At 70.6% G+C, this 222,024-nt stretch carries 225 protein-coding genes, 3 tRNA genes, 1 other RNA gene and 2 pseudogenes; 139 read left to right on the top strand and 92 right to left on the bottom strand.

Features of this window, described 5'->3' with window-relative positions:
- Window positions 1-555 precede the first annotated feature (555 nt).
- Window positions 556-1,230: a hemolysin family protein gene (locus tag AB0P25_RS13710; RefSeq protein ID WP_363809301.1), complete on the bottom strand. Its 675-nt coding sequence runs from the start codon at window positions 1,228-1,230 to the stop codon at window positions 556-558.
- 66 nt (window positions 1,231-1,296) lie between these two features.
- A pseudogene (locus tag AB0P25_RS13715) lies at window positions 1,297-1,737 on the bottom strand (CNNM domain-containing protein); the annotation flags it as partial.
- Between the two features lie 19 nt (window positions 1,738-1,756).
- On the opposite strand from AB0P25_RS13715, the pseudogene thrB reads away from it, so the two are divergent.
- From thrB to prfA, 3 genes and pseudogenes are all read left to right on the top strand, one after another.
- Window positions 1,757-2,533 (top strand): annotated as a pseudogene (gene thrB / locus AB0P25_RS13720) (homoserine kinase); the annotation flags it as partial.
- 254 nt (window positions 2,534-2,787) lie between these two features.
- Window positions 2,788-4,989 carry a transcription termination factor Rho gene (gene rho / locus AB0P25_RS13725; protein WP_363808070.1) on the top strand — a complete coding sequence of 734 codons (2,202 nt, stop codon included), beginning with the start codon at window positions 2,788-2,790 and terminating at the stop codon, window positions 4,987-4,989.
- Between the two features lie 90 nt (window positions 4,990-5,079).
- On the top strand, window positions 5,080-6,156 hold the full coding sequence (gene prfA / locus AB0P25_RS13730; RefSeq protein ID WP_363808071.1) for a peptide chain release factor 1: 1,077 nt from the start codon (window positions 5,080-5,082) through the stop codon (window positions 6,154-6,156).
- 82 nt (window positions 6,157-6,238) lie between these two features.
- Here prfA and prmC read toward each other — a convergent pair whose 3' ends face one another.
- Complete coding sequence (gene prmC / locus AB0P25_RS13735; RefSeq protein ID WP_363808072.1) at window positions 6,239-7,120, bottom strand: peptide chain release factor N(5)-glutamine methyltransferase; 882 nt, start codon at window positions 7,118-7,120, stop codon at window positions 6,239-6,241.
- Between the two features lie 99 nt (window positions 7,121-7,219).
- Between prmC and cysK the strand changes: the two genes are divergently transcribed.
- Together cysK and epsC are read left to right on the top strand one after the other, a co-directional pair.
- On the top strand, window positions 7,220-8,158 hold the full coding sequence (cysK, locus tag AB0P25_RS13740; RefSeq protein WP_363808074.1) for a cysteine synthase A: 939 nt from the start codon (window positions 7,220-7,222) through the stop codon (window positions 8,156-8,158).
- Between the two features lie 5 nt (window positions 8,159-8,163).
- The gene (gene epsC / locus AB0P25_RS13745; RefSeq protein ID WP_363808075.1) at window positions 8,164-8,733 is read left to right on the top strand and encodes a serine O-acetyltransferase EpsC; all 570 of its coding nucleotides are present in this window, start codon (window positions 8,164-8,166) and stop codon (window positions 8,731-8,733) included.
- Between the two features lie 83 nt (window positions 8,734-8,816).
- Here the strand turns inward: epsC and AB0P25_RS13750 are convergent, their stop codons facing one another.
- The gene (locus AB0P25_RS13750) at window positions 8,817-9,743 is read right to left on the bottom strand and encodes a TetR/AcrR family transcriptional regulator (protein ID WP_363808077.1); all 927 of its coding nucleotides are present in this window, start codon (window positions 9,741-9,743) and stop codon (window positions 8,817-8,819) included.
- Window positions 9,744-9,842: 99 nt separating this feature from the next.
- Here AB0P25_RS13750 and AB0P25_RS13755 point away from each other — a divergent pair, with 99 nt between their 5' ends.
- Together AB0P25_RS13755 and AB0P25_RS13760 are read left to right on the top strand one after the other, a co-directional pair.
- Window positions 9,843-10,757 (top strand): ATP-binding cassette domain-containing protein, encoded by a 915-nt coding sequence (locus AB0P25_RS13755; RefSeq protein ID WP_363808078.1) that lies wholly within the window; start codon window positions 9,843-9,845, stop codon window positions 10,755-10,757.
- Window positions 10,754-11,551: an ABC transporter permease gene (locus tag AB0P25_RS13760; RefSeq protein WP_363808079.1), complete on the top strand. Its 798-nt coding sequence runs from the start codon at window positions 10,754-10,756 to the stop codon at window positions 11,549-11,551. The genes AB0P25_RS13755 and AB0P25_RS13760 overlap by 4 nt, the downstream gene beginning before the upstream one ends.
- Before the next feature lie 79 nt (window positions 11,552-11,630).
- On the opposite strand, the gene AB0P25_RS13765 is transcribed toward AB0P25_RS13760, so the two are convergent.
- The gene (locus AB0P25_RS13765; RefSeq protein ID WP_363808080.1) at window positions 11,631-12,263 is read right to left on the bottom strand and encodes an HAD family phosphatase; all 633 of its coding nucleotides are present in this window, start codon (window positions 12,261-12,263) and stop codon (window positions 11,631-11,633) included.
- A gap of 60 nt (window positions 12,264-12,323) precedes the next feature.
- On the opposite strand from AB0P25_RS13765, the gene AB0P25_RS13770 reads away from it, so the two are divergent.
- The 13 genes from AB0P25_RS13770 to AB0P25_RS13830 all read left to right on the top strand — a co-directional run bounded on the left by AB0P25_RS13770 (window position 12,324) and on the right by AB0P25_RS13830 (window position 23,113).
- Entirely contained in the window at window positions 12,324-13,019 is a 696-nt protein-coding gene (locus AB0P25_RS13770; RefSeq protein WP_363808081.1) for an L-threonylcarbamoyladenylate synthase, read from the top strand.
- Window positions 13,020-13,022: 3 nt separating this feature from the next.
- Window positions 13,023-14,285, top strand: coding sequence for an MraY family glycosyltransferase (locus AB0P25_RS13775; RefSeq protein WP_363808082.1), 1,263 nt, complete (start codon window positions 13,023-13,025; stop codon window positions 14,283-14,285).
- Window positions 14,282-14,776, top strand: a complete 495-nt coding sequence (locus tag AB0P25_RS13780) for a hypothetical protein (RefSeq protein ID WP_363808084.1) — start codon at window positions 14,282-14,284, stop codon at window positions 14,774-14,776. Before AB0P25_RS13775 ends, AB0P25_RS13780 begins: the two co-directional genes overlap by 4 nt.
- A gap of 173 nt (window positions 14,777-14,949) precedes the next feature.
- The gene (gene atpB / locus AB0P25_RS13785; RefSeq protein WP_363808085.1) at window positions 14,950-15,747 is read left to right on the top strand and encodes a F0F1 ATP synthase subunit A; all 798 of its coding nucleotides are present in this window, start codon (window positions 14,950-14,952) and stop codon (window positions 15,745-15,747) included.
- 51 nt (window positions 15,748-15,798) lie between these two features.
- On the top strand, window positions 15,799-16,020 hold the full coding sequence (gene atpE, locus AB0P25_RS13790; protein WP_064111451.1) for an ATP synthase F0 subunit C: 222 nt from the start codon (window positions 15,799-15,801) through the stop codon (window positions 16,018-16,020).
- A 31-nt stretch (window positions 16,021-16,051) separates the two neighbouring features.
- On the top strand, window positions 16,052-16,609 hold the full coding sequence (locus AB0P25_RS13795) for a F0F1 ATP synthase subunit B (RefSeq protein ID WP_363808087.1): 558 nt from the start codon (window positions 16,052-16,054) through the stop codon (window positions 16,607-16,609).
- Complete coding sequence (locus AB0P25_RS13800; RefSeq protein ID WP_363808088.1) at window positions 16,609-17,400, top strand: F0F1 ATP synthase subunit delta; 792 nt, start codon at window positions 16,609-16,611, stop codon at window positions 17,398-17,400. Before AB0P25_RS13795 ends, AB0P25_RS13800 begins: the two co-directional genes overlap by 1 nt.
- A gap of 22 nt (window positions 17,401-17,422) precedes the next feature.
- Window positions 17,423-19,060, top strand: coding sequence for a F0F1 ATP synthase subunit alpha (gene atpA, locus AB0P25_RS13805; RefSeq protein WP_363808089.1), 1,638 nt, complete (start codon window positions 17,423-17,425; stop codon window positions 19,058-19,060).
- A 35-nt stretch (window positions 19,061-19,095) separates the two neighbouring features.
- Window positions 19,096-19,995, top strand: coding sequence for a F0F1 ATP synthase subunit gamma (locus tag AB0P25_RS13810; RefSeq protein WP_064111457.1), 900 nt, complete (start codon window positions 19,096-19,098; stop codon window positions 19,993-19,995).
- 25 nt (window positions 19,996-20,020) lie between these two features.
- Window positions 20,021-21,481, top strand: coding sequence for a F0F1 ATP synthase subunit beta (gene atpD / locus AB0P25_RS13815; RefSeq protein ID WP_363808092.1), 1,461 nt, complete (start codon window positions 20,021-20,023; stop codon window positions 21,479-21,481).
- A gap of 2 nt (window positions 21,482-21,483) precedes the next feature.
- Window positions 21,484-21,744: a F0F1 ATP synthase subunit epsilon gene (locus AB0P25_RS13820; protein WP_121259883.1), complete on the top strand. Its 261-nt coding sequence runs from the start codon at window positions 21,484-21,486 to the stop codon at window positions 21,742-21,744.
- Between the two features lies 1 nt (window position 21,745).
- Entirely contained in the window at window positions 21,746-22,303 is a 558-nt protein-coding gene (locus AB0P25_RS13825; RefSeq protein ID WP_363808093.1) for an ATP-binding protein, read from the top strand.
- A complete protein-coding gene (locus AB0P25_RS13830) occupies window positions 22,304-23,113 on the top strand; it encodes a peroxide stress protein YaaA (protein WP_363808095.1) in 810 nt (269 codons plus the stop codon).
- 390 nt (window positions 23,114-23,503) lie between these two features.
- On the opposite strand, the gene AB0P25_RS13835 is transcribed toward AB0P25_RS13830, so the two are convergent.
- A complete protein-coding gene (locus tag AB0P25_RS13835; RefSeq protein WP_363808096.1) occupies window positions 23,504-24,136 on the bottom strand; it encodes a DNA-3-methyladenine glycosylase I in 633 nt (210 codons plus the stop codon).
- Window positions 24,133-24,630: a methylated-DNA--[protein]-cysteine S-methyltransferase gene (locus AB0P25_RS13840; RefSeq protein WP_363808099.1), complete on the bottom strand. Its 498-nt coding sequence runs from the start codon at window positions 24,628-24,630 to the stop codon at window positions 24,133-24,135. Before AB0P25_RS13840 ends, AB0P25_RS13835 begins: the two co-directional genes overlap by 4 nt.
- Before the next feature lie 132 nt (window positions 24,631-24,762).
- Between AB0P25_RS13840 and AB0P25_RS13845 the strand changes: the two genes are divergently transcribed.
- On the top strand, window positions 24,763-25,731 hold the full coding sequence (locus AB0P25_RS13845) for an aldo/keto reductase (protein ID WP_363808101.1): 969 nt from the start codon (window positions 24,763-24,765) through the stop codon (window positions 25,729-25,731).
- A 21-nt stretch (window positions 25,732-25,752) separates the two neighbouring features.
- On the opposite strand, the gene AB0P25_RS13850 is transcribed toward AB0P25_RS13845, so the two are convergent.
- Window positions 25,753-26,544, bottom strand: a complete 792-nt coding sequence (locus AB0P25_RS13850; protein ID WP_363808102.1) for a DUF1206 domain-containing protein — start codon at window positions 26,542-26,544, stop codon at window positions 25,753-25,755.
- Between the two features lie 108 nt (window positions 26,545-26,652).
- Between AB0P25_RS13850 and nusA the strand changes: the two genes are divergently transcribed.
- Window positions 26,653-27,660 carry a transcription termination factor NusA gene (gene nusA / locus AB0P25_RS13855; protein ID WP_064111469.1) on the top strand — a complete coding sequence of 336 codons (1,008 nt, stop codon included), beginning with the start codon at window positions 26,653-26,655 and terminating at the stop codon, window positions 27,658-27,660.
- Window positions 27,661-27,675: 15 nt separating this feature from the next.
- On the opposite strand, the gene AB0P25_RS13860 is transcribed toward nusA, so the two are convergent.
- Window positions 27,676-30,120, bottom strand: coding sequence for a cell wall-binding repeat-containing protein (locus AB0P25_RS13860; RefSeq protein ID WP_363808106.1), 2,445 nt, complete (start codon window positions 30,118-30,120; stop codon window positions 27,676-27,678).
- Window positions 30,121-30,258: 138 nt separating this feature from the next.
- On the opposite strand from AB0P25_RS13860, the gene AB0P25_RS13865 reads away from it, so the two are divergent.
- From AB0P25_RS13865 to AB0P25_RS13880, 4 genes are all read left to right on the top strand, one after another.
- The gene (locus tag AB0P25_RS13865; protein ID WP_082889096.1) at window positions 30,259-30,510 is read left to right on the top strand and encodes a YlxR family protein; all 252 of its coding nucleotides are present in this window, start codon (window positions 30,259-30,261) and stop codon (window positions 30,508-30,510) included.
- Window positions 30,511-30,614: 104 nt separating this feature from the next.
- The gene (gene infB, locus AB0P25_RS13870; protein WP_363808108.1) at window positions 30,615-33,395 is read left to right on the top strand and encodes a translation initiation factor IF-2; all 2,781 of its coding nucleotides are present in this window, start codon (window positions 30,615-30,617) and stop codon (window positions 33,393-33,395) included.
- A 58-nt stretch (window positions 33,396-33,453) separates the two neighbouring features.
- Window positions 33,454-33,897, top strand: coding sequence for a 30S ribosome-binding factor RbfA (rbfA, locus tag AB0P25_RS13875; protein WP_363808109.1), 444 nt, complete (start codon window positions 33,454-33,456; stop codon window positions 33,895-33,897).
- A gap of 38 nt (window positions 33,898-33,935) precedes the next feature.
- Entirely contained in the window at window positions 33,936-34,235 is a 300-nt protein-coding gene (locus tag AB0P25_RS13880) for a YciI family protein (protein ID WP_363808111.1), read from the top strand.
- On the opposite strand, the gene AB0P25_RS13885 is transcribed toward AB0P25_RS13880, so the two are convergent.
- Complete coding sequence (locus AB0P25_RS13885; RefSeq protein WP_363808112.1) at window positions 34,220-35,083, bottom strand: A/G-specific adenine glycosylase; 864 nt, start codon at window positions 35,081-35,083, stop codon at window positions 34,220-34,222. The genes AB0P25_RS13880 and AB0P25_RS13885 overlap by 16 nt on opposite strands.
- 38 nt (window positions 35,084-35,121) lie before the next feature.
- Between AB0P25_RS13885 and AB0P25_RS13890 the strand changes: the two genes are divergently transcribed.
- Window positions 35,122-35,703 carry a hypothetical protein gene (locus AB0P25_RS13890; protein ID WP_363808113.1) on the top strand — a complete coding sequence of 194 codons (582 nt, stop codon included), beginning with the start codon at window positions 35,122-35,124 and terminating at the stop codon, window positions 35,701-35,703.
- A 1-nt stretch (window position 35,704) separates the two neighbouring features.
- Here the strand turns inward: AB0P25_RS13890 and AB0P25_RS13895 are convergent, their stop codons facing one another.
- Window positions 35,705-36,706, bottom strand: a complete 1,002-nt coding sequence (locus AB0P25_RS13895) for a 2-dehydropantoate 2-reductase (protein WP_363808114.1) — start codon at window positions 36,704-36,706, stop codon at window positions 35,705-35,707.
- Between the two features lie 93 nt (window positions 36,707-36,799).
- Complete coding sequence (locus AB0P25_RS13900) at window positions 36,800-38,290, bottom strand: DHA2 family efflux MFS transporter permease subunit (protein ID WP_363808115.1); 1,491 nt, start codon at window positions 38,288-38,290, stop codon at window positions 36,800-36,802.
- A 73-nt stretch (window positions 38,291-38,363) separates the two neighbouring features.
- Between AB0P25_RS13900 and AB0P25_RS13905 the strand changes: the two genes are divergently transcribed.
- The 6 genes from AB0P25_RS13905 to AB0P25_RS13930 are packed head-to-tail and all read left to right on the top strand — an operon-like array spanning window position 38,364 to window position 43,003.
- The gene (locus AB0P25_RS13905; RefSeq protein WP_363808117.1) at window positions 38,364-39,026 is read left to right on the top strand and encodes a helix-turn-helix domain-containing protein; all 663 of its coding nucleotides are present in this window, start codon (window positions 38,364-38,366) and stop codon (window positions 39,024-39,026) included.
- Window positions 39,023-39,934, top strand: a complete 912-nt coding sequence (gene truB, locus AB0P25_RS13910; RefSeq protein WP_363808118.1) for a tRNA pseudouridine(55) synthase TruB — start codon at window positions 39,023-39,025, stop codon at window positions 39,932-39,934. The genes AB0P25_RS13905 and truB overlap by 4 nt, the downstream gene beginning before the upstream one ends.
- Window positions 39,931-40,299, top strand: coding sequence for a hypothetical protein (locus tag AB0P25_RS13915; protein WP_363808119.1), 369 nt, complete (start codon window positions 39,931-39,933; stop codon window positions 40,297-40,299). The genes truB and AB0P25_RS13915 overlap by 4 nt, the downstream gene beginning before the upstream one ends.
- Window positions 40,300-40,338: 39 nt before the next feature.
- Window positions 40,339-40,842 (top strand): hypothetical protein, encoded by a 504-nt coding sequence (locus tag AB0P25_RS13920; protein ID WP_363808120.1) that lies wholly within the window; start codon window positions 40,339-40,341, stop codon window positions 40,840-40,842.
- Window positions 40,839-41,783: a bifunctional riboflavin kinase/FAD synthetase gene (locus tag AB0P25_RS13925; protein ID WP_363808123.1), complete on the top strand. Its 945-nt coding sequence runs from the start codon at window positions 40,839-40,841 to the stop codon at window positions 41,781-41,783. Before AB0P25_RS13920 ends, AB0P25_RS13925 begins: the two co-directional genes overlap by 4 nt.
- On the top strand, window positions 41,783-43,003 hold the full coding sequence (locus AB0P25_RS13930; protein ID WP_363808124.1) for an MFS transporter: 1,221 nt from the start codon (window positions 41,783-41,785) through the stop codon (window positions 43,001-43,003). The genes AB0P25_RS13925 and AB0P25_RS13930 overlap by 1 nt, the downstream gene beginning before the upstream one ends.
- Window positions 43,004-43,088: 85 nt before the next feature.
- Here the strand turns inward: AB0P25_RS13930 and AB0P25_RS13935 are convergent, their stop codons facing one another.
- Window positions 43,089-44,051 (bottom strand): ROK family protein, encoded by a 963-nt coding sequence (locus AB0P25_RS13935; protein ID WP_363808125.1) that lies wholly within the window; start codon window positions 44,049-44,051, stop codon window positions 43,089-43,091.
- A gap of 91 nt (window positions 44,052-44,142) precedes the next feature.
- On the opposite strand from AB0P25_RS13935, the gene AB0P25_RS13940 reads away from it, so the two are divergent.
- From AB0P25_RS13940 to AB0P25_RS13960, 5 genes are all read left to right on the top strand, one after another.
- The gene (locus AB0P25_RS13940; protein ID WP_363808127.1) at window positions 44,143-45,126 is read left to right on the top strand and encodes a sugar-binding domain-containing protein; all 984 of its coding nucleotides are present in this window, start codon (window positions 44,143-44,145) and stop codon (window positions 45,124-45,126) included.
- An 11-nt stretch (window positions 45,127-45,137) separates the two neighbouring features.
- A complete protein-coding gene (deoC, locus tag AB0P25_RS13945; RefSeq protein ID WP_363808129.1) occupies window positions 45,138-46,175 on the top strand; it encodes a deoxyribose-phosphate aldolase in 1,038 nt (345 codons plus the stop codon).
- Window positions 46,176-46,193: 18 nt separating this feature from the next.
- Window positions 46,194-47,690, top strand: coding sequence for an aldehyde dehydrogenase family protein (locus AB0P25_RS13950; RefSeq protein WP_363808130.1), 1,497 nt, complete (start codon window positions 46,194-46,196; stop codon window positions 47,688-47,690).
- Window positions 47,687-48,547 (top strand): aldehyde dehydrogenase family protein, encoded by an 861-nt coding sequence (locus AB0P25_RS13955; protein WP_363808132.1) that lies wholly within the window; start codon window positions 47,687-47,689, stop codon window positions 48,545-48,547. Before AB0P25_RS13950 ends, AB0P25_RS13955 begins: the two co-directional genes overlap by 4 nt.
- Window positions 48,548-48,683: 136 nt before the next feature.
- Window positions 48,684-49,277, top strand: coding sequence for an SGNH/GDSL hydrolase family protein (locus tag AB0P25_RS13960; protein ID WP_363808133.1), 594 nt, complete (start codon window positions 48,684-48,686; stop codon window positions 49,275-49,277).
- Window positions 49,278-49,354: 77 nt separating this feature from the next.
- Here the strand turns inward: AB0P25_RS13960 and AB0P25_RS13965 are convergent, their stop codons facing one another.
- From AB0P25_RS13965 to AB0P25_RS13975, 3 genes are read right to left on the bottom strand one after another with little or no spacing between them, the layout of a single operon-like run.
- Window positions 49,355-50,692, bottom strand: a complete 1,338-nt coding sequence (locus tag AB0P25_RS13965; protein WP_363808135.1) for a M20/M25/M40 family metallo-hydrolase — start codon at window positions 50,690-50,692, stop codon at window positions 49,355-49,357.
- Window positions 50,689-51,219: an O-acetyl-ADP-ribose deacetylase gene (locus tag AB0P25_RS13970; protein ID WP_363808136.1), complete on the bottom strand. Its 531-nt coding sequence runs from the start codon at window positions 51,217-51,219 to the stop codon at window positions 50,689-50,691. The genes AB0P25_RS13965 and AB0P25_RS13970 overlap by 4 nt, the downstream gene beginning before the upstream one ends.
- A 4-nt stretch (window positions 51,220-51,223) precedes the next feature.
- Window positions 51,224-51,502: a metal-sensitive transcriptional regulator gene (locus AB0P25_RS13975; RefSeq protein WP_363808137.1), complete on the bottom strand. Its 279-nt coding sequence runs from the start codon at window positions 51,500-51,502 to the stop codon at window positions 51,224-51,226.
- A gap of 170 nt (window positions 51,503-51,672) precedes the next feature.
- On the opposite strand from AB0P25_RS13975, the gene AB0P25_RS13980 reads away from it, so the two are divergent.
- The 3 genes from AB0P25_RS13980 to AB0P25_RS13990 all read left to right on the top strand — a co-directional run bounded on the left by AB0P25_RS13980 (window position 51,673) and on the right by AB0P25_RS13990 (window position 54,889).
- Window positions 51,673-52,101 (top strand): RbsD/FucU domain-containing protein, encoded by a 429-nt coding sequence (locus AB0P25_RS13980; RefSeq protein ID WP_363808139.1) that lies wholly within the window; start codon window positions 51,673-51,675, stop codon window positions 52,099-52,101.
- A 113-nt stretch (window positions 52,102-52,214) separates the two neighbouring features.
- Complete coding sequence (locus AB0P25_RS13985) at window positions 52,215-52,559, top strand: DUF6804 family protein (RefSeq protein ID WP_363808140.1); 345 nt, start codon at window positions 52,215-52,217, stop codon at window positions 52,557-52,559.
- Between the two features lie 170 nt (window positions 52,560-52,729).
- Window positions 52,730-54,889 carry a DEAD/DEAH box helicase gene (locus AB0P25_RS13990; protein ID WP_363808141.1) on the top strand — a complete coding sequence of 720 codons (2,160 nt, stop codon included), beginning with the start codon at window positions 52,730-52,732 and terminating at the stop codon, window positions 54,887-54,889.
- Between the two features lie 6 nt (window positions 54,890-54,895).
- On the opposite strand, the gene AB0P25_RS13995 is transcribed toward AB0P25_RS13990, so the two are convergent.
- The gene (locus tag AB0P25_RS13995) at window positions 54,896-55,096 is read right to left on the bottom strand and encodes a hypothetical protein (protein ID WP_363808142.1); all 201 of its coding nucleotides are present in this window, start codon (window positions 55,094-55,096) and stop codon (window positions 54,896-54,898) included.
- 44 nt (window positions 55,097-55,140) lie between these two features.
- Entirely contained in the window at window positions 55,141-55,533 is a 393-nt protein-coding gene (locus AB0P25_RS14000) for a DUF3224 domain-containing protein (protein ID WP_363808144.1), read from the bottom strand.
- Window positions 55,534-55,609: 76 nt separating this feature from the next.
- Between AB0P25_RS14000 and AB0P25_RS14005 the strand changes: the two genes are divergently transcribed.
- From AB0P25_RS14005 to AB0P25_RS14020, 4 genes are all read left to right on the top strand, one after another.
- On the top strand, window positions 55,610-56,233 hold the full coding sequence (locus tag AB0P25_RS14005; protein ID WP_363808145.1) for a CYTH domain-containing protein: 624 nt from the start codon (window positions 55,610-55,612) through the stop codon (window positions 56,231-56,233).
- Window positions 56,234-56,329: 96 nt separating this feature from the next.
- The gene (locus AB0P25_RS14010) at window positions 56,330-57,358 is read left to right on the top strand and encodes a 6-phosphofructokinase (RefSeq protein WP_363808147.1); all 1,029 of its coding nucleotides are present in this window, start codon (window positions 56,330-56,332) and stop codon (window positions 57,356-57,358) included.
- Between the two features lie 76 nt (window positions 57,359-57,434).
- Window positions 57,435-58,358: an NADP-dependent oxidoreductase gene (locus AB0P25_RS14015; protein WP_363808148.1), complete on the top strand. Its 924-nt coding sequence runs from the start codon at window positions 57,435-57,437 to the stop codon at window positions 58,356-58,358.
- A 28-nt stretch (window positions 58,359-58,386) separates the two neighbouring features.
- A complete protein-coding gene (locus AB0P25_RS14020; RefSeq protein ID WP_363808149.1) occupies window positions 58,387-58,794 on the top strand; it encodes a hypothetical protein in 408 nt (135 codons plus the stop codon).
- 7 nt (window positions 58,795-58,801) lie between these two features.
- Here the strand turns inward: AB0P25_RS14020 and AB0P25_RS14025 are convergent, their stop codons facing one another.
- Entirely contained in the window at window positions 58,802-60,100 is a 1,299-nt protein-coding gene (locus AB0P25_RS14025; RefSeq protein WP_363808151.1) for an alpha-hydroxy-acid oxidizing protein, read from the bottom strand.
- Window positions 60,101-60,390: 290 nt separating this feature from the next.
- Complete coding sequence (locus AB0P25_RS14030) at window positions 60,391-61,029, bottom strand: LysR family transcriptional regulator substrate-binding protein (protein WP_363808152.1); 639 nt, start codon at window positions 61,027-61,029, stop codon at window positions 60,391-60,393.
- Window positions 61,030-61,062: 33 nt separating this feature from the next.
- Here AB0P25_RS14030 and AB0P25_RS14035 point away from each other — a divergent pair, with 33 nt between their 5' ends.
- Complete coding sequence (locus AB0P25_RS14035) at window positions 61,063-61,452, top strand: DUF5997 family protein (RefSeq protein WP_363808153.1); 390 nt, start codon at window positions 61,063-61,065, stop codon at window positions 61,450-61,452.
- Window positions 61,453-61,455: 3 nt separating this feature from the next.
- Here the strand turns inward: AB0P25_RS14035 and AB0P25_RS14040 are convergent, their stop codons facing one another.
- The gene (locus AB0P25_RS14040; RefSeq protein WP_363808155.1) at window positions 61,456-61,884 is read right to left on the bottom strand and encodes a DUF1622 domain-containing protein; all 429 of its coding nucleotides are present in this window, start codon (window positions 61,882-61,884) and stop codon (window positions 61,456-61,458) included.
- Window positions 61,885-61,913: 29 nt separating this feature from the next.
- On the opposite strand from AB0P25_RS14040, the gene AB0P25_RS14045 reads away from it, so the two are divergent.
- Entirely contained in the window at window positions 61,914-63,416 is a 1,503-nt protein-coding gene (locus AB0P25_RS14045; protein ID WP_363808156.1) for an SDR family NAD(P)-dependent oxidoreductase, read from the top strand.
- 61 nt (window positions 63,417-63,477) lie between these two features.
- Window positions 63,478-65,442 carry an amino acid transporter gene (locus AB0P25_RS14050; RefSeq protein WP_363809303.1) on the top strand — a complete coding sequence of 655 codons (1,965 nt, stop codon included), beginning with the start codon at window positions 63,478-63,480 and terminating at the stop codon, window positions 65,440-65,442.
- A gap of 80 nt (window positions 65,443-65,522) precedes the next feature.
- Here the strand turns inward: AB0P25_RS14050 and AB0P25_RS14055 are convergent, their stop codons facing one another.
- Genes AB0P25_RS14055 through AB0P25_RS14065 form a run of 3 tightly spaced genes read right to left on the bottom strand, consistent with a single transcriptional unit; the run spans window position 65,523 to window position 67,143 of the window.
- Entirely contained in the window at window positions 65,523-65,789 is a 267-nt protein-coding gene (locus tag AB0P25_RS14055; RefSeq protein WP_363808157.1) for a DUF6510 family protein, read from the bottom strand.
- Window positions 65,786-66,553, bottom strand: a complete 768-nt coding sequence (locus tag AB0P25_RS14060) for a ferredoxin reductase (protein WP_363808158.1) — start codon at window positions 66,551-66,553, stop codon at window positions 65,786-65,788. Before AB0P25_RS14060 ends, AB0P25_RS14055 begins: the two co-directional genes overlap by 4 nt.
- Window positions 66,550-67,143 carry a sulfite oxidase-like oxidoreductase gene (locus AB0P25_RS14065; protein WP_301220119.1) on the bottom strand — a complete coding sequence of 198 codons (594 nt, stop codon included), beginning with the start codon at window positions 67,141-67,143 and terminating at the stop codon, window positions 66,550-66,552. The genes AB0P25_RS14060 and AB0P25_RS14065 overlap by 4 nt, the downstream gene beginning before the upstream one ends.
- A 47-nt stretch (window positions 67,144-67,190) precedes the next feature.
- On the opposite strand from AB0P25_RS14065, the gene moaA reads away from it, so the two are divergent.
- The gene (gene moaA / locus AB0P25_RS14070; RefSeq protein ID WP_363808159.1) at window positions 67,191-68,276 is read left to right on the top strand and encodes a GTP 3',8-cyclase MoaA; all 1,086 of its coding nucleotides are present in this window, start codon (window positions 67,191-67,193) and stop codon (window positions 68,274-68,276) included.
- Entirely contained in the window at window positions 68,269-68,514 is a 246-nt protein-coding gene (locus AB0P25_RS14075; RefSeq protein WP_363808160.1) for a MoaD/ThiS family protein, read from the top strand. The genes moaA and AB0P25_RS14075 overlap by 8 nt, the downstream gene beginning before the upstream one ends.
- Window positions 68,515-68,591: 77 nt before the next feature.
- On the opposite strand, the gene AB0P25_RS14080 is transcribed toward AB0P25_RS14075, so the two are convergent.
- From AB0P25_RS14080 to AB0P25_RS14120, 9 genes are read right to left on the bottom strand one after another with little or no spacing between them, the layout of a single operon-like run.
- Complete coding sequence (locus tag AB0P25_RS14080; protein ID WP_363808161.1) at window positions 68,592-69,638, bottom strand: ABC transporter ATP-binding protein; 1,047 nt, start codon at window positions 69,636-69,638, stop codon at window positions 68,592-68,594.
- Complete coding sequence (locus AB0P25_RS14085) at window positions 69,635-70,459, bottom strand: ABC transporter permease (protein WP_363809305.1); 825 nt, start codon at window positions 70,457-70,459, stop codon at window positions 69,635-69,637. The genes AB0P25_RS14080 and AB0P25_RS14085 overlap by 4 nt, the downstream gene beginning before the upstream one ends.
- Window positions 70,459-71,253 carry a molybdate ABC transporter substrate-binding protein gene (gene modA / locus AB0P25_RS14090; protein ID WP_363808162.1) on the bottom strand — a complete coding sequence of 265 codons (795 nt, stop codon included), beginning with the start codon at window positions 71,251-71,253 and terminating at the stop codon, window positions 70,459-70,461. The genes AB0P25_RS14085 and modA overlap by 1 nt, the downstream gene beginning before the upstream one ends.
- Window positions 71,250-71,654: a TOBE domain-containing protein gene (locus AB0P25_RS14095; protein ID WP_363808163.1), complete on the bottom strand. Its 405-nt coding sequence runs from the start codon at window positions 71,652-71,654 to the stop codon at window positions 71,250-71,252. Before AB0P25_RS14095 ends, modA begins: the two co-directional genes overlap by 4 nt.
- Window positions 71,655-71,706: 52 nt before the next feature.
- Window positions 71,707-72,120, bottom strand: coding sequence for a molybdenum cofactor biosynthesis protein MoaE (locus AB0P25_RS14100; protein WP_064111535.1), 414 nt, complete (start codon window positions 72,118-72,120; stop codon window positions 71,707-71,709).
- A complete protein-coding gene (gene moaCB / locus AB0P25_RS14105; RefSeq protein ID WP_363808164.1) occupies window positions 72,117-73,097 on the bottom strand; it encodes a bifunctional molybdenum cofactor biosynthesis protein MoaC/MoaB in 981 nt (326 codons plus the stop codon). The genes AB0P25_RS14100 and moaCB overlap by 4 nt, the downstream gene beginning before the upstream one ends.
- Window positions 73,094-74,323 (bottom strand): gephyrin-like molybdotransferase Glp, encoded by a 1,230-nt coding sequence (gene glp, locus AB0P25_RS14110; RefSeq protein ID WP_363808165.1) that lies wholly within the window; start codon window positions 74,321-74,323, stop codon window positions 73,094-73,096. The genes moaCB and glp overlap by 4 nt, the downstream gene beginning before the upstream one ends.
- Before the next feature lie 32 nt (window positions 74,324-74,355).
- The gene (locus tag AB0P25_RS14115) at window positions 74,356-75,489 is read right to left on the bottom strand and encodes a ThiF family adenylyltransferase (RefSeq protein WP_363808166.1); all 1,134 of its coding nucleotides are present in this window, start codon (window positions 75,487-75,489) and stop codon (window positions 74,356-74,358) included.
- A 40-nt stretch (window positions 75,490-75,529) separates the two neighbouring features.
- On the bottom strand, window positions 75,530-77,056 hold the full coding sequence (locus tag AB0P25_RS14120) for a molybdopterin-dependent oxidoreductase (RefSeq protein ID WP_363808167.1): 1,527 nt from the start codon (window positions 77,054-77,056) through the stop codon (window positions 75,530-75,532).
- Between the two features lie 103 nt (window positions 77,057-77,159).
- Between AB0P25_RS14120 and AB0P25_RS14125 the strand changes: the two genes are divergently transcribed.
- The 3 genes from AB0P25_RS14125 (at window position 77,160) to AB0P25_RS14135 (ending at window position 81,432) form a co-directional block, all read left to right on the top strand.
- Complete coding sequence (locus tag AB0P25_RS14125; protein WP_363808168.1) at window positions 77,160-79,748, top strand: DUF3516 domain-containing protein; 2,589 nt, start codon at window positions 77,160-77,162, stop codon at window positions 79,746-79,748.
- A 143-nt stretch (window positions 79,749-79,891) separates the two neighbouring features.
- Window positions 79,892-81,103, top strand: coding sequence for an inorganic phosphate transporter (locus tag AB0P25_RS14130; RefSeq protein ID WP_363808169.1), 1,212 nt, complete (start codon window positions 79,892-79,894; stop codon window positions 81,101-81,103).
- On the top strand, window positions 81,100-81,432 hold the full coding sequence (locus AB0P25_RS14135) for a peptidase (RefSeq protein ID WP_363808171.1): 333 nt from the start codon (window positions 81,100-81,102) through the stop codon (window positions 81,430-81,432). Before AB0P25_RS14130 ends, AB0P25_RS14135 begins: the two co-directional genes overlap by 4 nt.
- A 71-nt stretch (window positions 81,433-81,503) precedes the next feature.
- Here the strand turns inward: AB0P25_RS14135 and AB0P25_RS14140 are convergent, their stop codons facing one another.
- A complete protein-coding gene (locus tag AB0P25_RS14140; RefSeq protein WP_363808172.1) occupies window positions 81,504-82,781 on the bottom strand; it encodes a solute carrier family 23 protein in 1,278 nt (425 codons plus the stop codon).
- Between the two features lie 118 nt (window positions 82,782-82,899).
- Here AB0P25_RS14140 and AB0P25_RS14145 point away from each other — a divergent pair, with 118 nt between their 5' ends.
- The 5 genes from AB0P25_RS14145 to AB0P25_RS14165 all read left to right on the top strand — a co-directional run bounded on the left by AB0P25_RS14145 (window position 82,900) and on the right by AB0P25_RS14165 (window position 88,707).
- Window positions 82,900-84,348, top strand: a complete 1,449-nt coding sequence (locus AB0P25_RS14145; RefSeq protein WP_363809306.1) for an NCS2 family permease — start codon at window positions 82,900-82,902, stop codon at window positions 84,346-84,348.
- A gap of 147 nt (window positions 84,349-84,495) precedes the next feature.
- Window positions 84,496-84,789: a hypothetical protein gene (locus AB0P25_RS14150; protein ID WP_363808173.1), complete on the top strand. Its 294-nt coding sequence runs from the start codon at window positions 84,496-84,498 to the stop codon at window positions 84,787-84,789.
- A 23-nt stretch (window positions 84,790-84,812) separates the two neighbouring features.
- Entirely contained in the window at window positions 84,813-85,496 is a 684-nt protein-coding gene (trmB, locus tag AB0P25_RS14155; RefSeq protein ID WP_363808174.1) for a tRNA (guanosine(46)-N7)-methyltransferase TrmB, read from the top strand.
- A gap of 144 nt (window positions 85,497-85,640) precedes the next feature.
- Window positions 85,641-87,020, top strand: coding sequence for an aldehyde dehydrogenase family protein (locus AB0P25_RS14160; RefSeq protein WP_363808175.1), 1,380 nt, complete (start codon window positions 85,641-85,643; stop codon window positions 87,018-87,020).
- Between the two features lie 196 nt (window positions 87,021-87,216).
- Window positions 87,217-88,707, top strand: coding sequence for an aspartate ammonia-lyase (locus AB0P25_RS14165; RefSeq protein WP_363809308.1), 1,491 nt, complete (start codon window positions 87,217-87,219; stop codon window positions 88,705-88,707).
- Between the two features lie 4 nt (window positions 88,708-88,711).
- On the opposite strand, the gene AB0P25_RS14170 is transcribed toward AB0P25_RS14165, so the two are convergent.
- Genes AB0P25_RS14170 through AB0P25_RS14190 form a run of 5 tightly spaced genes read right to left on the bottom strand, consistent with a single transcriptional unit; the run spans window position 88,712 to window position 93,249 of the window.
- On the bottom strand, window positions 88,712-88,996 hold the full coding sequence (locus tag AB0P25_RS14170; protein WP_363808176.1) for a hypothetical protein: 285 nt from the start codon (window positions 88,994-88,996) through the stop codon (window positions 88,712-88,714).
- Between the two features lie 60 nt (window positions 88,997-89,056).
- Window positions 89,057-89,971 carry an alpha/beta hydrolase gene (locus tag AB0P25_RS14175; protein ID WP_363808177.1) on the bottom strand — a complete coding sequence of 305 codons (915 nt, stop codon included), beginning with the start codon at window positions 89,969-89,971 and terminating at the stop codon, window positions 89,057-89,059.
- Between the two features lie 36 nt (window positions 89,972-90,007).
- Window positions 90,008-90,883: a fumarylacetoacetate hydrolase family protein gene (locus AB0P25_RS14180; protein ID WP_363808179.1), complete on the bottom strand. Its 876-nt coding sequence runs from the start codon at window positions 90,881-90,883 to the stop codon at window positions 90,008-90,010.
- A 37-nt stretch (window positions 90,884-90,920) separates the two neighbouring features.
- The gene (locus tag AB0P25_RS14185; protein WP_363808181.1) at window positions 90,921-91,685 is read right to left on the bottom strand and encodes a glycosyltransferase family 2 protein; all 765 of its coding nucleotides are present in this window, start codon (window positions 91,683-91,685) and stop codon (window positions 90,921-90,923) included.
- A 40-nt stretch (window positions 91,686-91,725) separates the two neighbouring features.
- Entirely contained in the window at window positions 91,726-93,249 is a 1,524-nt protein-coding gene (locus AB0P25_RS14190) for an AlkA N-terminal domain-containing protein (protein ID WP_363808183.1), read from the bottom strand.
- 76 nt (window positions 93,250-93,325) lie between these two features.
- On the opposite strand from AB0P25_RS14190, the gene AB0P25_RS14195 reads away from it, so the two are divergent.
- Entirely contained in the window at window positions 93,326-94,720 is a 1,395-nt protein-coding gene (locus tag AB0P25_RS14195; protein ID WP_363808184.1) for an FAD-linked oxidase C-terminal domain-containing protein, read from the top strand.
- Window positions 94,721-94,921: 201 nt separating this feature from the next.
- Window positions 94,922-95,296 (top strand): FKBP-type peptidyl-prolyl cis-trans isomerase, encoded by a 375-nt coding sequence (locus AB0P25_RS14200; RefSeq protein ID WP_064111564.1) that lies wholly within the window; start codon window positions 94,922-94,924, stop codon window positions 95,294-95,296.
- A 67-nt stretch (window positions 95,297-95,363) separates the two neighbouring features.
- Here AB0P25_RS14200 and AB0P25_RS14205 read toward each other — a convergent pair whose 3' ends face one another.
- A complete protein-coding gene (locus AB0P25_RS14205) occupies window positions 95,364-95,804 on the bottom strand; it encodes a carboxymuconolactone decarboxylase family protein (RefSeq protein WP_363808185.1) in 441 nt (146 codons plus the stop codon).
- Between the two features lie 126 nt (window positions 95,805-95,930).
- On the opposite strand from AB0P25_RS14205, the gene AB0P25_RS14210 reads away from it, so the two are divergent.
- The 5 genes from AB0P25_RS14210 to AB0P25_RS14230 all read left to right on the top strand — a co-directional run bounded on the left by AB0P25_RS14210 (window position 95,931) and on the right by AB0P25_RS14230 (window position 101,169).
- Window positions 95,931-97,337, top strand: coding sequence for a PLP-dependent aminotransferase family protein (locus tag AB0P25_RS14210; RefSeq protein WP_363809309.1), 1,407 nt, complete (start codon window positions 95,931-95,933; stop codon window positions 97,335-97,337).
- Between the two features lie 7 nt (window positions 97,338-97,344).
- Window positions 97,345-97,959, top strand: coding sequence for a TetR family transcriptional regulator (locus AB0P25_RS14215; RefSeq protein ID WP_363808186.1), 615 nt, complete (start codon window positions 97,345-97,347; stop codon window positions 97,957-97,959).
- Window positions 97,960-97,998: 39 nt separating this feature from the next.
- Complete coding sequence (locus AB0P25_RS14220; RefSeq protein ID WP_363808187.1) at window positions 97,999-98,766, top strand: VOC family protein; 768 nt, start codon at window positions 97,999-98,001, stop codon at window positions 98,764-98,766.
- Between the two features lie 122 nt (window positions 98,767-98,888).
- Window positions 98,889-99,158, top strand: a complete 270-nt coding sequence (rpsO, locus tag AB0P25_RS14225; protein ID WP_090036365.1) for a 30S ribosomal protein S15 — start codon at window positions 98,889-98,891, stop codon at window positions 99,156-99,158.
- A gap of 148 nt (window positions 99,159-99,306) precedes the next feature.
- Window positions 99,307-101,169, top strand: coding sequence for a family 43 glycosylhydrolase (locus tag AB0P25_RS14230; RefSeq protein WP_363808188.1), 1,863 nt, complete (start codon window positions 99,307-99,309; stop codon window positions 101,167-101,169).
- Window positions 101,170-101,193: 24 nt separating this feature from the next.
- On the opposite strand, the gene AB0P25_RS14235 is transcribed toward AB0P25_RS14230, so the two are convergent.
- Window positions 101,194-101,361 (bottom strand): hypothetical protein, encoded by a 168-nt coding sequence (locus tag AB0P25_RS14235; protein WP_363808190.1) that lies wholly within the window; start codon window positions 101,359-101,361, stop codon window positions 101,194-101,196.
- 26 nt (window positions 101,362-101,387) lie between these two features.
- A complete protein-coding gene (locus AB0P25_RS14240) occupies window positions 101,388-102,599 on the bottom strand; it encodes a low temperature requirement protein A (RefSeq protein ID WP_363808191.1) in 1,212 nt (403 codons plus the stop codon).
- 18 nt (window positions 102,600-102,617) lie between these two features.
- Here AB0P25_RS14240 and AB0P25_RS14245 point away from each other — a divergent pair, with 18 nt between their 5' ends.
- Together AB0P25_RS14245 and AB0P25_RS14250 are read left to right on the top strand one after the other, a co-directional pair.
- Window positions 102,618-103,055 carry a VanZ family protein gene (locus tag AB0P25_RS14245; protein WP_363808192.1) on the top strand — a complete coding sequence of 146 codons (438 nt, stop codon included), beginning with the start codon at window positions 102,618-102,620 and terminating at the stop codon, window positions 103,053-103,055.
- A 169-nt stretch (window positions 103,056-103,224) separates the two neighbouring features.
- Complete coding sequence (locus AB0P25_RS14250; protein WP_363809310.1) at window positions 103,225-103,983, top strand: fructosamine kinase family protein; 759 nt, start codon at window positions 103,225-103,227, stop codon at window positions 103,981-103,983.
- Between the two features lie 63 nt (window positions 103,984-104,046).
- Here AB0P25_RS14250 and AB0P25_RS14255 read toward each other — a convergent pair whose 3' ends face one another.
- The 3 genes from AB0P25_RS14255 to AB0P25_RS14265 all read right to left on the bottom strand — a co-directional run bounded on the left by AB0P25_RS14255 (window position 104,047) and on the right by AB0P25_RS14265 (window position 107,371).
- Entirely contained in the window at window positions 104,047-104,382 is a 336-nt protein-coding gene (locus tag AB0P25_RS14255) for a DUF779 domain-containing protein (RefSeq protein WP_363809311.1), read from the bottom strand.
- A 59-nt stretch (window positions 104,383-104,441) separates the two neighbouring features.
- Entirely contained in the window at window positions 104,442-105,926 is a 1,485-nt protein-coding gene (locus AB0P25_RS14260; RefSeq protein ID WP_363809312.1) for an aldehyde dehydrogenase family protein, read from the bottom strand.
- Window positions 105,927-106,129: 203 nt separating this feature from the next.
- Window positions 106,130-107,371, bottom strand: coding sequence for a GAF domain-containing protein (locus tag AB0P25_RS14265; protein ID WP_363808194.1), 1,242 nt, complete (start codon window positions 107,369-107,371; stop codon window positions 106,130-106,132).
- Window positions 107,372-107,711: 340 nt separating this feature from the next.
- Between AB0P25_RS14265 and AB0P25_RS14270 the strand changes: the two genes are divergently transcribed.
- Window positions 107,712-110,000 (top strand): polyribonucleotide nucleotidyltransferase, encoded by a 2,289-nt coding sequence (locus tag AB0P25_RS14270; RefSeq protein ID WP_363808196.1) that lies wholly within the window; start codon window positions 107,712-107,714, stop codon window positions 109,998-110,000.
- A gap of 53 nt (window positions 110,001-110,053) precedes the next feature.
- Here AB0P25_RS14270 and AB0P25_RS14275 read toward each other — a convergent pair whose 3' ends face one another.
- On the bottom strand, window positions 110,054-110,518 hold the full coding sequence (locus tag AB0P25_RS14275) for an Lrp/AsnC family transcriptional regulator (RefSeq protein ID WP_363808197.1): 465 nt from the start codon (window positions 110,516-110,518) through the stop codon (window positions 110,054-110,056).
- A 182-nt stretch (window positions 110,519-110,700) separates the two neighbouring features.
- Here AB0P25_RS14275 and pdhA point away from each other — a divergent pair, with 182 nt between their 5' ends.
- From pdhA to AB0P25_RS14290, 3 genes are read left to right on the top strand one after another with little or no spacing between them, the layout of a single operon-like run.
- Window positions 110,701-111,852: a pyruvate dehydrogenase (acetyl-transferring) E1 component subunit alpha gene (gene pdhA, locus AB0P25_RS14280; RefSeq protein WP_363808200.1), complete on the top strand. Its 1,152-nt coding sequence runs from the start codon at window positions 110,701-110,703 to the stop codon at window positions 111,850-111,852.
- Window positions 111,849-112,859 (top strand): alpha-ketoacid dehydrogenase subunit beta, encoded by a 1,011-nt coding sequence (locus AB0P25_RS14285; protein WP_363808201.1) that lies wholly within the window; start codon window positions 111,849-111,851, stop codon window positions 112,857-112,859. Before pdhA ends, AB0P25_RS14285 begins: the two co-directional genes overlap by 4 nt.
- Entirely contained in the window at window positions 112,859-114,397 is a 1,539-nt protein-coding gene (locus AB0P25_RS14290; RefSeq protein ID WP_363808202.1) for a dihydrolipoamide acetyltransferase family protein, read from the top strand. The genes AB0P25_RS14285 and AB0P25_RS14290 overlap by 1 nt, the downstream gene beginning before the upstream one ends.
- A gap of 655 nt (window positions 114,398-115,052) precedes the next feature.
- Here the strand turns inward: AB0P25_RS14290 and dapD are convergent.
- A complete protein-coding gene (gene dapD, locus AB0P25_RS14295) occupies window positions 115,053-116,033 on the bottom strand; it encodes a 2,3,4,5-tetrahydropyridine-2,6-dicarboxylate N-succinyltransferase (RefSeq protein WP_363808204.1) in 981 nt (326 codons plus the stop codon).
- A 17-nt stretch (window positions 116,034-116,050) separates the two neighbouring features.
- On the opposite strand from dapD, the gene dapE reads away from it, so the two are divergent.
- From dapE to AB0P25_RS14310, 3 genes are all read left to right on the top strand, one after another.
- Complete coding sequence (dapE, locus tag AB0P25_RS14300) at window positions 116,051-117,148, top strand: succinyl-diaminopimelate desuccinylase (RefSeq protein ID WP_363808205.1); 1,098 nt, start codon at window positions 116,051-116,053, stop codon at window positions 117,146-117,148.
- Window positions 117,117-118,391 carry a hypothetical protein gene (locus AB0P25_RS14305; RefSeq protein WP_363808206.1) on the top strand — a complete coding sequence of 425 codons (1,275 nt, stop codon included), beginning with the start codon at window positions 117,117-117,119 and terminating at the stop codon, window positions 118,389-118,391. Before dapE ends, AB0P25_RS14305 begins: the two co-directional genes overlap by 32 nt.
- Before the next feature lie 68 nt (window positions 118,392-118,459).
- The gene (locus tag AB0P25_RS14310; RefSeq protein WP_018190460.1) at window positions 118,460-118,633 is read left to right on the top strand and encodes a DUF3117 domain-containing protein; all 174 of its coding nucleotides are present in this window, start codon (window positions 118,460-118,462) and stop codon (window positions 118,631-118,633) included.
- Window positions 118,634-118,701: 68 nt separating this feature from the next.
- On the opposite strand, the gene AB0P25_RS14315 is transcribed toward AB0P25_RS14310, so the two are convergent.
- On the bottom strand, window positions 118,702-119,334 hold the full coding sequence (locus tag AB0P25_RS14315) for a class I SAM-dependent methyltransferase (protein WP_064112186.1): 633 nt from the start codon (window positions 119,332-119,334) through the stop codon (window positions 118,702-118,704).
- A gap of 94 nt (window positions 119,335-119,428) precedes the next feature.
- Between AB0P25_RS14315 and AB0P25_RS14320 the strand changes: the two genes are divergently transcribed.
- From AB0P25_RS14320 to AB0P25_RS14330, 3 genes are read left to right on the top strand one after another with little or no spacing between them, the layout of a single operon-like run.
- On the top strand, window positions 119,429-119,809 hold the full coding sequence (locus tag AB0P25_RS14320) for a Sec-independent protein translocase TatB (protein ID WP_363808208.1): 381 nt from the start codon (window positions 119,429-119,431) through the stop codon (window positions 119,807-119,809).
- 43 nt (window positions 119,810-119,852) lie between these two features.
- A complete protein-coding gene (locus AB0P25_RS14325; RefSeq protein ID WP_363808209.1) occupies window positions 119,853-121,220 on the top strand; it encodes an MFS transporter in 1,368 nt (455 codons plus the stop codon).
- Complete coding sequence (locus tag AB0P25_RS14330; protein ID WP_363808210.1) at window positions 121,207-122,688, top strand: aminotransferase class V-fold PLP-dependent enzyme; 1,482 nt, start codon at window positions 121,207-121,209, stop codon at window positions 122,686-122,688. Before AB0P25_RS14325 ends, AB0P25_RS14330 begins: the two co-directional genes overlap by 14 nt.
- Window positions 122,689-123,206: 518 nt before the next feature.
- On the opposite strand, the gene AB0P25_RS14335 is transcribed toward AB0P25_RS14330, so the two are convergent.
- The 3 genes from AB0P25_RS14335 to AB0P25_RS14345 are packed head-to-tail and all read right to left on the bottom strand — an operon-like array spanning window position 123,207 to window position 126,184.
- Entirely contained in the window at window positions 123,207-124,358 is a 1,152-nt protein-coding gene (locus AB0P25_RS14335; RefSeq protein ID WP_363808211.1) for an Mrp/NBP35 family ATP-binding protein, read from the bottom strand.
- Window positions 124,351-124,875 carry a DUF1003 domain-containing protein gene (locus AB0P25_RS14340; RefSeq protein WP_363808212.1) on the bottom strand — a complete coding sequence of 175 codons (525 nt, stop codon included), beginning with the start codon at window positions 124,873-124,875 and terminating at the stop codon, window positions 124,351-124,353. Before AB0P25_RS14340 ends, AB0P25_RS14335 begins: the two co-directional genes overlap by 8 nt.
- Window positions 124,862-126,184 (bottom strand): CBS domain-containing protein, encoded by a 1,323-nt coding sequence (locus AB0P25_RS14345; RefSeq protein ID WP_363808214.1) that lies wholly within the window; start codon window positions 126,182-126,184, stop codon window positions 124,862-124,864. Before AB0P25_RS14345 ends, AB0P25_RS14340 begins: the two co-directional genes overlap by 14 nt.
- A gap of 78 nt (window positions 126,185-126,262) precedes the next feature.
- Here AB0P25_RS14345 and AB0P25_RS14350 point away from each other — a divergent pair, with 78 nt between their 5' ends.
- Window positions 126,263-126,877, top strand: coding sequence for a general stress protein (locus tag AB0P25_RS14350; protein WP_363808215.1), 615 nt, complete (start codon window positions 126,263-126,265; stop codon window positions 126,875-126,877).
- A 73-nt stretch (window positions 126,878-126,950) separates the two neighbouring features.
- On the opposite strand, the gene AB0P25_RS14355 is transcribed toward AB0P25_RS14350, so the two are convergent.
- Window positions 126,951-128,462 (bottom strand): aminopeptidase P family protein, encoded by a 1,512-nt coding sequence (locus tag AB0P25_RS14355; RefSeq protein ID WP_363808216.1) that lies wholly within the window; start codon window positions 128,460-128,462, stop codon window positions 126,951-126,953.
- 33 nt (window positions 128,463-128,495) lie between these two features.
- Here AB0P25_RS14355 and AB0P25_RS14360 point away from each other — a divergent pair, with 33 nt between their 5' ends.
- Both AB0P25_RS14360 and AB0P25_RS14365 read left to right on the top strand, forming a co-directional pair.
- A complete protein-coding gene (locus tag AB0P25_RS14360; RefSeq protein WP_363808217.1) occupies window positions 128,496-129,368 on the top strand; it encodes a PHP domain-containing protein in 873 nt (290 codons plus the stop codon).
- A gap of 53 nt (window positions 129,369-129,421) precedes the next feature.
- Entirely contained in the window at window positions 129,422-130,549 is a 1,128-nt protein-coding gene (locus tag AB0P25_RS14365; RefSeq protein ID WP_363808218.1) for a hypothetical protein, read from the top strand.
- Between the two features lie 235 nt (window positions 130,550-130,784).
- Here the strand turns inward: AB0P25_RS14365 and AB0P25_RS14370 are convergent, their stop codons facing one another.
- Entirely contained in the window at window positions 130,785-132,287 is a 1,503-nt protein-coding gene (locus tag AB0P25_RS14370) for a DEAD/DEAH box helicase (protein WP_363808220.1), read from the bottom strand.
- Between the two features lie 125 nt (window positions 132,288-132,412).
- Between AB0P25_RS14370 and AB0P25_RS14375 the strand changes: the two genes are divergently transcribed.
- The 3 genes from AB0P25_RS14375 (at window position 132,413) to AB0P25_RS14385 (ending at window position 134,964) form a co-directional block, all read left to right on the top strand.
- Window positions 132,413-133,126, top strand: a complete 714-nt coding sequence (locus AB0P25_RS14375; RefSeq protein WP_363808221.1) for a ferritin-like fold-containing protein — start codon at window positions 132,413-132,415, stop codon at window positions 133,124-133,126.
- Window positions 133,127-133,316: 190 nt separating this feature from the next.
- A complete protein-coding gene (locus tag AB0P25_RS14380; protein ID WP_363808223.1) occupies window positions 133,317-134,135 on the top strand; it encodes an alpha/beta hydrolase in 819 nt (272 codons plus the stop codon).
- Between the two features lie 94 nt (window positions 134,136-134,229).
- Window positions 134,230-134,964: an alpha/beta hydrolase gene (locus tag AB0P25_RS14385; RefSeq protein ID WP_363808224.1), complete on the top strand. Its 735-nt coding sequence runs from the start codon at window positions 134,230-134,232 to the stop codon at window positions 134,962-134,964.
- Window positions 134,965-135,031: 67 nt separating this feature from the next.
- On the opposite strand, the gene AB0P25_RS14390 is transcribed toward AB0P25_RS14385, so the two are convergent.
- A complete protein-coding gene (locus tag AB0P25_RS14390) occupies window positions 135,032-135,910 on the bottom strand; it encodes a LysR family transcriptional regulator (protein ID WP_363808226.1) in 879 nt (292 codons plus the stop codon).
- A 25-nt stretch (window positions 135,911-135,935) separates the two neighbouring features.
- Window positions 135,936-136,886 (bottom strand): helix-turn-helix transcriptional regulator, encoded by a 951-nt coding sequence (locus AB0P25_RS14395; RefSeq protein ID WP_363808227.1) that lies wholly within the window; start codon window positions 136,884-136,886, stop codon window positions 135,936-135,938.
- A 230-nt stretch (window positions 136,887-137,116) separates the two neighbouring features.
- Here AB0P25_RS14395 and AB0P25_RS14400 point away from each other — a divergent pair, with 230 nt between their 5' ends.
- Window positions 137,117-138,016 (top strand): zinc-binding dehydrogenase, encoded by a 900-nt coding sequence (locus AB0P25_RS14400; RefSeq protein ID WP_363808228.1) that lies wholly within the window; start codon window positions 137,117-137,119, stop codon window positions 138,014-138,016.
- Between the two features lie 9 nt (window positions 138,017-138,025).
- On the opposite strand, the gene AB0P25_RS14405 is transcribed toward AB0P25_RS14400, so the two are convergent.
- Window positions 138,026-138,328 carry a hypothetical protein gene (locus AB0P25_RS14405; protein WP_363808229.1) on the bottom strand — a complete coding sequence of 101 codons (303 nt, stop codon included), beginning with the start codon at window positions 138,326-138,328 and terminating at the stop codon, window positions 138,026-138,028.
- Window positions 138,329-138,337: 9 nt separating this feature from the next.
- On the bottom strand, window positions 138,338-138,562 hold the full coding sequence (locus tag AB0P25_RS14410; protein ID WP_064111598.1) for a DUF3107 domain-containing protein: 225 nt from the start codon (window positions 138,560-138,562) through the stop codon (window positions 138,338-138,340).
- Window positions 138,563-138,687: 125 nt separating this feature from the next.
- On the opposite strand from AB0P25_RS14410, the gene AB0P25_RS14415 reads away from it, so the two are divergent.
- Both AB0P25_RS14415 and AB0P25_RS14420 read left to right on the top strand, forming a co-directional pair.
- Window positions 138,688-141,885 carry an ATP-dependent DNA helicase gene (locus AB0P25_RS14415; protein WP_363808232.1) on the top strand — a complete coding sequence of 1,066 codons (3,198 nt, stop codon included), beginning with the start codon at window positions 138,688-138,690 and terminating at the stop codon, window positions 141,883-141,885.
- Window positions 141,882-145,250 carry an ATP-dependent DNA helicase gene (locus tag AB0P25_RS14420; RefSeq protein WP_363808233.1) on the top strand — a complete coding sequence of 1,123 codons (3,369 nt, stop codon included), beginning with the start codon at window positions 141,882-141,884 and terminating at the stop codon, window positions 145,248-145,250. Before AB0P25_RS14415 ends, AB0P25_RS14420 begins: the two co-directional genes overlap by 4 nt.
- On the opposite strand, the gene AB0P25_RS14425 is transcribed toward AB0P25_RS14420, so the two are convergent.
- Window positions 145,181-146,254: a phosphotransferase gene (locus AB0P25_RS14425; protein WP_363808234.1), complete on the bottom strand. Its 1,074-nt coding sequence runs from the start codon at window positions 146,252-146,254 to the stop codon at window positions 145,181-145,183. The two genes, AB0P25_RS14420 and AB0P25_RS14425, sit on opposite strands and share 70 nt — an antisense overlap.
- A gap of 61 nt (window positions 146,255-146,315) precedes the next feature.
- Between AB0P25_RS14425 and nudC the strand changes: the two genes are divergently transcribed.
- Both nudC and AB0P25_RS14435 read left to right on the top strand, forming a co-directional pair.
- Window positions 146,316-147,335 (top strand): NAD(+) diphosphatase, encoded by a 1,020-nt coding sequence (gene nudC / locus AB0P25_RS14430; protein WP_363808235.1) that lies wholly within the window; start codon window positions 146,316-146,318, stop codon window positions 147,333-147,335.
- Window positions 147,332-149,209, top strand: a complete 1,878-nt coding sequence (locus AB0P25_RS14435) for an ATP-dependent helicase (protein ID WP_363808236.1) — start codon at window positions 147,332-147,334, stop codon at window positions 149,207-149,209. The genes nudC and AB0P25_RS14435 overlap by 4 nt, the downstream gene beginning before the upstream one ends.
- On the opposite strand, the gene AB0P25_RS14440 is transcribed toward AB0P25_RS14435, so the two are convergent.
- Together AB0P25_RS14440 and AB0P25_RS14445 are read right to left on the bottom strand one after the other, a co-directional pair.
- Window positions 149,154-150,095, bottom strand: a complete 942-nt coding sequence (locus tag AB0P25_RS14440) for a TOMM precursor leader peptide-binding protein (RefSeq protein WP_363808237.1) — start codon at window positions 150,093-150,095, stop codon at window positions 149,154-149,156. The genes AB0P25_RS14435 and AB0P25_RS14440 overlap by 56 nt on opposite strands.
- Before the next feature lie 90 nt (window positions 150,096-150,185).
- Entirely contained in the window at window positions 150,186-151,547 is a 1,362-nt protein-coding gene (locus AB0P25_RS14445; protein ID WP_363808239.1) for a zinc-dependent metalloprotease, read from the bottom strand.
- A gap of 170 nt (window positions 151,548-151,717) precedes the next feature.
- On the opposite strand from AB0P25_RS14445, the gene AB0P25_RS14450 reads away from it, so the two are divergent.
- The 4 genes from AB0P25_RS14450 (at window position 151,718) to AB0P25_RS14465 (ending at window position 157,668) form a co-directional block, all read left to right on the top strand.
- The gene (locus tag AB0P25_RS14450; protein ID WP_363808240.1) at window positions 151,718-152,857 is read left to right on the top strand and encodes a PDZ domain-containing protein; all 1,140 of its coding nucleotides are present in this window, start codon (window positions 151,718-151,720) and stop codon (window positions 152,855-152,857) included.
- A gap of 84 nt (window positions 152,858-152,941) precedes the next feature.
- A complete protein-coding gene (locus tag AB0P25_RS14455; RefSeq protein WP_363808242.1) occupies window positions 152,942-155,875 on the top strand; it encodes a UPF0182 family protein in 2,934 nt (977 codons plus the stop codon).
- 150 nt (window positions 155,876-156,025) lie between these two features.
- On the top strand, window positions 156,026-157,195 hold the full coding sequence (locus AB0P25_RS14460) for an ROK family transcriptional regulator (RefSeq protein WP_363808243.1): 1,170 nt from the start codon (window positions 156,026-156,028) through the stop codon (window positions 157,193-157,195).
- A complete protein-coding gene (locus AB0P25_RS14465) occupies window positions 157,195-157,668 on the top strand; it encodes a hypothetical protein (RefSeq protein WP_363808244.1) in 474 nt (157 codons plus the stop codon). The genes AB0P25_RS14460 and AB0P25_RS14465 overlap by 1 nt, the downstream gene beginning before the upstream one ends.
- A 9-nt stretch (window positions 157,669-157,677) precedes the next feature.
- On the opposite strand, the gene AB0P25_RS14470 is transcribed toward AB0P25_RS14465, so the two are convergent.
- A complete protein-coding gene (locus tag AB0P25_RS14470) occupies window positions 157,678-158,829 on the bottom strand; it encodes an ROK family transcriptional regulator (RefSeq protein WP_363809313.1) in 1,152 nt (383 codons plus the stop codon).
- A gap of 157 nt (window positions 158,830-158,986) precedes the next feature.
- On the opposite strand from AB0P25_RS14470, the gene AB0P25_RS14475 reads away from it, so the two are divergent.
- Window positions 158,987-160,090, top strand: a complete 1,104-nt coding sequence (locus AB0P25_RS14475; protein ID WP_363808246.1) for a hypothetical protein — start codon at window positions 158,987-158,989, stop codon at window positions 160,088-160,090.
- A gap of 184 nt (window positions 160,091-160,274) precedes the next feature.
- On the opposite strand, the gene AB0P25_RS14480 is transcribed toward AB0P25_RS14475, so the two are convergent.
- Window positions 160,275-160,351, bottom strand: a tRNA-Met gene (locus AB0P25_RS14480).
- A gap of 119 nt (window positions 160,352-160,470) precedes the next feature.
- On the opposite strand from AB0P25_RS14480, the gene AB0P25_RS14485 reads away from it, so the two are divergent.
- The 7 genes from AB0P25_RS14485 to AB0P25_RS14515 are packed head-to-tail and all read left to right on the top strand — an operon-like array spanning window position 160,471 to window position 166,508.
- Entirely contained in the window at window positions 160,471-161,553 is a 1,083-nt protein-coding gene (locus AB0P25_RS14485; RefSeq protein ID WP_363808247.1) for a response regulator, read from the top strand.
- Window positions 161,550-162,563, top strand: coding sequence for an ATP-grasp domain-containing protein (locus tag AB0P25_RS14490; RefSeq protein WP_363808248.1), 1,014 nt, complete (start codon window positions 161,550-161,552; stop codon window positions 162,561-162,563). Before AB0P25_RS14485 ends, AB0P25_RS14490 begins: the two co-directional genes overlap by 4 nt.
- Entirely contained in the window at window positions 162,560-163,348 is a 789-nt protein-coding gene (locus tag AB0P25_RS14495) for a PHP domain-containing protein (protein ID WP_363808249.1), read from the top strand. The genes AB0P25_RS14490 and AB0P25_RS14495 overlap by 4 nt, the downstream gene beginning before the upstream one ends.
- On the top strand, window positions 163,345-163,503 hold the full coding sequence (locus AB0P25_RS14500) for a hypothetical protein (RefSeq protein ID WP_363808250.1): 159 nt from the start codon (window positions 163,345-163,347) through the stop codon (window positions 163,501-163,503). Before AB0P25_RS14495 ends, AB0P25_RS14500 begins: the two co-directional genes overlap by 4 nt.
- A complete protein-coding gene (locus AB0P25_RS14505) occupies window positions 163,496-163,897 on the top strand; it encodes a response regulator (protein WP_363808252.1) in 402 nt (133 codons plus the stop codon). The genes AB0P25_RS14500 and AB0P25_RS14505 overlap by 8 nt, the downstream gene beginning before the upstream one ends.
- On the top strand, window positions 163,894-165,672 hold the full coding sequence (locus tag AB0P25_RS14510; RefSeq protein ID WP_363808254.1) for an ATP-binding protein: 1,779 nt from the start codon (window positions 163,894-163,896) through the stop codon (window positions 165,670-165,672). Before AB0P25_RS14505 ends, AB0P25_RS14510 begins: the two co-directional genes overlap by 4 nt.
- A complete protein-coding gene (locus AB0P25_RS14515; RefSeq protein WP_363808255.1) occupies window positions 165,669-166,508 on the top strand; it encodes a carbon-nitrogen hydrolase family protein in 840 nt (279 codons plus the stop codon). Before AB0P25_RS14510 ends, AB0P25_RS14515 begins: the two co-directional genes overlap by 4 nt.
- Here the strand turns inward: AB0P25_RS14515 and AB0P25_RS14520 are convergent.
- Window positions 166,495-167,694: a pyridoxal phosphate-dependent aminotransferase gene (locus AB0P25_RS14520; protein ID WP_363808256.1), complete on the bottom strand. Its 1,200-nt coding sequence runs from the start codon at window positions 167,692-167,694 to the stop codon at window positions 166,495-166,497. The genes AB0P25_RS14515 and AB0P25_RS14520 overlap by 14 nt on opposite strands.
- Window positions 167,695-167,839: 145 nt before the next feature.
- On the opposite strand from AB0P25_RS14520, the gene AB0P25_RS14525 reads away from it, so the two are divergent.
- The 4 genes from AB0P25_RS14525 (at window position 167,840) to AB0P25_RS14540 (ending at window position 172,373) form a co-directional block, all read left to right on the top strand.
- Window positions 167,840-169,507 carry a trypsin-like peptidase domain-containing protein gene (locus AB0P25_RS14525; RefSeq protein ID WP_363808257.1) on the top strand — a complete coding sequence of 556 codons (1,668 nt, stop codon included), beginning with the start codon at window positions 167,840-167,842 and terminating at the stop codon, window positions 169,505-169,507.
- Between the two features lie 124 nt (window positions 169,508-169,631).
- Window positions 169,632-170,675 carry a glycosyltransferase family 2 protein gene (locus AB0P25_RS14530; protein WP_363808258.1) on the top strand — a complete coding sequence of 348 codons (1,044 nt, stop codon included), beginning with the start codon at window positions 169,632-169,634 and terminating at the stop codon, window positions 170,673-170,675.
- 2 nt (window positions 170,676-170,677) lie between these two features.
- On the top strand, window positions 170,678-171,496 hold the full coding sequence (locus AB0P25_RS14535; protein ID WP_363808259.1) for a CDP-alcohol phosphatidyltransferase family protein: 819 nt from the start codon (window positions 170,678-170,680) through the stop codon (window positions 171,494-171,496).
- Window positions 171,489-172,373 (top strand): glycosyltransferase, encoded by an 885-nt coding sequence (locus AB0P25_RS14540; protein ID WP_363808260.1) that lies wholly within the window; start codon window positions 171,489-171,491, stop codon window positions 172,371-172,373. Before AB0P25_RS14535 ends, AB0P25_RS14540 begins: the two co-directional genes overlap by 8 nt.
- A 29-nt stretch (window positions 172,374-172,402) precedes the next feature.
- Here the strand turns inward: AB0P25_RS14540 and AB0P25_RS14545 are convergent, their stop codons facing one another.
- The 6 genes from AB0P25_RS14545 to AB0P25_RS14570 form a co-directional block, all read right to left on the bottom strand.
- The gene (locus AB0P25_RS14545; protein WP_363808261.1) at window positions 172,403-173,455 is read right to left on the bottom strand and encodes a hypothetical protein; all 1,053 of its coding nucleotides are present in this window, start codon (window positions 173,453-173,455) and stop codon (window positions 172,403-172,405) included.
- Between the two features lie 60 nt (window positions 173,456-173,515).
- Window positions 173,516-173,827 carry a helix-turn-helix transcriptional regulator gene (locus AB0P25_RS14550; RefSeq protein WP_363808262.1) on the bottom strand — a complete coding sequence of 104 codons (312 nt, stop codon included), beginning with the start codon at window positions 173,825-173,827 and terminating at the stop codon, window positions 173,516-173,518.
- 183 nt (window positions 173,828-174,010) lie between these two features.
- Complete coding sequence (locus AB0P25_RS14555) at window positions 174,011-174,328, bottom strand: hypothetical protein (protein WP_363808263.1); 318 nt, start codon at window positions 174,326-174,328, stop codon at window positions 174,011-174,013.
- A gap of 139 nt (window positions 174,329-174,467) precedes the next feature.
- Window positions 174,468-175,202, bottom strand: a complete 735-nt coding sequence (locus tag AB0P25_RS14560) for an ABC transporter ATP-binding protein (RefSeq protein WP_363808265.1) — start codon at window positions 175,200-175,202, stop codon at window positions 174,468-174,470.
- Window positions 175,203-176,066 (bottom strand): ABC transporter permease, encoded by an 864-nt coding sequence (locus AB0P25_RS14565; protein ID WP_363809315.1) that lies wholly within the window; start codon window positions 176,064-176,066, stop codon window positions 175,203-175,205. It abuts the gene before it with no gap.
- 74 nt (window positions 176,067-176,140) lie between these two features.
- The gene (locus AB0P25_RS14570; RefSeq protein ID WP_363808266.1) at window positions 176,141-176,833 is read right to left on the bottom strand and encodes a phosphocholine cytidylyltransferase family protein; all 693 of its coding nucleotides are present in this window, start codon (window positions 176,831-176,833) and stop codon (window positions 176,141-176,143) included.
- 332 nt (window positions 176,834-177,165) lie between these two features.
- Between AB0P25_RS14570 and AB0P25_RS14575 the strand changes: the two genes are divergently transcribed.
- Genes AB0P25_RS14575 through AB0P25_RS14585 form a run of 3 tightly spaced genes read left to right on the top strand, consistent with a single transcriptional unit; the run spans window position 177,166 to window position 180,003 of the window.
- A complete protein-coding gene (locus AB0P25_RS14575) occupies window positions 177,166-178,131 on the top strand; it encodes an ABC transporter ATP-binding protein (RefSeq protein ID WP_363808267.1) in 966 nt (321 codons plus the stop codon).
- Between the two features lie 11 nt (window positions 178,132-178,142).
- Window positions 178,143-179,684: a hypothetical protein gene (locus tag AB0P25_RS14580; protein ID WP_363808268.1), complete on the top strand. Its 1,542-nt coding sequence runs from the start codon at window positions 178,143-178,145 to the stop codon at window positions 179,682-179,684.
- A gap of 40 nt (window positions 179,685-179,724) precedes the next feature.
- On the top strand, window positions 179,725-180,003 hold the full coding sequence (locus AB0P25_RS14585) for a DUF3039 domain-containing protein (protein WP_064108596.1): 279 nt from the start codon (window positions 179,725-179,727) through the stop codon (window positions 180,001-180,003).
- Window positions 180,004-180,012: 9 nt separating this feature from the next.
- Here the strand turns inward: AB0P25_RS14585 and AB0P25_RS14590 are convergent, their stop codons facing one another.
- Window positions 180,013-181,332: a nicotinate phosphoribosyltransferase gene (locus AB0P25_RS14590; RefSeq protein ID WP_363808270.1), complete on the bottom strand. Its 1,320-nt coding sequence runs from the start codon at window positions 181,330-181,332 to the stop codon at window positions 180,013-180,015.
- A 37-nt stretch (window positions 181,333-181,369) separates the two neighbouring features.
- On the opposite strand from AB0P25_RS14590, the gene murI reads away from it, so the two are divergent.
- The 4 genes from murI to AB0P25_RS14610 all read left to right on the top strand — a co-directional run bounded on the left by murI (window position 181,370) and on the right by AB0P25_RS14610 (window position 184,531).
- Window positions 181,370-182,188 (top strand): glutamate racemase, encoded by an 819-nt coding sequence (murI, locus tag AB0P25_RS14595; protein WP_363808271.1) that lies wholly within the window; start codon window positions 181,370-181,372, stop codon window positions 182,186-182,188.
- Window positions 182,189-182,208: 20 nt separating this feature from the next.
- The gene (gene rph, locus AB0P25_RS14600) at window positions 182,209-182,955 is read left to right on the top strand and encodes a ribonuclease PH (protein WP_363808272.1); all 747 of its coding nucleotides are present in this window, start codon (window positions 182,209-182,211) and stop codon (window positions 182,953-182,955) included.
- Window positions 182,952-183,542, top strand: a complete 591-nt coding sequence (gene rdgB, locus AB0P25_RS14605) for an RdgB/HAM1 family non-canonical purine NTP pyrophosphatase (protein ID WP_363808273.1) — start codon at window positions 182,952-182,954, stop codon at window positions 183,540-183,542. Before rph ends, rdgB begins: the two co-directional genes overlap by 4 nt.
- An 86-nt stretch (window positions 183,543-183,628) precedes the next feature.
- Window positions 183,629-184,531 carry a cation diffusion facilitator family transporter gene (locus AB0P25_RS14610; protein ID WP_064108601.1) on the top strand — a complete coding sequence of 301 codons (903 nt, stop codon included), beginning with the start codon at window positions 183,629-183,631 and terminating at the stop codon, window positions 184,529-184,531.
- A gap of 126 nt (window positions 184,532-184,657) precedes the next feature.
- Here the strand turns inward: AB0P25_RS14610 and AB0P25_RS14615 are convergent, their stop codons facing one another.
- From AB0P25_RS14615 to AB0P25_RS14630, 4 genes are all read right to left on the bottom strand, one after another.
- Entirely contained in the window at window positions 184,658-185,386 is a 729-nt protein-coding gene (locus AB0P25_RS14615) for a VTT domain-containing protein (protein ID WP_363808274.1), read from the bottom strand.
- A gap of 86 nt (window positions 185,387-185,472) precedes the next feature.
- Window positions 185,473-185,552 (bottom strand) — tRNA-Leu (locus tag AB0P25_RS14620).
- Window positions 185,553-185,566: 14 nt separating this feature from the next.
- Window positions 185,567-186,601: an LLM class flavin-dependent oxidoreductase gene (locus AB0P25_RS14625; RefSeq protein ID WP_363808275.1), complete on the bottom strand. Its 1,035-nt coding sequence runs from the start codon at window positions 186,599-186,601 to the stop codon at window positions 185,567-185,569.
- Between the two features lie 61 nt (window positions 186,602-186,662).
- Entirely contained in the window at window positions 186,663-187,928 is a 1,266-nt protein-coding gene (locus tag AB0P25_RS14630) for an MFS transporter (protein ID WP_363808277.1), read from the bottom strand.
- A gap of 67 nt (window positions 187,929-187,995) precedes the next feature.
- Here AB0P25_RS14630 and prfB point away from each other — a divergent pair, with 67 nt between their 5' ends.
- The 6 genes from prfB to AB0P25_RS14660 all read left to right on the top strand — a co-directional run bounded on the left by prfB (window position 187,996) and on the right by AB0P25_RS14660 (window position 193,153).
- On the top strand, window positions 187,996-189,108 hold the full coding sequence (gene prfB / locus AB0P25_RS14635; protein ID WP_363808278.1) for a peptide chain release factor 2: 1,113 nt from the start codon (window positions 187,996-187,998) through the stop codon (window positions 189,106-189,108).
- A gap of 50 nt (window positions 189,109-189,158) precedes the next feature.
- Window positions 189,159-190,238 carry a cell division ATP-binding protein FtsE gene (gene ftsE / locus AB0P25_RS14640; RefSeq protein WP_363808279.1) on the top strand — a complete coding sequence of 360 codons (1,080 nt, stop codon included), beginning with the start codon at window positions 189,159-189,161 and terminating at the stop codon, window positions 190,236-190,238.
- On the top strand, window positions 190,235-191,140 hold the full coding sequence (gene ftsX / locus AB0P25_RS14645; RefSeq protein ID WP_363808280.1) for a permease-like cell division protein FtsX: 906 nt from the start codon (window positions 190,235-190,237) through the stop codon (window positions 191,138-191,140). The genes ftsE and ftsX overlap by 4 nt, the downstream gene beginning before the upstream one ends.
- 68 nt (window positions 191,141-191,208) lie before the next feature.
- Window positions 191,209-191,685, top strand: a complete 477-nt coding sequence (gene smpB / locus AB0P25_RS14650) for an SsrA-binding protein SmpB (RefSeq protein WP_064108608.1) — start codon at window positions 191,209-191,211, stop codon at window positions 191,683-191,685.
- A gap of 13 nt (window positions 191,686-191,698) precedes the next feature.
- On the top strand, window positions 191,699-192,466 hold the full coding sequence (locus AB0P25_RS14655) for a tyrosine-protein phosphatase (protein WP_363808283.1): 768 nt from the start codon (window positions 191,699-191,701) through the stop codon (window positions 192,464-192,466).
- A gap of 45 nt (window positions 192,467-192,511) precedes the next feature.
- Window positions 192,512-193,153, top strand: coding sequence for a DUF5666 domain-containing protein (locus tag AB0P25_RS14660; protein WP_363808284.1), 642 nt, complete (start codon window positions 192,512-192,514; stop codon window positions 193,151-193,153).
- 12 nt (window positions 193,154-193,165) lie between these two features.
- Here the strand turns inward: AB0P25_RS14660 and AB0P25_RS14665 are convergent, their stop codons facing one another.
- Window positions 193,166-193,834, bottom strand: coding sequence for an SIMPL domain-containing protein (locus tag AB0P25_RS14665; protein ID WP_363808285.1), 669 nt, complete (start codon window positions 193,832-193,834; stop codon window positions 193,166-193,168).
- Window positions 193,835-193,962: 128 nt separating this feature from the next.
- Between AB0P25_RS14665 and ssrA the strand changes: the two genes are divergently transcribed.
- Both ssrA and AB0P25_RS14675 read left to right on the top strand, forming a co-directional pair.
- Window positions 193,963-194,357: a transfer-messenger RNA gene (gene ssrA, locus AB0P25_RS14670) on the top strand.
- Window positions 194,358-194,407: 50 nt separating this feature from the next.
- Window positions 194,408-194,677: a hypothetical protein gene (locus tag AB0P25_RS14675; RefSeq protein ID WP_363809317.1), complete on the top strand. Its 270-nt coding sequence runs from the start codon at window positions 194,408-194,410 to the stop codon at window positions 194,675-194,677.
- On the opposite strand, the gene AB0P25_RS14680 is transcribed toward AB0P25_RS14675, so the two are convergent.
- Entirely contained in the window at window positions 194,671-195,033 is a 363-nt protein-coding gene (locus AB0P25_RS14680; protein ID WP_363808287.1) for an ATP-dependent DNA ligase, read from the bottom strand. The genes AB0P25_RS14675 and AB0P25_RS14680 overlap by 7 nt on opposite strands.
- A 160-nt stretch (window positions 195,034-195,193) precedes the next feature.
- Between AB0P25_RS14680 and AB0P25_RS14685 the strand changes: the two genes are divergently transcribed.
- The gene (locus AB0P25_RS14685; RefSeq protein ID WP_363808288.1) at window positions 195,194-197,539 is read left to right on the top strand and encodes a fibronectin type III domain-containing protein; all 2,346 of its coding nucleotides are present in this window, start codon (window positions 195,194-195,196) and stop codon (window positions 197,537-197,539) included.
- Window positions 197,540-197,545: 6 nt separating this feature from the next.
- Here AB0P25_RS14685 and AB0P25_RS14690 read toward each other — a convergent pair whose 3' ends face one another.
- The gene (locus tag AB0P25_RS14690) at window positions 197,546-198,400 is read right to left on the bottom strand and encodes a serine/threonine-protein kinase (protein WP_363808289.1); all 855 of its coding nucleotides are present in this window, start codon (window positions 198,398-198,400) and stop codon (window positions 197,546-197,548) included.
- A 112-nt stretch (window positions 198,401-198,512) separates the two neighbouring features.
- Between AB0P25_RS14690 and AB0P25_RS14695 the strand changes: the two genes are divergently transcribed.
- Window positions 198,513-198,893 carry a metalloregulator ArsR/SmtB family transcription factor gene (locus tag AB0P25_RS14695; protein WP_363808291.1) on the top strand — a complete coding sequence of 127 codons (381 nt, stop codon included), beginning with the start codon at window positions 198,513-198,515 and terminating at the stop codon, window positions 198,891-198,893.
- Window positions 198,890-199,948, top strand: coding sequence for a cation diffusion facilitator family transporter (locus tag AB0P25_RS14700; RefSeq protein ID WP_363808292.1), 1,059 nt, complete (start codon window positions 198,890-198,892; stop codon window positions 199,946-199,948). Before AB0P25_RS14695 ends, AB0P25_RS14700 begins: the two co-directional genes overlap by 4 nt.
- Here AB0P25_RS14700 and AB0P25_RS14705 read toward each other — a convergent pair.
- From AB0P25_RS14705 to AB0P25_RS14720, 4 genes are all read right to left on the bottom strand, one after another.
- Entirely contained in the window at window positions 199,930-200,154 is a 225-nt protein-coding gene (locus AB0P25_RS14705) for a hypothetical protein (protein WP_363808293.1), read from the bottom strand. The genes AB0P25_RS14700 and AB0P25_RS14705 overlap by 19 nt on opposite strands.
- 86 nt (window positions 200,155-200,240) lie before the next feature.
- Window positions 200,241-202,499 (bottom strand): LuxR C-terminal-related transcriptional regulator, encoded by a 2,259-nt coding sequence (locus tag AB0P25_RS14710; protein WP_363808294.1) that lies wholly within the window; start codon window positions 202,497-202,499, stop codon window positions 200,241-200,243.
- A gap of 87 nt (window positions 202,500-202,586) precedes the next feature.
- Complete coding sequence (locus tag AB0P25_RS14715; protein ID WP_363808296.1) at window positions 202,587-202,952, bottom strand: META domain-containing protein; 366 nt, start codon at window positions 202,950-202,952, stop codon at window positions 202,587-202,589.
- Window positions 202,949-203,179: a hypothetical protein gene (locus AB0P25_RS14720; RefSeq protein ID WP_363808298.1), complete on the bottom strand. Its 231-nt coding sequence runs from the start codon at window positions 203,177-203,179 to the stop codon at window positions 202,949-202,951. The genes AB0P25_RS14715 and AB0P25_RS14720 overlap by 4 nt, the downstream gene beginning before the upstream one ends.
- A 197-nt stretch (window positions 203,180-203,376) precedes the next feature.
- Here AB0P25_RS14720 and AB0P25_RS14725 point away from each other — a divergent pair, with 197 nt between their 5' ends.
- The 3 genes from AB0P25_RS14725 to AB0P25_RS14735 all read left to right on the top strand — a co-directional run bounded on the left by AB0P25_RS14725 (window position 203,377) and on the right by AB0P25_RS14735 (window position 206,188).
- A complete protein-coding gene (locus tag AB0P25_RS14725) occupies window positions 203,377-203,769 on the top strand; it encodes an SHOCT domain-containing protein (protein WP_363808299.1) in 393 nt (130 codons plus the stop codon).
- Between the two features lie 7 nt (window positions 203,770-203,776).
- Window positions 203,777-205,186, top strand: a complete 1,410-nt coding sequence (locus AB0P25_RS14730) for an MFS transporter (protein WP_363808301.1) — start codon at window positions 203,777-203,779, stop codon at window positions 205,184-205,186.
- Between the two features lie 96 nt (window positions 205,187-205,282).
- Window positions 205,283-206,188 carry a formylglycine-generating enzyme family protein gene (locus AB0P25_RS14735; protein ID WP_363808302.1) on the top strand — a complete coding sequence of 302 codons (906 nt, stop codon included), beginning with the start codon at window positions 205,283-205,285 and terminating at the stop codon, window positions 206,186-206,188.
- A 6-nt stretch (window positions 206,189-206,194) separates the two neighbouring features.
- Here AB0P25_RS14735 and AB0P25_RS14740 read toward each other — a convergent pair whose 3' ends face one another.
- Window positions 206,195-206,464 (bottom strand): hypothetical protein, encoded by a 270-nt coding sequence (locus AB0P25_RS14740; RefSeq protein ID WP_363808303.1) that lies wholly within the window; start codon window positions 206,462-206,464, stop codon window positions 206,195-206,197.
- Window positions 206,465-206,705: 241 nt separating this feature from the next.
- Between AB0P25_RS14740 and AB0P25_RS14745 the strand changes: the two genes are divergently transcribed.
- Together AB0P25_RS14745 and AB0P25_RS14750 are read left to right on the top strand one after the other, a co-directional pair.
- Complete coding sequence (locus AB0P25_RS14745) at window positions 206,706-207,104, top strand: hypothetical protein (protein ID WP_363808304.1); 399 nt, start codon at window positions 206,706-206,708, stop codon at window positions 207,102-207,104.
- A 25-nt stretch (window positions 207,105-207,129) separates the two neighbouring features.
- Complete coding sequence (locus AB0P25_RS14750; protein ID WP_363808305.1) at window positions 207,130-207,396, top strand: hypothetical protein; 267 nt, start codon at window positions 207,130-207,132, stop codon at window positions 207,394-207,396.
- A gap of 50 nt (window positions 207,397-207,446) precedes the next feature.
- Here AB0P25_RS14750 and AB0P25_RS14755 read toward each other — a convergent pair whose 3' ends face one another.
- From AB0P25_RS14755 to AB0P25_RS14765, 3 genes are read right to left on the bottom strand one after another with little or no spacing between them, the layout of a single operon-like run.
- Window positions 207,447-208,112 carry a GNAT family N-acetyltransferase gene (locus AB0P25_RS14755; protein ID WP_363808306.1) on the bottom strand — a complete coding sequence of 222 codons (666 nt, stop codon included), beginning with the start codon at window positions 208,110-208,112 and terminating at the stop codon, window positions 207,447-207,449.
- 29 nt (window positions 208,113-208,141) lie between these two features.
- The gene (locus AB0P25_RS14760) at window positions 208,142-208,969 is read right to left on the bottom strand and encodes an alpha/beta hydrolase (protein ID WP_363808308.1); all 828 of its coding nucleotides are present in this window, start codon (window positions 208,967-208,969) and stop codon (window positions 208,142-208,144) included.
- On the bottom strand, window positions 208,966-209,979 hold the full coding sequence (locus AB0P25_RS14765; RefSeq protein WP_363808309.1) for an adenosine deaminase: 1,014 nt from the start codon (window positions 209,977-209,979) through the stop codon (window positions 208,966-208,968). The genes AB0P25_RS14760 and AB0P25_RS14765 overlap by 4 nt, the downstream gene beginning before the upstream one ends.
- Window positions 209,980-210,059: 80 nt before the next feature.
- Between AB0P25_RS14765 and AB0P25_RS14770 the strand changes: the two genes are divergently transcribed.
- The gene (locus AB0P25_RS14770) at window positions 210,060-210,509 is read left to right on the top strand and encodes a DUF2809 domain-containing protein (protein ID WP_363808311.1); all 450 of its coding nucleotides are present in this window, start codon (window positions 210,060-210,062) and stop codon (window positions 210,507-210,509) included.
- Here AB0P25_RS14770 and AB0P25_RS14775 read toward each other — a convergent pair.
- The 4 genes from AB0P25_RS14775 to AB0P25_RS14790 are packed head-to-tail and all read right to left on the bottom strand — an operon-like array spanning window position 210,412 to window position 214,362.
- Window positions 210,412-211,392, bottom strand: a complete 981-nt coding sequence (locus AB0P25_RS14775) for an NAD(P)H-quinone oxidoreductase (RefSeq protein WP_363808312.1) — start codon at window positions 211,390-211,392, stop codon at window positions 210,412-210,414. The two genes, AB0P25_RS14770 and AB0P25_RS14775, sit on opposite strands and share 98 nt — an antisense overlap.
- Window positions 211,392-212,648, bottom strand: a complete 1,257-nt coding sequence (locus AB0P25_RS14780; RefSeq protein WP_363808313.1) for an ABC transporter permease — start codon at window positions 212,646-212,648, stop codon at window positions 211,392-211,394. Before AB0P25_RS14780 ends, AB0P25_RS14775 begins: the two co-directional genes overlap by 1 nt.
- A gap of 2 nt (window positions 212,649-212,650) precedes the next feature.
- The gene (locus AB0P25_RS14785; protein ID WP_363808315.1) at window positions 212,651-213,568 is read right to left on the bottom strand and encodes an ABC transporter ATP-binding protein; all 918 of its coding nucleotides are present in this window, start codon (window positions 213,566-213,568) and stop codon (window positions 212,651-212,653) included.
- Window positions 213,565-214,362, bottom strand: coding sequence for an inositol monophosphatase family protein (locus tag AB0P25_RS14790; protein ID WP_363808316.1), 798 nt, complete (start codon window positions 214,360-214,362; stop codon window positions 213,565-213,567). Before AB0P25_RS14790 ends, AB0P25_RS14785 begins: the two co-directional genes overlap by 4 nt.
- Window positions 214,363-214,420: 58 nt before the next feature.
- Here AB0P25_RS14790 and AB0P25_RS14795 point away from each other — a divergent pair, with 58 nt between their 5' ends.
- The gene (locus AB0P25_RS14795; protein ID WP_363808317.1) at window positions 214,421-214,774 is read left to right on the top strand and encodes a hypothetical protein; all 354 of its coding nucleotides are present in this window, start codon (window positions 214,421-214,423) and stop codon (window positions 214,772-214,774) included.
- 13 nt (window positions 214,775-214,787) lie between these two features.
- On the opposite strand, the gene AB0P25_RS14800 is transcribed toward AB0P25_RS14795, so the two are convergent.
- Window positions 214,788-215,156 carry an ATP-dependent DNA ligase gene (locus AB0P25_RS14800; RefSeq protein ID WP_363808318.1) on the bottom strand — a complete coding sequence of 123 codons (369 nt, stop codon included), beginning with the start codon at window positions 215,154-215,156 and terminating at the stop codon, window positions 214,788-214,790.
- 184 nt (window positions 215,157-215,340) lie between these two features.
- On the opposite strand from AB0P25_RS14800, the gene AB0P25_RS14805 reads away from it, so the two are divergent.
- On the top strand, window positions 215,341-216,423 hold the full coding sequence (locus AB0P25_RS14805; protein ID WP_363808319.1) for an AI-2E family transporter: 1,083 nt from the start codon (window positions 215,341-215,343) through the stop codon (window positions 216,421-216,423).
- A gap of 77 nt (window positions 216,424-216,500) precedes the next feature.
- Window positions 216,501-216,576 (top strand) — tRNA-Lys (locus tag AB0P25_RS14810).
- Between the two features lie 73 nt (window positions 216,577-216,649).
- Here AB0P25_RS14810 and AB0P25_RS14815 read toward each other — a convergent pair.
- Entirely contained in the window at window positions 216,650-217,006 is a 357-nt protein-coding gene (locus AB0P25_RS14815) for a tyrosine-type recombinase/integrase (RefSeq protein ID WP_363808320.1), read from the bottom strand.
- A gap of 256 nt (window positions 217,007-217,262) precedes the next feature.
- On the opposite strand from AB0P25_RS14815, the gene AB0P25_RS14820 reads away from it, so the two are divergent.
- The 8 genes from AB0P25_RS14820 to AB0P25_RS14855 all read left to right on the top strand — a co-directional run bounded on the left by AB0P25_RS14820 (window position 217,263) and on the right by AB0P25_RS14855 (window position 221,220).
- Window positions 217,263-217,523 (top strand): hypothetical protein, encoded by a 261-nt coding sequence (locus tag AB0P25_RS14820; protein WP_363808321.1) that lies wholly within the window; start codon window positions 217,263-217,265, stop codon window positions 217,521-217,523.
- A gap of 90 nt (window positions 217,524-217,613) precedes the next feature.
- The gene (locus AB0P25_RS14825) at window positions 217,614-217,892 is read left to right on the top strand and encodes a hypothetical protein (RefSeq protein ID WP_363808322.1); all 279 of its coding nucleotides are present in this window, start codon (window positions 217,614-217,616) and stop codon (window positions 217,890-217,892) included.
- A gap of 18 nt (window positions 217,893-217,910) precedes the next feature.
- Window positions 217,911-218,264, top strand: coding sequence for an HNH endonuclease signature motif containing protein (locus AB0P25_RS14830; protein ID WP_363808323.1), 354 nt, complete (start codon window positions 217,911-217,913; stop codon window positions 218,262-218,264).
- Window positions 218,265-218,289: 25 nt separating this feature from the next.
- Window positions 218,290-219,138 (top strand): hypothetical protein, encoded by an 849-nt coding sequence (locus AB0P25_RS14835; RefSeq protein WP_363808324.1) that lies wholly within the window; start codon window positions 218,290-218,292, stop codon window positions 219,136-219,138.
- 29 nt (window positions 219,139-219,167) lie between these two features.
- A complete protein-coding gene (locus AB0P25_RS14840; RefSeq protein ID WP_363808326.1) occupies window positions 219,168-219,347 on the top strand; it encodes a hypothetical protein in 180 nt (59 codons plus the stop codon).
- A gap of 123 nt (window positions 219,348-219,470) precedes the next feature.
- A complete protein-coding gene (locus AB0P25_RS14845) occupies window positions 219,471-220,082 on the top strand; it encodes a hypothetical protein (protein WP_363808327.1) in 612 nt (203 codons plus the stop codon).
- Window positions 220,083-220,114: 32 nt separating this feature from the next.
- On the top strand, window positions 220,115-220,915 hold the full coding sequence (locus AB0P25_RS14850) for a hypothetical protein (protein WP_363808328.1): 801 nt from the start codon (window positions 220,115-220,117) through the stop codon (window positions 220,913-220,915).
- 62 nt (window positions 220,916-220,977) lie between these two features.
- Entirely contained in the window at window positions 220,978-221,220 is a 243-nt protein-coding gene (locus tag AB0P25_RS14855) for a hypothetical protein (protein ID WP_363808329.1), read from the top strand.
- 130 nt (window positions 221,221-221,350) lie between these two features.
- Here AB0P25_RS14855 and AB0P25_RS14860 read toward each other — a convergent pair whose 3' ends face one another.
- Window positions 221,351-221,896, bottom strand: a complete 546-nt coding sequence (locus AB0P25_RS14860; RefSeq protein WP_363808330.1) for a hypothetical protein — start codon at window positions 221,894-221,896, stop codon at window positions 221,351-221,353.
- Window positions 221,897-222,024 lie beyond the last annotated feature (128 nt).

Here is a 222,024-nt window from a genome sequence, read left to right on the forward strand (position 1 = left end):
GCCTATAGTTTTACTGAACAAGTTTATTCAAAACTCTGACCTTGGTTATTCTTATTAATTATTATTAAAAAGACAAATAATATATTTAGTTTATTTGGTTAATATATATTCGTTTGGATAGGTATATTTAGATGAAATACTGAACATATATATTAAGGTTATAATGGTTTTATAATAAATGAATGCTATTATAAAATAATATAAAGGTATTATAAAAATAAAAATTATATGGCATTTTTTTTAATTATATATATTTTGATGAGTGAAATGAGAAGAAGAAGCATTTAGGGGCTTACTTTGAGCTAAGCTACATAAGTTTGTTTGCAATTTAAATGGGGCTTAATCACTTTATAGGCAGTTAAGAGATATAGATTATTTTATTAATTTTCAGTATTTAAGCTTTAATAGAGTTGTTAAATAAAATAATAATACTTTTAGATTAAAAGAGCAAATTGAATAAATGAATCTAAAATAATTATTACATATATTTAAAAAAGTTATTTAGTTTTAAAAAAATACCCCAGCTAAATTGTGGGGCATTTAAATTAATAACGATTAGTTTTCATCAATTGATGAGTGTGTTTCGGTTTGTTCTAAAATTCGAGTTACAAGAAGTTGGTCAATTTTAAAATGGTCGACATCGACAACTTCAAATTTATATCCACCAAATTCCACAAAATCTGCTGGACGTGGAATTTTGCGTAAACGGTACATCATGAAACCTGCAAGCGTCTCATAGTTTTCTTCATCAGGCATTTCATCAATTTCAAGAGCATGTCTTAGGTCATCAATTGGTGTGCTGCCATCAATTAACCATGAGTTATTATCACGTTTAATGATTTGCTGTTCTTCTTCAATAGGAGTAACCCAATCACCCATAACTGTAATCATGATATCGCTTAATGTAATCACTCCGACAACGAGTGCATATTCATTGATAACGACAGCAAATTTTTCTTTTGTAGAACGAAAACGGTCAAGTAGTTCAGAGAGTGTGAGAGTGTCGGGAATCATGAGTACAGTACGAATGGTAGACTCATTTAATTGAGTTGGTGATTGATTATTTAAAATACGTACTAAGAAATCTTTAGCATCAACATAACCAATAACCTGATCAATATTTTCATTACACACTAAAAATTTTGAGTAAGGATATTCTGCTAATTTTTGACGAATACTATCTTCATGTTCGTTTAAGGTGAAATAAACAACGTTCTCGCGTGTCGTCATGCTTGAAGGTACAGTACGTTCTTCTAGTTCAAAAACATTCTCAATAAAGTGGTGTTCTTGTTTTTGAAGTACGCCGGCTTGAGCACCTGCATCCATGACCGCTGAGATATCATCAAAAGTAATGTTGTCTTCGCGTGTTGTATTGACTTTAAACAAGCGAAATAACAGATTCGCAATAGCATTAATTCCCCAAGCTAAGGGTTTACATACCTTAATAAAAACTTGAATCGGGTTAATAACGCTAATTGCAATTTTTTCAGGTGCAATCATTGCCAAGCGTTTTGGCATAAGATCGGCAAATAAAATAAATAGAGAAGTTACTAAAGTGAAGGAGAGGGCAAAACCGATAGTCTGTGTCCAAGGGCCTTCATAAAAGCGATCAACTAAAGTGACGAAAAAAGGACGAAAAGCAGCTTCACCCAAAATACCGCCTAAAATTGCAACTGCATTTAGGCCAATTTGAGAAGCTGCAAAAAAATCGGCAGATTGTTCTTGTAGATCAAGTACTTGTTGGGCACGTTCTTAGGTCGCGACCGACGAGAGCAACCTCGTGGTCCGCGCCATCGCGCACACCTTCGATGCGGTCGGCGTCCCGCTGCCCGGCCTGAACCTGCGCGCGCGCAACAGCATCCCGCACGGCCGGGGAATGGGCTCCTCCGGCGCGGCGATCGTGTCCGGCATCATGGCGGCCAAGGGACTGCTGGAGGGCGTCGTCGACCTCGACGCGCAGCAGCTGCTGGCGCTGGCGAACGACATGGAGGGTCACCCCGACAACGTCGCGCCCGCCCTGTTCGGCGGCCTGACGATCGCGTGGGTGACGCCCGACGGCCCGCGCTTCAAGAAGCTGATCGTGCACCGCGGCGTCTCGCCGCTCGTGCTGGTCCCCGAGCATGTCATGTCCACCGCCCTCGCGCGCAGCCTGCAGCCGCAGTCCGTGCCGCACGAGGACGCCGTGTTCAACGTCTCCCGCTCCGCACTGCTGGTCGCGGCCCTCATCCAGAGCCCCGAGCTGCTGCACGCGGCCACCGAGGACAAGCTCCACCAGAGCTACCGCGCCTCGGCCATGCCGGAGACCGACCGGCTGATCACGCTGCTGCGCGAGAACGGCTTCGCCGCCGTCGTCTCGGGTGCGGGGCCGTCCATCCTCGTGCTGGGCAGCGACCCGAGCCAGCGGCTCGCGGCCGCGAAGCTCGTCGAGGAGGCCGCGCAGACCCGCTGGCAGCCGCTCATGCTCGCCGTCGACTTCAAGGGCGCGACGGTCGTGCGCACCGAGTCGGCGCGTGCTGACACACCGGCGGCCTAGCGTCCGGAGCGTGTCGTCCAAGGTGGTAAACTGCACTCGCACCCGTGAAGAACCCGCGTCACGAGCGAATCCAGCTTTCCGGGTGATCTCCTAGCAATCATGCCGTCACTCCTGCCTGCCCTTCAGGTTCTCCTCTCGCGGGAACCGAAGAGGGCGACGTAGCGCGGATCAGAACGCAGCACGTACCGGCAGTTCATGTGACGAAGCTTCACAGACGGCGCGCAAGGGCGCGCCGGGGGAAAGGATCCTCTTCCGTGACTGATGTCGAACTCCACGCCGGGGGCGTGGACACCAGCGACCTGACCTCGCTCAAGGTGGCGGAGCTGCAGGCTCTCGCCGCCGAGCTCGGGCTCCAGGGCGCAGGCCGGCTCCGCAAGGGCGAGCTGGTCGAGGCGATCGCCGCTGCACGTGCAGCGGGCGCTCCGGCCGACGCCGCCGAGCCGGCCCTTCTCGAGACCGCCGAGGTGGAGGCGCCCGCCGCCGCCTCGCAGGTGCTCACCGAGCCGCTGATCGCCGAACCGCTCATCGCAGAGCCGGCCGGCGCCGAGCGCGTCGAGCCCACCGTGGGCGACCCGGTGCTGCCGCCGGCCGACTCCGCGCAGAGCGCCGAGGCCCCGACCGGTGACCAGGCCGGCTCCGAGCCGCGCCGCCGCGGCTCCCGCCGCGTGAGCAGCCCCGACGGCACCGGCATCGCCGCGCCCGTCGCGACCGGCTCGCACGTCAACTCCGGCGCCACCGGCGTCGACTCGCTCATCCCCGACGTGGATGCGCTGCTCGACTCCGCGCTCGCCTCCCGCGAGCAGGCCCGCGGCCAGCAGAACGGCCAGAACGGCGAGCAGGGCCAGGGCGGCGGACGCCGTCGCCGTGGCCGTGGCGGCCAGAACGCCCAGAATGGCGAGCAGGGTCAGGCCGGCCAGGAGCAGCAGAACGGCCAGCAGGGCCAGGATGCCGCGCAGATCCAGGGCGACCAGGCCGACCAGCAGGGCGAGCAGGGCGACGGCCAGAACGAGCAGCAGGGCTCCGGCCGCAACCGCCGCAACCGCAACCGCAACAAGAACAACCAGCAGCAGAACGAGCAGGGCCAGCAGAACCAGCAGGGCCAGCCGAAGGACCTGCAGCAGGGCGGCCAGGGCCAGCAGACCCGCGGCCAGAACGCCCAGAACCAGCAGAACGACCCCGAGGGCGAGCGCGGCGGCCGCTACCGCGACCGCAACCGCAAGCGCCGCGGCGGTGCCGCCGGCGACGAGTTCGAGCCGGAGCTGACCGAGGACGACGTCCTCATCCCGGTCGCGGGCATCCTCGACGTGCTCGACAACTACGCGTTCGTCCGCACCACCGGCTACCTGCCCGGTGCGAGCGACGTGTACGTCTCGCTGGGCCAGGTCAAGAAGTACAACCTGCGCAAGGGCGACGCCGTGGTCGGCGCCATCCGCCAGCCGCGCGACAACGAGAACAACAGCCGCCAGAAGTACAACGCGCTGGTCAAGGTCGACTCCATCAACGGGCAGACCCCGGAGGAGGCCGCGGCGCGCGTCGAGTTCGGCAAGCTGACGCCGCTCTACCCGCAGGAGCGCCTGCGCCTCGAGACCGAGCCCAGCAAGGTGACCCAGCGGATCATCGACCTGGTCGCCCCGATCGGCAAGGGCCAGCGCGGCCTCATCGTCGCGCCGCCGAAGGCCGGCAAGACCATCGTGATGCAGCAGATCGCCAACGCGATCACCGCCAACAACCCCGAGGTGCACCTCATGGTCGTGCTGGTGGACGAGCGTCCCGAAGAGGTCACCGACATGCAGCGCACGGTGAAGGGCGAGGTCATCGCCTCGACCTTCGACCGTCCCGCCGAGGACCACACCACCGTCGCCGAGCTCGCCATCGAGCGCGCGAAGCGCCTCGTCGAGCTGGGCCACGACGTGGTCGTGCTGCTCGACTCCATCACCCGCCTGGGCCGTGCGTACAACTTGACCGCTCCGGCGTCGGGTCGCATCCTCTCCGGTGGTGTGGACGCGTCGGCGCTGTACCCGCCGAAGCGCTTCTTCGGCGCCGCCCGCAACATCGAGCACGGCGGCTCGCTGACCATCCTCGCCTCGGCGCTGGTGGAGACCGGCTCCAAGATGGACGAGGTCATCTTCGAGGAGTTCAAGGGCACCGGCAACATGGAGCTCCGCCTGTCGCGCCAGCTGGCCGACAAGCGCATCTTCCCGGCCGTCGACGTCAACGCCTCCGGCACCCGCCGCGAGGAGATGCTCATGGGCCAGGACGAGGTCAAGATCACCTGGAAGCTGCGCCGCGCCCTCGCCGGGCTCGACCAGCAGCAGGCGCTCGAGATCGTCCTCGGCCGCCTCAAGGAGACCTCGAGCAACGTCGAGTTCCTGATGCAGGTGCAGAAGTCGATGCCGGCGCCGACCAACGGCCATGGCAACGCGCACTCGCACGGTCACGAGAACGACCACCGCTAGCTGCGATCAGCGCCCGTCCGCCCTGCCACGCGCAGGGCGGGCGGGCGCTTCGTCGTTCCCCGGCCTCCCCTCGGCAGAAAGAAGACCCCCATGTTCGAATCGGTGAACACGCTCATCGCCGAGCACGACGACCTGCAGCGCCAGCTCTCCGACCCCGACCTGCACAGCGACCCGGTGCGCTCGAAGAAGGTGAACCGGCGCTACGCCGAGCTGTCGCGCATCGTCGCGGCTTACAACGAGTGGAAGCAGCTGACGGACGACCTGGAGGCCGCCCGCGAACTGGCGGCCGAGGACGCCGCGTTCGCGGAGGAGATCCCCGGGCTGGAGGCGAGCCTCGCCGAGTCGTCCGAGAAGCTGCGCCGCCTGCTCATCCCTCGCGACCCCAACGACAGCCGCGACGTGATCATGGAGATCAAGATGGGCGAGGGCGGGGCCGAGTCGGCGCTGTTCGCCGGCGACCTCCTGCGCATGTACCTCCATTACGCCGACTCGCGGCGTTGGAAGGCCGAGATCATCGAGCAGACGTCCAGCGATCTGGGCGGCATCAAGGACGTGCAGGTCGCGTTCAAGGGCAGCTCCAGCGACCCGGCCGAGGGCGTCTGGGCGCACCTCAAGTACGAGGGCGGCGTGCACCGCGTGCAGCGCGTGCCGGCCACCGAGTCGCAGGGCCGCATCCACACGTCCGCCGCCGGCGTGCTCGTCTTCCCGGAGGTGGACGAGCCGGAGGAGGTCGAGATCAACCCGAACGACCTCAAGATCGACGTGTTCCGGTCGTCCGGCCCCGGCGGCCAGTCGGTCAACACGACAGACTCCGCGGTGCGCATCACGCACGTCCCGACCGGCATCGTCGTGTCGATGCAGAACGAGAAGAGCCAGCTGCAGAACCGCGAGGCGGCGATGCGCGTGCTGCGGGCCCGCCTGCTCGCGCGCCAGCAGGAGGAGGCGGACGCCGAGGCGGCCGAGTTCCGCAAGGGCCAGATCCGCACGATGGACCGCTCGGAGCGCATCCGCACCTACAACTTCCCCGAGAACCGCATCGCCGATCACCGCACCGGCTACAAGGCCTACAACCTCGACGCCGTCATGAACGGCGCCCTCGACCCTGTCATCGACAGCAACATCGCGCTCGACGAGGAGACCCGCCTGGCCGACCTCGCCAACGACTGACCCACCCCATCGAGTCCGCACAGAGTGCACGCGACACGCCGTAGGAGCGTGCACTCTTCGTGTACTCGACGGTGGGCGGCTGTCAGCGGAGGGCGGTGGTGGCCCGGTCGCGGGTGGTGAGGTCGCGGTGGGTGGCGGCGGCGCGCCAGCCGTCGGCCGTCAGGAGGTCGCGGATCGCGGCGCCCTGCAGTTCGCCGTGCTCGAGCACGAGGGTGCCGCCGGGGTGGAGCAGGCGCCGGGCCACGCGGGAGATCGTGCGCACCACATCCAGGCCGTCCGGTCCGCCGTAGAGGGCGGCGTGCGGGTCGTGGAGGCGCACCTCGGGGTCGCGGGGGATGGCGTCGTCGGGCACGTACGGCGGGTTCGAGATCACGACGTCGACCGTCCCGTCGAGCTGCGGGAGGGCGTCGGCGAGGTCGATGAAGACCGGCGTCAGGTTGGTGGCGCCGACCTCGTCGATGTTGCGACGCGCCCACATGAACGCCTCGGGGGAGTTCTCCACCGCGTAGACGCGGGCGTGCGGCACCTCGGTCGCCAGCGCCAGCGCGATCGCGCCGCTGCCCGTGCCGAGGTCGACCGCGACCGGCTCGGGCGACGGGACGGCGCGCAGCGCGTCGATCGCGAACTGCGCCACCTGCTCCGTCTCGGGGCGCGGGACGAAGACGCCCGGCCCCACGTTGAGCTCCAGCGACCGGAACGGCGCCCGGCCGGTGATGTGCTGCAGCGGCTCCCGGGCGGCGCGGCGCTCGACCAGCTCGCGCAGCCTCTCGGCGTCCGTGGCGGACACCGCGGCATCCATCACCACCAGCGCCTGGACGCGGCCGCGGCTCTCGCCGAGCACGTGGCCGAACAGCAGTTCGGCATCCACCTCCGGGTCCGGGACACCGGCGCGGGCGAGCAGGGCGACGGTCTCGTCGCGGAGGGCGCGGGCGGAGCGGGAGGAGGGGGCGGGTTCGGGATTCATCGCCTAACGAGCCTACCCGTCACAGACCTTCCGTGTTCGCCCACGACGTCTAGAGTGGTGACGCGCTCCCATCCGTCACGTCGCCCAAGGAAGAGGACCATGTCCGGACACATCTACGCCAACGTCACCGAGGCCGTCGGCCGTACTCCGCTCGTCCGGCTGAACCGGCTCGCCGAGGGGATCGACGCGACCGTGCTCGCGAAGCTCGAGTTCTACAACCCGGCCGCGAGCGTGAAGGACCGCATCGGCGTCGCGATCATCGACGCCGCCGAGAAGGCGGGCGCCCTGCGGCCCGGCGGGACGATCGTGGAGGCGACCAGCGGCAACACGGGCATCGCGCTCGCCATGGTGGGCGCTGCCCGCGGCTACACCGTGATCCTGGCGATGCCGGAGACCGCGAGCAAGGAGCGCCGCGTCGTGATGCGCGCGTTCGGCGCCCAGGTCGTGCTGACCCCGGGCCCCGATGGGATGCGCGGAGCGGTCGCGCGGGCGCAGGAGATCGTCGACACCACCGAGAACGCCATCTGGGCCCGCCAGTTCGAGAACGAGGCGAATCCGGCCATCCACCGCGCCACCACGGCCGAGGAGATCTGGGAGGACACCGACGGCGGCGTCGACATCTTCGTCGCGGGCGTCGGCACCGGCGGCACCATCACCGGCGTCGGTCAGGTGCTGAAGGAGCGCAAGCCCGACGTGAAGGTGATCGCGGTCGAGCCGCTGGACTCGCCCATCCTGAACGGCGGCCAGCCGGGCCCGCACAAGATCCAGGGCATCGGTGCGAACTTCGTGCCCGAGATCCTCGACACCACGATCTACGACGAGGTCGTCGACGTCTCGCTCGACGACGCGCTCGACGTCGCCAAGAAGCTGGCGAGCGAGGAGGGCATCCTCGCGGGTATCTCGTCCGGCGCGATCATCTGGGCCGCGCTGCAGGTGGCCCAGCGCCCGGAGAACGCCGGCAAGACCGTGGTCGCCATCGTGTGCGACACGGGCGAGCGCTACATCTCCACCCCGCTGTGGGCCGACCTGCTGGACTGAGCGGAGTGCCGATCTTCCGGGCGCGCGAGGACATCCGCAACGCCCGCCGGCACGACCCGGCGGCGCGCGGCGATGCCGAGGTCGCCGTCGTCTACTCCGGCCTGCACGCCGTCTGGTCGTACCGGGTCGCGCACCGGCTGTGGCAGGCCGGCCTGCGCATGCCCGCGCGTATCCTGTCGCAGCTGACGCGGTTCCTCACGGGCATCGAGATCCACCCGGGCGCACGCATCGGGCGGCGCTTCTTCATCGACCACGGGATGGGCGTGGTGATCGGCGAGACGACCTGGATCGGCGACGACGTGATGCTGTACCACGGCGTGACCCTGGGCGGCCGGGGGAGCGGGCACGGCAAGCGGCATCCCACGATCGAGGACGGCGTCATCGTCGGCGCGGGCGCGAAGGTTCTCGGCGCCATCACGATCGGCGCACACTCGGTGATCGGCGCGAACGCCGTCGTCACCCGCGACGCCCCTGCCGACTCGCTCCTCGTCGGCGTCCCCGCGCATCCGCGCCCGCGCTCCGGCCACGAGCAGATCGCCGGCGACGACTGGATCGACCCCGCCATCTACATCTGACCCGCCCCCTCCGTCGAGTACACGAAGAGTGCACGCGACACGCCGTGTGGGTGTGCACTCTTCGCGTACTCGACGGGGGCGGATCAGCGGGCGGCGCGGTCGGCGGCGCGGGCGATGGCCTCCCGCTCGCGCTTGCGGGCCTCGCGGAGCTTGGACTCAGCCTCTCGGCGCGCCTTGGCGGCCTCGCGCACGGCCTTGTCGCGCGGGGCGGACTCCGGGCGGGGGACCGGCGCCAGGGGGGCGCCCTCGGCACGCGCGGCGACGTACCGCTCGATGCCGTCGAGGATGCGCTCCAGCCCGAAGGCGAAGTCGTCCAGGTCGTCGCCCTCCGCGTCCGCGTAGGTACCTGACGCCACCAGCGGCGCGAGGTCCGGGAACCGCTCCGGCGTGACCAGTTCCGCGAGCGCCGCCGTGAACGCCTCGCCGTTCGCCGGCGGACCGTCCGCCTGGCGCGACCGGCTCACGTCCCGCTCGACGACGCCGACCGCCCGCGCGTACGACGACAGCAGCAGCGCCGTCGACATCTTCTCGGCGTCGGTCAGCGGCAGCGTCCGCATCTCGCGTAGCCCCCAGTCGAGCACCGCGAGGTTGTTCGGCATGAGGGGGATGCCGCTGATCGGGATGTCGGGGAACCACGGGTGCTCGCGCATCACGTCGATCGTCGCCATCGACCACCGGCGAAGGCCCTCGCGCCAGTCGTGGTCGGCGGCACCACCGGCGAGCGCGTCATCCGGCGGGATCGGGACGGCGCACACCGCATCCTGCATCAGCGCAAGCACGTCGTCCTTGCTGGTGACGTACCGGTACAGCGACATGGTGGTGAAGCCCAGCTCGCTCGCGATGCGGCTCATGGACACGGCGCCGAGCCCTTCGGCGTCGGCGAGCTCGATGGCGGTGTCGACGATGCGCTCGACGCTCAGCTCGCGTTTCGGCCCGCGTTGCGGGCGTTCCGCGACGCCCCAGCTCAGCGCGACGGCGCGGGGGAGCACGTCCTCGACGTCGTCGGCCATCGCACCACCTTCCTGTTGACACCCATCCTAGAACTGTGTATCACTTAAACAACCGTATGCGGCATAAACAGTTTACGTGACACACAGAGAGGGATCACCATGAACCGACCGGCGATCGAGGTCACGGGGGTGCGCAAGTCCTATGGCGCGCAGACCGTGCTCGACGGCATCGACCTGCGCGTTCCGGCGGGCAGCGTGTTCGCCCTGCTCGGGCCGAACGGAGCGGGCAAGACGACGCTCATCACCATCCTGTCCACGCTGGTGCTTCCGGACGCCGGGCGCGTGGTCGTCGACGGCCACGATCTGGAGACCGATGCGGAGGGCATCCGTGGCGTCATCAGCGTCACCGGCCAGGCCGCGGCCGTGGACGGCGTGCTCACCGGCGAGGAGAACCTGCGCATGATGGCGCGGCTCGCGGGCAGTACGCCCGTCGAGGCCAAGCGGCGGGCGGCGGAGCTGATCGAGCGCTTCGACCTCCGCGACGCCGCCCGCAAGCGCGTCTCGACCTACTCCGGCGGGATGCACCGACGGCTGGACCTGGCGCTCAGCCTGGTCGCGACCCCGCCGGTCATCTTCCTGGACGAACCGACCACCGGCCTCGACGCCCGCAGCCGCCAGACGCTGTGGGACATCATCCTCGACCTGGCTCGCCGCGGGACCACGATCCTGCTGACGACGCAGTATCTCGAGGAGGCCGACCAGCTGGCCGACCGCATCGCGGTGCTCGACCACGGCGTGATCGTCGCCGAGGGCACGGCCGCCGAGCTGAAGGCGCGGGTCGGCGGCGAGGTCGTCGAGCTCCGGGATGCGCGCGGCGAGCTCGTCCGCGAGCTCCCGACCGACGGCAGCGTGGAGGCCCTTCGTACGGCGATCGACGAGCTCGACGCCCTCGGGGCGGCCGGCGGGGCCATCGGCATCCGCAAGCCGTCGCTCGACGATGCGTTCCTCGCCCTCACCGGCCAGCCCACCGCCTCCACCACGTCCACCGCATCCGAGAAGGAGGCCGTCCGATGACCACCGCAACGCTCACCACGCGCCCCGAGCGCGCCGTCACACCGCTCACCAGCGCCCGCGTCTTCGTGGGCCGCAGCATCCGCCACTCCCTCCGGGACGTCGAGGCGCTGACGATGGCGATCGTTCTGCCGGTGATGCTCATGCTCCTGTTCACGTTCGTGTTCGGGGGAGCGCTGGACCGCGACGGCGGCTACGTGCAGTACGTCGTCCCGGGCATCATCCTGCTCTGCGCGGGCTTCGGCGCCTCGAGCACCGCGGTCGACGTCGCGCAGGACATGAGCGACGGCATCGTGGACCGCTTCCGCACCATGCCGCTGCGTTCGCGCGGCGTCGTGACCGGCCACGTGGTCGCCAGCCTGCTGCGCAACCTCTTCGCGACGGGCGTCGTGATCGGGGTCGCGCTGCTGGTCGGGTTCCGTCCAACCGCGAACCCGCTGCAGTGGATCGGCGCCCTCGGCGTCGTCGCCCTGTTCATCCTCGCGATCACCTGGCTCTACGCCGGGATCGGCCTCGCCGCGAAGAGCCCGACGGCAGCGAGCGGCTACGGCTTCGCCCTGCTGTTCCTGCCCTACCTGTCGAGCGCGTTCGTCCCGACGGACACCATGCCGACCTGGCTGCAGTGGATCGCCGAGAACCAGCCCATCACGCCGATCATCGAGACGATCCGCGCCTTCCTGTTCGGCCGCGACCCGGGCGGCGACCTGTGGTGGGCGCTCGGCTGGTGCGCGCTCATCATCGTCGGCGCCTACGTCTGGGCCGCCTGGCTGTTCCGCCGCTCAGCCGCGCGCCGCTGATCCCCGCCATCGAGTCCGCGATAAGTGCACGCCCGCACGGCGTTTCGCGTGCACTTATCGCGGACTCGATGGAGGTGGGTCAGCGCGGGCGGGAGGCGAAGGCGTGGATGGCCGCGACCATGGCGTCGGTGTCGAAGGAGCCGTCCTCGCGCTTGACGAAGTGGTACGCCTGCATCCCGCAGGCACGGGCGCCCTCGACGTTGGCGATCGAGTCGTCGAACAGGATCGCGTTCTCGGGCTCGACCCCGAACCGCCCGAGCGCCCGCGTGTAGATGCGGCGCTCGGGCTTGCGCGCGCCCAGCACCGCCGACACCAGGTCGTTACCGCCGAGGACATCGACGATCTCGGGCGTCAGCACCGGCAGCGAGTCCTTGAACGGGATGGGGTTGTTCGAGAGCAGCGACACCGTCCCGAGCCCGGCGGCCTCCTGCAGTGCCTCGATCGCACCCGGGATGGGCGTCATCGCGGCTTTCCGGGCCTCCTGCCACTGCTCGAGCGTGAGCCGCGCGCCGGTGACCTCGTGGAACGCGTCCAGGTACTCCTCGCTGGTGGCGTACTCGCCGATCTCTGCCGCCCGCTCGAATCCGCCCGCCCACCAGGAGGAGGCGAGCCGGTACTGGCTCACACCTCCCAGCTGCGCGAGCTTCGGCAGGCGCTTGTGGAAGTCGTAGTCGTAGAGCGTCTTGTCGCAGTCGAAGAAGTAGACGTCCATCGACTCCAGTATCGTCCTCCCAGTCTGGGCGTCTTCCCCCCGGCTATCATTGACCCCGTCATGGCAACCATCTACGACTGCTCGGTCGACTCCGAGCTGCTCACCGGCATGCGTCTCGCCCGGGCGGCGATCGGACGCGGCGAACTCGTCGTCATCCCCACCGACACGGTCTACGGCGTCGCAGCCGACGCGTTCAACCCGGCGGCCGTCCAGCGTCTCCTCGACGCGAAGGGACGCGGCCGTCAGTCGCCGCCGCCCGTGCTGGTCCCGGGCATCCCGACGCTCGCCGCGCTCGCCGAACGCGTGCCGGACGAGGTGGATGCGCTGGTCAAGGCGTTCTGGCCGGGCGGCCTCACCATCGTGCTGCCCGCCTCCCCGTCGCTGGTCTGGGACCTCGGCGAGACCAAGGGCACGGTCGCGCTGCGCATGCCCGACAACACCATCGCGCTCGAGCTGCTGTCCGAGACCGGGCCGCTCGCCGTCTCGTCGGCCAACAAGACCGGCCTCCCCGCCGCCCGCACCGCCGCGGAGGCCGAGGCGATGCTGGGCGACTCCATCTCGCTCTACCTCGACGGGGGAGAGGCCGGCGACGCCTACGAGCGCGTCGAGGGCAAGGACAGCTCCTCGACCATCGTGGACGCCACCGCGCTGGCGTCGGGCTCGGGGGGTCTGCGCATCCTCCGCCACGGCGTCATCTCGGTCGAGCAGCTGCGGGAGGTCGTCGGCGACGCCCTCGCCGTCCCCTCGGACGCCTGACCCGTGACCCTCCTCCTCGCGCTCGCCCTGATCTCGGCCGTCATCACGTTCGGGATGTCGTTCGTCGTCTACAAGCTGGCGATGCGCTTCAAGCTCTACCCGAAGATCCGCGCCCGGGATGTGCACACGCGCCCGACGCCCCGGCTCGGCGGCGTCGCGATGTTCCTGGGCATCCTCGTGGCGTTCGGCGTCTCGTGGCTGCTGTCGAGCCAGTTCGGCGTGCTGTCGCTGATCTTCTCGGATCAAGGGCCGATCCTCGCGATCCTGGGCGCGTCCCTGCTCATCGTGGTGCTCGGCGTCGCCGACGACCTCTGGGACCTCGACTGGATGACGAAGCTCGCCGGCCAGTTCGTGGCCGCCGGCCTCGTGGCCTGGCTGGGCGTGCAGATCTATTCGCTGCCGATCGGCGGCCTCACCGTCGGATCGCCCGTGATGTCGATCATCATCACGCTGTTCGCCATCGTCCTGGTGATGAACGCGATCAACTTCATCGACGGGCTGGACGGCCTGGTGGCGGGCGTCGCGCTCATCGCCAACGGCACGTTCCTCGTCTACACCTACCTGCTGCAGCGCGAGATCAGCCCGCAGAACTACTTCAGCCTCGCCGGCGTGATCGCGGCGATCCTGGTGGGTGCGTGCGCGGGGTTCCTGCCGCTCAACTGGCACCCCGCGAAGATGTTCATGGGGGATGCGGGAGCGCTTCTCATCGGGCTCCTCATGGCGACGTCGGCCATCTCGGTCACCGGAACGATCAATCCGGAGGCGCTGCAGACGCTCGGCAAGTCGTCGCTGGTGCCCGCGTTCATCCCGGTCATCCTGCCCTTCGCGGTGCTGGTCGTCCCGCTGCTCGACTTCGGGCTGGCGGTCATCCGACGCCTGCGGGCGGGCAAGTCGCCGTTCAGCGCCGACCGCAAGCACCTGCACCACCGCCTGCTCGACATGGGCCACACGCACCTCCACGCCGTGCTCATCTTCTACGCGTGGACGGCCGTGCTCTCGATCGGCTGCCTGCTGTTCTTCTTCGACCCGTACTGGATGGCGATCGTGTTCGTCGCCATCGGCCTCGTCGTGTGCACCGCCTTCACGCTCGCGCCGCTCAGCCGCCGCAAGGCCAACGAGGCCGTGGCCGAGCTCGCCCCCGCGGGCAGCCTCGAGGCCGCCGAGACGGCGCGCTTCGACCAGCTCGACGCCGCGAGCGAGCGTCCGGCGCCCGCATCCGCCACCCCGGCCCTCCCGGACCACACCCTGACAGAGGAGACCCGATGACCGACCACTCGGACGGCACCCCCGCCCCGCGGCCGGCCCAGCCCGCCGCTCAGCCCACCTCGACGCCCGTGCTGCGCGACGTCCTCAAGTACGGCCTCATCCTCGCCGGCGCCATCGCCATCGTCGGGATGCTGCTCGGCGGCCTGTTCGCCGGCTGGATCGGTGTCACCAGCGCTCTGATCGGCACGGCCATGGCCGCGGTGTTCCTCTCGATCACGGCGCTGAGCATCCTCATCGCCAACCGGTTCATCGGCTCCGACCTCTTCGTCGGCCTGTTCTTCGGCATCGTCCTGGGCGGCTGGATCCTCAAGTTCGTGCTGTTCCTGGTGCTCGCGATCCTGCTGCGGGACCAGCCCTGGATCAACCCCGTCGTGCTGTTCCTGAGCCTCATCGCGGGCGTCATCGGATCGCTCGTGGTGGACATGATCGTGGTGTTCAGGTCGCGCGTCCCCTACGCCAGCGACGTCACCCTTCCGGGTGAGAAGCGCTGACCCGTTTCTGATTCGTTATGGACTGAAAACTCTTGTAGAGTTATCAGTGATCCCCCACCCGTTCGCGCGAAGCAACCCGTAGTGCGAGTAGTGCCGGGTTCCCCACCGTTCGTCGTCGCGAGAGCCATGAGCTCGACGCCCCGAAACAGGAGATAGCGCTGTTAGCTAACGCTGTGAACCTGCTGGTCCAGGCCGCAAGCTCCGATGATGGAAGCTTCCAGGGTCCCTCGATCAACGAGTTCTTCCCCCCGACCCTGTTCACCATCGGTGGCCTCGAGTTCAACCGCATCATCGTCGTGCGCCTGCTCGCGACGATCGCGCTCCTCCTGATCTTCTGGCTCGGCACCCGCCGCATGAAGCTCATCCCGGGCCGCTTCCAGTCGGTCGTCGAGATGGGCCTCGACTTCGTCCGCGTCAACATCGCGGAAGACCTGCTCGGCAAGAAGGACGGCCGCCGGTTCCTGCCGCTGCTGACCACCATCTTCTTCATGGTGCTGTTCTTCAACATCACCGGCATCATCCCGTTCCTCAACATCGCGGGCACCTCGGTGATCGCGGTGCCGCTGCTGCTCGCGATCGTCGCTTACGTGACCTTCATCTACGCCGGCATCAAGAAGAGCCCGAAGAACTTCTTCAAGAACGCGCTCTTCCCGCCGGGCGTGCCGTGGTTCCTCTACATCATCGTGACGCCGATCGAGTTCGTCTCGACCTTCATCCTGCGCCCGATCACGCTGACCCTCCGACTGCTGATGAACATGGTCGTCGGGCACCTCCTGCTGGTGCTCTTCTTCACCGCGACCACGTTCTTCTTCTTCCAGGCCGGCGGCCTGTGGGCGCTGTTCGGCATCGGCACCTTCGCCTTCGGGTTCGTCTTCACGCTCTTCGAGATCCTGGTCGCAGTCCTGCAGGCCTACGTCTTCGCACTGCTCACCGCTGTCTACATCCAGCTGGCAGTCGCCGAGGAACACTAAGAACGATCCGCGCACCCGCACGGATCGCCATCACGGAAGGAAACACACAACGTGGACATCGCTGCAATCAACGGCAACATCGCCACCGTCGGTTACGGCCTCGCCGCCATCGGCCCGGCCATCGGCGTGGGCATCGTCGTCGGCAAGACCATCGAGGGCGTGGCCCGTCAGCCCGAGCTGGCCGGCCGTCTCCAGGTCCTGATGTACATCGGTATCGCGTTCACCGAGGCGCTCGCCTTCATCGGTATCGCGACCTACTTCATCTTCGTCTGAGCCCTCTTTTCTACCTCGGTAAGGAGGAACCATGCTCAACGGTGTGGTGATCGCCGCCGCGGAGGAGCAGCACAACCCGCTCATCCCGGCGTGGCCAGACATCATCGGTGCGCTGATCTGCTTCATCATCATCCTGTTCTTCTTCTGGAAGCTCGTGCTTCCGCGCATGAAGAAGCTGCTGGATGAGCGTGCTGAGGCGATCGAAGGCAACATCGAGAAGGCCGACGAAGCACAGCGCAAGGCCGAGGCCCTGCTGGAGCAGTACACCGCCCAGCTCGCCGAGGCACGCGCCGAGGCCGCGAAGATCCGCGAGACGGCTCGCACCGACGGTCAGAAGATCGTCGCGGAGGCCCGCGAGACCGCGACGGCCGAGGCCGCTCGCGTGACCGCTCAGGCTCAGGCGCAGCTCGAGGCGGAGCGCCAGACGGCGCTCGTGCAGCTGCGGGGCGAGGTCGGCTCGCTCGCGATCGACCTCGCGTCGACCGTCGTGCGCGAGTCGCTCGACGAGGACAAGCGCGCTCAGGCGATCGTGGACCGCTTCCTGGCGGACCTCGAGGCCGACGAGCAGAAGGCAGGATCGGGCAACTGATGGGAAGCGCCACCAGAGAAGCATTGGCCCGGTCCGTGTCGGCTCTCGCCGACCTGGGATCCAAGGCCGATCTGGCGACGGCCGAGGACCTGTTCGCCGCAGGACGAGTCGTCGCCGACTCCGCCCAGCTCCGAGCGGTCCTCAGCGACCCCACGGCCGACCCGGAGGGCAAGGCCGCGCTCGTGAAGCGCGTCTTCGCCTCCCTGTCGGAGCCGGCGGTCACGCTGCTCGGCGTGGTCGTCGCGCAGCGCTGGTCGTCGCACGACGACCTGCTCGCCGCGATCGAGGAGCTGGGGATCCGCGCGATCGCCGCCTCGGCGCCGCGGAACGTCGACATCGTGGCGGAGCTGTTCACCTTCGGAGGCGCCGTGACCTCCGACGCGCAGCTCGAGCTCGCGCTCCGCAGCAAGCTCGCCGGCACCGACTCCAAGGTCGCCCTGGTCGAGCGCCTGCTCGCCGGACGGGCGTCGAAGGAGACTCTCGCCATCGTGCGGCAGCTCGTCGAGCAGCCCCGCGGCCGCAGCATCCGGGAGTCGCTCCGCACGGCCGCGCGCATCGTCGCGGCCCAGGAGGGGCAGACCATCGCGACGGTCCACGCCGCGTCCCCGCTGCCCGAGGCCCAGGCCGAGCGCCTGCGCTCGGTGCTCAGCGCCACCTACGGCGACCTGAAGATCAACCAGGTCGTCGACCCCTCGATCATCGGCGGATTGCGCGTACAGATCGGTGACGACGTCATCGACGGAAGCATCGCATCGCGTCTGGCCGAACTCCGGCTTCAGCTGGCGGGCTGACCGCCTCAAGATAGGAATCACAATGGCAGACATCCAGATCAGCCCCGACGAGATCCGCGACGCGCTCAAGGACTTCGTCACCAAGTACGAGCCGGCGGCCGCTGAGGCGACCGAGGTCGGCCACGTCATCGACGCCTCCGACGGCATCGCGCACGTCGAGGGCCTTCCGAGCGTCATGGCGAACGAGCTCATCCGCTTCGCGGACGGCACCCTCGGCCTCGCGCAGAACCTCGACGAGAACGAGGTCGGCGTCGTCGTCCTCGGCGAGTTCGACGACATCGTCGAGGGCATGGAGGTGACCCGCACCGGCGAGGTCCTGTCCGTTCCCGTCGGCGACGGCTACCTCGGCCGCGTCGTGGACCCGCTGGGCAACCCGATCGACGGCCTCGGCGAGATCGCCAGCGAGGGCCGCCGCGAGCTCGAGCTCCAGGCCCCCGGCGTCATGCAGCGCAAGTCGGTGCACGAGCCGCTGCAGACCGGCATCAAGGCCATCGACGCCATGATCCCCGTCGGCCGCGGTCAGCGCCAGCTCATCATCGGCGACCGCCAGACCGGCAAGACGGCCATCGCCATCGACACGATCATCAACCAGAAGGCCAACTGGGAGTCGGGCGACGAGAACAAGCAGGTCCGCTGCATCTACGTCGCGATCGGCCAGAAGGGCTCGACCATCGCCTCGGTGAAGGGCGCGCTCGAGGACGCCGGCGCGATGGAGTACACCACCATCGTCGCCGCCCCGGCCTCCGACCCCGCGGGCTTCAAGTACCTCGCGCCCTACACCGGCTCGGCCATCGGCCAGCACTGGATGTACGGCGGCAAGCACGTCCTCATCGTCTTCGACGACCTGTCCAAGCAGGCCGAGGCGTACCGCGCCGTGTCGCTCCTTCTCCGCCGTCCGCCGGGACGCGAGGCCTACCCGGGCGACGTCTTCTACCTGCACTCCCGCCTGCTGGAGCGCTGCGCCAAGCTCTCCGACGAGCTGGGCGCCGGCTCGATGACCGGTCTGCCGATCATCGAGACCAAGGCGAACGACGTCTCCGCCTACATCCCGACCAACGTGATCTCGATCACCGACGGCCAGATCTTCCTCCAGTCCGACCTCTTCAACGCCAACCAGCGTCCCGCGGTCGACGTCGGCATCTCGGTCTCGCGCGTCGGCGGCGACGCGCAGGTGAAGTCGATCAAGAAGGTCTCCGGCACGCTCAAGCTCGAGCTCGCGCAGTACCGCTCGCTCGAGGCGTTCGCGATGTTCGCGTCCGACCTCGACGCGGCCAGCCGTCGTCAGCTCGCCCGTGGCGCGCGCCTCACCGAGCTGCTGAAGCAGCCGCAGTACTCGCCGTACCCGGTGGAGGAGCAGGTCGTCTCGATCTGGGCCGGCACCAACGGCAAGCTGGACGAGGTCGCCGTGGAGGACGTCCTGCGCTTCGAGTCGGAGCTGCTGGACCACCTGCGCCGCAACACCGACATCCTGACGACCCTCCGCGAGACCAACGTCCTCGACGACGACACGGTCGCGAAGCTCGACTCCGAGGTGGACGCGTTCAAGCTCGAGTTCCAGACCGGTGAGGGCAAGCCGCTCGCCTCGGTCGGACGCGAGGAGTTCGAGGCCATCGACGAGGGCGACGTCGACCAGGAGCGCATCGTCAAGGCCAAGCGCTGAGCGCGGCCTGACGAGACTAGGTATTTAGGAGACACATGGGAGCACAGCTTCGGGTCTACCGGCAGAAGATCAGATCTGCCCAGACGACCAAGAAGATCACCCGTGCGATGGAGCTGATCTCCGCCTCCCGCATCCAGAAGGCTCAGGCCCGGGTGGCCGCCAGCTCGCCGTACGCCCGCGCGATCACGCGCGCGGTGTCGGCGGTGGCGACCTACTCGAACGTCGACCACGTGCTGACCACCGAGCCGGAGAAGATCGAGCGCGCCGCGATCGTCATCTTCTCGTCGGACCGCGGCCTCGCCGGCGCGTTCAACTCGAACGTCCTCAAGGAGTCCGAGAAGCTCGCCGAGCTGCTGCGCAGCCAGGGCAAGGAGGTCGTGTACTTCCTCATCGGCCGCAAGGCGCAGGGCTACTTCAGCTTCCGCCGCCGCGCGTTCGAGCGGGTCTGGACCGGCAACACGGACGCCCCGGAGTTCGAGCAGGCGAAGGAGGTCGCCGACGCGATCCTCGAGTCGTTCCTGCGCGACGCCTCCGACGGCGGCGTGGACGAGATCCACATCATCTACAACCGCTTCGTCAGCATGCTGACGCAGGAGCCGCAGGTCGTCCGCCTGCTTCCCCTGGAGGTCGTGGAGGGTGTCGAGGAGCCCGACCGCACGCAGGTCCTGCCGCTGTACGAGTTCGAGCCCGACGTGGGCACCGTTCTCGACTCGCTGCTGCCCGTCTACATCGAGAGCCGCATCTTCAACGCGATGCTGCAGTCGGCCGCCTCCAAGCACGCGGCCACGCAGAAGGCGATGAAGGCCGCGAGCGACAACGCCGACAAGCTCATCACCGACTACACGCGTCTCGCGAACAACGCCCGTCAGGCGGAGATCACCCAGCAGATCTCCGAGATCGTCGGCGGCGCGGACGCGCTGAGCTCGGCCAAGTAAAACGTCTACGAGAGAGATAGAAATCATGACTACCGCTACCGCCGAAGCCCAGGCTTCGACCGCGCAGCCGGGCGTCGGGCGCATCGCGCGCGTCACCGGCCCCGTGGTCGACATCGAGTTCCCGCACGATGCGATCCCGGGCATCTACAACGCTCTGAAGACCACGATCACGATCGGCGACCAGTCGAACGAGATCACCCTCGAGGTCGCGCAGCACCTCGGCGACGACCTGGTCCGCGCCATCGCGCTGAAGCCGACCGACGGCCTGGTCCGCGGCGGCGAGGTGCGCGACACCGGCGCCCCGATCACCGTCCCCGTGGGCGACGTGACCAAGGGCAAGGTGTTCGACGTCACCGGTGACATCCTGAACCTCGAGCCGGGCGAGAAGGTGGAGATCACCGAGCGCTGGCCGATTCACCGCAACCCGCCGGCGTTCGACCAGCTCGAGTCGAAGACCCAGCTGTTCGAGACCGGCATCAAGGTCATCGACCTGCTCACCCCGTACGTGCAGGGTGGCAAGATCGGCCTCTTCGGTGGTGCGGGCGTCGGCAAGACGGTCCTCATCCAGGAGATGATCCAGCGTGTTGCGCAGGACCACGGTGGTGTGTCGGTGTTCGCCGGTGTCGGCGAGCGCACCCGTGAGGGCAACGACCTCATCCACGAGATGGAGGAGGCGGGCGTCTTCGACAAGACCGCGCTCGTCTTCGGCCAGATGGACGAGCCGCCGGGGACGCGTCTCCGCGTCGCGCTGTCGGCGCTGACGATGGCGGAGTACTTCCGCGACGTGCAGAACCAGGACGTGCTGCTCTTCATCGACAACATCTTCCGGTTCACCCAGGCGGGTTCCGAGGTGTCGACGCTGCTCGGCCGCATGCCGTCCGCGGTGGGCTACCAGCCGAACCTCGCCGACGAGATGGGTCAGCTCCAGGAGCGCATCACCTCGACCCGTGGTCACTCGATCACCTCGCTGCAGGCGATCTACGTGCCGGCCGACGACTACACCGACCCGGCGCCGGCGACCACGTTCGCGCACCTCGACGCCACGACCGAGCTCTCCCGTGAGATCGCGTCGAAGGGTCTGTACCCGGCCGTCGACCCGCTGACCTCGACCTCGCGCATCCTCGACCCCCGTTACCTGGGCGAGGACCACTACCGCGTGGCCACCACGGTCAAGCAGATCCTCCAGAAGAACAAGGAGCTGCAGGAGATCATCGCCATCCTCGGTGTCGACGAGCTCTCCGAAGAGGACAAGATCACGGTGTCGCGTGCGCGCCGCATCCAGCAGTTCCTCTCGCAGAACACCTACATGGCGAAGAAGTTCACCGGCGTGGAGGGCTCGACCGTCCCGCTGAAGGACACCATCGAGTCGTTCGACGCGATCGCCAAGGGCGAGTTCGACCACGTCGCCGAGCAGGCCTTCTTCAACGTCGGTGCGATCTCCGACGTCGAGGAGAAGTGGGCGCAGATCCAGAAGGAAAACGGCTGATCATGGCTGTCCTCAACGTGAGCGTCGTCGCCGCCGACCACGAGGTGTGGTCGGGCGAGGCGAGCATGGTCGTCGCGCGGACCGTGGAGGGGCAGATCGGTATCCTGCCCGGCCACGAGCCGCTGCTGGCCATCCTCGCCGAGGGCGAGGTGCGCGTCACCCTGAACGGCGGAGAGTCGATCGCGGCGAACGCCGACGACGGCTTCCTGTCCGTCGAGAACAACACGGTCACGATCGTGGCCCGTCAGGCCGAGCTGGTCTGACATGGCTGAACCGGGAGCCCCGCTGGAGCGCCAGTTCGGAGACGTCCGCGTCCCGATGCTGGTCGCGATGGCGGGGCTTCCTGGTTCCGGCAAGTCCACGATCGCCGAGATCCTGGCCGGCCGCATCGGCGCCACGGTGATCTCGGTGGACCCGATCGAGGCGTCGATCCTCCGTGCGGGGATCGACTCCGACCAGCCGACCGGGCTCGCGGCCTACCTCGTCGCCGAGACGATGGCCGAGCAGGTGCTGCTCTCGGGTCACTCGGTCGTCGTCGACGCCGTCAACGCCGTGGAGCCGGCGCGCCTGCAGTGGCGCGACCTGGCGGAGCGGTGCGACGTGAAGCTCCGGGTCGTCGAGACGGTGTGCTCCGACCCTGAGCTGCATGAGGATCGGCTGTCCAAGCGCTCGCCCCTCGTCGCGGCCTACGCGGTCGAGCAGAGCACCGAGGAGTACGACGAGTGGCGGGGCGCCTGCGGCTCCCTCCCGCGCGTCACCCTCGACACGTCGGCCCCGCTGGGCGAGAACGTCGACGCCGCCCTGGACTTCGTGGCGGGCTGAGTGCTCATCTTGCTCCCGCCCTCGGAGACCAAGAGGGACGGGGGAGCGGGGTCGCCGCTCGCCCTCGACCGTCTGCGCTTCCCTGCGCTGCATCCCGTGCGCCGGGACGTGATGGATGCACTGCTGGAGCTGTCCGCCGACCGCGAGGCGTCGGTGAAGGCGCTCAAACTCGGCCCCAAGCAGGCCGCCGAGGTGGAGCGGAACCGGTCCGTCCCGACCGCGCCGACCATGCGCGCGCTCGAGCGGTACACCGGCGTGCTCTACGACGCGCTGGATGCGGGGTCGCTGACCGACGCGCAGTGGCGGACCGCCGCCGAGTCGGTGGCGGTGCAGTCGGCGCTGTTCGGGATCGTCGGGGCTGCAGACCCCATCCCCGCATACCGGCTGTCGTTCGACTCGCGGCTGTCGACGCAGCGGGCGACGGCTTCGCTCAAGAAGCGCTGGGCGGCCGCGGGTGCCGCCGCGCTCGCCGATCGGGACGACCTCCTGCTCGATCTCCGGTCGGAGGGGTATGCCGCGCTCGCGCCGCTCCCGGACCGCGACGGCGCTCACTACGTCCGCGTGCTGGCTCGCGGCGACGACGGCCAGGTGCGCGCGCTGAACCACTTCAACAAGCAGGCCAAGGGGCTGCTGACTCGCGCACTCGTCGAGGCCGGAGCGGACTTCGGGTCCACAGGCGAACTGCTGGAGTGGGCGGAGGCGGAGGGCTACGAACTGCGCCCGGCAGGGGACGCGAGTCGCGACCTGCTGCTCGTCGTTCCCGAGGTGCGCGGCGTTCCGGGCCGTCTCATGGCGGCGCTGCGCGCCTGAGCGTTCGGAGCGCCGAGAGCTCCCCCGATCCCTGCTGGCCCACTGGCCGCGACGCTTCTGCGATTACTCCGACTCACCGCGAACTCACAGTGGTGCAGTGATGAAAAGTGAGATAAGCTCACGACCAAGAGAGAGGATCACTGATCCGAGGCGTAGGCGCGCACGTGTGCAGACCTTACGACCTCAACAAGTCGGGCCGATGTGCGGAGGCCGGCGCGTCATCCCCATGCGTCGTTTCCCTGTCGGAGTGTGAGGCACCAAGAATCCGCCTGCGGTCGGGCACGAGCGGTATCGCCCTCACCAGCGAGAATCCGGCGGTGGAGTCCTCCGCCGTCGGCCCGACTCTCTCGGTTACCCTCCTGCGCTGTGTGGGCGCGCCGTGCGCCCGCGCTACGCGCCGGCGCGGAAGCAGCCCTCGAAGTGGTCGTCGACCATCCCGGTGGACTGCATGAGCGCGTACATAGTGGTCGGCCCGACGAAACGGAAGCCGCGCCGCCGCAGTTCCTTGCTCATCGCCGTCGACTCCGGCGTGACCGCCGGAACCTCGCCCCACGAGGTCGGGCGCCGGCTCTCGCGCGGCTCGGGCGCGAACCCCCACATCAGCTCCTCGAGCGGCACGTCGAGCGCGAGCACCGCCCGGGCGTTGGCGACGGTCGCCTCGATCTTGCCCCGGTGCCGGATGATCCGCGCATCCTGCAGCAGCCGCTCCACATCGGACTCCGTCATCGCAGCCACCTTCTCGGGCTTGAAGTGCAGGAAGTCTTCGCGGAAAGCCGGACGACGGCGCAGGATGGTGATCCACGACAGGCCGGCCTGGAACCCCTCCAGGCACAGCTTCTCGTAGAGCGCCCGCGGATCGTGCTGGGGACGTCCCCACTCCTCGTCGTGGTACCGCTGGTACTCGGGGTCGCTCGCCGCCCAGGAGCAGCGGGCCAGGCCGTCGGCGCCGACCACGAGGGCGGTGCGCTGCGGCGCCTCGGCGGTGTTCGCGGGCGAGGCGGCTTCGTCGGTCGATGCGCTCATGCGGCCAGCATGATCCCCTCGTGCTCGAGCAGCCAGATCTTCGTCGGGATGCCGTCGCCTCCGCTGTAGCCGGTCACCCGTCCGCTCGAGGACAGCACACGGTGGCAGCCGACGATGATCGGCACCGGGTTGGCGCCGACCGCGCCGCCGATGGCCCGGCCGTACCCGGCGTGGCCGAGCGAGGCGCCCAGCTCGCCGTAGGAGACGAACGTGCCGAACTCGAGGCCGGCCAGCTGCTCCCAGACCGCCTGCCGGAAGGGCGTACCCTGCAGGCGCACGGGCACGTCGAACGCGCGGCGCGAACCGTCGAAGTACTCGGCGAGCTGCGCCGCCGCATCGTCGAGCACCGCCGTGCTGCGCTCGGGGTGCTCCTCGAGCGGCAGCCGCCCGGCGCGTTCGATGGAGAGCGACGTCACGGCCGTGCCGTCGCTGGTGAGTTCGAGCCGTCCGATGGGGCTCGGCGTGCGGAGGAGATAGGCGAAGGAACTGCTCATGGGTCGACTCTAGGGCGCACCGCCGACGTGCACTCGCGAGAATCGGACATGGGGGATAACTCGCGAACATCGCTCCCTGTGGACAGGTTCCGCGCGCCGGGCGGGCCCTCGTGGCGTGCCTAGACTCGGAGCATGGCGAACATCGAATACCGCACCCTCGGCCGCTCCGGACTCGTCGTCTCGACCGTCGGGCTCGGCTGCAACAACTTCGGCCGCACGGACACCCTGACCGAGACGCAGGAGGGCACGGATGCGGTCATCGGCGCCGCGATCGACGCGGGCGTGACGCTGTTCGACACCGCCGACATCTACGGCAAGGAGCGCGGCCTCTCCGAAACGCTGATGGGCAACTCCCTCAAGGGCAAGCGCGATCGCATCGTCCTGGCGACCAAGTTCGGGATGGACATGGCCGGCGTCAACGGCCCCGACTGGGACGCCCGCGCGTCACGCCGCTACATCCGACTCGCGGTCGAGAGCTCGCTCCGCCGCCTGCAGACGGACTGGATCGATCTCTATCAGCTGCACCGGCCGGACGGCATCACGCCGATCGAGGAGACGCTGGCGACGCTGGACGACCTCATCCGCGAGGGCAAGATCCGGTACATCGGGCACTCGAACCTGGCGGGCTGGGAGATCGCGGAGGCCGAGTTCACCGCCGAGCTGAACCGCCACCCGAAGTTCGTCTCGGCCCAGAACGAGTACAGCCTGCTCGCCCGCGACGCCGAGCGGGAGGTGCTGCCCGCGGTGAACCGGTACGGCCTCGGTTTCCTGCCGTACTTCCCGCTCTACAACGGGCTCTTCACCGGCAAGTTCACGCGCGAGGGCGGCCCGGCCGACAGCCGCATCATGAACCTGCGCAAGCACCTGCTCGACAACGCGCCCTGGGACCGCATGGATCGTTTCCAGGTGTTCTGCGACGAGCGCGGCGTGACGATGCTCGAGGCGACCTTCGCCTGGCTGCTGGCGCAGCCGGGACTCACCAGCGTGATCGCCGGGGCGACCAAGCCGGAGCAGATCGTGGCGAACGCCGAAGCGGCGACCGCCTGGACCCCGACCGAGGAGGACGTCGCCGCGATCTCGGAGATCTTCGCCCCCGCCTGAGCGTCGACGAGAACGCGCCGCTCACGGCTCCTTCAGCCGCGACGCGAACGCGCGGACGCACCAGAACAGCCCGTAGGCGATCAGCCCGAGGGCGATGAGGATCAGCAGGAAGACCCCGAACGGCACCGTGGTCAGCGCCTTGAGGCTGCCGTCGAGGCCGCCGGCCTTGCTCGGGTCCGAGGTGATCGCACCGAACACGACGAGGCCGCCGACGATGATGAGCGCGACGCCCTTCGCCACGTAGCCGACCCGGCCGAGCGTCGTGGTGATGTACGCCCACCGGTTCGGAGGGAGGCGCAGGTCGCGCTCGAAGCGGTGGGTCACGCCGTTGAAGATGAACACCGCGCCGACGATGGCGATGGTGACGCCGATGGCCGCGAGGAGGAAGACGCCGCCCGGCATGCCCAGGAGTTTGGCGGAGCTCGACTTCTCGGAGGAGGACGAGTTGCTGCGGCCGCCGAGCGCGATCGAGATCGCGATCACCGCGAGGGCGGCGTAGACGACGCACTTCAGCACCTCCGTGACCTTCTCGCCCGCTCCGTGCGCCGTGACCGCCTGGAGGATCTGCCACAGCGACAGGAAGATCAGGCCGACGATCACCACCCAGAGGACGAACAGGCCGCCGGGCACGGCCACGACCGCCTGGAGCGCACCCGACTGGTCGGCGTTGCCGCCTGCGCCGGCGGCGACCGCCAGCGCGATGATCCCGATCAGAATGTGGAGGAGGCCGATGGAGAACAGCCCCACGCGGGCCAGCACGCGCACGGCGGGCTGACGCTCGACTCGGGCGGCCGCTCGGGTAGGGGACGTCATGCCGTGCACGGTACCCGGCTCACACGGCTTCCGGAATCTCGGGTACCCTGGAGGACTGAGTCCGCCGCGCCATCGCGCGGCGGCGAGATCTGAATAGAGGAGGCCGGCATGGACATCGACCTCAGCGTCTTGCGTCTCATGGAGCGCGAGAAGGAGATCCCGTTCGACGAGCTGGTGCAGATCATCGAACAGGCCATCCTTACCGCATATCTGAAGCACACCAACCAGGCCGACCACCGGCACGGTCACAGCGACCAGCCGCCGGCTGCGCGCGTGCACCTCGACCGCAAGACCGGGCATGTCACCGTCTACGTGCCAGAGCGCGACGAGGAGGGCAACGTCATCGGCGAGGCCGAGGACAGCCCGAGCGACTTCGGCCGCATCGCCGCCTTCGCGGCCAAGCAGGTCATCAACCAGCGCCTGCGCGACATCGCGGACGACGCGGTGCTCGGCGAGTTCCGGGGCCGTGAGGGCGACATCGTCGCCGGTGTCATCCAGCAGGGCCCGAACCCGCGGATGATCCACATCGACCTCGGAACGGTGGAGGCCATCCTGCCGCCCGAGGAGCAGGTGCCCGGTGAGGAGTACACGCACGGTTCGCGCATCCGCGTCTACGTCACGAGCGTGACGAAGGGCCCGAAGGGTCCGTCGATCACTGTGTCGCGCACGCACCCGGCGCTCGTCCGCAAGCTGTTCGCGCTCGAGGTCCCGGAGATCGCGAGCGGCGTGGTCGAGATCGTCTCGCTCGCCCGCGAGGCCGGGCACCGCACGAAGATCGCGGTGCGCGCGACCGAGCCGGGTGTGAACGCCAAGGGCGCCTGCATCGGCGAGCTCGGGCAGCGCGTCCGCGCGGTCACCGCGGAGCTGAACAACGAGAAGATCGACATCGTCGACTACTCGCCCGACCTCGCGACCTTCGTGTCGAGCGCGCTGAGCCCCGCGAAGGTCACCAGCGCCTTCGTCATCGACGAGTCGCTGAAGGCCGTGCGGGCGCTCGTCCCCGACTACCAGCTCTCCCTCGCGATCGGCAAGGAGGGCCAGAACGCCCGCCTCGCCGCGAAGCTGACGGGCGCGAAGATCGACATCCAGCCCGATTCCATTCTCGATCGGGACTGATTCCGCGCTGGCGGCCTACTTCACGTAGGCCGCCAGCGCCGTCTTGACCGCGTCCGACACCACGTTCGTTCCGCCGACCAGCGCGATGTGGGTCGGACCGAGCCGCGTCAACTGCGAGCCCGTCGGTGCAGGGACCGCGCCGGGAAGCGTGAGCAGCAGCGGCGCACCCTTCTGCCCCGCGGCGGCGGAGGCGGACAGCGCATCGGGGAAGTCGAGGCCCGATGCCACGAAGGCGTTCGCGGTTCCGGCCGGGAACGCCTTGGCGACCGCAGCCGCCGACTCGAACCGGTCGCTGCCGCTCAGCCGCGTCACCGATCCCGCCGTGTACGCCCTCAGGGCCGTGAGCACCGCATCCGACACCGCGTTGGGACCGCCGACCACGACGATCGACTTCGGCGCGACGCGCTTCAGCTCCGTGGCGGTCGGCGCCGGGAGGGATCCCTGGGCCGTCAGCAGCAGCGGCGCTCCGCTCGTTCGGGCTGCGAGGGCGCCGGCGGCCAGCGCGTCCGGGAACGTCTGGCCCGAGACCACGTACGCGACCTGTGCTCCGACCGTCGCAGTGGCCCGCGACACCGCGGCACTCGTCTCGTAGCGGTCCGACCCGCTGACCCGCGTCACCGCTCCGCTGGTGAAGCCCTTCAGCTGCGTCACCACCGCGTCGGACACGCTGTTCGCGCCGCCCAGCACGACGATCTTCGACGGATGCAGCCGCTTCAACTCCGTCTGCACGCTCGCGGGGACGGCGCCCGGTTGCACGAGCAGCACCGGCCCGTGTGCCCGCGCAGCGGCGGGGGAGCCGGACAGCGCATCCGGGAACTGCAGTCCGGACGCGACGTACGCCACCGGTGCGTTCGCCGCGAAGGTCGCCGCCGACACGGCCGCGCTCGTGCCGAAGCGGTCGTCGCCCGCCAGCCGCCCGACCTTCTGCGCGCCCGGCGGGATCGTGTACGCCCGCAGCTTGCCGCCGCCGTCGGTGAAGTACAGCGCGCCGTTGACGACGATCGGGCTCTGCCAGTGGAGCCCGCTCGCCCCGGCGGAGGCGTCCGTCCAGAGCTGGGCGCCGGTGGCCGGGTTCAGTGCCCGGACGCCGTTGTGGGAGAGGTAGAACAGCACGCCGCCCGCGATGATCGGCGTCGTCCCGCCGACGTTCTGCGACCAGGCCGGCGATAGCTCGGGCTTCCCTCCGACCGAGGTCAGCTTCAGCGCGGAGATACCGCTGTTGTTGGCGATGAAGACCCACGAGGTGCCCGACCCGTCGACCCAGTTCGCCGGCTGGGTGAGCACCTGGCCGCCTTGGGGCACGGCGATGTTCTGCACCTCGCCGCCCGTCGCGCCGTGACCCGCACCCCCGAGCCTCGCGGTGTTCAGGAGCCGGATCCGGCCGTCCTTCCCGCTCTGCACGGCCAGGTGCGAGAGGTCGGACTCGGCCGGTGGGGCGACGACCTGCGGCGCCGTGCTGCCGAGATCGGCGTCCTGCTGGTTGAGCTGCGCGTAGTTCGCCGGGGTGTAGCTGTCGACGGGTCCGCCGTTGCTTCCGCTCCCGTCCGGGTTGATGGCGAGCACCGTGTCACCCCAGTTGCGGGAGCCGTCGAACACCGAGTTGCCGGTGGCGAACAGGATGCGCTGCGTGCCCGGGTCCCACACGACGCTCGGGCGCGCCCAGACCGCTGACTGCACGTTCGCGCATCCGCCCGCCCCGAGGTGGCCCGTCTTGTCGCTGCAGAGGGAGTTGAAGACCTTCTGGGATCCGCTGGCCAGGTCGATGGTCGTGACGTGCCCCTGATAGTCGCCCCGGTCACCGGGATAGCCGCCGTTGGCGACGTACAGATAGGTGTGGCCGCCGGTGCTGACGATGGTGAGCGCCGGGGAGCTCTTCTCGTCGTACGGCTTGACGGTCGCCACCTGCGGCCAGCCGCCGCCCGTCGTCTCCGCGCCCGAGCCGGTCGCGTACTTGTGCACCTTGCCGTCGAGCCCGTAGCTGTACACGAACGCGCCGCCCGGGTCGATCGCGGGGGAGGAGGTGGTGTAGCAGACGTTCGTGCCCTTGTTGATCCGGCAGGAGCCCGGACCGTTCTGGTGGGCCCACACCTCTGCGCCCGTCCGGGCGTCGGTGGCGGTGATCCAGCCGTCCTTGGTGGTCGTGAACAGCAGGTCGCGCGTTCCGCCCGCCGTCGCGACGCCCGGCTGCTCGACGGGCGGCCCGTCCGAGACGCCGCGGAGCGTCGCCGTGAACAGTGGCGCGAGGCCGCTGACGGTCGACGGAATGATCTGGGTCTCCGCCGCGTTGACACCGTAGTGCGATGGGCCGCTGCCGAACTGGCTCCACGCGATGGGCGCCGCCTCTGCGGGTGCGACCGCCGGCTGCACGACCGCGAGGGCTGTCGCCGCCAGCGCCGCTGCCAGGGTGAGGTGGAGCAGGCGCCGTCCTGCGGGATGCGCGTCGTCGCGATCAGTGGTCATGGTCCCTCCCAGCGCGAAGTCTCCACCAATCGCCGGGCGACTGCCAGTCCCCCACACGGCGGACCGGCCGGGGGACGACTAGCCTGGGACGGGCGCCCGGCGCCGTCAGGTTCGGCGCAGCGCGCCGGGAGGAGTAAGATGGAACCCGTCAGAACGTGCGTCGGATGCCGTTCTCGCGCTCCCCGGTCCTCTCTTCTGAGGGTCGTCGTCCAGGAATCGGAACTCGTGGCGGACCCGTCCGCCACCCGGCCGGGACGGGGCGCGTGGCTTCATCCGACAGCCGAGTGCTTCGACCTCGCGGTCAAGCGCCGGGCCTTCGGCCGGGCGCTCCGCGTCGAAGGAGCCCTCGACACCGCGGCCATCCGGTCGCAATTCATTAGAACAGGCTGAAGAAGTTGACTTCACATGAGTGACAACCGATGAGCGGCTCGAAATGAGTACCGTCCGCTACTAACGCCTGCCCTGTCCGGGGTAGGCCCCCAGACAGGAGAATTGTGGCTGCAAAACCACGCGTACACGAGGTCGCGAGCGAACTCGGCGTCGACAGCAAGGTCGCGCTCGCGAAGCTCAAGGAGATGGGCGAGTTCGTCAAGGGACCGTCCTCGAGCATCGAGCCTCCGGTAGCACGCAAGCTGCGTGCCGCCCTCGAGGCCGAGGGTGCCAAGCCGTCCGCCGACAAGGCGACCGCTGGTGCGCCCAAGGCGCCGTCGCAGGCGCCGCGTCCGGCTGCGCCGCGCCCGCCGCAGGCGTCCGGCACGTCCGCTTCGTCCGACACCGCCGCAGGCCCCAAGCCGCAGGCGCCGATGTCGGTCGCCGAGCGTCAGGCCGCGGCTGAGAAGGCCGCCGCCGAGAAGGCGGCCGAGAAGGCCGCGGAGACGTCCGCCCCGAGCTCGTCGAGCCAGGGCAAGCCCTCCACGCCCGACACCGCGAAGCCCGCGGGCCCGCGGCCCGGCGCCGGCAGCATCCCGCGTCCGAGCGCTCCGCGCCCGGGCAACAACCCCTACTCGAGCAACCAGGGCATGGGCCAGCGTCCGCCGCGTCCGGGCAACAACCCGTTCTCGTCGTCGCAGGGCATGGGCCAGCGTCCCTCGCCCGGCAACATCCCGCGTCCGACCCCGCCGCGCCCCGGCTCGCCGCGTGTCGGCGCGCCCGGTCAGGGCGGCGGCAACCGTCCCGGTCGTCCGGGCGGTGGCGGCGGCGGTCGTCCCGGCTTCCAGCAGCGTCCCGGCAGCGGTGGCGGTGCAGGTGCGGGAGCCGGCGGCGGCTTCCAGCGTCCCGGCGGCGGCTTCGGCGGCCCGCGTCCCGGTGGTGGCGGCGGTCGTGGCCGTGGCCCCGGCGGCGGTACCGCCGGTGCGTTCGGCCGCGGTGGCGGCAAGAGCAAGGCACGCAAGTCGAAGCGCGCGAAGCGTCAAGAGTTCGAGATGCGGGAGGCCCCGTCGCTGGGCGGCGTGACCGTACCCCGCGGCAACGGCGACACCGTCATCCGGCTGCGTCGCGGCTCCTCGATCTCCGACTTCGCCGACAAGATCGACGCGAACCCCGCGTCGCTGGTCACCGTCCTCTTCCACCTGGGCGAGATGGCGACCGCGACCGAGTCGCTCGACGAGGCCACCTTCGAGGTGCTCGGCGAGGAGCTGGGCTACAAGATCCAGGTCGTGTCGCCCGAGGACGAAGACAAGGAGCTCCTGGAGGGCTTCGACATCGACCTCGACGCCGAGCTCGAGGGCGAGTCCGACGAGGACCTCGAGATCCGTCCGCCGGTCGTGACCGTCATGGGTCACGTCGACCACGGTAAGACGCGACTCCTCGACGCCATCCGCAACGCCAACGTCGTCGCCGGTGAGGCCGGCGGCATCACCCAGCACATCGGTGCGTACCAGGTGTGGACGGAGCACGACGGCATCGAGCGTGCCATCACCTTCATCGACACCCCGGGTCACGAGGCGTTCACCGCCATGCGTGCCCGTGGTGCGCAGGTCACCGACATCGCGATCCTCGTGGTCGCGGCGGACGACGGCATCATGCCGCAGACCATCGAGGCGCTGAACCACGCCCAGGCGGCCGGCGTGCCGATCGTGGTCGCGGTGAACAAGATCGACAAGCCCGACGCCAACCCGGCGAAGGTGCGCCAGCAGCTCACCGAGTTCGGCCTCGTGGCAGAGGAGTACGGCGGCGACGTCCTGTTCGTCGACGTCTCGGCCCGCAACAACATCGGCATCGACGACCTGCTCGACGCCGTGCTGCTCACGGCCGACGCCGGTCTCGACCTGCGTGCGAACCCGAACAAGGACGCGCGTGGTGTCGCGATCGAGGCGAAGCTCGACAAGGGCCGCGGCGCCGTGGCGACCGTGCTCATCCAGTCCGGAACGCTCCGGGTCGGCGACGCGATCGTGGCGGGCACCGCCTACGGCCGTGTGCGTGCGATGGCCGACGAGAACGGCGAAGCCGTCTTCGAGGCGGCCCCGTCGCGTCCGGTCCAGGTGCAGGGTCTCTCCAGCGTCCCGCGCGCCGGCGACGTGTTCATCGTCACCGAGGAGGACCGCACCGCCCGTCAGATCGCCGAGAAGCGCGAGGCCGCCGAGCGCAACGCGCAGCTGGCGAAGGCCCGCAAGCGCATCTCGCTCGAGGACTTCACCCGCGCTCTGGAAGAGGGCAAGGTCGAGGCGCTCAACCTCATCATCAAGGGCGACGTGTCCGGTGCCGTGGAGGCGCTGGAGGAGTCGCTCATGAAGATCGAGGTCGACGAGTCGGTCAGCCTCCGCATCCTGCACCGCGGCGTCGGCGCGATCACCGAGTCGGACATCGACCTGGCGACCATCGACAACGCGATCGTGATCGGCTTCAACGTCCGCCCGGACGTGAAGGCGCGCGAGCGTGCGGCCCGCGAGGGTGTGGACGTCCGCTTCTACTCGGTCATCTACAACGCCATCGAGGACATCGAGAACTCGCTCAAGGGCATGCTCAAGCCCGAGTTCGAAGAGGTCCAGTCGGGTGTGGCCGAGATCCGCGAGGTGTTCCGCTCCTCCAAGTTCGGCAACATCGCCGGTGTCATCGTCCGGTCCGGAACGATCACGCGCAACGCCAAGGCGCGCGTCATCCGCGACGGCGTCGTGGTGGGGGACAACCTCGCCATCGAGTCGCTGCGCCGGTTCAAGGACGACGTCACGGAGGTCCGTACGGACTTCGAGGCCGGTATCGGCCTCGGCAAGTACAACGACATCCAGGTCGGCGACGAGATCGAGACGACGGAGCTTCGCGAGAAGCCTCGCGTGTGAGTCGGGACGATGGCCGGTGGCTGATGCGACCGGCCATCGTGCTTGAAGGGAGAGAATCATGGCCGATCCGGCACGCGCGAGGAAGCTCGCGGACAGGATCAAGGAGATCGTCGCCAAGCGGCTCGATCGCGGCCTGCGCGACCCGCGCCTGGGCTTCGTGACCATCACGGACGTCCAGGTGACCGGCGACCTGCAGCACGCGACCGTCTTCTACACGGTGTACGGCACCGAGCAGGAGCGCGAGGACTCGGCGGCCGCGCTCAAGGCGGCGACCGGGATGCTGCGCAGCGAGGTGGGCAAGAACATCACTGCGCGCCTGACGCCGACGCTGGAGTTCCAGCTCGACGCCATCCCGGAGAACGCCGCGCACATCGAGGACCTGCTGCGGGAGGCGCGCGAGCGCGACACCACGGTGGCGGGTCTCGCGGCGGGCGCGAGCTACGCCGGTGACGAGGACCCGTACGTCAAGCCGCGGGTCGACGAGGCCGACGAGGAGGAGTGACCTCCCGCCCGGGTCGGGGTCGGTCCTAGGCTGACGGCATGTTCGCCGTCTCCTTCTACGACCCCGATCCGGATGCCTCCCCCGAGCGCTTCCAGCGCATCGCCGAGGCGTACCCGCGACATCGCGCCTACCTCGACGAGTTCGCCAAGGGCGGCGAGGTGATGATGATCGGGACCTTCGGCGAGCCCATGACCCAGGGGTCCATGGCGGTCTTCCGATCGCGGGAGGCCGCTGAGCGGTTCCGCGACGGCGACCCGTTCGTCACCGAAGGGCTCGTGTACCGCTCCCGCATCCTCGACTGGGACCCGCTCGTGTTCCCCGATCAGGGGAGCGTGTAGCCGCCCTCGGCCGCGACGGCCAGACCGTCCGCGACGAGTCCGGCGAGTGCACGGTCGCGCTGTGCGGCATCCGGCCACACGGCCTCCAGCTCGGTCGCGGTGACCGGCATGTGCGACGCCCGCAGCTCCGCGAGGATGCGCCCGCGCACCTGCCGGTCGCTGCCCTCGTACTTCTTCTGCACCGCCTTGCGCGGCCCGTAATAGGCCGGGTAACCCGCCTGCCGCCACGCGCAGGTGTCCGCGAGCGGGCACGCGTCGCAGCGCGGCGTCCGGGCGACGCAGACGATCGCGCCGAGCTCCATCATCCCGGCGTTGAAGGCGGCCGCGGCGGGCCGGTCCTCCGGGAGCAGCGCCTCCATCGCGGCCAGGTCGCGCTTCGACGGCGGCCCGGGCTCGGCCTGGCCGTCGACGGCGCGGGCGATCACGCGGCGGATGTTGGTGTCCACGACGGGATGCCGGTGACCGTAGGCGAAGGCCGCGACCGCGCGGGCGGTGTAGTCGCCGATCCCGGGCAGCGCGAGGAGCGCGTCCACATCCTCCGGCACGACCCCGCCGTGCCGCTCGGTGATGGCGACCGCTGCGGCGTGCAGCCAGAGGGCGCGGCGCGGGTAGCCGAGCGACTGCCACGCGCGCACCGCCTCGCCCGGCGGCACAGCCGCGAGGTCGGCCGGCGTCGGCCAGCGGGTCAGCCACTCCTCGAGCCGCGGGATGACCCGGTTCACCGGCGTCTGCTGCAGCATGAACTCGCTGACCAGTGTTCCCCACGGCGTGAAGCCGTCGCGCCGCCACGGCAGATCGCGCCGATTGGCGTGGTACCAGGCCACCACCGTCCCGGCGAAGTCGTGCATGCTTCGAGGCTAACCGGTGCGCGGCCTATGCTCGTCGCATGATGCTCCCGCCGACCCCGCGCGTGCTGTTCCTGCGGGAGCTCGTGGCCGCCATCCGCCGGAAGGCGCCGGCGGGGCGGGCGGTCATCGCGGTCGATGGCGGGCGCCTGGACGGCGGGTTCGCCGACGACCTCGCGGACGTGTTCCGCGAAGCCGGTTCGGATACCTTCCGCGCGTCGATCTCGAATTTCCACTCGTCGCGCGCCTACCGCACGAGACTCGGCCGGGAGACGCCGGAGAGCTACTACCGCGACGCCTACGACTACGTCACCCTGCGTCGTGTGCTGCTCGACCCGTTCCGCCTCGGCGGCAGCACGGGCTTCCAGCTCGCCGCGTTCGACGCGGTCCGCGACCAGCCCGTGGAGGCGCGGTGGCTGACGGCGGGGATGGATGCGGTGCTCGTGCTGGACGGCGAGTTCCTGCTGCGCCCTTCCCTGCGCGCCGAGTGGACCGCGTCCATCCGGCTCGTGAACGCGCCGCCGAACGACCTCTACATCGAGGACGCGCATCCGGCCTCCCACGCCGACCACCTCGTCGACGACTCCGAGCCGTCGCGCCCGGTGTGGGCGGAGCGCGGCTGACTCAGCCGAGCAGGGGACGCATGCGCTCGGCGACCTGATCCGGGGTGAGGAAGCCGTTCTGCTCGACCTCGTGCACGAGCCCGGTGATCGCGGCGTTGATCGGCGCCTCGACGCCCGCCGCGCGCGCCTCGTCGACGACCGCGCCGTTGAGGTAGTCGATCTCGGTGAGCTGGCCGCGGCGGATGCTCTGCAGCGTGGATCCCGGGTTGGGCGTCGCGCCCATCCTGCGCTTCATGAGCAGCGGCACCGCCTGGGCGGCCCACCGCGGCGCCCGGGCGACGATGCGGAGCAGCCGGTCGTCGAGGCCCTGGATGCTGCCGTAGCGGACGCCGCGGGCGTAGCCGACCCGCGTCGCCTCCTGCAGGCTCGCGGTGAGGATCGGCCGCAGCCGGCGGTCGCCGATGACCTCCTGGGCGCTCAGCCCGGTGATCGCGGGGAGGGCGTTGATCTGGTTGACGATGAGCTTCGTCCATTGCGCGCCGGTGAAGTTGTCGATCGCCTGGGCCGGCATCGCGGCGTCGAGGATGCGCGCGGCCTCAACGGCGGCGGGCGGCGGCGGGCCGTCCCCGGCGCCGAGGTAGGTGTTCGCCGGGGTGGTCACCGAGACGCGGCCGGGGGAGAGGAAGCTGGCGGCGTAGAGGGCGAGCGCGCCGACGCAGTCGGAGTCCGGCAGCAGGGCCTGCGCCTCGCGGAGACCGGCGAGACCGTTCTGCACGATCACCACCGGGATACCGTCGAGCAGTGCGCGGTTCGCCTCGATCGCTGCGGCCGCATCCTGTGCCTTGGTGCACACGAACGCGAGCTCGGGGCGGGTCTGCAGGGTCTCAGCGACGTCGGGATGGGCGGTGTGCGTTCCCCAGGCTCCGTCGAGCCGCAGGCCGTCGGCCCGGATGGCCGCCAGCTGCTCGCCGCGCGCGGTCACCTCGACGAGGTGGCCGACCCGGTCCAGGAGCGCCGCGATGGTCCCGCCGATGGCCCCAGTCCCGATCACGCCGATACGCACGCGCTCCAGCCTAACGCCGCCCGAACCGCCCGACGATGGGACGCGACACGCCGTTATGGCGGGGCCATAACGGCGTGTTGCGTCCCATCGAGGTCAGTCGGCGAGGACCGGGGCGGGCTCGGCGGTGGCCAGCGCGTCGACGGCGGCCTCGGCCGGGGTCTCCTCGCGCTCCGCGAGCGCGGCGGCGGCTGCACGGGCTGCGCGGCGCGACGGCAGCGCCAGCGCGATCACGGCGGCGAGCCCCAGGACACCGGCGCCGACCCACACGGCCGGGATGGCCGCATCCACGTACCCGGTCGGGGTGAGCGTCCCGCCCGCTCCGGTGAACACGGCGGTCAGCACGGCGACGCCGAGCGCGACCCCGACCTCCCGGAGGGTCGAGTTGGTGCCGGACGCCTTCGCGTGGTCGGCGGGGCGCATATTCGCGAGCACGGCGGTCGAGCTCGGTGCGAACACCAGGCCCATGCCGACGCCTGCCAGCAGGAACGGCGGCCACATCTGGGAGTAGGGCAGCGTCGCCGACAGGGTCAGGGCGATCCAGCCCATGGCGACCGCGAGCAGCACCAGGCCGGCGACGACCGGGAGGCGGGTGCCGGTCCGGCCCGACACCAGGCCGGTGAGCGGCGCGACCACCATCGGCGCCAGGGTCCATGGCATGGTCATCACGCCGGCCTCGAGCGGGGTGTGGCCCTGCACGACCTGGAGGAATTGGATGAGGATGAAGATCGCCCCGAAGATGCCGAAGCTGAAGGTGACGCCGACGAGGTTGGCGACGGTGAAGCTGCGGTCGCGGAACAGTCGCAGCGGCAGCAGGGGAGCGGTGGCGCGCGACTCCCACAGCACGAACGCGACCAGCAGCGCAGCCCCGGCGATGAGCGGGATGAGCACTTCCGCGCTGCTCCAGCCCGCGTCGTTGCCGCGCACGATGGCGAAGACGACGCCGAGTACGCCCGGGGCGGCCAGCAGCAGGCCGACGACGTCGGCGCGGACGCGCGCGCCGAAGCTGTTGGGTAGGGCGGCGAGCACCAGCGGGACGGCGATCACGCCGAGCGGGACGTTGAGCCAGAAGATCGCCTGCCAGTTCCATCCCTGCACCACGGCGCCGCCGATCAGCGGGCCGAGGGCGACGCCGAGGCCGGAGATGCCGCCCCAGATCCCGATCGCGGCCGGGCGGAGGCGTTCCCTGACGCTGCCGGCGAGCAGGGTGAGCGAGAGCGGCATGAGCGCGGCCGCGCCCGCGCCCTGCACCGCGCGGGCGGCGATGAGCATCCACGGCTCGGTGGCGAGGGCACTCGCGGCGCTGGCGAGCGTGAAGACGGCGATGCCGGCCAGGAACACCGACCGCCGGCCGAGCCGGTCGCCGAGGCCGACGGCCATGAGCATGAGGGTCGCGAAGCTGAGCGTGTAGGCGTTGACCACCCACTGCAGCTCCTCGATGGAGGCGGACAGGTCTTTCGCGATGACGGGAAGGGCGCTGGTGACGACGAGATTGTCGAGCGTCGCCATGAACATCGGCAGGGACGCCGCGACGATCGCCAGCCAGACGGGGATGGAGCGGGTGCGCGGTGCGGCGGGTGCAGACATGCGGCGCCTCCAGTTGTTGTTATCGGATGATTACAAGAGCTGACATTAGTAATCGACTGATAACCTGTCAAGTGTGACGGATAAGAACACCGAGCGGATCCCGTCCGCCGAGCGCCGCGTCCAGATCCTCGAGGCCGCCAGCCGGGTCTTCGGGGAGCGCGGCTACTTCGGCGCGACCACCGACCAGATCGCCCGCGAGGCGGGCATCAGCCAGCCCTACGTGGTGCGGATGTTCGGCAGCAAGGAGAACCTGTTCGTCGGCGTCCTCTCGCGCTCGCTGGAGCGGCTGCTCGTCGCTTTCACCGAGACCATCGCGCAGTGGAAGGCCGACGGATCGCCCGCCGCCCCCGGCACGGACATCGCCGCGATGATGCCCGGAGTCCACGGCGAGATCGGCCGCCGGCTCGGCCTCGCCTACGTCAACCTGATCGAGGACCGCGGCCTCCTGCTCTCGCTGATGCAGGCGTTCAGCATGGGACAGGACCCGACCATCGGCGGGAAGGCCCGCGGCGGGTTCCTCACCATCTACCGGCTGCTGCGCGAGGAAGCCGGCTTCGAGCCGGAGGAGGCGCGCTCGTTCCTTGCCGAGGGGATGCTGCTCAACACGCTCCTGGGACTGCGCCTGACGGACGACTACCAGAAGGATCCCGCGGCGACCGAGCTGATCGAGTGCACGTTCCGCACCAAGCTGCAGCTGGTCCTCGACGTGTCCGCCGACGAGAGCATGCGCGCGTGACCGGCAGCGGACTCATCCTGATCGACAAGCCGGACGGGATGACGAGCCACGACGTCGTCGCGCGCGTGCGCAAGGCGGCAGGAACCCGGAAGGTCGGGCACGCGGGCACGCTCGACCCGATGGCGACCGGTCTGCTCATCGTGGGCGTCAACTCGTCCACGCGGTTGCTGACGTACATCGTCGGGGCCGACAAGGAGTACCTGGCGACCATCCGGCTCGGCGCCGGGTCCACCACCGACGACGCCGAGGGAGACCTGCTCGCTCCGGTCTCGCAGCACGCGCTCGATGCGGTGGCCGACGACGCGATCGCCGCGGGCATCGCCACGCTGACCGGGGAGATCCAGCAGATCCCGAGCGCCGTCTCGGCGATCAAGGTCGACGGCAAGCGCGCCTACGCACGCGTCCGCGCCGGTGAGCAGGTCGAGCTCGCTCCGCGCGCCGTCACGGTGTCCGAGTTCGAGCTGCTGGCGACCCGCCGGATCGACGGCGCGATCGACCTCGACGTCCGCGTGGTCTGCTCGTCGGGTACGTACATCCGGTCGCTCGCCCGCGACCTCGGCACGTCGCTCGCCGTCGGCGGCCACCTCACCGCCCTGCGGCGCACCCGCGTCGGGGTCTTCTCCGTGCGCGACGCCCACGACCTCGCTACGCTCGATGCGGAGGCCGCCCTCATCCCGGCCGTGGATGCGGCGACCGACCTGTTCGAACGGCTCGACCTCACCGAGCAGCAGGCCATCGACCTGACGCACGGACGGCGCATCCACGTGGCCGACCGCGAAGGGCCGGGCGGCGAGCCCGTCGCCGCCGTCGCGCCGAACGGAGCGCTTGTGGGACTGATCGAGTTCCGCGGAAAGGAAGCCAGGACGCTCGTGAACTTCCCCACGGACGAGGCCGTCGGCCGCGCATGATCGAGTGGTTCACGACCGTGCAGGTCCTGGTGGCCTGCGCTGCAGGCATCCTGTGCCTGGTGCTCGGACTCGTCGGGCGGCTGCCCGGCGACGTGTCCATGGGCGCCGTCGCCCTCGTCGAGCTGCTGCTGCTCGCGCAGCTGGTGATCGCGATCATCGCGCCGGCGGTCGGCAACAACCCGTCCGGCAGCCTCGCGGAGTTCTACATCTACCTGATCTCGGCGATCATCCTCCCGCTGGCGGGCGGCTTCTGGGCGCTGATCGAACGCAACCGCTGGAGCACCGTCATCCTGGGCGGCGTCTGCCTCGCGATCGCCGTGATGGTCTACCGGATGGGGCAGATCTGGTTCGTGCAGGGCGCCTGACGGCCCAGGGCGCCCCCGGCGGCAAATAGAATCGAAGCGATGTCCCACCACACCACCTCCTCGCGCACGAATGCCGCTCCGTCGTCCCCTCGGCGGCGGATGTCGGGGGTCGGCCGGGTGCTGGTCCTCGTCTACGGCGTGCTCGCGCTCGCCGCGACCGGGCGCAGCGTCTTCCAGATCATCGACCGCTATTCGGAGGCGCCGGTCGCCTTCACGCTGTCGGCACTCGCGGCGGTCGTCTACATCGTCGCGACGATCGCGCTCATCGCGCCGGGGCGCGTCTGGTACCGCGTGGCGTGGATCACGATCAGCTTCGAGCTCGCCGGCGTGCTCATCATCGGCTCGCTGAGCCTGTTCGCCCCGGCGGTGCTCGGGTTGCACGACATCGACCCGTTCGGGCGCGACGCGACGGTCTGGTCCGTCTACGGGATGGGCTACCTGTTCATCCCGCTCGTGCTGCCGGTGCTCGGGATGCTGTGGCTGCGCCGCCATCCGCCCGTCGACGCACCCGACCACGCGCCCGCCGGCGAGGTGGCGTCGTGAGGGTCTTCCACGCGGTCGAGGAGGTCCCGGACGGCTGGGGACCGTCGGCGGTCACGATCGGCAAGTTCGACGGCGTCCACACCGGGCACCGCGCGGTGATCGACCGCCTGCGCGCGGTCGCGGCCGAGCGCGGCCTGGTGTCGACGATCATCACCTTCGACCGCAACCCGCTGGAGGTGCTGGCGCCGGAGAAGTGCCCGGCGTCGCTCGTGAGCAACGCCCAGAAGCTCGCCCTGCTCGCTTCGACCGGCGTGGATGCGACGCTCATGGTCCACTTCGACCAGGCGCTCGCCGGGCTGCCGCCGGAGGAGTTCGTCCACCGCATCCTCGTGGACCGGCTGCACGCTGCGGCGGTCCTGGTCGGGAGCGACTTCCGCTTCGGCGCGCGCGGCGCGGGAGATGTGGCGATGCTCCGCGAGCTGGGTGAGACCTACGGCTTCACGGTCGAGCTGATCGACGACGTTCGGCCCGAGCACGGCCGGCGCGTCTCGTCCACGTGGATCCGCGAACTGCTGGCCGACGGCGACGTCGACCACGCGACCGAGCTGCTGGGCTCGGCGCCGACCGTCCGCGGGCTGGTGGTGCACGGCGCCGCGCGCGGCCGCGAACTGGGATTCCCGACGGCCAACCTGTCGCCCGAGTCGGAAGGCCTCATCCCGGCCGACGGCGTGTACGCGGGCTGGCTGACCGACGGAGGCGAGCGCTACCCGGCGGCGATCTCGGTCGGCAACAACCCGACCTTCGAGGGCGTGCCGCACAAGCAGGTCGAGGCGTACGTGCTCGACCGCGAGCTCGACCTGTACGACCACACGGTCGAGGTGTCGTTCGTGCACCGCATCCGCGGCATGGTCGCCTACACCGGCGTCGAGCCGCTGATCGCGCAGATCGCGGACGACGTCGAGCAGGCGCGGCGCATCCTGGGCGCGGGCGAGCCGTCCTGATGGCGGACTCCTCGCCGGCCGCGGGCGCGCGGCCGCTCTGGCACGGCCGTGCGATCGCGCTGGTCGGCATCCTGCTGGTCGCCGCGAACCTCCGGACCGCCGTCGCCGCCCTGTCGCCGATCTTCGCCGAGATCCGCACCGAGTTCGACGTGTCGAGCATCGACGTCGGGCTGCTCGGGATGCTTCCGCCGGTCTGCTTCGCCCTGTTCGGGCTGATCGCGCCGTCGTTCACGAGGAAGCTGAAGCTCGAGACCGTCGTACTGCTCGCGCTCGGCGTCATCCTGTTCGGCCACCTGGTGCGGGCGTCGGCGACATCGTTCGCGGTGCTCGCGATCGGCTCGGCCATCACCTTCGCCGGAATGGGCGTCGGCAACGTCCTGCTGCCGCCGCTCGTGAAGCGCTACTTCCCGGACCGCATCGGCCTGGTCACCTCGCTCTACGCAACGGTGATGTCGGTGTCGACCCTGCTGCCGCCGCTGGTCGCGGTGCCCGTCGCCGACGCCGCGGGCTGGCATGTCTCGGTGGGCATGTGGGGGCTGGTGAGTATGCTCGCCATCCTGCCGTGGCTGCGCATCCTGATCACGCACCGGCCGGCGCATCCCGATCACGATGTCGACGTCGAGAAGGCGCAGCCGGCCATGGCGGGTCGGGTCTGGCACTCGTCGCTCGCCTGGGCGCTGGCTGTGGTGTTCGCCGTGTCGAGCCTCAACGCGTACGCGATGTTCGCGTGGCTCCCGCAGATCCTGCACGATGTCGCAGGCACCTCTCCGGTCGAGGCGGGCGCCCTGCTCTCGGTGTATGCCGGGATGGGCATACCGGCCGGACTGCTCGTGCCGCTGCTGGCCGCCCGGATGCGGAACGTCGCCATCCTGATCTACGCGGGCGTCGCGTTCTTCGTCGCCGGCTACCTCGGGTTGATCCTCGCGCCGGGTGCGGCGACATGGCTGTGGGTCGCGTTCGCCGGCCTCGGGCCGCTGCTGTTCCCCCTGTGCCTCGTGCTGATCAACGTGCGGACGCGGACGCACGCGGGCTCGGTCGCGCTCAGCGGCTTCACGCAGGGCCTCGGCTACACGCTCGGCGCGCTCGGGCCGCTCGCCGTCGGCGTGCTGCACCAGCTGACCGGCTCGTGGACGCTGGCCCTGCTGGTCCTGACCGCGACCGTCGTCGCCGCCGCCATCGCGGGCGCGGTCGTCGCCCGTCCCCGCTTTCTCGAGGATTGACCGCCTCTCCATCGAGTCCGCAAAGAGTGCACGCCCGCACGGCGTGTCGCGTGCACTCTTCGTGTACTCGACGGTGGGTGGGGGCTCAGGGGAGCAGGTGGGCGCGGTGGATGAGGGCCGCGGCGCCGATGAGCGGGCCCTCGGAGGAGAGGCCGGACGGCACGATGCGGACCTTGCGCACGAACGGGAAGTAGTGCTCGGCGATGACGGCGCGCATGTGGTCGAAGAGGTCGGGCGTCGAGTGCGAGAACCCGCCGCCGATGGCGACCAGCTCCAGGTCGAGCAGTGCTGTCGCCGAGGCGATCGCGTGGCCGACCGCGCGGCCGGTGCGGGCGATGGCCTCGCGCGCGACCGGGTCGCCGGCCGCGTACGCCGCCGCCAGCTCCTCGCCCGTCGAACCCTCGAAGCCCTCGCGGCGCGCCCACGCGACGGTGTGGGGACCGGAGGCCATCGCCTCCAGCGCGAACGGGCTGCCGAACGTGTCCTCGCCCCGGATGTCGCCCACCTCGACGTGGCCGATGTGCCCAGCGTTCCCCGTCGGGCCCGTGATGACACGGCCGCCGACGATGAGGCCGCCGCCGATCCCCGTGGAGATGACCATCCCCATCACGTTCTCGACGCCCTGCGCCGCGCCGACCCAGTGCTCGGCCATGGTGATCGCGACGCCGTCCATCTCGAGCGTGACGGGGACGCTGAGGCCGAGCTCGGTCGCGACGCGCGACACGAAGTCGCGCATGGGGTAGTCACGCCAGTGCGGCACGTTCAAGGGGGAGACGAGTCCCCGCTGCCGGTCGATCGGACCGGCGCTGCCGATGCCGACGCCGACGATCCGGCCGCCCTCGGGCAGGGCCGCGAACGCGGCGCGCACGACGCCGCCGACGGACTCCTCGAGCTCCGGCACGGTCGCGTTGCGCCCGGTCGGACGGCGGTGCCGCGACCCTTCGACCAGGCGCCCGTCGGTGTCGACGAGCGCCGCCTCCACCTTCGTGCCGCCGAAGTCGACGGCGAGGGCGAACAGGGCAGAGCTGGGCTGGAGGTCCGTGGGCACGACTAAACGATAGACGAGACCGGGCGTGCTCATTTGAGCACTCACCACGCACATGTTGCTCGCGTGCGCGGGGGCTTCCTAAGCTGGAGGGGTGGCCCTGAACGATTCCGACGAGATCCTCGCCGTCAAAGCCGCAGAGCTCTACTACGAGGCCGGCAAGACGCAGGACGAGATCGGCGTCGCCCTCAACGTCTCCCGCTGGAAGGTCGGCCGCCTCCTCGTCGCCGCCCGCGAGCACGGGTTCGTGCGCATCGAGATCGTGCACCCGAGCGCACGCCGCTTCTCGCTCGAGCGCGAGCTGTGCGGCTTCTACGGCCTGGAGGACGCGGTGGTCGTGCCCGCCGCGGAGTCCGACGCCGAGGTGCAGGGCCGTGTCGCCCAGGCGGCCGCCGACTACCTGACCACCCTGCGTCCCGTTCCGCGCACCCTCGGGGTGAGCTGGGGTCGCACTCTGCACGCCGTCGCGGCGCGCCTGCGCCCGGGCTGGGCCGTCGGCGTCAACCCGGTGCAGATCAACGGAAGCGTCTCGTCCACCCGTCAGGCCACCGCAGCAGCCGACACCGCCGTCGTCATCGCGCGCAAGGCGCAGGGCACGGCCACGCTGCTGCCCAGCCCCGCCATCTTCGAGCACGCCGCCACCCGCCGCGCCATCGAGGCCGACCGCTCGGTGCAGAGCGTGCTCGACCTGGCCCGCAATGCGAGCGCCTACCTGTTCAGCGCGGGCGTCGTCGACACCAGCTCGGTGCACGTCGACTCGGGCTACCTGTCGGTCGAGGATGTGGCCCGGCTCGCCGAGAAGGGCGCCGTCGGCGACGTCGTCGGCCGCTTCATCACCGACGACGGCCAGGTCGCCGACCCCGAGCTCGACGCGCGCACGCTGGGACTCAGCCTCGACGAGCTCCGCTCGGCCCGCACATCCATCGCCGTCATCGCGGGGGAGGCGAAGCACCGGGTCGCTCACGCCGTCGTGGCGAGCGGCCTGTGCACCACCCTCATCACCGACGAGGCCACCGCCAACGATCTGCTCGGCCGCACCGCGCCGAGCGCCACGGCCGACCAGGTCGCGGCACAGTAATGGAGGACCACATGACCATCGAGACCACGCCGCCCGTGCGCACGCTCGCGCCGGCGGCCCGCGCCGTCGAGGTGCTGGGCGGCGACCTCACCGAGGGATCGCTGCGGCGCTACCTGGGCGGCATCCCGGGCGTGGACGCGGTCGGCCTGGAGCAGCGCGCCGCCGGCCTCGGCACGCGCTCGATCAAGACGACCAGCAAGAAGTGGGCCCTCGACACGGTCATCGAACTGATCGACCTCACCACGCTGGAGGGCGCGGACACGCCCGGCAAGGTGCGCTCGCTGGTCGCCAAGGCGCTCACGCCCGACCCGTCGGACCTCACCGCTCCGCGTCCCGCGGCCGTCTGCGTCTACGGCGACATGGTCCCGTACGCGGTGGAGGCGCTGGGCGCGTCCCACGCCGGAGCCGTGCGCCGCGCCGGCGGACACGGAGGCATCAACGTCGCCGCCGTCGCCACCGCCTTCCCGAGCGGCCGCGCATCCCTCAAGGTCAAGCTCGCCGACACGGCCGACGCCGTGGCCGCGGGCGCCGACGAGATCGACATGGTCATCGACCGCGGCGCCTTCCTCTCCGGGCGCTACGGCCAGGTGTTCGACGAGATCGTCGCCGTGAAGGAGGCCTGCCGCCGTGAGGACGGCACGTACGCCCACCTCAAGGTGATCCTCGAGACCGGCGAGCTGAACACCTACGACAACGTGCGGCGCGCGTCCTGGCTCAGCATCCTGGCCGGCGGCGACTTCATCAAGACCTCCACCGGCAAGGTGTCGCCCGCCGCGACCCTTCCCGTCACGCTGCTGATGCTGGAGGTCGTGCGCGACTGGCACCGGCTCACCGGCGAGGAGATCGGCGTGAAGCCGGCCGGCGGCATCCGCTCGTCGAAGGACGCCATCAAGTACCTCGTCACCGTCGCCGAGACCGTCGGCGAGCACTGGCTGCAGCCGCACCTGTTCCGGTTCGGCGCGTCCAGCCTCCTCAACGACGTGCTGCTGCAGCGCCAGAAGCTGACGACCGGGCACTACTCCGGCGCCGACTACGTGACGATCGACTGACCCGAAACGAGAACTGACATGAGCTTCCTCGAATACGCCCCGGCTCCCGAGTCGCGGTCGATCCTCAACCTGCGCGACGAGTACGGCCTGTTCATCGACGGCGAGTTCGTCGCCGGCCACGGCACGCCGTTCCAGACCATCTCCCCGGCCACGGAGGAGCGCCTGGCGACCATCGCGACCGCCGACGCCTCCGACGTGGACACCGCCGTCGCCGCCGCCCGCCGCGCCTACGACCGCGTCTGGTCGCGGATGAGCGGCAGCGACCGCGGCAAGTACCTGTTCCGCATCGCGCGCCTCATCCAGGAGCGCTCCCGCGAGCTCGCCGTCGCCGAGAGCCTGGACAACGGCAAGCCGATCAAGGAGAGCCGGGATGTGGACGTCCCGCTCGTCGCGGCCTGGTTCTTCTACTACGCCGGATGGGCGGACAAGCTCGACCACGCCGGCCTCGGTCCCGCGCCACGCGCGCTGGGTGTCGCGGCGCAGGTCATCCCGTGGAACTTCCCGCTGCTGATGCTCGCGTGGAAGATCGCCCCGGCGCTCGCCGCCGGCAACACGGTCGTGCTGAAGCCGGCCGAGACCACCCCGCTCACCGCGCTGCTGTTCGCGGAGATCGTGCAGCAGGCCGACCTGCCCGCCGGCGTCGTCAACATCGTGACGGGCGCGGGCGAGACCGGCCGCGAGCTGGTCGCGCACCCCGACGTGAACAAGGTCGCCTTCACCGGCTCGACCGCGGTCGGACGCGAGATCGCCCGCACGGTCGCCGGAACCTCCAAGAAGCTCACGCTGGAGCTCGGCGGCAAGGCCGCGAACATCGTCTTCGACGACGCGCCCATCGACCAGGCGGTCGAGGGAATCGTCAACGGCATCTTCTTCAACCAGGGCCACGTCTGCTGCGCGGGCAGCCGCCTGCTGGTGCAGGAGAGCATCCACGACGAGGTCGTCGACCGGCTCAAGCGCCGCCTCTCGACCCTGCGTCTCGGTGACCCGCTCGACAAGAACACCGACATCGGCGCCATCAACTCGGCCGAGCAGCTGCAGCGCATCCGCGAGCTCTCCGATATCGGCGAGGCCGAGGGCGCGGACCGCTGGACCGCCGACTGCGCCATCCCGGAGAACGGCTTCTGGTTCGCGCCGACGATCTTCGACAACGTCTCGACCAGCCACCGCATCGCCCGCGAGGAGATCTTCGGCCCGGTGCTGTCCGTGCTGACCTTCCGTACGCCGGCGGAGGCCATCGCCAAGGCGAACAACACGCCGTACGGTCTGTCGGCCGGCATCTGGTCCGACAAGGGCAGCCGCATCCTCGCCGTCGCCGACAAGCTCCGCGCCGGCGTCGTGTGGGCGAACACCTTCAACCGCTTCGACCCGGCCAGCCCGTTCGGCGGCTACAAGGAGTCCGGTTACGGCCGCGAGGGCGGCCGCCACGGTCTCGGCGCCTACCTGGTGCCCGGCCGTTCGCTGCCCGCCGCGGCATCCATCCCCGCCCGCCTCGCTCGCAAGGGAGCATCCAAGTGACCCGGCTCGCCGTCCCCAAGACCTACAAGCTGTACATCGGCGGGAAGTTCCCGCGCAGCGAGTCCGGCCGTACCTACGAGGTCGTCTCGGCCAAGGGCGCGTTCCTGGCGAACGCCGCCAAGGCCTCCCGCAAGGACGCCCGCGACGCGGTGGTCGCCGCCCGCGCCGCCGTCTCCGGATGGTCGGGTGCGACCGCGTACAACCGCGGCCAGGTGCTCTACCGCATCGCCGAGCTGCTGGAAGGCCGTCGTGCGCAGTTCGTCGACGAGATCCAGCAGGCCGAGGGCGTCTCATCGTCCGCCGCGACCACGCAGGTCGACGAGGCGATCGATCGCTGGGTCTGGTACGCGGGATGGGCGGACAAGTTCGCGCAGGTCGCGGGCAACGCCAACCCGGTCGCCGGTCCGTACTTCAACATCTCGGTGCCCGAGCCCACCGGCGTCGTCGCGATCGTCGCGCCGCAGGACTCGAGCCTCGTCGGCTTCGTCAGCGCGGTGGCGCCGGCGCTGGTCGCGGGGAACACCGTCGTCGTGATCGCGAGCGAGCGGTTCCCGCTCTCGGCGATCAGCCTGAGCGAGGTCCTGGCGACGAGCGACGTCCCGGGCGGCGTGGTCAACATCCTGACCGGCTCCCCGGCCGAGATCGCGCCGTGGCTGGCGTCGCACGCCGACGTCAACGCGCTCGACCTCGTGGGTGCGGGCGACCTCGAGTGGATCGACCTGCAGATCGCCGCCGCCGACACCCTGAAGCGCGTGCTCACCCCGGAGAACGGTCCGGACGCGGCGGCCCCGTCGCTTGACCGCATCGCGTTCTTCACCGAGACGAAGACCGTCTGGCACACCAAGTCCCTGCTCTGACCCCACCGCGATTCGTGCCGAATGTGCGCTATTCGTCACGAATGGCGCACATTCGGCACGAATCGTCGCCGGGGTTCGCGTTCCTTCCGGTTCCCAGGGTTGTGAGGGAGGATGGAAGGGATGAGACGGAGGCGCCATGGGGGATGAGTGGAGACCGGAACACGGTGAGCTGGCCCTCGTCGGCGACAGCCTGACGCAGGGCGGCGACTGGGACGCGCTGCTTCCCGGTGAGACGGTCCGCAACTTCGGGATTGCCGGCGACACGACCGACGACGTGATCGCGCGCCTCGGCGACGTGATCGACGCGCGTCCGGCGACGGTGGCCCTGCTCGTCGGGACCAACGACCTGGCCTGGCGACGGTCGGTCGAGCACGTCGTGCGCAACATCGAGACCATCCTGGTGACACTGCGGCGGGAGCTGCCCGACTCGCGCATCCTCGCCCAGTCGGTGATGCCGCGCGGGCACGAGTTCGCCGACCAGATCCGCGACATCAACCGCCACCTCTGGCAGTTCGCGCCGAGCGCGCACGCCGGGTGGCTCGACCTGTGGCCGGCCCTGGCCCTCGAAGACGGCGAGCTGAACCCCGCCTACACCGAGGACCGGCTGCACCTGAACGCCGAAGGCTACCGCGTCTGGGCCGGCGAGCTCGCTCCCGCGCTGGAGCGCATCCGCGAGCTCCCGCCGAACTCCCGCGCGATCACCCTCCCGTACCTCGGCGGCGACTCCTAGCCCCCACCATCGAGTCCGCACAGAGTGCACGCGACACGCCGTGCGGGCGTGCACTCTTCGTGTAGTCGATGGACGGGTCAGGAGGCCCGGAGCAGTCGCTCGTAGACGGCGATGCCGCGCAGCCACGTGGCCACACGGATGCGCTCGTCGCGTGCGTGGAGGGCGGCGCGTTCGTCCGCGCTCAGCTCGAACGGCGTGAACCGGTACACGGCCTCGCAGATGCCGGTGAAGTGCCGGCTGTCGCTCGCGCCGAGCATGATGTACGGCGTCACCACCGCGTCCGGATGCACGGCCGCGATCGCGGCGGCCAGCCGGTTCCATTGCGGCCCGTCCGAAGGAGAGACCGGCGACGGCTCGCTCGCGTCCACGGCCTCCACCCGCACGGCGTCGTCGCGGATCGCGCGGCGCAGGTGGTCCAGCGTCTCGGCGACCGATGAGCCGACCGCGATCCGGACGTTCACGATCGCCTCCGCGGTCTCCGGCAGCGCGTTCGCGGCGAGACTCCCGCGCAGTTGCGTGACGGCGGTCGTCGTGCGGACGATCGCCCGCGTCTCGTCGCTGAGCCTCCCGAACACCGTCCGCAGCACCGGCTGCAGGTGCCGGGCCCGCGTGAACACCGACCGCAGCGGGCCGGTCGCGTGCGCTCCCAGCGTCTCCACCATCCGCAGGTTCGTCTCGGACAGCCGGGCCGGGAAGGGCCGCGCATTCAGCCGGGTGATCGCCCGCGCCAGCCGCACGGTCGCGGTCATCGCCGGGGGAGTGGACGCGTGCCCGCCCTGCTGCTCGACCGTGAGCCGCACGCTGGTGATGCCCTTCTCGCTGACGCCGACCACGGCGATCGGCTTCGCGACGCCCGGGAAGATGCCCTCCACGACGGCACCGCCCTCGTCGAGCACGAGTGCCGGGCGGATCCCGCGCTCGGCCAGCACGGCGGCGATCCGGCGCGCGCCCGACCCGACGGTCTCCTCGTCGTGCCCGAAGCTCAGGAAGACGTCGTCGGCCGGCTGGAACCCCGCCCGCACCAGCGACTCCACCGCCTCCAGCAGGGCGACCACCGCGCCCTTGTCGTCGATCGCACCGCGGCCCCACAGCAGCCGCTGCTCGCCCTCACCGGTGAGCGTCGCGGAGAAGGGGGGATGCGTCCACCCCTCGTCCGTGGCGGGCACGACGTCGTAGTGCGCCATCAGCACCGTCGGGGCGCCCGATCCCGAACCGCGCCAGCGGTACAGCAGCGAGTGCCCGCGACGCTCGCGTTCCAGGACGTCGTGCAGGGCGGGATACAAGCCGGGCAGCGCGTCCACGAACCGGTCGAACGCCTCCCAGTCGGTCTCCTCGACGGCGTTGCGGGACATCGTCGGGATGCGCAGCAGCGTCCGGAAGCGCTCCAGCGCCTCCGCGGCGTCGGCGCCCGTCACTCGCCGGCCGCTTCCCGGAAGGCGTCGAAGGCCTCGTCGTTGAACAGCACGAACCGCACGTGCTCGACCGACCCGACGCCCGACGAGAGCACGGCCCGGACCGTGCTGATCGCGATGCGCGCGGCGTCGTCCATCGGCCAGCCGTAGATCCCGGCCGAGACCGCCGGGAAGGCGACCGTGCGGGCGCCGAGCTCGCGTGCGACCCGCAGCGACGAGCGGTACGCGTTCTGCAGCAGCGGGGTGCGGTCCTCGCGGGACGACCACACCGGCCCGACCGTGTGGATGACCCACTTCGCCTCGAGCTCGCCCGCGGTGGTGGCGACGGCCTGCCCGGTCGGCAGCCCGTCGGGCAGCGTCGTCGCGCGCAGCTCCTTGGTCGCCTCCAGGATGCTCGGCCCGCCGCGGCGGTGGATGGCCCCGTCGACGCCGCCGCCGCCGAGCAGCGAGCTGTTGGCGGCGTTGACGATGGCGTCCACGGTCTCGTCGGTGATGTCGCCGCGGACGATGCGGATCAGCTCCTCGGCCATCCTGTCAGCCCCGGTTGTTCGAGAGCTCGTAGATCTTCAGCAGCTCGACGATCGCCTCGTCCGCCGTGTCGCCACCCTCCTCGAACGCCTCGGTGACGTGGGTGCGGAGGTGGTTCTCCACCAGCAGGCGGTTGAGCGACCCGAGCGACTTCTGGATGGCGAGCGACTGAGTGATGATGTCGATGCAGTAGTCCTCGTTCTCGATCATCTTCTCGAGCCCCCGGAGCTGGCCCTCGAGGATGCGCGTCCGGTGCAGTGCGCGCTTCTTGATGTCCGCGATCATCCCCTCAGGATATGCCCGCGGGACGCATACCCCAGAGGGGTAGGTCGGCGTCGTTATGCGGACGCGCGACCGTCGGCATCCCCCGAACGGGGGATAGGGGCGGACATACAGCTGGGTCTATCCTCCAGGGAGGGGTTGAGAAATATTCGTTTAACAGGAAAGGCCCGACTTTGCTGAAGAACCTCAGCCCACTGCTGTCCGGCGCGCTCTTGAGCGCTCTCGACGCCATGCGAGATGGGGAGACGCTGACCCTCGTGGGCAGCGGCTATCCCGAAGACCGCATCACGTCGCCCGTCGTCCACCTCGGGGACGACGTCACCACGGAGGCCGCCGCCGAGGCGATCCTCTCCGTGTTCCCGCTCGATCAGGAGGCCGCCGCCCCGATCGTGTTCCTCGACCTCGCCGACGAGCCCTACGACGTACCCGACGTCGCGTTCGCGGTGAACGGGATCGCGTCGGACGCCGAACTCCGTCGGGTATCCATGACCCGCCTCGAGCTCGAGCCGTTCCTGGAGCTCGCGCGCGACTCCGCCGTCACGGTCCGGGTCGGCTCCGACGCGCCGCCGTGCGCCTTCCTCCTCCGCCGGGGAGTGCTCTGACCGGCCGCCTGCAACACAGCACCCGCACCACCACGTCGCCCGTCCGGGCCGGAGAGGACGTCTCCGATACCCGGGCGGGCGCACCATGTCCGGGCCGCGTAGAGTGGGATGCCGTGTCCCGTCCCCATACGCCGCAGCAGCCCGCCTACAACCGGGCGGCGCTCGCACCCGGGATGCTCGGAGCGCTGGTCCTCCTGTTCGGGCTGGCGCTGCCCGGCGACTGGTACCTCTACGTCCGCTACGCGGTCAGCATCCTGGCGCTCATCCTCTGCGTCTTCGCCGGGCAGGCCGGGCGCTGGTGGTGGCTGGCCGGCCTCATCCCGATCGCGGTGCTGTGGAACCCGGTCTGGCCGATCACCGCGATCGCGGGCGCGCTGCCGCTGCTGAGCCTCGCCGCGGCGGCCGTATTCATCGTCGCCGCGCTCACCATCAAGATCCCCGCCGACACTCGTCGCTGAACGGCTCCGCAGCCGGTAGAATGGATGCTGCGCGACCGTCCTGTGTCGCGCTCCCGGCGTCACCGCGTCGAGCCCGGGCCACTCGGTTCCCGAAGCTCGCCGCCCCGCCGGCCTCATGACCAATGGCGTCGTGCCCGCAGTCCGCGCGCGGCGCCCTCCACTGGAGGACCATGTCTCGTTCCGGTCAGCGCACCAGTTCGACCAGACCGCAGCAGCGGAAGAACCGCCACGCCAACAACGACGGCCTCATCCCCGTCCTCGCCCGCAAGGTGCGCGAGGTCGAGGCGAAGGCCGCCGACGGCAAGAAGCTCGGGCCGACCAACCGCACCAAGTTCCAGGTGATCGCCTTCCTCATGCGCGAGGAGCGTGCCCGCGCGAAGGCCGACACGGAGCTGAGCGACGCCGCCCGCGCCGAGCAGCTGAAGCGCCTCGACGGCATCGCCACCATCCTCGCCAAGACGGCGGCGCGCGACACGTCGCTCATCTCGCTGCTCGAGAGCGAGACCGCGTCGAGCGCCACCGCGCAGAAGATGCGACGGGACTGGCTGCTCGAGTCGGGCACGGAGCTGTCGCCCGACGACCTCATCATCACGATCGAGCGCCCGACCCCGAAGCAGGACAGCGTCATCCCGCCGGAGCTGGCGGAGAAGCAGGTCGTGCCGCCGTCGGTGAAGGCGCGCCAGCTGTCCAACCCGTTCCTCGCGCCCGACCTCTCGCGGCTCACGCCCGCGGCGCCCACCCCGCGCCGCCGCCTCGACTCGTGGGAACTGCTCGGACCGCTGTTCAAGTCGTTCGAGTACGGCGCGGGCGGTCAGGCGGCCAGCATGGAGCTGCCGCCGGCCCCGCTGATCGACCGCTACTCGCCGAACGGCCTGGAGCTGATGCACCACCAGTCGCGGTTCATCGAGAGCGTGCGCCAGGGTCACCGCTCCTTCCTGCTCGCCGACGAGCCGGGCCTCGGCAAGACCGCGCAGTCGGTGCTCGCCGCGTCCGTCGCGGGAGCGTACCCGCTGCTCGCCGTGGTGCCGAACGTCGTCAAGATGAACTGGGCGCGCGAGGTGGAGCGCTGGACCCCGCACCGCCGCGCCACCGTCATCCACGGCGACGGCGAGGGACTGGACGCGTTCGCCGACGTCGTCATCGTCAACTACGAGGTCCTGGATCGGCACCTCTCCTGGCTGAGCACCCTCGGCTTCAAGGGGATGGTCGTCGACGAGGCGCACTTCATCAAGAACCTGCACTCGCAGCGGTCGCGCCTGGTCCTCGGACTCGCGGACGCCATCCGCCAGGCCACGCCCGATCCGCTGATGATCGCGCTGACCGGTACGCCGCTCATCAACGACATCGACGACTTCAAGGCGATCTGGCAGTTCCTCGGCTGGATCGACGGCAACAAGCCGACTGCGCAGCTCATGGAGCACCTGGAGGAGACCGGGCTGACCCCGGCCGACTTCGGCTTCTACGCCGCCGCTCGCGAGTCCGTCATCGACATGGGTATCGTCCGCCGCCGCAAGATCGACGTCGCCGCCGACCTGCCGAGCCGCCGGGTCGTCGACCTGCCGGTGGAGCTGGACGACGAGCTCGGCCGCTCCATCCGCCAGGCCGAGAAGGAGCTCGCCGCGCGACTCGTCGCGAAGTTCCACCGTGCCGCGGCCGCCGGCCGCCCGGACTCGTTCGAAGGCGACGACGAGGCGCACCGCCGCCACCTCATCCGCCTGGTCGCCCAGTCGGAGCTCGAGGAGTCGAAGTCGGCGAAGACCGGCGACAACGTCTTCACGATGGTCCGCAAGATCGGCCAGGCGAAGGCCGGGCTGGCTTCCGACTACACCGCGCAGCTGGCGCGTTCGGTCGGCAAGGTCGTGTTCTTCGCCAAGCACATCGACGTGATGGATGCGGCGGAGGAGGCCTTCGCGGCCCGCGACTTGAAGACGATCTCGATCCGCGGCGATCAGTCCGCTCTGGCCCGCCAGAAGGAGATCGACGCGTTCAACAACGACCCCGAGGTGGCGGTGGCGGTCTGCTCCCTGACCGCCGCGGGCGTCGGCCTCAACCTGCAGGCCGCGTCCAACGTGGTGCTCGCCGAGCTCTCGTGGACCGCCGCGGAGCAGACGCAGGCGATCGACCGCGTCCACCGCATCGGCCAGGAGGAGCCGGTCACCGCGTGGCGGATCATCGCCGCGCAGACCATCGACTCCAAGATCGCGGAGCTGATCGACGCGAAGCAGGGACTCGCGGCGCGCGCCCTCGACGGCAGCGACGTCGAGGTCGGCTCGGCCGACTCCGTGCAGCTCGACGCGCTCATCCACCTCCTGGAGGACGCGCTGGCGTAAAAGCCGTCAGGCGATCTCGGCGTCGTCGGGGTCCAGCGGGACGGGGCGGTCGTCGTCGGGGAGCAGTTCGTCGTCCTCGTCGTCGGCCACCGGGATGTCTTCGGGGTCGTGCACGACGGGCTCGGGCTCGTAGTCGGTCTCCTGCGCCTCGCGGAAGTCGTCGAGGTCGTCGTCCTCGCTGTAGTCACGTCCTGTGGGGTCGCTCATGCCCCGAGGGTACCGCCGGGCGACGGACGGGTGAAGCGCCCGATTCAGTCGAGCTCGAACACGAAGAACGGCCCGCGGTCGTCGTGCACGATCCGCGCCGTCCCGCTGAACCCGGCGAAGTCGCCGGTGCCCGTTCCCGGCACGATGTAGGCGAACGCCGAGGGATCGTCGGGGTGCTGCAGCGCACCGTGGTGCACGGTGATCGAGCCCTCGCGTCCGTCGTCGAGCCGCCCGCTGATCCGCTCGGCGGCCAGGTAGCCGCGCCCGCCCTCCTCGGTGCCCGACGAGACGAAGTGGGCGACGGACTCGCCGATCAGGCCCTCCGTGTAGGTCTTGCGCATCACGACCGCACCCACCCAGTCGCCGTCGATGCCGGGCAGTTCGGCCGGGTCCCAGCCGGTGACGTCGAAGCGGGCGGTGATCGTCTCAGCAGTCATGCGTTCACCGTAGAGGAGGCCGCCGACAGCGCGCAGCGGATTTCGCGTCCACGGCAATGTGGACTAGACAGGGTGGATGCCGGACCAGAACCACCATTCCCAGGTCGAGATCGAGCGGAAGTACGACGTGGAGGCCGACGCCCGGCATCCCCAGCTCGTCGGCGTGGGCGCGGTCGCGGTCCAGAGTGAGCCCGTCCGGCACGAACTCGTCGCCACCTATTTCGACACCGCCGACCTGACCCTCGCGCAGCATCGGACGGCGCTGCGCGTGCGCCGCGGCGGCCACGACGCCGGCTGGCACATCAAGGAGCCGGCCGACGAGGGGCGCACCGAGCGGCACTGGCCGCTGACCGACGACGACGAGCCGCCTGCGGAGGTCCGCGAGCACCTGCGCCCGCTGATCGGCGACCAGGCGCTCGTCCCGATCGCCCGGGTCACGAACCAGCGCGACAGCGTCGTGCTGCAGGATGCGGCCGGCTTCGACCTCGCCGAGCTGACCGACGACCACGTGCGCAGCGAGAACCTGCGCGCTGGCGGCACGCAGGAATGGCGCGAGTGGGAGGTCGAACTGCTCGCCGGCGCCCCGGACAAGCGCGAGCGCCGCGAGGCGCTGTTCGACGCGATCGAGGAGCGGCTGCGTGCGGCGGGCGCCCGACCGTCGGAGAGCTCGTCCAAGCTCCAGCGCGCCCTCGGTCTCTGATCCGCCTACCACCGACGGCCGCCATCCGTCCAGTGCGATTTTGTGCAGCCCGGCGCGGGCGGGCATGATTCAAGCACGGACTCGAAACGGAGCAGCATGAAGATCGGCATCCTCACCAGCGGCGGCGACTGCCCGGGCCTGAACGCGGTCATCCGCGGCGCGGTCCTGAAGGGCGACCGCGTGCACCACTCCGAGTTCGCCGGCTTCCGTTACGGCTGGCGAGGCGTGGTCGAGGGTGACATCATGCCGCTCGACCGGCACAGCGTCCGCGGCCTGTCCCGGCAGGGCGGCACCATCCTCGGCTCCAGCCGCACCAACCCGTTCGAGGGCGACAAGGGCGGCCCGGAGAACATCCAGCGGATGATGGACGAGAACGGCATCGACGCCATCATCGCCATCGGCGGAGAGGGCACGCTGACCGCCGCCCGACGCCTCACCGACGCCGGCCTCAAGATCGTCGGCGTTCCCAAGACGATCGACAACGACCTGGCCGCCACCGACTACTCGTTCGGCTTCGACACCGCGGTCGAGATCGCCACCGAGGCGATCGACCGCCTGCGCACCACCGCCGAGTCGCACCAGCGCTGCATGGTCGTCGAGGTCATGGGCCGCCACGTCGGCTGGATCGCCCTGCACTCGGGCATGGCGGGAGGCGCGCACGCCATCCTCATCCCGGAGCAGCCGCAGTCCATCGAGCAGATCTGCGAGTGGGTGGAATCGGTGCGCGACCGCGGCCGCGCGCCCGTCATCGTGGTGTCGGAGGGCTTCCACCTCGACACCATGGAGGAGGCGCACTCGCACAAGGGCCTGGACGCGTTCAACCGTCCGCGCCTCGGCGGGATCGGCGAAATGCTCGCCCCGATGATCGAGGAGCGCACCGGCATCGAGTCGCGCGCGACCGTCCTCGGCCACATGCAGCGCGGCGGCGTGCCGAGTGCGTACGACCGGGTGCTCGCGACACGTCTCGGCATGGCGGCGGTGGATGCGGTGTACGAAGGGCGCTGGGGCTCGATGGTCTCCCTGCGCGGCACCGACGTCGTCAACGTCTCGATCGCCGACGCGACCGGCGGGCTTAAGACGGTCCCGGAGGCCCGCTACGAAGAGGCCGCGCTGCTCTTCGGCTGAGCATCCGCTGCACCCGGTGCCGGTGCACGCGCGGCGGGGCTAGGCTCCCTCCTACGAGAGGGAAGGAGCCCCATCGGTGCCGCGTTTCGTCCAGTTCGAGGAGTTCGGTTCCCGCGACTACCTGCAGGTGGTCGAGCGGGAGAGACCGTGGCCGGGGCCCGGCCAGATCCTGGTGCGCGTCATGGCGGCCGGGCTCAACCCGATGGACATCAAGGCGTACCGCTCCGAGCAGGCCGCCGCGCACATGGGGGTCACCCTGCCCTCGGGCATCGGGCAGGACTTCGCGGGCTTCGTCGAGGAGCTGGGCGAGGGCGTCACCCGGTTCGAGATGGGGCAGGCTGTGCTCGGCACGGCGCCGTTCGCCGCGATCGCGGATTTCGTCGTGGTGCCGGAGGACGGCCAGGTGATCGTCAAGCCGGACCCGCTGACCTTCGAGGTGGCCGGATCGCTGGGCGTCGTCGGCCGCACCGCGATGGCGACGGTGCACTCCCTCGACCTGCACGAGCGGGACACGGTTCTCGTGAGCGCCGCCGCCGGGGGTGTCGGCGTGCTCGCGGCGCAGCTCGCGGTCCGCTGCGGGGCGACCGTCATCGGGACGGCGGGGGAGGAGAACCACGAGTTCCTGGAGGCGCTGGGCGTCATCCCCGTCACGTACGGGGACGGTCTCGCCCAGCGGGTGCGCGATGTGCTCGACGACGACCATGTGACCGCGGTGCTCGACAACCACGGGGCGGACACCATCGAAGCGGCGCTGGAACTGAGCGTGCCGATCGAGCGGGTGAACACCATCGCGGTCTTCGGTCCGGACGCCCACGGCGCCCGGAGCGTGGGCGGCCGCGCCGCGGGCAACACGGAGCTGGCCGAACTGGCCGACCTGCTCGCCGAGAACGAGCTGCTGCTGCCCATCGACTCCATCTTCCCGATCGAGCGGACGGTCGAGGCGTACGGGCGGCTCGAAGGCGGCCACGTGCGCGGCAAGGTCGTCGTCGTCACCGACTGAGCGGCCCCGGCCGCCGAGAGGAGCATCCATGATCGCAGAGGACATCGCCCGGCAGCTGCGCGCCGCGGGCCTGCGGTGGCAGCCGGCGTCGGGCGACACGTTCGCCATCGACCGGCCCGGGATGGAGGGCGAGCGGTTCACGGTCAGCGAGATGACGATCGAGCCGCACCACTTCGACACCGGGACGATCCTCGGCTTCAACGGGACCACCGAGTGGGCGCTCGACTCGCTGGCCGTCGAGGACGCGCTGTGGATCCCGCGCGAGGACCAGCTGCGCGAACTGCTCGCCGGCAGCTTCCGCCACCTGGCGCGGACACCGGACGGCTACCGGGTGACCGTCTTCTTCGGCGGCGAGGAGCGCTTCTACGAGCACGACGACGCCGCGACCGCGTACGCGCAGGCGCTGCTGTCGCTGATCGGGGCGTCGGTGTCCTGAGCGCCCGTCACCCGGACAGGGCGGCGGCGGAGGTGGTGGTGAGGATGGACGCGTCCAGTTCCCCCACGCTGCGGACCCCCGCGAGGCCGAGGGTGATGTCCAGCTCGGCGATGGTGTTGCGCAGGAGTTCACGGACGCCGTCCTCGCCCGCCAGCGCGAGGGCGTAGGCGTAGGGCCGGCCGATCGCGACCGCGCGGGCGCCGAGCGCGAGCGCGATCACCGCGTCCGAGCCGCTGCGGACGCCGCTGTCGAACAGCACGGGGATGCGGCCCGCGGCAGCCTCGACGACGCCGGGGAGCGCATCCAGCGCCGCCACCTCGCCGTCGATCTGGCGTCCGCCGTGATTGGAGACCTGCACCGCATCCATCCCGGCGTCGATCGCGCGCCTCGCGTCGTCGGGATGCAGCACGCCCTTGAGCACGATCGGCAGGCGGGTGCGGTCGCGCAGGAAGGCGAGGTCGTCCCAGGTGAGGGACGGGTCGGCGAACACGTCCAGGAAGGTCTCGACGGCGGCCAGCGACTCGCCCGAGCGCAGGTTCTCGCGCAGCGTGCCGGGGTGGTGGCGCAGGATGCTCGCGAACGACGCGAGCGCGGCCGGCGTCGGGGTGGCGGCCGGACGCCCGCCGCGCGCGGCGCGTTCGCGCACCAGCTCCCGGAACACCGGGTCGCTGGTGTACTGCGCGATGCCGAGACCGCGGCTGAACGGCAGGTACCCGAGGTCGAGGTCGCGCGGACGCCAGCCGAGCACGTGCGTGTCGAGGGTGACGACGATCGCCTCGCAGCCGGACCGCTCGGCGCGGGCGACGAGGCTGGCCACGAGGTCGCGGGACGAGCTCCAGTACAGCTGGAACCACCGGGAGGCGCCGGGCGCGACGGCGTCCATCGATGCGGCCACCTCCTCCATCGGCTGCGACGCCTGGGTGGACAGCGTGACGGGGACGCCGAGGGAGGCCGCTGCCCGAGCTGCGGCAGCGTCTCCGCCGCGGCGAGCCAGCTCCAGGACGCCGATCGGGGCGAGCAGCAGGGGAGTGGGGCGGCGGACGCCGAACAGGTCGATCGACAGGTCGCGCGCCGAGACGTCGCGCAGCACGCGCGGCACGATCCGGTGCCCGGCGAACGCGTCGAGGTTGGCCCGCGCGGTGCGCTCGAGCCCCGCGGAGCCGGCGATGTACGCGAAGGCCGCGCGGCTCATCCGCCGCTGCGCCGCGCGCTCCAGCTGGCGGAACCCGACCGGGATGCGCGGTCGCCGCCCGGACACCCCCGCGCGGTAGATCTCCGACTGGGCGTCTCTGCCGGCGCTGCTCATGCCCCCATTCTGCGCCCGCTCATCCGCTGGTCCCGACACGCCGTTATGTGCGCCGCCGTAACGGCGTGTCGGGACGAGTAGGCGATCCGTGGGACGCAACGCGCCGTTATCGGCGCGCGGTAGCGGCGTGTTGCGACCCGTGGATGGCGTCAGCGGCGGCCGCCTGCTGGTCCCAACACGCCGTTAAGGGCCGCGCCGTAACGGCGTGTTGGGACGAGAAGGTGATCCGTGGGGCGCAACACGCCGTTACCGGCAGCGCGTAACGGCGCGTTGCGACCCATGGATGCGCGTCAGCGGCGGCGGGGGCGCTTGCCGCGGGCGGTGGGGGCGGGCTTGCGCGCGGGGGCGGGCTTGCGCGCAGGCGCCTCGCGGGGTGCGGCCTCGCGCGCGGCGACCTCGGGGTTGCGGGAGGAGTGCGCGGTGCGGCCCCGCACGATCCCGATGAAGTCGTCGACCAGGGGATGCTGTCCCTCGCGTGGCCAGGTCAGGCCGATGCTGCTCTGCGGGGCGTCCTCGACGCGCAGCGCCACGACGTCCTTGCGCCGCAGCGCCTTGGCCACCGACGCGGGGAGCAGGGCGATGCCGTCGCCAGCAGCGACGCTGCGCATGAACGCCTCCGACGGCTCGCCGGTGACCCGCGGCTCGTCGGCCAGCTCCTCCAGGAACAGATGCTCCTCCAGTGTCAGCAGGTGCTCGTGGTGCATGACCACGACCACGTCCTCCGCATAGAGCGGGATGAGGTGGCGCTCGTCGTCCGCCGTCGCGTCCCGGGCGAAGACCATGTCCGCCTCGCCGGCGGCGAGCATCCCCAGCGGGTCGTCGCTCGGCCGCACCACGAGCTCCACGTCGGGGAAGCGCTGCTCGAAGGTGCGGGTCCACTTTCCGACGGTGACGCCGAGCGGGAACGCGAGCGAGAAGCGGGTGGACATCCCATGAGGGTAGCGAACGGTAGCCTGGAGGACATGAAGGCGCAGACCATGAAAGCGGCCACGGCGGCCAAGAAGCTCGGCATCTACCTGCCGGCGGCGCCCGACGACTTCCGCGACCGCGAGATCAGCCGCACCGAGCTGGACGAGCTGAACGCCAACCCGCCGGAGTGGCTGCAGACCCTGCGCGCCGACGGGCCGCACCCGCGCGACGTGGTGGCGCGCAAGCTCGGCGTCTCCAACTCCGGCCTCGCCCGCGGCGGCGTCACGGAGGCGCTGACCACCGCCGAGATCAAGGCGCTGCTCGCCGATCCGCCGCAGTGGCTGGTGGACGAGCGGGCGACCCAGGCTGCGGTGCGTGCCGAGAACGCGCGCGTCAAGCAGCGCGACGCCGAGCGCGCGGCGCGCCGGGCCGACGCCGAGTAGGCGCTACACCCCGCTGGGCTGCTGGCCGCCGTCCGGCGTGCGCGTCGCCGACCGCGCCGCGCGCGCCAGCGTCTGCGGTCCGTTGGTGAGCAGCGCGCGCTTCCACGGCGCGACCCCGTCGATCTCCACCTGCAGCGAGAAGCTGAGGATGGTGCGGATCAGCACGATGATCGCCAGCACGATCGCGTCGGTGAGCGACGGTGTCGAGGTCACGGTCCGGACCAGGTCCGCCGCGACCAAGATCTCGAGCCCGAGCAGGATGACGCCGCCGAAGCTCTCGCGCAGGGTCCGGAACGCCGCGGCGCCGCTGCGCTGACGCGTCCATGCGACCAGGGCCAGAGCGATCGCCACGAGCAGGCCGACGGCCATCACGACCACCCCGGCGAATTCGAACGCGGTGCCGGTCGCCTCGAAGAACGCGTGCGCATCCATGCGTTCATCGTGCCACGTAGAATCTTCCGGTGCCTCCCGAAACCCCGGCCGCTCCCGGCCTCGATCCCGACGAGCTCGCTACGACCCTCCGCGTGCTGGAGCGGCTGCACGAGCTCGACAAGGACCACCCCGACTACGTGACCGTGCGCCGGGCGACCTCGCACATGTTCAAGGCGTCCAAGCAGGCGCGCCGCCGCGAGCTCCGTGAGCAGGAGCTCGCCGCCGACCGCGCCGTGATCGCCGCGACCGCGACCGGCGCGCCCGACCGCATCGACGACGAGACCCGTGGCCGCGAGCTGACCTCCAGCACCACCGGCTCGACCACCGCCGGCACCCTCCTCAACTCCCAGGCCTGCTACATCTGCAAGCAGCACTACACCGAGGTCGACTGGTTCTACCACCAGCTCTGCCCGTCCTGCGCCGCATTCAGCCACGCGAAGCGCAACGCCCGCACCGACCTCACCGGAAAGCGCGCGCTGCTGACCGGCGGCCGCGCGAAGATCGGCATGCACATCGCGCTGCGGCTGCTGCGGGACGGCGCCCACCTGACCGTCACGACGCGGTTCCCGCGGGACGCGGTCCGCCGCTTCTCCCAGCTCCCGGATGCGGGGGACTGGCTGCACCGGCTGCGCGTCGTCGGGATCGACCTGCGCGACCCCGCCCAGGTGATCGCCCTCGCGGACTCGGTCGCCGAGCGCGGCTCCCTCGACATCCTCATCAACAACGCAGCTCAGACGGTCCGCCGCTCGCCGGGCGCGTACTCGCTGCTCGCCGAGGCTGAGACGCAGCCGCTTCCCGACGGCCCGCTGCCCGAGTTGGAGACGTTCGGCCACACCGCCGATCCGCATCCGCTCGCCCTGGAGCGCTCGGTCGCCGCGCATCCGCTGCTGTCCGCGGCCGATGTACGCGGCACCATCGCCGAGCTGGCCGGAGCCGCGGCGCTCACCGCCGACGACCTCGCGACCGCCGCGATGAGCGCCGGGTCGTCGTCGCTGGCGAAGCACGCCGACGGCACGGCCATCGACGCGGGCGGTCTCGTGCCCGACGTCGCCCACGTCAACAGCTGGACGCAAGCGATCGGCAGCATCGACGCCCTCGAACTCCTCGAGGTGCAGCTGTGCAACCAGACCGCGCCGTTCATCCTGATCGACCGGCTGCGCCCGTCGCTCGCGGCGGCGGGACGTTCGTACGTCGTCAACGTGTCCGCCATGGAGGGCGTCTTCGGCCGCCGCTACAAGGGCGCCGGGCACCCGCACACCAACATGTCGAAGGCAGCGCTGAACATGCTCACGCGCACCAGCGCGGGCGAGCTGTTCGAGAGCGACGGCATCCTGATGACCAGCGTCGACACGGGATGGATCACCGACGAGCGCCCGCACCACACCAAGGTGCGGCTCGCCGAGGAGGGCTTCCACGCCCCGCTCGACCTGGTCGACGGCGCTGCGCGGGTCTACGACCCGATCGTGCGCGGCGAGGCCGGCGAGGACCTTCATGGGGTGTTCCTGAAGGACTACCGTGTCTCGGCCTGGTGAGAGCTACCCTGAGCACGTGAGTGAAGGCACGCCGCTGCCGCGGGTCACCCCGCGCAGCGAGATCACGGTCCCCGGGCAGGCGCGTCCCATCCCCTCGACGGCGAAGGGCGGCGCCCTCCGGCACTGGCTGCTCACCGGCCTGGTGGATGAGCGCGGCACCCAGCAGGGACCGCACGGCCGCAACCCCGAGCGCACGCATCCGTGGTGGCAGGTCATGTGCCTCACCGGTGTCGACTACTTCTCCACTCTCGGCTACCAGCCCGCCATCGCGGCGCTCGCCGCCGGCCTGATCTCGCCGTTCGCGACGCTGGTGCTGGTGGCGCTGACGCTGCTCGGCGCCCTCCCGGTCTACCGCCGGGTCGCGCGCGAGAGCTTCAAGGGCTCCGGGTCGATCGCCATGCTGGAGCGGCTGCTGCCGTGGTGGGCGGGCAAGCTGCTCGTCCTCGTGCTGCTGGGCTTCGCGGCGACGGACTTCATGATCACGATCACGCTGTCGGCCGCCGACGCGTCGGCGCACGCCATCGAGAACCCCTTCGCGCCGGACTGGTTCCACGGCAACAACGTGCTCATCACGCTCTTCCTGCTCGCGCTGCTCGGGGCCGTGTTCCTCCGCGGATTCAAGGAAGCCATCGGCATCGCGGTGGTGCTGGTCGCCGTCTACCTCGCGCTCAACGTGGTCGTGGTCGGCGTCTCCATCGTGCAGGTGTTCGCGCATCCCACCGCGGTCACCGACTGGTCGGAGGCGCTGTTCCGGCAGAACGGCAATCCGCTGATCATCGTCGGCGTCGCGCTGCTGGTGTTCCCGAAACTCGCGCTGGGCCTGTCCGGCTTCGAGACCGGGGTCGCGGTGATGCCGCAGATCAAGGGACGCCCGGACGACGACCCGGCGTACCCGAAGGGGCGCATCCGCGGCGCAGGCCGGCTGCTTACCACGGCCGCGATCATCATGAGCGTCTTCCTCATCACGTCGAGCTTCACCACGACGCTGCTCATTCCGCAGCGCGAGTTCCAGCCCGGCGGCCAGGCGAACGGGCGCGCGCTCGCGTACCTCGCGCACGAGTACCTGGGCAACGGCTTCGGCACGGTCTACGACCTGTCCACCATCCTCATCCTCTGGTTCGCGGGCGCCTCGGCCATGGCGGGCCTGCTCAACCTGGTGCCGCGCTACCTGCCGCGGTACGGGATGGCGCCGCAGTGGGCGCGCGCGGTGCGTCCGCTGGTGCTCGTCTTCACCGCCATCGCCTTCCTGATCACGCTGATCTTCGAGGCGAGCGTGGATGCGCAGGGCGGCGCCTACGCGACCGGCGTGCTGGTGCTCATCACGTCCGCATCCCTCGCCGTGACGCTCTCGGCCAAGCGCAAGCGGCAGCCGAAGCGCACCGTGGTCTTCGGCCTGATCACGGCGATCTTCGTCTACACGACCATCGACAACATCATCGAGCGGCCCGACGGCCTGCGCATCGCGGCGCTGTTCATCCTGGGCATCCTCGTGGTGTCGATCGTCTCCCGCATCGGCCGGTCGTTCCAGCTCCGCGCCACCTCGGTGACCTTCGACGTGACGGCGCTCGACTTCATCCTGGAGGACGCGGAGGAGGGCGAGATCCGTATCATCTCGCACGAGCCCGACGTCGACACGACCAAGGAGTACGAGCAGAAGAACAAGGACGAGCGGAAGTTCAGCCACATCCCGCAGCGGTCGCGGACCATCTTCCTCGAGGTGATGAAGTCCGACTCCTCCGACTTCGAGGAGGACCTGGTGGTGCACGGCGTCGTCAAACACGGCTACCGGGTGCTGCAGGTGAAGAGCGGCAACGTGCCCAACACGATCGCGGCCGTGCTGATCGAGATGCGGGATGTGACAGGCGTCGTGCCGACGATCTACTTCGAGTGGACCGAGGGCAACCCGATCTCCAACATGTTCCGCTATCTGATCACCGGCGTCGGCGAGGTCGCCCCTGTCACCCGCGAAGTCCTCCGAGAGGCCGAGAAGGACGTCAAGCGCCGCCCCGCCGTCCACGTCTCCTGACGTCCCCTCCGTCGAGTACACGAAGAGTGCACGCTCGCACGGCGTGTCGCGTGCACTCTTGGTGTACTCGACGGGGCGGGCTATTCGACGGGGAACTCGAGCCAGGCGAGGCCGCGGAGGTCGAGGCACAGGCGGCCGGCGCGTTCGGCGGCGACGGCGATGACGTCGCCGCAGACCGAGCAGCGGACCACCAGCCCGTGCTCGTCGACGTACACGCGGGCTCGCGCGACCACGGCCTCGTCGCCGCAGTTGGCGCAGCGGCCGATCGCGGTGGTGATGTCGGCGGCGAACACCTCGGACAGGAGCCCGGCGGCCGCATTGCCGTCGAGGTAGGAGAGATCGGTCATGGCGTGCCTCCGACTCCGCCGTAGCGCTCGGTGCGGACGCGCGCCGGGTCGTGGCCGGCGTCGACCAGCCACCCGGAGACCGCCTCGACGAACGGCGTCGAACCGCAGATGAAGAAGGTGGGGGAGTCGGAGGCCGGCAGCACGCGCTGCATCAGACCCTCGGCGGTGAGGCGACCGGGCTTCGCATCCGATCCCGGGGGAGCCTGCCGCGTGTAGATGTAGTCGACCTCGAGCGGCGCGGAGTCCATGGCGAGGGTCGCCAGCTCGTCCGTGTAGTAGCGGGAGAACGGCGCGCGGACCGAGTACAGCATCCGGAACGGCGCCGTGCTGTCCGCGGCGGCGTGCGCCCGGGCCATGGACATGAGCGGCACGACGCCCGAGCCGCCCGCGATGAGCTGCACCGGAGTCGTGTCGCCCGGTCGCCAGACGAACCAGCCGCCGACCGGTCCGCGCACCTCCAGCTGGTCGCCGTTCATGAGGCCGCGGACGAGGTAGGGCGACACCTCACCGTCGGCGAGCTCTTCGACCGTCAGCTCCAGCTCGTCGTCGGGTAGCGCGTGGGGCTCCAGCGCGCCGCGGCCGCCCCCGGACGCGATCGAGTACGAGCGGACCGCCTGGTAGCCGTCCGGGGCCGTCAGCCGGATGTCGACGTGCTGGCCGGCGAGGTGGCCGTGCAGGCCGGGGATGCGCAACCGGATGGTGCGGGCCGTCGGGGTCTCCATGCGCGTATCGACCACATCGGCCACCCGCCATACGCTGCTCACCAGTAGCGCTGTTCCTTCCACGGGTCCCCGTACATGTTGTAGCCGTTCTGCTCCCAGAAGCCCGGCTGGTCCTGCGGGAGCATCTGCAGCCCGTTGACCCACTTGGCGCTCTTCCAGAAGTACAGGTGCGGCACGAGCAGGCGGGCCGGGCCGCCGTGCTCCGGCTCGAGGTCTTTGCCGTCGAAGCTGTGCGCGACCCAGGCCTTGCCGTTCAGCAGGTCGGCGAGCGGCACGTTGGTGGTGTAGCCGCCGTAGCTGTGCGCCATCGTGTACTCGAAGCTGGTGTCGACATCCTTGAACAGGGTGTCGAGTGCGACGCCGCGCCACGACGTCCCGAGCTTCGACCAGCTGGTGACGCAGTGGATGTCGGTGCTCACGTCCTCCTGGGGGAGGGCCAGGAACTCATCCCAGCTCCACCGGTGGACGTCGCCCTTCTCGGTGGTGATGGTGAACGCCCAGTCGTCTTTGGCGATGCGGGGCGTGGGCCCGGCGCTGAGCACCGGGAAGCCCTCGGTCAGGTACTGACCGGGAGGGAGGCGGGGGTCGTCGGTCCTCCGACGGCCGAGGAAGCCGGACGAGATGATACCCATGTGCCGAAGCTTATCGACCTGTGCTCCGGCCGGTCTATGGTGAAGGCATGACCGCCGTGAATCTGGGACTCCCGTTTCGGGCGACCCTGCCGCCGGCGTCGCCGCCCGACACCTCCGATCGTCCCGATGACGCGGGGCTGATCGACCGGTTCGGCCGGGTGGCGCGCGACCTGCGCGTGTCGGTCACCGAGAAGTGCTCGCTGCGCTGCACCTACTGCATGCCCGCGGAAGGGCTGCCCGCGATCCCGCGCGACGACCTGCTGTCGGCGGCCGAGATCGCCCGCCTGGTCGGGATCGGCGTGCGCGACCTGGGCGTGCGCGAGGTGCGGTTCACCGGCGGCGAGCCGCTGATGAGGGCCGATCTCGCTGAGATCATCGGCCTGTCCGCGGCCGCCGCGCCCGGCATCGACCTCTCGATCACGACGAACGGCATCGGCCTGGACCACCGCATCCACGCCCTGGTGGACGCAGGGCTCACCCGCGTGAACGTGTCGCTGGACACGGTGGACCGCGAGCACTTCGCCCGGCTCACCCGCCGCGACCGGCTGCCCGCGGTGCTCACCGGCATCCGCGCCGCGCACGAGGCCGGCATGACGCCGCTCAAGCTGAACGCGGTGATGATGCGCGACACGCTGGCGGACGCCCCCGACCTGCTGCAGTGGGCGCTGGAGAACGGCTGCCGTCTGCGGTTCATCGAGCAGATGCCGCTCGACGCCGATCGCTCCTGGCTGCGCGAGAACATGGTCCCGGCGGCCGAACTGCTCGCCGTGCTGGGCGAACGGTTCGAGCTCACCGAGGCGGGCCGCGACGACCCGCACGCGCCGGCCGAGGAGTGGACCGTCGGGGGCTGGACGCTGGATGGCGCGCCCGCGACGGTCGGCATCATCGCGTCCGTGACGCGGTCCTTCTGCGCCGCCTGCGACCGGACGCGGATCACGGCGGAGGGCACCGTGCGCTCGTGCCTGTTCGGCGACGACGAGACCGACCTGCGCGGCCTGCTGCGCGGCGGCGCGGACGACGCCGAGATCGCGCAGTGGTGGCGCGCGGCGATGTGGGGCAAGCAGTCCGGTCACGGGATGGACGCGGCCGGGTTCGCGCCGCCGGTGCGGAGCATGGGGGCGATCGGTGGCTGAGGTGCTGGTGCGCTACTTCGCTGCGGCCGAGGATGCCGCGGGCCGCCCCGAGGAGCGCGTAGAGGTGACGGACGCCACGGTCGGCGGCCTCCAGGCTGAGCTCGTCGCCCGCTACGGCGAGCCGATGGAGCGCGTGGTCCTTTCCGGCTCCTTCCTCGTCGGAGGCGTCGTCTCGCGCGACCCGTCCCGCGAGCTCACCGCCACCGTCGACGTCCTCCCTCCGTTCGCCGGCGGCTGATCCCCCTCCATCGAGTCCGCAAAGATTGCACGCTCGCGCGGCGTGTCGCGTGCACTCTTCGTGTACTCGATGGTGGATCAGGCGGGGTAGAGGGTGACGGCGTCGAGGGGGATGTGGAGGGCGACTCGGGCGCCGATGTGGAGGCGGAGGTCGGCCACGACCGCGGGAGGGACCAGGGCGTCGAGGTGGTCGGTGCGGACGCGGACGAGGTCGGCCTGCGGTTCGAGGGCGGTGACGGTCGCGGTGACGGCGGCGTCGGCGGACCCGGTTGCGGGGCCGTCCGCCGCGCTGAGCCGCACCGCGGACGGACGCACAGCGGCCAGTGTGGGAGACCCCACCGCGGGTGCGGCGACCGCGTCGGCGCGCACTCGCATCCCGTCGGCGGTCTGCAGGCCCTCGGCGGTACGCACGCCGCGCAGCAGGGTGAGGCCCGACAGCTCTGCGGTGAAGGGATGCCTCGGCCGCTCGAGCACCTGGCGCGTCGGTCCCTCCTCGACGACCCGGCCGTCGTGCATGACGGCGACGCGGTCGGCCAGGAGGTAGGCGTCCAGCGCGTCGTGCGTCACGAGCACCGTCGTGCGTCCGGCGAGGACGTCCGCGAGCGTCCCGCGCACCTCCGCCGCCACCGACACATCCAGCGCCGAGAGCGGTTCGTCGAGGAGCAGCAGGCTCGGCTCGGCCGCGAGGGCCCGCGCGATCGCCACGCGCTGCGCCTGTCCGCCGGAGAGCTCCGAGGGGCGCCGGTCGGCGAACGCCTGGGTGCCCGTACGGCTCAGCCAGTCGTCGGCCCGGGATGCGGCCTCGGCGCGCGAGGCGCCGGCCGACCGCGGGCCGAACGCGACGTTGGCCCGGACGCTGAGGTGGGGGAACAGCAGAGCGTCCTGGGCGAGCAGCGCGACGCCGCGGCGGTGCGGCGGCAGCCACGCGCCGGGGAGGTCGAACAGTACCTCGTCGCCGAGCGTCGCGCGTCCGCTGTCCGGGCGGACGAGGCCGGCGAGCATCCCGAGCACGGTCGACTTGCCGGCGCCGTTGGGCCCGAGGAGGGCGATCGTCTCGCCGCGCGCGACGGTGAGGTCGACGGAGACGTCGCGCTCCGCCTCCACCGCTGCGATGCGCAGGCTCATGCGGCCGTCCGTGCGGTGGACGCCGCCGCCCGCCGCCGTGCCCGCGACGGCTGCACGCGCTCACCCGCGCCGTGCGCGACGGCGACGACCGCGACCGCGACGGCGACGAGCACGAGTGACAGCGCCACCGCCGCATCCGGGTCGGTCTCGCGCTGCAGGTAGATCTCCAGCGGAAGGGTGCGGGTGACGCCCTGCAGGCTGCCCGCGAAGGTCAAGGTCGCCCCGAACTCGCCGAGTGCCCGCGCGAACGACAGGATGGCGCCCGAAACCACCGCGGGCAGCACCAGCGGCAGCGTGACCCGGAACAGCACGGACGACGGGCGCGCTCCGAGCGTCGCCGCGACGGCCTCGTACCGCTCGCCCGCCGACCGCAGCGCGCCCTCCAGGCTCAGCACCAGGAACGGCAGCGCGACGAACGTCTGCGCGATCACCACCGCCGGGGTGGAGAACGCGACGTCGAGCGCGCCACCGAGGAGCCCGCGTCGCCCGTAGAGCGCGAGCAGCGCGAGCCCGCCGACCACCGGCGGCAGCACGAGCGGCAGCAGCACGATCGCCCGCACGACCCGCTGCCCCGCGAAGGGGACGCGCGCCAGCACGATGGCCATCGGGATGCCGAGCACCAGGCAGCCGGCCGTCGCCACAAGGGAGGTGCGCAGGCTGAGCAGCAGCGCATCCACCGACGACGGGGAGGTGATCAGGGGGAAGAAGTGCGCCCAGTCGACCCGGAGCGCCATCGCGAGGAGCGGGAGCAGCACGAACAGGGCGCCCACCACCGCGACCGCGACGATCCAGCGCGGGACGCCCAGCCGCGTGCCCGTGATCACGGCTCGCCGAAGCCGGCGGCGGCCAGTGCCTTCCGTCCGTCCGGCCCGGTGACGAAGGCCACGAACGCCGCCGCGCCCTCCGCGTTCGGCGCCTTCGCGACCGTCGCGATCGGATAGACGTTGACCGTCTTCGCCGCCTCCGGGAACGGGACCGACTCGACCGCCGACCCGGCGCCCTTCACATCCGTCCGGTAGACGATCCCGGCGTCCGCCTCACCGCTGCTGACCTTGCCGAGAACGTCCGTCACGGACGACTCCTGGCTGACCGGCGTGAGCGTCACGCCCGCCGCCTTCTCGACCTTCGCGGTCGCGGCGCCGCACGGCACCTGGGGCGCGCAGACGACCGTCTTCACGCCGGGCGAGGCGAGGTCGGCGAAGCTCTTCACGTGCGCCGGGTTGCCGGGAGGCACGGCGATGGCGAGCACGTTCGTCGCGAAGTCGACCGGGTCGCCGTCGATGACCTTCGCGTCCACGGCCTTGGTCATGTTCGCCTCGTCGGCCGATGCGAACACGTCGGCGGGGGCCCCCGCCGTCAGCTGCGACACGAGGTCGGAGGAGCCGGCGAACGAGAAGGTGACCTTCGCTCCGGGATGGGCGGCCTCGAACTCCTTCCCCAGCTCGGTGAAGGTCTTGGTCAGGGACGCGGCGGCGAACACCGTCACGGTGCCCGTCACATCGTCGGTGGCGGAAGCGGTGGGGCTGCTGCTCGGCGCGGATGCCGCGGAGCTGCAGCCGGTGAGCGCCGCACCCGCGAGAAGCAGGGCGGCGGCGACCCGCAGCCGCCGGCTCATCGCGCCACCGCCGGCGCCTCGACCATGACGTTGGTCGCCTTGATCACCGCGACCGCGACCGACCCGAGCTCAAGGCCCAGCTCGCGCACGGCCTCGCTGCTGATCAGCGACACCACGTGATGCGGACCGCACTGCAGCTCGACCTGCGCCATCACCCTGTCGGCGACGATGTCGGTCACCAGCCCGACGAACCGGTTGCGGGCAGACCCGGCGACACCCGACGGGTCGGCCGGCAGCACGGCGTTCTGCTTGGCCAGCTGCGCCAGCTCCAGCCCGTCGACCACCGTGCGGCCCGACCCGTCGTGCTGGCTGCTCAGCACTCCCGAGTCGATCCAGCGCCGAACCGTGTCGTCGCTCACCCCGAGGTAGAGCGCGGCATCCTTTACCCGTATCTGCGGCATGAAGCCCATCCTAGAGCCGCGGATGCGGCTGGTCGAGGGCTCGCCGACCGGCTCAGAGCCCGACCCACTCCGATGCGCCGTCGGTGAAGTGCTGCCGCTTCCAGATCGGGACGCGCGCCTTGATGATCTCCACCAGCTCCGAGCACGCGGCGAACGCCTCGGCGCGGTGCGGCGCCGCGACGGCGGCGATGAGGGCGAGGTCGCCGATCGTGAGCGACCCGACCCGGTGCTGGGCGGCCACGCGCAGCCCGGTCGTCCGGGCGACCTCCTCGCAGCACTGCCGGAGGAAGTCCTCGGCCTCGGGATGCGCGCGGTAGTCCAGCGAGACCACGCTGCGGCCGCCGTCGTGGTCGCGCACGATCCCCTGGAAGGAGACGACGGCACCCGCCTCGGCCCGCCAGACGAACTCGTCGACGGTCGACGGCTCCAGCGGGTCCGGGGTGACCGTGGCCAGGATGTCGCTCATCGGTGATCGCCTCCGCGCAGCTGGTCGAGCAGATGGGGGAGCAGGCCGTCCAGCACCTCCAGGCCGTCCGCCACGCCGCCGCGCGAGCCCGGCAGGTTGACGACGAGGGTGGTGCCCGCCACGCCGACGAGTCCGCGGCTGAGCGCCGCGAGCGGTGTGGCGGCGGCGCCGCGCGCCCGTAGCGCCTCGGCCACTCCGGGGAGCTCCCGGTCGAGGACGGCCGCGGTCGCTTCCGGCGTGCGGTCAGTGGGGGAGACCCCGGTGCCACCGGTCGTGATGAGCACGAGGGGACGTTCGGCGACGGCCTCGCGGAGGGCCGCATCCACCTCGGCGTCCGGCACCACGCGGACCTCGGCGGGGAGCCGTCGCTCGGCCAGCCAATCGGCGATGACCGGACCGGTGGTGTCCTCGTAGACGCCGGAGGCGGCGCGCGTGGAGGCGACCAGCACGATCGCGCCCGCGGCCGGCGCGGGAGCGGCCTCGCCAGCAGGCTCCGGCTCCCCGTCCCGCCGCCACTCGCCGCGCTTGCCGCCGCTCTTGGCCACCAGCCGCACGTCCGTCAGGCTGGCCGCCGGGTCCACCGCCTTGACCATGTCGTGGAGGGTGAGCCCGGCGACCGCGACGGCGGTCAGCGCCTCCATCTCGACCCCGGTGCGGCCGTGGGTGCGCGCGACGACCTCGATCTCGATCGCGCCGGCCTCGGCGTCCAGCTCGAAGTCCACCCGCACGCTGTTGAGCGGCAGCGGGTGGCAGAGCGGGATGAGCTCGCTCGTGCGCTTCGCACCGCCGATGCCGGCGATGCGCGCGGTCGCCAGCACATCCGCCTTCGGCAGATCGTCGGCCGCGACGAGCCGCACGACCTCCGGGGTCGTCACGAAGCGTCCGCGGGCGACGGCCTCGCGGTCGGTCTCGGGCTTGCCTCCGACGTCGACCATGCGCGCGCGGCCGTCGGAGTCGAGGTGGGTGAGCTGGGTCATAGCGTCCAGACTGTCACGGCGGCGCCCTCGTCCAAGACCTCCGTGTCGGTGGGGATGTCGATGAGCACGTCCGCCTGCGCCATCCCGGCGACGAGGTGCGACGACGGTCCGGAGGCGGGGGCCACGCCGCCGTCCCCGTCGAGTCGGCCGCGCAGGAACTGGCGGCGCCCCGGCACGGAGACGACGCGGTGCGTCAGCGTCGCCTCCATCGGCTGCACTGCGGGCAGACCGGCGGCCGCGCGCAGCGGGCCGCGGAGGAACACGGTGAACGACACCTGCGTGCTCACCGGGTTGCCGGGGAAGGCGAACACGGGCACCCCGCCGATCACGGCGGTCGCCTGCGGGCCGCCCGGCTGCATGGCCACCGTGGTGACGTCGGCGCCGTGGGGGTGCAGCACCTCCCGCACCACCTCGTAGGCGCCGCGCGAGATGCCGCCGGAGGTGATCACGAGGTCGCTGCTGTGCAATGCGTCGTCCAGGATGCGCTCGAACGCCGCCGGGTCGTCGCTGCTGCTCGCGCGCATCGACACCGTGGCGCCGGCCTCCTCGACCAGCGCGGCCAACGCGATGCCGTTCGCGTCGTAGACCTGCCCGAACGCCGGGGTGGATCCGGTCACGAGCTCCGTGCCGCTGGTCAGGATGCCGACCCGCAGCCGGGCCCGCACGGTCACCGTCTCGACCCCCGCCGCCGCCAGCGCCGCGAGGTGGCGCGGGGCGAGGCGCGTGCCGGCCTCGACCAGCACCTCGCCGCGGCGCAGGTCGCTGCCGCGCTCGCGCACGTACTCGCCGCGCTTCCGCGGACGCCGGATCTCGACCACCGCACCCGAGAGGTCGTCGTCGCGGCCGAGGACCAGCTCGGTGTCCTCGACCGGCACGATCGCGTCCGCTCCGGTCGGCACCGGGGCGCCGGTCATGATCCGCAGCGCCGTGCCGGGGATCAGCGAGACGGGGCTGGCGTGCCCGGCCGGGATGTCCCCGCTCACCTCGAGCGCGACGGGCGCGCTGCGCACGTCGGCGGCGCGCACGGCGTAGCCGTCCATCTGCGAGTTGCGGAACAGCGGCAGGTCGACCTCCGACCGCACCTCCGCCGCGGTCACGCGGCCGAGCGCGTGGTCGAGCGGCACGGACTCCGTGGCGGGCTGCTCGGTGAGCGGTTCGAGCATCCGCGCGACGATGGCGGCGTGCTCCTCGACGGTCCGGCGCTCGTCGGCGGGGTCGCGTGTCATGCGTTCAGTATCCCGCGCCTCGCACGTCGCGTTCAGTACCGCGCCATCGCGGGGTCGACGTCGCGCGCCCACGCGTCGAGCCCGCCCGCGAGCACCACACCGCGCATCCCGGCCTCGGCGAGCAGCTGCCGGGCGGTCTCGGCGCGGATGCCGTGGTGGCAGACGATCACGAGCGGGTCGTCCTGCGGCAGGCGGGCGGCCACGCCGACGGGGTCGCGCTGCACCACGCCCAGCGGGACGAGCAGCGAGCCGGGCAGTTCGACGATCTCCGCCTCCCACGTCTCCCGCACGTCGAGCAGCGTGTGCGGTTCCCCGGCGATCAGCCGGGCGTGGAGCTCGGCGGGCGACATCGTGTCGGTGACGCCGCAGAACAGGTCGTAGTCGATCAGCTGCGTCACCGGCGCGGCCTGCGGATCGCGCTCGTACGCGAGCTCGCGGAACGCGCCGCGCAGCGCGTCGTGCACGATCACCCGGCCGAGCAGCGCATCCCCGGTTCCGGTGATGAGCTTCAGCGCCTCGCCGACCATCAGGCCGCCGATCACGCCGCAGACCGACGGGAGCGCCCCGGCCTCGGCGCAGCTCGCGACGCTCCCCGGTGCGGGCGGCACCGGGAACAGGTCGCGGTAGGTCGGACCCTGCTGCGCCCAGCTCAGCCCGACCTGGCCGCCGGTCTGGTGAACCGCGCCCCACACCACGGGGATGTCCGCGAGGGTCGCCGCGTCGTCGACGAGGTAGCGGGTGGGGAAGTTGTCGCTGCCGTCGAGCACGAGGTCGAACCCCGCGAGGATGCGTTCGGCGTTCTCCGAGGTCAGCCGCTCGTGGAGCAGCCGCAGCTCGATCCCGTCGTCGAGCGCCCGGACGGTGTCCGCCGCCGACTCGACCTTCGGCCGCCCGACGTCCGCGGGGGTGTGGATGCTCTGCCGCGGCAGGTTGCTCGGCTCCACCCGGTCGTCGTCCACGATCCCGATCGTGCCGACACCCGCAGAGGCGAGGAGCGGGAGCACGGCGGAGCCGAGCCCTCCCGCTCCGACGACGAGCACGCGCGCGGCGGCGAGGCGGCGCTGCGCGAGCGGGCCGAAGCCGGGCAGCTGCGTGGTGCGGGCGTAGCGGGCGATGCGCTCGGGGGAGAGTTCGGGGCCGGGTTCGACCAGCGGCGGGAGGGGCATGTCCTCAGCCAATCACACCCGGCGCGCGGCCGCACGGGCCTCAGACCACGGTCACCTGCACCTCGTGCAGCCCCGTCGCGCCGTCGGGGACGACGTCCCGCTCGGTGGCGGTCTGCACCAGGCCCTTGGCGTCGGTCGCCCGCACCCGGAGGGTGTGCGCGCCGGGCGTCGCATCCCAGGCGAAGCGCCACTGCCGCCAGGTGTCGGCGGAGATCGCATCGGCGAGCGTCGCTTCCTGCCACGGCCCGTCGTCCACCTTCACCTGCACGGCGCTCACGCCGACGTGCTGCGACCACGCCACCCCGGCCACCGCGACCGTCCCGGCCTTCACCTGCCGTCCCGCGGCCGGCACATCGATGCGCGACGACAGCTTCACGGGACCGCGCTCAGACCAGCCGCGTGTCGTCCAGTACGCCGTGTGCTCGTCGAAGCGGGTCACCTCCAGCGACACCACCCACTTGGTCGCGGACACATAGCCGTACAGGCCGGGCACCACCATGCGCACCGGATAGCCGTGCTCGAGCGGCAGCGGGGTGCCGTTCATCCCGACGGCCAGGATGGCGTTGCGGTCGTCGGTCAGCGTCTCGAGCGGCGTGGACGCGGTCCAGCCGTCCTGGCTCGTCGACAGCACCATGTCGGCGTCGGAGGAGGGCTTCGCCTTCGCGAGGAGGTGGCGGATCGGGTAGCCGAGCCAGGTCGCGTTGCCGATGAGGTCGCCGCCGACCTCGTTCGATACGCACGTCAGGGTGGTCGTCGACTCCTCCAGCGGGAGACCCAGCAGCTCCGCGAACGTCACCTCGACCTCGTGCTCCACCATCCCGAAGATCCGCAGCTTCCACGCGTTGGCGTCGATGCCGGGGATCTGCAGGGCGGTGTCGATGCGGTAGAAGTCGGCGTTCGGCGTGATGATGGGCGACAGGCCCGGGATGTCGAACGAGGCTCCGGCGGGGATCGGCGGCGCTGTCGTCGCCGGGCGCGGCAGCCGGATCGCCGCCCGCGCCGCCGACGCCGCGCGGAAGCCGCCCGCGACCGCCTGGCCGATCACCAGCGCGAGCGCCCCGGCCGCCGCCGTCGCCGCCGTCGTCCCGACGAACCTCCGCCGGCTGACCCGCGCCCGCGGGGTAGCGCGCGTCGGCTCGGTGTCGCGCAGCATCCGCATCAGCCAGCCCAGCAGCAGGATGGCCAGGGCCGCCGCGAGGACCGAGGGGAGCGCATCCACGATCCCGTTGCCCGAGCGCGTGACGGCCGCGAGCACGCCGACCGCGCCGCCCACGCCGATGAGGATGCGGCCGAGAGGCGGGCGGATGCGCTCCAGCCAGCCGGCAACGGCGGCCCCGGCCAGCACGACGACGGCGAGCGACACGATCAGGAACGCCTTGTCGCCGGTCCCGAACAGGCCGATCACGGCCTCCTTCAGCCACGGCGGCGCGAGGTCGATGAGCAGCGCGCCCACGGTGAGCACCGGGCTGCCGTTCTGCACCAGGAACGCGCTCAGGAGCTCCGCGGCGCCGACACCCGCGACGACGCTCGCCACGCCCGCGCCCGCCGGCCGCCAGAACTCCGCCATAGCGCCAACCTAGAGCCGTCGGCTGTGTACCGGCCGTCTGATTACAGGTTCGTCATACCTGGCTGAGCCCGCGCGCCGCCGCCTGTGAAAGGGTGGAGGCATCATGTCGGACTCCGAAGCCTCCGCCCCACGCCGCCTGCGCGTCGAGGACATCCCCGGGTGGACCGGGCCCGGCTCGGTGTCCGAGGACGCCGTCTACGACACGTTCGTGGGCTGGGTCGAGCAGGGCGGCATCGAGCTTTACCCGGCTCAGGACGAGTCGGTCATCGAGGTCGTCGGCGGCGCGAACCTCATCCTGAGCACCCCGACCGGCACCGGCAAGTCACTCGTCGCCGTCGGCGCCCACTTCGCCGCCCTCGCCCGCGGGGAGCGCAGCTACTACACGGCGCCGATCAAGGCTCTGGTGTCTGAGAAGTTCTTCGCGCTGGTCGACATCTTCGGCGCCGAGAACGTCGGCATGACGACCGGCGACTCGGCCGTGAACGCCGACGCCCCCGTCATCTGCGCGACCGCCGAGATCCTGGCCAACCTCGCGCTGCGGCACGGCGACGAGACGCCGGTCGGCCAGGTCGTGATGGATGAGTTCCACTTCTACTCCGACCCCGACCGCGGCTGGGCGTGGCAGGTACCGCTGCTCACCCTTCCGCACGCGCAGTTCGTGCTCATGTCGGCCACCCTCGGCGACGTGACCGCGCTCGCCGACGACCTGGAGCGCCGAACCGGCCGGCCGACGGCCACCGTCACCGGCGTCGAGAGGCCGGTGCCGCTGCACTACTACTACGAGGTCACGCCCGTCCACGAGACCATCGAGGACCTGCTGGCCACCGGGCAGGCGCCGATCTACGTCGTCCACTTCTCGCAGCTCGCCGCTCTCGAGCGCGCGCAGTCGCTGTCCAGCGCCAAGATCGCCAGCCGCGAGCAGCGGGATGCGATCGCCGAGCTGATCGGCGACTTCCGGTTCACGACCAGCTTCGGCAAGACCCTCTCCCGCCTGCTCAGGCAGGGCATCGGCGTCCACCACGCGGGGATGCTGCCCAAGTACCGCCGCCTGGTCGAGCAGCTGGCCCAGCGGGGCATGCTGCGGGTCATCTGCGGCACGGACACGCTCGGCGTCGGCATCAACGTGCCCATCCGCACCGTCCTGCTCACCGCTCTCACGAAGTTCGACGGCACCCGGATGCGGCAGCTGAACGCCCGCGAATTCCATCAGATCGCCGGCCGCGCCGGCCGCGCGGGCTACGACACCGCCGGAACGGTCGTCGCCCAGGCGCCCGAGCACGAGTCGGAGAACCTGAAGGCGCTGGAGAAGGCGGGCGACGACCCGAAGAAGCGCCGCAAGATCGTGCGCAAGAAGGCGCCGGAGGGCTTCGTCTCGTGGGGTGAGCCGTCGTTCCGCAAGCTCATCGAGTCCGAGCCCGAGACGCTGACCTCGTCGATGCAGATCACCAGCGCGATGCTCATCAACATGATCGGCCGGGGCGGCGACGTCTACCGGCACGTCCGCGACCTCGTCTTCGACAACCACGAGCCGTGGAAGCGGCAGCTCGCCCTCGCCCGGCGGGCGATCGAGCTCTACCGCTCGCTCCTCACCGCGGGAGTGGTCGAGGCGGTTCGGAGCCACGACGGGGTGGAGATCCGGCTGACGGTCGACCTCCAGCCCAACTTCGCCCTCAACCAGCCGCTGTCGCCGTTCGCGCTCGCCGCGTTCGAGCTGTTCGACATCGAGTCCCCGGTGTACGCGCTCGATATCGTCTCGGTCGTGGAGGCGACGCTCGACGACCCGCGTCCCGTGCTGTCGGCGCAGCAGTTCCAGGCTCGCGGCGAGGCTGTCGCGGCGATGAAGGCGGAAGGCATCGAGTACGAGGAGCGGATGGAGGCGCTGGAGGAGGTCACGCATCCCAAGCCGCACGACATCCTGCTGCACGAGGCGTTCGCCACTTACGCGTCGAGCCAGCCGTGGGTCGCGGACTTCGAGCTGAGCCCCAAGTCGGTCGTGCGCGACCTGTACGAGCGGGCGATGACGTTCGGCGAGTTCATCGCCTTCTACAAGCTCGCCCGCTCCGAGGGCGTCGTGCTGCGCTACCTCTCCGACGCCTACCGGGCCCTCAACCAGACCGTGCCGCTCGACCTCCGCACCGAAGACCTCCGCGACATCGTCGAATGGCTCGGCGAGCTCGTCCGTCAGGTCGACTCGAGCCTGCTGGACGAGTGGGAGGAGCTGGTCCACCCGGATGCCGCCAAGCACGCCGCCGAGTTGTCCGAGCTGGCGCCGCCCGCACCGCGGAACGTCACCACCAACCGGCGCGCGTTCTTCGTGCTGGTGCGCAATGAGCTGTTCCGCCGCGTCCAGCTGGCCGCGCTCGACCGCGTCCACGACCTCGGCGTGCTGGAGGCGGAGGCCGCGGTGCTCGCGGACGGTGCCGCGCCGTTCACCGAGGCGCAGTGGGACGCCGCGCTGGAGGGCTACTACGCCGAGCACGACGAGATCCTGACCGACGCCTCCGCACGGTCGGCGTCGATGATCCTGGTGGACGAGAAGCCCGACGGCGCGGATGGGATCTGGCGCGTCCGTCAGATCATCGCCGACCCCGAGGGGGACCACGATTGGGGCATCGCGGCGGACGTGCTGCTTGCGGACTCGGCGCGCGAAGGGGTCGCCGTGATCCGGGTCACCTCGGTCGGACGCCTCTGACGAGTTTGACCCGGCGCGGACACCGTGTGAGTATCGTCACGGCGTCCCAAGAGCGCCAGGTCCCTTGCATGAACTCCCGATGAAGCTTTAGGTCGGGAGGGACGCATCCGACACGCGACAGCGTCAACGCGAGAAAGAGAACGGTGGATCTCACCCTCATCGTCGTGCTGGTCATTCTGCTGGCGCTCTTCTTCGACTTCACGAACGGCTTCCACGACACGGCCAACGCGATGGCGACCCCCATCGCGACCGGAGCGATGCGTCCGAAGGTCGCCGTCGCCCTGGCCGCCGTGCTCAACCTGATCGGCGCCTTCCTGTCGACCGAGGTCGCCAAGACGATCTCCGGCGGCATCATCAAAGAAGGCGACGGCGGCGTGCAGATCACGCCGGTGCTGATCTTCGCGGGCCTGGTCGGCGCGATCGTCTGGAACATGGTGACCTGGCTCTTCGGTCTGCCGTCGTCGTCCAGCCACGCGCTGTTCGGCGGCCTGATCGGCGCGGCGATCGTCGGCGCGGGCATCCAATCGGTCGACTTCGTCGTGGTCCTGGACAAGGTCGTGCTCCCGGCGCTGATAGCCCCGTTCACCGCCGGCGTGGTGGCGTGGAGCGCGACGAAGCTCGCGTACTGGATCACGCGCCGCTACGACGGGCGGCCGGACGGGCGCGGCGGCTTCCGCTACGGCCAGATCTTCTCGTCGTCGCTCGTCGCCCTCTCGCACGGCACCAACGACGCGCAGAAGACCATGGGCGTCATCACCCTCACCCTCATCTCCGCCGGCCTCCAGCCGCTCGGCTCCGGCCCGGAGATCTGGGTCGTCATCGCCTGCGCGCTCGCCATCGCCATCGGGACGTACTCCGGCGGCTGGCGCATCATCCGCACCCTGGGCCGTGGGCTCACCGAGATCAAGCCCGCGCAGGGCTTCGCGGCCGAGACGAGCACCGCGGCGACCATCCTCGCCTCCAGCCACCTCGGCTTCGCCCTGTCGACCACGCAGGTGGCCTCGGGGTCGGTCATCGGCTCGGGACTCGGCCGCCGCGGATCGTCGGTGCGCTGGGGGACCGCCGGCCGTATCGGCATCGGCTGGCTGCTGACGCTGCCCTCCGCAGCGATCGTCGGCGCGGTCGCGGGCCTGATCGCGAACATCGGTCCCATCGGCGTCGTCATCGACACGATCGTCGGGACGGCCGTGGTCGTCTACATCTTCTGGCGTGCCCGCCGCAACCGGGTCACCAGCGAGAACGCTGTCAAGCCGGTGCCGCTGCAGGGCAAGAGCGAGGTCGCGCAGTCCGGCAAGGCGGTCAGGATCGAGAAGGTCAAGCCGCTCAAGCGCGAGCGTCCGAGGAGGTCCGCATGATCGACTGGGCAGCATTCGTCGTCGTCTTCGCGGCCGCGCTGATCGGCTCCTGTGTCGTCGTCGCCTCGTACGCGCTCGGCACGCGCCTGCTGGCGGTCGCCGGCCGAGCGCTCTTCGTCGAGCCGGTCGAGTTCACCGACGCGATCACCGTCCTGACGCCCGAGAAGGCCGCCAAGCTCCAGCGCAAGGCCGAGAAGGCCCAGCGCAAGAACCCGCTCACCCCCGGCCAGATGCGCCTCGCCCTGACCGGCGCGTACGCGTGCTTCACCGTCTGCGCACTCGCGGTGCTGTACGGGCTGTACCTGATCATCCCGTACTTCCACCAGTGAACGATCGGTGAGACGCAACACGCCGTTCCCGTCGATCGGAAACGGCGTGTCGCGCCCCATGGAGGACGGGCTCAGTCCGTCCCGCGCACCCGGCCGATCGCGTTCATCACGTGGTAGACGACGATCGCGGCGATGGCGCCGAGCGCGATGCCGTTGAAGGTCAGCTGGCCGAGGTTCAGCGTGAAGTCGCCGATGCCGATGATGAGCGCGGTCGCGGCCGTGAACTGGTTCTTCGGCTTCGAGAAATCGACCTTGTTGTCCAGCCAGATCTTCACGCCGATGATGCCGATGAGGCCGTAGAGCGCGGTGGTCACGCCGCCGAGGACGCCGGCCGGGATCGTGTTGATCACCGCGCCGACCTTGGGGGAGAGGCCGAGCAGGATCGCGACGATGCCCGCGACCCAGTACGCCGCCGTCGAGTAGACGCGGGTCGCGGCCATGACGCCGATGTTCTCGCCGTACGTCGTGGTGCCCGAGCCGCCGAAGAAGCCGGCGACCGTCGTAGCCAGGCCGTCCGCGAACAGCGCGCGGCCGGTCAGCCGGTTCACCGCCGGGTCGGTGAGCTGCGCGACGCCGCGGATGTGGCCGACGTTCTCGGCGATCAGCACGAGCACGACCGGGAGGAACGCGGGCAGGATGCCCCACGTCGCGGCGGGGGCGGTGAACGGGTTCGCCGGCAGCGTGAACTGCGGCAGGCCGATCCACGCCGCCTTCTCGACGCCGCTGAAGTCGACCTGGCCGACGATCACCGCGAAGACGTAGCCGACGGCGACGCCGAGGAAGATCGACAGGCGCCCCAGCATCCCGCGGAACAGCACGGTGCACAGGATGACGGCGGCCAGCGTCACGAGCGCGGTCACCGGCGCCTTCGCGAAGTTCGCCCCGGCGGCCGGCGCGAGGTTGAAGCCGATCAGCGCGACGATCGCACCGGCGACCACCGGCGGCATCAGGCCGTCGATCCACTTGGTGCCGGTCCCGATGACGATCAGGCCGACGATCGCGAGCAGGATGCCTGTGATGAGGATGCCGAACAGCGCCGACGGCATCCCGTGCGCCTTCGTCGCGGCCACGATCGGGACGATGAAGGCGAACGACGAGCCGAGGTAGCTCGGCAGCCGGTTGCCGGTGATCACGAGGAAGAGCAGCGTCCCGACGCCCGAGAACAGCAGCGTCGTCGCGGGCGGGAAGCCGGTCAGCAACGGCACCAGGAACGTCGCGCCGAACATCGCGACGACGTGCTGCGCGCCGAGACCGATCGTCCGCGGCCAGGTCAGCCGCTCACCGGGCAGCACGATCTCGTGCGCTCCCACCTTCTTGCCGTCGCCGTGCAGCGTCCAGGGCAGAGCCATGCGTGTCCTCACCAGGGTTCGAGTCGGAATAGGCTGGTGTCTGCGCATTCGCGCACTACCCGACGAAGCTGAACGCTCGCCGGGTCACCGCTCACAAGATCCTAAACGGGAGTCAACCATTTCCGCTTCGACCAGCGCGCCCACGACGGCCAAGGGGCGCCTCGACCGCTTCTTCGAGATCAGCGCACGCGGCACCACCTGGGGCACCGAGGTGCGCGGCGGCGTCCTGACGTTCGTGACCATGGCGTACATCGTCATCCTCAACCCGCTCATCCTCGGCGGGACGAAGGATGTGGTGGGCCACACCCTCGGGACCACGCAGGTCGCCGCCGTGACCGCGCTCAGCGCCGGCGTGATGACCCTCCTCTTCGGCCTGATCGCGCGCCTGCCGTTCGCGTTCGCCGCCGGACTCGGCATCAACTCGTTCCTCGCCGTGAACGTGGTCAAGATCCTGACCTGGCAGGAGGCCATGGGCCTCGTCGTCATCAACGGCATCATCATCGTGCTGCTGTCGGCGACCGGCCTGCGCAAGCTGATCTTCAACGCCGTGCCCGCGCCGCTGAAGACGGCGATCACGGTCGGCATCGGCCTCTTCATCGCGTTCATCGGCTTCGTCGACTCCGGGTTCGTGCGCACCACGACGCTCTCGTCGCCGCCCGTGCAGCTCGGCGAGGCGGGCTCGATCGCGACCCTCCCGACCATCACCTTCCTCATCGCCCTGGTCATCATGGGCGTGCTCATGGCGCGCAAGGTCAAGGGCGCGCTCCTCATCGGAATCGTCGCGGCCACCGTCGTGGCGATCATCGGCGAGGCGATCTGGCACGTCGGGCCGTCGATGGGCAAGAACCCGGCCGGCTGGAACCTCACCGTCCCGCAGCTCCCGACCTCGCTCGTCTCGCTGCCCGACCTCAGCCTCGTCGGCCAGGTCGACCTGTTCGGCGCCTTCGGCCGCATCGGCGCGCTGGCCGCGATCATGCTGATCTTCACGCTCGTCTTCACCAACTTCTTCGACGCCATGGGCTCGATGACCGGTCTGGCGCGCAGCGCGGGCCTGGCGAACGAGGACGGCACCTTCCCGCGCCTGCAGTCGGCGCTGATCGTGGAGGGCGTGGGCGCGATCGTCGGCGGCGGCACGTCGTCGTCGTCCAACACCGTCTTCGTCGAGTCGGCGTCGGGCATCGGCGAGGGCGCGAAGACCGGCTTCGCCAGCGTCATCACCGGCGCGCTGTTCCTGCTCGCCATGTTCTTCACCCCGCTCACGCAGGTCGTCCCGCTCGAGGTCGCGGCGGCGGCGCTGGTCGTCGTCGGTGCGCTCATGGTCGTCCAGATCCGCCACATCGACATGAGCGAGTTCTCGGTCGTGCTGCCGGTGTTCCTGACGATCATCGTCATGCCGCTGACCTACTCGATCGCGAACGGCATCGGCGTCGGCTTCATCAGCTGGGTGCTCATCCGCTCGCTCGCGGGCAAGGGGCGCGAGATCAGCCCGCTGCTGTGGGTGGTCGCGGCCGGCTTCCTGATCTACTTCGCCCGCGGTCCCATCGAGGGCCTGCTCGGGCAGGTCTGACCCTCCGGGATTCGTGCCGAATGTGCGCTATGGGTCCTCCATAACGCACATTCGGCACGAATCCGTTGGGGAGGGTGGGGTGGCGCCAGGGTGGAATCGGGGGTTATCCGGATACCCTCCGGTTCCACCCGACGCTTGACTGGATCCATGACCACCACCACCAGTAACCCGAACCTCACCGCCGTCCCCGACCGCACGCTCATCATCACCAGCTTCGCGCTCGGCATCGCGTCCATCGCCTTCGGCTGGACCCTGATCGCGCCCATCGCCGGCCTCGTCGTCGGCGTCATGGCCCTGAACCGCGAGCCGGCCGGCCGCACCTTCGCGATCTGGGGCATCGTCCTCAACGCGGTCATGCTCGCGGGCGTCGCGATCGGCCTGCTGTTCGCCGTCGTCGGGCTCGGGATCGGGCTGGCGGCACTGCCGTTCGCCTGGCTCTGAACCGAGTTTGAGATGATGGGGGGATGGAACCATCCCCCCTCGTCCGGCCGCGCAGCTTCGTCGTCCGGGGCCGCAAGACCGAGGCGCAATCCCGCGCCATCGACGAGCTCTGGCCGACCTTCGGCCTCGAGTTCGACGGCTCGCCGCTCGACCTCGACGCCGCCTTCGGCCGCACCGCCCCGCGCGTCGTCGAGATCGGTTTCGGCAACGGCGAGAACCTGCTGACCCTGGCCGAGCGGCACCCCGACCGCGACTTTCTCGGCATCGAGGTGCACGGCGCGGGCATCGGCCGCGTGCTCGGCGCGATGCGCGACCGAGGGCTCACCAACATCCGCATCGTCCGGCACGACGCCGTCGAGGTCTTCGAGCGCGGGCTGGCCGCCGGGTCGATCGACGAGGTCCTGATCTTCTTCCCCGACCCGTGGCCGAAGGCGCGGCACCACCGGCGGCGGCTCATCCAGCCGGAGTTCGCCCCGGTGCTCGCCCGCGCGCTCGCGCCGGAGGGTGTGCTGCGGCTCGCCACCGACTGGGAGCCCTACGCCGAGCACATGATCGAGGTGCTGGACGCCGAGCCCGCTCTGGTCAACCTGGCCGGCGCCGAGCACTACCTCCCGCGCCCGGACGACCGCCCCGTCACCAAGTTCGAGCGCCGCGGCGAACGCCTCGGCCACGCGATCTTCGACCTCGCCTACCGCCCCGCCCCCTGACGCGCTCCATCCGGCCGCGCGAAAGGGAGGAGTTCGGTCGCGACACGCCGGACGGAGGCGGCGAACGGAGGGGTTCGGACGAACCCGGCCGCAGATCTCCTCCGTTCCGGACTCGCGCACCGCGGCGATCCCTAGGATGGGCGCATGACGCACGCCATGGTCGATGAGCTCCGGTCCGCTTTCGACGGAGGGCTCACCAAGCCGCTCGCCTGGCGGCTCGCCCAGCTGCGGGCGCTGCGCCGCATGCTCACCGAGCGCGGGGCCGAGTTCGAGGACGCGCTGCGTGCCGATCTGGCCAAGAACCCGACCGAGTCGCAGATCGCCGAGCTCGGCTTCGTCGTCGGCGAACTCGACCACACCGTGAAGCGCCTGCGTCGCTGGCTGCGCCCGCGCCGGGTCTCCGTGCCGGGAGCCCTCCTGCCCGCCCGCGCCTACACGATCCTCGAGCCCGTCGGCGTGGTGCTGATCATCGCGCCCTGGAACTACCCCGTGCAGCTTCTGCTCGCCCCGCTCGTCGGCGCGCTGGCCGCCGGCAACGCGGTCGTGCTCAAGCCCAGCGAGCTCGCGCCCGCGACCTCCGCCGCCATGGCCCGGCTCATCCCCGAATACCTCGACTCCCGGGCGGTCGCCGTCGTCGAGGGCGGCGTCGAGGAGACCACCGACCTGCTCGCCCAGCGCTTCGACCACATCTTCTACACGGGGAACGGACGCGTCGGCCGCATCGTCGCGGCGGCAGCGGCCGAGCACCTGACCCCGGTCACCCTGGAGCTCGGCGGCAAGTCGCCGGTCTACGTCGATCGCACGGTCGACGTGGCGGCGGCCGCCCGCCGGATCGCGTGGGGCAAGTTCATGAACGCCGGCCAGACCTGCGTCGCCCCGGACTACGTGCTCGCCGACCGCGACGTCGCACCCCGGCTGGCGACCGCCCTGCGCGAGGCCGTGCGCGAGCTCTACGGCGACGACCCGTCGCAGAGCCCCGACTACGGCCGCATCGTCAACGACCGCCAGTTCGAGCGGCTGACCGGGATGCTCGGCTCCGGCACCGCAGCCGTCGGCGGCGACCACGACGCCGCGACCCGCTACCTGGCACCCACCGTGCTGACCGACGTCGCGCCGGACTCGCCCGCGATGGCGGAGGAGATCTTCGGCCCGGTCCTGCCCATCCTCCCGGTGGACGGGGTGGACGACGCGATCCGCTTCATCCGGACCGGCGACAAGCCGCTCGCTCTCTACGTCTTCACATCGAGCGCCCGGACGCGCCGCCGCATCCTGACCGAGACCAGCTCCGGCGCGGTCGGCTTCGGCGTGCCCGCGGCGCACCTCGCGGTGGCCGGCCTGCCCTTCGGCGGGGTGGGGGAGAGCGGTGCCGGGGCGTACCACGGCGAGCGTTCGCTGCGGACCTTCAGCCACGAGAAGGCGGTGCTCAGCAAGCCGCTCAGCCCCGACACCCTGCAGCTGATCTACCCGCCGTACACCGAGTCCAAGGACCGCTTCGCGCGCGGTCTGCTGCGCAAGCTCGGTTGATCGACATCGTGTACACGGACGCTCGGGACGCCGGACAGTGAGTCCATCGGACGGCGCTGACCCGGGGGTAGGCTCGGCACTGCCGGAGGCCACGAACTCCCGGCGACAGAAGCATGCCAACGCACGACGAGAGGCAACGGTGCCAACCGTGAACCCGACAGCAACCATCCCCGTGGTGACCGACGCGTCCGAGAACGTGTCGGACGTCCCCGCACCCACCGACGAGGGACGACCCACCCGCACCGAGACGGACTCGCTCGGCGCGCGCGAGATCCCCGCCGAAGCGTACTGGGGCATCCACACATCCCGCGCGCTCGAGAACTTCCCGATCGCGAAGCGGCCCATCTCGGTCTACCCGGACCTCATCGTCGCGCTCGCCAGCGTCAAGCAGGCCGCCGCGCGCGCCAACCTCGAGATCGGCGTGCTGGAGCCGCACAAGGCCGAGCTGATCGACCGCGCCTGCCAGCTCATCATCGAGGGCGGCTTCCACGACCAGTTCGTCGTCGGCGTGATGCAGGGCGGCGCAGGCACCTCCACGAACATGAACGCCAACGAGGTCATCGCGAACATCGCGCTCGAGCTCGACGGCCACCAGAAGGGCGACTACGCCCACCTCCACCCGATCGACGACGTCAACCGCAGCCAGAGCACCAACGACACCTACCCGACGGCCATCAAGATCGGGCTCACCTTCGCGCTCGGGCACCTGCTCGACGAGCTGGCGCTGCTCCGCGACTCGTTCGCGCACAAGGCGGAGGAGTTCCGCAACATCCTCAAGGTCGGCCGCACGCAGCTCCAGGATGCGGTGCCCATGACCCTGGGGCAGGAGTTCCACGGCTTCGCCACGACGCTGACCGAGGACCACGCCCGGCTCACCGAGACCAAGTGGCTGCTGGCCGAGATCAACCTCGGCGCGACCGCCATCGGCACCGGCATCACCGCCGACCCGGGCTACGCCGCCGCGGCCGTCCGGCACCTCAATGCGATCACCGGACTCAACCTCGAAACGGCTCCCGACCTCATCGAGTCGACGAGCGACGCCGGCGCGTTCATGTCGTTCTCCGGCTCGCTCAAGCGCAGCGCGATCAAGCTGTCGAAGATCTGCAACGACCTGCGGCTGCTGTCGTCCGGTCCGCAGGCGGGTCTCGGCGAGATCAACCTCCCGGCTCGTCAGGCGGGCTCCAGCATCATGCCCGGCAAGGTCAACCCGGTCATCCCGGAGGTCGTCAACCAGGTCGCCTTCTCGGTCGCCGGCGCGGATGTCACGGTCACCATGGCCGCCGAGGGCGGCCAGCTGCAGCTCAACGCGTTCGAGCCGGTCATCGCGCACTCCCTGCTGCAGAGCATCACGTGGATGGCGCAGGCCTTCCACACCCTCCGGATCAACTGCGTCGACGGCATCACCGCCAACGAGGAGCGCCTGGGCGCCATGGTGGGCTCGTCGGTCGGCGTGATCACCGCCCTGACCCCGCACATCGGCTACGCGGCCGCGGCGGCGCTCGCGAAGTCGGCACTGCTGACCGGCCACAACGTCGCCGATCTGGTGGTCGAGGCGAAGCTGATGAGCCGCGAGCAGGTCACCCGGCTGCTGTCCCCGGCCCGCCTGAGCGGTCTGGAGACGATCACCACGGCCATCCCCGTCGTCGAGGCGGACGCGATCGCGGAGGCGCGCCAGGAGGGCGAATAGCCGCCTACTCGGGCAGCTGCGGGCCCTGCTCGCGGGGCTCCGTGCCGGTGATCTCGTCCATGCTCACCGGCACGGTGCCGACGTACATGTAGACCGCCTCGGGCGGGATGTCGCGGTCGTGCGAGAACGCGTAGACGTCCAGCACCGCGGCGCCTCCCAGCGAGGAGGGCACGCGGACGCGCGAGGGCGGCACGTCGCCGAGCGACGGCACGGTGAGCACGGTCTCCTCGCCGTCCTCCGCGATCAGCACGCAACGCAGCATCGACGACCCTGAGCGCTGGTAGGTCATGGGGAGAACATTATTCCCCGGCCACCCGTCCCCGCGAGCACCCGAAGGCGGGACGCCCGTTCAGCCGGCCTGCCGCGCCTCCGCCTCGCGGAACAACGCGATCATGTCGCGTCCGAGCTGGTGCGGGGCCGTCTCGCACGGACTGTGCCCGGTGCGGTAGACGGCCAGCCGCGCCCGCAGCGCCTTCGCGTTGGCGGCGTGCAGGTGCGTCGGCCACAGGTCGTGGTCGCCGGTCGCGACGAGCACCGGGATTCCCGTCGCCGCGACCCGCGCCCGCACGTCCGGGACGTTCTTCATCAGGCCGACGATGTCGTCGACGCTGGAGCGGCGGGTCAGTGCGAACCGCGAGCGCACGAACGCGAGACGGCTGTCGGACACGCGGTTCTTGTTCGTCGTGATGCCCCAGATCATCAGGGACGCGCCGATGTGCGGCGTCGCCACCCAGCTCAGCGGCCCGATGACCCGCACGCCGCGGAACGACTGCCCGGGCTCGGGCGGTGCGGTCAGCAGCGTCAGCGACCGGAACAGCTCGGGATGCGTCACCAGCGCGAGCTGCGCCAGGATGCCCGCGAACGAGTAGCCGAGGACGTGCGCGGGGCCTCCGTCGCGCAGGAAGGCCACCACGTCCCCGGTGAGCAGCGGGTAGGTGTACTTCTCACCCGCTGCCGGCCCGGCGCCGGCCGACTCGTACTGCCCGGCGAGGTCGAAGCTCTGCACGTAGTACCCGGCCGCCACCAGGATCGGCGCGAACAGGTAGAAGTCCTCCTTGGAGCCGGTCACTCCCGGGATGAGGACCACGCGCGGGTCCTCCGGATCGCCGAGCGCCGCGACGGCCAGTTCACCGCTCGGCGCCGCGAACCGCGAGAACACCGTCCCGACCGGCGCGATGGACCAGTCGATGTCGGGCAGCGCCGCGTCGAGGCGCTCGGCCTCGTCGTCGCCGCCCGTGACGGGTCGCCGCTCTCCGATGGACACGAGGCTACGCTAGACCACCGCGTGCCCCGGCGCGCGTCATGTGACGCGGCAGAAGGTGGTGAGGGACCCGATCCCGCCGATGGAGACGGTGACGGTGGACCGGTCGTGCAGGAACACCGGCGGGGTGCGCGAGTAGCCCGCGCCGCCCGGGCTGCCGGTGGAGATCAGCGTGCCCGGCGGGATGGTCGCCGAGCGCGACAGGAACTCGATCAGCTCGGGGACGCTGCGCACCATGTCGGCGGTCGACGCGTCCTGCAGGATGGCGCCGTCGACGTTGGTCGTGAGCCAGAGGTCTTGCGGGTCGGGGATCTCGTCGGCGGTGACGACGACGGGACCGGTCGGCGTGAATCCGTCGAACGACTTGCAGCGCGCCCACTGCGCCTCGGAGAACTGCAGGTCGCGGGCGGTGATGTCATTGACGACGGTGTAGCCCCAGACGTAGTCGAGCGCGTCGCGCACCGGCACGTTGCGTGCGGGCCGGCCGATGATGACGCCGAGCTCGGCCTCGTAGTCGACCTGGGTCGAGAGGTCGGCGGGCCAGGAGGTGGTGCTGCCGTGGCCGGTGAGGGAGTTGGGCCAGAGGTTGAAGACGGTCGCCGCCTTCTCGGTGCGCAGCTTCAGCTCGGACGCGTGCGCGGCGTAGTTCGCGCCGATGGCGATGACGTGGGGCGGGCGCAGCACGGCCGATGCGTGCCGCAGGCCGTGCACGGGCGGCAGCTCGACGCCGGAGGACTCCGCCTCGGCCACGACGGCGCGCACCTCGGCCAGGCCCTCGTCGCCGCGCTCGATCAGCTCCTGGAGGTCTCGCGGCGGCCGGTCCATCACCTGGTCGAGGAACAGGGCTCCGTCGCCGAGGACGGCGGCCAGACGGGGATGGGGATCGGCGACGTTGCTGAGGTGCGAGAATCTCACCGATCTAGGCTATCGGGCTTCGGTTGCCGAGCCGAACTCAGCCGATGGCGTGGGGGAGGCCGTCTTCTTCTTCGCGCAGGCGACGCCTGCGTGCTGTGCGGCGGCGCCAGGGGGACTGCTCCGGCAGGTGCATGGCCAGCGTCGTGTACGCCCAGCGGAGGCGCCGGCCGAAGCCGCTCCAGGTCGAGAACGGTCGGGCGGAGATCCCGACGGTGAGCCGGTCGTCGTAGCGGACCACCGTGGCGAGGTCGAGGTGGAAGGCCAGGTCCAGGTCGTCGTGGATGTCGGTGCGGTCGCGGTGCACGCGCGTCCGTGCATCCCGCCACACCTCGCGGCGCATGGCGAAGTTGGAGCCGAAGATCGGGGGGTTGCCGAGCCACAGCTCCATCGACCAGAAGTAGCCGCCGATGTAGAGCACCTGACCGAGCCCGGAGACGACCGCGTTGCCGTCGTAGAACACGCCGCGCCCGGTGAGCACGCCGACCTCGGGGGAGTCGACCAGCTCCGCCTCGATGTGCAGCAGCCAGTCGGACGGCGGCCGCGAGTCGGCGTCGAGCCGGGCGATGATGTCGCCGCTGGCGGCGTCGTAACCCGCCGCGGCCGCGGGCCAGATACCGCGCGTCGGCTGATTCACGACGCGGGCTCCCGCCGCACGCGCGATGGCGGCCGTGTCGTCGGTGCTCCCGTTGTCGACGACGACGATCTCGTCCGCCGTCCGCAGCTGCGCCGCGAGGAGCGCCAGGCAGCGGGCGAGCATTTCGGCGTCGTCCAGCACGGGGATCACGACGGAGACGGTGGGCACGTTTGGATCCTATGCGCGCGGTGGAGCTTTGGGGCGGCGCTCACGCCCGCCACAGGTGCAACCCGGCATAACTGCGCCACGGCGCCCAGCGCTTCCCGTACTCCGCGAGCGCGCGCGGCTCGGTGGGGAGGCCCAGCCGGGCGGCGCCCTGGCGGAGCGCGAGGTCGCCGGTGAGCAGGATGTCGGGGCTGCCGAGAACCCGCAGGGCGATGTATCCGGCCGTCCACGGCCCGATCCCGGGGAGTGCGAGCAGGCGCTGTTCGAGGTCGTCGCGGGACTCGCCGACGTCGATGGCGAGGCTGCCGTCCGCCAGTGCCTGCGCGACGCCGACGATCGCGTCGATGCGTCGGCCCGGCCCCCGCAGAACCTCCCGCCCGTGCTCGGCGATCGCCGCGGCGGTGGGGAAGAGGCGGGTGAAGGCGACGTCACCGCCGGGCGCGGCGAGGTCGACCGGCTCTCCGAGCGCGTCGGTCAGCCGGGTCAGGGCCGTGCGGGCTGCGGCGACAGACACCTGCTGACCGATCAGCGCGCGGAAGACGATCTCCTCCGCGTCCACCGCGCCGGGGAGCCTCAGGCCGGGTGTCGCCGCCACGCTGGGCGCCAGCGCCGGGTCGGCGGCGAGGGCCGCGTCGATCGCCTCCGCGTCGGCGTCCAGGTCGAGCAGCCGGCGCACGCGGGCGACCAGGGGCGCGAGGTCGGCGACGTCGGCGAGGGCGGCGTCGCACTGCACAGCCGGCGCGTCCGGGGTCCCGGTCGGGGACAGGCGGACCGCAGCGGGGCCGTGCGGGAGCCGCAGGGCGCGCGCGTAGCCGGGCGCGGTCGCGGCCTCCACCCCGGCGATCGCGCGGGCGCCGAGGAACCCGAGCACCGAGTCGGCGTCGAACGGCGCCCGCGCGGGCAGCCGCAGGCTCAGCGTCACGGCGCCCTCCGCCCGGTGCGCGCCCGCGGTGGGGGAGCGGCGGGCGGACGCGCGGAGCGCTCCGGGCGTGAGCCGGTAGACCTCGGCGATGGTCTCGTTGAACTGGCGGACGCTGCTGAACCCGGCCGCGAAGGCGACGTCGGTGATCGGCAGGTCGCTGCCGACGAGGAGCAGCCGTGCGGTCTGTGCGCGGTGGGCGCGGGCGAGCGCGAGGGGACCGGCGCCGAGCTCCGCGGTCAGCACACGGCCCAGGTGGCGGGGCGTGTACCCGAGGCGGCGCGCGAGTCCGGGGACGCCCTCCCGCTCCACCGTGCCGTCGGCGATGAGGCGCATAGCTCGGGCGGCCAGGTCGTCGCGCATGTTCCACTCGGGCGACCCGGGCACGGCGTCCGGCAGGCACCGCTTGCACGCGCGCAGTCCCGCCTCGTGGGCGGCGGCGGCCGTCAGGTAGAAGGTGACGTTGCCCGGCTTCGGCGTGACCGCCGGGCAGCTCGGGCGGCAGTAGATGCCGGTGGAGTGGACGCCGGTGATGAACTGTCCGTCGAACCGCGCGTCGCGGGCGCTCATCGCGCGGTAGCGCTCCGCGAACACCGGGTCGGCGAGTTTCGTGTCGCCTGCGGTCGCTGTGCGCTCGATCGTGCTCATGCCACCATCCTGACGCCGGCCGCCGACATCCGATAGCGGAAATCGGACATGAGCGCAGGGCGGCTAGCCTGAGGGGATGGACGTACTCGACTGGCTCTCGGCGGCGCTCGGCGAGGAGGCCGTCGCCGATGGCGTGCTGACGACCGACCCGGCGTTGCTCGACGCCGCCCGCACCGACCGGTCCGGCTGGGTGGCGCCCGGCGCCCCGCGCGCCATCGTGACCGCCCGGTCCGTGCAGCATGTACAGGCGACGCTGCGGGCGGCGAGCGAGTTCCGTGTGCCCGTGGTCCCGCGCGGCGCCGGCACCGGGCTCGCGGGTGGCGCCAACGGCACCGACGGCTCGCTGGTGCTGGATGTGTCCGGGATGAACACCATCCTCGAGATCTCGGTCGAGGACCAGCTCGCCGTCGTCCAGCCGGGCGTCATCAACAGCGATCTGAACGCGGCGCTGCAGCCGTTCGGCCTGTTCTTCGCGCCCGACCCCGCCAGCAAGGCCATCTCGACCGTCGGCGGCAACATCGCGACCAACGCCGGCGGCCTGCTCTGCGCCAAGTACGGGGTGACCCGGGAGGCGGTCCTCGGGCTCACCGTCGTGCTCGCCGACGGGCGGATCGTCCGCACCGGGCACCGCACGGTCAAGGGCGTCACCGGCTACGACCTGACCGCCCTCTTCGTCGGCTCGGAGGGCACGCTCGGCGTGATCGTCGAGGCGACGGTGCGCGTGCAGCCGATCCCGCCGGGCGAGCCGGTGACCCTCGGCGCCCTATTCCCCGACGTCCGGTCGGCGGCGGAGGCCTCCGCCCGGATCACCGCCGCGCAGTTGCGTCCCGCCGTCATGGAACTGCTCGACGCGCCGTCGCTGGAGCGCATCGCGGCCTACCTCGGCGAGGAGCGCATCCGCGAGGCGTTCGGCGCCAGCAGCGGGGCGGCCTACCTCATGGTGCAGTTCGACGGCGCCACGGCGGCGGTGGATGCGGCGGCCGCGGGCGAGCTGCTGGCGAAGACCGGCGGGACCGTCCGCGTCGCCGCCGACGCCGAGGAGGGGGAGCGCCTGCTCGCCCTCCGTCGCGCGTTCCACCCCGCGCTCGCCTCGAGCGGCGAGGTTCTGATCGAGGACGTCGCCGTGCCGCGCTCGCGCATGCCCGAGATGTTCGCGGCGATCGAGCGCATTTCGGCGAAGTACGGCATCCCGATTCCGACCGTCGCGCACGCCGGCGACGGCAACCTCCACCCCAACTTCGTCTACACCGGCGAGGAGGTGCCCGGCGCGGTGTGGGATGCGGCGAACGACCTGTTCCGGACGGCGATCGAGCTCGGCGGCACGCTCACCGGCGAGCACGGCGTCGGCGTGCTGAAGCGTCGCTGGCTCGCGGACGAGGTCGGGCCCGACTCGTACGAGCTGCAGGTCAAGCTCAAGTCGGTGTTCGATCCGCTCGGCATCCTCAACCCCGGCAAGGTCTTCGGCGCCTGAGCGCGAGAAGGGGAGCCCGGGGAGATCACCCCTTAACGGACTCGACCCCCGGTGGTGCGGCGATGCCTGCAGCTCTCCCGGGGGAACGAGTTATGGCTTAAAGGATGCCCCCGGCCCGCCACGAGCGCAACCCTCAATCCGCGGTGCGCGGTCAGCGAACGGGGTTTCCTGAATCGCCCCGCTCGCGGTTGGATGGTGGACATGGCAGAGAACACCAACCAGAAGCCCGAGGTCGACGCCCCCGAGGGCCCGGCCCCTGAGACGCTCGAGATCGTCGACATCGTCGAGGGCACCGGCCCGGAGGCGACCCCCGGCTCCAAGGTCGACGTGCACTACCTCGGCGTCGAGTACGAGACCGGCGAGGAGTTCGACTCCTCGTGGAGCCGCGGGCAGTCCATCAACTTCCCGCTGAACAACCTCATCAAGGGCTGGCAGGACGGCATCCCGGGCATGAAGGTCGGCGGGCGCCGCAAGCTCACCGTCCCGCCCGCGCAGGCCTACGGCCCGGCCGGCGGCGGTCACCCGCTGTCGGGCAAGACCCTGATCTTCGTGATCGACCTGCTCGGCGTCAGCTGAGCCCCGTCCCTCGCGAACAGAAGCGCTCCCTCGGATCCGTCCGGGGGAGCGCTTCGCCGTTCGGGCGTCAGAGCGCCGCCGGCTCCATCCGGGTCGGGATGGCGATCCGGTTCCAGACGTTGATGGTGGCGATGGCGAGCAGCAGGTTGGCGAGGCCGTCCTCCCCGAACTCCGCGAGCGCCCGCGCGTACAGCTCGTCGGGGACTCCGTCCTCGTGAATGAGCGTGACCGCCTCCGTCAGCTCGAGCGCCACGCGCTCCCGCTCGGTGAACCACGGCGACTCGCGCCAGGTGATCACGGCGAACACCTTGCGCAGCGGCACCCCGCGGCCCTGCAGGTCGACGGAGTGCATGTCGACGCAGTAGGTGCACCCGTTGATCTGCGACGCCCGCAGCTTGATGAGGTCGCCCAGCGGCTCCTCGACGACGCCGCCGACGTAGCCGTCGAGGTTGACGACCTTGCGGTAGCCCTCGGGGGCAAGGGACGGGATCTGGATTCGTTCTGTCATGGCCCCTACGCTAGGAACTGGATCGGCTCGGTGTAAGCGCCAATCCGACGGAATCCGACCAGACCATTCGGGAGCATCCTGGACCTCCATGTCGCCATCGGCGGTCGCGGCGACCGCGCCGACCGCATCTACCGCCAGCTGCGGGACGCGGTGCTCGACGGCCGTCTGCGCCGCGGCGAACGTCTGCCCGCCACCCGCGAGCTCGCGGAGCGGCTGCAGGTGTCGCGATCGACGGTCTCGACCGCGTACGAGCGGCTGACCGCGGAAGGCTACCTGGAGGCGCGGGTCGGCGCCGGCACGTTCGTCGCGTACACCGCCGCTCCCGTCGCCGACGCGCGCCCGCCGCGTCGCCGGAGCGCCGCGCGCCCGGCTCCGGTCTGGCGCGGCCTGGACGACCCGCTGTGGACCGAGCCGCGCCCGATCGCCTACGACTTCAGCGTCGGCTCACCCGATCCCGCCCTATTCCCGCTCGACACCTGGCGCGGGTACGTGGCCGCCGAACTGCGCGGCGGCTTCCTGCGCTCGTCCGGGTACGGCGACCCCGCGGGCGCGGAGCGGCTGCGCGCCGGGATCGCGCGCCACCTCGGCGTCTCGCGCTCGGTGGAGGCGGGGCCCGCGGACGTGGTGGTCACCAGCGGCGCGCAGCAGGCGTTCGACCTGCTCGCCCGTGTGCTGCTGCGCCCGGGCGACGCGGTCGCGATGGAGGACCCGGGCTACCCGCCGGTCCGTCAGCTGTTCGAGCTTGCGGGCGCGCGCGTGCTGCCGGTGCCGGTGGACGAGCAGGGGCTGCGCGTCGACCTCCTGCCGCCCGCGCGGCTCGTCTACGTGACGCCGTCGCACCAGTTCCCGCTCGGCGGCGTGCTGCCGCTGGAGCGCAGGGTCGCGCTGCTGGACTGGGCGGCGCGTCACGACGCCGTCGTCGTCGAGGACGACTACGACAGCGAGTTCCGCTTCGGCGCGCGGCCGCTCGACCCGCTGCAGCGGCTGGATGCGGACGGGCGCGTGGTCTACGTCGGCACCTTCTCGAAGACCATGGCCCCCGCCCTTCGGCTGGGCTTCGTGATCGCGCCGCCCGCGCTGATCGCGGCGATCCGCCATGCCAAGCGGCTGACGGACTGGCACAACGACACCGTGACGCAGCGCGCCATGGCGCGCCTGCTCGACTCCGGCGGCTTCGCGCGCCACGTGCGCAGCGCGACGCGCGTCTACGCCGAGCGGCACGCCGCGCTCGAGGAGGCGGTCGGCGCGCTCGCGCCCGACCTGCGGCTGGTGCCGTCCGCCGCCGGTCTGCATCTGGCGGTGCTCCAGCGCGAGCCGGGTTCGTTCGACGCGCGGCGGGTCGCCGAGCGCGCGGCGGTGGCGGGCGTCGCCGTGCAGCCCGTGTCGCGGTTCCGGGCCGCCGCGGGAGGCCCGGACGGGCTCCTCCTCGGCTTCGGCGGCATCCCGGCGGCGCAGATCCCGGACGGGCTCCGCATCCTCGTGGAGGCGATCGCGCGCGAGCGGGTCGGTCACGACGACCATCCGGTGCCATGATCGAGGGATGACCCCGCCCGCCGACGCAGCCCGCGCCGCCGCGCCCGCGCCCCGCCGCCGCGGGCGCCCCGCCGACGTCGACCCCGAGCGCGTCGCCCTGCTCGCCCTCCGCCACTTCGACCAGCACGGGTACGAGCAGACCACGATGGACGACATCGCCGCCCTCGCGGGCATCGGCCGGCGGACGCTGTTCCGCTACTTCCCGAGCAAGCCCGCGCTGGTCTGGGGCGGCATCGGCCCGGTGGTCGACCGGATGCACGCCGTGCTGGACCACCCGGCGGCCGACGCGTCCATCCGCGACGTGCTGACCGACGCCGTCCGCTCGGCCCTGACCCTGCCACCGGACGCCGAGGAGGCCACCCGGCGCCGCCTCGCTCTCATGGCCACGCATCCCGCGCTCATCGGGTTCGGCCTCACCGCGATGGCGGCGCACCGCGATCTGATCGTCGGCGTCCTGGCCGATCGGCTGGGGGAGGATCCGGCCGGCCTCCGGGTACAGGTGCTGGCCGACGTCCTCAGCTCGGCGAACTTCTCGGCGCTGCTCTGGTGGGCGCGCAACGACGACGGGCCGCCCGCGCCGGTCGTCGTCGCGGCCATCGACGAGGTGCTTCGCGGCATCTGAACCTCGCCCCGGATGCGCCAGGGCGAGTAGCGTGGGCCCATGCCGATCGAAGACGCGTTCCCGCACGGCACTCCCATCTGGGTGGACCTGCAGAGCCCCGACCAGCCCGCCGCCGCCACCTACTACCGCGAGCTGTTCGGCTGGGACGTCGGTCCGGCGCTCGCCGAGACCGGCCACTTCTCCCTCGCCCGCGCGCGCGGCGTCGCGGTCGCCGCGCTCGGGCCGCTGCCCGCCGACGACGTTCCCACGATGTGGACGGTGTACTTCGCCGTCGACGACCTGCAGGCCGCGGCAGAGGCCGCGCTCGCCGCGGGCGGCGCCGTGCTGCTGGAGCCGTCGGAGACGGTGCCGGGCATCCACCTGTCGATCGTCCAGGACCCGGCCGGCGCGGTCTTCGGTCTGTGGCAGCGGAAGGACTCGAACGAGCCGTGGCTGCGCGACGAGCCGGGCGCCGTCGACTGGCTGGAGCTGGTCGCACCCGACCCCGCGTCGACGTTCGGGTTCTACGAGAGCGTGCTGGGCGTCGGCGTGAGCGAGATGCGCGTGGGGGAGGAGCCGTACGGTCTGTTCGACGTCGGGGACACCAGCGTCGCCGGCGCCTACCGGTCGGACGGCGCCGATCCCGCCGCGTGGCTGGTCTACTTCAACGTCGCCGACCTCGACGCGGCCGTAGTGCGCGCGACCGAGCTCGGCGGCACGCTGCGCACCGAGCCCAACGCGGCGCCGGGCGTCGGACGCTGGGCCGAGGTCGTCGACCCGCAGGGCGCCCTCTTCGCCCTCCTCGAGCCGGAGCCCGAGCCCGTCTGAGCGCGTCGGGGCACCCGCCGGCTCTGGTAGACTCTTCCAGTTGCCGTCGAACGGCCGCGGATCAAGAGAGCCCAGGCATACGGCCCCGGGCACCGCGCAACGAGCAGAAAGGGGATCCCTCTATGGCGCTGGATGCAGACACCAAGAAGGCGATCATCGAAGAGTACGCGACCCACCCCGGTGACACCGGATCCCCCGAGGTCCAGGTCGCGATCCTGACCAAGCGGATCAAGGATCTCACCGAGCACCTCAAGGAGCACAAGCACGACCACCACTCGCGTCGTGGCCTGCTTCTGCTGGTCGGTCAGCGTCGCCGTCTGCTGGGCTACCTGGCGGACATCGACATCAGCCGTTACCGCTCGCTCATCGAGCGTCTGGGGCTGCGTCGATAATTCGACCGCGAACTTCTTCACAACGGGCCGTCACCTCCGGGTGGCGGCCCGTTCTGTGTGCGCGCATTCGTTCGCGCTGACCCTTGGCAGCGGCTTTACAGCGCTGTAGCGTGTGACGCACGCCACGACTCGAAGGGGAGTTCTCGTCATGCGTCATCCGTCACGTCCGATCCTCGCCGCGCTTACAGCGCTGGCGCTGGCTGTCGGCATCCCAGCGCTCGCGGCGCTGGCCGCGGCCGCGCCGGCGGCCGCCCGGCCAGCGCCTGCCACCGGCGCCACCTACAGCAACCCGCTCGACCTCGAACTCGGTAACGGCACGCGCGCCGAGCAGTGCGCCGACCCCGACGTGATCCGTTCCCAGGATCCGTCGGACCCGGCCTGGTACCTCTACTGCACTCGCGACGTCATCGACCCGTCGCTGCGCAACCCGGACGGCTCGCTCGTCTTCTCGAGCATCCCGACCTACCGCTCCACCGACCTGGTGCACTGGACCTTCGTGCGTGAGGCGCTGCCCACCCGTCCCGCGTGGATCGGGAACGGCGACACGTGGGCGCCCGACGTCGTATACGTCGGCGGCCGTTACCTGCTGTACTACACGGCGACCAACACGGTGACTCCGGGCGGCGGCTCCGCGATCGGCGTCGCGACGAGCGCCAGTCCCGCAGGCCCCTGGACGGACTCCGGCGGCCCGGTCGTCGAACCGATGCCGTCCCCGGGCAACGCCGACCCGAACGACCGCCGGTGGGTCTACGACCCCGAATTCCTTTCGGTCGGCGGCACGAACTACCTCTACTTCGGCAGCTACTACGGCGGCCTCTCCGTGCGCACGGTGAGCGCCGACGGCCTGCACTCCGACCCGGCCAGCCAGGTCCAGGTGGCCATCCCGAACCGATACGAGGGCACGCATGTCATCCAGCACGGCGGCTACTTCTACCTGCTCGGCTCGGCGACGAACTGCTGCAACGGCCCGCTGACCGGCTACGGCGTCTTCGCCGGCCGCTCCACGTCGCCGACCGGGCCGTTCCTCGACCGCACCGGGGCGTCGTTCCTAGACTCGCGTGTCGGCGGCACGCCCGTCCTGCACCAGAACGGCAACCGCTGGGTCGGGCCCGGTCACGTCACCAGCACCGTCGACGCGACCGGTCAGGAGTGGATGCTCTACCACGCCGTCGATCGCACCGACCCCTACGTCGCCGGTGGCGGCACCTACACGAAGCGCCCCGTGCTCATGGATCCGCTCGATTGGAAGGACGGCTGGCCCGTCGTCCGCGGGGGAGCGGGGCCGTCCGACAGCCGGCAGCCCGCGCCGGTCGTCACAGCCGGGCAGCCGGCCGCCTACCACCCGGCGTTCGTCGGTCCGCTCGCGCGCGGGCCGAAGCTCCCCGCCTACTCCGATGAGTTCGGCGGCCACGCGATGGATCCGGCGTGGACCTGGATCCGCGACCCGGGCGCCTCCACGCGGTCCGTCTCGGGCGGAGTTCTGAACTGGCAGATGCAGGCGGCCGACCTCGGTCCGGACGCCGGCGCCGCCGGTCTGCCGGTGCGCGCCCTCCCGGCCGGCGACTACACCGTGGAGACCCGCGTGAAGACGACGGTCCCGCGCGACGGCTGCTGCCAGAACTACGCCCAGGGCGGTCTGGTGATCTACCAGGACGACGCGAACTTCGTGAAGCTCGCCGTCACCTCCATCTGGGAGACCCGCCAGACCGAATTCGGCAAGCGCGAGACGCCGGAGGGTCCCGGCTACCCGGCGTACGGCAACTCGGTCGGCGGACCGGTCGGCGAGTGGACGGTGCTGCGGCTGACCCGCACGCACACGGCCACCGAGAACGTCTACACCGCGACCACCAGCAAGGACGACGGAGCGACCTGGGACACCGCGGGCACGTGGACGACGCCGCTGGCCGCGAGCCCGCCGCGGCTCGGACTCGTGTCGATGGCCGCTGCCGGCTTCACGACGACGTTCGACTACGTCCGCGTGTACGGAGCGCCGCGCGGCCACGGCGGCTAGCGAGAGGCGCCGGTGCGCCCGGGCTCAGCGGTCCTTCGGATCGGAGCCCGGGCGCACTTCCGCGTCGTCGCGGATGTCGATGCGGCGACGGCCGCCCTCGCCCTCGGACACGTCGATTCGCGGGTCGGCGTCGCTCTCTTCGGCGGCGGGCGCGGTGGTCAGCTGATCGGCGCGGTCGTCACGTTCGGTCATGACCAGAGCCAACCGCGGCACGCGCCTCAGGGCAAGGGGCGGGACGCGGTCGGCTCCTTCTCGCGCGACCGTGCCGCGAGTGCCCGGTCGATGAGGGTCGTGGCAACCAGGGCCGACGCGACCAGCGCGATCCCGATCGTGACGCCCACCAGCCCGAGGAAGGGGGAGGCGAGCGGCAGCAGCAGGACCAGGGCGATCGCGACGCCGGTCTTGAGCGGCCGGATGACGACCTCGTCCACCAGCGGGGCGTGCAGGATGTACAGCATCAGCAGGAAGACGGCCACCGGCACCGCGATGGCGTACTCGACCGCCGTGTCCGACGCGTGCGCGTCCGCCGCACCTGCCTGAACCGCGACCTCCAGCCCCGCCCCGAGCGCCGCCAGAGACGCGAAGACGAAGTAATGACCGTACCCCCAGTAGAACGACCTCCCGCGCTTGCTGCTCAAGCCCTCGGCCGCCGGCTCCAGGAAGTACAGCCACCACAGGGCGAACAGCAGCACCAGAGCGGCCGAGGCGATCCAGACCAGGGAGGCCGAGAATCCGCTCGTCGCCAGCGCCTGCTGCACTCCGACCGCCGACGCCGACACGGACTCGCCGAGAACGATGATCGTGAACAGCCCGTAGCGCTCGGCGATGTGGTGCGGGTGCCACGACGTCATCCCGGTGCGCTCCGCCCACAGCGGCACTGCGAGCTCCAGCACCACCCCGACGGGGAAGAGCCAGACGGCGCTGTGCGGAGGGAGGAAGCCCCACGCCACCCACAGCACCTGCACCACCGCGATGCCGGCTGCATAGCGGAACGCCGTGCGCCGTCCGGCCGGATCCTCGATGCCCGCACGGAGCCACTGCCCGACCAGCGCCAGCCGCATGATCAGGTAGCCGACGATGATCGCCGTGAAGTTCTCCTCGTCGAACGCGGCAGGCACGCCCGCGGCGAGCACCAGCACGCCGCCCATCTGCACGAGCGTCATCAGCCGGTACGGAACGTCGTCGGTGTCGTAGGCCGAGGCGAACCAGGTGAAGTTCATCCACGCCCACCAGATGGCGAAGAACACCATGAGGTAGAACGGCAGCCGCTCGAGCACGTGGCCCGCCTCGCCCGCGTGCGCCAGCTGCCCGGCGACCTGGGCGATGGCGACGACGAACGTCAGGTCGAACAGCAGCTCCAAGGGGCTGGAGACGCGGTGCCGCTCGTCGGTGGAGCGCCCGGTCATCGGGATGCGGAACGCACTGGTCATGTGCGCCAGCATAGGAGGATGCGCCGTCGTGCTGTGCTGCCCATCCTGACCGTCGTCTACCTGCTCGCGGTCGCCGGCATCACGCTCGACCCGGCGCCGGGGAACCCCGCGGGCAACCCGCTGCTGCGCGCGCTGCTGCGCGCGGTGTCGGCCGTGCCGGGTCTCGGCTGGGTGGACTACTCCGTGGCGGAGTTCACCGCGAACGTTCTGCTGTTCGTGCCGATGGGCGTGCTGTTCACGCTGCTGCTCGGGGTGTGGCGCTGGTGGCTGGCTGTGGCGATCGGCGTGGTCGCGACACTCCTGATCGAGTTCACGCAGCTCTTCCTGCCCGCGCGCGTGAGCGACCCGCGGGACCTGCTCGCCAACACGCTCGGGACGCTGATCGGGGTCGCGATCGTCGTGCTGTTCACCCGCGCCGCCGCGCGGGCTGAGACGCCCGCCTCCGACGCGCGGTGAGTGCGCCCGCCTCCGGCGCCGCGGGAAACGGAGGAGACGCGTGAGCGACACGCCGTCGATGTGCGTCGCGGGAGGAAGGACCGGCTACGACGCGGTCGGTTCACCTCCGTTTCGCGCGGCCGAGCCCGCGCGGCGCCGCGCGCGGTCGTAGGGTGGCCGCGTGGAGACGGTGACCAAGGAGCGGGAAGACGCACCCGAGCGGTTCTTCGAAGCGGAGGCCGCGGGGCTCGGCTGGCTCGCCGCGGCGGAGCCCGAGGGCGGCGCCCGCGTCGTGCGCGTCGCCTCCGCGGGGTCGGGCTGGATCGAGCTGGAGCGCATCCATGAGGTCCGTCCGACCCGCGAGGCCGCGCGGTCGTTCGGGGCAGCGCTCGCCGTGACGCACGCGGCCGGTGCGTCGGCGTTCGGTGCGCCGCCCGACGGCTGGGACGGCCCGCTGTTCATCGGCCGGCGCCCGCTGCCGGTCGCCCACGAGACGAGCTGGGGACGCTTCTACGCCCGCGACCGCGTCCTCCCGTACCTGGGGATCGCGGTGGAGGCCGGCACCGTCACGCAGGCGCAGCTGCCCGTGATCCGCGAGGCCGTCGACCGCGTGGACGCGGGGGAGTTCGACGACGACGAGCCGCCCGCGCGCCTCCACGGCGACCTGTGGAACGGCAACCTGCTGTGGGATGCGCACGGCGGCGTGCTCATCGACCCCGCGGCGCACGGCGGCCACCGGGAGACCGACCTCGCGATGCTGGCCCTGTTCGGCGCGCCGTTCCTGGACGACATCCTCGCCGCGTACGAGGGGGCGCGGCCGCTGCGGGCCGGCTGGCGCGACCGCATCCCGCTGCACCAGCTGCATCCCCTCGCCGTTCACGCCGCCGGCCACGGCCCGTCGTACGGGCACGCGCTCGCCGACGCCGCGCGGGCGACGCTCGCCCTCTGAGCTGGGTGGTGGCGGGAGGACGCCGGTCGCGCCCGATGCGACGCCCTCCCGCGGCTCATATCCTCAGACCAGGCCGAAGGCCGTCAGCTCGTCGTCGGTGAGCATCCGGGACCTGGTCAGGAACCGCTTGCCCTCCGGAGCCTCCGCGGAGAAGCCGCTGCCCCGTCCGTCGACGAGGTCGATCGTGAGGTGGGTGAACTTCCAGTACTCGTACTGCGCCGCGGACATGTACACCGGCACCGGGGCGGCGCCCTCGACGTCGAGCGTGCCGAGAAGGACGTCCGCGCCGCCGACCCGGAACATCCCGACGGGGTAACACATGGGCGCGGAGCCGTCGCAGCAGCCACCGGACTGGTGGAGCAGCAGGGGCCCGTGGACGCCGGCCAGCTGCCGCAGCATCGCCGCGGCAGCCGGCGTGACGTCTACGCGGGCGGGGGACGGGTGGGTCACGGCGACTCCTAGAAGAAGCCCATCGGGCCGTCGGCGTACGACACCAGCAAGTTCTTCGTCTGCTGGTAGTGGTCGAGCATCATCCGGTGGTTCTCGCGCCCGATGCCGGACTGCTTGTAGCCGCCGAACGCCGCGTGCGCCGGGTACTGGTGGTACGTGTTGCACCAGACGCGGCCCGCCTCGATCGCGCGCCCCGCGCGGTAAAGCTGGGAGCCGTCGCGGCTCCAGACGCCCGCTCCGAGGCCGTAGAGCGTGTCGTTGGCGATGCCGATGGCGTCGTCGAAGTCGCCGAAGCGGGTGAGCGCGAGCACGGGGCCGAAGATCTCCTCCTGGAAGATCCGCATCGAGTTGTCTCCCTCGAACACGGTCGGCTGCACGTAGTAGCCGCCCGAGAGCTCGCCGCCGAGGTCGGCGCGCTCGCCGCCGGTGAGCAGGCGGGCACCCTCCTGACGGCCGATGTCGATGTACGACAGGATCTTCTCCAGCTGGTCGTTCGAGGCCTGCGCGCCGATCATCGTCGACACATCCAGCGGATCGCCCTGCTTGATGGCCCGGACGCGGTCGAGACCGTCGCCGACGAACCCGTCGTAGATCGAGGACTGCACCAGCGCCCGCGAGGGACAGGTGCACACCTCGCCCTGGTTGAGGGCGAAGAAGGTGAACCCCTCGAGCGCCTTGTCGTAGAACGCATCCCGGCCGGCCGCCACATCCTCGAAGAAGATGTTGGGGCTCTTGCCGCCGAGCTCCAGCGTGACCGGGATGAGGTTCTCGCTCGCGTACTGCATGATCAGCCGGCCGGTCGTGGTCTCGCCCGTGAACGCCACCTTCCGGATGCGCTTGTGCGAGGCGAGGGGTGCTCCTGCCTCGAATCCGAAGCCGTTGACGATGTTGACCACGCCGTCCGGGAGCAGGTCGCGGACAAGGTCCAGCCAGACGTGGATGGACGCGGGCGTCTGCTCCGCGGGCTTGAGGACGACGCAGTTCCCGGCGGCCAGGGCGGGGGCGAGCTTCCAGGTCGCCATCAGCAGCGGGAAGTTCCACGGGATGATCTGGCCGACCACGCCCAGCGGCTCGTGGAAGTGGTACGCGACCGTATCGTGATCGAGCTCGCTGATGCCGCCCTCCTGGGCCCGGATCGCCCCGGCGAAGTAGCGGAAGTGGTCGATGGCGAGCGGGATGTCGGCCGCCAGCGTCTCACGCACCGGCTTGCCGTTCTCCCAGGTCTCCGCCACCGCGAGGAGTTCGAGGTTGGCCTCCATGCGGTCGGCGATGCGGGTCAGGAGGAGGGCGCGGTCGGCGACGGAGGTGCGGCTCCACTCGGGGAAGGCGGCCCATGCGGCCTCCACGGCGGCGTCGACGTCCTCCGCGTCTCCGCGTGCGATCTCGGTGAACGGACGGCCGGTCACGGGCGTGATGTCGTCGAAATAGCGGCCGCCGTGCGGGGCGACGTAACGGCCGCCGATGAAGTGGTCGTAGCGCGGCGCGAACGCCATCACCGCCCCTTCGGTTCCGGGGTGCGCGTAGGCGCTCGGCTTCTCCGCGGCGACGGGTTCGCCGGCGGTCTGCGCGGCGGTCTGCTCCGGGCTCAGGGTCATGGTTCGTCTCCTTCGACATCGCATGGACGCGCGTGGATCACGCGCGCTCCGCACGCTAGCCAGGAGAGGGTTGCATCCGGTTGCATCCCGCCCGGGCGCTGTCAGTCGCGAGCCTCGAGAGCCGTCAGGTGCGCCACCACCAGGGCGCGACGCGGCGACTGCGGCGGCAGCGCCTGCAGCGCCGCGCGCCAGATCTCCACATCGTCGACTCCGCGGTCGGTCTGCGCCCATGCCAGCAGCAGGTCGGGGGAGGCGGACTCGAGCAACGCCTCCCGCAGTCGGCCGACGACCTCCTCGCGCAGCTCCTCCAGGCCGGGCGCCCGGGAGCCGGGGAGGGGACCGCCGCCGTACGACGCCACCGCGGCCCGGTGGGCGCCGCGCCGCTGGAGGTCGACGACGGCGCCGAGGTCCGTCTCCATGGGCGCGCCGAGACGGTAGGGGCGGGTGAGCGGACCGAGCTCTGGTGCGATCCGGCCGAGCGCCCGCCGCAGCCGGACCATCTCCGCCCGCAGCGTGACGACGCTCCGCCGGTCCCCGTAGACCAGTTCCGCCAGCCGCTCCGCCGACAGTCCGTCGCTGTGCCAGGCGAGCAGCGCGAGGAGTTCGCTGTGACGGGTGCTGAGCCCACCGCTGCGGCCGCTCGCGCCGGTGAGCTCTCCCGTGTCGCGGCCGAGGATGCGCAGCTGGGCGGGCTGCCCGGGCGAGCGGCCCGTCCGTGCCGGACGTCGCGCCCCTCCTGCTCTCGTGTCGGCGGCCGCGTCGCGCAGGCGTGCGATCAGCAGCTCTCGCTCGACCGCGGCGACTGTCGCCTCCACGAGCGCGAGGACGTGGGGCGCGGCGACCTGGTCCTCGCCGGTGACGTCGACGACCCCGATGATGTCTCCCGTGTCCGGGTCGCGCACGGGGACGGCCGTGCAGCTCCACGGCTTCACCTCCCGCGCGAAGTGCTCCGCACCGCGGATCTGGACGCCGTCGCCGATCGCCAGCGCCGTTCCGGGCGCCGAGGTGCCGACATCGCCCTCCGCCCAGGCGGCGCCGGGGACGAACAACATCGCTTCCGCTCGCCGCCGCAGGACCGGGTCGCCCTCCACCCAAAGGAGCCGTCCGCGGGCGTCGCCGACGGCGACCACCACGCGGGAGTCGGGCTCCGCGTCCCGCACGAGAAGCGTGCGGATGACCGGGAGGGCGGCGGCGAGAGGATGCGCTCGCCGCGCGTCCTCCAGGCCGGGGCCGTCGAGGACCAGCGGGGCGCTCACGTGCTCCGGGTCCAGCCGCGCCCGCTCGGCGCGACGCCACGACGCGTCCACCACGGGGCGCATCGTCCGTGAGACTCCCTCGTCCATGCGAGCATCGTAGCTCCCTTGCGGCGCGCCGCACCGGCCCGCGATGGCCGCCCGGCTGGTAGGATTGTCGAGGTCGGCCGTGCGCCGACATTCCAACTCAATACCGAGAAGGAACCCGGAGCAGGCTGGCAGGAGCTGGTCCTCGGTGGTGGTATCCGGATGCGAGACCGTGCTGAAGAGGCGTCGCAACCGTGTATTTCTACTGATGGCCAGACGGGCTCAGCCCACGCACCCGCATGGGATGCCGCGTACACAGAACGTGTCGAACTGCCTGTTCCTGCTCCTTGGATGAAGTCGCGTCCACACGGGACCGCGACGTTAAACAAAGGAGACAGACCTCTTGGAAGGTCCTGAGATCAAGTTCGCCGAAGCCGTCCTCGACAACGGCCGCTTCGGCACCCGCACCGTCCGGTTCGAGACCGGACGCCTCGCCCAGCAGGCGCAGGGCGCCGTCGCCGCCTACCTCGACGAGGAGACCATGCTGCTGAGCGCGACCAGCGCCAGCAAGCACCCGAAGGACAACTTCGACTTCTTCCCGCTGACGGTGGACGTCGAGGAGCGCTCGTACGCCGCCGGGAAGATCCCCGGCTCGTTCTTCCGCCGCGAGGGACGTCCCTCGACCGAGGCGATCCTCGTCTGCCGTCTGATCGACCGCCCCCTGCGTCCGTCGTTCGTCGACGGCCTCCGCAACGAGGTGCAGATCGTCATCACCGTCCTGAGCATCGCTCCGGACGAGTTCTACGACGCGCTCGCCATCAACGCGGCCAGCGCCTCCACGCAGATCTCCGGTCTGCCGTTCTCCGGCCCGATCGCCGGTGTGCGCCTCGCGCTCATCCCCGGCAACGGCCAGCACGAGGACCAGTGGATCGCGTTCCCGAAGGCTTCGCAGCTCGAGGAGGCCGTCTTCGACCTCGTCGTCGCGGGCCGCGTCCTCACCAACGAGGACGGCTCCGAGGGCGACGTCGCGATCATGATGGTCGAGGCCGAGGCCACCGAGAACAGCTGGAACCTCATCCAGGGCGGTGCCGTGAAGCCGAGCGAGGAGGTCGTCGCCCAGGGTCTGGAGGCGGCCAAGCCGTTCATCCGCGAGCTCGTGGGCGCGCAGAACGTGCTCGCGCAGCAGTCCGCGAAGGCGATCGCCGACTACCCGGTGTTCCTGCCCTACTCGCAGACCACGTACGACAACGTCGCCGGCCTCGCCTACGACGAGCTCGTCAACGTGTACCAGATCGCCGACAAGGTCGAGCGCCAGAACGCCGACGACGCCCTCAAGGAGCGCGTCAAGGCGGCCCTCGCCGAGAAGGTGGAGGCGGGCGTCCTCGACCCCGAGGTGCTGACCCAGTTCTCCGCGGCGTACAAGTCGGTGTCGAAGGTCGTCATGCGCGGTCGCGTGCTGCGCGAGGGCATCCGCATCGACGGTCGCGGTCTGACCGACATCCGTCCGCTCGACGCCGAGGTGCAGGTCATCCCGCGCGTCCACGGTTCGGCGATCTTCCAGCGCGGCGAGACCCAGATCCTGGGCGTCACCACGCTGAACATGCTCAAGATGGAGCAGCAGATCGACTCGCTGTCGCCGGTCACGAAGAAGCGCTACCTGCACCACTACAACTTCCCGCCCTACTCGACCGGTGAGACCGGCCGCGTGGGCTCGCCGAAGCGTCGCGAGATCGGGCACGGCTTCCTCGCCGAGCGCGCCCTCGTGCCGGTGCTGCCGAGCCGCGAGGAGTTCCCGTACGCGATCCGTCAGGTGTCCGAGGCGCTGAGCTCGAACGGCTCGACCTCGATGGGCTCCGTCTGCGCGTCCACCCTGTCGCTGCTGAACGCCGGTGTGCCCCTGCGCGCCCCGGTCGCCGGCATCGCCATGGGCCTGATCTCCGACGTCGTCGACGGTGAGACCCGCTACGCGGCGCTCACCGACATCCTGGGCGCCGAGGACGCGCTCGGCGACATGGACTTCAAGGTCGCCGGAACCAGCGAGTTCGTCACCGCTATCCAGCTCGACACGAAGCTCGACGGCATCCCGTCGTCGGTGCTCGCCGGCGCGCTGACCCAGGCGAAGGACGCCCGCACCACCATCCTGAGCGTGCTGAACGCCGCGATCGACCGTCCGGACGAGATGGCCCCGACCGCGCCGCGCGTGATCTCGGTCCAGATCCCGGTCGACAAGATCGGCGAGCTGATCGGCCCGAAGGGCAAGACGATCAACGCGATCCAGGACGAGACCGGCGCCGAGATCTCCATCGAGGAGGACGGCACCGTCTACATCGGCGCCACCGACGGCCCGTCGGCCGAGGCGGCCCGCGCTCAGGTGAACGCGATCGCGAACCCCACCAACCCGGAGGTCGGCGAGCAGTTCCTCGGAACCGTCGTCAAGATCGCCGCGTTCGGCGCGTTCGTCTCGCTGCTCCCGGGCAAGGACGGCCTGCTGCACATCTCGGAGGTCCGCAAGCTCGCCGGCGGCAAGCGCGTGGAGAACGTCGAGGACGTGCTCGGTGTCGGCCAGAAGATCCTGGTCGAGATCACCAAGATCGACGACCGCGGAAAGCTGTCGCTCGCTCCGGTGATCGCCGAGGAGGGCGCCGAGGCTCCGGCCGAGACGGCCCCCGCGGAGGCTCCCGCCGAGGCGTAAAGCTCTCGCACCGCGAAGGCCGCGTCGACCCCTGGTCGGCGCGGCCTTCGCCGTTAAGCGTCGCGGGTCAGCAGGGGGCGGAGGCGGTAGGGGATGAGCTCGCCCATGTCGAGCGACGTCTCGGCGCGGTCGACGCCCTCCGTGGACTGGATGATGCCGGTGATGCGGAACAGGTCCTCCGCATCCACGCACACCACCCGGAGCAGGAGATCGGACGGCCCGGACAGCCCGTGCGCCTGCACGATCTCGGGGATCGCCGCCAGGCTCTCCACCACCTCCGCGAGCCGCTGCTGCTGCACGTGCACGTTGACGAAGGCCGCGAGCGGGTACCCCGCCATCCGCGCCGAGATGCGCCGCTCGAACGACAGGAACGCGCCGTTGCGCTCCAGCTCCGCCACCCGCGCCTGCACGGTGTTGCGGCTGAGTCCCAGGCGGTCGGCGAGCGACACGTTGGTCGAGCGCGGGTCGTCCGCGAGCGCCAGGAGGATGCGTCGGTCGGTGTTGTCGAAGGTGCGCATAGTGTGAAAAGTAGCAGGTCTGGCCTTGTGCGGATAGTGCATCCTGCACGGTCGACACGCCGATGGTTGTGCGCGCTGATCCGGGAGCGTAGCCTTCCCTCAATTCCGGCAAGGAGGCCGGAAGCCGGTCGCGCGCGCCACAAGCGTGTCGCCCGGGCGCGAGAGTGAAGGTTGCGTGAACCGTGACGATCGACAATCAGCCCGCTACCCGTCAGGGCGGCTCCCACACGGATCTTGGGTCGCTCGGCCTCGGCGTCATCGACGTCGTGAGCCTGCTGGACGCGGAGGGCGTCCGCCACGAGGACGACCGCTACGACGCGTGGGTCTCGGACATCGGCACCGAGCAGCTGCTCTCGCTCTACGAGGACATGCGCGTCATCCGCCGCATCGACGCCGAGGCGACCGCCCTGCAGCGTCAGGGCGAGCTGGGCCTGTGGCCGCCGCTGCTCGGCCAGGAGGCCGCCCAGATCGGTTCCGGACGCGCCCTGCGCTCCGACGACTTCGTCTTCTCCAGCTACCGGGAGCACGGCGTCGCGTACTGCCGCGGCGCCGGCCTCGTCGACCTGCTGCGCGTCTGGCGCGGCACGACGCAGAGCGGCTGGAACCCCTACGACATCAACATGGCGACCCCGCAGGTCATCATCGGCGCGCAGACGCTGCACGCGACCGGCTACGCGCTCGGCATCCAGGCCGACGGCACGGATGCAGTCGCAGTGGCGTACTTCGGCGACGGCGCGACCAGCGAGGGGGACGTCAACGAGGCGCTGATCTTCGCCGCGACGTACGCCGCGCCGGTCGTCTTCTTCTGCCAGAACAACCAGTACGCGATCTCCGAGCCGGTGTCGCTCCAGGCGCAGCGTCCCATCGCCGACCGTGCGCCGGGCTTCGGGGTGCCGAGCGTCCGTGTCGACGGCAACGACGTGCTCGCCGTCCTCGCCGTGACGCGCGCCGCCCTCGACCGCGCCCGCACCGGAGGCGGCCCGACCTTCATCGAGGCCGTCACTTACCGGATGGGCCCGCACACCACCGCCGATGACCCGACCCGCTACCGCGACGCGTCCGAGCTCGACCAGTGGCGCGGCAAGGACCCGGTCACCCGGGTCGAGGCGTACCTGGACGCGCAGGGTGCCCTCACCGGCGAGCGGATGGCCGCGATCGTCGCGAAGGCGGACGCCGTGGCAGCCGAGATGCGCGCGGGCATCACGTCTCTCGCCGACCCGGAGCCGCTGTCCGTCTTCGACAACGTCTACGCCGAGCCGCACACCGGCCTCGCGCGCCAGCGCGACCACTACTCGCGGTACCTCCGCACCTTCGTAGGGAGCGACGGACGATGACCTCCCTCAGCATGGCCAAGGCGATCAACGCCGGCCTCCGCCGCTCGCTCGCCGCCGACGACCACGTCGTCCTGATGGGCGAGGACATCGGCACCCTCGGCGGCGTCTTCCGCGTCACCGACGGCCTCCAGACCGAGTTCGGGCCGCGCCGGGTGATGGACTCGCCGCTCGCCGAGTCCGGCATCCTCGGCACCGCGGTCGGGATGGCGTACCGCGGCTACCGGCCGGTGGTCGAGATCCAGTTCGACGGCTTCATCTACCCGGCCTTCGACCAGATCGTGAACCAGGTCGCGCGCATGCACTACCGCACCGCCGGGAACGTGCGGATGCCGATGGTCATCCGCGTCCCGTTCGCCGGCGGCATCGGCTCGGCCGAGCACCACTCCGACTCGCCCGAGGCCTACTTCGCCCACACGGCGGGCCTGCGCGTGGTCAGCCCATCGGACCCGCAGGACGCCTTCACGCTCATCCAGCAGGCCATCGCCTCCGACGACCCGGTGCTGTTCTTCGAGCCGAAGCGCCGCTACCACGCCAAGGGCGAGGTGGATGAGGACGCCCCGCTCGCGGACGCTCGCCCGATGGGCACCGCGCGAGTTGTGACGCAGGGCACCGACGTGACCCTCGTGACCTACGGCGGTCTCGTGCAGCTGGCGCGGGACGCGGCGGTCGCGGCGTCCGACGAGGGCGTCTCGGTCGAGGTGATCGACCTGCGCTCGCTGTCGCCGCTCGACCTGGACACGGTCGTCGCGTCGGTGAAGCGCACCGGCCGGCTCGTCGTCACGCACGAGGCCGCCTTGTCCGGAGGTCTCGCGGCCGAGATCTCGGCGTCGATCACCGAGCGCTGCTTCTACCACCTGGAGCACGCGCCGGTTCGGATCACCGGGCACGACATCCCGTACCCGCCGGCACGCCTGGAGTCGGCGCACCTGCCCGACCTCGACCGCATCCTCGACGGCATCGACCGCGCGATGGACCGGCCGAACTCGCTGAGCGGGGTGGAGGACTGATGGCGGTCAAGGAGTTCGCGCTGCCCGACCTCGGTGAGGGTCTGACCGAGTCGGAGCTGGTCGCGTGGAAGGTCGCCGTCGGCGACACCGTGCAGCTCAACCAGATCATCGCGGAGGTCGAGACGGCCAAAGCGCTGGTGGAGCTGCCCGCGCCGTACGACGGGAAGGTGTCGCGGCTGTTCGTGGAGCCCGGCGTGACGGTCGCGGTGGGGGAGCCGCTGGTCGCGTTCGAGGTCGAGGGGGCGGATGCGGGGGTCGTGCCGGGCGCGCCGGAGCCGGGGGCTTCAGTCAGCTCGGCGGATGCGGGGGCGGCGCCGGGCGCGCCGGAGCCGGGGGCTTCGGACAGCTCTGCGGATGACGGCCGGGCGGCGGATGCGCCGGAGCCGACTCTGGTCGGGTACGGTGCGCGGCCGGATGCGGCGAGCCGCCCGGCGCGCCGCGCGCGGCCGGGGCTGGCGGCCGGGGGAGTGGAGGGGTCTGCCGGGGCGGCTACGTCGCCCGTGGCGACCGCCGCAGCGGTCGCCACCGCTTCACCGGCAGTGGCGGAATCCGGGTCGGATGCGGCGGCTGCGCCGGCCGGGCCGGCTTCGGCATCGGTATCCGGGTGGGATGCGGCGGCTGCGCCGGCCCCGGCGCCGGCGGCGGTGACCGCGCCGCCGGTGGCTCTCGCAGAGCGGCCCCGGGCGACCCCGCCCGTGCGGAAGCTCGCGCGCGAGCTGGGCGTCGACCTCGCGTCCATCGCCGGCTCGGGCGAGCGCGGCCTCATCACGCGGGCGGATGTGGAGTCCTCGGCGCAGGGGGCCGTCGCACCGACGGCGTCCGCGCCGTCCGTCGGAGCGCGCGAGACGCGCATCCCGATCCGCGGCGTGCGCAAGGCGACCGCGGAGGCGATGGTCCGCAGCGCCTTCGGCGCACCGCAGGCGACCGTGTTCCTCACGATCGACGTCACTCCCACGAGCGAGCTGACCGCGAGGCTGCGCGCACGCCCCGAGCTCGCCGACGTGCGCGCGGGGCTCCTCGCCGTCGTCGCGAAGGCGTTGACGCTCGCCGTCCGCCGGACGCCCGAGGTCAACTCCCGCTGGGACGACGCGGCGAACGAGATCGTGCAGGCGGACTACATCCACCTGGGCATCGCCGCCGCCACCCCGCGGGGCCTGATGGTGCCGGTGATCCGGGATGCGGACGCCCTGTCGCTCGCCGACCTCGCCGGCGCGATCCGGCAGCTCGCCGAGACCGCCCGCGCCGGGCGCACCGCGCCCGCCGACCTCAGCGGCGGCACCATCACGATCACCAACGTCGGAGTCTTCGGCGTGGACATCGGTACGCCCATCCTCACCCCTGGCGAGGCCGCCATCCTCGCGATCGGCGCCGTGCGGAGGCAGCCGTGGGAGCACGATGGCGGCATCGCGCTCCGGGACGTGCTCACGCTGGCGCTGACGTTCGACCACCGGATCGTCGACGGCGAGCAGGCCTCCCGCTTCCTCGCCGACGTGGGCCGCGTCCTCGCCGACCCCGCCTCCGTCCTCACCATGGTCTGATCCGCTCTGCATGACGCAACACGCCGTGCCGCGCCCGCGCCGCACGGCGTGTCGCGTCAACCAGCCGCATCCATGGGTCGCAACGCGCCGTCACGGCGACCGCGTAACGGCGTGTTGCGACCCATAGACGAACTACTGGTCCCGACTCGCCGTTACGCGCGCCTGCGTAACGGCGTGTTGGGACCAGTAGATGGGCGTTGGCTCGGCGACGCAAGGCGGCGTCCATGGGTCGCAACGCGCCGTCACGGCACCCGCGTAACGGCGTGTTGCGTCCCGCCGACGAACGACTGGTCCCGACTCGCTGCTATGCGCGCCCGCGTAACGTCGTGTTGGGACCAGTAGTTGGGTGCGGGCTCGGCAGCGCAAGGCGGCATCCATGGGTCGCAACACGCCGCCACGGCGCCCGCGTAACGGCGTGTTGCGTCCCACCGACGAACGACTGGTCCCGACTCGCCGTTATGCGCGCCTGCGTAACGGCGTGTTGGGACGAGTAGACGGATGCGGGCTCGGCGGCGCAAGGCAGCATCCATGGGTCGCAAAGCGCCGTCACGGCGCCCGCGCAACGACGTGTTGCGTCCCACAGACGAACTACCGGTCCCGACTCGCCGTTATGCGCGGCGGCGTAACGGCGTGTTGGGACCGGCAGGTGCAGCGGCTACGCGTGCAGGGCGGCGTTCAGCTCCACGCCGACGCCCGCGCGGCGCAGCACCTCGACCGCGCCGGTCAGCGAGTTGCGGCGGAACAGCAGCCCGGGCTGCCCGGACAGCTCCGCCGCCTTCACGGTGCGCGGGCGGCCGTCGGCGGTCGGCGCCTCGCCGACGAGTACGACCTTCGTGCCTGCGGTCACGTAGAGGCCGGCCTCGACGACCGAGTCGTCGCCGATCGAGATGCCGATGCCCGAGTTGGCGCCGAGCAGGGCGCGCTCGCCGATCGAGACGCGGTGCGTCCCGCCGCCGGACAGCGTGCCCATGATGGATGCGCCGCCGCCGATGTCCGACCCGTCGCCCACCACGACGCCCTGGGAGATGCGGCCTTCGACCATCGACGAGCCGAGCGTCCCGGCGTTGAAGTTCACGAAGCCCTCGTGCATCACGGTCGTGCCCGGCGCGAGGTGCGCGCCGAGGCGGACGCGGGAGGCGTCGGCGATGCGGACGCGGTCCGGCGTGACGTAGTCGAGCAGCCGCGGGAACTTGTCCACGCCCGAGACCTGGATGCCCGCACGCTGCAGCCGCGGACGCAGCCGGTCGAGGTCGGCCGGGTTGACCGGGCCGGCGTTCGTCCAGGCGACGTTGGGCAGGTGGGCGAAGATCCCATCCAGGGACAGCCCGTTCGGCTGCACGAGCAGGTGCGAGAGCAGGTGCAGGCGCAGGTAGGCGTCCGGCGTGGAGGCGGGAGGCGCGTCCAGGTCGATCTCGACGGTCACGATGTCGATGCGGACGGCGCGTCGGGGGTCCTCGCCCGCAAGCTCCTCGAACTCGGCCGGGGCGATCCAGCGGTCGCGGCCGGCGGGCAACGTCCCGAGCCGCGGCGACGGGTACCAGGTGTCGAGCACCGTGCCGTCGGCCGCGACGGTGGCGAGGCCGTAGCCCCAGGCGGAGCGGGGCGCGGCGGAACTGTCAGGCACGTCAGAAGGCATGCCCCTAGGTTAGTAGGGTGCAGAACGACAGCCTCCCCCTCGACCTCAGCGCCACCTCCATCGACCTGACACGTCAGATCTGCGACATCGAGTCCGTCTCCGGCAACGAGGGCACCCTCGCCGACGCCATCGAGGCGTCGCTGGCCGCCCTGCCGCACCTCGAGGTGATCCGCGACGGCGACACGATCGTCGCCCGCACCAACCTCGGTCGCGAGCGCCGCGCGCTGATCGCCGGGCACATCGACACGGTGCCGCTCAACGGCAACCTGCCGACGCGCTTCGAGACGCAGGACGGCATCCGCTACCTCTGGGGCCGCGGCACGGTGGACATGAAGGCCGGCGTCGCGGTGCAGCTGAAGCTCGCCGCCGAGCTCACCGACCCCGCCGTCGACGTCACGTGGATGTGGTACGACCACGAAGAGGTCAACGCCGAGCTGAACGGCCTCGGCCGCCTCGCCCGCAACCGGCCCGACCTGTTCGTCGGCGACTTCGGCATCCTGGGGGAGCCGAGCAACGGCGTCGTGGAGGGCGGCTGCAACGGCAACCTGCGCGTCGAGGTCCGCACCTACGGCCTCCGGGCGCATTCGGCCCGCGGCTGGGTGGGCGACAACGCCATCCACAAGGCGGCGCCGATCCTCGACATCCTCGCCGGCTACCAGGCGCGCGAGGTGGAGGTCGACGGTCTCGTCTACAAGGAGGGCCTGAACGCGGTCGGGATCTCCGGCGGCGTCGCCGGCAACATCATCCCGGACGAGTGCATGGTGCACATCAACTACCGGTTCGCGCCGTCGCGCAGCTCGCAGGAGGCCATCGAGCACATGCACGAGCTGTTCGGCGACTACGAGATCACCGTGGTCGACCGTGCCGACGGCGCCCGTCCGGGACTGGATGCGCCGCTCGCGCAGGAGTTCGTCGCCGCGGTCGGCGGCGTGGCCAAGCCGAAGTACGGGTGGACGGATGTGGCCCGCTTCAGCGCGCTGGGCATCCCCGCGGTCAACTACGGACCCGGCGACCCGCTGAAGGCGCACGCCGACGACGAGCGTGTGGACGTCGAGCAGATCGTGGCGGTCGAGGAGGGGCTGCGTGCCTGGCTCACGGGTGCAGGCGCCCGCTGATTCCGTCGCGCTGAGCGACGCCGACGACGCGCCCCACCCGGGCGCGGGCGTCCGTCGCGCCTGGTGGACCCTGTGGTGGGTCCGCGTCCTGGCCGTCTACCTGGCCGCGCGCGTCGTCACCACGGTGATCCTGCTCGCGTTCGCCGCCGCGGAGGCGAAGAACGCGTGGACGTCGGCCGCACCCGACTACTTCACCTTCGCCAACATCTGGGACGGACGCTGGTATGAGATCGTCGCCGGCTTCGGCTACCCCGCGAGCCTCCCGACGACGGACGGCGTGCACGTCAGCGAGAACGCCTGGGCGTTCATGCCCGGCTTCCCGGGCGTCGTGGACGCGGTCATGTTCGTCACGCGGCTGCCGTGGCCGTACGCCGCGGTGCTGGTGTCGTTCCTGGCGGGAGCGGGTGCCGCGCTGGTGTTCCACCAGCTCATGCGGCGGGTGGGGCTCTCACGGTCGCAGAGCCTGTTCGCGGTGGTGCTGTTCTGCGTGGCGCCGGTCTCGCCGCTGTTCCAGGTCGCCTACGCCGAGTCGCTGTACATCCTGCTGCTGGTCACCGCGCTGCTGCTTCTCGTCGAGCGGAGGTACGGCTGGCTGTTCCCGGTCGTGCTGGCGATGGCGTTCACGCGGCCGAGCGGGCTGGCGTTCGCCCTGGCGCTGGCGATGCACGTGGTCTACCGCTGGGTGCGTCGGCGCGACGACCCCTATCCCGTGCGGGAGCGCGTCCTGAGCGTGTCGCTGACCGTGTTCAGCGGGCTCGCCGGGCTGGCGTGGCCGGCGATCGCGGCCATCGCGACCGGGTCGCTCACCGCCTACACCGACACCGAGCTGGCGTGGCGCTCCCCGTACATCGGTTACGTGCACCTGGTGCCGTTCGCGCCGTGGTTCCAGGGCGCCGACTGGTGGGCGAGCGCGATGCTCGGCCTGCCCGGATGGATCGGCGTGGTCGCCCTGGTCGTGATCCTGGCCGCGTTCGCGGTGCTGCTGTTCTCGCCCGCGGTCCGGCGGCTGGGCGTCGACCTGCGGTTCTGGGTGGCCGCCTACTCCCTCTATCTGCTTGCTGTGTTCTTCCCGCAGTCGAGCACCTTCCGCCTGCTGATGCCGTTGTTCCCGCTGCTCGGCGCGCTCGCCCTGCCGCGCAGCCGCGTCTACCGGCTGGCGCTGGTCGCGCTGTTCGTCGCGCTCCAGGTGGGATGGGTCGCGATCTGCTGGACGATCGACGGATACGACTGGTCACCGCCGTGATACCCACGATTTCCGCAGGCCCACCAGGATGTCGGATAATAGGAGGACATCCACGAAAGGGGAGCTGCATGGCGGCCATGAAGCCGAGGACCGGGGACGGGCCTATGGAGGCTGTGAAGGAGGGACGGCTCATCATCGTGCGTGTGCCGCTCGAGGGTGGGGGACGACTGGTGGTCTCCGTCAACGACGCGGAAGCCAAAGAGCTCCATGACGCGCTCGCGAGTGTCGTGACCTCCGCCTGAAACAAACGTTCTACCGAGAAGGGCCCCGGATCGCACCGATCCGGGGCCCTTCTCGGCATCCGCACGCCTTACGGCGCGAGCTTGGTGATCTGCAGCAGCCCTTCTCCCGCGGGGGAGAGCGCCGCGATGACGGCGCCGGAGGCCGACGTCTCGGTGATGAGCGTCCGGAAACCCGTGGCCACCTCATCCCGTGCGGCCGGATCGGCGACGCGGCCGCGCCACAGCGCCCGGGCGACCAGCACGGTTCCGCCGGGGCGCACCAGCCGGAGGCCGTGCTCGACGTACTCGATGACCGACTGCGGGTCCGCGTCGATGAACACGATGTCGTAGGAGTTCTCGTTCATCCGCGGCAGCACCTCGAGGGCGCGGCCCGGGATGAGGCGCACCCGGTTGGCGGGGACGCCGGCCTCGGTGAAGAACGCGCGCGCGTGCTGCTGGTTCTCGACCTCCACGTCGATGGACGTCAGCTGCGCCTCCGTGCCGCCGGTGAGCAGCCACAGGCCGGAGACCCCGACGCCGGTGCCGATCTCGACGACGTTCTCCGCGCGGGTGGCGGCGACGACGACGGCCGCCTGGGCGCCCGTCGCGGGGGAGATCGGCTCGATGCCCAGCTCCAGCGACTGCTGCCGGGCGCGCGCGATCACCTCGCTCTCGACGACCACGTCGTCGGCGAACCTCCAGTTCGAGTCCTTCTCTGACACAGCACTCCCGTCGATCAGCTGCTTCTCGCGGCTTCTTCCGAGGATACGGTCGGCTGGCACGGCATCCGTGGAGGCACCGCCGCGATACCCTGGAATGGTGTTCGGGCTGACCTTCGACAAGCTGCTGATCGTGGCGGTGATCGCGGCGTTCGTCATCGGCCCGGAGCGCCTGCCCACGTACGCGGCGAAGCTCGGTCAGCTGGTGCGGTCGCTCCGCGACTTCGCGAACGGTGCGAAAGACCGGATGCGCGACGAGATGGGCCCCGAGTTCGACGAGGTCGACTGGAAGAAGCTCGACCCGCGGCAATACGATCCGCGGCGGATCATCCGCGAGGCGCTGCTGGAGGACCCGGCGGCCGGCGCGGGCGCTGCGGCGGGTGGCGCCATCAAGCCGGTGACGCAGTCGGCGTACGCGCAGCGCAAGATGCCGCTGACGGCGGGCGCGGTGCCGCCGTACGACACCGAGTCCACTTGAGCCGCTGCGGGGCGCGCGGTCGCGCATCCACTACGCTGCGGACATGATCGCAACGGAGCAGTCGCTGACCCGGGCGACAGTCGCGCGGTACGCCGTCGGATCGCTGGGGACCGGCGGCTTCGCCACCCTCCCGGGCCTCGTCCTCGTCTACTACCTGACCGACTCGCTCGGCGTCGCCGCGATCGTCGCCGGCGTCGTGGTCACGGTCGCGAAGGTGTGGGACGTGATCATCGACCCGGTCATCGGAGCCCGCAGCGACCGGATGCTCGCCGTGCGCGGCTCGCGCCGGCCGATGATGCTGCTCGGCGCGATCGCCCTCCCGGTGTTCTTCCTGCTCACCTTCGCCGTGCCTCCCGGTACCGCGGCCGGGATCGCCGCGGTGTGGGTGCTGCTCGCGTTCGTGCTGACCGCGACGGCGTTCAGCCTCTTCCAAGTGCCGTACATCGCGCTCCCGGCCGAGCTCGCGTCCGGGTACGACCAGCGGACGCGTCTGCTGACGTGGCGCGTCGTGGTGCTGACCTTCGCCATCCTGCTGTTCGGCGCGGGCGGACCGGCGCTGCGGTCGCTCGGCGGCGGCAACGCGTTCAGCGGCTACCTGCTCATGGCGCTCGTCGCCGGCGTGGTGATCGGGGCCGGGATGCTGGTCTCCGCCTTCGTCGCCCCGCGCGGCCTCCCTGCGGCCGACGTGCCGCCGCGGGAGAGCATCCTGGTCACGCTGCGCTCGAACTACGCCGCCGGAGTGCGCGTGCTGCGGGACAGCCAGCCGTTCCGGGCGCTCCTGCTCACCTTCCTGCTGCAGGGGCTCGCGACCGGACTGATGCTCGCGGGCGCCAACTACGTCGCCACGTGGGTGCTCCACTCGGAGGATGCGGTGACGTTCCTGTTCATCGCCCTGATCGGCCCGGCGCTGATCGTCACGCCGGTGTGGGGTGTGGTGGCGCGGCGCATCGGCAAGGAGCGCGGATTCGCGATCGCGAGCATCCTGTTCGGCGTGGCCGCCCTGTCCATGATCGCGCTGCTGTGGGCGCCGGGCGCGTGGGTGTACGCGCCGGTCGCGCTGGCGGGCGCCGCGTACGCCGGGATGCAGTCGCTGCCGATGGCCATGCTCCCCGACGTCATCTCGCACGACGCGCGCCGCAACGGCGAGGGCCGCGCCGGGACCTTCGGCGGGATGTGGACGGCCGGCGAGACGACCGGGATGGCGCTCGGCGCGACCGTGCTCAGCATCGTGCTCGCCGTGAGCGGCTACGTCTCGCGCAGCGCTGCCGCGGCCGACGCGGTGCAGCCGGGGAGCGCGGTGGCGGGCATCGGGCTGAGCTTCAGCCTCATCCCGGCCCTGATCATCGCGGTCAGCGTGGTGCCGCTTGCCCGGTACCGGCTGCGGAAGGGAGACATCGATGGCGTCGTTTGACCTGGCCGCGATCCTCGGGCGGCTCTCCGCGCTGCGGGCGGCGGATGCGCCGACGCACGGCGGGCGCGTCCTCAGCTACGTGTACGACTCGGGGCTGCCCGAGCTCGACGAACTGGCCGCCGAGGCCATGCGCCTGGTGCAGCCGGTGAACGGACTGGACCCGACCACGTTCACGTCCGTCGCGGTGATGGAGCGCGAGGTCGTCGGGTTCGCGCGCGAGCTGCTGCACGGCGACGACGAGGTGGTCGGCTCGGTGACCTCCGGTGGGACGGAGTCGTGCCTCCTCGCGGTGAAGACGGCGCGGGACGCGTGGCGCGCGGCGGGCGGGACCGGCACCCCGCGGCTGGTTGCGCCGGTGACGGTCCATGCCGCGTTCCAGAAGGCGGCGGCGCTGTTCGACCTCGCGCTCGAGCTGGTGCCGGTGGATGCGGAGACCGGCCGGGTCTCCGCCGACTCCCTCGTCGAGCGCATCGGGCGGGACGTCGCGCTCGTCGTCGTGTCCGCCCCGTCATACCCGTACGCGACCCTCGACCCGGTGGAGGAGGTGGCGGCGGCCTGCGACGCCGCGGGTGTGGCGTGCCACGTCGACGCGTGCATCGGCGGCTGGGTGCTGCCGTTCTGGCGGTCCGCCGACGGCTCGGCGCTGCCCGCGTGGGACTTCCGCGTGCCCGGGGTCACCAGCGTCTCCGCCGACCTGCACAAATACGGCTACGCGCCGAAGGGAGCCAGCGTGCTGCTGCAGCGCGACCGGGACCGCCAGCGCCGCCAGTACTTCGCGACGACGGGATGGCCCGGCTACCCGGTCGTGAACGCCACGCTGCTCGGGTCGAAGTCGGCGGCGGCGCTGGCCGCATCCTGGGCCATCGTGCAGGCGCTCGGCGCGCGCGGGTTCGCCCGGCTTGCGGAGTCGTGCGGACGGGCGACGCGTGCCCTCGTGGATGTGGTCGGCGACATCGAGGGGCTGCGGGTCGTGGGCTCGCCGACCGGGCCGCTGTTCGCGGTGGCGACCGACGAGTCCCTGCCTGAGGAGCGGCGCGTGGACCCGCACCACTGGGCGGATCGCGTCCGCCGGCGGGGGTGGATCCTCCAGCTGCAGCCCGGCCTCGCGCAGCCCGACGGGACGCGCCTGCCGCACACCACGCACCTGACGATCACCCCCGTGACGGAGGGGCGGCTGGACGAACTGGAGGCGGCACTGCGCGGGGCGGCCTCCGAGGCGCGCGGCGTCCCGCCGGTGGACCGCGGTGCGGTGCTCGGAGCGTTGCCGCCCGGGCTCGCAGACGCGGCCGCGCTCGACTCCGCGACTGCGGCCCACATCCTCGGCGCGCTCGGCCTCACCGGCGGCGCGACCCCCGGCCTCCCCGACGACCAGGCCCCGCTGCTCGCCCTCGTGGAGGCGCTGCCGCGCCCCGTCGCCGAGCGCCTCCTCGTGGAGCTCCTAGCCCGCGCCGTCGAGCCCCCGGCCTGACCGGCGCGCCCGCCCCGTGAGGTGCAGGTACGTGCGGTCGACACGCCGCGCGGCCGCGCAACTACCTGCACTTCGCGCCCCGGCCCCGCGCGTCGAGTGGTGAGTGGATGCGGTCATTCACCCCGAGTGGCGACCTCTTGTCACCACTCGACGGGTGAGGTGCAGGTACTTGCGGTCGACACGCCGCGCGGCCGCGCAACTACCCGCACTTCGCGCCCCTGCCCCCGCGCGTCGAGTGGTGAGTGGATGCGGTCATCCACCCCGAGTGGCGACCTCTTGTCACCACTCGACGGGTGAGGTGCAGGTAGTTGCGGTCGACACGCCGCGCGGCCGCGCAACTACCTGCACTTCGCGCCCCTGCCCCGTTGAGTGGTGCGTGGATGCGGTCATCCACCCCGAGTGGCGACCTCTTGTCACCACCCGGCGTGAGGTGCAGGTACTTGCGGCCGACACGCCGTGCAGCCGCGCAACCACCTGCACTTCACGACGTGGACGGGGCGGGGTGGGTCGGGGGCGGGTCAGCGGACGGAGAGGCCGAGCTTGCGGCCGGCGAGGCCGCGGGCGCGCGTCGCGAGCCGGTCGGCGACCGCGCGGATCGCGGCGGCAGCCGGGTCGGCGGGTTCGGACACCACGATCGGCGCGCCCGCGTCCCCGCCGGCACGCAGTGGGATGCTGAGCGGCACGCTGGCGAGCAGCGGCACCTCCTCGTCCTGCCCGGCCGACAGCCGACGCGCGACCTCGGCGCCGCCGCCCGACCCGAACAGCTCGAGCACCGACCCGTCCGGCTGCACCAGACCGGCCATGTTCTCGATCACGCCGATGACCTTCTGCCCGGTCTGGCGGGCCACCACGCCGGACCGCTCCGCCACGTCCGCCGCCGCCGGCTGCGGTGTCGTCACGACCAGCACCTCCGCGGTCGGCAGCAGCTGCCCGACCGAGATCGCCACGTCGCCGGTGCCGGGCGGCAGGTCGAGCAGGAGCGCGTCCAGATCGCCGAAGTACACGTCCGTCAGGAACTGCTGGATGGTGCGGTGCAGCATCGGCCCGCGCCACGCCACCGCCGCCGACGCGGAGTCGACGAACATGCCGATCGAGACCACCTTCACGCCGTATGCGACCGGCGGCAGGATCATGTCGTCGACACGCGTGGGCCGCGGCGCCACGCCGTTCTCGTCGGTCAGGCCCAGGATGCCGGGGATCGAGAAGCCGTGGACGTCCGCATCCACGATCCCGACGCGCAGCCCGCGCTCCGCCAGGGCGACCGCGAGGTTCGCCGTGACGGTCGACTTGCCGACGCCGCCCTTGCCGCTGGTCACCGCGTACACGCGGGTCAGCGACTCCGGCCCGAACTGTTGCCCGCGAGCTGGACGCCCGGCGCGCAGCTTCTCCGTCAGCGCGCGGCGCTCGGCCGGCGTCATCACCGAGACGTCCACCGCGACCGACGTCACGCCCGGCACCGCCGCCGTCGCCGCGCGCACATCGCGCTCGATCGCGTCAGCGGCCGGGCACCCGACGATGGTCAGCTTGATGCCGACGGACGCGCGTCCGTCCGCGTCCACCGACACCGCGTCCACCATGTCGAGCTCGGTGATCGGCTTGCGGATCTCCGGGTCGAGCACCGCCGCCAGCGCGCCGCGGACCGCGCCGGACAGTCCGGACACGTCAGGCACGGGCCGCCTGTTCGCCCTCGCCGGACTCGGATTTCTCAAGGTCTTCGAGCAGCGACCTCAGCTCGGCGCGGATGAAGTCCTTCGTCGCCATGTCGCGCACGGCCAGCCGCAGCGCGACGACCTCGCGGGCCAGGTACTCGGTGTCAGCCAAGTTGCGCTCGGCGCGCTGCCGGTCCTGCTCGATCTGCACGCGGTCGCGGTCGTCCTGGCGGTTCTGCGCGAGCAGGATGAGGGGAGCCGCGTACGACGCCTGGAGCGACAGCACCAGGGTGAGCGTGATGAAGCCGAGGTCGGCGGAGTCGAACCGCCACCCCTTCGGCGTGAGCGTGTTCCACGCCATCCACGCGATGACGAAGACCGTCAGCCCGAGGACGAACCAGGGCGTGCCCATGGCGCGCGCGATCCACTCGGTGAACCGCCCGAAGCGGTCGCTCGACTCCACCGGCGTGCGCCGGAGCACCGGCGTCCGGAGGCCCTTCGGGGCGTCGAGCGCCGTGTCCTGCCTACCTCGTGCCACTTCCGCCCCTCCTTCCGTTCACGATGCGGATGCTGCCGGTCTCGTCGGACGGCTCCGTGCGTTTCACGGGGTCGTCCTCGTCTTGACTTCGCCAGTCGTCGGGGAGCAGGTAGTCGAGGATGTCGTCGATGGTCACCACCCCGACGAGCCGGTGCTTGTCGTCCACCACGGGGACGGAGACGAGGTTGTACGAGGCGAGGATGCGCGACACCTCGGCGGCGGAGGTGTCGGCGGTCACCGGCTCCAGGCCCGGGTCGAGCAGGGTGCCGAGGCGCACGTGCGGGGGATAGCGCAGCATCCGCTGGAAGTGCACGACGCCGAGGAAGCGGCCGGTCGGCGCCTCGTACGGCGGCAGGGTCACGCACACGGCCGCGCCGAGCGCCGGCGCGAGCTCGTGGCGGCGGATGAGTGCGAGCCCTTCCGCGACCGTGGCGTCGGCCGACACGATGATCGGCTCGGTCGTCATGAGACCGCCCGCGGTGTCCGGGTTGTAGCTGAGGAGCATGCGGACGTCCTCCGCCTCCTCCGGCTCCATCAGCTCGAGCAGGTGCTCGCCGCGCTCGTCGGAGAGCTGCGCGATGAGGTCGGCCGCGTCGTCCGGCTGCATCTGGTCGAGCACGTCGGCCGCGCGGTCGTCGTCGAGCTTGGCGAGGATCTGCACCTGCTCGCTCTCGGGCATCTCCTCCAGCACGTCGGCGAGCCGGTCGTCCGGCAGCTCCTCCGCGACCTCCAGCATGCGCTGCTGGGGGAGATCGAGGAGCGTGTTCGCCAGGTCAGCGGGCTTGAGCTCGGAGTAGGTGGCGATCAGCTGCTCGGCGGACTGCGCTTCTCCGCGGTTCTGCTTCTCGCGCACCTCGTTCCAGCTGACGAAGGTGGTCGGGCCCTTGCCGAACGGCGACGGACCGGTCTTCGGCTTCCGCACGAACAGCTGGCTGATCGCCCAGTCGCCGGTATCGCTGTCCTCGATCGCGACGTCCTCGATGGTCGCCTCGCCGCTGCCATCGGCGAACACGACGCGCCGCCCGAGCATTTCGGCGATGACGCGCACCTCGCCGCCGCGCTGCTCGAAGCGGCGCAGGTTGATGAGCCCGTTGGTGATGATCTGGCCGCTGGAGATGCTGGTGACACGCCCGATCGAGAGGAACACGCGGCGCTTTCCCGGGATCTCGACGATGAGGCCCACCACCCGCGGCGGATCGTTCTTGCGGTACACCACGAGGACGTCGCGGACCTTGCCGACCCGGTCACCGACAGGGTCGAACACGGTCGTCCCGGCGAGGCGGGCGACGAACACTCTCGTGGCACTCACCCTATAAACCTAAGCCCTCGCGGGTGAACGACAGCTGTTTCCTGTGCCCGGCACGGGCGGGGATGGAACAATGGCCCCATGAGCACACCCGGCCCGATGAACGCGCGCAACCGCATCCTCTTCCCGACCCTGCCGCGGGGTGAGGTGGTCGCCACCTTCGAGAGCTACCCGCAGGCGCAGGAGGCGGTGGATGTGCTGGCCCGCGCCGACTTCCCTGTCGACAAGGTCTCGATCGTCGGAAGCGATCTGAAGAGCGTCGAGCGGGTCACCGGGAAGCTGACGTGGGGACGCGCCGCGCTCGCGGGCGCTGCGTCCGGAGCCTGGCTCGGCCTGTTCTTCGGCTTGCTGCTCATCATCTTCTCGCCGACGGTCAGCCTGGCCTTCGTGATCGCCGCGCTGCTGATCGGCGCCGGGTTCGGGATGCTGTGGGGCCTGGTCTCGTACGGCGTGAACCGGCGCCGACGCGACTTCACGTCGATCCAGCAGGTCATCGCCACCAGCTACTCGGTCGTCGTGGACAACGAGCTCGGCAACCGCGCCCGCAACCTGCTCCAGGGCGGGGGAGCGGAGCAGCCCGCCGCGCCGACCGCCACGGCACCCGGATGGACGCCGCCGCCGCAGGCGCAGCACCCGTCCGACCCGCCGCCCGCGCCCCCCGCGGGCGACGAGCGTCCGCCGGCGCCCCCGGCCTAAGCCGCCGAAGTGTAGGTCGTTGCGGTCGACACGCCGAAGAACGCCGCAAGAACCTGCACTTCGCGAAGCACGGTCAGCGCGAGAGGCGGCGCACCCAGGCCTCGACGTCGTCCGCCGTGCGCGGGATGCCGATCGACAGGTTCTCGGCGCCGTCGGCCGTGACCAGGATGTTGTCCTCGATCCGCACGCCGATGCCGCGGAACTGCTCGGGCACCGTCAGGTCGTCCGGCTGGAAGTACAGCCCCGGCTCGATGGTGAACACCATCCCGGGCTCGAGCACCCCGTCGAGGTAGAGGTCGCGCCGCGCCTGCGCGCAGTCGTGCACGTCGAGGCCGAGGTGGTGGCTGGTCCCGTGCACCATGTAGCGGCGGTGCTGCTGGTTCTCCTGCTGCAGCGCCTCCTCCGCGCTCACCGGCAGCAGCCCCCACTCGGCGGTGCGGCGCGCGATCACGCCCATGGCGGTGGCGTGGATCTCGCGGAAGCGGATGCCGGGCTTGACGATCGCGAACGCCGCGTCCGCGGCCTCCCGCACCGCCTCGTAGATCATCCGCTGCGTCTCGGTGAACGTCCCGTCGATCGGGAACGTGCGCGTGATGTCGGCGGTGTAGTAGCTGTCGAGCTCGACGCCCGCGTCCATCAGGATGAGGTCGCCCGGCACGACCGGACCGTCGTTGCGGGTCCAGTGCAGGATGCAGGCGTGCGGCCCGCTCGCGGCGATCGTGTCGTAGCCGACCGTGTTGCCGTCGGCGCGTGCGCGTCCGTTGAACACGCCCTCGACCAGCCGCTCGCCGCGCGGGTGGGCGGTGATGCGGGGCAGGTCGGCGATGACGTCGTCGAAGCCGCGCGCGGTCGCGTCGACCGCCGCGCGCAGCTCGGAGATCTCGAAGTCGTCCTTGATCAGTCGCAGCTCGGAGAGGTCGCGGGCGAGCCGGTCGTCGTCGGCGTGGTCCTCGGCATCCGCGGTGTCCACGTCCGCGTCGCCGAGCAGCAGGCGTGCCGCATCCACCTCGTCGGTGAGAGCGGGGTCCGCCTCGCGCAGGATGATGGTGTCGGCGTCCACCCCGTCCAGCACCGCCTGCACCTCGGCGATGCCGCGGGTCGGCAGGTCGAGGTCGCTCGCGACCTGCGCGAGGGACGGGCGCGGGCCGATCCAGAACTCGCCGATCTCGGGGTTCGCGTAGAACTCGTCGGAGTCGCGCCCCGCGCGCTCCCGGAAGTACAGGGTCGCCTCGTGGCCGGAGGCAGTGGGCTCCAGCACGAGCACGCTGCCCGGCTCGGAGTCGGAGCCCCAGCCGGTCAGGTGCGCGAACGCCGAGTGCGCGCGGAAGGAGTAGTCGGTGTCGTTGCTGCGCTGCTTCAGCCGCCCGGCCGGGATGATCAGACGCTTGCCCGGGAAGAGCTCCGACACGCGCGCGCGGCGGGCGGCGGCGTACCCGGCCTGCGGCCGCGCGCCCGGAAGCACCTCCGGCCGCTCGGCCCACCCGCTGCCGATGTACTCCCGGAACGCGTCGGACCCCGGCGTGGTCGAGCGGTTCTGCGTGGCGCGCGGCGCCTGGTCGGTCGTGCTCTGCGTGGACTGCGACATGCCGACCATTCTTCCACTCCTAGGATGTTGACCATGGCTGATGCGCGACGGTTCCGTGGTCCCGTCGACCTGCACACGCACTCCAGCGTCTCCGACGGCACGGAGACGCCGGCGGAACTCGTGCGGTCGGCCGCCGCCGCGGGCCTCGGCACCGTGGCCCTCACCGACCACGACTCGACCACGGGATGGGCGGATGCGGCCGCCGAGGGCGCACGGTCGGGCATCACGGTCATCCCCGGGATGGAGCTGTCCACGCGCATCGAGTTCGCCAGCGTCCACATGCTCGGCTACCTGTTCGATCCGGCGAACGAGGCGCTGATGGCCGAGACGAAGCGCATCCGCGACGGCCGCATGCGCCGCGCAGAGGACATGGTGCGCCGCATCTCCGCCGACTACGACATCACCTGGGACGACGTGCTCGCCCAGGCGACGGAGGGCGCGACCGTCGGCCGCCCGCACATCGCCGACGCCCTGGTCGCCCGCGGCCTCGCGTCCGACCGCAGCGCCGCGTTCGCCGGCATCCTGCACTGGCGCAGCGGCTACTTCCAGCCGCACTACGCCCCGGAGCCGCTGACCGGCGTGCGGCTGATCCGCGGCGCGGGCGGACTGCCCGTGCTGGCGCATCCCGCGACCGGCGGCCGCAGCCGTGTCATCCCCGAGGACCGCCTGCGGCGCTTGGTGGACGCGGGCCTCTTCGGGCTCGAGCTCGACCACCGCGAGAACACGCCGGACGGAGTGGCCCGGCTGCGGGAGCTGGCGGCGCGCTACGGACTGCGGATCACCGGCTCCAGCGATTACCACGGCGCAGGCAAACCGAACCGGCTCGGCGAGAACACGACCGATCCGGCCGTCGTGGACGCGATGATCGAAGAAGCGACAGGCGCGGCGCCTTTCTACGCTCCGTGACCTCCACGCCGTAGCCTGGACCCCGGTCGGGGTCGAGAAGGCGAGGTGTGCGGGTGAGACGGTTCTGGCGAGGATCGGTGGTCGCGGCCGCCCTGACGGCCGCCCTGGTGATCGCGGGCGGTGCCGCCCCGGCCAGCGCCGACACGTACCCCTCCTGGGATGACGTGCAGGCCGCCAAGAACAACGCCGCCGCCGCGCAGGCCGAGGTGGATCGCATCAACGGCCTCCTGCAGAGCCTCCAGTCCGCGGCCAACGCCGCGGGCGACCTGGCCGTCAAGCGGCTGGGCGAGTACGGCGCCGCCGAGGACGCACTGCAGAGAGCGACCGCCAAAGCCGACGACCTCGCCGCCAAGGCGCAGGACGCGACGGCGAAGGCCGATCAGTTGAGGACGCAGAGCGGCAAGCTCGCCGAGCAGCTGAGCCGCGCGGGCACCTCCTCGGTGTCGCTGCGCCTCTTCCTCAGCCCGACCGCCTCGACGTCCGACACCCTGCTGTACCAGCTCGGGGCCGTGTCCCAGCTGGCCGACCGCAACAGCGCCCTCTTCGCGCAGGCCAACGCGCAGAAGAACGTCGCGTCGTCGCTGAGCAGCCAGGCGGCGGACGCCAAGACCATCCGCGACCAGCTCGCGACCGCGGCGAAGAAGGCGCTGGATGCGGCGACCGCCGCTAAGAAGGCGGCGGATGCGCAGCTCGCCGACCAGAAGCAGCACGCCAACACCCTCTACGCGCAGCTCGCGGCGCTCAAGAACACCCAGGCGTCGGTCGAGCAGCAGTACGCGGCCGGGCAGGCGGCGGCCGCCGCTGCCGCCGCCGCCGCGAACACCGGGGGAGGAGCGGACGGCTTCGCGCCGCCGCCCGGCATGGTCGTCGACCCGGCCGGTGCGCAGGCGTACGCCGCGAGCCGCCTCGGGGCCTTCGGCTGGGGCAGCGACCAGATGCCGTGCCTGATCAAGCTGTGGAACCACGAATCCGGTTGGCGCGCGGACGCCTACAACACGTCGAGCGGCGCCTACGGCATCCCGCAGTCCCTGCCGGCCAGCAAGATGGCGAGCGCCGGCGCCGACTGGATGACGAACCAGAACACGCAAGTCAACTGGGGACTGGACTACATCAACCGCGCCTACGGCTCACCGTGCGCCGCATGGACGTTCGAGATGAGCCACGACCCCAACTGGTACTGACCGGCGGGGCGGGCATGCCGCCCGCCGGCGAGTGGCGACATCAACTCACCACCGGCCGCGGATGGCAGCATCTGCTCACGACTGAATTCGGGCGAACCCCGACGAGGAGCCGACGTGACCCCACGTCCGCCGGGCGAGTGGCGACATCAAGTCACCACCGGCCGCGGATGGCAGCATCTGCTCACCACTGGATGGCGAGCGAGGGGAGTGGGTGCTCGGTTGGAAGGGGACGGGCTCAGCTCGCGGGGGTCGCGGGCGAGCCGCCGCGGGAGCGGCGACGACGGCGGCGCGGTGCGCTGTTCCCGTCGCGGTGCTGCTGTCCGCCCCCGTCGTGCGTGCCGGTCGCGGCCTTCGGCTCGCCGCCCTCGTCGGGAGCCGCCGCGGTCTCGCCTTGAGCCGCCTGGCCCTGCGCCGATCCCGAACCCGAACCGCCGCGCGTGCGGCGACGGCTCCGGCTGCGGCCGGAACGCTCGCCACCGTCGGGCCCGGTCGAGTCCGAACGGCCGCCGCGGGACGGCTGCGCGCCCTCGCCCTGCGGCGCCTTGACCGCGGGCGTCGCCTTCAGACGGCCCTTGGCGCCGGCGGGGATATCGAGGTCGGTGTAGAGGTGCGGCGACGACGAGTAGGTCTCCGTCGGCTCCGGCTGCCCGAACTCCAGCGCCCGGTTGATGAGGGCCCACTTGTGCAGGTCCTCCCAGTCGACGAAGGTCACGGCGATGCCGGTCTTGCCGGCGCGGCCGGTGCGGCCCGCTCGGTGCAGGTAGGTCTTCTCGTCGTCCGGGATGGTGTGGTTGATGACGTGCGTCACGTCGTCCACGTCGATGCCGCGGGCGGCGACGTCGGTGGCGATCAGGATGTCCTTCTTGCCCGCCTTGAACGCGGCCATGGCGCGCTCGCGCTGCTCCTGGTTGAGGTCGCCGTGCACGGCGGCGGCGTTGAAGCCGCGGTCGTTGAGCTCTTCGACCAGCTTGGCGGCGGCGCGCTTGGTGCGCGTGAAGATCACGGTCTTGCCGCGTCCCTCGGCCTGGAGGATGCGCGAGATGACCTCGTCCTTGTCGAGCGAGTGCGCGCGGTAGATCAGGTGCTTGATGTTCGCCTGGATCTGGCCCTCGTCGGGGTCGGAGGCGCGGATGTGCACCGGGCGCGTCATGAAGCGGCGCGCGAGTGCGACGATCGGGCCGGGCATGGTGGCCGAGAAGAGCATGGTGTGGCGGGTGGCCGGGGTCTGCGCGAACAGCTTCTCGATGTCGGCGAGGAAGCCGAGGTCGAGCATCTTGTCGGCCTCGTCGAGCACCATCTCCTGCACGCCGCCGAGGCTCAGCAGGCGCTGGCCGGCGAGGTCGAGGAGGCGGCCGGGGGTGCCGACGACGATCTGCGCCCCCGCCTTCAGCTGGGCGATCTGGCCCTCGTACGCCTTGCCGCCGTAGATCGCGGCGATGGTGGTCGGGCGGCCGGCGGCGGCCAGCTCGAGGTCTTCGTAGACCTGGATGGCCAGCTCGCGGGTCGGCACGACGACGAGCGCCTTCACGCCGGGCTCGGGGTCGAGACCGAGGCGCTGGATGAGCGGGAGGCCGAAGCCGAAGGTCTTGCCGGTGCCCGTCTTGGCCTGGCCGATGATGTCCTGGCCGGTCAGGGCGAGCGGGATGGTCTGCGACTGGATGGGGAACGGCTCCACGATGCCCTTGGCCGCGAGCTGGTCCACCATGTCCTGGTCGATGTTGAGTTCTGAGAAAGTCACTGTGAGGTTTGCCTGTCGATTCGATCGGAAGGTCTACGCCCTGTTCTCTGTCGCAGGCGTAGGGCCGTCGATCCTGCGCCGACGGCGTTCCAAGCCTACTGGACCCGCCCGATACACTGCTGAGCATGTCCACGTGGTTCACCCGGCGCCGGCCCACCGTCGAGCTCCCGCGCCTGACCCCGCGCCGGCCCGTCACCACCGTGCGCGTGGACCTCCACGAGGTCATGCCCGACCTGGTGCCGTACCTCGGACAGGCCGCGTACCTGCAGCTGGAGCAGTTCGAGACGCTTTCGCGCGTCGCCGCCGAGACGGAGGACCTGCACGCCAAGCAGCTCGTGTCGGCCGCGGCCGGGCACGCGCTGTCGAAGCACCAGGGCATCGTCGCCGAGCTGCGTCGCCGCGGCCACGACCCGGCGGCCGCGATGGAACCGTTCGCCGTGGAGATCGAGGGCTTCAGCGCCCTCATCGTCGGCGCCGACTGGCGCGAGACGCTGCTGTCGGCGCTGGTGACGGGCGGCCTGCTCGACGACTTCTTCATCCGTCTCGCCGCGGGCCTCCCCGGCGACGTCGGCCCGCGCCTGGCCCACCTGCTCGGCTCGGAGTCCGGTCAGGAGGGCGTGCTGGAGGTGCTGCGCACGCAGATCGGGAAGGACCCGCAGCTCGCGTCCCGGCTGGCCATGTGGGGCCGCCGACTCGTGGGTGACACGCTGCTGGTGGCGCGTTCGGCGCTTCACCTCTCGGGCAACCGAGCCACGGACGAGGAGCGGATCGAGCCGATCTTCACCGAGCTGATCGCGGCCCACACGCGGCGGATGGATGCGCTGGGACTGACCGCGTAAGACGCACGGCTGCGCAACTCCTCCCACATCGTCAGCCGGAGCTGACGGGGCGCACGCTCATGCCGACCTCGCATGACCGCCGGAGGGATCGGCATTAGCCGGACGTTCGCGCACGACGGGACCCTGGGTACGTCGCACCCGGTTCTCTCGACGGGGTACGACACGAACCTCATCCGAAGGGAACACCATCATGCGTCTTCGTCTCCGCCCGTGGATCGCCGCGGCCGCAGCGCTGACCGTCGTCCTTGTCGGCGGCACCGCGGCCAACGCCATCACACCATCTCATCACCCCGCACCGGCTCCCGTCGCCAAGCCGACGGTCGTGCTCGTGCACGGGGCCTTCGCCGACTCCTCCAGCTGGTCCGCAGAGATCGCCGGATTGCAGTCGCGGGGCTATCCCGTCGTCGCCGTTGCGAACCCGCTCCGCGGAGTGGCCTCCGACACGGCCTATCTGCAGAGCGTGCTCGCGACGATCCCCGGGCCGATCGTGCTCGTCGGGCACTCGTATGCGGGCTTCCTGATCACCGGAGCGGCGGCAGCGAACCCTGCGGTCAAGGCGCTGGTGTACGTGGCTGCGTACATCCCGGTCGCGGGCGAGTCGCCGGCCGACCTCACCTACAAGGATCCCGGTTCGCTGCTGACCGGTGACAATCTCGTCGCCCGCCCGATCCCGGGAGGCGGGACCGACCTCTACGTGAACCCGGCGACGTTCGGCAAGGTCTACGCGGGCGGGCTTCCGTCGTGGGCCGTCGCGAACGCCGCGGTCGTGCAGAGGCCGATCACCGCTGCGGCGCTTGGTGAGGCCGCCACCGCCGGGCCGCCCGCCGCGACACCGAAGTGGGAGATCGTCGCCCTCGAGGACAACGCCATCCCGACCGTGACCCAGAAGTTCATGGCCGCCAGGGCCGGCGCGAAGATCGTCACCGCCCACTCCGGCCACGACGTACCTGCGGCACAGCCGGCCGTGGTGACCGGCGTCATCCTCGACGCGGCGCGCAGCGTCCACTGACGGACGGGCCGCACCATCCGCCCGGAGCGTGGTGCGGCCCTCCCCGTCCCCTTTCATCCACGAGCCCACCTCATCCTCGAGAAAGAAGAGATCCATGACTGCAACCGACCCGGCCGCCTCGGGCGGCCTTCCCACGGTCGTGCTCGTCCACGGCGCCTTCGCGGACTCCTCGAGCTGGACGGCGGTGAACCGCGAGCTCGCTGCCCAGGGCTTCCCCGTGGTGTGCGTCGCGAATCCGCTGCGCGACCTCGAGGGGGATGCTGCCTACGTGGCCAGCATCCTTGGCACGATCGACGGGCCGAAGATCCTGGTCGGCCACTCCTACGCAGGGTCCGTGATCACGCGGGCCGCCGCCGACCACGAGGGCGTGCAGGCGCTCGTCTATGTCGCCGCCTTCATCCCGGTCGTGGGCGAGAGCTCCGGCGGGCTCAACACCATGTTCGACGGGTCCCTCCTCGTGCCGGACAACCTGATCGCCCGCCCGACGGCCGACGGCAAGACCGACCTGTACGTCCGGGCGGATCGCTTCGAACAGGTCTACGCGGGCGGACTGTCTCCCGAGGGTGTCGCGGCCGCAGCGGGATCGCAGCGTCCCATCACCGCAGAGGCCCTGGGCGGCGTGCTCACTGCGGCGCCCACCCGGCCGATACCGGTCTGGCAGATCGTCGCAACCGAGGATCACGCGGTGCCCACCGAGCTGCAGAGGTTCCTCGCCGAGCGAGCGGGGGCGACGGTCATCACCGCCGACAGTGGCCACGACGTTCCTGCAGCACGGCCGGCCGCGGTCCTCGCCGCGATCGCGGAGGCCGCCCTCGTCGTCGTGGCCTAGGGCACAGGGTGGCTGCGGACGCGCGGCCACCCTGCGCCTGCGACGGCAGTCCCGACCCGTGGCTTCCTCAGCTCCCGCTCCTGCCGCCCGACAACAACTCCGGGAGCGCGCGGACCCGCGACTCGAGCGCTTCGCGGCAGAGGTCCGCGAACGCCAGGGTCTGGGGCATGGCCCGATCTGCGAGGTACGCAAGGGACACCGTCTGCGCCGGTGCGTCGGGCACCGGCACGTAGGCCACGCCCGGGTCGGAGTAGAAGGCGGCGACGCCGGCGGGCAGGATCGCTATTCCGCGCCCCATGGCGACCGCGATCACGGCCTCCTGTGCATCGGTTTCGCGCTCGGGGTCACGTGTGCCGCCGGGCGCCGGCGGGTAGAGCACGTCCCCGGTGGCGATGATCTCGTCGATCGGGACACTGTGCGCGTCGGCGAACGGATGGTCGCGGGGCACCGCGGCGACCACGGGTTCGTCGAACAACTCGATGATGCGCGCCCCGTCCACGGCGAGAGGCGTCCGGCAGAACACGATGTCGGCTCGGCCGTCGAGGAGGAAGGCGGCTTGGTTCGTCGTCGACGTGAAGATGGGCGCGACGTCGACCTCGGGATGCAGCGCCTCGAACTGCGCGATCAGCGCGCCGGCGTCCACCCCGGGCATGAATCCGATCACGAAACGGACGGGGGTGCGACCGAGCACACGCGCCTGGCGCTCGAAATCGGCGGCGTCCCGCAGCAGGGCGCGCGCCCGGTCGAGGAGGGCGGCGCCGTCCGTCGACAGGCTCGTTCCCTGGCGCGAGCGGTCGAAGAGCGTCACGCCGAGCTCGGACTCGAGTGCGGCGATCTGCCGGCTCAGGGCGGGCTGGGTCATGTGCAGCCGCTCGGCGGCGCGCACGAAGCTCAACTGCCCGGCGACCTCCACGAAGCATCGAAGCCTGCGCAGATCCAGGTCCACACGCCGATGTTAGCGGTGGGCTGCCCTATTCGCGCGACGACGTCGCCCCGTCCGCCCTCCAGGCGGACGGGGTCACCCCGTACACCCGGTGGAACGTGCGGGTGAAGTGCGCGTGGTCGGCGAAGCCGACGCTGTAGGCCACGGCGCTGACCGTGAGCGTCGTGGAGCGCAAGAGGCGCTGCGCCTCGGCGAGGCGCAGCGCGCGGACGGTCTCGCTGAGGGAGACGTCGCGTCGGGACAGGATCCGGTAGAGATATCTCGTCGAGATGCCGAGCGAATCCGCGATCAGCTCCGGCGTCAGGTCGGGTACCAGCGCGTTCAGGTGGATGGAGGCCATCGCCCGCTCGAACAGCGAATCCCGCAGCGGTTCACGGAGGCGGAACTCGTCGCCGACCGTCGCCGCCACGAGCGCCCGTACGAGCGCCACGGTCGGATCCCGGAGCGCCCGCAACGCGGCGGGAGACGAGCCGTCCAGAGGGAGATCGCGCAGGTACCGCGCCAACGTCGGGGCGACGGGATGGCCGGCGCCCAGGGGCCTGCCGATCGCATCGCGGACCATGCTGCGGGGCAGACGCACCTCGTCATGCGGAATCGTCAGCGCCATCCACGTCCGGCTCCCTGCGGCAGCCGCCGAGAGGGGGAACTCCGTCGTGGCGAGGAACATCTCGCCGGGTCGGGCCCGCAGCTGCCACCCGCTCTGCTCGAAGCTCGAGGAGCCGGAGCTGGCGAGCACGAGGATCAGGTGCCCGGCGCTGGCGTCGGACACCGCACGGGTATGTCGCAGTTCGAGCCAGCTGGACCGGATGCTCACGTCGAGCGTGTTCATCCCGTCGCCGAAGGTGTCGGCGTCCAACACCGCATCCACGGTCGGCGCGCCCCGGTAGCTGACTGCCAACGGAACGGCGCCGCCGGCCAGCCGGTCGCGCAGCGCGTCCGCACGATCCTCGTCGGGGATGCCGTCGAATGTGACGTGCATGGCAGCTATCAGCCTTCGTGTTCGTTCTGTGCACAACCGGTCAAGCAGTCTGTTCCGGGAGGTCCAAGACCACGGGATCGCGCTTCCATACGCTCGGTGGTCCACAGGCTAGCGGCACAGGGGGTGATCGGGGAGTGCGAGCCGTCGTCAGATACCGGGGACTGCCTGCATCGGATCCGGACTCGCTCGTCGACGTGCGGATCCCGGAACCCGTCGCAGAAGGACATGACGTGCTCATCGAGGTCCGGGCCGTCTCGGTGTCCGCCGTCGATGTCCGCGCTCGCGTTCGCCGGAGCGCGACGCCCGAGGGGTTCGTCCTCGGGAGCGAGGGGGCCGGCACGGTCGTGGAGGCGGGGCCGCAGGTCTCGAGGTTCGCTCCCGGTGACGATGTCTGGTGGGTCAGCGACACGGTTCGGCCCGGGAGCAACGCCGACTACCAGGTCGTCGACGAAGGCAGTATCGGGTTGATGCCGCACACCGCGTCGTGGGAGGAGGCGGCTGCCGTGCCCCTCGCGGCGATAAGCGCCTGGGAGGTGCTGTTCGACCGCCTGCACCTGACCGAGAACTCCACCGAGACGCTTCTGATCGTCGGGGCGCACGGCCCCGTGGGTTCCGTCCTCCTCCAACTCGGACGAGCGCGCTTCCCCCGCATCAGGACGATCGCGACCATCTCGGACGACCGCGATGCGTCCTGGATCCGATCACTCGGCGCGGATGCGGTGATCGACTCCCGTCACGACCTCGTGGAACAGGTCGATGCGGCCGCCCCCGACGGCGTCGACTGGATATTCACGCCCAACACCCGGGGCCTTCGCGATATCGGTTCCACCGTGTTCAGGCCCTTCGGGAACGGGCTCATCCGACGCGATGGAAGCGGGCGCGCCGCCGGCACGGGGCCGCGAGGAGTCGCCTCGCACTGGGACCTGGTGTACAGCCGGGATCTCGAGCGGATCCCCCCGAGCGTCGACACGCGCGGCATCCTCGGCCGGGTGGCGGGGATGGTCGACCGGGGCGAGCTCCGCATCGGGGTGCCACGGCGACTGTACGGCTTGGAGGCGCGCACGCTTCGAACGGCGCACGCGTTCGTGGAGGCGGACGGCGCGACCGGCAACGTCGTGGTCGTGCGGTGATCGGGGGCGCTAGCGCGCGACCGCGCCCCGCGTGAGGGTGTGCAGCATCCGGTCGTCGCCGGCCGTGCGCGCACGCCCGACCGCGAGGTCGACGACCGCGACCACGAGCGCCGTGCCGAGGAGGGTGATCCACCAGATCCAGCCGCCGTCCCATTTCAGTCCGGCCCAGGTCAGGCCGACCCAGAGGACGGAGGCGGCGATGACGCCGACCGCCGGGATCAGCACGGATCCGTGCGTGTGGCGGTACGGCAGGAGGTAGCGCCCGGCGAGCCCGATGATGGCTCCGCCGAGGACGACGAAGAGCAGTTCCACGAGTGGAGGCTAGCCGACGAAGCCGATCCGGCGCGATTCCTCGGTGCCGAACTCGACGTAGGCGATGCCGGCGGTGGGGACCACGTAGAGGCGGCCCTTGTCGTCGTGGAGCTCGAGCACGCCGCCGCCGTTGGTCAGGGCGGTCTTCACCTGCCCGGTCAGCTCCTCGGCCGACTGCGACGTCTCGAAGCTGAGCTCGCGGGGGGCGTTGACGATTCCGATGCGGATCTCCACGACGGTACCTTTCAGGAGTTCTGGGCGTCCCGAGCCTGACCGGCCGGTGTGAGTTCAGACTACGGCACACGGCTCGCGGCCCCCGCTCGCGTTCTCTGTCGGCGGACGCCGATACCGTGAGAGGCATGAGCACCACAGGCTTCCGGATGCGCGCCGAGCGCACCGCCGCAACCGCCGGCCTGGTGCTCGATCCGGCGCAGTCGGAGGTGATCGGGCTGGCCGACGGAGCGTCCGCGGCGGTGCTCGGCGCGCCGGGCACGGGCAAGACGACGACCCTCGTGGAGGCGCTGGCCGAGCGGGTGCACGGACGCGGCTACGGCACGGATCAGGTGCTCGCGCTCAGTGCCTCCCGCACGGCCGCCACAGCCCTGCGCGACCGCATCGCGCTGCGCCTGGAGGTGCCGACGCACGGGCCGCTCGCCCGCACCGCGACGTCGCTCGCCTTCCAGCTGGTCGGGGAGCGCGCCAGGAGGCTCCAGCTCGACCCGCCGCGCCTTCTCACCGGCGGCGAGCAGGACCAGATCATCGCCGAACTGCTCAGCGGTCACCTGGAGGACAACTCCGGTCCCGCATGGCCCGAGCCGCTGGTCGAGGAGGTCCGATCGCTGCGGGGCTTCCGCACCGAGCTGCGCGAGCTGATGGCGCGGTGCGCCGAGCGCGGGGTGACGCCGTCGCGGCTGTCCGAGCTGGGCGCGATCACGGGACACGACGAATGGCGCGCTGCGGCCCGCTTCATGGCCGAGTACCAGCTCGTCGTCGACAGCTACCGCGGCGGGTTCGTCGACTCCGCCGAACTGATCGCCTCGGCGGTGACCGCGGTCCGCGAGGGCAGCTCGCTCGACCGGCTCCGCGCGGTGTTCGTCGACGACCTGCAGGAGGCCACGGTCGCGACCCTCGCCCTGCTGCGCGCCCTGGCGGAGCGCGGTGTCGCGGTCGTCGCGTTCGGCGACCCGGACGTCGCCTCCACGACGTTCCGCGGCGCGGAGGCGACCGCTCTCGGCCAGCTGGGCTCGCGGCTCGGGGTGCCGGTGACGCGTTTCGTGCTGACCACCGCGCACCGCCAGACGCCCGCCCTGCGCGAGCTCACGGCACGCGTCACCGAGCGCATCGGCGCCGCCGCCGCGGGTGTGCAGCGCATGGCGTCGGCCGGCCGGCCGGAGCCCGTAGCGTCCGCAGCCGGTGACGGTGCCGCCGCCGTGGACGGTCCGCGCCCCGAGATCGTCCGGCTGGTCGCCACCTCCGCTCCCTCCGAGGCCGCCCGCCTCGCCCGCAAGCTTCGAGAGCGCCACCTGCTCGACGGCGTCCCGTGGAGCGAGATGGCCGTCATCGTGCGGTCCGGTGCCCACGTTCCCGCGCTGTCGCGCTCCCTCGCCGTGGCCGAGGTGCCGACGACGACGAGCATCGCCGGGCGTCCGCTGCGCGACGACTTCGCCGCCCGGCAGCTCATCACCGTGGCCGGGGTGCAGCTGGGCGCCATCGAGTTGGCGCCGATCGTCGCGACGGAGCTGCTGCTCGGACCGTTCGGCGGCCTCGACAGCATCAGCCTGCGGCGGCTGCGCCTGGCGCTCCGGCAGGAAGAGCTCGCCGGCGACGGCAACCGCCCGGGCGACGAGCTCCTGGTCGAGGCCCTGGAGCATCCCGCGCACCTCGCGACCATCGACGCGTCGCCCGCACGCCGCGCGGGCCGACTCGCCGAGACGCTGCGTTCGGGCCGTGAGAAGGCCGAGCAGGGCGCCTCCATCGAGGAGCTGCTGTGGCATGCGTGGGAGCGCAGCGGTCTGGCGCCGCGGTGGCTGGAGCACTCGCAGCGCAGCGGCATCGTCGCCGACGAGGCGAACCGGCACCTCGACGGCATCGTGGCCCTCTTCACCGCGGCACGACGCTTCGTCGAGCGGTACCCGGAGCGCCCGGCGTCCGACTTCGTGGTCGAGCTGCTGGGTGCCGAGGTCCCGGAGGACACGCTGGCCGCGCAGACCGCGGCCGACGCCGTGCTGGTCTGCACGCCGAGCGCTGCGATCGGCCGCGAGTTCGAGGTCGTCGCTGTGGCCGGTCTGCAGGAGAGCGTCTGGCCCAACCTGCGCCTGCGCGGCTCGCTGCTGCACCCGCAGGAGCTCGCCGACGCGGTGGAGGGACGCAGCACCGAGACCGAGGACGCGCGCGCCGAGGTGCTGGGCGACGAGCTCCGGATGTTCGCGCTCGCCGTGTCCCGCGCCCGCGGCCAGGTGCTGCTCACGGCCACCGCGAACGACGACGAGCAGCCGTCCCCCTTCCTGCGGCTGGCGGGAGAGCTTGCGGTCGACGACGTTGACGAGAGCGCGCATCCCCTTTCGCTCCGCGGCATGGTCGGCCGCCTGCGCCGCCGGCTCGCGACGACCGGCTCCGCCGACGCCGCCGCAGCCCTCGCCCGGCTGGCCGACGCCGGGGTGGAGGGCGCCGATCCCGCTACCTGGTACGGCCTGCTCGAACCGTCCACCACCGAGCCGCTGGTCGACCTGGACGACCCTGAGGCGGTCGTGCGCGTCTCGCCGTCGCGGCTCGAGACCTTCGAGAAGTCGCCGCTCGCCTGGTTCGTGGACACGATGGCCGCCTCGCCGAGCGGGCTCGCCGCCGGCATCGGCACGGTGGTGCACGCGGTGATGGAGGAGGCGAGCACCAGCGACGATCGGGATCTCAGCGTCGAACGGCTGTGGCAGGGCATCGAGAAGCGCTGGGGCGAGCTGGCCTTCGAGTCGCCCTGGCTGGAAGAGAAAGAGCGGCGGCGCACGCGCATGCTGACCACGGGCGTCTCCGAATATCTCCGCGACTTCGAGCGGGCGGGAGGGGCGCTGCTCGGGTCGGAGGGCTCCTTCGAGCTGCGCGTCGGCCGGGCACTCGTCCGCGGCACCATCGACCGCGTCGAGCGCACGCCCGACGGGACGGTCGTCATCGTGGACCTCAAGACCGGCAATCGCACGCCCTCCGCCGCCGAGGCGGCCGAGCACGCGCAGCTCGGCGCGTACCAGCTCGCCATGGAGCACGGCGCCGTCGAGCAGGCGGGCGGCCTGCCGTCCGGCGGCGCGAAGCTGCTGTTCGTCGCCAGGGGCGTCCGTGGCAAGGGCTACCGCGAGGTTGCTCAGGACAGGGTGGACGAGGAGCGGCTGGAGCGCCTTCGCGAGCGCGTCGCCGGTGCTGCCGAGGGCATGGCCGCCGCGACCTTCGCCGGCGTGGTCGACCTCGGCGAACGCGACCCGCACGGGCGCTACGAGTACCGCATCCATCTGGTCCCGGCCGTCAGTGCAGGCGCGGGGAGTGCAGGCGCGGGCAGCGCGGGGAGCGGCGCATGACCGAGGAGACGACCCGCATCGACGACGAGAGCCTGCTGGAGTGGGCGACCGAGCAGGCCGGGCTCGACCTGGTCGAGCAGGCGTTCTCCCTGGCCGAGGAGGAGGCGGCCGCGCCCGAGAGGCCCCGTCCGGCGCGGGCCCTCAGCGCCGCCGAGATCGCGGACGCGCTCGGGTTGCCCATCCCGACCCCGCAGCAGCAGGCGGTCATCGAGGCGCCACTGCGTCCCGCGATCGTCGTGGCGGGCGCGGGCAGCGGCAAGACCGAGACGATGGCGAACCGCGTCGTCTGGCTGCTGGCGAACGGGCACGTGCGCGTGCCGGAGATCCTGGGCCTGACGTTCACGCGCAAGGCGGCGGGCGAGCTCGCCGGCCGCATCCGCACACGTATCGAGCAGCTGGTCGCCTCGGGCGTGACCGATGTCGAGTTCGACCCGTTCGAGGCGCCGGAGGTGGCGACGTACAACGCGTTCGCGAACGCGATCTTCCGCGAGAACGCGCTGCTGATCGGGCGCGAGCCGGAGTCCGCGGTGCTGAGCGAGGCGTCCGCCTGGCAGCTGGCGCGCCGGCTCGTGGTGACGAGCACCGACGACCGCCTGGTCGAGCTCGACAAGGGGGTGGAGGCGGTCACCAGCGCCGTCGTCGGGCTCAGCCGCGCGCTCAGCGAGAACGTCGCCGACGCCGACGAGGTCGAGCGCATGGTGGAGCGTTTCGGCCGGGTCGCCGAGCTCCCCACCGGCAACGGCCGGGTCAAGGAGCTGTACGCCTCGGTGCGGTCGGCGGTCGAGGCGGTCGGGTCGCTCCCGCCGCTGCTGGACCTCGCTCGCGCCTTCGCCGACGAGAAGCGGCGCCGCGGATTCGTGGAGTACTCCGACCAGGTCGCGCTGGCCCTCGCCGTGTGCGAGCGGGTGCCGGAGGTGGTGGCCGACTACCGCCGCCGGTACCGCGTCGTCCTCCTCGACGAGTACCAGGACACCTCCGTCGTGCAGACGCGCCTGCTGTCGCGTCTGTTCGGCGGCCAGCCGGTCATGGCGGTGGGCGACCCGCACCAGTCCATCTACGGCTGGCGCGGCGCGAGCGCGGCCAACCTCGGCCGGTTCTCCGCCGACTTCACGGGCGAGCGTCCCGGCACCGATGGCGCGGCCGACGAGTACGCCCTCAGCACGAGCTGGCGCAACCCGACGCGTGTGCTCGACGCGGCCAACGTGCTGGTGGCGCCCCTGACCGCGGCGTCGCCGGTGCATGTCGAGCAGCTGCAGCCGCGTCCAGGGGCCGCCGCGGGCGAGCTGACCGCGGCGTTCGAGCAGACCGTGGCCGACGAGGCCGAGACCGTCGCGACCTGGCTGGGCGAGCGGATGCGCGAGCACGACGCCGACGGCGCGCCACCGAGCGCGGCGCTGCTGTGCCGCTCGCTCAAGAAGATCGACGTGTTCACCACCGCGCTCGCGCGCCACGGCATCCCGTACCACGTGCTCGGTCTCGGCGGCCTGCTGGAGCAGCCGGTGATCGCCGACCTGGTCAGCGCCCTGCGGGTGATGCACGATCCGACCGCCGGGGCGGAGCTGATCCGCCTGCTGACCGGCGCGAAGTGGCGCGTCGGGCCGAAGGACATCGCCGCCCTGCGCGACGTCGCCTCCTGGCTCGCCGAGCGCGACCACCGTCACCAGCGGCTCGACCCGGAGCTGCGCGACCGCCTGCGCCGCTCGGTCGCGGGGGAGGAGGGCGCCTCGCTGGTCGACGCGCTCGACTTCGTGCTCGAGGCCCCCGACGGTCACGGACGCCTCGAGGGCTTCAGCGCCGCCGGACTGGAGCGGATGCGCGACGCGGGGCGCCGTCTCGACCACCTGCGCTCGCGGGTCGGCCTCGACCTGCTCGACCTCGTCACCCTGGTGCAGCAGGAGCTGCTGCTCGACATCGAGGTCGCCGCCAACGAGACCGCCCAGCTCGGCCAGGCCAGCCTCGACGCCTTCGCCGAGCAGGTCGCCTCGTACCTCGCCGCCGACGATCAGGCGACGCTCGGCTCCTTCCTCTCGTGGCTCGCCGAGGCCGAGCAGCGCGACAACCTCGCGCCGCGCAGCGAGGATGCGGAGCCCGGCACGGTCCAGATCCTCACCATCCACGGTGCGAAGGGCCTGGAGTGGGACGTCGTCGCGGTGCCGCGGCTGGTCGACGGCGAGCTGCCCGGGCCCCCGCAGAGCCGCAAGGGCTGGCTCGCGTTCGGCCAGCTGCCGAACGAGTTCCGCGGCGACTCCGCCGAGCTTCCGGTGATCGCCTGGCGCACGGCCGAGACGCAGAAGGACGTGCACGAGTCCATCGCCGCGTTCGAGGACGAGAACGTCGCGCGCCACCTCGACGAGCAGCGCCGCCTCATCTACGTCGCGGTCACCCGCGCGCGGCGCCGGCTGCTGCTGACCGGGTCCTACTGGTCCACCCAGACGAAGCCGCGCGGCCCCGGCTCGTACCTGCTCGAACTGCAGGCGGCCGGGCTGCTGCCCGAGGACGCGTTCCCCGACTGCGACGAGCCCGACGAGAACCCGCTCGCGCTGACCTCGTCGACGGTCACCTGGCCGCTGGAGCCGCTGGGCGCGCGCCGCAGCCGGGTGGAGGCCGCCGCGGAGGCTGTGCGTCGCGCCCGGGACCTCGGCCCGGGCGACGGCGGCGTGTACGCCCGCGACCTCGACCTGCTGCTCGCCGAGCGGGCACGGCGCGACGAGGAGGCCGAACTGGTCGAGCTCCCGGCGCGCATCCCGGCGTCGCGGTTCAAGGACTACGTCAGCGATCCCGCGTCCGTTGCGGCGGGACTTCGGCGGCCGATGCCGGAGCGCCCCTACCGGCAGACCCGCCTCGGCACGCTGTTCCACACCTGGGTGGAGGAGCGGTTCGGCACGGTCGCCGGCTCCGCCGACGAGCTCGACGCCTCCAGCGCCGAGCTCGACCTGGCCGGCGACATGCTCGAAGCAGAGCGCTTCGCCGATCTCACGGCCACGTTCGAGCGGAGCGAGTGGGCCGGCCGGGCACCGGAGGAGGTCGAGCTCGAGATCCACATCACGCTCGCCGGTCAGGTCGTCGTCTGCAAGCTGGATGCGGTGTACCGCGCCGAGGACGGCGTACACGACTACCAGATCGTGGACTGGAAGACCGGCAAGGCGCCGCGCGACGCGGACGACCTCGAACGCAAGCAGCTGCAGCTCGCGCTGTACCGGCTGGCGTTCGCCCGCTACGCGGGCATCGACCCGGAGCGGATCGACGCCGTTTTCTACTTCGTCGCCGACGACCGCGTGGTGCGGCCCGAGCGGCTTTACGCGGAGGAGGAGCTGACGTCGCTCTGGTCGTCGGCCACCGGCTTCATCCCACCCGAGCGGCGGTAGCCCTCGGCGCGGTCGCCCGGCGTGCGGTCGAGCATCGCCTCGACGTCGGTCACGGCCATGATGGGGCCGGTCGCGGTCGACAGCGGGTTCATCGAGTTGCTGTGCACCCGATCCACCAGCCCGTCGAGCATTTCGACGGCGTCGTCCACGATGGACTGGTCGCGCACCTCGCGGCCGTGCAGCAGCCAGCGGGCCACCTCCAGCTCCGCGTACAGCATGGCGCGCTGGGTGAACTGCCGGTCGGTCGCCACCTGGCGGGTGGAGGCGTACGCGCCGAGCGCGCCGTCGGTCGCCTCCGGGTTCATCGCGAGCAGCCAGTGCAGGTCGCGCGCCGGGTCGCCGACGCGGAGCGCGGACCATCCGAGAACCGCGGAGACCGAGTCGTCCTCGACGAGGAAGGACTCGGCGGTGAGCGACCCGTTGATGACGGTCGGCTGGAACTGCCAGATCGAGTGGTCGGCGGCGGCGTCGCGCCAGCGGTCGCGCAGCGCGGTCGGCAGCAGGCCCGTGGAGGCGGCCGATTCGATCACCGAGTTGGCCGCGGTCAGGCACTCGGCGGCCGACATCACGGGGAGTCCCGCCTCGCCGACGAAGGCGGTCGGGAGGGCGTGGATGGCCGCGATCGCGTGTCCGATGGAGCCGGCGAGCCCGTCGCCCGGCGGAACGTCCTCGACCGAGATGTGTCGACCGGGAAGGTATTCGTAGACGACGGCGCGCGTCCCGCCGACCGGTGCCTGGCCGAGGTACTGCGGCACATCGAACGGCAGACGGCTGCGGATGCCGGTGGTCAGCGCGCGCAGGGCCACGAGGTCGGCGCTCTGCTCCGTCTCGGCGACCTGCGTGGTGGGGACGCGGACGATGACGGTCCGGCCTTCCCTCGTGCTCAGCAGCGCGGAGTCGAAGTCGCCGGACCCGCCGGCGCTGTGACTGCGGGCCCCGGAGACGTCGAGGGCGGGGACGGCCGAGGTGGCCAGCGCGGCTAGAGTGAAGTGGGATCTGGCCATGCACCTAGGCTAAACGGGCCTCACCTGCGTTCGGCCTCCGCCACGCCCCGAAAGGACCTCGATGTCGTCCGCCCCCACCTCCTCCCTTCCCCTCGCGGCGCTGCCGCTGTCGCGTCACGCGACCGACCGCGACCACGCCGCGCGCTCGCGCCCGGCGCTGTTCGACGAGCTGTGGCGCGAGCCGGCCACGCGCGTGCTGCCGCTGTGGAAGGGCCGCGCGCTGCTGACGGCCGAGAGCGTGGAGGCCGCCACCCCCGCTGCGGACGGCTGGTCGGCTCCGGATGCGGGACCCGCGGCCCTCGACCTGCTCCCGGTGGAACGGGTCACCTCCGCCCTCATCCGGGTCTACCTCGGCCGGACCACCGTCGGGACCGACACCGAGCCTGTCGGGACCGCGGTCGTCCTGGAGGTGCTGACCGATGCGGCCGCGCAGGAGCTGGAGCCGGACGAGTCGCGCTGGGGGAACCTCCGCACCGTCGCGACCGCGCTCAGCGACCGCGACGCCGGCCTGTTCACCGAGGCGCTGGCCATGGCCAACTGGCACGCGTCGCACACGCACTGCCCGCGCTGCGGGTCGCCGACCGTGGTCGAGCAGGCGGGATGGGTGCGCCGCTGTCTCGAGGACCAGTCCGAGGTGTTCCCGCGCACCGACCCGGCGGTGATCGTGACCGTGCTCGACGCCGACGACCGCCTGCTCCTCGGCTCGAACGCCATGTGGGAGCACTCCCGCTATTCGCTGCTCGCCGGTTTCGTCGAGCCGGGGGAGTCGTTCGAGGCCGCGGTCGAGCGCGAGATCTTCGAGGAGGCCGGCGTCCGCGTGGTGGATGCGCGGTACAAGGGGTCGCAGCCGTGGCCGTTCCCCGCGTCCGTCATGGTCGGGATGACCGCACGGCTCGCCGACGACCAGGCCGCGTCGGCGCTCGACCCGGACGGCGAGGAGATCCTCGACGTGCGCTGGTTCAGCCGCGACGAGCTGTGGGAGGCGCGAGACCAGATCATCCTCCCCGGACGCTCGTCGATCGCCCGCGCCCTCATCGAGGACTGGTACGGCGGCCCGCTCGACGAGCCGCCGGCCGCGTGAGCGCCGTGGAGTCCGCCGCCGCGCCGGACGCGCTGCTCGCCGGGCTGGACGCGCAGCAGCGGGTGGCCGCGGAGGCGCTGGTCGGCCCGGTGTGCATCCTGGCCGGCGCGGGCACCGGCAAGACGCGGGCGATCACGCACCGCATCGCGTACGGGGTCGCGTCGGGCGCCTACGCGCCGAACCGGGTCATGGCGCTGACCTTCACGAACCGGGCCGCGGCCGAGCTGCGCGGTCGTCTGCGCCAGCTCGGGGCGGGCGGCGTCTCGGCGCGGACCTTCCACTCCGCGGCGCTCGCCCAGCTCAACTACTTCTGGCCGCAGGTCGTCGGAGGGCAGCTGCCGTCCGTGCTCGACGGCAAGGGCCGCATCCTGGGCCACGCCGCCGAGACGCTGAAGCTGAAGGTGGACACCGCCACCCTGCGCGATGTGGCCGCCGAGATCGAGTGGCGCAAGGTCTCCGGCCTCGGCATCGACCAGTACACCGCGGCGGGGCGGCCGACGCCGGGGACGCTGTCCGCGGAGCAGGTGGCCGATCTGCTGCAGCGCTACGAGGACCTGAAGGACGAGCGCAAGCAGATCGACTTCGAGGATGTTCTGCTCGCCTGCGCCGGGATGATCGAGAGCGAGCCCGCGGTCGCCATGCAGGTGCGCGAGCAGTACCGGTTCTTCGTCGTCGACGAGTACCAGGACGTGTCGCCGCTCCAGCACGACCTGCTGTCGCTGTGGCTCGGGACGCGCAACGACCTCTGCGTGGTCGGTGATGCGAGCCAGACCATCTACTCGTTCGCCGGTGCGCGCAGCGACTACCTCCTCGGGTTCGAGCACGAGCATCCGGGAGCCACCGTCGTCCGGCTGGAGCAGAACTACCGCTCGACGCCGCCGATCATCGACACGGCCAATCGCCTGATGCGCGGCCGGTCGGGCGCGCTCACCCTGCGACCGGCGGAGCTGGCCGGGGCCGGGCCCGGGGCCGGGGACGGGGCCCGCGAGGCGGATCCGGTGCCCGCTCCCGTCGGCTTCGAGGACGACCGTGCCGAGGCGCGCGCCGTCGCCGGCCAGATCGCCGCCGAGCTCGCCGCGGGCGCGCGCCCGGAGCACATCGCCGTCCTCTACCGCGTCAACGTTCAGGCCGCGGCGCTCGAGCAGGCGCTCGGCGACCTCGGTATCAGCTACCAGATCCGCGGGGCGAAGCGCTTCTTCGACCTGCCCGAGGTGCGCCAGGCGGTCATGTCCCTGCGCGCCGCGAGCCTCGTGGCGACCCAGGACCCGCTGTTCAAGTCGGTGAGCGACGTGCTGCGCTCGCTCGGCTGGTCGGTCGAACCCCCGGAGGCGCGCGGTGCCGTGCGCGAGCGCTGGGAGTCGCTGAACGCGATCATGGGCCTCGTCGACGAGCAGCCGCCCGGGCAGACGCTGCGCGGCTTCACCGACGAGCTGCGGGCGCGCCAGGCGGGCCAGCACGAGCCGACGATGTCGGCCGTCACGCTCGCCACCCTGCACGCCGCGAAGGGCCTCGAGTGGCCGTCGGTCTACCTCGTCGGCCTCAGCGAGGGCCTGGTGCCGATCAGCTACGCCACGACGTTCGAGCAGATCGACGAGGAACGCCGCCTCCTCTACGTCGGCATCACCAGAGCCCGCCGCCGCCTGCGCCTCAGCTGGTCGGAGCGCAGCAACCAGCCCGGCCGCCCGAGCCTCCGCCAGCCCTCGCGCTTCCTCGCCGAGCTGCGCCCGCCCGCCGCCCGCCCCGCCGCCGCACCTCCCGGCGACGTCACGGCGGGCCGCGAAGCCACAGCAGCCCGCGACTCCCACCGCCCCGCCGACGTCACGGCGGCAACCCCAGGCACCCGCACTCGGGGTGAGGCTCCCACGCGCGGCTGACCCACTCCACGGCCCCGACCGCCAGCTGGGCGCTCTGCGCGCTCACTCCGGATTTCGCTCCCACCCCCGGCCGCGCGCTCCGCACACCCACACCGTCGGCCTTCCGCTCTCCGAGCTCGGCCAGCAGCACCGCCGCCGCGCGCGCCGCCGCGGCGGCCGCCGCGACCGCGGTCTCGCCGACCGGATCGCGCGTGTGCAGCTGCGTCGCCATGGCCGGCCACGCCGGGTCGGCGTCGGTCCGGTGGAGGTCGATGCAGCGCAGGCACGGACCACGACCCGGACGCACGAGAGGCCCCACCGTGACCCCGCCGTCCCCGTACACGATCGGCAGGTGCGGCACATCCCGCCGCAGCCAGCGCGCATGACGCTGCGGCTCGACGGCATACGACGCGACGATCACCACCGCATCCGCCACGCCATCCACGCCACTGGCCGCGCCGGCCGCACCGGCCGCGCCGGCCGCACCGGCCGCGCCGGCCGCACCGGCCGCGACCGCCGCATCGGCCGTCTCGGACCACCGCCGCCACGGCGCCCCCGATCCGACCTCCACCCCCGCCGCGCTCAGCATCCGCCCGAGCACCGCCGCCGTCTCGCCGCCGCCATCGACCACCACCCGCATCGGCGGCACGGGCGCGCGACGCCGCGGCCCCACGAGCACCGCCCGCACCCGCTCCAGCAGCGCCTCCGTCTCATCCGGCGACGCCCGCGCCCTCTCCGCGACGACCCGAAGCCCCTCGGCGGTGACTCCGGTCGCCAGCGCGGCCAGCATCCGCTCCTCGGCCGGACTCACCCCCTCCAGCACCAGGACGGGCGACTCCACGCCGAATTGGATGCTGTCGGGTGTGCGCCAGACGCGGGGGAGACGGGGATCGAGTGCGTAGACCATTCCGCCAGCCTGCCGGAGCGCGCACGCCGATCAGCGGTTGTCCACAGACCCGATTTCCGGACGCGCACCCTCCACAGGGTGGGGACGGTCTCAGCCCTCGGTCGGGCGGTCCCGGTCGTCGCGCAGCAGGTCTTCGATCGCCTGGTCGAGGGCGTCCTGCTCGGGCGCCTGACCGGTGGCCGCCGCGGTCAGCCGGGCGACCAGTGCCGACGGGTCGTCGAGGTCGGAGGACTGGGGGAGGAGGTCCGGGTGCGACCAGAGGTCGTCGCGGGCGTCCATGCCGACGGCGTCCGATACGGCACGCCACATGGCGGCCGCCTCGCGCAGCCGGCGCGGGCGCAGCTCGAGACCGACCAGGGTCGAGAACGCCGACTCGGCCGGTCCGCCCGACGCCCGGCGGCGCCGCACGGTTTCGGCGATCGCGTCCGCCCGCGGCAGGAGCCGGGTCGCGTTCGCGGTCACCACGTCCACCCAGCCCTCGATCAGCGCGAGCACGGTCTCGAGCCGGCCGAGCGCTTCCTGCTGCTCCTCGGTGCGCGGCGGGATGAGCCGCCCGCTGACCATGGCCTCGCGCAGCTCCTCCGGGTTCGACGGGTCGAAGTTCTCGGCCAGCGACTCGAGGGCGTCGGTGTCGATGGTGATGCCCTTGGCGAAGGCGGTGATCTGCGTGATGAGCTGCAGCCGCAGCCACTTGGCGTGGCGGAACAGCCGGGCGTGGGCCAGCTCGCGCACCGCGAGGTACAGCTGGATCTGGTCCTCGGGGATGTCGAGCCCGTCGCCGAACTCCGCGACGTTCTGCGGGATGAGCGCGGCCTGGCCCTCGGGCAGCAGCGGGATGCCGATGTCGCCGCCCGAGACGACCTCCTTCGAGAGCTGCCCGACCACCTGGCCGAGCTGCATCGCGAACAGGGCGCCGCCGATGGAGCGCATCACCTGGCCGGCGTTCTGCAGCAGCGCCTGCATCTCCTCCGGCGCCTGCTCCGAGAGCACCCGGGTCAGCGCATCCGAGATGCTGAGGGCGACGGGCTCGGCGAGCTGGGTCCACAGCGGCATCGTCTGCCGGGCCCACTCGGCGCGGCCGATGAGCTCCGGGGTCGCGCTGAGACCGGCTACGCCGGTGGCCTGGTCGAGCCAGAGCGAGGCGACGTGGAAGGCCTGGTCGAGCGTCGCGCGCTCCGCGGGGGTGACCGCGTGTGCTCCGTCGGACGCGAGCTGCCGCGCCTGCTGCGCGGCGATGTCCCAGTTGATGCCGCCGCCCGGGTTCATCAGCGCGTTCTGCAGCTGCCCGAGGAGCGCCTGGATGCTCGCCGGGTCGTTCGGGAGACCCGCGGCGCCGGCCAGCCGGCTCGGGTCGATCGACGCGCCGTTCCCCGAGAGGAACTGGCTCAGCATGTCGCGGAACTCGTCGTCGTCGCGATCCGGGTCCCGGTCGTCGTTCCGATCGTCGGCCATGGTCAGCGTCCCTCTTCTCGATGCGAGCCGGCCGTCGGGAAGGCCGTCGGCGCGGCTTCAGGCTCGTGATCTACGCTAGCCGCTGGCGCCGGGGTGTCGGGTGAGAATTGGCCTAAGCTCGCCTTCGGACCGTGCGCCTGTGGCGAACACCGATCGAGAGGACCCGCCCCGTGACCCTGTTCGACGACGAGCGCCAGCCGCCGGCGGCCGGTGAGCCGGTCAGGGTCGCCCCGCCGCGACGCGTCATCGCCGGATGGATCGCGATCGGCGTCGCCGTCCTGCTCGCCCTGGTCCTCGCCCTCGTTCCCGCTCCCTTCGTCATCGAGCAGCCGGGTCCGGTCTTCAACACCCTCGGCACCGACCAGCAGGTGGGGGCGCCGCCGAGCGGGGACGCCAAGCAGCTCATCACCATCCCGGACAAGAAGACGTATCCGACGTCCGGCTCGCTCGACCTGCTGACCGTCTCGGTCGTCGGCAACCCGGACCAGCGTCCGACCTGGTTCGAGATCGCGTCCGCCTGGTTCCAGCCGAGCAAGGCGGTGCTGCCGCTCGACACCGTCTTCCCGCCCGGGACCACGACAGAGCAGTCGAACGCCGAGAACGCGGCGCTCATGGTCGACTCGCAGCAGGATGCGATCGCGGCCGCGCTGAACCAGCTCGGCTACACCTTCCCCGAGAACGTGGCGGTGAAGCAGCTGATCAAGGGCACCCCGGCGGCCGAGGCGCTGAAGGTCGGCGACGAGATCACGTCCGTCAACGGCGAGAAGATCTCGAGCGTCCAGGAGCTCCGGGACGCGGTCAAGGCAAACGGGACCGGCAAGGCCGCCGAACTCGGCATCCTGCGCGACGGCGCCGCATCGACCGTGTCCATCACCCCGACCGAGTCGCAGGGCCAGGTCGTGCTCGGGATCGGCGCCGGGATGGACTACACCTTCCCGTTCGACGTCAAGATCCAGCTGAACAACGTGGGCGGTCCGAGCGCCGGCCAGATGTTCGCCCTCGGCATCATGGACAAGCTCACCCCGGAGTCGCTGAACGGCGGCAAGCGCGTCGCAGGCACCGGCACGATCGACAACACCGGCCAGATCGGCCCGATCGGCGGCATCCGTCAGAAGATGTACGCCGCTCGCGACACCGGTAAGGCCGCCTACTTCCTCGCACCGGCGTCGAACTGCGACGAGGTCACCGGCCACATCCCGGCCGGGCTGAAGGTGTTCGCGGTGAAGACGCTGTCCGATTCGCTGAAGGTGCTGCAGGCGGTGCGGGACGGATCCAGCACGGCGGATCTTCCCACCTGCCCCGCAGGCTGATCACCGCCGGGCCGCAGCAATCTCGCAGCGTCCACTGCCTAGGATGGTTCTCACCCCCGCCACGCGAGACCAAGAAGGCCATACGTGAGTTCAACAGCTGCAGTTCGACCCGCAGGCCGCCGGCGCGCGGCGATCTGGATCACCCTCGGGGCGATCGTCGCGGTCGTGATCCTGTTCTTCGTCTTCGCGGGACTGTACGCCGACATCCTCTGGTACAACCAGCTCGGCTACCTCAACGTCCTGACCACCCAGTGGTTCGCGGGCATCGCGATGTTCTTCATCGGCTTCTTCGGGATGGCGCTGCCGCTCTGGCTGTCGATCCAGCTGGCCTACCGCCTGCGTCCCGTCTACGCCAAGCTCAACTCGCAGCTCGACCGCTACCAGCAGGTCATCGAGCCGCTGCGCCGCCTGGCGATGTACGGCATCCCGATCGTCTTCGGCATCTTCGCCGGCGTCTCGGCGGCGAGCCGCTGGCAGACCGCGGCCATGTGGCTGAACGGCACGGCGTACGGCAAGACCGACCCGCTGTTCCACCTCGACATCGGGTTCTACCTGTTCGCGCTGCCGTTCTACCGCAGCGCCGTCGGCTTCGCCTCGGCGGTCGTGCTGATCTCGCTGCTTGCGACGCTCGCCACCAGCTACCTTTACGGGTCGATCCGCGTGAGCGGCCGCGAGGTGCGCATCTCCCGGGCCGCGCGCGTCCAGATCTCGGTCATCGCCGCGCTCTACCTGCTGCTGCAGGGCATCAGCATCTGGCTCGACCGCTATGCGACGGTCACCGATTCCAACGTCAACGACATGATCAACGGCGCGGCGTACACGGATGTGAACGCGACCATCCCGGGCCGCGCCATCCTGGCCGGGGCCGCCATCCTCGTCGCCCTGCTGTTCGTGCTGACGGCGTTCATCGGCCGCTGGCGGTTCCCGATCGTCGGCACCGCGCTGCTGATCGTCGCGGCGCTCGTCGCCGGCGCGATCGTGCCGTGGGTGATGCAGCGGTTCCAGGTCGACCCCAGCCAGAAAACCCTCGAGACGCCGTACGTGCAGCGCGGCATCGACTCGACGCGCGAGGCGTACGGCCTCACCGACATCGAGACCATCCCGTACAACGCCAAGACGACCGCCGAGCAGGGCGCCCTCCGGCAGGACGCGCAGACCACCGCGCAGATCCGCATCCTGGACCCGGCCGTGGTGTCCCCATCGTTCCGGCAGCTGCAGCAGTTCCGGCAGTACTACGCGTTCCCCGAGAAGCTGAACGTCGACCGCTACGAGCTGAACGGCACGCAGCAGGACGCGGTGGTCGCCGTCCGCGAGCTGCAGCAGTCCGGTCTCGGCAGTGCGCGCAACTGGTTCAACGACACCATCGTCTACACGCACGGCTACGGGCTCGTCGCCGCGTACGGCAACCAGCGCTCGCCCGACGGACAGCCGGTCTTCATGGAGTCCGGCATCCCGACCACCGGGACGCTGGGGGAGTACCAGCCGCGCATCTACTTCGGCGAGCAGTCGCCGACGTACTCCATCGTCGGCGCCCCGAAGGACAGCAAGGCGGTCGAGCTCGACTACCCGGGCGGTTCGGACGGCGCGCAGCAGACGTACACGACGTTCAGCGGCAACGGCGGCCCGAAGCTCGACAACATCTTCAAGCGGCTGGTCTACGCGCTGAAGTTCCAGGACGAGCAGATCGTGCTGTCCGACGCTGTCAACAGCAACTCGCAGATCCTCTACGACCGCGACCCGATCAAGCGCGTCCAGAAGGTCGCGCCGTACCTCACGCTCGACTCGCAGGCGTACCCCGCGGTCGTGGACGGGCGGGTCAAGTGGATCATCGACGGCTACACCACGAGCGACCAGTTCCCGTACTCGCACGTCGGAAGCCTGAGTGAGGCGACCGCGGACAAGGACACCCCGAAGCCCGCGTACGCCTTCGACGACATCAACTACATCCGCAACTCGGTGAAGGCGACGGTCGACGCGTACGACGGCTCGGTGACGCTCTACGCGTGGGACACCACGGACCCGGTGCTGAAGACCTGGGAGAAGGTCTTCCCGACCACGGTCAAGCCGGTGAGCGACATGAGCGCCGCGCTGATGAGTCACGTACGCTACCCGTCCGACCTGTTCAAGGTGCAGCGTTCGGTGCTCGGCCAGTACCACGTCGACGACGCCGGCTCCTTCTACTCGCGTGAGGACGCCTGGACCACGCCGAACGACCCGACCTCGCCGTCGAGCAACCCGGCCCTCCAGCCGCCCTACTACCTGACGATGAAGATGCCGGGCCAGGAGAACCCCGCGTTCTCGCTGTACTCGACCTTCATCCCGGCCGGAACGAGCGAGTCCAGCCGATCGGTGCTCAAGGGCTACCTCGCGGTGGATGCGGACGCCGGCAGCACCAAGGGCACGGTGTCGTCCGGCTACGGCAAGCTCAGGCTCCTGCAGCTGCCGTCGAGCGACACCATCCCGGGCCCCGGCCAGATGCAGAACCAGTTCGACTCCGATCCGACCGTCTCCCAGCAGCTGAACCTGCTGAGACAGGGTAAATCGGAGGTCATCAACGGCAACCTGCTGACCGTTCCGGTCGGCGGCGGCCTCCTGTACGTGCAGCCGGTCTACGTCCGGTCGTCGGGCGAGACCAGCTACCCGCTGCTGCAGAAGGTGCTCGTCGCCTTCGGCGACAAGATCGAGTTCGAGGACACGCTCGACCAGGCGCTGGATGCGCTCTTCGGCGGCGACTCGGGCGCGACCGCGGGCGACAACAACGTCCCGACCACGGGCGGGAGCACCGGCGGACAGTCCGGCGGCGGCCAGACCAGTGGGGGAGGCTCCAGCGGCGGCAGCAGCTCGGCCGGGTCGAACACTGCCCTGCAGGAGGCTCTGCAGCGCGCGAACCAGGCCCTCTCCGACAGTCAGGCAGCGCTGAAGGCCGGCGACTGGAGCGCCTACGGCGAGGCGCAGAAGCGCCTGCAGCAGGCGATCTCCGACGCCGTGGCGGCCGAGGGGCAGCCCGCAGCCAAGTAGGTCCGGCTCTGTCGAAACGGCCCGTGCATCCCGCACGGGCCGTTTCGCTATGTTCGGCGACCGTCGGAAGTCGCCCATGGTGTTCGGCACGCGCAGAAAAGTCGGCCGAAATGGTTGCCAGGACTTTGATTGTCAGCTTTACTAACAAACATGGTGATCGACCAGGGCACGCGTCAACCCGACCGCGGACTCATCCCGGGGCGAGCGTTGCGCCCGCGCACCAAGGTGCTGCCGGAGCACGCCCGCGGTCACAACCGCTCCCTGGTGCTGCAGTCGCTTTACCGGTCGGGACGCGTCTCCCGCGCCGACCTGGCCCGCACGACCGGCCTCACCCGGGTCACCATCTCCGATCTGGTCGGGGAGCTCATCGCCGAGGGACTGGTGGTCGAGCTCGGCCAGCGCGACGACGCCCGGCCCGGCAAGCCCGCCGTCCTGCTCGACGTGAACCGCGGCGCGACGCAGATCATCGGCGTGGACCTCAGCGAGCACGCGGTGTTCCGCGGCGCGGTGCTCGACATGGACGGCCGCATCCTGAGCACGGTCGAGGTGGAGCTGGCCGGCAGCCGCGGCGAGGAGGCGACCTCGAAGGTCCTCACCCTCGTCGATCGTCTCGTCGCCGCCACGACGGCGCCGGTGCTCGGCATCGGCATCGGCTCGCCCGGCATCGTGGATGCGGAGGGCACCGTCGCCGCCGCCCCGAATCTCGGCTGGGTGGATGAGCCGCTGCAGCGCCGCGTCGCCGAGCGGACCGGCCTGCCGGTGTTCGTCGCCAACGACGCGAACGTCGCCGTGCTCGCCGAGCACGGTTTCGCCGACGCCCAGGGCGACATGATGCTCGTCAAGGTCGGCCACGGTGTCGGCTCGGGTCTGCTGGTGGCCGGCGCGCTCGTCTTCGGCAGCCGCTTCGCCGCGGGCGAGATCGGCCAGGTCATGGTCGGAACCGACGACGGCCCGGAGGCGCCGTACGATCGCGAGCGCTGCCTCGAGGCGTGGCTCGCCGTCCCGCGGCTGGGGTCGCGCGTGGCCGCCGCGGAGGCCGCGGGTGAGCCCGTCGCTCCGGTGCTCCGGGAGGCCGGGCAGCGTCTCGGCGTCGCCCTCGCCCCGATCGTCGGCGCCCTGAACCTGTCCGAGGTCGTGCTGAGCGGTCCGGAGGAGCTGATCGACGGCGTCCTGCTCGACGCGGTCGGGGAGACCCTGCGCAATCGCACGATGGCCGGCTTCCACTCGGGTGTCGCCATCCGCATGACGAGTCTGGGTCGCGACATCGTGCTGCGCGGCTGCGTGGTCATGGTGCTGTCTGCGCAGCTGGGGGTGTCCTGATGACCCTGGTCGTGGAGCCGGAGGCGCGCGCGACGACCCTCGTGCCGTTCCGGTTCGCGCCGGGTGTGCGCGAGGGCTTGGCGCGGTTCCAGGGCCGCTGCACCGTGGTGCGGCTGGCGACCGTCGACAACGACGCGCTCGGCGTCCCGCGCTGGTACACGCTAGGGGAGGCGTGGGCCGAGCCGGGGAGCGCTGCAGCGTCCCGCTGGAGCGGCAACCCGGTCGTCATGGTGGGCCCCGGCGACGACCCGGAGCTGGTGCTCGCCACCGCGACGCCGGTCGTCGTGGTCGGCGCCGACAACGCCGCGAACCGCTGGGCGCGCCGGGTGGTGGATGCGGTGCGCGCGACCTGCCGCAGCGTCCTGGTGGTCGACATGGGCTCGCACCCCGAGCCGTCCTACGCCGACATCGCGACCTTCGGCCACGACCGCGCCCACGGCGCCGCCCTCCTCGCGCTCCTCACGACCGCCTGAGCGGGCAGGCTAGCTCGCCCAGGTGACGCCGAGGGTGGAGCGGAGCGCGTGCTGGGCGGCTCCGCGATACGGCTGCTCCTGCGCGACGCGGGCGTACCGGAAGCCGAGCGGCATCGCCGCCTTCACGGGGTGGCGGGCGGCCTCGGCGCGGAGATGACCGATGAACTCGGGCCCGAGCTTCGGCGCGGCGCCGCCGAGCACGATGGTCGGCACGTCGAGGGCGGCGCCGACCAGCAGCAGAGCCCGTGCGAGCACGCGGGCGCCGTCGGCGATCCGCTGCCGCGACTCCGGGGTGGCCGCCAGTGCGGCCAGGTCCAGGGCCTCCAGGTCGGTGCCATGGGGGAGGCCCAGCAGGCTGGTCACCGACACCACCTCCTCGAGGCAGCCGCGGTTGCCGCACGCGCACACCGGCGCCTCCGCGCCGAACAGCACGGGGACGTGCCCGATCTCGCCCGCCCGGTGCGACGCCCCGGCGACCACCTCGCCGTCCAGGATGACGGCCGCGCCGACCCCCGTGCTCAGAGAGACGAACAGCTGGCTGGCCCCGAAGTCGTCGGCGCCGGGGTCGTCGGACGCGGTGGACTCGGCGATCGCCTCGGCGTCCGCGTCGTTGATGAGGTGGATCGGCGCGTCCACGATGCCGGAGAGCTCGCGCGCGAGGTCCACATCCGTCCAGCCGAGCTGCACCGATTCGCGGATCAGCGGACCATCGGCGATGCCGGGCACCTGCACGCCGACGGCCACGATCCGGGCCGACGTCGCGCCGACGAGCTTGCGGACGACCGCGCGGACGTCCTCCAACGAGCCGGGCGTGGCCGGGCGCTGCGACACCGTCGCGATCTCGCGTCCGAGCAGGTCGAGCACGGCCCCGCGCACCAGGCCCGGCTGCACGATCAGCGCGATCAGCATGTGGTTCTCGGCGGCGACCCGCAGCGTGGTCGCGCGCTTGCCTCCGGTGCTCTCGGCGAGCTGCCCCTCGATCACCAGTCCGTCGGCGATGAGTCCGGCGAGGAGCGAGGACACGGTCGCACTGGTGAGGCCCGTGCGGCGGGCGATGCCGGCGCGGGTCGCGGTCCCGTTCCCGGAGAGGACGAGCTGCAGCGCCGTGGTCAGGTTGCGCTCGCGGACGGCGGCCTGGGTCGCCTTGCCGTGGTCCTCCATCACCGCCGCTCCTCTGCTGCTCGCGTGTCGTCAGCACGACCCTAGCGAATGGGCCGCTGCGACCGATGTTTCCGCAACCGGTGTCCGGACCGCGATTTCCGGTAGCGTGACCGCCGGGGGCGATCGCTCCCGCCTATCGAGGGGAAGGACGCGGCGCGTGGCTGCTGGCAGGGGAGCGAGTGCGATCGGGGCGTGGGCACTGCGCGTGCTCATCGGAGTGGTGGTGCTGGCGGCGCTGCTGTCCATCGGCTTCGTGCTGTTCGGGGTGAGCGGCGAGACGCTGGGCCGGGTCATCAGCACCAACGTGGCCCTGGTGGTGTTCGCCCTGCTGGTGTGGGTGGACTCGGTGATCGGCCGGTACCGTCCGGACTGGTTCGAGCTGTCCTCCCTGGCGCTGGATGCGTACCTCCTGCTGCTGTGGATCGGCGTGATCTGGTTCGGCTCGTACACCGGGAGCGACATGGTGGCCGCCTTCTTCATCGGGCTCGGGACGCTGCTGTGGGTCCGCGCGATGATCGGGCTCGGCGACCTGCTCCGGCTGCTGTGGAACCGTTGGCGCTCGCAGGCGACCGACATCATCGCGATCATCGGCCTGTCCGCGATCGCGCTGATCGCCGTGCTGGTGACGCTGCCCGCTCCGCAGCCCTTCCACGACTTCTGGGATCTGGACTACTACGGCCGCGTCATCGGCGCCATCAGCATCGTCGCCGGGGTGTGCTTCGTGCTGGTGCCGCTGTGGGGGCTGGTGAGCTCGCGCGGACAGCGCGCGGCGGCGCCGGGGCCGGTGCCGTCCTACCCGCCGGCGTATGCGGGCGGGAACGCGCCCTACGCGGCGCCGGTTCCAGCCGCGCCGTACGCGGCTCCAGCTCCGGCTCCGGCCCCGCAGACCGCTCAGCCCGCCCCGGCGCCGGAGGCTGCCCAGCCCGCTCCGGCGCAGCCCGCGGCGTTCCCGCCGCCCGTGGCCCAACCGGCGCCCGCGCCGGCCGCGGCATTCCCGCCGCCCGTGGCACAATCGGCTCCCGCGCCGGCGCAGCCCGCGCCCGCTCCGGTCGTCGCTCCGGTTCCGACGTTCGCGCCCCCGCCCGCCGCCGCCCAGCAGCTGGCCTGGCCGCGTCTCCTCGACGGTCGCCCGGTCCCCGCTGGGCGGGACGGTCGCCCCGACTTCGCCGCTCTGGCCCCCACCGACCGTCTGGCGTGGCCGACTTTCGTCGACGGCACCCCGGTCCCCGCCGCCCCGGACGGTTCCCCGCTCTACCGCTGACGCCCAGCCGTCCCGGAGGTATTCGCGCACATACTGCGGCCCATCTCCTCCCTTTCGCAACGTTCTGCGGCGTGTCGGCCGGCTCATCCTCCCTTTCGCCCGCCGGCCGCACGCCGCACCCGGCCCACGCAGGCGCACCAAAAAAGGCCCCCTGATCAGAGAATCCCTGATCAGGGGGCCTTCGTGGTTGCGGGGACAGGATTTGAACCTGCGACCTCTGGGTTATGAGCCCAGCGAGCTACCGAGCTGCTCCACCCCGCGGCACAAGAGAAAACACTAGCACGAGTTCCGAAGCGCGTGAAATCGCGAACGCCGCCCGGGCGCGTCCTCTCGTGTGGACCGGTCGTCCTACTAGAGTCGTGTCCAGTAAAGGGGATGCGATGGCGAGTGCCGTGACGAAGTTCCGGGTGGTGGTGGTCGAGGACGACCCGGATGTGGCCTTCTTCATGAAGACCGTGCTGGAGAAGCGCGCGGACGCGGTCGCGATCGCGGTGACCGATCCGTCGATCGCTCTCGCGACGATCGACGAGTTCGAGCCGGACCTGGTGATCACCGATATCGAGATGCCCGGCATCTCTGGGATCGACCTGCTCAAGGAGCTGCGCAGCCAGCATCCCGGCCTCCCGGTCGTCGTCATGACCGCCCACGTCTCGGTCGACTACGCCGTCTCCGCGCTGCGCGCCCAGGCGGACGAGTTCCTGACCAAGCCCGTGGCCTCGGCCGAGCTCGTCTCGATCGTCAACCGCCTGGCCGCGGAGGGACGCGTGAAGCGCGCCGCGCAGCGGCAGCAGGTCGTCCTCGCGATCGGCGCCCATCCCGACGACGTCGAGATCGGTGTCGGCGGCATCCTCGCGGCCCATCGCGACGCCGGCAACCAGGTCGTCATCCTGACGATGTCCCGCGGCGCCCGCGGCGGGGACGCGGACGACCGTCAGCACGAATCGCTCGCGTCGGCCGAGCTGCTGGGCGCCCGGCTGTTCCTCGAGGACCTGGAGGACACCCAGATCTCGGCCGCCGACCCGACCGTCGGCATCATCGAGCGCGTGGTCGCCGAGATCCAGCCGGACATCGTCTACACCCACTCGGCGCACGACCGGCACCAGGACCACCGCGCCGTCCACGCCGCCACGGTCGTCGCCACCCGCAGCGTCCGCACCGTGTGCTGCTACCAGAGCCCGTCGGCCACGATCGACTTCCGGCCGACCCGGTTCGTCCCGATCGACGGCTTCACCGACACCAAGCTGCGGCTGATCGACTGCTTCCGCTCGCAGACCGAGCTGCGCGCCTACCTCGAGCCGGACTTCGTGCTCGCCACCGCGCGCTACTGGTCGCGGTTCGGCGGCGGCAAGAACTGCGAGCCCCTGGAGGTGATGCGCGACACCGCGGACATCTCCGTGCCCGCCTCCTCTATCGAGGCCTCCGCCCGCTATCCGGGATCCCGACTGAACAGGACAGCCGAATGACCGACCCCGAACGAATCCGCGTCCTGGTCACAGGAGCCGGCGGCCCGGCCGGCGTCGCCGTGATCCGCTCGCTGCTCGCGCGGGACGACGTGGACGTGTTCGCCGCCGACATGGACGGCTGGGCCAGCGGCCTCTACCTCGTCTCCGACGACCGCCGGCGGATCGTGCCGCCGGGACGCTCCGACGGGTTCGTGGACGCGCTGATCGCCATGAGCCGCGAGGACGGCATCGACGTGCTGTTCTCCACCGTCGACGTCGAGCTGCCCGGGCTGGCCGCCCGCCGTGACGAGCTGGAGGCCGTGGGCACGAAGCTCGCCGCGCCGTCCCTGGACACCCTGGTCACCTGCCTCGACAAGTTCGCGCTCGTCCAGCGGGTCGCGGGCCGGGCGCGCATCCCCGAGACGCGGCTGCTGAACCAGGCCGGCGTCGGCGCCGACTGGACCTTCCCGGTGATCGTGAAGCCCCGCTCCGGAGCGGGTTCGCGCGGCGTGCGCCTCATCGCCGATCGCACGGCCCTCGAAGAGCTCGGCACCGACGAGAGCATCATCATCCAGGAGAACCTGCCCGGCGAGGAGTTCTCGGTGGATGTGCTCGCCGGTCTCGACGGCGAGGTCATCGCCGCCGTGCCGCGGTCGCGCGAGCGCGTCGACTCCGGCGTCTCGATCGCGGGCCGCACGGTCCGCCGCCCCGAGCTCTCGGACGCCGCCGCCGCGGTCGCGCGCGCCATCGGCCTCACCGGCGTCGCCAACGTGCAGCTGCGCTACAGCACCGAAGGCGTCCCGGCGCTGCTCGAGGTCAACCCGCGTTTCCCCGGCGCCATGCCGCTGACGATCGCCTCCGGCGTCGACATGCCATCCCTCATGCTCGACCTCGTGCTCGGACGCCCGGTGCCCTCCGCGATCGACTTCGAGGAGCTCGCCAACGTGCGCTTCCTGGAGGACGTCTTCCTGCGTCCCGCCGACGTGCTGGTCTCCGAGAACGCCGCGCACACGGAGGGACCCGAGGAGTGAGCAGGACCGAGGCCGAGCGCCTTCCTGCCCTGCTGCTCGGCGACTTCCACGTCCACTCGACGTTCTCGGACGACGCCCGCAGCACGCTCGCCGAGAACATCCAGGCGGCCGCGGACGCCGGGCTCCGCACGCTCCGGCTCACCGATCACGTCCGTGCCTCCACGACCTACGTTCCCGACTTCCTCGCCGCCGTCGCCGCCGAGCGCGTACCCGACGGCCTGACCGTCCTCACGGGCGTCGAGGCCAAGCTGCTGGATGCGTCCGGCGCCGTCGACACGCCCGCGGACCTCGTCGTCGGTCCGGGTGGGGTGGATGCGGTCGTCATCGGCGACCACCAGTTCCCCGGAACGGACGGGCCGTGGTCTCCGCGCGCGACACGCGAACGGCTCGACGCGGGCCTCTCGGAGGAGGACGCGCTCGACCTCCTGATCGAGGCGAGCATCCGGGCGATGGAGCGGACGCGGCACGCCCAGCTGGCGCACTGGTTCTCGATCCTGCCCAAGATCGGGCTCGACGAGGCGCAGCTGGGGCCGGAGCGCCTGCTCGCCTGGGCCGAGGCGGCAGCCGCCACCGGCACGATCGTCGAGGTCAATGAGAAGTGGGCCTGCCCGGGCCCGGCCGCCATCGCCGCCCTCCTGGACGCCGGTGCGCGTATCGTTGCCTCCACCGACAGCCACGTGGCGTCCGACGTCGGCCGCTACGACCGCGTCCCCGCCCTGTTGGAGGCGGCGGCCGCGCAGGTGGGCGCCGAGCGGCGTCCCACGCAGCAGGAGGGAGCGCGATGAGTCCCGTCGAACCGTCGTCCGAGCTGCGCGAGCGCATCCAGAACGAGTTGGAGCGCAACCGGCGCTGGGAGTTCCGCCTGCCGCTGTACGCCGGGATCGCGTTGCTGGTGTGCGCGGCGATCATCGTGGTGCGGGTGGTGTTCCTCCATGTCTGACGCCGACGCCCGCGCCAAGCGCGTCGTCATCGCGGACGACGACGACGACATCCGGGGCCTGATGAAGATCGCGGCCACACGCGCCGGCGTCGAGATCGTCGCCGCGGTGGACAACGGACAGGCGGCACTGGATGCAGTCCGCTCCGGAGACATCGACCTGGCCGTTCTCGACATCTCCATGCCCGGCCTCAACGGCATCGAGGTGGCGGAGGCCATCCGTTCGGACGACCTGACCCGCTCGACGCTCATCCTCATGGTCTCGGCGTCCGTGCAGCTGCTGACCGACCACGGAGTCGTGGCCGACCGGTCGGACAGCTTCATCGTCAAGCCGTTCAGCCCGCGGGTGCTGTCCACCCGCATCCGCGAGATGCTCGAACTGGGGGAGCCCGCATGACGATCGACCGCTGGCTGGGCCGCATCCCCATCGACTCACCGTCGGCGTTCATGAAGCAGATGCCGACGATCGTGGGCTTCGCGATCGCGGCCATCATCGCCGTGATCCCGAACGGCGTGCCCGTGACGAACGTGCCGCTGTTCTGGAGCGGGATCGGGCTGGTGGTCGTTGCGTCCGTCCTCGCCGCCGTCGTCCCGTGGCGACGGTTCCACAGCGAGTGGACCGTCGTGGTGCCCGTGCTGTCGCTGCTCGCGGTCACCCTGCTCAGGCTCGGCACCGGCTCCTCCATGTCGCCGTTCGCCGTCCTGACCCTGCTCCCGTTCGTGTGGATCGCGACCGAGGAGGGGCGCGTCAACATCCTCATCGCGGCGGTCGGCACGTTCATCGTGCTGTTCGCGCCTCTCGTGGTCGACGGCGGCACCCGCACCCCGGGGGATGTGGTCCGCGCGTTCTTCTCGCCGCTGATCTACCTCATCGTCGCGATCGTCATCAACGAGATCGCGCACCGGATGCGGCTCCAGCTCAAGGCCGCGCACGATTCAGCCGAGCAGCAGCAGGCCCTCCTGGCGCAAGCGGTCACCGCGCAGGACGAGCTGGTGCTCAACGAGGCGCGCCTCAAGACCGCGAACCGCCTCATCCAGAGCATCTGGAACGCCGTCACCGAGCAGTCCGTCATCGGCACCGACCTCGACGGCCTCATCGACGTGTGGAACCCGGGGGCGGAGAAGATGCTCGGCCTGACCGAGAAGCAGGTGCTCGACGGCAAGCACCACGTGATCGACTTCCACCTGCACGAGGAGCTGGAGCAGCGGCTCCAGGAGATGGACGCGCGGTTCACGACCGTGTCGAGCATCGACGACTTCTCCGCGCTCGTGGACACCGTGCGAGCCGGATCGGCGGATGTCCGCGACTGGACGTACGTGCGTCCTGACGGCAAGCGGGTCGCCGTGCAGGTCGCCGCGACCCCGCGCCTGGACGAGAACGGGCACCGCGTCGGCTTCATCTTCGTGGCGACCGACATGACGCAGGCGCGCGAGTTCGCCCGCCTGAAGGACGAGTTCGTCGGGCTGATCTCGCACGAGCTGCGCACGCCGCTCAGCTCCATCCTCGGCTACCTGGAGCTCATGCGCGACGACGACGAGTCGCCCCTGTCGGAGGAGCAGCTGCAGTACCTCGGCGTCGCCGAGCGAAACGCGCACCGCCTGCTGCGCCTGGTCGGCGACCTGCTGTTCACTGCCCAGGTGGAGTCTGGCCGCTTCCCGCTGGAGATCAAGGACGTCGAGCTGGGAGGCGTCGTGTCGACGTCCGTCGAGTCGGCGGGCCCGGTGGCAGCCAACGCCGGCGTGAACCTCGTGAGCGAGGTTCCGGACCGTCCCGTGGAGGTGCGGGGCGACCCGGTGCGGCTCGGCCAGGCGGTCGACAACCTCGTGTCCAACGCGCTCAAGTTCACGCCGCGCGGCGGAACGGTCACCGTTTCCTTGCGGCCGGATGGCGAGCAGGCCGTGATCGCCGTGACCGACACGGGCATCGGCATCCCGGCGGTGGAGCTCAGCCAGCTCTCGCAGCGGTTCTTCCGCGCCTCCACGGCCACGCGCAACGCGGTGCCGGGCGTCGGTCTCGGGCTCACCATCACGAAGGCGATCGTCACGGCCCACGGCGGCCGGCTCGACATCGCCAGCGAGGAGGGCGTGGGCACCTCGATCAGCATCGTGCTTCCGGTCGAGACGCCACAGCCGGTGACCGAGGCGATCCCGCGGGCCGAGGTGACGAAGTGAGCGACGACCGTCCGGCCGAGCTGACGATCGACGACCGCACCATCGCGGTCGCTGTGGTGCAGTTCGCGCCGGGGGAGGACCGCGTCCACAACCGGGACGTGGTGTCCGGGCTGATCGCGGTCGCGGCGTCCCGGGGCGCGCGGCTGGTGGTGCTGCCCGAGTACTCCTCGTACTTCGTCGACCCGCTCGGGGCCTCCTTCGCGCGTAACGCGGAGGGTCTGGACGGCGAGTTCGTCGGCGCGCTGGCCGCCGCGGCGCAGGAGCACGGCGTGTGGATCGTGGCGGGGCTCGTCGAGAAGACCGACGTGCCGCACAAGTTCTCGAACACCCTCGTCGCGGTCGATCCGGCGGGGGACGTGGTGGCGACCTACCGCAAGCAGCACCTGTACGACGCGTTCGGCGCGCAGGAGTCGGAGTGGGTGGTCCCGGGTGACCTGGACGCGCCGCAGACCTTCGCGGTCGACGGGATCGTGGTCGGGCTCCAGACCTGCTACGACCTGCGGTTCCCCGAGGTGACGCGCCGGCTGGCGGACGCCGGAGCCGAGCTCGTGGCGGTCCCCGCCGAGTGGGTGCGGGGTCCGCTCAAGGAGCACCACTGGACGACGCTGCTCGCCGCGCGAGCCATCGAGAACACGCTCTACGTCGCCGCGGCCGACCATCCGCCCGCGATCGGCGTCGGCGCGAGCGCCGTCGTCGACCCCATGGGCGTCACCGTCGCCGGGCTCGGCGAGACCACCGGTGTGGCGGTCGCCGAGGTGTCCTCCGCGCGGGTGCGCGAAGTGCGCGAGCGCAACCCGGCCCTGCGGTTGCGCCGTTATCGCGTCACGCCGCTCTGATCGAGGCAAGCCGGCGGGCGGCCTCCTCCAGCACCTCCGTGCGCTTGCAGAACGCGAAACGGACGAGGGATGCGGTGCGCGCCGCGTACTCGTCGCGCGCGAACGCGCCGAGCGGCACGGCGACCACGCCCCCCAGTCCGGGCAGCGCGCGGCACAGCTCCACCGCGTCCGTGAAGCCGAGCGGCGCCGCGTCCGCGACCACGAAGTAGGTGCCGTCGGAGGGGAAGACGCCGAACCCGGCGGCCCGCAGGCCGTCGGAGAGCAGGTCGCGCTTGTGCGCGAGGGCGGCCGCGATCCCGGTGAAGTAGGAGTCGGGCAGCCGCAACCCGGCCGCGATCGCCGGCTGGAACGGCGCGCCGTTCACGAAGGTGAGGAACTGCTTCACCGCGAGCACGGCGGTCAGGAGCTCCGGAGGCGCGGTCAGCCAGCCCACCTTCCAGCCCGTGGTGTTGAACGTCTTGCCGCCGGACGAGATCGCGATGGTCCGCTCCCGCGCGCCGGGCAGGCTCTCGATCGGGATGTGCTCCGGTCCGAAGGTCAGGTGCTCGTAGACCGAGTCGGTGACGATGATCGCGTCGTGCCGCTCGGCCAGCTCCACCACGGTGGTCAGCGTCTCGCGGTCGAGCACCGAGCCGGTCGGGTTGTGCGGGGTGTTGACCAGGATGACGCGCGTACGGTCGGTGACGGTCGCGCGCAGGCGGTCGAGGTCGGGCCGGAACGCGGGCGGCTCCAGGGGCACCGTGCGGTGGACACCGCCCGCCAGGGCGATGACCGCTCCGTACTCGTCGTAGTAGGGCTCGAACGTCACGACCTCGTCGCCCGGCTCCACCAGGGCGAGCAGCGAGGCGGCGATGGCCTCGGTCGCGCCCGCGGTGATCAGCACCTCGCGGTCGGGGTCCACCTCGAGCCCGTAGAAGCGCCGCTGGTGCTCGGCGACGGCGAGCCGGAGGTCCGGGATGCCGATGCCCGGCGGGTACTGGTTCTCGCCGTCGCGGATGGCCGCGACCGCCGCGTCCAGCACCTCGGCGGGACCGTCCTCGTCGGGGAAGCCCTGGCCCAGGTTGATCGCGCCGGTGCGCACCGCCAGGGCGCTCATCTCGGCGAAGATCGTCGGTCGCACCGTGCCGTCCGCGCCGAGCAGTCCGGCGCCGTCGGCGGCGCGTCTCCAGCCTCCGGAAATCGTCATACCGACACGCTACGGCCTTACTCGCACCTGACCCATCGGATACGTTGTGGAGAGTCATCGACTTGCACAAGGTCGTCCACAGCATCGGCAAATAGAACGCTCAGGTTGGCATCCCAAGCTGTTCGTGCTTGGAAGGAGCAACACCATGACCGACACCCCGAACACCCCGGAGCCCGCGAACTCCCAGCACGACGCCGACACCGACGCGGTCGTGGATGCTGCCGCCGGTTCCGAGCACACCACCCCGGCCGCGGGCCAGTCCGCGACCCCCCAGACCCCGGCCGCACAGCCGACGGCGGAGCAGCCGACGGCCGCGCAGCCGACCGCCGAGCAGCCGACCGCAGAGCAGCCGACCGCGCCCGTTCCGCCGGCCCAGTACACCCAGCCGACGCAGCCCGTGCAGCCGCAGCCGTACGGTCAGCCCTACGGCCAGCCGTACGGACAGCACCCCCAGCAGCCGCACTACGGCAACGGCGCCTTCGGTCAGCCGGCGGGCTACGGGCAGCAGCCCTATGGCGCCGACGGCCACCAGCAGCAGTACGCCACGGCTCCCGGCGCGCCCACGGCGACCGCGACGGCGCCTGCGCAGAAGAAGCGCGGCAACACCGGCCTGATCATCGCGACCCTCGCCATCGGCGCGCTCGTCGGCGGTGTCGCCGGCGCTGGCGCGGGAGTCGGCATCTTCGCCGCCACCGACGCGGGCAACGCCACGATCAAGACGGTGTCCGGCCCGCAGAACATCACGGTCAACGACGCCAACAACGCGAGCACGGTCACGGCCGTCGCCGCCAAGGCGTCCCCGAGCGTCGTCACCATCTCCGTCACCGCCTCCAGCTCCGGCGGCACCGGCTCCGGCGTCGTCCTGACCTCGGACGGCTACGTGCTCACCAACACCCACGTCGTCACCCTCGACGGCCAGGCCAGCAACGTGAGCGTCACGGTCACCGACAACGACGGCAAGATCTACACCGCCAAGGTCGTCGGCACCGACCCGACCACCGACCTCGCCGTGATCAAGCTCGACAACGCCTCCGGAATGACCCCCATCAGCTGGGGCGACTCCAGCAAGCTCAACGTCGGCAGCACCACGGTCGCCATCGGCGCCCCGCTCGGCCTCTCCGGCACGGTGACCGACGGCATCGTCTCCGCCCTCAACCGCTCCATCAGCATCGCCTCCTCGGCGGCGCCGAAGGACGACTCCAACAGCGGAGGCGGCAGCCAGAACCCGTTCAACTTCAACTTCCCCGACCAGGGCGGTTCCGGCTCGCAGCAGCAGCAGCAGACGCAGAGCACCGGCACGATCTCCCTGCCGGTGATCCAGACCGACGCGTCCATCAACCCGGGCAACTCGGGTGGCGCACTGCTGAACAGCAAGGGCGAGCTGATCGGCGTCAACGTCGCGATCGCGAGCGCCGGCGGCTCCAGCTCCGACGGCTCGCAGTCGGGCAGCATCGGCGTCGGCTTCGCCATCCCGTCCAACCTGGCGAAGCGGATCTCCGACGAGATCATCAAGGACGGCAAGGCCACGCACGGCCTCCTCGGCGCCTCGGTCGCCGACGCCAGCAGCGACGCCAAGGCCACCACGGTCGGTGCGCTCATCAAGAGCGTCACCGGCGGGGGAGCGGCGGCGGACGCGGGCCTGAAGGCGGGCGACATCGTCGTGAACTTCGGCGACCACCCGATCACCGACGCCACCGACCTCACCGCTCAGGTGCGTGCGGAGGCGGCCGGCGCCAAGGTCGACGTCACGTACATCCGCGGCGGCCAGACCAAGACGGCCTCGGTCACGCTGGGGTCGCTCCCGGCCGAGTGATCGGCAGCCTCACGGAAGGCCGTCCCGCAGACGCGGGGCGGCCTTCCCGCCGTCATGGGGCTCCCGGGTTCGGCGCAGACCCGGCTGATAGGCTCGACGCCGACCCGCGACACCGAAGGACCAGATGACGGACCAAAGCGCTGACACCCTCCCGGGTGTCTCGTACGTGATGCCCGTCCTCAACGAGGTCACCCACGTCCGAGCCGCCGTGGACAGTCTTCTCGCGCAGGACTACGCGGGCCCGTTCGAGGTCACCATCGCGCTCGGCCCGAGCATCGACGGCACCACCGAACTGGTGGAAGAGCTCGCCGCCGTCGACCCCCGCATCCGCGTCGTCGACAACGTGGTCGGCTCCACGCCCGCCGGCCTCAACCTCGCCATCCGCGAGTCGCGCTACCCGGTCGTCGTCCGCGTGGACGCGCACAGCGTCCTGCCGCCCGACTACGCCCGCATCGCGGTCGAGACGATCCTCGAGACCGGAGCCGACAACGTCGGCGGACTCATGGATGCGCAGGGCACGACGGACTTCGAGCGCGCCGTGGCGCGCGCCTACGGCAGCCGGGTGGGCCTCGGCGGCACCAAGCTGCACGTCGGCGGCGAGGCCGGCCCCGCCGAGACCGTGTACCTGGGCGTCTTCCGGCGCGACCGCCTGCTCGAGGTGGGGCTCTTCGACGAGGAGATCAAGCGCGGACAGGACTGGGAGCTCAACCGCCGCATCCGCACGGCCGGCGGAACGGTGTGGTTCACTCCGAAGCTCAAGGTGACGTACCGACCGCGACCGAACGTGTACCGGCTCGCGCGGCAGATGTTCTCCACGGGCATCTGGCGAGGAGAGCTGGCCCGGCGCTTCCCGGCGTCCAACGGCCTCCGCTACTTCGCGCCGCCGGTCATGGTGATCGGCGTCGTCGTCGGAACCCTGCTCGGCATCGCGGGAATCGTGCAGGCACTCCTCGGCGCCGCCCCCTGGCTGCTGTGGGGCTTCGCCATCCCGGCGTTCTACGCGCTCATCGTGATCGTCTCCGCGCTGCTGTGGGGCCGGCGCGACGGTTTTCGCCCGTTCCTGTGGTTTCTCGTAGTCTTGCCCTGCATCCATTTCAGCTGGGGGATCGGCTTCGTCCTCGGATACCTGTCGCTCACCCGCAACATCACGGCCCACACGGGAAGGTAGGCATGACCGTACCCGGACCTGCGGCGCACGGCGCCCGTCCGTCCTCGATCGCCGAGCTGCGGGCGGTCGCGCAGCCCCCCGAGGTGCGCGGTCGCCGCAACGCCGAGCACTGGACCGCATCGCTGTACCTGCGCAACCTGTCGCCGTACCTCACGTGGTTCCTGCTGAAGACCTCGATCTCGGCCAACGGCGTGACCGGGCTGATGATCCTGACGGGATGGGCGACCGCCGCGGCGCTCCTCATCCCGGGCATCGCGGGCGCGGCCCTCGCTCTCGTGCTCGGCCAGCTGCAGATGCTGGTCGACTGCTGCGACGGCGAGGTGGCCCGCTGGCGCGGAACCTCCTCGCCCGCGGGCATCTTCCTCGACAACGTCGGGCACTACTCGACCGAGACGCTGATCGCCATCGTCCTGGGCATCCGCGCGGCGGGGTACCCGTTCGAGGCGCCCCAGGACTTCCTGTGGACCAACCTCGGCACGCTGCTCGCACTGGTGATCGTGCTGAACAAGGCGCTCAACGACATGGTCCGCGTGGCGCGGGCGAACGCCGGGCTGCCGAAGCTCGCCGACACGCAGTCGGAGTACGCGCCCACGCACGGTCTGGTGGCGACGCTCCGCCGGGCCGCCCGCTTCCTCCCGTTCCATCGGCTGTACCACTCGGTCGAGCTGACCATCCTCATCTTCGTGTTCTCGATCGTCGGCCTGTTCATCGGGGCGACCCTCGCCGACCGCATCCTGCTCAGTGCGCTGGTGCCGCTCTCGATCCTGGCGCTGATCGGCCACTTCGTGACCATCATGGCGTCGCGGCGGGTCCGTGGCTGAGCTGCCCGCGGTCGCGGTCGTGGTGCTCACTCAGGGCACGCGGCCGGTCGAACTGCGGCGCGGCCTGGAGTCGGTGCTCGGCCAGCAGGGCGTGGTGACCGACGTCGTGGTCGTCGGCAACGGCTGGGACCCGGCGACGGCCGACCCGTCCCTGCCCGCGGGCGTGCGCTCACTGGCGCTTCCCGAGAACATCGGCATCCCGGCCGGGCGGAACGCGGGCGTGCCGCTCGTCTCGGGCGAGTGGCTGTTCTTCCTGGACGACGACGCGGACATCCCGTCGCCCACGTTTCTGGCCGACGCGGTGGCGAAGCTGCGCGGCGAGCCCGACCTCGGGATGCTGCAGCCGCGCCTGCGCGTCCCCGACGGCGGCCCGGCTCCCCGCCGCTGGATCCCGCGCATCCGCAAGGGCGACCCGGAGCGGTCGAGCAACGTGTTCGCGGTGCTCGAGGCGGTCATCGTCATGCCGCGCGCGGTGTTCGAGCGCGCCGGTGGATGGGCGGCGCCGTTCTTCTACGCGCACGAGGGCATCGACCTGGCGTGGAAGGTGTGGGACCAGGACAAGCGCGTCTGGTACGCCGGCGACCTCGTCGCCGAGCATCCGTCGGTCTCGCCGACGCGGCACTCGTACTACTACCGCCTCAACGCCCGGAACCGCGTCTGGCTGGCGCGGCGCAACCTGCCCGCGGTGCTCGTCCCGCTGTACGTCGGGTCGTGGACGGGCATCCAGCTGCTGCGCTGGTTCCGCAAGCCGGCGGTGCTGCGCGCCTGGTTCGGCGGCTGGGCCGAGGGCTGGCGGACGGACCCGGGGGAGCGGCGCCCGCTCCGCTGGCGGACCGTGGCCCGCATGACGGCCGCCGGTCGCCCGCCGATCGTCTGAGGTCCGTCCAACGAGCCGTCTCGGACGGCTCAGCCCGTCGCCTTCTCCGATCCTCTGTCGTCCGTCAGCTCGGCCGCCGCGGGATCGTCCTCGGGACGAGGGAGTGCTTCCAGAGCGCGCGGGGGCTCGGGGGCCTTGTCGTCCGCAGAGGCGCGCCCTGGAAGCGCTCCACGCAACGCCTTGCCCAGGCGGGCGGCCCGCTCGCCCGTCGCGCGGCCGAGGCGGGCTGCGCCGTCGCCGGTCGCGCGTCCGAAGCGCACCGCGCCATCGCCCGTGGCGCGTCCGAGCTTCACCGCGCCACCGCCGGTCGCTGCTCCCAGACGGCGTACCGCACCGGGACCTTCGACCGGCGTCAGCGCCTCGGGGATGACGATGGGCGCGGGCCCGAAGGCGAGGCGGGCGTTCTGCACCACGCGGCGGGCGAGGATGTTGTTGCCCGCGCCGCCGATCACGGCGCCCACACCGAACGGGATGGCCCGCGCGACGATGCTCGCGCCGCCCCGGACCGCGAACTGGCGGATGAACGCGCTCTTCAGCCGGTCGACCAGCGGGCCGACCACCATCGACGGGAGGGTCGAGGTGACCAGTTCGCCCCAGTACGCCGTACGGGTGACCCCGCCGCCGCCGAACTGGCCGGCGAGCTGCCGGACGAGGTCGGAACCCTCCCGGCCGAGCATCATCGTGAGGACGAGGGCGCGCGCTCGCTCGGGGTCGTCGACGGCGATTCCGTGCAGCTCGCTCATCGACTGCGCATAGAGCGCGGTCGCCTCCAGGAATCCTGCGGTCTCCAGCCCGGACAGCGCCAGCGTGACGCCCGTGCCGATCGCCGGGATGACCGCCGTGGCGCCGACCGCGGCGCCGCCGCTCGTCACGGCCGCGACGTAGCGGCGCTCGAGCATGCGTGCCAGGTCGTCCGCCGTCGCCTCGGGGTGCCGTCGACGGAGGCTGCGCAGGTGCGCGAGCACCGCCGGACGCTGGATGCCGAGGAAGCGGTCCAGCGTCGTGTTCAGACCCCGCGGGGTGTCGCCCCCGCGCTGCGGGCCGCCGGTGACGGAGATGATCGGTTGCTGCTTCTTGGCCATCACCGGAGAGTGTAGGCCGGTTATCCGTGAGCGCCATCGACGCCACGGCATCCGCGGTGTTCACGGCGAACGGCGAGTGCGCCGCCGCCGCTCGCGGAGGTATTCGCGGGCGGAGTGCACGCGATGGTCGGGCGGAAGGTGCTCGCGCTTGATGTCCTGCGTCAGGAAGGCGACGTCGGTCCCGAGGGCGGTCGCGATCCGGACGACGGTGAGGAGGCTCGGATTGGCCACCCCGCGTTCGATCTTGCCGAAGTTGGTGACGTGCATCGCTGCGAGGCCGGCGATCGCCTCCTGGCTGAGCCCCAGGTCGAGGCGGGCTCGGCGGATGCGTTCACCGAGCAGGGCGGCGGCTGGGGCGACGGGGTCATTCATGGTGTTCCCAGTACACGGGCATCGCCCGAGCGACGCCAGAGCACGAGCACCCCGTTCCCGGGACCTCATGCGTTCTGCGCCGCAAATACGGTCGATGCACGCATTCGGCGGCAGCGAGCGTGCGGGGACCGTGCCCCGGGCCCGGCCCGGGCGGAGAGACCGCCCGGGCCGGTGGGCGCGGCGTCAGAGGCTCAGCTGCCACAGGTACTCGCGCCCGTCGGGCGGGAACCAGCGCACGACCAGCACCGTGTCGCGGGCCGGCTCTGAGCCGCGGACGCTGGCGCGCACCGCCTCGCCCGGCGCGACGGAGGTCGGCCCGCTGACGCGCAGACGCGAGCTGCCGGCGATGCTGACCGTCACGCCGGTCAGGGTCTCGCGCCCCTCGTTGACGAGGCGGTAGTGGGGTGCGGTGGTGCGGTCGACCCGCCACGGCACGCGGTACGCGAAGCGCCGGGGACGAGGGGCCGGAGAGGGACTGCGGAGGATGCGGAGTCGATTCATGCGACGAAACTAACGAGGCCCTCCGACGCTCGAGGGCCCAGAACCGGGCACGAACGCTGTTTCTGTGGACAACTCGTCGAAGTATTTTCTGTGGACACTTTCTCCGCACGGAAGAAAGGTCGTCCGACCAGCGGTTTCCTCAGCTGCCGTAGTCGGTGTTGTAGAGCTCCAGGACGTCGCCGATCGGGCCGTCGAGCACCAGCTTCCCCTTGTCGAGGTACAGTCCGCGCTGGCAGAACCGGCGCAGGTCCTTCTCGTTGTGCGAGACGAAGAAGAGCGTCCGGCCGCCGGCCAGCAGCTCCTCGATGCGCCGGTAGCACTTCTCGCGGAAACCGCGGTCACCCACTGCCAGCACCTCGTCCACGAGCAGCACCGGCTCCTCGAGCTGTGCGATCACGGAGAACGCGATGCGCACCTTCATGCCGCTGGAGAGATGCTTGTAGGGAGTGTCCACGAAGTCGCCGATCTCGGCGAAGTCGATGATCGAGTCGAAACGCGCGTCGATCTCGGCCTTCGACATCCCGTGCAGGCCCGCCGTGAGGTACACGTTGTCGCGTACGGTCAGGTCGTCGACGAAGCCGCCGGTGATCTCGATCAGAGGAGCGACCCCTTCGGTCACGCGCACGGACCCCTCATCGGGCAGCAGGACGCCCGCCACGAGCTTCAGCAGGGTCGACTTGCCCTGTCCGTTGCGGCCGACCACGCCGATCGCCTCACCGGGCTGGACGTGGAAGGTCACGTTCCGCAGTGGCCAGAAGTCGTCGGGGCGCGTGCGGCGCTCCCGGGACGAGAACAGGTCCTTGAACGAACGGCGCGCGCCGCGGTTGCGGCGGAAGCGCACGCCGAGTCCGTCGACGGCGATGACCGGGGCCACTCAGATCTCCTTCAGCACGTCGCGCTCGAAGCGCCGGAACACGAGCCACCCGATCCCCAGGATCACCAGCGACATGGCCGCGGCGACGCCGACCAGGAACCAATCCAGCTCCTCGGCGAAGAAGGCGGAGCGGTAGAGGCTGAAGATGCCGGTGAGCGGGTTGAACGCCGACCAGAAGTGCAGCGAGAACAGCACGTCGGTGGAAGCGCCCGGATGCGTCGCGACGTACGCGGCGCAGTGCTTGGCGGCGATCCCGCCCCCGCAGCCGCCGGGGAGGTCGCGGGCGCTGTAGATGATGGGGGAGGCGTAGAAGAGGAACCGCAGCGCGAGCTTCACGGCCCGCTCCAGATCGCGGAAGAACACGACGAGCGGGGCGACGATGAGCCCCACGCCGATGGTCAGCACGGTCTGGATGAGGATGGCAAGCGGGAAGAACACGACGTCGACGTTCAGCTTCGCGCCGGTGATGATCGCGAAGAACGCGAGCACCGGCAGAGACAACAGGAACTCGATGCCCTTGGACGCGACGATCCGGTTCACCCAGATCGTGCGCGGGATCATGGTCGAGCGGATGAGCTTCGCCTCGCGGATGTACGCGCGGGTGCTGTCCGACACGGCTCCGTTGAACCACATCCACGGCAGGAGCGCTGCCAGCAGGAACACGATGTACGGGTTCTCGCCGACGTCGCGCTTGAAGATGACCGTGAAGACGAACCAGTAGATCGCGCTCATCACGAGCGGATCGAGGATCGACCACAGGTAGCCGAGGACGCTGGTGGAGTAGCGGACGCGCAGGTCGCGCTTGGTCAGCAGCCAGAGGGAGTGCCGGTAGCGCGTGAAGCGCGTGCGCTGCGCAGGGCGCACTTCAGTCGGGATACTGGTCACGAGAACCCATCGTATTGATCGAAGCTGCGTGAGGGCTCACGCGGCGGCTTCGACTATACGAAAAGATTCGCGCGCTCCAGGTCCTCCTGGAAGTCGACCTCGACGGCGTACAGGTCGGAGATGTCCACCGGCTCGGCCAGCAGGCGGTCCTGTTCGATGGCGAGCTCGATGCCGCGCTCGAAGTAGTCCTGGTCGCCGACGCGCTGCAGCTGGCGCAGCAGGGTCGCCTTGTCGGCCGAGGAGATGTAGTTGATGCCCACGGCCTCGCCGAGACCGTTCTTGACGGTCTTGGACAGCTCCTGGATGTAGCCCTCGGGGCCGGTGGTGTACTTCACCTCTTCGTCGGCGACGGACGAGGTGTTGACGGTGACGAAGGTCTGGTCGCGGGCGACCATCGCGGCGCCGCGGACGAGCACGGCCGGGTCGAAGACCACGTCGCCGTTCATCCACAGCACGCCGCCGTTGCCGGAGGCCTGCAGGGCGCGCATGAGGCTCTTGGAGGTGTTGGTCTGGTCGTACTGCTCGTTGTAGACGAACTGCGCGTCCGGGAACGCCTCGATGATGTGCTCGAGCTTGTAGCCCACGACGATGGTGACCTGGACGTCCGTGCCGAAGGCGGCGTGGATGTTGTCGAACTGCTGCTGCATGATCGTGCGGCCATCGCTCAGCTCGGTGAGCGGCTTCGGGAGGCTCCGGCCGAGTCGGCTTCCCATTCCGGCCGCGAGGATCACTACCTGGGTCGTCACAATCGTCTCCTTGGGTCGTCGCTCTGCGAGCGCTGAGCACGCACGGGCCGGGAGTTCACGAAGTGGTCACCCAGGATTTCCATGCTCCGACGAGAATACCGGGGTCCCCTGTCCGGGGGCAGGGGTTGACGGATGTCGTTGTTGTGTCGTTATCTTCCGCACAGGGTTTTCGGAGGGAGTCGACCCGCGCCACATGCCGTCCGGGGGGTTCGCATGAATGCAGGTATTGGTACGTTAGCGGGGTGAGTTCCGAGCACGCCCTCCCTACGCCCTCCTCATCCGTCGAGGAGCCGCAGAAGGCGGAACCGGCGGGCTCGCAGAGGGGGGACACCATGGCGGACACCGCTGAGCAGGCGGCCGCGCAGACCGAGGAGGCGCAGCCCGTCGCCGCGCCGAAGCGCGCACCGGCGAAGACTGCTGCGGCTGCGGCGGCGACGAGCACGCGCGCCCCGCGCAAGCGCACCACGACGGCGAAGCCGCGCACCACGCGCGCCGCTGCGAAGCCGGTAGCGGAGGAGCCGAAGCCGGTCGACACGCGGCCGACCGTGCTGTCCATCGGCGGGTTGCACAAGCGCTACGGCGACACGGTCGCCGTCGACGGCGTGACCCTCGACATCAAGGAGGGGTCGTTCTACGGCATCGTCGGCCCGAACGGCGCCGGCAAGACCACGACCCTGTCCATCGTCACCGGCCTGCTGCGCCCCGACGCCGGCCGCGTCGTCGTCCACGGCGTGGACGTCTGGGCCGAGCCGGTGCGCGCCAAGCACATCATCGGCGTGCTCCCGGACAAGCTCCGCCTCTTCGACCGGCTGACCGGCGCGCAGTTCCTGCGCTACGCGGGGACGCTGCGGGGCCTGAGCACGAAGACCGTCCGTGCGCGCACCGCGGATCTCGCCGCTGCCTTCGGCATCGAGGACGCGCTCGACCGCCTCGTGGCCGATTACTCCGCAGGCATGACCAAGAAGATCGCCCTCGCGGCGGCCATGATCCATTCGCCGCGGCTTCTCGTGCTCGACGAGCCGTTCGAGTCGGTCGACCCGGTCTCCGCGGCCAACATCATCGACATCCTGCAGCGGTACACCGCCGCCGGCGGCACGGTCGTCGTCTCGAGCCACGGCATGGACATGATCCAGCGGGTCTGCGACAGCGTCGCCATCATCGTGCGCGGGCAGGTCCTCGCCGCGGGCACGATCGAGGAGGTGCGCGGCGCGCAGACGCTCGAGGAGCGCTTCGTCGAGCTGGCCGGCGGTCGCAAGGCAGCGGAAGGCATGGAGTGGTTGCACAGTTTCTCCGACTGAAGGCCCAGATCATGGGGAACGCCTTCCGGCGGACCCCCTGGCAGGTCTTCGGCCTGGTGATCGGGCTGCTCTACGGCGGCTTCATCACCGTGCTCGTCGTCGGGTCGCTCATCGCGGCGCGCACGGTCGCCGACACCGCGGCCACCCACAGCGTGGTCGTCGTGATCGGCTCGGTCGTGGTCGCCGGCTTCGCGTTGCTTCCCCTGCTGTTCGGCGTCGACGACACCCTCGACCCGCGCGAGTTCTCGCTGTTCGGCATCCCGAACCGCACCCTCGCCACCGGGCTGCTGCTCGCGGGCCTGCTCGGCATCCCCTCGTTCGTGCTCATCGTGTGCAGTGCCGCCACGATCATCACCTGGTCGCAGAACCCGGGCACCGTGCTGATCGCGCTCGTCTCCGCGGTCGTGGTCGTGCTGACCTGCGTCCTCGCCTCCCGGGTCACCACGGCGATCGCGCACGCGATGCTCTCGACCCGACGCTCGCGCGAGGCGGGCGGGGTCATCGGCATCCTGCTGCTCGTGCTCGTCGCCCCGGTGCTGCTGCTCCTCGTGACCGTGGACTGGGGCCGCGACGGCCTCGGCGCGCTCGGCGGCTTCGCCCGCTGGCTCGCCTGGACCCCGCTCGGCGCCGCCTGGTCGGCCCCCGGCGCTGCGGCCGAGGGCCAGTGGGGAGCGGCGCTGCTGCAGCTGCTGATCGCCCTCGTCACGCTCGGCGTGCTGTGGCTGGGCTGGGTCGCGCTCGTCGCCCGCGTCATCGCGTCGCCGGAGCGCGAGGCCCGGTCGAAGGCGTATCACGGACTCGGCTGGTTCGACCGCCTGCCCGGCGGCCCGACCGCCGCGATCGCCGCGCGCTCCATGACCTACTGGGGGCGGGACGCCCGCTACTGGGTGTCGATCGTCCTCATCCCGGTCATCCCGATCTTCGTGATCGTCGCCCTCGCCCTCGCCGGGCTGCCGTCGCACTTCATCGCGCTGGTGCCGCTGCCGCTGGTGTGCCTGTTCCTCGGCTGGAGTATCCACAACGACCTCGCGTACGACAGCACCGCGATCTGGATGCACCTGGTGTCGGGCACCCGCGGTCTCGCGGATCGCGCCGGGCGGATGTTCCCGCCGATCGTCGTCGGCATCCCGGTGCTCGTGCTCGGGTCGATCGCGACCACGATCGTCTTCGGCGACTGGGCGGTGCTGCCGTCGGTCGCAGCGCTGAGCGGCGCCATCCTGGTCATCGGCCTGGGGCTGTCGAGCATTTCCTCCGCCCTGTTCCCGTACCCCGCCACGAAGCCCGGCGACAGCGCGTTCACGCAGCCGCAGACCTCCGGCGCGTCGGCGGCCGTCGTGCAGTCGCTCAGCTTCTTCGCCATCCTGATCCTGGCGTCGCCCGTTCTGATCTTCCTGGTGCTGGGTCTCACCGTGAACGCCTTCTGGCTGGCCGTCGCGCCGGTCGTGGCCGTGCTGATCGGGTTCGGGACGCTGTTCCTCGGCCTCTGGCTCGGCGGCCGGGTGTTCGAGCGCCGCGGGCCGGAGCTCATGGCGTTCGCCAACCGCAACGACTGAGTCCAGGAGCGTCGCGGCCTGCGGCGTCTACACTGGAGGCATGAACGAAGCGAGCATCTCCGAGCCCGGCGGCATGCCCAGCGGCGGCGGTGCGACCACGCTCGATCGCGAGCTCGAGGAGCTTCTGCAGAACCAGGAGCCGGGCGACCACGAGCGCTTCTCGCACTACGTGAAGAAGGAGCAGATCCTCGAGTCGGCGATCACCGGCAAGCCCGTCAAGGCCCTGTGCGGCAAGATGTGGACGCCGAACCGCGACCCCGAGAAGTTCCCGGTCTGCCCGACCTGCCGCGAGATCTACGAGGGCCTGCAGGGCGAGTAGCCCTCCGCCTCACTCGAAGAGCGTCGGCAGCACCGGGTCGCCCCGGCCCAGGCGGAACGCCTCGTCCGGCAGCTCGCTCATCGCCAGCTCGCGGTGCTCGCGTGCGCGGCGCGTCCCCTCGATCCCCAGGTGCTCTGCGTGCACCTCGCCGTCGGTGATGAGCGGGGTGAGGAGGTCGCGGCCGGTGTCGTCCGGGGTGTCGCCCTTCTCGACGATGTGCACCACCTCGGCGATCGCCGTGCCGTTCGCGTCGTGACGGCGGACCGGGTGCTTGCGCCCGCCGACGCTCGCCTTGTGCTCGGACTTCTTGGCCACCGGGATCCACTCGCCGTCGCCGCCGGTGCTGCGGTGCGCGACCAGCTTGTAGACCATGCCGGAGGCCGGATAGCCGGAGCCGGTGACGACGGACGTCCCGACGCCGTACGAGTCGACCGGGGAGGCGGCGAGGGCCGCGATGGTGAACTCGTCGAGGTCGTTCGTAACGGTGATGCGGGTCTTCGTCGCGCCGAGGTCGTCCAGCTGCGCCCGCACCTGCTTCACCAGCTTGGGCAGGTCGCCGGAGTCGAGGCGGATGGCCCCGAGCTCGGGACCCGCGACCTTGACCGCCGTGTCGATCGCCTTCTCGACGTCGAACGTGTCCACCAGCAGTGTCGTGCCGGGGCCGAGCGCATCCACCTGGGCCCGGAACGCGGCCTCCTCGCTGTCGAACAGCAGCGTGAACGCGTGCGCGGCGGTGCCCATGGTCGGCACGCCCCAGGTGCGGCCGGCCTCCAGGTTGGAGGTGGCCGAGAAGCCGGCGATGAACGCGGCGCGGGCGGCGGCGACGGCCGAACGCTCGTTCGCCCTGCGCGAGCCCATCTCGGCGAGCGGCCGCCCGACGGCGGCGGACACCATGCGCGCGGCCGCGGACGCGACCGCGGAGTCGTAATTGAAGACGCTCAGCAGCAGGGTCTCCAGGATGACGCCCTCGGCGAAGGGGGCGTCCACGATGAAGAACGGCGACCCGGGGAAGAACAGCTCGCCCTCGCGGTAGCCGCGGATGGTGCCGGAGAAGCGGTAGTCGGCGAGCCAGTCTATCGTCTCGTCGCGCACGACATGGTTGTCGCGGAGGAACTGCAGCTCCGCATCCCCGAACCGGAACTGCTCGATCAGCTCCAGGAGGCGGCCGGTGCCGGCGAGCACGCCGTAGCGGCGCCCGGCGGGGAGACGCCGGGTGAACGCCTCGAAGACGCACTCGCGGTCGTGCGTGCCGGCGAGCAGGGCGGCGTCGAGCATGGTGAGCTCGTAGCGGTCGGTCAGGAAGGCGGTGGACGCGGGTGCCTGGGTCACGCCGCCCAGCCTACTCAGCCGGGTAGGCTGGACTGCTGTGACGGATGCGCCGATTGGGATCTTCGACTCGGGAGTGGGCGGGCTGACCGTCGCCCGGGCGATCCGCGATCAGCTGCCGAACGAGTCGCTGCTCTACGTCGGCGACACCGCGCACAGCCCGTACGGTCCCAAGTCGATCGCCGACGTTCGCCGCTACTCGCTGGAAGTGCTCGACTTCCTGGTGGACCAGGGCGTCAAGCTGCTCGTGATCGCGTGCAACACGGCCTCGTCCGCGGTGCTGCGGGATGCTCGGGAGCGGTACGACGTGCCCGTGATCGAGGTCATCCAGCCGGCGGTCCGCCGGGCCGTGGCGGCGACGCGCACCGGCCGGGTCGGGGTGATCGGCACGGTCGGCACCATCGCATCCCGCGCCTACGAGGACGCGTTCGCCGCCGCCCCGACGCTGCAGCTCTTCACGCAGGCGTGCCCGCGTTTCGTCGAGTTCGTCGAGGCGGGGATCACCAGCGGCGAGGAAGTCCTCCGCGTCACGGCCGAGTACCTGCAGCCGCTGCGCGACGCCGACGTCGACACGCTGGTGCTGGGATGCACGCACTACCCGTTCCTGAAGGGCGCCATCTCGTACGTGATGGGCGAGGGCGTCTCGCTGGTGTCGAGCGACACCGAGACCGCGAAGGACGTCTACCGGACCCTCGTCGAACAGGGCCTGGAACGGCGCTCGCCCCTGCCGCCGACCATCCGCTACGAGGCCACCGGCTCGGACGCCGACTACTTCCTGCGCCTGGCGCACCGGTTCATCGGCCCCGAGGTCTCTCGCGTCGATCTGGTGCAGACCGGCGTCATCGACCTGCCGCTGTAGACCACCATCGAGGAGAATCCGTGACCGACATCACCCGCGCCGACGGGCGCACGCCGAGCCAGCTGCGTCCTGTCACCATCGAGCGCGGCTGGAGCCGCCAGGCCGAAGGGTCGGCCCTCGTCTCGTTCGGCAACACCAAGGTGCTGTGCACGGCCTCCTTCACCAACGGCGTCCCGCGCTGGATGTCGGGGAAGGGCCGCGGCTGGGTCACGGCCGAGTACGCGATGCTGCCCCGCTCCACCAACGAGCGGATGGACCGCGAGTCGATCAAGGGGCGCGTCGGCGGCCGCACCCATGAGATCAGCCGCCTGATCGGCCGCAGCCTGCGCGCGGTCGTCGACATGAAGGCTCTGGGCGAGAACACCATCGTGCTCGACTGCGACGTGCTCCAGGCGGATGGCGGCACGCGGACCGCGGCCATCACCGGCGCCTACGTCGCACTCGCCGAGGCGCTGGAGTGGGGCCGCGAGCACCGCTTCATCGGCCAGAAGGCGACGCCGCTGATCGACTCCGTCTCGGCGGTCTCGGTCGGGATCATCGACGGCACGCCGATGCTCGACCTCGCGTACGTCGAGGACGTGCGGGCCGAGACCGACATGAATGTCGTCGTCACCGGCCGCGGGCTGTTCGTCGAGGTGCAGGGCACCGCCGAGGGTGCGCCGTTCGATCGCAACGAGCTGAACTCGCTGCTCGACCTCGCGCTGGGCGGCGCGACCGAGCTGGCCGCCATCCAGACCGCGACCCTCGCGCCCGCCGCAGAGGCGTGAGCGTGCGGGTCGTCCTCGCCACGCACAACCGGGGCAAGGCGCAGGAGTTCCAGGAGTTGCTGGGCCGCGAGGTGCCCGGACTCGAGATCGTGACCTACGAGGGTCCGGAGCCCGTCGAGGACGGCACCAGCTTCGAGGAGAACGCGCTGATCAAGGCGCGCGCCGCAGCCTCCCACACCGGACTGCCCGCGCTGGCCGACGACTCCGGCATCTGCGTGGATGTGATGGGCGGCGCGCCCGGCATCTTCTCGGCGCTGTGGTCGGGGACGCACGGGGACGCGCAGGCGAACATCCGCCTGCTGCTCGCCCAGCTGGCCGACATCCGCGACGAGGACCGTACCGCCCACTTCACGGCGACGCTCGCACTGGTCGTGCCGGGCGGGGAGCCGACGCTCGTGCAGGGCGTCTGGCCGGGCCGCATCGCGCGCGAGCCGCGCGGCGAGCACGGGCACGGCTACGACCCGATCTTCCTGCCGGACGGGCACGACCGCACCGCCGCCGAGCTCACCCTGCAGGAGAAGAACGCCGAGAGCCACCGGGCGCGGGCGCTCGCCGCGATCGTCCCCGCGCTGCGCGAACTGGGCTGAGCCGGCCGGTCTGAGAACGGCACTCATTCCCATCTAGCCGCGGGCTCTGGCGGGAGCGGCGACTTCTATCTACCGTAGAAGCTGAGATGAGTCACGACCACGGCCACACCGCCAACCGCAACCGCCTGCTGATCGCCATCGGCATCGTGGCGGCGGTGCTCGTCGTGGAAGTCGTCGGCGCGTGGATCAGCGGCTCGCTGTCGCTGCTCGCCGACGCGGGTCACATGCTGAGCGACCTGGCGGGACTCATCATCGCGCTCATGGCGACCATCGTCGCCGCGCGACCGGCGACGGACCGGCAGACCTTCGGCTTCCAGCGGGCGGAGGTCTTCGGCGCGCTGATCAACGGCCTCATCCTCGTCGTCGTCGCCGTGACCGTGACGATCGGCGCGATCGGCCGGCTCGTCGGCGGAGAGACCGAGGTGCACAGCGTCCCGATGCTGATCGTCGCCGTGATCGGCCTCGTCGCGAACCTGGCGGCTCTCCTGATTCTGCGTCCGTCCGCCGGGCATTCGATCAACATGCGCGGCGCCTACCTGGAGGTGCTGGGGGACCTCGTCGGCTCGGCGACCGTCATCGTGGCGGCTGTCGTCATCCTCACCACCGGCTTCATGCCGGCCGACGCGATCGCCTCGCTCCTCATCGCCGTGCTCATCGTGCCGCGCGCGTTCTCGCTGCTGCGGGACGTGGTGCGGGTGCTGAGCGAGTCGGCGCCCGCGGACACCGACGTCGCCGAGATCCGCGACCACATCCTGGGCACCCCCGGCGTCGTGGCGGTGCACGACGTGCACGTGTGGGCGATCACCTCGGGGGCGCCGGTGTTCAGCGCCCACGTGGTGTGCGAGCAGTCCGTGTTCCGCTCAGGACGCACCGGCGCGCTGCTCGACGAGCTCTCCGGCTGCCTGTCGAAGCACTTCGACGTGGAGCACTCGACCTTCCAGCTCGAGCCCGCGGAGCACGCCGCCCACGAGGACGAGTTCCACCGCTGACACGGGTCGCGGCGCGCGTGCGGAACGGAGGAGATCCGGACGCGCGGTCGCGCGGTTCTCCTCCCGGACTGCTTATCGGAGGAGATTCGGGACCGGACTTCCTCCGTTATCGACGGAGAGGGCGGGTCAGACCTCCGGGCGGGCGGCCGGCTCGCCGGCGGTCGGCTCCTCGATGACCGGCGTCGCGGTGACATCCTCGGCCGCCTTGCGCTTCGCCTTGCGGACCGACTGGAAGTAGTGGAACAGCGTCGGCACCAGCGTGATCACGACGGCGCCGATCAGGATGATGTCGATGTAGTTCGACACGAACGTCGCCACCGGCGGGATGTAGCCGATCAGGTATCCGAAGTACGTGACGCCCGCGCCCCAGATCAGCGCGCCCATGGCGTTGTAGAGGGAGTACTTCTTGTAGTTCATGTGGCCGACGCCCGCGGCGACCGGCGCGAAGGTGCGGACGATGGGCACGAAACGCGCCAGGATGATCGCGAGCGCACCGAAGCGCTCGAAGAAGCGGTTGGTCCGGCGCACGTTCTCCATCGAGAACAGGCCGGACTCTTTTCGTTCGAACACCTTCGGACCGGCCTTGTGGCCGATCAGGTACCCCACCTCGCCGCCGACGAACGCGGCGAACGCGATCGCGAGGCACACCCACCAGATGTCGACGCCGAACACGAGCGAGGTGTGGGTGAGGAGCCCGGAGATGATCAGCAGCGTGTCACCCGGGAACAGGAAGCCGATCAGGAGACCCGTCTCGGCGAAGATGATGCCGCACACCACGAGCAGCGCCCAGGGACCCGCCGAATGGATGATGGTGTTCGGGTCGAGCCACGGGATGAGGCCGGCGTGATGGATCACAGTTCTCCAGGGATTTCAGTGGGAAAGCTGTGGCCGAGTTTAGCGGCGCGAGGCGTCGCGAAGCTGCACGAACCGTGCGAATACGGTGCGGGAGAAGGGACTCGAACCCTCACGCCGAAGCACAGGAACCTAAATCCTGCGTGTCTGCCAGTTTCACCACTCCCGCGCGCCTGTGCGCGGCTACGACATTAGCTCATGGACGCGCGGCGCGACTTCGGTGCCGTACAGCTCGATCGAGCGCATCAGGTCCTCGTGCGGGAGGGTGCCGTTGCTCATCTTGACGTCGAAGCGGCTCGCGCCGAGTCCCTTCGCCGCGTAGGCGATCTTCTGCGCGACCGTCTCCGGCGAGCCGACGACCAGGGCGCCGTCCGGTCCCGCCTCGTGCTCGAATCGCGCGCGGGAGGCGGGCGGCCAGCCGCGCTCGCGGCCGATCCGGTTGGTCATCACCTCGTAGTGCGGCCACAGCGTGTCCTTCGCCTCCTGGTCGGTCTCAGCGACGAAACCGGGGGAGTGGATGCCGATGGGGAGGGTCGCATCCTGCCCGAACTGCTCCAGCGCCTTGCGGTACAGCTCGGCGAGCGGCTGGAAGCGCATCGGGCCGCCGCCGATGATGGCGAGCATGAGCGGGAGGCCGTAGTGCGCGGCGCGGACCACCGACTCGGGGCTGCCGCCGACGCCGATCCACGTCTTCAGGAGGCCGTGCTCGAGGTGCGGGTAGACGGACTGCTCGGTGAGCGGTGCGCGCAGGCTGCCCTCCCAGGTGACCGGCTCCTGCTTCCTGACCTCGGTGAACAGGTTCAGCTTCTCCTCGAACAGCTCCTCGTACTGCGCGAGGTCGAAGCCGAACAGCGGGAACGACTCGATGAACGATCCGCGGCCGAGGATGACCTCCGCGCGTCCGTTCGAGACGCCGTCGAGGGTGGCGAAGCGCTGGAACACGCGCACCGGGTCGTCCGAGCTCAGCACGGTCACGGCGGAGCCGAGGTGGATGCGGTCGGTCTGCGCCGCTATCGCCGCCAGCACGACCTCCGGCGCGGAGACGGCGAAGTCCGCACGGTGGTGCTCGCCCACGCCGAAGAAGTCGAGCCCGACCCGGTCGGCCAGCACCCCCTCCGCGACGACGTTCCGCAGCACCTGCGCCTGCGGCAGCGGCGTGCCGTCGGCGTCCAGCGTCACGTCGCCGAACGTGTCGATCCCGAGTTCCATCGCGGCCATCCCATCCCTCGATTCATGCGTGTGCATGGATTAGCGCTGTCTGCGTCGAGGGTATTCCCTGTCAGGCCGGGCGCGCCCTCCTCGGCACGTAGCGGGGGATGTAGCGCGCCAGCATGCCGGCGCCGACCAGCCCCAGCACGCCCATGACGCCGCTGGCGAACGAGATCGAGACGAGCGCGGTCAGCAACGAGACGAACAGGGGAGCGGCGGCCTGACCGGCGTCGGCGGAGAACCGCCACGCGCCGAGAAAGGCCGCAGGCTGCTCCTTCGGCGCGAGGTCGGCGCCGAGCGTCATCACGATGCCCGAGCCGATCCCGTTCGCGACCGAGAGGAACAGCGAGACCCCGATGTACCAGGCGACCGCCGAGCCGAGATCGTGGCTGAACGACAGCACGAGGAAGCCGAGGCCGAGCCCGATCATCGAGGGGATGGCGCTCCACATCCGGCCGAACCGGTCCATGATCTGGCCGCTCGCGTAGAACAGGGCGAAGTCGACCGCGCCGGCGATGCCGATGATCAGCGCGGTGTTCGACTCGCTCAGCCCGATCGACACGGCCCACAGCGGCAGCAGCACCGTCCGGGCCGACCGGATGGCCGCGACCAGCGAGACGCCGGCGCCCATCCGCGCCAGCACCTCCCGGAACGACCAGATGGTGCGGAACAGGCCGTGCGTGCGCTCCTCGGCCTCCTCCTCTCCCGCGGTGACCTGCGCGCCGGACTCGTCGGCGACCCGCGACGACGGGCCGAACATCCGCTCCGGATCCGGCAGCGCGATGAGCACGATCACGGAGCCGAGGCAGCTGACGATGAAGATCCAGAACACGGACTGGGTGGAGCCGGTGAGCGCGATGATCCCGGACGCGATCAGCGGCCCGACGAACCAGCCGGCGCGGAAGATCCCGCCGAGCGTGGAGAGCGCGCGGGCCCGGTAGCGGATCGGCACGTACGTCGTCATGAACGCGTGCCGGGCCAGGGCGAAGACCGCGGTCGCGACGCCGACCACGAAGATGCCCACCATGAGCACCCAGTAGTTCGGGGCGAGCAGACACACCACCACACCCGCGATCGCCACCGCGGCGGCGCCGATCATGGAGGTGCGCTCGCCGAAGCGCGAGACCACCCATCCGCTCGGGATGTCGCCCGCCAGCTCGCCGAGCATCACCATGGACGCGATGAAGCCGGCCATCGCGAGCCCGGCCCCGAGGTTGCCCGCGGCGACGGGGATGATCGGGATGATCGCCCCCTCGCCGATGGAGAAGAGCAGCGTCGGCAGGAAGGCGGCGAGGGCGACGGAGCGGAATTCGAAGGGGCGCTCGTCGGAAGTCATGTCGTTAACACCGTACAACTGTTGGCTCGGTCGACTGTGCTGACCGTTCGGTAGGCTGGATGCCGACATGATCGAACTCGACCTCTCCTCCCAGATCGCGGACCTGCGCTCCACCTTCGACGACATCGCGGCGGTGGTCGACGTGCCGAAGCTCCGCGCCGAGATCGCCGACCTCAGCGAGCAGGCCGGCGCCCCCGACCTCTGGGACGACACCGCCAACGCGCAGAAGGTGACGAGCGCCCTCAGCCACCGCCAGTCGGAGCTCGGACGCATCACCGCGATCGAGCGGCGCCTCGACGACCTCGAGGTGCTGGTCGAGTTGGCCAACGAGGCCGACGACGAGGAGTCGGCGGCCGAGGCGCGCGCCGAGCTGGCGTCGCTGCAGACCGCGCTCGGCGACCTCGAGGTGCAGACGCTGCTCAGCGGCGAGTACGACGAGCGCGCGGCGATCGTGACCATCCGCTCCGGCGCAGGCGGCGACGACGCCACCGACTTCGCCGAGATGCTGATGCGCATGTACCTGCGCTGGGCCGAGCAGCACAAGTACCCGGTCAAGGTGATGGACACGTCCTACGCCGAAGGCGCGGGGATCAAGTCCGCGACCTTCGAGGTGGATGCGCCGTACGCGTTCGGCACGCTGTCGGTCGAGGCCGGCACGCACCGCCTCGCCCGGATCAGCCCGTTCGGCTCGGCGGACAAGCGCCAGACGTCGTTCGCGGCGGTCGAGGTCATCCCGCTGATGGAGGAGGCGACCGAGGTCGACATCCCCGAGGGCGACATCCGCATCGACGTCTTCCGCTCCTCGGGCCCGGGCGGCCAGTCGGTCAACACGACCGACTCGGCAGTGCGCATCACGCACCTCCCGACCGGCATCGTCGTCTCGATGCAGAACGAGAAGTCGCAGATCCAGAACCGCGCCGCCGCCATGCGCGTGCTGCAGACGCGACTACTCCTGCTCCAGAAGGAGGAGGAGGCGGCCAAGAAGAAGGAGCTCGCCGGCACCATCACCGCGAGCTGGGGCGACCAGATGCGCTCCTACTTCCTCTACGGCCAGCAGCTCGTGAAGGACCTCCGGACAGGCTTCGAATCGGGCAACCCGAGCTCCGTCTTCGACGGCGACCTCGACGGCTTCATCGCGGCGGGCATCCGCTGGCGGGCCGGCAGCAAAGCCGACGACTAGCGCGAGTCGTTACTGCGGATCGCGCCCCGGTTGCTTAGTCTCGAAGGGTCATGATCCGGTTCGAACACGTATCCAAGCAGTACGCGGGCACGGCGCGCCCGGCGCTGAACGGCATCAACCTGGAAGTGCTGCGCGGAGAGTTCGTCTTCCTCGTCGGCGCCTCGGGTTCCGGCAAGTCCAGCTGCCTGCGTCTCATCCTCAAAGAGGAGAAGCCGACCAAGGGGAAGATCCACGTGCTGGGTCAGGACCTCGGCACGATCTCCTCCCGCAAGGTCCCCTACTTCCGGCGCAACATCGGCGTCGTCTTCCAGGACTTCCGCCTGCTGCCGAACAAGACCGTCTTCCAGAACGTCGCGTTCACCCTGCAGGTCATCGGGAAGTCGCGCGGCTTCATCCAGGAGGCGGTCCCGGATGTGCTCAAGATGGTCGGCCTCGACGGCAAGGCCCAGCGCCTGCCGCACGAGCTCTCGGGCGGTGAGCAGCAGCGCGTGGCGATCGCCCGCGCGGTGGTGAACAAGCCGCAGGTCCTGCTGGCCGACGAGCCGACCGGAAACCTCGACCCCGCCACCAGCGCCGGCATCATGGCCGTGCTGGAGCGCATCAACGCCGGAGGCACCACGGTGCTCATGGCGACGCACGAGGCGGCGATCGTCGACCAGATGAAGCGCCGCGTGGTCGAGCTCGTCGGCGGCCAGATCGTCCGCGACGAGCGTCACGGCGGCTACGGCTTCACGGCCGCGGTTCCGATCGCCCAGCCGCTGGAGCGCGACGAGCCCGTGTCGGTGGCGACGCCCGTGTACGCGGGCGGCATCCCGGCGGAGGCTGCCGCGGACGCTCCGATGACCCGCCCGCACGCGCCGACCTCGGTGCCCACGGCGCCGGTCGCGCTGCCGCAGCAGACCGCCCCGGTGCAGCCGGTGCCCGCGCAGCCGCAGCACACGGCCCCCGTACAGCCCGTCGCGCAGCAGGCCGCTCCCCAGCAACCCGTCACGCAGCAGCAGCCCGTCACGCCGCCGCCCTCGTCGGAGCAGCTGCCCGACCACCTCAACTTCACCGCCAACCTCGACCTCAGCGGCCTGCGCGACAACGCCGACCGCGAGGGCGACCAGAATGTGGGGCCGACGAAATGAGATTCGGACTCATCTGGTCGGAGGTCGGCAACGGCCTCCGCCGCAACCTCTCCATGGTCGTCTCCGTCATCCTGGTGACGTTCATCTCGCTCACCTTCGTGGGCACCGCCGTCCTGCTCCAACTGCAGATCGGCCAGATGAAGACCTACTGGTACGACCGCGCCCAGGTCGCCGTGTACATGTGCACCGAGACCGACAACTGCCCGGGCGGCGCCGCCAACGACCAGACCATCGCGGCGGTCGACAAGCAGCTGAAGTCGCCGGAGCTCGCGCCGTACATCCAGAAGTTCTACTTCCAGGATCAGAAGCAGGGCTACGAGCAGTTCAAGGAGCAGTTCAAGGGCAACCAGATCGCCGACTTCGTCACGCCGGACATGATCCCGCAGACGTTCTGGGTGAACCTGAAGGACCCGAACAACTCCGCCGTGCTGACCGAGACGCTGTCGGGATCGGCGGGCGTGCAGAGCGTGGTCGACCAGCGCAGCTACCTGGACCAGATCTTCAGCATCCTCAACGCGGCCAGCTACACCGCGATCGGCATCGCCGCGCTGATGCTCGTCGCCGCAGTACTGCTGATCGCCACGACCATCCGGCTCTCCGCCTTCTCGAGGCGACGGGAGATCGGGATCATGCGCCTGGTGGGCGCCTCCAACCGCTTCATCCAGACGCCGTTCATCATCGAGGGCGTGATCGCCGCGCTGATCGGCTCCATTCTCGCGTCGGTCGTCATCGCCGTCGGGGTGCAGTTCTTCGTGCGCGGCTACCTGAGCCAGCGCATCCAGTCGATCAACTTCGTCGGGATGGATCAGGCCTGGCTCGTGATCCCCATCCTGATCGTGATCGGCGTGGTGCTGGCCGCCGCATCGGCCAACTTCGCGATCCGCCGGTATCTGCGGGTCTGACCCGCTAGACTGGATGGCTGCCCGGCGACGTGCCGGGCAGCGATCCGCGTCGACGTCAGGAGCGAGCAGTGCCGAAGGAGAAGGGCCAGAAGGTCGTGGCCACCAACCGCCGCGCGCGCCACGACTACACGATCGAGGACACCTTCGAGGCGGGCCTGGTGCTCACCGGCACCGAGGTGAAGTCGCTCCGGCTGGGGCGGGCGTCGCTGGTCGACGGCTACGCGTTCGTCGACGGTGGAGAGGCGTGGCTCGACGCCGTGCACATCCCCGAGTACGCGGACGGCACCTGGAACAACCACGCCCCGCGGCGCAAGCGCAAGCTGCTCCTCCACAAGGCGCAGATCCTCAAGATCGAGAACAAGGTCAAGCAGGGCGGCTACACGATCGTCCCGCTGTCGATCTACTTCAACGACGGCCGCGCCAAGGTCGAGATCGCCATCGCGAAGGGCAAGCGCGAGTACGACAAGCGCCAGGCGCTGCGCGAGCGGCAGGACCAGCGCGAGGCTCAAAGGGCCATGTCCACCCGCAACCACCTCGGCGAGTGACAGACTGAGGGGCATGGACTCCACCGCTCAGCGCATCCCGATCGAAGGCACGTACAACTTCCGGGATGTGGGCGGATACGCGGCCGACGGCGGCTCCACCCGGCCGGGCAAGCTGTTCCGCGCGGATGCTCTCGGCCGGCTCGGCGAAGCGGGACGCGAGGGCCTGCGCGAACTCGGTGTGCGCGTGGTGATCGACCTGCGCGACGACTTCGAGGTGCAGGCACTTCCGGACGACCTGGACGGGCTCGGCATCGAGGTGCTGCACCTGCCGGTGTTCGAGGGGTCCGGAGCGTCGGCGTCGACCGTCGGGTCCACCATCGTGCACCTATACGACAAGATCGTGTTCCAGCACACGGATGTCATCGTGCGGGCGCTGCGCGAGATCGCCGACACGGGCGAGGAGCCGGTGGTCGTGCACTGCACTGCGGGCAAGGACCGCACGGGGATCGTCGTCGCGCTGGCGCTGCTCGCGGTCGGTGTCGACCGCGAGACCGTCGTGGAGGACTACGCCGCGACCGAGGCGAATCTCGAGGGCCCCTGGCTCGAGGGGATGCTCGAACTCGTCCGCGGCTACGGCGTCGAGGTAACACCCGACCTGCGTGTCATCCTGGGCGGCAGCCCGCGGGAGGCGCTGGAGACGACGATCGACCGCATCGAGGAGCGGCACGGCAGCGTCCACCGGTACCTTCTCGCGGCCGGGCTCGACGAGGTGGAGCTGGCGAAGCTGCGGTCGGTGCTGGTGGATGCGGACGCCTCCGAGGCATTCACACCGAACCCATAACATCCCCGAAGCCGCACCCCGGGTCGCTGCTGCTTATATATGAGAATGAGCAACACCGAGCCCACCGAGCCGATCCCGCCTCGACAGGAGCCGCCGGTGCCGCCGGCGCCGCCGGCGCCCGCGGCCGGGCCCGCGCCCGTCCCCGAGCCGTTCTACAAGCGGCACGGTCTCGCGTTCGCGATCTCGACCCTGGTGCTCTCGATCGTGGTCCTGATCGGCATCTTCACGGCCGGGGCCTTCGCCGTCGCCGGCGTCGTGACACGCGTGGGGGAGCGGATGATCTCGCACTCCGTCCCGCACGAGGTGCAGCCCGGAGTCCCCGGGATGCCGGGCATGCCGGGCCAGCCCGGCGAGGGAGGCGGCAAGGCAGACGGCAACGGGAAGGGCAACGGTGGCGGCCTGCAGCAGGGCCAGGCGCTGGTCCGCGGCACCATCGCGTCCATCTCGGGTGACACCTGGACGATCGACCGCCAGAACGGCGCATCGGTCGACGTGAAGGTGAACGCGTCCACCGTCTACGGCACGCCGGGCCAGTCGTCGTCGAAGTCCGACTTCAGCACGGGTGATGAGGTCGTCGTGATCGGCAGCCGCTCGGACGGCACGCTCACCGCGAAGCGCATCCTGAAGCTGGACTCCTTCCCGACCCGTCCGCCGTCGACGCCCGGGCCGGCGACCCCCGGCTCCTGAGACCGAGGGTGCTCAGGAGGCGGTGAACCGTGCGTGCACCTGCACCGCGATCGTCAGCTGCTCCGGCTTGAGCGAGAGCGTGGCACCGCCCGTGTCCGCCGACACCGCCCGGGCGAACAGCGGCTGCGGCGGTTGGCCGGGCGCGGACCCGTCGCCGAGCATCCCGGGGTCGCTGAGCGCGAGCGGCGTGACGGACGAGAGCCCGAGACTGGTCGCGTAGACCGTCGCCTTCGCGACGGCGTTCTCGACCGCGCGCCGGCGCGCCTCCTGCGTGAGCGTCTGGCGCCGCGCCTCGGTGAGCGACCAGGTCACGCCGTCGACCGCGACGCCGTCGAGCAGGGACGCGACGCCGACCCAGTCGGAGAGCGCGGCCAGGTCGCTGAACACCGCGTCGATGCCGACCTCGGCATGATGCACCACGTCGCCGCGCGACCCGTCCGGGTTCCAGGGCCGGTCGCCCCAGACGCGGAGCTGGTCGGACGCCCACTGCACCACCGGTCCGCGCTGCGGGTCGTGCAGGTCGCGCAGCTCTGCCGTCAGCGACACCTGGCGCTGCGTGGTCAGCGCGAGAACGTCGTCCCGGGACGGCCCCTCATAGGAGACCCGGAGCCGCAGCGCGCCGCGCTCGGCCGGGTGCTTGAGCTCGTACTCGCCCTGGACGGTGATGATCGTGTCGGCCATGACCCGATGCTGGCATAAACGGGACGGCCTCGGTGTTGTATGATGTGAAGCTCGCCGCTGATGTGGCGAGGCGGTATCTGCAACAACTCAACAGCGCGTGACAGCGACCCGGCCGACAGGCCGCGCATGGGGATGATCGGTTTCGACATTGTCTGCGTGACTGTGAGAAGCGGGTCGAGGATGCATGGTTATCTCGTTAACGATCCATGCGAAAAAATAAGTGCCAATAACAAGAGCACTGTCTCGGCCAAGGCCGACTTCGCCCTCGCGGCGTAAGTTCACCTCCGCCATTTGAGAGACCGTCAGACCGGGAATTGTTCTCTACCCGGATCCTGGCGTCAGCTAGAGAACTTGCTTCTGCGTTGAGCATCAGGGCGCAGAGGGACTTCCACTGATACTGGGCCCGCCGGAACAGGTGCCAGCGACAAGTTCCGGGGCCGAGAAAGCGACTTCACTGGCTACGCCCGTAGAAGGCACATGACCACAGCAGTGGACGGGGGTTCGATTCCCCCCATCTCCACCATTCGGTCGCTGTCACTCGTTGTGAGGAGTAGCGTTCGGTGGGTGAGTGACATGCAGACCATGCTGCGCACCGAGGTGACGATCAACGGTCGGTCATTCTTCCTGGCGCAAGGTCAGGACCCGCACGACCTTCAGCGGCGTATCGAGGCGGCCGCCGACTCACCGGGGACGTTCGTCACGTTCACCGTGGTGGGGAATCGGGAGGTCAGCGTGCTGATCACTCCGAGAAGCCAGGTGGTCTTCACGGTCGAGACCGTGCAGTTCGATGCCCGCGACACCGGCGACAGCGAGTTCCCCTTCGGCGGCTTCTACGACTACTGACGCCGATGCTGGGCTCTGCTCGCCACGGGTATGCTCCCGTCTTCGCCGATGACGACGAGGCCCACCGAGCTCTCGGCTGCGTTCCCCAGCCGGGCGAGCCATTCGCGATTGATCGACGGGATGCGTGAGCCTTCGAACTCGAAGTAGAGCGGGATGGACGGGTCCAGCCAGATCGCCGCGCGGCCGCTCCCGGCGTCGGACGCAACGCGCCAGGGCATGACGAACGATTCCCTCCGGCGCAGCTTGTTCACGATCACGACTTGAAGGTGAGCGAGCAGTCGGTCCTCGAACTCGAAGACCATCGACTCGTAGACCAGCGTCCCCATGCGCCTTCGCCCTTCTCCATAGTCGGACACTGCACACACGCTACGACAGCAGCGCGGAGTGGGGAAGGGACGCCCGGGCCCGCATCCATGATGAGAATCACTCAAGAAGCTCTTGCCGTCCACTCGCCGGCGGCCTATCGTGCGCCTGGGGCGCGCAGCGGCGCGACTGCAGGTTCTGATCGGGGTCGTCATGCGCGCTCATCTTCGTCCGTTTTCTCTGCTCATCGTCGCGGCGGTCGTCGGAACGGGGGCGGCGACGCTGGGCGCCGGAGTGGCGGAGGCTCAGGCTGCTGCTTCGGCGAGCGTCATCACCGACTTCGATACGACATTCCTCCCCGGTGCCCCGTCGGGCGTCCATCTCTTCGATGACGGCGGGGCCGCGGTCCTCGCTGCGGGATCGTCGGCGACGACGTCCATCCGGATCGACGTGCCGAATCCGCGGGCGGGGGAGTCCCCGTACTCTGTCGAGATCGACGCGCCTGCGGACGGGACGGCGCTCCATGCGGGCCACTACACGGGTATCCGGTCGTACGAGACGCACGCCGACCTGCCGATCGTCGAGCTGCCCTATTCCGGGTACGCCTTCGCGGGCGACCTGGACATCCTCGACATCGCCGACGACGCGACAGGGCGGCTGACCAGGTTCGACATCGTCGTGCGCGACTTCAACGACCCGAGCCCGCAGATCACCTTCGGCGAGTTCCGGATGGGGGAGCCCGAGCCGACGCCGCTGCTGCTGGGAACGCGCAACATCGAGTGGCCGACCACAGCGGTCGGGTCGGTGCCGATCGTCGCGACCGAGTGGCTGCACAACACGTCGGCTGCTCCGGTCGCGGTCGGCGCCCTGAACATCGGCGGGGCGGCCGCGGCGGACTACCGGCTCAGCGCCGACACGTGCAGCAACCGGTCGCTCGCCGTCGGAGCGATCTGCTCGGTCGGCGTCGGGTTCTCGCCGAAGGCGGGTGGACCGCGCAACGCCACCCTGAGCATCCCCACCGGGTCGGGCACGGAGACGGCGTCGCTGGCCGGAACGGCTCCCCTCGGCACCAACACGATGACGACGTCCAGTGACAACCCGACGCTGCCGCTGACCCACAGCTTCACCGACACGGGAATCGACGACTTCGTCTACCTGCCGCAGTCGCCCTACACCTGGCAGGACTTCCATGTCGGGGAGCAGGTGGATGGAGCGACCGGCTTCCGCATCTTCCTCTGGGGGCCGAACGGGCAGATCCCGACCGGGACGCATCCCACCCTGCCCATCGCGTCGTCCCGTGACTCCACGCCGTACAGCAACAACGTGGAGGTGCGCGGGATCGGCTGCGACGGCGCCGGCACCGAGACGGTGAACGCATTCCGCCTGAACGGCGACGGTTCCGTCAACGAGGCCGACGTGTCGTTCGCCCAGCTCTGCGACGACGGCAAGACGCACTTCAGCGGACGTTTCCAGTGGCAGGTCCGGTCCGATGTGACCCAGCCGGCGCCGGTCACCGGCCTCAGCGCGTCCGGCGGCCGGTTGAGCTGGGCGGCGTCCGCGTCCTCCGACGTGGCCACGACGGTCGTGCGACTCATGCGCACTCCGGACGCGTCGTCGGCGTCGCCCACCTCCGGCTACGGGGTGTACGCGGGGACCGCCACCTCGGTCGCGCTCCCGGCGCTGGTGGCGGGTGAACGCGACACGGCGGTGGTATACGCGATCGACAAGGCGGGCAATGTGAGCGCCGCCGCGTCCATCCCGGTCGTCAACGGAACTCCGGCGCCGATCATCACCGCGCCCTCGGCTCCGACGGGCGTTCGGGTGACCCCGACGGACCGGGGCGGCCTCGTCTCGTTCACGCCGCCCGCGAGCACCGGCGGGTCCCCGATCATCCGATACACCGTCACGGCCGCCGCGCTCGGGGGAACGGACTACTTCGCGTACGGCACGTCCAGCCCGATCCAGATCAGCGGACTGCCGACCGGCGTCACCTACCAGGTGACGGTCGCCGCCACGAACGGCATCGCGGGCCGAGGTCCGGCGTCGAGTCCGCCTGTCGCGCTCACGTCCGTGGCCGCGCCACCACCGCCTCCGCCCCCGAGCACCGAGCTGCTGCCGGACCCGGGGTTCGAGTCCGGCCTCGGCGGCTGGCGGGCGTTCGGAACGGCCACGGCCGGCTCGGTCGCGACGCCGGTCCACTCGGGTGCCCACGCGGCACAGGCCGTGACGACCGCCACGACGCCGGTGCTCGCCGGCATCACGCAGAACACCGTGGTGCCCTCGACCGTCGCGGGGACCGCCTACACGGCGAGGTGCTGGGTCCGCACGTCGACCGCCGGCGTGAAGGTGACGGGGCGGTTCCTGGAGTATGTGCACGACTGGAGCTCGGACACGCACTTCCCGGCGACCTCCGTCACCGTCACCCCGGGCGTCTGGACGCTCGTCAGCGTCACGAGCACCGCTGTCGCGAGCGGAGACCGGATGGTTCCGCAGTTCTACGCCACCAACCTCACCAAGAGCGCCGGCGCGCTCACGCTCGACGACTGCTCGGTGAAGTGACCGCCTCTACGCGGGCTCGTGCTCCCGGTCCGCCCGGAGCGCTTCCCGCGCGGCCGTCGCGACGTCGGCAGCGGACGGTCGCTGCCGTGCGTCGGGCTGCGTCATCGACAGGATGAGCGCGCGCCAGGGCTCGGGGACGTCGTCGGGCATGTCGGGGTCGCGGTCCAACCTCGCCATGGCCGACTCCACGGGCGAGCCGGGAAAGGCGACGGTGCGCGTGAAGCATTCCAGCAGGACGAGGCCGAGGGAGTAGATGTCCGACGCCGGCGTCAGGATCTCGCCCCGCACCTGCTCGGGGCTGAGGTAGGCGGCCGTTCCGAAGGTCTCCTCGGTGATCTCCTGGGGACGCGTCGCGTGGATCGCGATGCCGAAGTCCGTCAGGCGCGCCCGCGGGCGGGAGAACCGGGTGCCGTAGTCGACGACCATGATGTTCGTCGGCGTCACGTCCCGGTGGATCACACCGCGGGCGTGCACGTACTCGAGTGTTTCGGCGACCTCGAACGTGACCTCGCCGATCTGCCTGGTCGTGAGCGGCCCGGCGTTCAGCAGGGCGCGGAGCGTGTCGCCGTCGACCAGCTCGATGACCAGGAAGGGACGCGGGTCGCGCGGTGACGAGTCGTCGACGCCGGCGTCGAGGATGGATACGACGCCGTGATGCCGCAGGCCGGCTAGCACGCCCACCTCGGTGCGGAAGCGCGCGACATCGTCGGCGCTCCCCGACGAGAAGAGCTTGATGGCGACGTCGCGACCGAGGTTCTCATCGCGGGCGCGGAAGACCATCGAGGATCCGCCGCGCGCGAGCAGCTGGTTCGGCCGGTAGCGCCCGAGCAGGAGCGGGACCGGGGCGGCGGGTTTACTCACCCCGATATTCTCCGGGATTCCGCGAATTCCCGCCGACCGGTAGACGGCGGCGCCGCATCGCGGTATGCATCGTGAGAGCGCGGCATGGAGGGCGATGGCTTATTATCTGCGTATGGATGCAGATAAGCCGATATGCGGACGCCTTCCTGACAGCCAGTTCGTCGAGCTCGCCGTCGAGGTGTTCGGGATGCTCGCCGACGCCACGCGCGTGCGGATCGTCCTCGCGCTGAAGGACGCGGGCGAGCTGTCGGTGAACCACCTCGCGGACATCCTCGACAAGCAGCCGGCAGCGGTGTCGCAGCACCTCGCCAAGCTCCGGCTCGCACGGATCGTATCCACCCGCCAGGACGGGCAGCGTGTGTTCTACCGCCTGGAGAACGAGCACGCGAGTCGTCTCGTGACCGATGCGATCTTCCAGGCCGAGCACTCGCTCGGCGGGACGCCGCGCCACCACCACGCACAGGCCTCGATTGTCGAGGAGGCCGGAGAGTGAGCGGCGCACACACGCACGAGCACGGGCATCCGCACGAGCACGGGCATCCGCACGATCACGAGCATCCGCACGACCACGACCACGATCACCCGCACGGCGGCGTGAAGGGCTTCCTCTACGACCTCTTCGTCCCGCACACGCATGACGCCGCCGACGCGGTCGACGACGCGCTGGAAGCCAGCAGGGCCGGGGTGACCGCGGTCAAGGTGTCGATGTTCATCCTGCTCGGGACGACCCTGCTGCAGCTCGGCTTCGTCTTCTTCACCGGATCCGTGGCGTTGCTCGCGGACACCATCCACAACTTCGCCGACGCGCTGACCGCCGTTCCGCTGTGGATCGCGTTCGTGCTCGGACGACGGGTCGCCACCCGCCGGTACACGTTCGGCTACGGGCGCGCGGAGGATCTGGCGGGCTTGTTCATCATCTTCGTGGTCGCGCTGTCCGCGGTGGTCGCCGGGTGGGAGGCGATCGACCGCTTCATCCACCCGCAACCGGTCGAGAACCCGGGGTGGCTGATCGCGGCCGGCGTGATCGGCTTCGCGGGCAACGAGCTCGTCGCGATCTACCGGATCCGCGTGGGGCGGCGGATCGGCTCCGCGGCGCTGGTGGCCGACGGCGTGCACGCCCGGCTGGACGGGATCACCTCGCTATCGGTCGTGCTCGGGGCGATCGGGGTCCTTCTCGGGTTCCCCATCGCGGACCCGATCATCGGCCTGCTGATCTCGGTCTCGATCCTGGTGCTGCTGTGGGGCACCGTGAAGTCCGTCGGCGCACGCCTCATGGACGCCGTCGACCCGCAGCTGATCGAGCGTGTCGAGCACAGCCTGGAGCACGCGGACGGCGTCACCGGCATCCGCTCGGTGAAGCTCCGCTGGGTGGGCCACCGGCTCCTCGGCTCGGCCATCGTCACGACCAGCGCGGACAGCCTCCGCGATGCGACTCATGTGGCACAGCACGCATCCGAGCGGGTCCGTGGCGACCTCCGCAACATCGACGACTTCGTCGTCACACCGGTTGCGGCCGACACCGTCCCGCCTCAGAGCTGGAGTTTGTAGGGCGCCCAGTCGTCCAGGTCGTACTCGAGCTCGACGCCCGTGTAGAGGAGCACCCGCCAGCAGTGCGAGTCGCCGCCCGTGTATTGTCCGGTCACCGTCTCGCATTCCCATTCGCCGTCCGACGTCCGCCGCCAGCGGACGAGGCCGATGTGCTCCCGCACCCGAGGTGCGTGCGGCGGGTGGTTGTATTCGCCCTCGTCGATCATGATGAGTCCTCCCCTCGAGAACGATCCGATCGAAAGATAGGGCGGCGCGAGGGGAGGTGACATCATCCTTTCGGTATGAAATGGGCTCAGCCGTCGAGCAGTGCGAGCTGCCGGGAGCGGGTCACCGCCTCGGTGCGCGTGGTCGCCCCCAGCTTGCGGAAGAGCGAGTAGACCTGCGACCTCACCGTGTTCTTCGAGACGTACAGCTGCGACGCGATCTCGGAGTAGGACAGCTGGGTGGCGAGCATCGGGAGGACGCGCAGCTCGGCGGTCGTGAGCGAGGATGCGCCCGCGACGCTCGGGCCGGCGACTCCGCTGAGGAGCGCCCGCGCTTCGGCGGCCTCGGCGACCAGCGTCCCCAGCCGGGGCCGGCGCGCCAGGATGTCGTCGACCTCTTCGAGGACGGTCCGCGCGCCCGCCGAATCGCCGAGTCCGAGTTGGGCGTGCACGATGGCCAGCCGGGTCTGCACAGCGAGGTGTGGGATGGCCGAGCTCAGCAGCGGGCGGCGGCGCAGTGCCACGGTGAGTTCCTGGCGCGCACCCGCGATGTCGCCGTCGTGCTGCATCACCCGCGCCCGCGTCGCGCTCGCCACGACCACGGCGTAGGAGTCCTCCACGCCGACCTCGCGGAGCAGGGACTCCGCGCTGCGCGAGAACTCCGATGCGGCCCTCCACTCGTGGCGGCCGATCGCGATGAACGCCCGCCCGCTGAACGACGACGACACGACGTCTGGCGGCTCCCGGCCATCCCCGACGACGGTGGCCTCCGCGAACATCTCGTCCGCCGCCTCGTCGTCGCCCTGCAGGACGCGCGCCCTCGCCTGGAGGTTGAGGGCGCTCGCGAGCGGCCATCCCATGGAGACGAAGAGCCGGGCGGCCTCGTCCGCGTCGGCGCGCATCCGCTCGACGCCATGCGGGCACGCGATGGCCTCCAAGGTGAGCGCGAGTGCCCGCACCCAGGGGGAGGCCAGCGCATCGCTGTCCGAGTCCAGCCACCCCTCCACCACCTGCAGCAACCGTTCGGCGGGGGCATCCTGGCCCAGTGTGCTGGCGAGGAAGGCGGCATTCAACACGTTCGCGGGCTGCGCCTCCAGCCCCTCATGGTCGGCGAGCCAGGCGAACCAGCGCTGCAGCGTCGACGTCTGGCCGCGCGTGTACACGGGTGACCACAGCTGGGCGGTCAGGTCGGCGACACGCTGGACGTCCTCCCCGGCGAGCGCGTACGGCATCGCCTCCTCGGGCAGTCCGCGATCCAGGTACCAGTCCGCTGCCCTGCGGCGGATGACCGGGACGATCCCCGGGTCGATCCGGGTCAGTTCGGCGAGCAGGAGGTCGCGGAACAGGTGGTGGAAGCGGTACCAGTCGCCCCGATGGTCGAGCGGCACCAGCAGGAGGTTGGAGTGGGCCAGCTCCTGGAACGACTGCGCGGCCCCGGGCAGGCCGAGGGCGGCCTCGCAGAGCGCGGCCGACATCCGTTCCAGCACGGACGCCCGCATCAGGAGTCGGCGCTGAGGATCCGATACTCCGTTGAGGAATTCCGAGCGGATGTACTCGGCAACGAAGGTGTCGTCGCCGCTGAGGCCGGACGGCACTCCGCCCCACGAGCCGCCATACCGGTGGGCGAGTGCGGCGAGGTAGAGCCCGACCGGCCACCCCTCGGTGCGCGCGTAGACGTCGTCGAGCTGCGCGTCGACGAATCCGGCATCCGCCGCGTGCAGCAGGCGGCCGGCCTCATCCTTCGTGAGGGTCAGGTCCTCGGCGGAGATCTCCAGCAGCCGCCCTTCGGCGCGTAGCCGGCCGACGCGCAGCGGCAGGGGGGATCGGCTCACCAGCACGACCTGCGAGCCGGCCGGGACGTTGTCGGCGATGACCGCGAGCGCTTCTCGGCCCTCCACATCGTGGAGCAGCTGGACGTCGTCGACGACAAGCACGGCCGGGACCGTCATCGCGGCGAACGCCGACGCCAGCCGCGGGGCGATGGTACCGGGGACGGAGCTCGCGGGGGAGGTGAGGGCGTCGAAGACGCGGTGGGGCAGCGGCTCCACGCGATCCAGCGCCTCCGCCACGTAGGACAGCAGCGTCTTCGGGTCGTCGTCCCGCTCGTCCACGGCGAGCCAGGCGAACGGACGCGGATCGCGTTCCGCCCACTGCACGACGAACGTGGTCTTGCCGTAACCGGCCGGAGCGACCACGGACACGATCGGCGTCGACGACGCATCCAGGGCGCGCTCGAGCAGGGTCTCCCGGCCGACGATGCCTGCTCGGAGCGGTGGGCGCGTCAGCTTCGACTCGATCAGGTCGAAGCCGGCTCCGGCCTCATCCCGCGGCTCGGACCTCGGCCCCATCGTCCGCCACCCGGTGCATGCCCCTCATGGCCCCATATGCTGGCATAGCGTCCCGTCGTGTGGGTAGGACCGCAGTCCTGGCGGTGTTCAACGTCTCTCGAGCTTCCCGATCTCCGTGCCGCCGGAGCGGTAGACCGTGAGGGTGTCGCCGTCGACCTTCGCGGTGTCGGCGAGGTTGAGCCACGGCGTGACCCCTTCGCACGCCTTCAACGTCGACGCGAACGGCCCGAACGTGAAGGTGTCGCCGGAGATCGTGCCGGTGCCCTTCAACGGGTTGCAGCCGTCCGTGCCGGAGAACGAACCGTTCGCCTCGATCGTCAACGACGGCTGGCCCTGGGCCACCTGGCCCCAGTCGCCCGCGAAGGAGGAGCCGGACGGCGCGCATCCGGACAGCAGCATCAGGGCCGTGACGGCGACGACGGTGAGACCGGTACGCGACGTGCGCATCCTCATGTGAAGATCGCCCACTCCGTGCGGTCCAGGATCATGGGGCATCCTTGAGCGACGACCTGCCAGGTCTTCTCGTCGCGGCCGGCGTACTCGGCGAGGAGCGTCGTGTACTTCCAGTCGCCGGCGACGCGGTCCCAGCGGATCAGCGAGATGAGCTGGCCGTTCCGCAGGTAGGGCACCGGGGCGATCTCGTCCGGGTGCGGGTCGTGGATCTTCGCGTGCAGTGTCACGGCAGTCCCCTCCCGTTGCCGATTCCGGTTCTCCGATGCGTTCCGTGGACGCCCGGATGCGCACAGTGTCGCTCGGAAATGGTTCAAAAGACAAGTAGTTAGTCGGGTGACTTTCTCCATCTTCCCGAGGACGGGTCGAGCGAAGTACCGTGCGGCCACGCACAGCGAACCCCGCGTGCCCAAGGGTTGGAGTCGTCATGACGTTCTGGGATTTCCTCGTCTGGTCGTTCTGGTTCTACCTCGTGTTCGTATGCATCACGATCTTCATCCGCGTCATCATCGACATCTTCCGCGACCCGACCTTGAGCGGGTGGGCGAAGGCCCTGTGGGTGCTGTTCCTGGTGATCTTCCCGTTCCTCGCCGCGTTCATCTACCTGATCGCGCGCGGCGGGAAGATGGCGCAGCGCAACATGGCCGGGATGGCCGAGGCGCAGCAGGCGAACGATCAGTACATCCGCCAGGTGGCCGGGTCGTCGGCGGCCTCGCCCGCGGGCGAGATCGAGTCGGCCAAGCGGCTGCTCGACAGCGGCGCGATCACGCCGGCGGAGTTCGACACGCTGAAGGCGCAGGCGCTCGCCGGGACACGCTGATCGCACGATGAGCACCACGACGACGCGCACGGTCGCCGGCTGGACGCTGGTGCCGCTCGCGCTGGCCCAGTTCATCTGCTCGTTCGCGGGCTCCAACATGAACGTGATGCTCAACGACATGAGCCGGGACCTCGGCACCACGGTCGCGGGCATCCAGCTCTCGATCACGCTGTTCCTGCTCACGATGGCGGCGCTGATGGTGCCGTTCGGCAAGCTCACCGACCTCCTCGGGCGCAAGACGTGCTTCCTGCTGGGCCTCGGCATCTACGGCCTCGGCGCGGTGCTGAGCGCGCTGGCGCCCGGGCTCGGTCTGCTCGTCCTGGGCAACTCGATCCTGGAGGGGGCAGGGACGGCGCTGCTCATCCCTCCCGTCTACATCCTGGTGACGCTGTACTGGAAGGACACGCAGAGCCGCGCCCGGTCGTTCGGGCTGGTGAGCGCGGCGGGCGGCGTCGGCGCGGCGATGGGTCCGCTGATCGGGGGGTGGATCTGCAGCGCGATCAGCTGGCGCGCCGCGTTCCTGTTCCAGGCGCTGATCATCGTCGTCATCATCCTGTTCGCGCTCGCGCTGAAGGACCCGCTGGCCCCGGATCCGGGACGCCCCTACGACGTCGTCGGAGCCGTGCTCTCCGGCACAGGCCTCGTGCTGTTCGTCGCGGGCATCCTGGTCGTCGACACGTCGCCCCTGCTGGCGGTGGCGCTGCTGATCGCGGGGGCCGCGGTCATCGCCTGGTTCTTCGCGTGGATCCGGAGGCTGGAGCGACGACATCGCGAACCGCTGCTGTCGACCTCGCTCTTCGCGAACCGGACCTCGAACTTCGGCCTGGTCACGCAGAACTTCCAGTGGCTGCTCCTCATGGGGATCTCGTTCCTCGTTTCGAGCCACCTCCAGGTCGTGCGCCACTACGACGCGATCGAGACGGGCGTCATCTTCACGGCCGCGACGGTCGGCATCCTGGTCTCGTCGCTCGCCGCCGGACGCCTGGTGCGGGTCATCGCCCAGCGCACGCTGATCCTCGGCGGCTTCGTGCTGACCGGGATCGGGACGATGCTGCTCCTGCTGGTGGGCGCGATCCCGGGCGGCTGGCCGTTCGTCCCGGGCCTTCTCGTGATCGGTCTGGGAGTCGGGGTGATGCTCACCCCGAGCGTGAACGTCGTGCAGTCGGCGTTCCCCGAGGCGCAGCAGGGCGAGATCTCGGGACTGTCGCGGAGCGTGTCCAACCTGGGATCCAGCTTTGGCACGGCGATCGTCGGCACTGTGCTGGGGTTCGGCGTGGGCCAGCGGGCGGGAGGGTACGTGCTCGCCATGGCCGTCCTCGTCGTGGTGGCGGTCGCGGGCGCGGTGGTCGGCGGGTTCCTGCCGCGGGGTCGCTCAGAGGAACGGGTCGGGATATCGAGCCCGGCCGTCGACGGCTAGGGCCGGCCGGCCCCGGTACTCCAGCCTCGGGAAAGGCCTGATCGCGCGAGTGACGCTGTCTGGCGCCCGTCCGCGCGTGGTCGCTAGCGTGAGCCCATGAGCGACATGGTGACCATCCCGGGCGGCCGCTTCCACATGGGCTCGGCCGAGTTCTACACCGAGGAGCAGCCGGTCCATGAGCGCGAGGTCGCCGCCTTCCGGATCGACCGGTACGAGGTCACCAACGCCGACTTCGCTGGCTTCGTCGACGACACCGGATACGTGACCGTCGCCGAGCGCCCCCTCGACGCCGCGCTGTTCCCGGAGCTCTCGGAGGAGGATCGGCGACCCGGCTCGATGGTCTTCACCGCGACGGCCGGACCGGTCGACCTCCGGGAGTGGCGCAACTGGTGGCGATGGGAGCCGGGTGCGGACTGGCGGCATCCCGAGGGCGTCGACAGCGGCATCGAGGACCGGATGGACCGCCCCGTCGTGCAGGTCGCGTACGAGGACGCGACCGCCTACGCCGCCTGGGCCGGAAAGCGCCTGCCCACCGAGGCCGAGCACGAGTACGCCGCGCGCGGCGGCGTCGACGGCGCCCGGTTCGCCTGGGGCGAGGATCCCTATCCCGGCGGAGAGGCGCAGGCGAACTCCTGGATCGGCCGCTTCCCGTACGACAACCGCGGCCGCTTCGGAGCCACCCCGGCGCCGGTCGGCTCCTACCCGCCCAACGGCTACGGCCTCTACGACCTGATCGGCAACGTCTGGGAGTGGACCAGCGACTACTACGCGCCGCGCCACATGGTCCCCGGGGAGCGGCCGGTGGAGGCGGGTGCCCGGCCGAGCCTGCTCTCGGCCGGGACCTCCGATCCGTCGCCCGTGCGACGGGTCCTCAAGGGCGGGTCGTACCTGTGCAGCCCCGAATACTGCCTCCGGTTCCGTCCCGCGGCGCGCTCGCCGCAGACGGAGGACACCGCGACCACGCACATCGGGTTCCGCTGCGCGGCGGATGTGACCGGCTGATCCCGGTCACTCGTCCGGCTTGAACCCGCTGGTGGCCTGCTCGTAGGTGGTGTGCGGGCGCTTGGGGTACGACATCACCGGCGGCGGCACGTCCGTCTTCTGCAGCGCACCGAGCACCAGCTGCTCGACAAGGTGCGCCGCCGTGGTGTTCCTGTTCCGCGCGATGCGGACCAACGCCGCATACTCCGGCTCTCCCAGATGGATGCGCAGCGGGATGCCTCCCGGGGCCCGCCCCGGACCGAGGGTGGTCGCCGCGATGTTCTCCGCCTCGCCCATGATCGGATTGTGCATCACGCGCACCCCCGGGCGGAAGACGGTAAAAATCATGTCTAGCCGACCCGGTGCACCGGGGTGCATCATGCGGGCGAAGGCTCAACAGGCGATGCGCTGGACCCGGGACTTTTCGGCACCCGAGTGGCACCCGGCGCGTCCAGCCGGCCGGCTCGCGGGGGTGGGCCGGCCGGCCCTCCGGCGTTCCGGCGACCGCCGGGGCGTCCTTGCGCGAAAGGCGGTTCCCATGTCTCAGGCACCATCGGCGACCGGCTGGGTCGGCTGGGCGTACTTCGCGTCCATCATGCTCATCATCGGCGCGGCGATCGACATCTTCTACGGGATCATGGCGATCGTCGGACCGAACACCGCCTACTTCGTGAGCGGCGGCACGGTCGCCTCCTTCAATGTCGCGGCCTGGGGCTGGTGGTCGCTGATCGTCGGCGTCCTGCTCCTGCTCGCGGGCATCTTCCTCATGCGCGGAGCGATGTGGGCGCGCGTGTTCGCGGTCATCATCGCCGCGGTCAACGCCGTGTCCCAGCTGATGTCGCTGCCCGCGCAGCCCTGGTGGTCGATCGTGATGGTCGCGATCGACGTGCTGGTCATCTACGCGGTCACCGTCCACGGGCGCGAACTGCGCTCCTGACATCCGGCCGTCGGGGGATGGGGAGATGAGCGACGCGACGTTCCTCGCGCTTCTCCTCTACCCCGACGAGTCGCGCGACTCGTTCAGCGTTCGTCTGCCCATGGAGGGAGGGCGCCCGCCGAGCATCCTCCGCACCTCGGCGACGTTCGAGGGGGCGCAGGCGGTGGAGGTCTTCCGCCTCGCCGACGCCAGCTCCTGGCCCGACTGCGCGGCGTTCCTGTACGAAGAGACGCTGCCCGGGACGGTCAAGGACGGGTCGATGGTGGAGCAGGTGCAGACGCCGGACGACTGAGGGGCCCGCGTTTTTGCTTATATCCGGGGGATATCAGCTGATTCGCGGGTTCAGAGCCGGATACCCAGGTTCCTCGCGTAAGGCTGCAAGCCGAAACCCAGCGCGATCGCCACCGAGGCCGCGTTCTCCTCTCGGCAGCGCCAGCGAGCGATTCCCGACCGCCGGGTCGCAGCGTTGAGTGCCATCGCTGCGACCCGGCGCCCGAGGCCACGGCCGCGAAACCCCGGCGCGACGAGCAGGCCTACGTCTGTGCGCCCACCCACCCAAGGGCTCAGCGAGGAGAGCGCGGCGAGCGTGCCCGCAGCCCAGAGTCCGAAGCGGTCGACGTCCGGATCGAGCACGCCCGACTCCTCGACCTCTTCCGGGGGGATCCTCTCGGTCATCCGTCGCACCTCGTCGATGGATGGAACGCGGGCTTCGCGCGACGAGGGGATGTCCTCGCCCGCGAGATAGTGAGCGGCCGGGCCCAGGACCACGGGATCCGAGTCGGCCAGTGCCGCTCGCCACACGGCTCCATCAAGCGCGGTCTCGATGCGAATCCCGTCGACGTCGGCGCGCCGCCTCATCGGTGCCCGCACTCGCACCGTTTCGTCGAGCTGCAGGACGTAGATGCCGGCGCGCGGCTCGTCGACGTAGGTGAAGTGCACACCCGGCCGCCGCAGCTCAGCCCGCTCGACGTGGAACACCTCCGCCCAGTACTGGTCAGCGCGGTCCACGGGTGAAGTCACGCCGCGATCGCCGCTCCTCACCACTGCGTCAGTGCCCAGTCCAGCGCCACCCCGAACGCGGTGAGCACCGACACGTGCCCCTCGCGGGGTCGGATCCACAGTTCGGCGTGGGGGAGTCGTTCGAGCATGGCCGCCGCGTGCGGCGCGGGGACGACGCGGTCGGCCCCGCCCTGAATGAGCAGCACGGGCGGTCGGACACTCCGCAGCTCGACGCCCCACGGGGAGGTGTAGGCGACGTCGTCGTCCACCTCTCCCGTCGGTCCCGCCGCCGACCCGGCCTGCGCGTCGGCGCCCAGGGCGCCCCAGGGTCCGGCGAGCGTTTCGAAGTCTCGCGCCGTGAACTGCTCCGGGTCCCACTCCGCCGTCTCGGCGTAGGCCGTCCGGGCATCGTGGCCCGCGAGGGCGGCCTGCAGGCCGCCCGGTGAGGCCATCCCCGAGAACCAGTCCGGCGATCCGTCGAACGGTGCGATGCCCGCCAGGGTGACGACCGCGGCCACCCGGTCGGGGGCGAGGGCCGCCAGCGCCAACGCGTGCGGGCCCCCTCCGGACGCCCCGGCGGTGATCGCGCGGTCGATGCCGAGCGCGTCGAGGACCGCGAGCACGTCGGCTGCGGCGTCGGCGACCGAGCGGCCGGGGAGCGGGTCCGATCCGGGATAGCCGGGACGGGTCACCGAGACAACGCGCAGACCCCGCCGGCCGGCCTCGGCGGCAACGGGCTCGATCACCGCGCCGGTCTGCGGGGTCCCGTGATGCCACACGAGCACCGGCGCGTCCTCGGCGCCGCCGGCGTCGGCGTAGCGCACCGCCCGGCCGTCGGCGGTGACGAAGTGCTGCGGCTCGCTCACGGTCGCCACGCCTCGAGCTCGGCGAGCAGTGCGTCCTTGCGCTCGGGCGACGCGAACGACGACTCGATCGACGTGCGCGCGAACCGGCGCGCCTGGTCGGCGGTCAGCCCGAGGGCGTCCCGCACGGCGATGAAGTTCGTGCCTACGTAGCCGCCGAAGTAGGCGGGGTCGTCGGAGTTGATGGTGACCGGCACGCCCGCCGCGTCGAGCCGGAGCAGGGGATGGTCGCGCAGGTCGGGCGTCGCCTGCAGCCGCACGTTCGACAGCGGGCACACCGTCAGCGGGATGCGCTCCTCGGCCAGGCGCGCGACCAGCTGCGGGTCCTCGATCGAGCGGATGCCGTGGTCGATCCGTTCGGCGTGCAACAGGTCCAGCGCCTCCCACACGTACGCCGGCGGGCCCTCCTCGCCGGCGTGAGCGACGGCGTGCAGGCCGGCCTCGCGGGCCCGCGCGTACACCGCCTCGAACAACGACGGCGGATAGCCGACCTCGGCCGAGTCGAGTCCGACGCCGACGATGCGGTCGGTCCGGGCCAGTCCGGCGGTCAGCGCCTCCTCGGCGGTCGCCACCGGCGCATCGCGGAGGAAGCACAGGATCAGCGCGCCGGTCATGCCGTGTTCGCGCTCCGCCTCGTCGAGGGCGTCGCCGATCCCGTCCACCACGTCGTCGAAGGCCACCCCGCGCGACGTGTGCGCCTGCGGATCGAAGAACAGCTCGACGTGCCGCACGCCCTGCGCGTGCGCGCGCCGCAGGTAGCGCCGGGTGAGCTCGGCGAAGTCCTCCCGGGTCAGGAGCACCGCCATGGTCGCGTAGTAGAGGTCTAGGAACGACTGGAGGTCGTCGAAGTCGTACTGCGCGGCGAGCTCGTCCACGTCGGCGTAGGGCAGCTCCACCCCGTTGCGCGCGGCGAGCTCGAACGCGAGATCGGGCTCCAGCGTGCCTTCGATGTGGAGGTGCAGCTCCGCTTTGGGCAGGGCGAGCAGGGCGTCGTCGGTCAGGGCGTCCGTCATGATGACGATCCTCCCACCGACCGACGACGCTGCGCCTCCCGACGGACGCGGGTCCGCCGCATCCGCCGTAGCGTCGCCGTATGGCCCGACGCCGCATCGCCCTCGCCCTCACCGCCGCCGCGCTCATCGCCGCGGGCCTGGTCGTGGCCCGTACGACCGACAGTGCCGCCTGGACGTTCGTGGGCGACGCCCTCTATGCGGCGATGCTCTACGCCGTGGCGGGAGCCGTGCTCCCGCGCGCCGCTCCGCCGCTCGTGGGGGCGATCGCCTTCGGTGTCAGCGCCGCGGTCGAGTTCTTCCAGCTGACGGGCATACCCGGCCACCTCGCCACCGTCGTTCCCGGCGCCGCCCTCGTGCTCGGGACGACGTTCCAGGGCAGCGACCTCGTCGCCTACGCGCTCGGCGCGGGGTTCGCGGTCGCCGCCGATGTCGTCATCCGACGCGCAACAGGATCTTCCCGCGGTGAGCGGACGACTCCATCCGCCGGTGCGCCGCCGCCGCGTCCTCCAGCGGGAACACCGAGTCGATGACCGGCCGGACACGTCCCTCGGCGAGCAGCGGCCAGACGTTCTCGCGCACGGCGGCGATGATCGCGACCCGCTCGGCGAGCGGCCGGGCGCGCAGCGTCGTGCCGTGCAGGGAGGCCCGCTTCCGCATCATCAGGCCCATATCGACCGACGCCGGCTCGCGGTCGCGCACGGCGATCGACACGATGCGGCCGCCGGTCGCCAGCGCCTCCAGGTCGCGGGCGATGTACGCCCCGCCGACGATGTCGAGCACGACGTCCGCTCCGCGCCCGGCGGTGAACGCGTCCACCGCCTCCACGAAGTCCTGCGTGCGGTAGTTCACGGCCGCGTCGGCGCCGACCTCGCGGCAGAAGTCCGCCTTCTCGTCGCTTCCGGCGGTGGCGATGACCTGCGCGCCGCGGGCGCGGGCGAGCTGGATGGCCATGGTGCCGATGCCGCTGGAGCCGCCGTGGACGAGCAGCACCTCCTCGGCGGCGAGACGGCCGAGGTCGAAGACGTTCGACCAGACGGTCGCGGCGACCTCGGGCAGCCCAGCGGCCTCCACGAGGTCGACGGAATCGGGAACCGGGAGCACCAGCCCGGCGTCGACCGTGACGAGCTCCGCGTAGCCACCGCCGGGGAGCAGCGCGCACACGCGGTCGCCGATGCTCCACCCGTCGACACCGTCGCCGAGCGCGTCGATCGTGCCGGACACTTCGAGCCCGGGCCACTCCGGCGCCCCGGCCGGCGACGGGTAGTACCCGCGCCGCTGGCTGAGGTCGGCCCCATTGAGTCCGGCCGCGACGACGCGGATCCGCACCTCATTCGCCCCGGGCGTCGGGTCCGGCCGCTCGGCGACCTCGAGCACGTCCGCGTCCCCGGGCCGCGACACGACGACGGCGCGCATCAGGGACGCCCCTCGCCCTGCACCGACCGGGTGCGGTCGGACCGGCGGCCGAGCACATCCCGCACCTTCACCTTGCTGGAGTACTCGATCGAGCCGTACCGGAACAGCCGAACCGCGATCCGCAGCACGATCACCGACAGCACGAACAGCTCGACGATGATGATGATCGCCTGCCAGAGCGGCAGCGAGCCGAAGGCGTTCAGGATCAGCGCGGTGATCGGGGCCGTGTACGGGAAGTACGCGAGCAGTTGCACGACCGGCGACTGCGGCGAGCTGATCGCGAACCCGGATGCGTAGAGCGGGATGACGACCGCGAAGACGACGACGGAGAACACCGGGGCCGCATCCTTCGCCGTCGGCATGATCGCGCCGACCGCCACCAGCGTCCCGGTGAACAGGGCGAAGCCGCCGATCAGGATGAGCGCGCCCACGATCATCTTCTGCGGGTCGAACACCAGCCCGCTCAGGTCGAAGTCCGGCAGCTGCAGCTGATTGCGGAAGAAGAGGTACCCGATCAGCATCGGCAGCGCGAACACCGCCAGCTGGATGATCCCGATGGCGAACAGGGAGATCACCTTGCCGAGCAGGAGGTTGGTCGGGTTGATCGTCGTCAGGATCATCTCCGTGACGCGGTTCTCCTTCTCCTCCAGCGTGGAATTGAGCATCTGATTCCCCAGGAAGACGATCACGATGAAGAACGCCGCGAGGAAGAGGAGCGCGGGCAGGATCGCCTCGAACCCGGGCGCCACCTTCCCGTTCAGGAACGTCGTGGTGTTCGTCTTCACGTCGCCGCGGAGCACGGCGACGGTGGTCGGGTCGTCCACCTTCTTCTGCACGCTCGCCGAGAGCAGCGACTCCGCGACGGCCGAGTACTTGCTGTTCTGGAAGACGCCGGAGTCCTCGCCGTAGACGCGGATCGTCTGCGTGGCGGGATCGGCCGGATAGGAGAAGTACGCCGGCGTCCCGCCGATCTGCACCTCCTCGACGCCCTCCGCCTCCGAACGGATCTCGGTGCCGCCGTACTGCTTCGCGATGGTGGGATCGACGAGCCCGGAGGAGTCCGAGTACAGGAACTCGAACCGTGCGTTCTTCTGCTGGTCGGCCGTGTTCGCGGTGGACACGTTGGACGCGATGATCAGGCCGCCCAGGCCGAACACCAGGATGGGGATGATCAGCGTGATCGCCCAGAATCTGCGCTTGGTGATGGTGCGCCGGAACTCGAAGCCGATGACCGTGCCGAGGTTGTGCCGGGCCATGGTCAGTCCTCCTGGCTCTGCGCGCCGTAGACCTCGACGAAGATGTCGTCGAGCGATTTGCGGGTCGGGGCGAAGCGCGTCACCCGCACGCCCGCATCCACCAGGTCGCGGAGGATGCCCGCTGTGTCCGCGCCCTCGGCGGGCTCCAGCTGGGCGTGGCCGTCCGCATCCGACAGCACGGTGTACGACGCCGACGCGGGGATCGCCCCTTCGTGGTCGACGTGGACGATCGTGCCGCCGAACTGGTCCTGCACCTGCTCGACCGTCCCGTAGGCGCGCGCGACGCCGTCCTTGAGCAGGATGACGCGGTCGCACAGGCGTTCGACCTCCTCCATCTGGTGGGTCACCATCATGACCGTGGAGCCGGCGCGCTTCTGGTCGTCGATGATGTCCATCAGCAGGCGACGGTTGACCGGGTCGAAGCCCTTGGTGGGCTCGTCGAGGATGAGCAGTTCCGGGTCGTTCATGATCGTGACGCCCAGCTGCACCTTCTGCTGCTGGCCGCCGGAGAGCTTGTCGAGCCGCACCTTCTCCTTGTCGCCGATGCCGACCCGTTCCAGGTACTCGCGCGACCAGCGCCGGGCCTGCTCCGCGCCCAGACCCTTCAATCGGCCGAAGTAGACCATCACGTCGATAACCGACTCCTTCTTGTACAGTCCGCGCTCCTCGGGGAGGTAGCCGAGCCGTTCGCCGGCCTCCGGGCTGAACGTCTTGCCGTCGATGTGCAGGATGCCCGCGGTCGGCTGGTAGATCCCCAGCAGCGCGCGGATGGTCGTCGTCTTGCCCGAGCCGTTGCTGCCGAGGAAGCCGAACGTCTCCCCGCGCTGGATGTCGAACGAGAGGTCGCGGATCACCGTCGTGCGGCCGAAGTCCATCCGGAAGCCCTGGATATGGACCAGCGGCTCGATGGCGTCGCTCATGCCAGCGCCTCCAACAGGGCCGCATGGATGAGGCCGTTGGACGCCAGCGAGGAGCCGTTTCCGGGACCGGGGGTGCCGTCGACCGACGTGAACGTTCCCCCGGCCTCCTCCACGATCGGGATCAGCGCGGCGAGGTCGTACGTCTTCACGCCGAACTCGCCGACCGCGTCCACCAGCCCGTCGGCGAGCAGCATGTACGACCACATGTCGCCGTAGGCGCGGTCGCGCCAGATGCGGCGGGTGAGGGCGATGAGCCGGTCGAGGTATCCCGCCTCATCCCACTGCGCGATGCTCTGGAAGCTCAGCGACGCGTGCTCGAGATCGGCCACACCGGACACGCGCATGCGGCGCGGCTCGGCGCCCGGTGCGTCCGTCGTCCACGCCCCTCCGCCGGCCGCCGCCCACCACTGGCGCCCCAGCGCGGGGGAGCTCACCACGCCCACGCGCGGAACCCCGTCGATCGCGAGCGCGATGAGCGTGCCCCAGACGGGCACGCCGCGGAGGTAGTTGGCGGTGCCGTCGATCGGGTCGATGATCCACTGCCGCGCGGTGTCTCCCTCGGTGCCGTACTCCTCGCCGAGGATGCCGTCCTCCGGTCGCTCGGTCGCGAGCGCGTCCCGGATCGCCCGCTCCACGGCGAGGTCGGCCTCGGTGACGGGGGAGCGGTCGGGCTTCGTCTCGACGTGCAGGTCGCGGTCGCGGAAGCGCCCGAGCGAGATGCGGTCCGCAGCGTCGGCGAGACGCAGGGCGAGGTCGAGATCGGCGGCGAGGGAGGACGCTGCGGTGTCGGTCACGCTCACGAGCCTAGCGGCGGGCTTGGCAGCCGGGCCAGCGGAGAGTACCTGTGAATGCATGCGCAGGATCGTGTATGCGGGGAGCGTCTTCTACACCGGCGACGAGCTGGCAGAGGCGCTTCTGGAGTACGCCCGCGCGCTCGGGCAGCAGGGGGTTGCCGACACCGTCTTCATCCCGGGCCGCACCATGCAGGGCGATGTCGACATGGTGGAGATGCTGGTCGGCCCGGCGAGCCAGATCGTCAGCGAGCCGGTGGAGCTGATCGGCCCGGAGCTGCAGGACCCGAAGCTGGTGGACCGGCTCCGCGGGTTGACGGCGCAGCTGGCGCCGCGCAGACCGCAGGCCGAGCCGGCCGGTACGGAGACCGGGGCGACTGGCACCGACGGCCGCCCCGGCTTCGACGACCTCTGAGGCCGTCACCCGTTCAGTGCGTGCGGGCGGCGACTCCGAGGGGGACGGGAGCCGTCATGGTGCCGATACGCGCCGGACGTTCGGTGAGTTCGCCGTCCTCGCCGGTGACCACGAGGCCGTGGGCCGACGCGGCCGAGTCGGCCAGCTGCTCCACCCAGTCCCGGTTGATCGCGGGCACGCGAGAGCCGTCGAACTTGAAGTAGATCGGGATGCTCGGGTCGAGCCAGATGGCGCTCCGGCCGTCGCCCACCTCGGGCGCATCCCGCCACGACATCGTGAACGACTCACGGCGGCGCAGCTTGTTGACGATGACGATCTGCAGGTGGGCGAGCAGCCTGTCCTCGAACTCGATGACGATGGAATCGTATGTGAGTGTCCCCATGAGACGCCCCCTCCTCCGTTGAGCGCAAGCTTTGCGAAGCTCGGGCGGCGGTAGGTCCAGTGTGGTCCCTTATGCGCAGAAAAGATACATCAAGCGAAGAGATTGCAGAAGTGCAACGCCCGCCCGGATGTTCGCTGAGGCGATACGCTCGCCGTAGCCCGGGGGCGGGCGGAGCGGAGGGGCGATGCGATTCATCCAGAAGCCGGCGAGCGCTACGCGAGGGCCGGCGCTCCGGGACCGTCCACTCGTCTACGGCTACCTGCTCGCGCTCGGCGCGATCGGAGCGGTCGCGACGGGCTTCATGCTCTACGGCCTGCGGTCGATCCTGTTCTCGGTCTTCTTCGCGATGTTCGCGACGGTCGGCCTCGACCCCCTGATCCGCTGGTTCCAGCGCCGGGGGATGAAGCGCGGCTGGGCGATTGTCACGGTCATCCTGCTGATCGTCGCGGTGCTCGTCGCGATCATCTGGGTGATCGTGCCGCTGATCGTGCAGCAGATCGCGTTCCTCGCGGACGCCGTGCCGAAGGAAGTCGCCACCCTGCGCAGCGAGGGCTGGTTCGCCTCCGTCAACGAGTCGACCAACGGGCTCGCCGGCCAGCTGGTCACCTGGGTCGCCACGCAGGTCAAGGACCCGCACACCTGGGCGACCATCGGCAACGGACTCGTCGGTTTCGGGCTGTCGGTGCTGAACGCGGTCACCACAGGCTTCTTCATCGCGATCCTGACCATCTACTTCATCGCCTCCTACGACTCCACGAAGCAGGCCGCGTACCGGCTGGTCCGCCGCTCGCACCGCGCCCGCTTCGAGAACTACGCCGAGCGGATCCTCGAGAACTTCGGCAAGTACCTGAGCGGGATGGTGATCCTCGCGTTCTGCAACTCGGTGTTCAGCCTCATCCTGCTGCTGTCGACCGGAGTGCCCGGGGCCTTCCTCATCGCGCTGGCGGCGTTCTTCATCACGCTCATCCCGCTGATCGGCACGGTGCTGACGACGGCCGTCATGTCGGTGCTCGCGTTCATCCACTCGCCGGTGAGCGGCGTCGTGGTGCTCGTGCTGATGCTGATCTACATGCAGGTGGAGGCGTACATCCTGACGCCGCGGGTCATGGGCAAGGCGGTGCAGGTGCCGGGATCGGTGGTGCTGATCTCGGCGCTGGCCGGCTCCACCCTGTTCGGGCTGCCGGGCGCGCTGGTCGCGATCCCCATCTCGGCGGGTCTCATCCTGATCATCAAAGAGGTCGTGATGCCCCGAAAAGAGCGTGAGTGAACCGAGCGATCCTCGATTGGCGAGCACCCGCGATCGGATGCTAGTGTTGAGCCTCGGTTCGGGAAACCGAACCGGATGCGCCTCTAGCTCAATCGGCAGAGCAATTGACTCTTAATCAATGGGTTCAGGGTTCAAGTCCCTGGGGGCGCACCATCGAAAAGCCCGGTCAGATCAAAATCTGACCGGGCTTTTTCGCGTTATGGCGTGACCCCTCGCGTATGATCCGCTATTTACTCGCTGTTTTCCCGAATGACTCTTCGAGGATCGCGGTCGCGTCCGGGCCCTCGTTCACCATCGGCACGTAGTGGCGACGGGTGACCGCCTCGGATGCGTGGCCCAGCTGCTCCTGCGCGGCACGGATGCCCTGCTCCGCCTCCAGGAGCGTCGCAACGGCCTTACGGAAGTCCCTCGGCGTGATGCCCTCGTACGGCGTGCTCTGCAGCGCCTGACGCCACTGCCGGCGCACGTTGGCCGGCCACCGCGGCGTGCCGGCGGCGGACGGGAACACGAGCTCGCTGATCGAGTCGACACGGCGGCGCATGCGCATATCGACGGCGAACGGCGGGAGCTTCAGATCGCGCATCGACTTCTCGCTCTTCGGGTGCGGCTGGATGACGAGCTTCCCATCCTCGTCCTCGATCTGCCGTCGATAGTCAGCTGCGGCGGCGTGCGGTCGAAGTAGATCGTCGACCAGCCGAGCACAAGGATCTCCGCCGTGCGGGCGCCGGTGGCCACGTACAGGTCGGTGACGTCGGAAAGGTCGGTCCATCTCTTCCGCACCGCTCCGGGTCAGCGCCGTCGACGACATCGACGACGCGTACGAGCGCCTGATCTACTGGGTGGTCACCGCGAGCGAGGCGCTGACCCTGTCGCCGGCGGCCACGACGGTCGTCGCGTGGGCGGTGGGCGACGAGGTGAAGGGCTTCCGCGGCGACGCCACCCCGGAAGGCGTCGCACTGCTCACCCGGCTGCAGACGGCATGGATGCTAGTCCACGCGGAGCAGCTGCAGGTGTGGGCGAAGTACGAGACCTTCCCCGACGACGTCCTCGGCATCTGGCCGGCGGAGCGCGAGGGCAAGAACCCGCTCGGGAAGGGCTGATCACCGCCGACAGCTGCTGGCTATGGACCGCTCGCAGCCGGCAGCGATGGTGGCCGCGAACACAATCGGCCCGCAGTGTAGGTTGTGACCGTGACTGACAGGGGTCGGGACGGGGGCGGACGGTCGCTGGCGATGCAGAGGATTGCGATCGGACGAGCTCGAATCTTCGCGTTGATCGGAATCGTCGTAGGAGCGGCGTACACGCTGCTCGCCGTAGTGCTGCTTACCTCGGCCGGCAAGCCGATTTACACGTTCCAGCTCGTGCTAGGCGTGCTTATTCTCATTACCGCCATCGTGCGCTTCATCGCCGCGCGAAGGGCGTTGAGCCGGTTCGAGCAAGAGAACGGTCCTGACGCCGGGAAGCAGTAAACCAAGGGAGACAGGACCGTGTCGGGTTGGAAGGGCAGCGACCGCCGACGCCAGCTCCCGAAGGACTGGCCGGCGATCGTCATGTTCGTCCTCCGCCGCGACCGCCACCGATGCCAGCGCGTCCGCGAGGACACCGGGAAGAAGTGCGGCCGCCACGCCAACCAGGTCGACCACAAGATCCGGCCGGCCGATGGTGGCACCGATCACCCGTCGAACCTGCAGGCGTTGTGCGAGTGGCATCACCAGCGGAAGAGCTCGAGCGAGGGCGGCACCGCATCCGCGATCGCGCGCCGCGCACGACGTGATGCAGCGAAGCCGCTGCACGCCGGATTGTTGGACGCCGATCGCTCCAACCATCCCGCGCCGTTTTGACCGAGGCCGCCCATAGAATCGGTCCATGTTCGAGGGCTACCGGCCATTTGGGTACAGCGATGACGAGTGGGAAGCGTCACAGGTGCTCATCGATGGCGCACCAGACGAGATGCGGCAACTGCTGTACCACCCCCTTGCGCGACGGTTGACTCGAAGCGAATCGGACTGGTTGGACGAAGGCGTAGGCCTTCTCATTCGAGCGAAGATCAAGGTTGACCTAGGGGAGCGAGCAGGATCCTACGTCTCGCGGCAGCAATTACTGATGCAGTTCGATGCGCTCAGCGACCTGGAACTCCTGCGACTCGTGGACTTCGTTCTGTTGATCACCCAACCCCAGCGCGAAGACGAAACACCCACAGACTTCGCTATCGCCTTCGACGCCTCGTCGTCAAAGTGGGCGCCGCAGTGGGATGGGACCCGATGGGCGCTCCTCGAGCGGGTACCGCAAGGCGTACAGACGGCAGTCGAGAACACGATCAGCACCAGCAGATCCGGTGGCCGCCTACTTCAAGAGGCTTGGGCCGCCGCGTACGGGATCCAGCCAGACGCCGGAGCGGCATACCGGGCTAGTGTCCGAGCCGTCGAAGCGGCCGCTCACGACATGGTAGAGCCGCGCAACCAGCGGGCAACTTTGGGCACCATGGCTCGGGTCATCGACGATCAGAAGACCTGGACCCTTCCGCTAACTGAGCGTGACGACCATGTCGGAGACAACCGAGCACTGATCGTCCGGATGATGCTCATGCTCTACGAAGGCCAGCAGGATCGGCATGGAGCTGGAGCTATCACGTTGGATGAGGCGCGTACTGCGGTGCACGCCGCAGCGACTCTCGTCGCGTGGTTCAACGCCGGCTACGTCACGAACGACGATTGACCCCGCCGCACCGTTCTAAGGAGCACACCGTGACCGATCCGACCGCGCCGACCATCGGCCGCATCGTCCACTACCAGCTCGCTGACCACGACGTCACCCACATCATGAACCAGCGCGACCTCACGGGCAGATCGCCGGCAACCCGCCGCAGGCCGGCCAGGTGTGCCCGGCGTTCGTCGTCCGCGTCTTCGACGGCAGCCCGGCCGTGAACCTCAAGGTTTTCCTCGACGGCAACGACACCATTTGGGCGACGTCCCGCATCGAAGGCGAAGAGCACGGCCGATGGGCATGGCCCGCACGCAGCTGACGGCAGTCACCTGTACTCTCGCACCATGAAGAGGTGGTGGGAGCGTAGGTGGCGGACGGTGCTGATCGTCATCCTCGCGCTAGCACTCATTGTGGTCGGCTCGCTCCTCCTGAAGTGGTTAGGCCTTGACTCGAATGCCTTCGCCGCGGTGGCATCCGCGTTGGCTGCCATTGCCGCGTTCGCATCCGCGCGGGAGAGTAGCGCTACGGCGCGAGAGGCTGCACGCGCGCTGGCGTTCGCCACCAAGCCAAGTCTGCACCTAGAGATCTTCAACCTCGATAATCCTCCTCTGATGCTCTCTATTGAGAACACCTCGCTGCATCGGATAGGCGGCGCCAACGTGCGATGGGAACTCCGCGACGGGCGAACCGGGAACAAGCAGTTGGGCCCGCTCGAGGGCCGTGCCGTGCCGTACGCTCCGCACCCGGGATCACGCGGGATTGCCTATGAGCTTGTGGACTTGGGACCGTTCGAATGGACGAACGGCAGGGACTACATCAGCGTCGACTACTGGGGTGTCAACAGCAGCGTTCGATGGAGGCTCAAGTTTGAGGCTCTCTACCAGTACAGCAGCGACGGTCGACGCACCGGCACGGGTTTCGGTCAACGCATAGTGTCCGACGAAGAACTCCCATAGCAGGTCTGCCTAGGTTCGGGTAGCGTCAGCCCATGGATCCCAGCACCATGGCCGGTATGGCACTAAAGGCGTCGGAGTCGGAAGGCGGAAAGACGGTCGCCCGTCTCTGGGAGCGAGTGCTTGGCCCGTCTGCGGACGTACTCGGTCAGGCACTCGGCGCGTACACCCAGCGGCGAGTAGATAATCTTGCGACGGTCGTCAAGAAGGCCAACACCAAGAGCCGCGGTAGAGAGGGCTCGGTGCATCCGAGGGTCGCTCATCGTCTCATTGAGGAAGGCTCCTACGCCGACGACGAAATGATGGCCGAATACCTTTCCGGCGTCTTGGCTTCTGCTCGTACGCCTGACGAGGCTGATGATCGCGGAGTATCCCTCGCGGCGCTCGTAACCAGCATGAGCTCTATCCAGGTACGTCTTCACTTTCTCCTGCACCGCACGTGGGTAGATCGCATCGCCGGCATCGACGAAGACCTGGTGAGCATGGGCGACCAGCGAGGGAAGCTAACGCTTCGAGGAGATGTCATCGAACTTGCAGACGCTCTCGGCATCCCACGCGACGACAAGCTCCAGGCACGAGTGACGCACGCGTTCGCCGGGTTGATCCGGCTTGGACTGATCGAGAACGCCTGGACGCTAGGGCCTCGGGAGGAAAGCGATCCACTCGAGTGGCTGGGCTACTATCAGTGCCAGCCGACCCCCTTCGGCTTCGACCTCTACGGCTGGGCTCTCGGCATGCCAGACGTCTCGACAGCGCAAGCCCGCACGTACGCACTGGCTGAATTCGACCCTTCCTTACCTCTTCCCCTCCAGCGAGTCCTATACCCGAACGCCTGATTGCAGGCACCCGGGGCAGGGGCCCCTCCCCACCTATCACCCTCTAGGCCAGCCTGAAGGCTGTGCTCCTGGCGGCGGCCGCCCTCGTCACCTCGGTGGTGACGTCGTGGATCTCAGCCCTGCACCACCACGAGGCCTTCGAGCTGTACCAGGCGCTACTCACCTTCGGCGGAGTCTTCCTTGTCGCGGTCGCGTCGCACTTCGGTTTCTGGAAGCCCACCGGCGTCGCCGACGCCGCACAGAACGCGATCGGCGGAATCGGCGGGAAGCACGCCGCCGACAGCTTCGGTTCGGACGCCAGCTGAATGGCTGCTGGCGAGAAGGACGACGTCGGCGGCTACGCGGTGCCGGTCGATCCGATTGACGACATGCAGTGCGAGAGCTGCCAGTAGCGCATGAACAAGAGCCCCGGCTCACCTTCGGGTGGGCCGGGGCTTACTCATTATTACTGTCTGGCTTGGGCAAGCCAGTCTCAACGCCCAGGTGCGCGCGCAGAGTTTCAACAAACTCCCACACGTCCCGCAGCAATTGCTTGTGAGCAGCGTCGACTCTTCCGGCTGAAGAGCTGTTTGGGTACAGGGTCCCTTGGAAGTCCCACGCCGAGCGCGAAATGCGGTTCAGCGCGGCATAGACATTAGGAGGCGCAATCAGTTGGCACTCGACTAAGAAGCCAGCGAGGGATTCCACGTGCTCGTTAGTCTGGCGTTCCGCTTGCAACAACGTGGCGCGGTCAGGCTTCCCGCCGCGAACGTACAGGGTTCGCACTTCTAGTACAGCGCCGGTTCGGGTCATTTCGTTGACCGTAGTAAGGACCTCCGCCCCTATTTCTCTCAGCTCCGAGTCCCAGCGAATCGCGGCGGCTTGTTTCGCCTTGCGATCCTCGTTGAGACGGTTGAACACGAATCCGAGCACAGCACCTAGCAATAGGAAGCCACCAGCGATGACTGGCACTCCCCACCAGGGCGCGCCCGCAGGGTCCATGGCGAAAAATTAGCAGGGCAAGTGCGATCCCACCATGGAGCAAGTCCTTCCCTTCCCTTTTCTCTTGTACACAAAAGGACCCCGGCTCACCTTCTCGGGTGAGCCGGGGGTCCTTTTGCATTCTGTTC

This window comes from Leifsonia sp. NPDC077715 (genome assembly GCF_040686855.1).
Lineage (GTDB): Bacteria > Actinomycetota > Actinomycetes > Actinomycetales > Microbacteriaceae > Leifsonia.

What these genes read in the sequence shown, in the direction of transcription:
- AB0P25_RS14835 (WP_363808324.1), top strand. Translation starts at nt 218,290, where the DNA reads ATGTTCGAGGGCTACCGGCCATTTGGGTACAGCGATGACGAGTGGGAA.
- ftsE (WP_363808279.1), top strand. Translation starts at nt 189,159, where the DNA reads ATGATCCGGTTCGAACACGTATCCAAGCAGTACGCGGGCACGGCGCGC.
- AB0P25_RS14220 (WP_363808187.1), top strand. Translation starts at nt 97,999, where the DNA reads ATGCCGATCGAAGACGCGTTCCCGCACGGCACTCCCATCTGGGTGGAC.
- AB0P25_RS14030 (WP_363808152.1), bottom strand. Translation starts at nt 61,029, where the DNA reads ATGTCCACCCGCTTCTCGCTCGCGTTCCCGCTCGGCGTCACCGTCGGA.
- AB0P25_RS13990 (WP_363808141.1), top strand. Translation starts at nt 52,730, where the DNA reads ATGTCTCGTTCCGGTCAGCGCACCAGTTCGACCAGACCGCAGCAGCGG.
- AB0P25_RS14500 (WP_363808250.1), top strand. Translation starts at nt 163,345, where the DNA reads ATGAGTCCCGTCGAACCGTCGTCCGAGCTGCGCGAGCGCATCCAGAAC.
- AB0P25_RS14135 (WP_363808171.1), top strand. Translation starts at nt 81,100, where the DNA reads ATGATCGACTGGGCAGCATTCGTCGTCGTCTTCGCGGCCGCGCTGATC.
- AB0P25_RS14080 (WP_363808161.1), bottom strand. Translation starts at nt 69,638, where the DNA reads ATGAGCCTGCGCATCGCAGCGGTGGAGGCGGAGCGCGACGTCTCCGTC.
- AB0P25_RS13995 (WP_363808142.1), bottom strand. Translation starts at nt 55,096, where the DNA reads ATGAGCGACCCCACAGGACGTGACTACAGCGAGGACGACGACCTCGAC.
- AB0P25_RS14625 (WP_363808275.1), bottom strand. Translation starts at nt 186,601, where the DNA reads ATGGCCGCGATGGAACTCGGGATCGACACGTTCGGCGACGTGACGCTG.
- AB0P25_RS13930 (WP_363808124.1), top strand. Translation starts at nt 41,783, where the DNA reads ATGGCGGACTCCTCGCCGGCCGCGGGCGCGCGGCCGCTCTGGCACGGC.
- ftsX (WP_363808280.1), top strand. Translation starts at nt 190,235, where the DNA reads ATGAGATTCGGACTCATCTGGTCGGAGGTCGGCAACGGCCTCCGCCGC.
- AB0P25_RS14420 (WP_363808233.1), top strand. Translation starts at nt 141,882, where the DNA reads ATGACCGAGGAGACGACCCGCATCGACGACGAGAGCCTGCTGGAGTGG.
- AB0P25_RS14010 (WP_363808147.1), top strand. Translation starts at nt 56,330, where the DNA reads ATGAAGATCGGCATCCTCACCAGCGGCGGCGACTGCCCGGGCCTGAAC.
- AB0P25_RS14350 (WP_363808215.1), top strand. Translation starts at nt 126,263, where the DNA reads ATGAGCACACCCGGCCCGATGAACGCGCGCAACCGCATCCTCTTCCCG.
- AB0P25_RS14260 (WP_363809312.1), bottom strand. Translation starts at nt 105,926, where the DNA reads ATGGCGTTCGCGCCGCGCTACGACCACTTCATCGGCGGCCGTTACGTC.
- AB0P25_RS13845 (WP_363808101.1), top strand. Translation starts at nt 24,763, where the DNA reads ATGGCGAACATCGAATACCGCACCCTCGGCCGCTCCGGACTCGTCGTC.
- AB0P25_RS14195 (WP_363808184.1), top strand. Translation starts at nt 93,326, where the DNA reads ATGGACGTACTCGACTGGCTCTCGGCGGCGCTCGGCGAGGAGGCCGTC.
- AB0P25_RS14735 (WP_363808302.1), top strand. Translation starts at nt 205,283, where the DNA reads ATGAGCGACATGGTGACCATCCCGGGCGGCCGCTTCCACATGGGCTCG.
- AB0P25_RS14100 (WP_064111535.1), bottom strand. Translation starts at nt 72,120, where the DNA reads ATGAGCGACATCCTGGCCACGGTCACCCCGGACCCGCTGGAGCCGTCG.
- AB0P25_RS13710 (WP_363809301.1), bottom strand. Translation starts at nt 1,230, where the DNA reads ATGACGACACGCGAGAACGTTGTTTATTTCACCTTAAACGAACATGAA.
- AB0P25_RS14715 (WP_363808296.1), bottom strand. Translation starts at nt 202,952, where the DNA reads ATGAGGATGCGCACGTCGCGTACCGGTCTCACCGTCGTCGCCGTCACG.
- AB0P25_RS14290 (WP_363808202.1), top strand. Translation starts at nt 112,859, where the DNA reads ATGGCGGTCAAGGAGTTCGCGCTGCCCGACCTCGGTGAGGGTCTGACC.
- AB0P25_RS14310 (WP_018190460.1), top strand. Translation starts at nt 118,460, where the DNA reads ATGGCGGCCATGAAGCCGAGGACCGGGGACGGGCCTATGGAGGCTGTG.
- nusA (WP_064111469.1), top strand. Translation starts at nt 26,653, where the DNA reads ATGGACATCGACCTCAGCGTCTTGCGTCTCATGGAGCGCGAGAAGGAG.
- glp (WP_363808165.1), bottom strand. Translation starts at nt 74,323, where the DNA reads ATGACACGCGACCCCGCCGACGAGCGCCGGACCGTCGAGGAGCACGCC.
- AB0P25_RS14795 (WP_363808317.1), top strand. Translation starts at nt 214,421, where the DNA reads ATGCGCAGGATCGTGTATGCGGGGAGCGTCTTCTACACCGGCGACGAG.
- AB0P25_RS14705 (WP_363808293.1), bottom strand. Translation starts at nt 200,154, where the DNA reads ATGATCGACGAGGGCGAATACAACCACCCGCCGCACGCACCTCGGGTG.
- AB0P25_RS13820 (WP_121259883.1), top strand. Translation starts at nt 21,484, where the DNA reads ATGGCTGTCCTCAACGTGAGCGTCGTCGCCGCCGACCACGAGGTGTGG.
- AB0P25_RS14780 (WP_363808313.1), bottom strand. Translation starts at nt 212,648, where the DNA reads ATGGCCCGGCACAACCTCGGCACGGTCATCGGCTTCGAGTTCCGGCGC.
- AB0P25_RS14265 (WP_363808194.1), bottom strand. Translation starts at nt 107,371, where the DNA reads ATGGACGAGGGAGTCTCACGGACGATGCGCCCCGTGGTGGACGCGTCG.
- AB0P25_RS13780 (WP_363808084.1), top strand. Translation starts at nt 14,282, where the DNA reads ATGACCGACCACTCGGACGGCACCCCCGCCCCGCGGCCGGCCCAGCCC.
- AB0P25_RS13890 (WP_363808113.1), top strand. Translation starts at nt 35,122, where the DNA reads ATGATGCTCCCGCCGACCCCGCGCGTGCTGTTCCTGCGGGAGCTCGTG.
- AB0P25_RS14545 (WP_363808261.1), bottom strand. Translation starts at nt 173,455, where the DNA reads ATGGCCAAGAAGCAGCAACCGATCATCTCCGTCACCGGCGGCCCGCAG.
- AB0P25_RS14005 (WP_363808145.1), top strand. Translation starts at nt 55,610, where the DNA reads ATGCCGGACCAGAACCACCATTCCCAGGTCGAGATCGAGCGGAAGTAC.
- AB0P25_RS13810 (WP_064111457.1), top strand. Translation starts at nt 19,096, where the DNA reads ATGGGAGCACAGCTTCGGGTCTACCGGCAGAAGATCAGATCTGCCCAG.
- AB0P25_RS14020 (WP_363808149.1), top strand. Translation starts at nt 58,387, where the DNA reads ATGATCGCAGAGGACATCGCCCGGCAGCTGCGCGCCGCGGGCCTGCGG.
- AB0P25_RS14695 (WP_363808291.1), top strand. Translation starts at nt 198,513, where the DNA reads ATGGATGCAGATAAGCCGATATGCGGACGCCTTCCTGACAGCCAGTTC.
- prfA (WP_363808071.1), top strand. Translation starts at nt 5,080, where the DNA reads ATGTTCGAATCGGTGAACACGCTCATCGCCGAGCACGACGACCTGCAG.
- AB0P25_RS14445 (WP_363808239.1), bottom strand. Translation starts at nt 151,547, where the DNA reads ATGGCCGACGATCGGAACGACGACCGGGACCCGGATCGCGACGACGAC.
- AB0P25_RS14710 (WP_363808294.1), bottom strand. Translation starts at nt 202,499, where the DNA reads ATGGGGCCGAGGTCCGAGCCGCGGGATGAGGCCGGAGCCGGCTTCGAC.
- AB0P25_RS14035 (WP_363808153.1), top strand. Translation starts at nt 61,063, where the DNA reads ATGAAGGCGCAGACCATGAAAGCGGCCACGGCGGCCAAGAAGCTCGGC.
- AB0P25_RS13825 (WP_363808093.1), top strand. Translation starts at nt 21,746, where the DNA reads ATGGCTGAACCGGGAGCCCCGCTGGAGCGCCAGTTCGGAGACGTCCGC.
- moaCB (WP_363808164.1), bottom strand. Translation starts at nt 73,097, where the DNA reads ATGACCCAGCTCACCCACCTCGACTCCGACGGCCGCGCGCGCATGGTC.
- AB0P25_RS14580 (WP_363808268.1), top strand. Translation starts at nt 178,143, where the DNA reads ATGGGGAACGCCTTCCGGCGGACCCCCTGGCAGGTCTTCGGCCTGGTG.
- AB0P25_RS13920 (WP_363808120.1), top strand. Translation starts at nt 40,339, where the DNA reads ATGTCCCACCACACCACCTCCTCGCGCACGAATGCCGCTCCGTCGTCC.
- AB0P25_RS14655 (WP_363808283.1), top strand. Translation starts at nt 191,699, where the DNA reads ATGGACTCCACCGCTCAGCGCATCCCGATCGAAGGCACGTACAACTTC.
- AB0P25_RS14510 (WP_363808254.1), top strand. Translation starts at nt 163,894, where the DNA reads ATGACGATCGACCGCTGGCTGGGCCGCATCCCCATCGACTCACCGTCG.
- AB0P25_RS14245 (WP_363808192.1), top strand. Translation starts at nt 102,618, where the DNA reads ATGCGCCGTCGTGCTGTGCTGCCCATCCTGACCGTCGTCTACCTGCTC.
- AB0P25_RS14750 (WP_363808305.1), top strand. Translation starts at nt 207,130, where the DNA reads ATGAGCGACGCGACGTTCCTCGCGCTTCTCCTCTACCCCGACGAGTCG.
- AB0P25_RS14630 (WP_363808277.1), bottom strand. Translation starts at nt 187,928, where the DNA reads ATGACTTCCGACGAGCGCCCCTTCGAATTCCGCTCCGTCGCCCTCGCC.
- AB0P25_RS14230 (WP_363808188.1), top strand. Translation starts at nt 99,307, where the DNA reads ATGCGTCATCCGTCACGTCCGATCCTCGCCGCGCTTACAGCGCTGGCG.
- AB0P25_RS14850 (WP_363808328.1), top strand. Translation starts at nt 220,115, where the DNA reads ATGGATCCCAGCACCATGGCCGGTATGGCACTAAAGGCGTCGGAGTCG.
- AB0P25_RS13850 (WP_363808102.1), bottom strand. Translation starts at nt 26,544, where the DNA reads ATGACGTCCCCTACCCGAGCGGCCGCCCGAGTCGAGCGTCAGCCCGCC.
- AB0P25_RS14330 (WP_363808210.1), top strand. Translation starts at nt 121,207, where the DNA reads ATGGCGTCGTTTGACCTGGCCGCGATCCTCGGGCGGCTCTCCGCGCTG.
- dapD (WP_363808204.1), bottom strand. Translation starts at nt 116,033, where the DNA reads ATGCCTTCTGACGTGCCTGACAGTTCCGCCGCGCCCCGCTCCGCCTGG.
- AB0P25_RS14470 (WP_363809313.1), bottom strand. Translation starts at nt 158,829, where the DNA reads ATGGAGGACCACGGCAAGGCGACCCAGGCCGCCGTCCGCGAGCGCAAC.
- prmC (WP_363808072.1), bottom strand. Translation starts at nt 7,120, where the DNA reads ATGAATCCCGAACCCGCCCCCTCCTCCCGCTCCGCCCGCGCCCTCCGC.
- AB0P25_RS14815 (WP_363808320.1), bottom strand. Translation starts at nt 217,006, where the DNA reads ATGCGCGATCTGAAGCTCCCGCCGTTCGCCGTCGATATGCGCATGCGC.
- AB0P25_RS13885 (WP_363808112.1), bottom strand. Translation starts at nt 35,083, where the DNA reads ATGCACGACTTCGCCGGGACGGTGGTGGCCTGGTACCACGCCAATCGG.
- AB0P25_RS14805 (WP_363808319.1), top strand. Translation starts at nt 215,341, where the DNA reads ATGCGATTCATCCAGAAGCCGGCGAGCGCTACGCGAGGGCCGGCGCTC.
- cysK (WP_363808074.1), top strand. Translation starts at nt 7,220, where the DNA reads ATGTCCGGACACATCTACGCCAACGTCACCGAGGCCGTCGGCCGTACT.
- AB0P25_RS14170 (WP_363808176.1), bottom strand. Translation starts at nt 88,996, where the DNA reads ATGACCTACCAGCGCTCAGGGTCGTCGATGCTGCGTTGCGTGCTGATC.
- AB0P25_RS14040 (WP_363808155.1), bottom strand. Translation starts at nt 61,884, where the DNA reads ATGGATGCGCACGCGTTCTTCGAGGCGACCGGCACCGCGTTCGAATTC.
- moaA (WP_363808159.1), top strand. Translation starts at nt 67,191, where the DNA reads ATGACCGCCGTGAATCTGGGACTCCCGTTTCGGGCGACCCTGCCGCCG.
- AB0P25_RS14730 (WP_363808301.1), top strand. Translation starts at nt 203,777, where the DNA reads ATGAGCACCACGACGACGCGCACGGTCGCCGGCTGGACGCTGGTGCCG.
- AB0P25_RS13750 (WP_363808077.1), bottom strand. Translation starts at nt 9,743, where the DNA reads ATGGCCGACGACGTCGAGGACGTGCTCCCCCGCGCCGTCGCGCTGAGC.
- AB0P25_RS14525 (WP_363808257.1), top strand. Translation starts at nt 167,840, where the DNA reads ATGACCGACACCCCGAACACCCCGGAGCCCGCGAACTCCCAGCACGAC.
- AB0P25_RS13915 (WP_363808119.1), top strand. Translation starts at nt 39,931, where the DNA reads ATGATCGAGTGGTTCACGACCGTGCAGGTCCTGGTGGCCTGCGCTGCA.
- AB0P25_RS13975 (WP_363808137.1), bottom strand. Translation starts at nt 51,502, where the DNA reads ATGATCGCGGACATCAAGAAGCGCGCACTGCACCGGACGCGCATCCTC.
- AB0P25_RS14025 (WP_363808151.1), bottom strand. Translation starts at nt 60,100, where the DNA reads ATGAGCAGCGCCGGCAGAGACGCCCAGTCGGAGATCTACCGCGCGGGG.
- AB0P25_RS13960 (WP_363808133.1), top strand. Translation starts at nt 48,684, where the DNA reads ATGGGGGATGAGTGGAGACCGGAACACGGTGAGCTGGCCCTCGTCGGC.
- AB0P25_RS14325 (WP_363808209.1), top strand. Translation starts at nt 119,853, where the DNA reads ATGATCGCAACGGAGCAGTCGCTGACCCGGGCGACAGTCGCGCGGTAC.
- AB0P25_RS13795 (WP_363808087.1), top strand. Translation starts at nt 16,052, where the DNA reads ATGCTCAACGGTGTGGTGATCGCCGCCGCGGAGGAGCAGCACAACCCG.
- AB0P25_RS14860 (WP_363808330.1), bottom strand. Translation starts at nt 221,896, where the DNA reads ATGGACCCTGCGGGCGCGCCCTGGTGGGGAGTGCCAGTCATCGCTGGT.
- AB0P25_RS14240 (WP_363808191.1), bottom strand. Translation starts at nt 102,599, where the DNA reads ATGACCAGTGCGTTCCGCATCCCGATGACCGGGCGCTCCACCGACGAG.
- AB0P25_RS14575 (WP_363808267.1), top strand. Translation starts at nt 177,166, where the DNA reads ATGGCGGACACCGCTGAGCAGGCGGCCGCGCAGACCGAGGAGGCGCAG.
- AB0P25_RS14765 (WP_363808309.1), bottom strand. Translation starts at nt 209,979, where the DNA reads ATGACGGACGCCCTGACCGACGACGCCCTGCTCGCCCTGCCCAAAGCG.
- AB0P25_RS14530 (WP_363808258.1), top strand. Translation starts at nt 169,632, where the DNA reads ATGACGGACCAAAGCGCTGACACCCTCCCGGGTGTCTCGTACGTGATG.
- AB0P25_RS14255 (WP_363809311.1), bottom strand. Translation starts at nt 104,382, where the DNA reads ATGCTGCGGCAGCTGGCCGGCGTCCACGGGCCCCTGCTGCTCCACCAG.
- modA (WP_363808162.1), bottom strand. Translation starts at nt 71,253, where the DNA reads ATGAGCCGGCGGCTGCGGGTCGCCGCCGCCCTGCTTCTCGCGGGTGCG.
- AB0P25_RS14120 (WP_363808167.1), bottom strand. Translation starts at nt 77,056, where the DNA reads ATGGCGGAGTTCTGGCGGCCGGCGGGCGCGGGCGTGGCGAGCGTCGTC.
- AB0P25_RS13865 (WP_082889096.1), top strand. Translation starts at nt 30,259, where the DNA reads ATGGAACCCGTCAGAACGTGCGTCGGATGCCGTTCTCGCGCTCCCCGG.
- AB0P25_RS14845 (WP_363808327.1), top strand. Translation starts at nt 219,471, where the DNA reads ATGAAGAGGTGGTGGGAGCGTAGGTGGCGGACGGTGCTGATCGTCATC.
- deoC (WP_363808129.1), top strand. Translation starts at nt 45,138, where the DNA reads ATGACCATCGAGACCACGCCGCCCGTGCGCACGCTCGCGCCGGCGGCC.
- AB0P25_RS14770 (WP_363808311.1), top strand. Translation starts at nt 210,060, where the DNA reads ATGGCCCGACGCCGCATCGCCCTCGCCCTCACCGCCGCCGCGCTCATC.
- AB0P25_RS14465 (WP_363808244.1), top strand. Translation starts at nt 157,195, where the DNA reads ATGACCCTGGTCGTGGAGCCGGAGGCGCGCGCGACGACCCTCGTGCCG.
- AB0P25_RS14320 (WP_363808208.1), top strand. Translation starts at nt 119,429, where the DNA reads ATGGTGTTCGGGCTGACCTTCGACAAGCTGCTGATCGTGGCGGTGATC.
- AB0P25_RS14740 (WP_363808303.1), bottom strand. Translation starts at nt 206,464, where the DNA reads ATGGGCGAGGCGGAGAACATCGCGGCGACCACCCTCGGTCCGGGGCGG.
- rpsO (WP_090036365.1), top strand. Translation starts at nt 98,889, where the DNA reads ATGGCGCTGGATGCAGACACCAAGAAGGCGATCATCGAAGAGTACGCG.
- AB0P25_RS14285 (WP_363808201.1), top strand. Translation starts at nt 111,849, where the DNA reads ATGACCTCCCTCAGCATGGCCAAGGCGATCAACGCCGGCCTCCGCCGC.
- AB0P25_RS14385 (WP_363808224.1), top strand. Translation starts at nt 134,230, where the DNA reads ATGACTGCAACCGACCCGGCCGCCTCGGGCGGCCTTCCCACGGTCGTG.
- AB0P25_RS14115 (WP_363808166.1), bottom strand. Translation starts at nt 75,489, where the DNA reads ATGCCCCTCCCGCCGCTGGTCGAACCCGGCCCCGAACTCTCCCCCGAG.
- AB0P25_RS13840 (WP_363808099.1), bottom strand. Translation starts at nt 24,630, where the DNA reads ATGAGCAGTTCCTTCGCCTATCTCCTCCGCACGCCGAGCCCCATCGGA.
- AB0P25_RS14150 (WP_363808173.1), top strand. Translation starts at nt 84,496, where the DNA reads ATGACCACCACCACCAGTAACCCGAACCTCACCGCCGTCCCCGACCGC.
- AB0P25_RS14415 (WP_363808232.1), top strand. Translation starts at nt 138,688, where the DNA reads ATGAGCACCACAGGCTTCCGGATGCGCGCCGAGCGCACCGCCGCAACC.
- AB0P25_RS14065 (WP_301220119.1), bottom strand. Translation starts at nt 67,143, where the DNA reads ATGGGTATCATCTCGTCCGGCTTCCTCGGCCGTCGGAGGACCGACGAC.
- AB0P25_RS14000 (WP_363808144.1), bottom strand. Translation starts at nt 55,533, where the DNA reads ATGACTGCTGAGACGATCACCGCCCGCTTCGACGTCACCGGCTGGGAC.
- AB0P25_RS14520 (WP_363808256.1), bottom strand. Translation starts at nt 167,694, where the DNA reads ATGACGATTTCCGGAGGCTGGAGACGCGCCGCCGACGGCGCCGGACTG.
- AB0P25_RS14380 (WP_363808223.1), top strand. Translation starts at nt 133,317, where the DNA reads ATGCGTCTTCGTCTCCGCCCGTGGATCGCCGCGGCCGCAGCGCTGACC.
- AB0P25_RS14535 (WP_363808259.1), top strand. Translation starts at nt 170,678, where the DNA reads ATGACCGTACCCGGACCTGCGGCGCACGGCGCCCGTCCGTCCTCGATC.
- AB0P25_RS14675 (WP_363809317.1), top strand. Translation starts at nt 194,408, where the DNA reads ATGCAGACCATGCTGCGCACCGAGGTGACGATCAACGGTCGGTCATTC.
- prfB (WP_363808278.1), top strand. Translation starts at nt 187,996, where the DNA reads ATGATCGAACTCGACCTCTCCTCCCAGATCGCGGACCTGCGCTCCACC.
- AB0P25_RS14775 (WP_363808312.1), bottom strand. Translation starts at nt 211,392, where the DNA reads ATGCGCGCCGTCGTCGTGTCGCGGCCCGGGGACGCGGACGTGCTCGAG.
- AB0P25_RS13765 (WP_363808080.1), bottom strand. Translation starts at nt 12,263, where the DNA reads ATGGACGTCTACTTCTTCGACTGCGACAAGACGCTCTACGACTACGAC.
- AB0P25_RS14160 (WP_363808175.1), top strand. Translation starts at nt 85,641, where the DNA reads ATGACGCACGCCATGGTCGATGAGCTCCGGTCCGCTTTCGACGGAGGG.
- AB0P25_RS14685 (WP_363808288.1), top strand. Translation starts at nt 195,194, where the DNA reads ATGCGCGCTCATCTTCGTCCGTTTTCTCTGCTCATCGTCGCGGCGGTC.
- AB0P25_RS13860 (WP_363808106.1), bottom strand. Translation starts at nt 30,120, where the DNA reads ATGACCACTGATCGCGACGACGCGCATCCCGCAGGACGGCGCCTGCTC.
- AB0P25_RS14425 (WP_363808234.1), bottom strand. Translation starts at nt 146,254, where the DNA reads ATGGCCAGATCCCACTTCACTCTAGCCGCGCTGGCCACCTCGGCCGTC.
- AB0P25_RS14485 (WP_363808247.1), top strand. Translation starts at nt 160,471, where the DNA reads ATGGCGAGTGCCGTGACGAAGTTCCGGGTGGTGGTGGTCGAGGACGAC.
- AB0P25_RS14395 (WP_363808227.1), bottom strand. Translation starts at nt 136,886, where the DNA reads ATGCACGTCACATTCGACGGCATCCCCGACGAGGATCGTGCGGACGCG.
- AB0P25_RS14725 (WP_363808299.1), top strand. Translation starts at nt 203,377, where the DNA reads ATGACGTTCTGGGATTTCCTCGTCTGGTCGTTCTGGTTCTACCTCGTG.
- AB0P25_RS14610 (WP_064108601.1), top strand. Translation starts at nt 183,629, where the DNA reads ATGAGTCACGACCACGGCCACACCGCCAACCGCAACCGCCTGCTGATC.
- AB0P25_RS14375 (WP_363808221.1), top strand. Translation starts at nt 132,413, where the DNA reads ATGTCCACGTGGTTCACCCGGCGCCGGCCCACCGTCGAGCTCCCGCGC.
- AB0P25_RS14665 (WP_363808285.1), bottom strand. Translation starts at nt 193,834, where the DNA reads ATGGCCGACACGATCATCACCGTCCAGGGCGAGTACGAGCTCAAGCAC.
- AB0P25_RS14205 (WP_363808185.1), bottom strand. Translation starts at nt 95,804, where the DNA reads ATGACAGAACGAATCCAGATCCCGTCCCTTGCCCCCGAGGGCTACCGC.
- AB0P25_RS14555 (WP_363808263.1), bottom strand. Translation starts at nt 174,328, where the DNA reads ATGAATCGACTCCGCATCCTCCGCAGTCCCTCTCCGGCCCCTCGTCCC.
- AB0P25_RS13835 (WP_363808096.1), bottom strand. Translation starts at nt 24,136, where the DNA reads ATGAGCGCATCGACCGACGAAGCCGCCTCGCCCGCGAACACCGCCGAG.
- AB0P25_RS14745 (WP_363808304.1), top strand. Translation starts at nt 206,706, where the DNA reads ATGTCTCAGGCACCATCGGCGACCGGCTGGGTCGGCTGGGCGTACTTC.
- AB0P25_RS13950 (WP_363808130.1), top strand. Translation starts at nt 46,194, where the DNA reads ATGAGCTTCCTCGAATACGCCCCGGCTCCCGAGTCGCGGTCGATCCTC.
- AB0P25_RS14460 (WP_363808243.1), top strand. Translation starts at nt 156,026, where the DNA reads ATGGTGATCGACCAGGGCACGCGTCAACCCGACCGCGGACTCATCCCG.
- atpA (WP_363808089.1), top strand. Translation starts at nt 17,423, where the DNA reads ATGGCAGACATCCAGATCAGCCCCGACGAGATCCGCGACGCGCTCAAG.
- AB0P25_RS14095 (WP_363808163.1), bottom strand. Translation starts at nt 71,654, where the DNA reads ATGCCGCAGATACGGGTAAAGGATGCCGCGCTCTACCTCGGGGTGAGC.
- AB0P25_RS14550 (WP_363808262.1), bottom strand. Translation starts at nt 173,827, where the DNA reads ATGAATGACCCCGTCGCCCCAGCCGCCGCCCTGCTCGGTGAACGCATC.
- AB0P25_RS13800 (WP_363808088.1), top strand. Translation starts at nt 16,609, where the DNA reads ATGGGAAGCGCCACCAGAGAAGCATTGGCCCGGTCCGTGTCGGCTCTC.
- AB0P25_RS14505 (WP_363808252.1), top strand. Translation starts at nt 163,496, where the DNA reads ATGTCTGACGCCGACGCCCGCGCCAAGCGCGTCGTCATCGCGGACGAC.
- AB0P25_RS14355 (WP_363808216.1), bottom strand. Translation starts at nt 128,462, where the DNA reads ATGTCGCAGTCCACGCAGAGCACGACCGACCAGGCGCCGCGCGCCACG.
- AB0P25_RS14125 (WP_363808168.1), top strand. Translation starts at nt 77,160, where the DNA reads ATGTCGGACTCCGAAGCCTCCGCCCCACGCCGCCTGCGCGTCGAGGAC.
- AB0P25_RS13900 (WP_363808115.1), bottom strand. Translation starts at nt 38,290, where the DNA reads ATGTCTGCACCCGCCGCACCGCGCACCCGCTCCATCCCCGTCTGGCTG.
- AB0P25_RS14585 (WP_064108596.1), top strand. Translation starts at nt 179,725, where the DNA reads ATGAACGAAGCGAGCATCTCCGAGCCCGGCGGCATGCCCAGCGGCGGC.
- rbfA (WP_363808109.1), top strand. Translation starts at nt 33,454, where the DNA reads ATGGCCGATCCGGCACGCGCGAGGAAGCTCGCGGACAGGATCAAGGAG.
- AB0P25_RS14190 (WP_363808183.1), bottom strand. Translation starts at nt 93,249, where the DNA reads ATGAGCACGATCGAGCGCACAGCGACCGCAGGCGACACGAAACTCGCC.
- AB0P25_RS14360 (WP_363808217.1), top strand. Translation starts at nt 128,496, where the DNA reads ATGGCTGATGCGCGACGGTTCCGTGGTCCCGTCGACCTGCACACGCAC.
- AB0P25_RS14275 (WP_363808197.1), bottom strand. Translation starts at nt 110,518, where the DNA reads ATGCGCACCTTCGACAACACCGACCGACGCATCCTCCTGGCGCTCGCG.
- AB0P25_RS14800 (WP_363808318.1), bottom strand. Translation starts at nt 215,156, where the DNA reads ATGGGGACACTCACATACGATTCCATCGTCATCGAGTTCGAGGACAGG.
- AB0P25_RS14440 (WP_363808237.1), bottom strand. Translation starts at nt 150,095, where the DNA reads ATGGTCTACGCACTCGATCCCCGTCTCCCCCGCGTCTGGCGCACACCC.
- AB0P25_RS14660 (WP_363808284.1), top strand. Translation starts at nt 192,512, where the DNA reads ATGAGCAACACCGAGCCCACCGAGCCGATCCCGCCTCGACAGGAGCCG.
- AB0P25_RS13880 (WP_363808111.1), top strand. Translation starts at nt 33,936, where the DNA reads ATGTTCGCCGTCTCCTTCTACGACCCCGATCCGGATGCCTCCCCCGAG.
- AB0P25_RS14055 (WP_363808157.1), bottom strand. Translation starts at nt 65,789, where the DNA reads ATGACCGATCTCTCCTACCTCGACGGCAATGCGGCCGCCGGGCTCCTG.
- nudC (WP_363808235.1), top strand. Translation starts at nt 146,316, where the DNA reads ATGTCGTCCGCCCCCACCTCCTCCCTTCCCCTCGCGGCGCTGCCGCTG.
- AB0P25_RS14785 (WP_363808315.1), bottom strand. Translation starts at nt 213,568, where the DNA reads ATGAGCGACGCCATCGAGCCGCTGGTCCATATCCAGGGCTTCCGGATG.
- AB0P25_RS13770 (WP_363808081.1), top strand. Translation starts at nt 12,324, where the DNA reads ATGGCAACCATCTACGACTGCTCGGTCGACTCCGAGCTGCTCACCGGC.
- AB0P25_RS13970 (WP_363808136.1), bottom strand. Translation starts at nt 51,219, where the DNA reads ATGGCCGAGGAGCTGATCCGCATCGTCCGCGGCGACATCACCGACGAG.
- AB0P25_RS14140 (WP_363808172.1), bottom strand. Translation starts at nt 82,781, where the DNA reads ATGGCTCTGCCCTGGACGCTGCACGGCGACGGCAAGAAGGTGGGAGCG.
- AB0P25_RS13755 (WP_363808078.1), top strand. Translation starts at nt 9,843, where the DNA reads ATGAACCGACCGGCGATCGAGGTCACGGGGGTGCGCAAGTCCTATGGC.
- AB0P25_RS13760 (WP_363808079.1), top strand. Translation starts at nt 10,754, where the DNA reads ATGACCACCGCAACGCTCACCACGCGCCCCGAGCGCGCCGTCACACCG.
- AB0P25_RS14200 (WP_064111564.1), top strand. Translation starts at nt 94,922, where the DNA reads ATGGCAGAGAACACCAACCAGAAGCCCGAGGTCGACGCCCCCGAGGGC.
- trmB (WP_363808174.1), top strand. Translation starts at nt 84,813, where the DNA reads ATGGAACCATCCCCCCTCGTCCGGCCGCGCAGCTTCGTCGTCCGGGGC.
- atpD (WP_363808092.1), top strand. Translation starts at nt 20,021, where the DNA reads ATGACTACCGCTACCGCCGAAGCCCAGGCTTCGACCGCGCAGCCGGGC.
- AB0P25_RS14490 (WP_363808248.1), top strand. Translation starts at nt 161,550, where the DNA reads ATGACCGACCCCGAACGAATCCGCGTCCTGGTCACAGGAGCCGGCGGC.
- AB0P25_RS14215 (WP_363808186.1), top strand. Translation starts at nt 97,345, where the DNA reads ATGACCCCGCCCGCCGACGCAGCCCGCGCCGCCGCGCCCGCGCCCCGC.
- AB0P25_RS14235 (WP_363808190.1), bottom strand. Translation starts at nt 101,361, where the DNA reads ATGACCGAACGTGACGACCGCGCCGATCAGCTGACCACCGCGCCCGCC.